Source organism: Azonexus hydrophilus, from assembly GCF_038368255.1.
Classification (GTDB): Bacteria; Pseudomonadota; Gammaproteobacteria; order Burkholderiales; family Rhodocyclaceae; genus Azonexus; species Azonexus hydrophilus.
The window spans coordinates 844,988-1,068,708 of the sequence record NZ_CP151406.1; the positions used below are offsets into that span (position 1 = coordinate 844,988).

207 protein-coding genes, 7 tRNA genes, 3 rRNA genes and 1 pseudogene (2 of these 218 running past the window's edge) are annotated in these 223,721 nt (G+C 63.4%); 108 read left to right on the forward strand and 110 right to left on the reverse strand.

Features of this window, described 5'->3' with window-relative positions; translation table 11 throughout:
* The 9 genes from folD to tnpC form a co-directional block, all read left to right on the forward strand.
* Positions 1-490: the 3' portion of a bifunctional methylenetetrahydrofolate dehydrogenase/methenyltetrahydrofolate cyclohydrolase FolD gene (folD, locus tag AADV58_RS04105; RefSeq protein WP_341744150.1), read on the forward strand. It extends 383 nt beyond the left edge of the window; only the last 490 of its 873 coding nucleotides appear in the window; the start codon falls outside the window, past its left edge; it ends in the stop codon at positions 488-490.
* Complete coding sequence (gene purE / locus AADV58_RS04110; RefSeq protein ID WP_341744151.1) at positions 487-984, forward strand: 5-(carboxyamino)imidazole ribonucleotide mutase; 498 nt, start codon at positions 487-489, stop codon at positions 982-984. The genes folD and purE overlap by 4 nt, the downstream gene beginning before the upstream one ends.
* A gap of 6 nt (positions 985-990) precedes the next feature.
* Complete coding sequence (locus AADV58_RS04115; RefSeq protein WP_341744152.1) at positions 991-1,533, forward strand: ORF6N domain-containing protein; 543 nt, start codon at positions 991-993, stop codon at positions 1,531-1,533.
* The gene (locus AADV58_RS04120; protein ID WP_341744153.1) at positions 1,530-2,669 is read left to right on the forward strand and encodes a 5-(carboxyamino)imidazole ribonucleotide synthase; all 1,140 of its coding nucleotides are present in this window, start codon (positions 1,530-1,532) and stop codon (positions 2,667-2,669) included. Before AADV58_RS04115 ends, AADV58_RS04120 begins: the two co-directional genes overlap by 4 nt.
* The gene (locus tag AADV58_RS04125; protein ID WP_341744154.1) at positions 2,669-3,664 is read left to right on the forward strand and encodes an L-threonylcarbamoyladenylate synthase; all 996 of its coding nucleotides are present in this window, start codon (positions 2,669-2,671) and stop codon (positions 3,662-3,664) included. Before AADV58_RS04120 ends, AADV58_RS04125 begins: the two co-directional genes overlap by 1 nt.
* Positions 3,665-3,717: 53 nt before the next feature.
* Positions 3,718-3,793, forward strand: a tRNA-Ala gene (locus AADV58_RS04130).
* Positions 3,794-4,578: 785 nt separating this feature from the next.
* A complete protein-coding gene (locus tag AADV58_RS04135; RefSeq protein WP_341743518.1) occupies positions 4,579-4,947 on the forward strand; it encodes a transposase in 369 nt (122 codons plus the stop codon).
* Positions 4,944-5,273 (forward strand): IS66 family insertion sequence element accessory protein TnpB, encoded by a 330-nt coding sequence (gene tnpB, locus AADV58_RS04140; protein WP_341743361.1) that lies wholly within the window; start codon positions 4,944-4,946, stop codon positions 5,271-5,273. The genes AADV58_RS04135 and tnpB overlap by 4 nt, the downstream gene beginning before the upstream one ends.
* Positions 5,274-5,335: 62 nt before the next feature.
* A complete protein-coding gene (gene tnpC / locus AADV58_RS04145; RefSeq protein WP_341743362.1) occupies positions 5,336-6,859 on the forward strand; it encodes an IS66 family transposase in 1,524 nt (507 codons plus the stop codon).
* 98 nt (positions 6,860-6,957) lie between these two features.
* On the opposite strand, the gene AADV58_RS18625 is transcribed toward tnpC, so the two are convergent.
* The 4 genes from AADV58_RS18625 to AADV58_RS18630 form a co-directional block, all read right to left on the reverse strand.
* Positions 6,958-7,341 carry a DUF1376 domain-containing protein gene (locus AADV58_RS18625; RefSeq protein WP_424243829.1) on the reverse strand — a complete coding sequence of 128 codons (384 nt, stop codon included), beginning with the start codon at positions 7,339-7,341 and terminating at the stop codon, positions 6,958-6,960.
* Positions 7,338-7,874 carry a BRO-N domain-containing protein gene (locus AADV58_RS04150; RefSeq protein WP_341744155.1) on the reverse strand — a complete coding sequence of 179 codons (537 nt, stop codon included), beginning with the start codon at positions 7,872-7,874 and terminating at the stop codon, positions 7,338-7,340. The genes AADV58_RS18625 and AADV58_RS04150 overlap by 4 nt, the downstream gene beginning before the upstream one ends.
* Positions 7,871-8,077, reverse strand: a complete 207-nt coding sequence (locus AADV58_RS04155; protein ID WP_341744156.1) for a hypothetical protein — start codon at positions 8,075-8,077, stop codon at positions 7,871-7,873. Before AADV58_RS04155 ends, AADV58_RS04150 begins: the two co-directional genes overlap by 4 nt.
* A 145-nt stretch (positions 8,078-8,222) precedes the next feature.
* A complete protein-coding gene (locus AADV58_RS18630) occupies positions 8,223-8,765 on the reverse strand; it encodes a KilA-N domain-containing protein (protein WP_424243830.1) in 543 nt (180 codons plus the stop codon).
* Positions 8,766-9,195: 430 nt separating this feature from the next.
* Between AADV58_RS18630 and AADV58_RS04165 the strand changes: the two genes are divergently transcribed.
* Both AADV58_RS04165 and AADV58_RS04170 read left to right on the forward strand, forming a co-directional pair.
* Positions 9,196-10,227, forward strand: coding sequence for a putative phage abortive infection protein (locus AADV58_RS04165; RefSeq protein WP_341744158.1), 1,032 nt, complete (start codon positions 9,196-9,198; stop codon positions 10,225-10,227).
* Between the two features lie 299 nt (positions 10,228-10,526).
* Positions 10,527-11,474 carry a hypothetical protein gene (locus tag AADV58_RS04170; protein WP_341744159.1) on the forward strand — a complete coding sequence of 316 codons (948 nt, stop codon included), beginning with the start codon at positions 10,527-10,529 and terminating at the stop codon, positions 11,472-11,474.
* A 1,030-nt stretch (positions 11,475-12,504) separates the two neighbouring features.
* Here the strand turns inward: AADV58_RS04170 and AADV58_RS04175 are convergent.
* Complete coding sequence (locus AADV58_RS04175; RefSeq protein ID WP_341744160.1) at positions 12,505-13,485, reverse strand: tyrosine-type recombinase/integrase; 981 nt, start codon at positions 13,483-13,485, stop codon at positions 12,505-12,507.
* A gap of 87 nt (positions 13,486-13,572) precedes the next feature.
* Between AADV58_RS04175 and AADV58_RS04180 the strand changes: the two genes are divergently transcribed.
* Positions 13,573-13,648: transfer RNA gene (locus tag AADV58_RS04180), tRNA-Ala, on the forward strand.
* A gap of 80 nt (positions 13,649-13,728) precedes the next feature.
* Here AADV58_RS04180 and AADV58_RS04185 read toward each other — a convergent pair.
* Together AADV58_RS04185 and AADV58_RS04190 are read right to left on the reverse strand one after the other, a co-directional pair.
* Positions 13,729-14,259 (reverse strand): hypothetical protein, encoded by a 531-nt coding sequence (locus tag AADV58_RS04185; protein WP_341744161.1) that lies wholly within the window; start codon positions 14,257-14,259, stop codon positions 13,729-13,731.
* A gap of 70 nt (positions 14,260-14,329) precedes the next feature.
* Positions 14,330-14,899: a DUF2062 domain-containing protein gene (locus AADV58_RS04190; RefSeq protein ID WP_341744162.1), complete on the reverse strand. Its 570-nt coding sequence runs from the start codon at positions 14,897-14,899 to the stop codon at positions 14,330-14,332.
* A 236-nt stretch (positions 14,900-15,135) separates the two neighbouring features.
* Here AADV58_RS04190 and AADV58_RS04195 point away from each other — a divergent pair, with 236 nt between their 5' ends.
* Positions 15,136-15,720 carry a CBS domain-containing protein gene (locus tag AADV58_RS04195; protein WP_211226405.1) on the forward strand — a complete coding sequence of 195 codons (585 nt, stop codon included), beginning with the start codon at positions 15,136-15,138 and terminating at the stop codon, positions 15,718-15,720.
* Positions 15,721-15,800: 80 nt separating this feature from the next.
* Positions 15,801-17,411, forward strand: a pseudogene (locus tag AADV58_RS04200) (acyl CoA:acetate/3-ketoacid CoA transferase); the annotation flags it as partial.
* A gap of 17 nt (positions 17,412-17,428) precedes the next feature.
* Here AADV58_RS04200 and AADV58_RS04205 read toward each other — a convergent pair.
* Genes AADV58_RS04205 through AADV58_RS04215 form a run of 3 tightly spaced genes read right to left on the reverse strand, consistent with a single transcriptional unit; the run spans position 17,429 to position 24,839 of the window.
* Complete coding sequence (locus AADV58_RS04205; RefSeq protein ID WP_341744163.1) at positions 17,429-21,097, reverse strand: translocation/assembly module TamB domain-containing protein; 3,669 nt, start codon at positions 21,095-21,097, stop codon at positions 17,429-17,431.
* 2 nt (positions 21,098-21,099) lie between these two features.
* On the reverse strand, positions 21,100-22,773 hold the full coding sequence (locus tag AADV58_RS04210) for an autotransporter assembly complex family protein (protein ID WP_341744164.1): 1,674 nt from the start codon (positions 22,771-22,773) through the stop codon (positions 21,100-21,102).
* A complete protein-coding gene (locus AADV58_RS04215) occupies positions 22,773-24,839 on the reverse strand; it encodes a site-specific recombinase (RefSeq protein ID WP_341744165.1) in 2,067 nt (688 codons plus the stop codon). The genes AADV58_RS04210 and AADV58_RS04215 overlap by 1 nt, the downstream gene beginning before the upstream one ends.
* Before the next feature lie 159 nt (positions 24,840-24,998).
* On the opposite strand from AADV58_RS04215, the gene AADV58_RS04220 reads away from it, so the two are divergent.
* The 3 genes from AADV58_RS04220 to AADV58_RS04230 all read left to right on the forward strand — a co-directional run bounded on the left by AADV58_RS04220 (position 24,999) and on the right by AADV58_RS04230 (position 30,522).
* Complete coding sequence (locus AADV58_RS04220) at positions 24,999-25,652, forward strand: OmpA family protein (RefSeq protein WP_341744166.1); 654 nt, start codon at positions 24,999-25,001, stop codon at positions 25,650-25,652.
* A gap of 68 nt (positions 25,653-25,720) precedes the next feature.
* Positions 25,721-27,877: a patatin-like phospholipase family protein gene (locus AADV58_RS04225; RefSeq protein ID WP_341744167.1), complete on the forward strand. Its 2,157-nt coding sequence runs from the start codon at positions 25,721-25,723 to the stop codon at positions 27,875-27,877.
* Positions 27,874-30,522 (forward strand): PD-(D/E)XK nuclease family protein, encoded by a 2,649-nt coding sequence (locus tag AADV58_RS04230; RefSeq protein ID WP_341744168.1) that lies wholly within the window; start codon positions 27,874-27,876, stop codon positions 30,520-30,522. Before AADV58_RS04225 ends, AADV58_RS04230 begins: the two co-directional genes overlap by 4 nt.
* Here the strand turns inward: AADV58_RS04230 and AADV58_RS04235 are convergent.
* Entirely contained in the window at positions 30,519-31,442 is a 924-nt protein-coding gene (locus AADV58_RS04235) for a LysR family transcriptional regulator (RefSeq protein ID WP_341744169.1), read from the reverse strand. The two genes, AADV58_RS04230 and AADV58_RS04235, sit on opposite strands and share 4 nt — an antisense overlap.
* 106 nt (positions 31,443-31,548) lie before the next feature.
* On the opposite strand from AADV58_RS04235, the gene AADV58_RS04240 reads away from it, so the two are divergent.
* Entirely contained in the window at positions 31,549-32,349 is an 801-nt protein-coding gene (locus AADV58_RS04240) for a response regulator (protein WP_298395692.1), read from the forward strand.
* On the opposite strand, the gene AADV58_RS04245 is transcribed toward AADV58_RS04240, so the two are convergent.
* Complete coding sequence (locus tag AADV58_RS04245) at positions 32,327-32,875, reverse strand: hypothetical protein (RefSeq protein WP_341744170.1); 549 nt, start codon at positions 32,873-32,875, stop codon at positions 32,327-32,329. The genes AADV58_RS04240 and AADV58_RS04245 overlap by 23 nt on opposite strands.
* The gene (locus AADV58_RS04250; protein ID WP_341744171.1) at positions 32,872-33,945 is read right to left on the reverse strand and encodes an exo-alpha-sialidase; all 1,074 of its coding nucleotides are present in this window, start codon (positions 33,943-33,945) and stop codon (positions 32,872-32,874) included. The genes AADV58_RS04245 and AADV58_RS04250 overlap by 4 nt, the downstream gene beginning before the upstream one ends.
* 71 nt (positions 33,946-34,016) lie before the next feature.
* Here AADV58_RS04250 and AADV58_RS04255 point away from each other — a divergent pair, with 71 nt between their 5' ends.
* Positions 34,017-36,575 (forward strand): bifunctional diguanylate cyclase/phosphodiesterase, encoded by a 2,559-nt coding sequence (locus tag AADV58_RS04255; protein ID WP_341744172.1) that lies wholly within the window; start codon positions 34,017-34,019, stop codon positions 36,573-36,575.
* On the opposite strand, the gene AADV58_RS04260 is transcribed toward AADV58_RS04255, so the two are convergent.
* Positions 36,576-37,361 carry an enoyl-CoA hydratase gene (locus AADV58_RS04260; protein WP_281981217.1) on the reverse strand — a complete coding sequence of 262 codons (786 nt, stop codon included), beginning with the start codon at positions 37,359-37,361 and terminating at the stop codon, positions 36,576-36,578.
* A 110-nt stretch (positions 37,362-37,471) separates the two neighbouring features.
* Here AADV58_RS04260 and AADV58_RS04265 point away from each other — a divergent pair, with 110 nt between their 5' ends.
* Positions 37,472-38,626, forward strand: a complete 1,155-nt coding sequence (locus AADV58_RS04265; RefSeq protein ID WP_341744173.1) for a benzoate/H(+) symporter BenE family transporter — start codon at positions 37,472-37,474, stop codon at positions 38,624-38,626.
* Positions 38,627-38,651: 25 nt separating this feature from the next.
* Complete coding sequence (dnaE, locus tag AADV58_RS04270) at positions 38,652-42,095, forward strand: DNA polymerase III subunit alpha (protein WP_341744174.1); 3,444 nt, start codon at positions 38,652-38,654, stop codon at positions 42,093-42,095.
* A gap of 4 nt (positions 42,096-42,099) precedes the next feature.
* On the opposite strand, the gene AADV58_RS04275 is transcribed toward dnaE, so the two are convergent.
* Entirely contained in the window at positions 42,100-43,617 is a 1,518-nt protein-coding gene (locus AADV58_RS04275; RefSeq protein WP_341744175.1) for a methyl-accepting chemotaxis protein, read from the reverse strand.
* A 90-nt stretch (positions 43,618-43,707) separates the two neighbouring features.
* Entirely contained in the window at positions 43,708-44,292 is a 585-nt protein-coding gene (locus AADV58_RS04280) for a response regulator (RefSeq protein WP_043421180.1), read from the reverse strand.
* A 167-nt stretch (positions 44,293-44,459) separates the two neighbouring features.
* Here AADV58_RS04280 and AADV58_RS04285 point away from each other — a divergent pair, with 167 nt between their 5' ends.
* The 6 genes from AADV58_RS04285 to AADV58_RS04310 are packed head-to-tail and all read left to right on the forward strand — an operon-like array spanning position 44,460 to position 53,522.
* A complete protein-coding gene (locus tag AADV58_RS04285; protein WP_028994887.1) occupies positions 44,460-45,911 on the forward strand; it encodes a complex I subunit 4 family protein in 1,452 nt (483 codons plus the stop codon).
* A gap of 1 nt (position 45,912) precedes the next feature.
* Positions 45,913-48,861 (forward strand): DUF2309 domain-containing protein, encoded by a 2,949-nt coding sequence (locus AADV58_RS04290; protein ID WP_051295361.1) that lies wholly within the window; start codon positions 45,913-45,915, stop codon positions 48,859-48,861.
* Positions 48,858-50,381, forward strand: coding sequence for a proton-conducting transporter membrane subunit (locus AADV58_RS04295; RefSeq protein ID WP_028994889.1), 1,524 nt, complete (start codon positions 48,858-48,860; stop codon positions 50,379-50,381). The genes AADV58_RS04290 and AADV58_RS04295 overlap by 4 nt, the downstream gene beginning before the upstream one ends.
* Positions 50,381-51,871, forward strand: a complete 1,491-nt coding sequence (locus tag AADV58_RS04300; protein ID WP_028994890.1) for a complex I subunit 4 family protein — start codon at positions 50,381-50,383, stop codon at positions 51,869-51,871. Before AADV58_RS04295 ends, AADV58_RS04300 begins: the two co-directional genes overlap by 1 nt.
* Positions 51,868-53,319, forward strand: a complete 1,452-nt coding sequence (locus tag AADV58_RS04305) for a complex I subunit 4 family protein (RefSeq protein ID WP_028994891.1) — start codon at positions 51,868-51,870, stop codon at positions 53,317-53,319. Before AADV58_RS04300 ends, AADV58_RS04305 begins: the two co-directional genes overlap by 4 nt.
* A 2-nt stretch (positions 53,320-53,321) precedes the next feature.
* The gene (locus AADV58_RS04310; protein ID WP_028994892.1) at positions 53,322-53,522 is read left to right on the forward strand and encodes a hypothetical protein; all 201 of its coding nucleotides are present in this window, start codon (positions 53,322-53,324) and stop codon (positions 53,520-53,522) included.
* Here the strand turns inward: AADV58_RS04310 and AADV58_RS04315 are convergent, their stop codons facing one another.
* Positions 53,523-53,864 carry a zinc ribbon domain-containing protein YjdM gene (locus AADV58_RS04315; protein ID WP_028994893.1) on the reverse strand — a complete coding sequence of 114 codons (342 nt, stop codon included), beginning with the start codon at positions 53,862-53,864 and terminating at the stop codon, positions 53,523-53,525. It abuts the gene before it with no gap.
* 7 nt (positions 53,865-53,871) lie between these two features.
* Positions 53,872-55,563, reverse strand: a complete 1,692-nt coding sequence (locus AADV58_RS04320; protein WP_028994894.1) for a SulP family inorganic anion transporter — start codon at positions 55,561-55,563, stop codon at positions 53,872-53,874.
* Positions 55,564-55,669: 106 nt separating this feature from the next.
* On the opposite strand from AADV58_RS04320, the gene AADV58_RS04325 reads away from it, so the two are divergent.
* The gene (locus AADV58_RS04325; protein WP_043421182.1) at positions 55,670-55,861 is read left to right on the forward strand and encodes a hypothetical protein; all 192 of its coding nucleotides are present in this window, start codon (positions 55,670-55,672) and stop codon (positions 55,859-55,861) included.
* On the opposite strand, the gene AADV58_RS04330 is transcribed toward AADV58_RS04325, so the two are convergent.
* Entirely contained in the window at positions 55,858-56,109 is a 252-nt protein-coding gene (locus AADV58_RS04330) for a hypothetical protein (protein WP_028994896.1), read from the reverse strand. The two genes, AADV58_RS04325 and AADV58_RS04330, sit on opposite strands and share 4 nt — an antisense overlap.
* A 400-nt stretch (positions 56,110-56,509) precedes the next feature.
* On the reverse strand, positions 56,510-58,591 hold the full coding sequence (gene metG, locus AADV58_RS04335) for a methionine--tRNA ligase (RefSeq protein ID WP_028994897.1): 2,082 nt from the start codon (positions 58,589-58,591) through the stop codon (positions 56,510-56,512).
* 160 nt (positions 58,592-58,751) lie between these two features.
* Here metG and AADV58_RS04340 point away from each other — a divergent pair, with 160 nt between their 5' ends.
* The 4 genes from AADV58_RS04340 (at position 58,752) to AADV58_RS04355 (ending at position 63,541) form a co-directional block, all read left to right on the forward strand.
* Positions 58,752-59,435, forward strand: coding sequence for a response regulator transcription factor (locus tag AADV58_RS04340; RefSeq protein WP_028994898.1), 684 nt, complete (start codon positions 58,752-58,754; stop codon positions 59,433-59,435).
* 76 nt (positions 59,436-59,511) lie between these two features.
* Positions 59,512-60,603: an iron-sulfur cluster carrier protein ApbC gene (gene apbC / locus AADV58_RS04345; protein WP_028994899.1), complete on the forward strand. Its 1,092-nt coding sequence runs from the start codon at positions 59,512-59,514 to the stop codon at positions 60,601-60,603.
* A 72-nt stretch (positions 60,604-60,675) separates the two neighbouring features.
* On the forward strand, positions 60,676-61,242 hold the full coding sequence (gene dcd, locus AADV58_RS04350; protein WP_028994900.1) for a dCTP deaminase: 567 nt from the start codon (positions 60,676-60,678) through the stop codon (positions 61,240-61,242).
* Positions 61,243-61,312: 70 nt separating this feature from the next.
* Positions 61,313-63,541 (forward strand): arginine/lysine/ornithine decarboxylase, encoded by a 2,229-nt coding sequence (locus tag AADV58_RS04355; RefSeq protein ID WP_028994901.1) that lies wholly within the window; start codon positions 61,313-61,315, stop codon positions 63,539-63,541.
* On the opposite strand, the gene AADV58_RS04360 is transcribed toward AADV58_RS04355, so the two are convergent.
* From AADV58_RS04360 to AADV58_RS04370, 3 genes are read right to left on the reverse strand one after another with little or no spacing between them, the layout of a single operon-like run.
* The gene (locus AADV58_RS04360; protein ID WP_028994902.1) at positions 63,542-64,030 is read right to left on the reverse strand and encodes a dihydrofolate reductase; all 489 of its coding nucleotides are present in this window, start codon (positions 64,028-64,030) and stop codon (positions 63,542-63,544) included.
* A gap of 2 nt (positions 64,031-64,032) precedes the next feature.
* A complete protein-coding gene (gene pgi / locus AADV58_RS04365) occupies positions 64,033-65,625 on the reverse strand; it encodes a glucose-6-phosphate isomerase (protein ID WP_028994903.1) in 1,593 nt (530 codons plus the stop codon).
* A gap of 3 nt (positions 65,626-65,628) precedes the next feature.
* On the reverse strand, positions 65,629-66,423 hold the full coding sequence (locus AADV58_RS04370) for a thymidylate synthase (RefSeq protein WP_028994904.1): 795 nt from the start codon (positions 66,421-66,423) through the stop codon (positions 65,629-65,631).
* 114 nt (positions 66,424-66,537) lie between these two features.
* Here AADV58_RS04370 and AADV58_RS04375 point away from each other — a divergent pair, with 114 nt between their 5' ends.
* Positions 66,538-68,079 carry a hypothetical protein gene (locus tag AADV58_RS04375; RefSeq protein ID WP_341744176.1) on the forward strand — a complete coding sequence of 514 codons (1,542 nt, stop codon included), beginning with the start codon at positions 66,538-66,540 and terminating at the stop codon, positions 68,077-68,079.
* 4 nt (positions 68,080-68,083) lie between these two features.
* Here the strand turns inward: AADV58_RS04375 and mog are convergent, their stop codons facing one another.
* Both mog and yjgA read right to left on the reverse strand, forming a co-directional pair.
* On the reverse strand, positions 68,084-68,686 hold the full coding sequence (gene mog / locus AADV58_RS04380; RefSeq protein ID WP_424243831.1) for a molybdopterin adenylyltransferase: 603 nt from the start codon (positions 68,684-68,686) through the stop codon (positions 68,084-68,086).
* Positions 68,673-69,209, reverse strand: coding sequence for a ribosome biogenesis factor YjgA (yjgA, locus tag AADV58_RS04385; RefSeq protein WP_043421183.1), 537 nt, complete (start codon positions 69,207-69,209; stop codon positions 68,673-68,675). Before yjgA ends, mog begins: the two co-directional genes overlap by 14 nt.
* Before the next feature lie 68 nt (positions 69,210-69,277).
* On the opposite strand from yjgA, the gene pmbA reads away from it, so the two are divergent.
* Positions 69,278-70,621, forward strand: a complete 1,344-nt coding sequence (pmbA, locus tag AADV58_RS04390; protein ID WP_028994907.1) for a metalloprotease PmbA — start codon at positions 69,278-69,280, stop codon at positions 70,619-70,621.
* A gap of 6 nt (positions 70,622-70,627) precedes the next feature.
* On the opposite strand, the gene AADV58_RS04395 is transcribed toward pmbA, so the two are convergent.
* Complete coding sequence (locus AADV58_RS04395) at positions 70,628-71,701, reverse strand: DUF294 nucleotidyltransferase-like domain-containing protein (protein WP_341744177.1); 1,074 nt, start codon at positions 71,699-71,701, stop codon at positions 70,628-70,630.
* 110 nt (positions 71,702-71,811) lie between these two features.
* Between AADV58_RS04395 and AADV58_RS04400 the strand changes: the two genes are divergently transcribed.
* The 5 genes from AADV58_RS04400 to ribD are packed head-to-tail and all read left to right on the forward strand — an operon-like array spanning position 71,812 to position 76,471.
* Entirely contained in the window at positions 71,812-72,966 is a 1,155-nt protein-coding gene (locus tag AADV58_RS04400; RefSeq protein ID WP_341744178.1) for a TRAP transporter substrate-binding protein, read from the forward strand.
* A 4-nt stretch (positions 72,967-72,970) separates the two neighbouring features.
* Positions 72,971-73,624: a histidine phosphatase family protein gene (locus tag AADV58_RS04405; RefSeq protein ID WP_028994909.1), complete on the forward strand. Its 654-nt coding sequence runs from the start codon at positions 72,971-72,973 to the stop codon at positions 73,622-73,624.
* Between the two features lie 40 nt (positions 73,625-73,664).
* Positions 73,665-74,915: a serine hydroxymethyltransferase gene (gene glyA / locus AADV58_RS04410; protein WP_028994910.1), complete on the forward strand. Its 1,251-nt coding sequence runs from the start codon at positions 73,665-73,667 to the stop codon at positions 74,913-74,915.
* A 6-nt stretch (positions 74,916-74,921) separates the two neighbouring features.
* Entirely contained in the window at positions 74,922-75,386 is a 465-nt protein-coding gene (gene nrdR / locus AADV58_RS04415; RefSeq protein WP_028994911.1) for a transcriptional regulator NrdR, read from the forward strand.
* Entirely contained in the window at positions 75,383-76,471 is a 1,089-nt protein-coding gene (gene ribD, locus AADV58_RS04420) for a bifunctional diaminohydroxyphosphoribosylaminopyrimidine deaminase/5-amino-6-(5-phosphoribosylamino)uracil reductase RibD (RefSeq protein WP_281981169.1), read from the forward strand. The genes nrdR and ribD overlap by 4 nt, the downstream gene beginning before the upstream one ends.
* On the opposite strand, the gene AADV58_RS04425 is transcribed toward ribD, so the two are convergent.
* The 4 genes from AADV58_RS04425 to AADV58_RS04440 are packed head-to-tail and all read right to left on the reverse strand — an operon-like array spanning position 76,368 to position 80,356.
* Positions 76,368-77,213 carry a HesA/MoeB/ThiF family protein gene (locus AADV58_RS04425; RefSeq protein WP_281981167.1) on the reverse strand — a complete coding sequence of 282 codons (846 nt, stop codon included), beginning with the start codon at positions 77,211-77,213 and terminating at the stop codon, positions 76,368-76,370. The genes ribD and AADV58_RS04425 overlap by 104 nt on opposite strands.
* Positions 77,210-77,614, reverse strand: a complete 405-nt coding sequence (locus AADV58_RS04430; protein WP_088177964.1) for a hypothetical protein — start codon at positions 77,612-77,614, stop codon at positions 77,210-77,212. Before AADV58_RS04430 ends, AADV58_RS04425 begins: the two co-directional genes overlap by 4 nt.
* A gap of 28 nt (positions 77,615-77,642) precedes the next feature.
* Complete coding sequence (locus tag AADV58_RS04435; RefSeq protein WP_051295363.1) at positions 77,643-79,022, reverse strand: S41 family peptidase; 1,380 nt, start codon at positions 79,020-79,022, stop codon at positions 77,643-77,645.
* Positions 79,019-80,356, reverse strand: coding sequence for a murein hydrolase activator EnvC family protein (locus tag AADV58_RS04440; protein ID WP_081700165.1), 1,338 nt, complete (start codon positions 80,354-80,356; stop codon positions 79,019-79,021). Before AADV58_RS04440 ends, AADV58_RS04435 begins: the two co-directional genes overlap by 4 nt.
* Before the next feature lie 127 nt (positions 80,357-80,483).
* Here AADV58_RS04440 and AADV58_RS04445 point away from each other — a divergent pair, with 127 nt between their 5' ends.
* The 6 genes from AADV58_RS04445 to AADV58_RS04470 are packed head-to-tail and all read left to right on the forward strand — an operon-like array spanning position 80,484 to position 83,363.
* Positions 80,484-80,753 carry an ArsR/SmtB family transcription factor gene (locus AADV58_RS04445; RefSeq protein ID WP_051295369.1) on the forward strand — a complete coding sequence of 90 codons (270 nt, stop codon included), beginning with the start codon at positions 80,484-80,486 and terminating at the stop codon, positions 80,751-80,753.
* 3 nt (positions 80,754-80,756) lie between these two features.
* Positions 80,757-81,182 (forward strand): rhodanese-like domain-containing protein, encoded by a 426-nt coding sequence (locus AADV58_RS04450; protein ID WP_051295364.1) that lies wholly within the window; start codon positions 80,757-80,759, stop codon positions 81,180-81,182.
* Positions 81,179-81,445: a glutaredoxin 3 gene (grxC, locus tag AADV58_RS04455; RefSeq protein ID WP_028994918.1), complete on the forward strand. Its 267-nt coding sequence runs from the start codon at positions 81,179-81,181 to the stop codon at positions 81,443-81,445. Before AADV58_RS04450 ends, grxC begins: the two co-directional genes overlap by 4 nt.
* 26 nt (positions 81,446-81,471) lie before the next feature.
* Entirely contained in the window at positions 81,472-81,930 is a 459-nt protein-coding gene (gene secB, locus AADV58_RS04460; RefSeq protein WP_028994919.1) for a protein-export chaperone SecB, read from the forward strand.
* A gap of 9 nt (positions 81,931-81,939) precedes the next feature.
* A complete protein-coding gene (locus tag AADV58_RS04465) occupies positions 81,940-82,377 on the forward strand; it encodes an SH3 domain-containing protein (RefSeq protein WP_028994920.1) in 438 nt (145 codons plus the stop codon).
* Complete coding sequence (locus AADV58_RS04470) at positions 82,374-83,363, forward strand: NAD(P)H-dependent glycerol-3-phosphate dehydrogenase (protein WP_028994921.1); 990 nt, start codon at positions 82,374-82,376, stop codon at positions 83,361-83,363. Before AADV58_RS04465 ends, AADV58_RS04470 begins: the two co-directional genes overlap by 4 nt.
* A gap of 9 nt (positions 83,364-83,372) precedes the next feature.
* Here the strand turns inward: AADV58_RS04470 and trmL are convergent, their stop codons facing one another.
* Together trmL and AADV58_RS04480 are read right to left on the reverse strand one after the other, a co-directional pair.
* Positions 83,373-83,837: a tRNA (uridine(34)/cytosine(34)/5-carboxymethylaminomethyluridine(34)-2'-O)-methyltransferase TrmL gene (trmL, locus tag AADV58_RS04475; protein WP_028994922.1), complete on the reverse strand. Its 465-nt coding sequence runs from the start codon at positions 83,835-83,837 to the stop codon at positions 83,373-83,375.
* Between the two features lie 42 nt (positions 83,838-83,879).
* Positions 83,880-84,554, reverse strand: coding sequence for a ComF family protein (locus tag AADV58_RS04480; protein ID WP_028994923.1), 675 nt, complete (start codon positions 84,552-84,554; stop codon positions 83,880-83,882).
* Positions 84,555-84,669: 115 nt separating this feature from the next.
* Between AADV58_RS04480 and bioB the strand changes: the two genes are divergently transcribed.
* Both bioB and AADV58_RS04490 read left to right on the forward strand, forming a co-directional pair.
* Positions 84,670-85,653 carry a biotin synthase BioB gene (gene bioB, locus AADV58_RS04485; protein WP_281981151.1) on the forward strand — a complete coding sequence of 328 codons (984 nt, stop codon included), beginning with the start codon at positions 84,670-84,672 and terminating at the stop codon, positions 85,651-85,653.
* Positions 85,650-86,534 (forward strand): methyltransferase domain-containing protein, encoded by an 885-nt coding sequence (locus AADV58_RS04490; protein ID WP_341744179.1) that lies wholly within the window; start codon positions 85,650-85,652, stop codon positions 86,532-86,534. The genes bioB and AADV58_RS04490 overlap by 4 nt, the downstream gene beginning before the upstream one ends.
* Here the strand turns inward: AADV58_RS04490 and AADV58_RS04495 are convergent.
* The 5 genes from AADV58_RS04495 to AADV58_RS04515 all read right to left on the reverse strand — a co-directional run bounded on the left by AADV58_RS04495 (position 86,531) and on the right by AADV58_RS04515 (position 90,187).
* Positions 86,531-87,184 (reverse strand): protein-methionine-sulfoxide reductase heme-binding subunit MsrQ, encoded by a 654-nt coding sequence (locus AADV58_RS04495; protein WP_341744180.1) that lies wholly within the window; start codon positions 87,182-87,184, stop codon positions 86,531-86,533. The two genes, AADV58_RS04490 and AADV58_RS04495, sit on opposite strands and share 4 nt — an antisense overlap.
* Before the next feature lie 2 nt (positions 87,185-87,186).
* Complete coding sequence (gene msrP, locus AADV58_RS04500) at positions 87,187-88,110, reverse strand: protein-methionine-sulfoxide reductase catalytic subunit MsrP (RefSeq protein WP_341744181.1); 924 nt, start codon at positions 88,108-88,110, stop codon at positions 87,187-87,189.
* 53 nt (positions 88,111-88,163) lie between these two features.
* Entirely contained in the window at positions 88,164-89,012 is an 849-nt protein-coding gene (locus AADV58_RS04505) for an HDOD domain-containing protein (RefSeq protein WP_028994928.1), read from the reverse strand.
* Between the two features lie 2 nt (positions 89,013-89,014).
* Positions 89,015-89,446: a CBS domain-containing protein gene (locus AADV58_RS04510; RefSeq protein ID WP_028994929.1), complete on the reverse strand. Its 432-nt coding sequence runs from the start codon at positions 89,444-89,446 to the stop codon at positions 89,015-89,017.
* A 105-nt stretch (positions 89,447-89,551) separates the two neighbouring features.
* Positions 89,552-90,187: a c-type cytochrome gene (locus tag AADV58_RS04515; protein ID WP_028994930.1), complete on the reverse strand. Its 636-nt coding sequence runs from the start codon at positions 90,185-90,187 to the stop codon at positions 89,552-89,554.
* A gap of 108 nt (positions 90,188-90,295) precedes the next feature.
* On the opposite strand from AADV58_RS04515, the gene yihA reads away from it, so the two are divergent.
* Positions 90,296-90,994 (forward strand): ribosome biogenesis GTP-binding protein YihA/YsxC, encoded by a 699-nt coding sequence (gene yihA / locus AADV58_RS04520; protein WP_028994931.1) that lies wholly within the window; start codon positions 90,296-90,298, stop codon positions 90,992-90,994.
* A gap of 98 nt (positions 90,995-91,092) precedes the next feature.
* A complete protein-coding gene (gene hemB, locus AADV58_RS04525; RefSeq protein ID WP_341744182.1) occupies positions 91,093-92,094 on the forward strand; it encodes a porphobilinogen synthase in 1,002 nt (333 codons plus the stop codon).
* Positions 92,095-92,145: 51 nt separating this feature from the next.
* Here the strand turns inward: hemB and slmA are convergent, their stop codons facing one another.
* The 14 genes from slmA to AADV58_RS04595 form a co-directional block, all read right to left on the reverse strand.
* Positions 92,146-92,748 (reverse strand): nucleoid occlusion factor SlmA, encoded by a 603-nt coding sequence (gene slmA / locus AADV58_RS04530; RefSeq protein WP_341744183.1) that lies wholly within the window; start codon positions 92,746-92,748, stop codon positions 92,146-92,148.
* A 35-nt stretch (positions 92,749-92,783) separates the two neighbouring features.
* Positions 92,784-93,425, reverse strand: coding sequence for a pyrimidine 5'-nucleotidase (locus AADV58_RS04535; RefSeq protein ID WP_341744184.1), 642 nt, complete (start codon positions 93,423-93,425; stop codon positions 92,784-92,786).
* A 3-nt stretch (positions 93,426-93,428) separates the two neighbouring features.
* On the reverse strand, positions 93,429-94,316 hold the full coding sequence (gene argB, locus AADV58_RS04540; protein WP_028994935.1) for an acetylglutamate kinase: 888 nt from the start codon (positions 94,314-94,316) through the stop codon (positions 93,429-93,431).
* Positions 94,317-94,364: 48 nt separating this feature from the next.
* Complete coding sequence (gene nudB / locus AADV58_RS04545; RefSeq protein WP_028994936.1) at positions 94,365-94,829, reverse strand: dihydroneopterin triphosphate diphosphatase; 465 nt, start codon at positions 94,827-94,829, stop codon at positions 94,365-94,367.
* Positions 94,829-95,194, reverse strand: coding sequence for a barstar family protein (locus AADV58_RS04550; protein ID WP_051295366.1), 366 nt, complete (start codon positions 95,192-95,194; stop codon positions 94,829-94,831). Before AADV58_RS04550 ends, nudB begins: the two co-directional genes overlap by 1 nt.
* Complete coding sequence (locus tag AADV58_RS04555) at positions 95,191-95,553, reverse strand: ribonuclease domain-containing protein (protein ID WP_341744185.1); 363 nt, start codon at positions 95,551-95,553, stop codon at positions 95,191-95,193. The genes AADV58_RS04550 and AADV58_RS04555 overlap by 4 nt, the downstream gene beginning before the upstream one ends.
* 3 nt (positions 95,554-95,556) lie before the next feature.
* Positions 95,557-97,356: an aspartate--tRNA ligase gene (aspS, locus tag AADV58_RS04560; RefSeq protein ID WP_028994939.1), complete on the reverse strand. Its 1,800-nt coding sequence runs from the start codon at positions 97,354-97,356 to the stop codon at positions 95,557-95,559.
* 19 nt (positions 97,357-97,375) lie between these two features.
* Complete coding sequence (locus AADV58_RS04565; protein ID WP_028994940.1) at positions 97,376-97,990, reverse strand: DUF502 domain-containing protein; 615 nt, start codon at positions 97,988-97,990, stop codon at positions 97,376-97,378.
* A complete protein-coding gene (locus tag AADV58_RS04570; protein WP_028994941.1) occupies positions 97,990-98,241 on the reverse strand; it encodes an FmdB family zinc ribbon protein in 252 nt (83 codons plus the stop codon). The genes AADV58_RS04565 and AADV58_RS04570 overlap by 1 nt, the downstream gene beginning before the upstream one ends.
* A gap of 70 nt (positions 98,242-98,311) precedes the next feature.
* Positions 98,312-99,163, reverse strand: a complete 852-nt coding sequence (locus AADV58_RS04575) for a prepilin peptidase (protein WP_424243832.1) — start codon at positions 99,161-99,163, stop codon at positions 98,312-98,314.
* Positions 99,160-100,392, reverse strand: coding sequence for a type II secretion system F family protein (locus tag AADV58_RS04580; protein ID WP_028994943.1), 1,233 nt, complete (start codon positions 100,390-100,392; stop codon positions 99,160-99,162). The genes AADV58_RS04575 and AADV58_RS04580 overlap by 4 nt, the downstream gene beginning before the upstream one ends.
* A 13-nt stretch (positions 100,393-100,405) precedes the next feature.
* Positions 100,406-102,121 (reverse strand): type IV-A pilus assembly ATPase PilB, encoded by a 1,716-nt coding sequence (gene pilB, locus AADV58_RS04585; protein ID WP_028994944.1) that lies wholly within the window; start codon positions 102,119-102,121, stop codon positions 100,406-100,408.
* Between the two features lie 44 nt (positions 102,122-102,165).
* The gene (locus tag AADV58_RS04590) at positions 102,166-103,473 is read right to left on the reverse strand and encodes an HlyC/CorC family transporter (RefSeq protein ID WP_051295367.1); all 1,308 of its coding nucleotides are present in this window, start codon (positions 103,471-103,473) and stop codon (positions 102,166-102,168) included.
* 1 nt (position 103,474) lies between these two features.
* Entirely contained in the window at positions 103,475-104,314 is an 840-nt protein-coding gene (locus tag AADV58_RS04595; RefSeq protein WP_028994945.1) for a cytochrome C assembly family protein, read from the reverse strand.
* A 29-nt stretch (positions 104,315-104,343) separates the two neighbouring features.
* On the opposite strand from AADV58_RS04595, the gene ffh reads away from it, so the two are divergent.
* Positions 104,344-105,723, forward strand: a complete 1,380-nt coding sequence (gene ffh, locus AADV58_RS04600) for a signal recognition particle protein (protein ID WP_028994946.1) — start codon at positions 104,344-104,346, stop codon at positions 105,721-105,723.
* Here the strand turns inward: ffh and AADV58_RS04605 are convergent, their stop codons facing one another.
* Both AADV58_RS04605 and AADV58_RS04610 read right to left on the reverse strand, forming a co-directional pair.
* A complete protein-coding gene (locus tag AADV58_RS04605) occupies positions 105,724-106,338 on the reverse strand; it encodes a lytic transglycosylase domain-containing protein (protein WP_028994947.1) in 615 nt (204 codons plus the stop codon).
* The gene (locus AADV58_RS04610) at positions 106,326-108,056 is read right to left on the reverse strand and encodes a proline--tRNA ligase (RefSeq protein WP_341744186.1); all 1,731 of its coding nucleotides are present in this window, start codon (positions 108,054-108,056) and stop codon (positions 106,326-106,328) included. Before AADV58_RS04610 ends, AADV58_RS04605 begins: the two co-directional genes overlap by 13 nt.
* Positions 108,057-108,180: 124 nt before the next feature.
* On the opposite strand from AADV58_RS04610, the gene AADV58_RS04615 reads away from it, so the two are divergent.
* Genes AADV58_RS04615 through coq7 form a run of 3 tightly spaced genes read left to right on the forward strand, consistent with a single transcriptional unit; the run spans position 108,181 to position 109,872 of the window.
* Positions 108,181-108,726, forward strand: coding sequence for an RNA pyrophosphohydrolase (locus AADV58_RS04615; RefSeq protein WP_028994949.1), 546 nt, complete (start codon positions 108,181-108,183; stop codon positions 108,724-108,726).
* Positions 108,727-108,728: 2 nt separating this feature from the next.
* On the forward strand, positions 108,729-109,244 hold the full coding sequence (locus AADV58_RS04620; protein WP_043421186.1) for a CNP1-like family protein: 516 nt from the start codon (positions 108,729-108,731) through the stop codon (positions 109,242-109,244).
* Between the two features lie 4 nt (positions 109,245-109,248).
* On the forward strand, positions 109,249-109,872 hold the full coding sequence (gene coq7, locus AADV58_RS04625; RefSeq protein ID WP_341744187.1) for a 2-polyprenyl-3-methyl-6-methoxy-1,4-benzoquinone monooxygenase: 624 nt from the start codon (positions 109,249-109,251) through the stop codon (positions 109,870-109,872).
* 1 nt (position 109,873) lies between these two features.
* Here coq7 and AADV58_RS04630 read toward each other — a convergent pair whose 3' ends face one another.
* Positions 109,874-110,299 (reverse strand): OsmC family protein, encoded by a 426-nt coding sequence (locus AADV58_RS04630; RefSeq protein ID WP_028994951.1) that lies wholly within the window; start codon positions 110,297-110,299, stop codon positions 109,874-109,876.
* A 489-nt stretch (positions 110,300-110,788) separates the two neighbouring features.
* Between AADV58_RS04630 and rplM the strand changes: the two genes are divergently transcribed.
* From rplM to erpA, 5 genes are all read left to right on the forward strand, one after another.
* Positions 110,789-111,217: a 50S ribosomal protein L13 gene (gene rplM / locus AADV58_RS04635; protein WP_028994952.1), complete on the forward strand. Its 429-nt coding sequence runs from the start codon at positions 110,789-110,791 to the stop codon at positions 111,215-111,217.
* 9 nt (positions 111,218-111,226) lie between these two features.
* Positions 111,227-111,619, forward strand: coding sequence for a 30S ribosomal protein S9 (rpsI, locus tag AADV58_RS04640; protein WP_028994953.1), 393 nt, complete (start codon positions 111,227-111,229; stop codon positions 111,617-111,619).
* Between the two features lie 150 nt (positions 111,620-111,769).
* Positions 111,770-112,486: a DUF6776 family protein gene (locus tag AADV58_RS04645; RefSeq protein ID WP_157272468.1), complete on the forward strand. Its 717-nt coding sequence runs from the start codon at positions 111,770-111,772 to the stop codon at positions 112,484-112,486.
* Between the two features lie 42 nt (positions 112,487-112,528).
* Positions 112,529-112,930, forward strand: coding sequence for a bactofilin family protein (locus AADV58_RS04650; RefSeq protein ID WP_028994955.1), 402 nt, complete (start codon positions 112,529-112,531; stop codon positions 112,928-112,930).
* Positions 112,931-112,962: 32 nt separating this feature from the next.
* Positions 112,963-113,313 (forward strand): iron-sulfur cluster insertion protein ErpA, encoded by a 351-nt coding sequence (gene erpA, locus AADV58_RS04655; RefSeq protein ID WP_028994956.1) that lies wholly within the window; start codon positions 112,963-112,965, stop codon positions 113,311-113,313.
* Between the two features lie 45 nt (positions 113,314-113,358).
* Here the strand turns inward: erpA and AADV58_RS04660 are convergent, their stop codons facing one another.
* Positions 113,359-114,585, reverse strand: coding sequence for a M23 family metallopeptidase (locus AADV58_RS04660; protein WP_043421188.1), 1,227 nt, complete (start codon positions 114,583-114,585; stop codon positions 113,359-113,361).
* A gap of 532 nt (positions 114,586-115,117) precedes the next feature.
* On the opposite strand from AADV58_RS04660, the gene AADV58_RS04665 reads away from it, so the two are divergent.
* The 6 genes from AADV58_RS04665 (at position 115,118) to AADV58_RS04690 (ending at position 121,228) form a co-directional block, all read left to right on the forward strand.
* Positions 115,118-116,655: ribosomal RNA gene (locus AADV58_RS04665) — 16S ribosomal RNA — on the forward strand.
* A 59-nt stretch (positions 116,656-116,714) separates the two neighbouring features.
* A tRNA-Ile gene (locus AADV58_RS04670) sits at positions 116,715-116,791 on the forward strand.
* A gap of 10 nt (positions 116,792-116,801) precedes the next feature.
* Positions 116,802-116,877: transfer RNA gene (locus tag AADV58_RS04675), tRNA-Ala, on the forward strand.
* 208 nt (positions 116,878-117,085) lie between these two features.
* Positions 117,086-119,967, forward strand: a 23S ribosomal RNA gene (locus AADV58_RS04680).
* Between the two features lie 104 nt (positions 119,968-120,071).
* A 5S ribosomal RNA gene (gene rrf / locus AADV58_RS04685) occupies positions 120,072-120,184 on the forward strand.
* The 16S, 23S and 5S rRNA genes sit together here with 2 tRNA genes alongside, the layout of an rRNA operon.
* Before the next feature lie 96 nt (positions 120,185-120,280).
* Positions 120,281-121,228, forward strand: a complete 948-nt coding sequence (locus AADV58_RS04690) for an MBL fold metallo-hydrolase (RefSeq protein WP_341744188.1) — start codon at positions 120,281-120,283, stop codon at positions 121,226-121,228.
* 1 nt (position 121,229) lies between these two features.
* On the opposite strand, the gene AADV58_RS04695 is transcribed toward AADV58_RS04690, so the two are convergent.
* Positions 121,230-121,988: a tRNA threonylcarbamoyladenosine dehydratase gene (locus tag AADV58_RS04695; protein ID WP_341744189.1), complete on the reverse strand. Its 759-nt coding sequence runs from the start codon at positions 121,986-121,988 to the stop codon at positions 121,230-121,232.
* Positions 121,988-123,091, reverse strand: a complete 1,104-nt coding sequence (locus AADV58_RS04700; RefSeq protein ID WP_341744190.1) for an HD domain-containing phosphohydrolase — start codon at positions 123,089-123,091, stop codon at positions 121,988-121,990. Before AADV58_RS04700 ends, AADV58_RS04695 begins: the two co-directional genes overlap by 1 nt.
* Positions 123,092-123,230: 139 nt before the next feature.
* On the opposite strand from AADV58_RS04700, the gene ispB reads away from it, so the two are divergent.
* Entirely contained in the window at positions 123,231-124,199 is a 969-nt protein-coding gene (gene ispB / locus AADV58_RS04705; protein ID WP_028995234.1) for an octaprenyl diphosphate synthase, read from the forward strand.
* A 16-nt stretch (positions 124,200-124,215) separates the two neighbouring features.
* Positions 124,216-124,292 (forward strand) — tRNA-Pro (locus tag AADV58_RS04710).
* Between the two features lie 57 nt (positions 124,293-124,349).
* Here the strand turns inward: AADV58_RS04710 and AADV58_RS04715 are convergent.
* The 5 genes from AADV58_RS04715 to AADV58_RS04735 form a co-directional block, all read right to left on the reverse strand.
* Positions 124,350-125,315: a LysR family transcriptional regulator gene (locus tag AADV58_RS04715; RefSeq protein WP_245580545.1), complete on the reverse strand. Its 966-nt coding sequence runs from the start codon at positions 125,313-125,315 to the stop codon at positions 124,350-124,352.
* A gap of 45 nt (positions 125,316-125,360) precedes the next feature.
* Complete coding sequence (locus AADV58_RS04720; protein ID WP_341744191.1) at positions 125,361-127,652, reverse strand: nitric oxide reductase activation protein NorD; 2,292 nt, start codon at positions 127,650-127,652, stop codon at positions 125,361-125,363.
* A gap of 5 nt (positions 127,653-127,657) precedes the next feature.
* Positions 127,658-128,461 carry a CbbQ/NirQ/NorQ/GpvN family protein gene (locus AADV58_RS04725; protein ID WP_341744192.1) on the reverse strand — a complete coding sequence of 268 codons (804 nt, stop codon included), beginning with the start codon at positions 128,459-128,461 and terminating at the stop codon, positions 127,658-127,660.
* Positions 128,462-128,518: 57 nt separating this feature from the next.
* Positions 128,519-129,898 carry a ribulose-bisphosphate carboxylase gene (locus AADV58_RS04730; protein WP_341744193.1) on the reverse strand — a complete coding sequence of 460 codons (1,380 nt, stop codon included), beginning with the start codon at positions 129,896-129,898 and terminating at the stop codon, positions 128,519-128,521.
* 330 nt (positions 129,899-130,228) lie between these two features.
* Positions 130,229-131,290, reverse strand: coding sequence for a sensor domain-containing diguanylate cyclase (locus AADV58_RS04735; RefSeq protein ID WP_341744532.1), 1,062 nt, complete (start codon positions 131,288-131,290; stop codon positions 130,229-130,231).
* 403 nt (positions 131,291-131,693) lie between these two features.
* On the opposite strand from AADV58_RS04735, the gene AADV58_RS04740 reads away from it, so the two are divergent.
* Both AADV58_RS04740 and AADV58_RS04745 read left to right on the forward strand, forming a co-directional pair.
* On the forward strand, positions 131,694-132,167 hold the full coding sequence (locus tag AADV58_RS04740; RefSeq protein WP_341744194.1) for a hypothetical protein: 474 nt from the start codon (positions 131,694-131,696) through the stop codon (positions 132,165-132,167).
* A 93-nt stretch (positions 132,168-132,260) separates the two neighbouring features.
* Positions 132,261-133,049 (forward strand): hypothetical protein, encoded by a 789-nt coding sequence (locus tag AADV58_RS04745; RefSeq protein ID WP_341744195.1) that lies wholly within the window; start codon positions 132,261-132,263, stop codon positions 133,047-133,049.
* Positions 133,050-133,523: 474 nt separating this feature from the next.
* Here the strand turns inward: AADV58_RS04745 and AADV58_RS04750 are convergent, their stop codons facing one another.
* A complete protein-coding gene (locus AADV58_RS04750) occupies positions 133,524-134,309 on the reverse strand; it encodes an HAD family hydrolase (protein ID WP_341744196.1) in 786 nt (261 codons plus the stop codon).
* Positions 134,310-134,418: 109 nt separating this feature from the next.
* Between AADV58_RS04750 and AADV58_RS04755 the strand changes: the two genes are divergently transcribed.
* The 7 genes from AADV58_RS04755 to AADV58_RS04785 all read left to right on the forward strand — a co-directional run bounded on the left by AADV58_RS04755 (position 134,419) and on the right by AADV58_RS04785 (position 142,001).
* Positions 134,419-135,480 carry a class 1 fructose-bisphosphatase gene (locus AADV58_RS04755; RefSeq protein WP_341744197.1) on the forward strand — a complete coding sequence of 354 codons (1,062 nt, stop codon included), beginning with the start codon at positions 134,419-134,421 and terminating at the stop codon, positions 135,478-135,480.
* A 39-nt stretch (positions 135,481-135,519) separates the two neighbouring features.
* Entirely contained in the window at positions 135,520-136,392 is an 873-nt protein-coding gene (locus AADV58_RS04760) for a phosphoribulokinase (RefSeq protein WP_341744198.1), read from the forward strand.
* Between the two features lie 31 nt (positions 136,393-136,423).
* Positions 136,424-138,457: a transketolase gene (gene tkt, locus AADV58_RS04765; RefSeq protein WP_341744199.1), complete on the forward strand. Its 2,034-nt coding sequence runs from the start codon at positions 136,424-136,426 to the stop codon at positions 138,455-138,457.
* Between the two features lie 46 nt (positions 138,458-138,503).
* Positions 138,504-139,508: a type I glyceraldehyde-3-phosphate dehydrogenase gene (gene gap, locus AADV58_RS04770; protein ID WP_341744200.1), complete on the forward strand. Its 1,005-nt coding sequence runs from the start codon at positions 138,504-138,506 to the stop codon at positions 139,506-139,508.
* A gap of 9 nt (positions 139,509-139,517) precedes the next feature.
* Positions 139,518-140,555: a class II fructose-bisphosphate aldolase gene (gene fba, locus AADV58_RS04775; protein WP_341744201.1), complete on the forward strand. Its 1,038-nt coding sequence runs from the start codon at positions 139,518-139,520 to the stop codon at positions 140,553-140,555.
* Positions 140,556-140,637: 82 nt separating this feature from the next.
* The gene (gene rpe, locus AADV58_RS04780; RefSeq protein ID WP_341744202.1) at positions 140,638-141,342 is read left to right on the forward strand and encodes a ribulose-phosphate 3-epimerase; all 705 of its coding nucleotides are present in this window, start codon (positions 140,638-140,640) and stop codon (positions 141,340-141,342) included.
* Positions 141,339-142,001: a phosphoglycolate phosphatase gene (locus AADV58_RS04785; protein WP_341744203.1), complete on the forward strand. Its 663-nt coding sequence runs from the start codon at positions 141,339-141,341 to the stop codon at positions 141,999-142,001. Before rpe ends, AADV58_RS04785 begins: the two co-directional genes overlap by 4 nt.
* Positions 142,002-142,023: 22 nt before the next feature.
* On the opposite strand, the gene AADV58_RS04790 is transcribed toward AADV58_RS04785, so the two are convergent.
* The 6 genes from AADV58_RS04790 to AADV58_RS04815 form a co-directional block, all read right to left on the reverse strand.
* Positions 142,024-143,211: an ATP-binding protein gene (locus AADV58_RS04790; RefSeq protein ID WP_028995216.1), complete on the reverse strand. Its 1,188-nt coding sequence runs from the start codon at positions 143,209-143,211 to the stop codon at positions 142,024-142,026.
* Between the two features lie 151 nt (positions 143,212-143,362).
* Positions 143,363-144,427 (reverse strand): class II fructose-bisphosphate aldolase, encoded by a 1,065-nt coding sequence (fba, locus tag AADV58_RS04795; RefSeq protein WP_341744204.1) that lies wholly within the window; start codon positions 144,425-144,427, stop codon positions 143,363-143,365.
* Between the two features lie 46 nt (positions 144,428-144,473).
* Positions 144,474-145,913, reverse strand: a complete 1,440-nt coding sequence (pyk, locus tag AADV58_RS04800; RefSeq protein ID WP_341744205.1) for a pyruvate kinase — start codon at positions 145,911-145,913, stop codon at positions 144,474-144,476.
* Between the two features lie 39 nt (positions 145,914-145,952).
* Positions 145,953-147,059 carry a GGDEF domain-containing response regulator gene (locus AADV58_RS04805; RefSeq protein WP_341744206.1) on the reverse strand — a complete coding sequence of 369 codons (1,107 nt, stop codon included), beginning with the start codon at positions 147,057-147,059 and terminating at the stop codon, positions 145,953-145,955.
* A 5-nt stretch (positions 147,060-147,064) separates the two neighbouring features.
* Positions 147,065-148,249 carry a phosphoglycerate kinase gene (locus tag AADV58_RS04810; RefSeq protein WP_028995212.1) on the reverse strand — a complete coding sequence of 395 codons (1,185 nt, stop codon included), beginning with the start codon at positions 148,247-148,249 and terminating at the stop codon, positions 147,065-147,067.
* A gap of 18 nt (positions 148,250-148,267) precedes the next feature.
* On the reverse strand, positions 148,268-149,299 hold the full coding sequence (locus tag AADV58_RS04815; RefSeq protein ID WP_028995211.1) for a glyceraldehyde 3-phosphate dehydrogenase NAD-binding domain-containing protein: 1,032 nt from the start codon (positions 149,297-149,299) through the stop codon (positions 148,268-148,270).
* Positions 149,300-149,573: 274 nt separating this feature from the next.
* On the opposite strand from AADV58_RS04815, the gene AADV58_RS04820 reads away from it, so the two are divergent.
* A complete protein-coding gene (locus tag AADV58_RS04820) occupies positions 149,574-150,083 on the forward strand; it encodes a hypothetical protein (protein WP_341744207.1) in 510 nt (169 codons plus the stop codon).
* A gap of 47 nt (positions 150,084-150,130) precedes the next feature.
* Here the strand turns inward: AADV58_RS04820 and gap (AADV58_RS04825) are convergent, their stop codons facing one another.
* Together gap (AADV58_RS04825) and tkt (AADV58_RS04830) are read right to left on the reverse strand one after the other, a co-directional pair.
* Entirely contained in the window at positions 150,131-151,159 is a 1,029-nt protein-coding gene (gene gap, locus AADV58_RS04825; protein WP_341744208.1) for a type I glyceraldehyde-3-phosphate dehydrogenase, read from the reverse strand.
* Positions 151,160-151,194: 35 nt separating this feature from the next.
* Positions 151,195-153,198: a transketolase gene (gene tkt / locus AADV58_RS04830; RefSeq protein WP_341744209.1), complete on the reverse strand. Its 2,004-nt coding sequence runs from the start codon at positions 153,196-153,198 to the stop codon at positions 151,195-151,197.
* Positions 153,199-153,386: 188 nt separating this feature from the next.
* On the opposite strand from tkt (AADV58_RS04830), the gene AADV58_RS04835 reads away from it, so the two are divergent.
* Complete coding sequence (locus AADV58_RS04835; protein ID WP_028995207.1) at positions 153,387-153,989, forward strand: TRAP transporter small permease subunit; 603 nt, start codon at positions 153,387-153,389, stop codon at positions 153,987-153,989.
* Positions 153,989-155,734 (forward strand): TRAP transporter large permease, encoded by a 1,746-nt coding sequence (locus AADV58_RS04840; protein ID WP_043421383.1) that lies wholly within the window; start codon positions 153,989-153,991, stop codon positions 155,732-155,734. The genes AADV58_RS04835 and AADV58_RS04840 overlap by 1 nt, the downstream gene beginning before the upstream one ends.
* 121 nt (positions 155,735-155,855) lie before the next feature.
* On the opposite strand, the gene AADV58_RS04845 is transcribed toward AADV58_RS04840, so the two are convergent.
* The 4 genes from AADV58_RS04845 to AADV58_RS04860 form a co-directional block, all read right to left on the reverse strand.
* A complete protein-coding gene (locus AADV58_RS04845) occupies positions 155,856-156,989 on the reverse strand; it encodes a TRAP transporter substrate-binding protein (RefSeq protein WP_028995205.1) in 1,134 nt (377 codons plus the stop codon).
* A gap of 141 nt (positions 156,990-157,130) precedes the next feature.
* Positions 157,131-158,144, reverse strand: coding sequence for a class 1 fructose-bisphosphatase (locus tag AADV58_RS04850; protein WP_028995204.1), 1,014 nt, complete (start codon positions 158,142-158,144; stop codon positions 157,131-157,133).
* A gap of 33 nt (positions 158,145-158,177) precedes the next feature.
* Positions 158,178-160,661, reverse strand: coding sequence for an EAL domain-containing protein (locus tag AADV58_RS04855; protein ID WP_341744210.1), 2,484 nt, complete (start codon positions 160,659-160,661; stop codon positions 158,178-158,180).
* Positions 160,662-160,722: 61 nt separating this feature from the next.
* Positions 160,723-161,280 (reverse strand): thioredoxin family protein, encoded by a 558-nt coding sequence (locus tag AADV58_RS04860; protein WP_298399346.1) that lies wholly within the window; start codon positions 161,278-161,280, stop codon positions 160,723-160,725.
* Positions 161,281-161,322: 42 nt separating this feature from the next.
* Here AADV58_RS04860 and AADV58_RS04865 point away from each other — a divergent pair, with 42 nt between their 5' ends.
* Genes AADV58_RS04865 through AADV58_RS04880 form a run of 4 tightly spaced genes read left to right on the forward strand, consistent with a single transcriptional unit; the run spans position 161,323 to position 165,185 of the window.
* The gene (locus tag AADV58_RS04865; protein ID WP_298399348.1) at positions 161,323-162,060 is read left to right on the forward strand and encodes a 16S rRNA (uracil(1498)-N(3))-methyltransferase; all 738 of its coding nucleotides are present in this window, start codon (positions 161,323-161,325) and stop codon (positions 162,058-162,060) included.
* A gap of 2 nt (positions 162,061-162,062) precedes the next feature.
* Positions 162,063-163,562 carry a polyphosphate:AMP phosphotransferase gene (gene pap, locus AADV58_RS04870; RefSeq protein WP_341744211.1) on the forward strand — a complete coding sequence of 500 codons (1,500 nt, stop codon included), beginning with the start codon at positions 162,063-162,065 and terminating at the stop codon, positions 163,560-163,562.
* A gap of 1 nt (position 163,563) precedes the next feature.
* Positions 163,564-164,883 (forward strand): amino-acid N-acetyltransferase, encoded by a 1,320-nt coding sequence (gene argA / locus AADV58_RS04875; RefSeq protein WP_341744212.1) that lies wholly within the window; start codon positions 163,564-163,566, stop codon positions 164,881-164,883.
* 29 nt (positions 164,884-164,912) lie between these two features.
* Entirely contained in the window at positions 164,913-165,185 is a 273-nt protein-coding gene (locus tag AADV58_RS04880) for an oxidative damage protection protein (RefSeq protein ID WP_341744213.1), read from the forward strand.
* Between the two features lie 48 nt (positions 165,186-165,233).
* Here AADV58_RS04880 and AADV58_RS04885 read toward each other — a convergent pair whose 3' ends face one another.
* The gene (locus AADV58_RS04885) at positions 165,234-165,380 is read right to left on the reverse strand and encodes a hypothetical protein (protein ID WP_341744214.1); all 147 of its coding nucleotides are present in this window, start codon (positions 165,378-165,380) and stop codon (positions 165,234-165,236) included.
* 100 nt (positions 165,381-165,480) lie between these two features.
* Positions 165,481-165,648 (reverse strand): hypothetical protein, encoded by a 168-nt coding sequence (locus tag AADV58_RS04890; protein WP_341744215.1) that lies wholly within the window; start codon positions 165,646-165,648, stop codon positions 165,481-165,483.
* Positions 165,649-165,800: 152 nt separating this feature from the next.
* Here AADV58_RS04890 and AADV58_RS04895 point away from each other — a divergent pair, with 152 nt between their 5' ends.
* Positions 165,801-167,633: a GGDEF domain-containing protein gene (locus AADV58_RS04895; protein WP_341744216.1), complete on the forward strand. Its 1,833-nt coding sequence runs from the start codon at positions 165,801-165,803 to the stop codon at positions 167,631-167,633.
* A 102-nt stretch (positions 167,634-167,735) separates the two neighbouring features.
* On the opposite strand, the gene rpiA is transcribed toward AADV58_RS04895, so the two are convergent.
* On the reverse strand, positions 167,736-168,404 hold the full coding sequence (gene rpiA / locus AADV58_RS04900) for a ribose-5-phosphate isomerase RpiA (protein WP_341744217.1): 669 nt from the start codon (positions 168,402-168,404) through the stop codon (positions 167,736-167,738).
* A 113-nt stretch (positions 168,405-168,517) separates the two neighbouring features.
* Between rpiA and AADV58_RS04905 the strand changes: the two genes are divergently transcribed.
* Complete coding sequence (locus tag AADV58_RS04905) at positions 168,518-169,087, forward strand: hypothetical protein (protein WP_341744218.1); 570 nt, start codon at positions 168,518-168,520, stop codon at positions 169,085-169,087.
* Between the two features lie 51 nt (positions 169,088-169,138).
* Here the strand turns inward: AADV58_RS04905 and arsA are convergent, their stop codons facing one another.
* The 6 genes from arsA to AADV58_RS04935 are packed head-to-tail and all read right to left on the reverse strand — an operon-like array spanning position 169,139 to position 173,216.
* Positions 169,139-170,884 carry an arsenical pump-driving ATPase gene (arsA, locus tag AADV58_RS04910; RefSeq protein ID WP_341744219.1) on the reverse strand — a complete coding sequence of 582 codons (1,746 nt, stop codon included), beginning with the start codon at positions 170,882-170,884 and terminating at the stop codon, positions 169,139-169,141.
* A 9-nt stretch (positions 170,885-170,893) separates the two neighbouring features.
* Positions 170,894-171,256 (reverse strand): arsenite efflux transporter metallochaperone ArsD, encoded by a 363-nt coding sequence (arsD, locus tag AADV58_RS04915; protein WP_341744220.1) that lies wholly within the window; start codon positions 171,254-171,256, stop codon positions 170,894-170,896.
* Entirely contained in the window at positions 171,243-171,944 is a 702-nt protein-coding gene (locus AADV58_RS04920; RefSeq protein ID WP_043421381.1) for an aquaporin, read from the reverse strand. The genes arsD and AADV58_RS04920 overlap by 14 nt, the downstream gene beginning before the upstream one ends.
* A complete protein-coding gene (locus tag AADV58_RS04925) occupies positions 171,941-172,345 on the reverse strand; it encodes an arsenate reductase ArsC (protein WP_043421377.1) in 405 nt (134 codons plus the stop codon). Before AADV58_RS04925 ends, AADV58_RS04920 begins: the two co-directional genes overlap by 4 nt.
* Positions 172,346-172,353: 8 nt before the next feature.
* Positions 172,354-172,854, reverse strand: coding sequence for an arsenate reductase ArsC (locus tag AADV58_RS04930; protein ID WP_028995178.1), 501 nt, complete (start codon positions 172,852-172,854; stop codon positions 172,354-172,356).
* On the reverse strand, positions 172,851-173,216 hold the full coding sequence (locus AADV58_RS04935; RefSeq protein WP_043421376.1) for an ArsR/SmtB family transcription factor: 366 nt from the start codon (positions 173,214-173,216) through the stop codon (positions 172,851-172,853). The genes AADV58_RS04930 and AADV58_RS04935 overlap by 4 nt, the downstream gene beginning before the upstream one ends.
* 139 nt (positions 173,217-173,355) lie before the next feature.
* Here AADV58_RS04935 and AADV58_RS04940 point away from each other — a divergent pair, with 139 nt between their 5' ends.
* Positions 173,356-174,918, forward strand: a complete 1,563-nt coding sequence (locus tag AADV58_RS04940; protein ID WP_341744221.1) for a CHAD domain-containing protein — start codon at positions 173,356-173,358, stop codon at positions 174,916-174,918.
* 57 nt (positions 174,919-174,975) lie between these two features.
* On the opposite strand, the gene AADV58_RS04945 is transcribed toward AADV58_RS04940, so the two are convergent.
* Positions 174,976-175,407 carry an NUDIX hydrolase gene (locus AADV58_RS04945; RefSeq protein ID WP_081700202.1) on the reverse strand — a complete coding sequence of 144 codons (432 nt, stop codon included), beginning with the start codon at positions 175,405-175,407 and terminating at the stop codon, positions 174,976-174,978.
* 297 nt (positions 175,408-175,704) lie between these two features.
* Here AADV58_RS04945 and AADV58_RS04950 point away from each other — a divergent pair, with 297 nt between their 5' ends.
* The 10 genes from AADV58_RS04950 (at position 175,705) to AADV58_RS04995 (ending at position 186,923) form a co-directional block, all read left to right on the forward strand.
* Positions 175,705-177,342 carry a methyl-accepting chemotaxis protein gene (locus AADV58_RS04950; protein WP_341744222.1) on the forward strand — a complete coding sequence of 546 codons (1,638 nt, stop codon included), beginning with the start codon at positions 175,705-175,707 and terminating at the stop codon, positions 177,340-177,342.
* 127 nt (positions 177,343-177,469) lie between these two features.
* On the forward strand, positions 177,470-178,501 hold the full coding sequence (locus AADV58_RS04955) for a substrate-binding domain-containing protein (protein ID WP_028995176.1): 1,032 nt from the start codon (positions 177,470-177,472) through the stop codon (positions 178,499-178,501).
* Positions 178,502-178,567: 66 nt separating this feature from the next.
* Complete coding sequence (gene pstC / locus AADV58_RS04960) at positions 178,568-179,947, forward strand: phosphate ABC transporter permease subunit PstC (RefSeq protein ID WP_341744223.1); 1,380 nt, start codon at positions 178,568-178,570, stop codon at positions 179,945-179,947.
* Positions 179,948-181,315 (forward strand): phosphate ABC transporter permease PstA, encoded by a 1,368-nt coding sequence (pstA, locus tag AADV58_RS04965; protein WP_051295416.1) that lies wholly within the window; start codon positions 179,948-179,950, stop codon positions 181,313-181,315.
* A gap of 56 nt (positions 181,316-181,371) precedes the next feature.
* A complete protein-coding gene (gene pstB, locus AADV58_RS04970) occupies positions 181,372-182,172 on the forward strand; it encodes a phosphate ABC transporter ATP-binding protein PstB (RefSeq protein ID WP_281170395.1) in 801 nt (266 codons plus the stop codon).
* A 39-nt stretch (positions 182,173-182,211) separates the two neighbouring features.
* Complete coding sequence (gene phoU / locus AADV58_RS04975; RefSeq protein WP_028995172.1) at positions 182,212-182,901, forward strand: phosphate signaling complex protein PhoU; 690 nt, start codon at positions 182,212-182,214, stop codon at positions 182,899-182,901.
* On the forward strand, positions 182,898-183,584 hold the full coding sequence (phoB, locus tag AADV58_RS04980; RefSeq protein ID WP_028995171.1) for a phosphate regulon transcriptional regulator PhoB: 687 nt from the start codon (positions 182,898-182,900) through the stop codon (positions 183,582-183,584). Before phoU ends, phoB begins: the two co-directional genes overlap by 4 nt.
* Positions 183,585-183,590: 6 nt before the next feature.
* The gene (gene phoR / locus AADV58_RS04985; protein WP_028995170.1) at positions 183,591-184,871 is read left to right on the forward strand and encodes a phosphate regulon sensor histidine kinase PhoR; all 1,281 of its coding nucleotides are present in this window, start codon (positions 183,591-183,593) and stop codon (positions 184,869-184,871) included.
* Between the two features lie 68 nt (positions 184,872-184,939).
* Positions 184,940-185,740 (forward strand): UDP-2,3-diacylglucosamine diphosphatase, encoded by an 801-nt coding sequence (locus tag AADV58_RS04990; protein ID WP_028995169.1) that lies wholly within the window; start codon positions 184,940-184,942, stop codon positions 185,738-185,740.
* Between the two features lies 1 nt (position 185,741).
* Positions 185,742-186,923: a glycosyltransferase gene (locus tag AADV58_RS04995; protein WP_341744224.1), complete on the forward strand. Its 1,182-nt coding sequence runs from the start codon at positions 185,742-185,744 to the stop codon at positions 186,921-186,923.
* 6 nt (positions 186,924-186,929) lie between these two features.
* Here AADV58_RS04995 and AADV58_RS05000 read toward each other — a convergent pair whose 3' ends face one another.
* The 4 genes from AADV58_RS05000 to AADV58_RS05015 all read right to left on the reverse strand — a co-directional run bounded on the left by AADV58_RS05000 (position 186,930) and on the right by AADV58_RS05015 (position 190,298).
* Positions 186,930-187,304: a Crp/Fnr family transcriptional regulator gene (locus AADV58_RS05000; protein ID WP_028995167.1), complete on the reverse strand. Its 375-nt coding sequence runs from the start codon at positions 187,302-187,304 to the stop codon at positions 186,930-186,932.
* A 112-nt stretch (positions 187,305-187,416) separates the two neighbouring features.
* Positions 187,417-188,277 (reverse strand): EamA family transporter, encoded by an 861-nt coding sequence (locus AADV58_RS05005; RefSeq protein WP_028995166.1) that lies wholly within the window; start codon positions 188,275-188,277, stop codon positions 187,417-187,419.
* Positions 188,270-189,601: a (R)-1-hydroxy-2-aminoethylphosphonate ammonia-lyase gene (gene pbfA / locus AADV58_RS05010; RefSeq protein WP_028995165.1), complete on the reverse strand. Its 1,332-nt coding sequence runs from the start codon at positions 189,599-189,601 to the stop codon at positions 188,270-188,272. Before pbfA ends, AADV58_RS05005 begins: the two co-directional genes overlap by 8 nt.
* Entirely contained in the window at positions 189,591-190,298 is a 708-nt protein-coding gene (locus AADV58_RS05015) for an FCD domain-containing protein (protein ID WP_341744225.1), read from the reverse strand. Before AADV58_RS05015 ends, pbfA begins: the two co-directional genes overlap by 11 nt.
* Positions 190,299-190,474: 176 nt before the next feature.
* Between AADV58_RS05015 and AADV58_RS05020 the strand changes: the two genes are divergently transcribed.
* The 8 genes from AADV58_RS05020 (at position 190,475) to AADV58_RS05055 (ending at position 199,123) form a co-directional block, all read left to right on the forward strand.
* On the forward strand, positions 190,475-191,503 hold the full coding sequence (locus AADV58_RS05020) for a putative 2-aminoethylphosphonate ABC transporter substrate-binding protein (RefSeq protein ID WP_341744226.1): 1,029 nt from the start codon (positions 190,475-190,477) through the stop codon (positions 191,501-191,503).
* Between the two features lie 64 nt (positions 191,504-191,567).
* Positions 191,568-192,635 carry a putative 2-aminoethylphosphonate ABC transporter ATP-binding protein gene (locus AADV58_RS05025; protein ID WP_341744227.1) on the forward strand — a complete coding sequence of 356 codons (1,068 nt, stop codon included), beginning with the start codon at positions 191,568-191,570 and terminating at the stop codon, positions 192,633-192,635.
* On the forward strand, positions 192,632-194,320 hold the full coding sequence (locus AADV58_RS05030; protein ID WP_281985772.1) for a putative 2-aminoethylphosphonate ABC transporter permease subunit: 1,689 nt from the start codon (positions 192,632-192,634) through the stop codon (positions 194,318-194,320). Before AADV58_RS05025 ends, AADV58_RS05030 begins: the two co-directional genes overlap by 4 nt.
* Positions 194,321-194,340: 20 nt before the next feature.
* Positions 194,341-195,459 carry a 2-aminoethylphosphonate--pyruvate transaminase gene (locus AADV58_RS05035; RefSeq protein WP_281985773.1) on the forward strand — a complete coding sequence of 373 codons (1,119 nt, stop codon included), beginning with the start codon at positions 194,341-194,343 and terminating at the stop codon, positions 195,457-195,459.
* Complete coding sequence (locus AADV58_RS05040; RefSeq protein WP_341744228.1) at positions 195,456-196,679, forward strand: FAD-binding oxidoreductase; 1,224 nt, start codon at positions 195,456-195,458, stop codon at positions 196,677-196,679. Before AADV58_RS05035 ends, AADV58_RS05040 begins: the two co-directional genes overlap by 4 nt.
* 27 nt (positions 196,680-196,706) lie before the next feature.
* Positions 196,707-197,519, forward strand: coding sequence for a phosphonoacetaldehyde hydrolase (phnX, locus tag AADV58_RS05045; RefSeq protein ID WP_028995159.1), 813 nt, complete (start codon positions 196,707-196,709; stop codon positions 197,517-197,519).
* A 60-nt stretch (positions 197,520-197,579) separates the two neighbouring features.
* On the forward strand, positions 197,580-197,996 hold the full coding sequence (locus AADV58_RS05050; protein ID WP_051295413.1) for a diacylglycerol kinase: 417 nt from the start codon (positions 197,580-197,582) through the stop codon (positions 197,994-197,996).
* Positions 197,996-199,123 carry a glycosyltransferase family 4 protein gene (locus AADV58_RS05055; RefSeq protein WP_081700199.1) on the forward strand — a complete coding sequence of 376 codons (1,128 nt, stop codon included), beginning with the start codon at positions 197,996-197,998 and terminating at the stop codon, positions 199,121-199,123. The genes AADV58_RS05050 and AADV58_RS05055 overlap by 1 nt, the downstream gene beginning before the upstream one ends.
* Here AADV58_RS05055 and AADV58_RS05060 read toward each other — a convergent pair.
* The 8 genes from AADV58_RS05060 to glyQ are packed head-to-tail and all read right to left on the reverse strand — an operon-like array spanning position 199,120 to position 208,493.
* Positions 199,120-202,182 carry an ATP-binding protein gene (locus AADV58_RS05060; RefSeq protein ID WP_341744229.1) on the reverse strand — a complete coding sequence of 1,021 codons (3,063 nt, stop codon included), beginning with the start codon at positions 202,180-202,182 and terminating at the stop codon, positions 199,120-199,122. The two genes, AADV58_RS05055 and AADV58_RS05060, sit on opposite strands and share 4 nt — an antisense overlap.
* Positions 202,166-202,963, reverse strand: a complete 798-nt coding sequence (locus AADV58_RS05065) for an ABC transporter substrate-binding protein (protein WP_028995156.1) — start codon at positions 202,961-202,963, stop codon at positions 202,166-202,168. Before AADV58_RS05065 ends, AADV58_RS05060 begins: the two co-directional genes overlap by 17 nt.
* Before the next feature lie 60 nt (positions 202,964-203,023).
* A complete protein-coding gene (gloA, locus tag AADV58_RS05070) occupies positions 203,024-203,407 on the reverse strand; it encodes a lactoylglutathione lyase (protein WP_028995155.1) in 384 nt (127 codons plus the stop codon).
* An 11-nt stretch (positions 203,408-203,418) separates the two neighbouring features.
* On the reverse strand, positions 203,419-204,135 hold the full coding sequence (locus AADV58_RS05075) for a M48 family metallopeptidase (protein WP_028995154.1): 717 nt from the start codon (positions 204,133-204,135) through the stop codon (positions 203,419-203,421).
* Positions 204,116-204,865, reverse strand: coding sequence for a lysophospholipid acyltransferase family protein (locus tag AADV58_RS05080; protein ID WP_028995153.1), 750 nt, complete (start codon positions 204,863-204,865; stop codon positions 204,116-204,118). Before AADV58_RS05080 ends, AADV58_RS05075 begins: the two co-directional genes overlap by 20 nt.
* Positions 204,862-205,422: a D-glycero-beta-D-manno-heptose 1,7-bisphosphate 7-phosphatase gene (gmhB, locus tag AADV58_RS05085; protein ID WP_028995152.1), complete on the reverse strand. Its 561-nt coding sequence runs from the start codon at positions 205,420-205,422 to the stop codon at positions 204,862-204,864. Before gmhB ends, AADV58_RS05080 begins: the two co-directional genes overlap by 4 nt.
* Positions 205,423-205,438: 16 nt before the next feature.
* Entirely contained in the window at positions 205,439-207,547 is a 2,109-nt protein-coding gene (gene glyS / locus AADV58_RS05090) for a glycine--tRNA ligase subunit beta (RefSeq protein ID WP_341744230.1), read from the reverse strand.
* A gap of 1 nt (position 207,548) precedes the next feature.
* Positions 207,549-208,493 carry a glycine--tRNA ligase subunit alpha gene (gene glyQ, locus AADV58_RS05095; RefSeq protein WP_043421370.1) on the reverse strand — a complete coding sequence of 315 codons (945 nt, stop codon included), beginning with the start codon at positions 208,491-208,493 and terminating at the stop codon, positions 207,549-207,551.
* A 308-nt stretch (positions 208,494-208,801) separates the two neighbouring features.
* On the opposite strand from glyQ, the gene AADV58_RS05100 reads away from it, so the two are divergent.
* Entirely contained in the window at positions 208,802-209,506 is a 705-nt protein-coding gene (locus tag AADV58_RS05100; protein WP_043421368.1) for a transglycosylase SLT domain-containing protein, read from the forward strand.
* Here AADV58_RS05100 and lnt read toward each other — a convergent pair.
* Genes lnt through miaB form a run of 5 tightly spaced genes read right to left on the reverse strand, consistent with a single transcriptional unit; the run spans position 209,448 to position 214,513 of the window.
* On the reverse strand, positions 209,448-210,932 hold the full coding sequence (lnt, locus tag AADV58_RS05105) for an apolipoprotein N-acyltransferase (RefSeq protein ID WP_051295411.1): 1,485 nt from the start codon (positions 210,930-210,932) through the stop codon (positions 209,448-209,450). The two genes, AADV58_RS05100 and lnt, sit on opposite strands and share 59 nt — an antisense overlap.
* On the reverse strand, positions 210,919-211,767 hold the full coding sequence (locus tag AADV58_RS05110) for an HlyC/CorC family transporter (RefSeq protein WP_028995149.1): 849 nt from the start codon (positions 211,765-211,767) through the stop codon (positions 210,919-210,921). Before AADV58_RS05110 ends, lnt begins: the two co-directional genes overlap by 14 nt.
* A gap of 5 nt (positions 211,768-211,772) precedes the next feature.
* A complete protein-coding gene (gene ybeY / locus AADV58_RS05115) occupies positions 211,773-212,234 on the reverse strand; it encodes an rRNA maturation RNase YbeY (protein ID WP_028995148.1) in 462 nt (153 codons plus the stop codon).
* Positions 212,206-213,195 carry a PhoH family protein gene (locus tag AADV58_RS05120; protein WP_028995147.1) on the reverse strand — a complete coding sequence of 330 codons (990 nt, stop codon included), beginning with the start codon at positions 213,193-213,195 and terminating at the stop codon, positions 212,206-212,208. Before AADV58_RS05120 ends, ybeY begins: the two co-directional genes overlap by 29 nt.
* Entirely contained in the window at positions 213,176-214,513 is a 1,338-nt protein-coding gene (gene miaB, locus AADV58_RS05125) for a tRNA (N6-isopentenyl adenosine(37)-C2)-methylthiotransferase MiaB (RefSeq protein WP_298398141.1), read from the reverse strand. Before miaB ends, AADV58_RS05120 begins: the two co-directional genes overlap by 20 nt.
* 119 nt (positions 214,514-214,632) lie before the next feature.
* Between miaB and AADV58_RS05130 the strand changes: the two genes are divergently transcribed.
* Both AADV58_RS05130 and AADV58_RS05135 read left to right on the forward strand, forming a co-directional pair.
* Positions 214,633-214,709: transfer RNA gene (locus AADV58_RS05130), tRNA-Met, on the forward strand.
* Positions 214,710-214,780: 71 nt separating this feature from the next.
* Complete coding sequence (locus AADV58_RS05135; protein ID WP_341744231.1) at positions 214,781-215,536, forward strand: glycosyltransferase family 2 protein; 756 nt, start codon at positions 214,781-214,783, stop codon at positions 215,534-215,536.
* Here AADV58_RS05135 and AADV58_RS05140 read toward each other — a convergent pair.
* The 6 genes from AADV58_RS05140 to rpsU all read right to left on the reverse strand — a co-directional run bounded on the left by AADV58_RS05140 (position 215,530) and on the right by rpsU (position 221,065).
* Positions 215,530-216,417 (reverse strand): lipid A biosynthesis acyltransferase, encoded by an 888-nt coding sequence (locus AADV58_RS05140; RefSeq protein WP_341744232.1) that lies wholly within the window; start codon positions 216,415-216,417, stop codon positions 215,530-215,532. The two genes, AADV58_RS05135 and AADV58_RS05140, sit on opposite strands and share 7 nt — an antisense overlap.
* Before the next feature lie 53 nt (positions 216,418-216,470).
* Positions 216,471-216,547: transfer RNA gene (locus AADV58_RS05145), tRNA-Ile, on the reverse strand.
* A 7-nt stretch (positions 216,548-216,554) separates the two neighbouring features.
* A complete protein-coding gene (gene rpoD / locus AADV58_RS05150) occupies positions 216,555-218,528 on the reverse strand; it encodes an RNA polymerase sigma factor RpoD (RefSeq protein ID WP_424243833.1) in 1,974 nt (657 codons plus the stop codon).
* 46 nt (positions 218,529-218,574) lie between these two features.
* Positions 218,575-220,305, reverse strand: a complete 1,731-nt coding sequence (gene dnaG / locus AADV58_RS05155; RefSeq protein WP_341744234.1) for a DNA primase — start codon at positions 220,303-220,305, stop codon at positions 218,575-218,577.
* A gap of 7 nt (positions 220,306-220,312) precedes the next feature.
* Positions 220,313-220,759 (reverse strand): GatB/YqeY domain-containing protein, encoded by a 447-nt coding sequence (locus AADV58_RS05160; RefSeq protein WP_341744235.1) that lies wholly within the window; start codon positions 220,757-220,759, stop codon positions 220,313-220,315.
* 93 nt (positions 220,760-220,852) lie between these two features.
* Positions 220,853-221,065, reverse strand: coding sequence for a 30S ribosomal protein S21 (gene rpsU / locus AADV58_RS05165; RefSeq protein ID WP_028995140.1), 213 nt, complete (start codon positions 221,063-221,065; stop codon positions 220,853-220,855).
* Between the two features lie 137 nt (positions 221,066-221,202).
* On the opposite strand from rpsU, the gene tsaD reads away from it, so the two are divergent.
* Positions 221,203-222,234: a tRNA (adenosine(37)-N6)-threonylcarbamoyltransferase complex transferase subunit TsaD gene (gene tsaD / locus AADV58_RS05170; protein WP_341744236.1), complete on the forward strand. Its 1,032-nt coding sequence runs from the start codon at positions 221,203-221,205 to the stop codon at positions 222,232-222,234.
* A gap of 262 nt (positions 222,235-222,496) precedes the next feature.
* On the opposite strand, the gene plsY is transcribed toward tsaD, so the two are convergent.
* Entirely contained in the window at positions 222,497-223,093 is a 597-nt protein-coding gene (gene plsY, locus AADV58_RS05175) for a glycerol-3-phosphate 1-O-acyltransferase PlsY (RefSeq protein ID WP_341744237.1), read from the reverse strand.
* Between the two features lie 67 nt (positions 223,094-223,160).
* Here plsY and AADV58_RS05180 point away from each other — a divergent pair, with 67 nt between their 5' ends.
* Positions 223,161-223,511 carry a dihydroneopterin aldolase gene (locus AADV58_RS05180; RefSeq protein WP_341744238.1) on the forward strand — a complete coding sequence of 117 codons (351 nt, stop codon included), beginning with the start codon at positions 223,161-223,163 and terminating at the stop codon, positions 223,509-223,511.
* Here AADV58_RS05180 and AADV58_RS05185 read toward each other — a convergent pair.
* A protein-coding gene (locus AADV58_RS05185; protein ID WP_341744239.1) for a ZIP family metal transporter crosses the window boundary here: on the reverse strand, positions 223,508-223,721 show its 3' portion. The gene runs 662 nt beyond the window's last position; 214 of the gene's 876 nt are visible here — the last part of the coding sequence; the start codon falls outside the window, past its right edge; the stop codon is at positions 223,508-223,510. The genes AADV58_RS05180 and AADV58_RS05185 overlap by 4 nt on opposite strands.

Sequence of the window (223,721 nt, forward strand, 5' to 3'; positions counted from 1 at the left end):
CGCGCTGTCGCAGGGCTCGCCGCGCTTCATTCCCTGCACCCCGTATGGCGTGATGAAGATGTTCGAGAAGGGCAATGTCGATCTGAGCGGCCAGGAGGCCGTCGTCATTGGCCGCTCCAACATCGTCGGCAAGCCGATGGCAATGCTGCTGATCAACGCCGGCGCCACCGTCACCGTCTGCCATTCGAAGACGCGCGACCTGAAGTTCCACACCAGCCGCGCCGACATCGTCGTCGCCGCCGTCGGCAAGCCGAAGTTCGTCAAGGGCGACATGATCAAGCCGGGCGCCGTGGTCATCGACGTCGGCATTAACCGCCTGCAAGATGGGCCAGATGCGGGCAAACTGTGCGGCGACGTCGATTTCGACGACTGCCTCGCCGTCGCCGGCCAGATCACCCCGGTGCCGGGCGGCGTCGGGCCGATGACCATCACCATGCTGCTGGCCAACACCATCGAGGCCGCCGAACGCAAAGCAGGAATCCGCAAATGAGCGACAAGAAAATCTCCGTCGGTATCGTCATGGGCTCCGACTCCGACTGGCCGACCATGCAGGCCGCCGCCGTCATCCTCAAGGACTTCGGCGTCGCTTTCGAAGCCCGCGTCGTTTCCGCCCACCGCACGCCCGACCTGCTCTTCGAATACGCTGAGACCGCCAGCCCGCGCGGCCTGCAGGCGATCATTGCCGGCGCTGGCGGCGCTGCCCACCTGCCCGGCATGCTCGCTGCCAAGACGACGGTGCCGGTGCTCGGCGTGCCGGTGCAGTCGCGCGCGCTGTCCGGCGTCGATTCCTTGCACAGCATCGTGCAGATGCCCAAGGGCATTCCGGTTGCCACCTTCGCCATCGGCGAGGCCGGTGCCGCCAATGCCGCGCTGTTTGCCGTCGCCATGCTGGCCAACGGCGACGCGGCGCTGAACGCCAAGCTGCAGGCTTTCCGTGCCGCCCAGACCGAGAAGGTCCTGGCGATGAAGCTGCCCGAGGTCTGAGCCGCAATGGGAGAGGACCAGCTCCGTTTCAGCGTCGACCAACTGCCGCAACGCATCCTCGTGTTGCGCGGCGAGCGCGTCATGATCGACAGCGATCTGGCAGAGCTCTACGGGGTGACGACGAAGCGCTTCAATGAACAAGTGAAGCGGAATCTCGAGCGGTTCCCCATCGATTTCATGTTCCAAGTGACACCCGAGGAGAAGGCCGAGGTGGTCGCAAATTGCGACCACCTCGTCAAGCTCAAATTTTCCCCTCACCTGCCGCGCGTATTCACAGAACACGGCGCCATCATGGCGGCTAGTATTCTGAACAGTTCGCGTGCCGTCGAAATGAGCGTCTTCGTTGTCCGCGCCTTTGTTCGCCTGCGCCAGATGCTGGTCGAACACAAGGACTTGGCTGAGCGCCTGGACGAGCTTGAAGCGCGTGTCGCGCGTCACGACAACACCCTATCCACCTTGGTGGCAACCATCCGGCAGATGGCGACCCCACCACTATCCTCGTCGCGCCAGATCGGCTTCGTGACTGATTCTCAGGAGAAGAAACAATGATCCTGCCGCCCGCCACGCTGGGCATGCTCGGCGGCGGCCAGCTCGGCCGCTTCTTCGTTGCCGCTGCCCACGAACTGGGCTACCGGGTCTGGGTGCTCGACCCGGACAAAAACTCTCCCGCCGCGCAGATCGCCGAACGCCACTTCTGCGTTTCCTACGACGACTACGTCGCGCTCGACGAATTCGCCGCCGGTTGCGCCGCGATCACCACAGAATTCGAGAACGTGCCGGCAGCGACGCTGGACTACCTCGCCAAGTTCGTGCCGGTGCGCCCGCACGCGGCGGCGGTGGCCATCTGCCAGCACCGCGTCAGCGAAAAATCCTTCCTGCGCGACAACGGTTTCCCGCACGGCCCGTTCATCGAGGTCAACAGCGACGCCGACCTGAAGGCCGCGCCGGCCAGCCTGTTCCCGGCCATCCTCAAGGTCGCCCGCTTCGGCTACGACGGTAAAGGCCAGGCGACGGTCAACAACATCGAGGAAGCGCTGCTCGCCTTCGCCCAGTTCAAGGGCGAGCAATGCGTGCTCGAACAGCGTCTGCCGCTCGACTACGAAGTTTCGGTCGTGCTGGCGCGCGACGAAAACGGCCAGGTTGCCTGCTTCCCGACCGGGGAAAACCAGCACACGCGCGGCATCCTCGATGTCTCCATCGTGCCGGCGCGCACTTCCGGTTGCATGAAGAGCGACGCCGAAGACGTCGCCGCGCGCATCGCCGAAAAGCTCGGCTACATTGGCACCATGGGCGTCGAGTTCTTCGTCAGCCGTGGCCAGCTGCTGGTCAACGAAATGGCGCCGCGCCCGCACAACAGCGGCCACTACACCCTCGACGCCTGCGTCACCAACCAGTTCGAGCAACAGGTGCGCGCGCTGTGCGGCCTGCCGCTGGGCGAGCCGCGTGCGCATTCGGCGTCGGTGATGGTCAACCTGCTCGGCGACCTGTGGTACGACGGCGATACCTACCGCGAACCCGACTGGTCGGTGCTCTACGCCATCCCCAACCTGAAGCTGCACCTCTACGGCAAGCACCACGCCCGGCCAGGCCGCAAGATGGGCCACTTCACGGTGATCGGCGACAACCCCGAAGCCGTGCAGAAGACCGCGCTGGCCGCCCGCGCCGCCATCGGCATCAAGGACTGATGACGCCTTCCGACGCGGATTACCAGCGTGCTGTCGACCTGCTGCTGGCCGGCGAACTGGTCGCGCTGCCGACCGAGACCGTCTACGGCCTCGGCGCCGACGCCGCCAACCCGGCGGCGGTGGCGAAAATTTTCGCCGCCAAGGGCCGCCCGGCCGATCATCCGCTGATCGTCCACCTGGCCGGCCACGATGCCGTCGAGGCCTGGGCCGAGCAGGTGCCGGCGGTGGCCTGGGAGCTGATGGAAACCTTCTGGCCCGGCCCGCTGACCTTGATCCTGAAGAAGCAGGCCTGGGTGCCCGACGCCGTCACCGGCGGCCAGAACACCGTCGGCCTGCGCGTCCCCGGCCATCCGGTGGCGCTCGAACTGCTGCGCCGTTTTGCCGCCGCAAAGGGAAGCCACGCCGGCATCGCGGCACCTTCGGCCAACCGCTTCGGCCGCATCAGCCCGACCACCGCCGCCCACGTCGCCGAGGAACTGGGCGAAGCCGTGCCGCTGATCCTCGATGGCGGTCCCTGCGCCGTCGGCATCGAATCGACGATCATCGACTGCTCGCGCGGCGAACCGGTGGTGCTGCGCCCCGGCCACATCTCGCCGCTGCATCTCGAAGCGGTGCTCGGCCGCGCGCCGGCCATCGAAACCAGCCACGGCGCGCCCCGCGTCTCCGGCTCGCTGGAGGCGCACTATGCGCCGACCACGCCGCTGCGCGTGGTCACCGGCGAGCGCCTGCTCGACTTCCTCAACGCCCAGCGCCATCGCGGCGGCACTTGCGGCGTGATCAGCCCCAACCAGCCGCCGCAGGCCGGCATGCCGCACGCCTGGCGGATGCTGCCGGCCGACCCGGTCGGCTACGCCCACGACCTCTACGCCGCGCTGCGTGACATGGATCACGCCAGTGTCGACCTGATCGTCGTCGAGGCCCTGCCAGCCGGCGCCGAATGGGCCGCCGTCGCCGACCGCCTGCGCCGCGCCGCGGCGGGCGCCGGACAAATCTGACTTCCGCGGGCGCTGGTGAATTCCGTCCAACGCTAGGCTATAATCCCCGCCACGGGCCGATAGCTCAGCTGGGAGAGCGCCGCGTTCGCAATGCGGAGGTCGTGAGTTCGATCCTCATTCGGTCCACCAGGTTCCCTACCCCACAGAGGCTTGTTTTTACAGGCCTTTGTGCTTTCTAGACATCCTTGTTAGCTTCCCCTTCCGGTCCCCCTGCTTAGGTTCTCAGGGTGACTCCAGGGTGACAGGCGGGTGACCGACTGCCTATATCCAAGCTACCACAGCAGGACCTACCACACCAGTCTTGACAGCACAGGAAGCCCCTACAGGAGCCCACCCTATCCAGGCTAGGTGCGTGTAGGCAAAGGGATTACAGCGCCTTCTAGGCCCCTTCCTGTGCGTCCTGGAGGGTGCCTCTAGGGATTCCCCCTGGAGATAGACCCCCTTCGAACCCGCAAGGTATCTTTCCGGGGCCTATGCTTCAGACCACCCCCACGGGGGGAAGACAGCAGCAGCGGTAGAAGGCTGGACCTCTCAGAAATATTCCCCAGAATTTATGACCATGAGTAGGTAGTAATCCAGGAGGCTTTATAGAGGCCTCTTGAGATGCCTAGGAGGGATGAGACCACGTACTAGGTCACCCCTTACAAGGAGCCCCTAACTTGAGGGACAACCTACACAGACAAGCCAGTACATAGCCATCAATCAACGATATCCCATGAATAGGTGGTCTATCTTGGAAGAGGCATCTTCTGAATTGTCTTGTATAGGTTGTCTTCTCTACGGATGTATCTGTCTATGTTTCTTTCTCTCTGTATATCTATCTCTCTTTGTAAGCGCCCGGCAAACCCATCTGTAAATTGACGCGTTAGACCTTGAAGATCGTGTCCCTTTAAAAACGATGGTGGACACTTTCGATGGAAATCCAGAAGCCAAGTCGGCGCAGGCGGCATCACCCGGAGGAATTCAAGCTGGCGGTGATTGAGGCGTGCTGCGAACCAGGTGCCTCGGTCGCCGGCATTGCGATGGCGAATGGCGTTAATGCCAATCAGGTCCGGCGCTGGATGCGTGAGCGCGGTATTGAACCGCCGACGCGACGCGTAGCGATGCCTGTGCTCGAAGCGACGCCGGCACCGGCCTTCGTGCAATTGCCGATGGCCCCGGCCATGCCGACATTGGGCGATATCCGGATCGAAGTCCGCCGGGGCAACACCGCGATCAAGGTCGAATGGCCGGTCCAAGCGTCCGGCGATTGCGCTGCCTGGTTGCGCGACTGGCTGCGATGATCCGGGTTGATGCCTTGTGGCTGTCGACCCGGCCGCTGGACATGCGGGCAGGAACGGAAACAATCCTGGCTCAGGTGGTGCGGATATTTGGCGAGGCGCAGCCGCACCATGCCTACCTCTTTGCCAACCGACGCGGCACCCGGTTGAAGGTGCTGGTGCATGATGGCTACGGCGTTTGGCTGGCCAACCGGCGACTGAACCAGGGGCGATTTCAGCTTCGCCCCGGCGATGGCCGTACCGGACTCACCCGGGGGCAGTTTGATGCGCTGATTCTTGGCCTGCCCTGGGAACGTCTGGCCGATGGCGGGGTGATTCGAGTTCTTTGATCGTCCACTATTGGGGAAGTCCACGATAGCCAGTTCGCCTTGCTGGCGGCATGATGTCGGCCATGACCTTGCCCGCCAACCTCGATCAACTCAGCGCCGACGAACTGCGCGAACTGGTTCGTCAGCAAGCCGAGGTCATTACCCGCAATGATCGGGAACTGAACTGGCGCAAGATCAAGATCGACAAGCTGACGCATGAGGTGGCGTACTACAAGCGTCACTACTTCGGCATCAAGGCAGAGCGCTTGCCGGTTGAACAAGGGCAACTGTTTGAAGAAACCCTCGCTGCCGACATGGCGGCGATCACCGAAGAACTGGCACAGCTTTCCGAATCGAAACCGAAGGGCCAAGCCAAGCGCAAACCCCTGCCGCCGGAACTGCCGCGTACCGAGATTCACCACGAACCGGAGTCGACCACCTGCACCTGCGGCTGCCAAATGCAACGCATCGGCGAAGATGTCGCCGAGAAGCTGGATTACACGCCCGGCACCTTTACAGTCGAACGCCACATCCGTGGCAAATGGGCCTGCGCTCACTGCGAAACACTGGTCCAGGCCCCAGTGCCCGCCCATGTCATCGACAAGGGCATCCCGACCACCGGCCTGCTGGCGCATGTGTTGATCGCCAAGTATCTCGATCACCTGCCGCTGTATCGTCAGGAAGGCATCTTTGGCCGGGCTGGTCTGCCGATTCCGCAATCGACCCTGGCCGAGTGGGTCGGTCAGATGGGCGTCACCCTGCAACCGCTGGTGGATGCGCTGAAGACCGAAATGCTGAGCTATCCGGTACTGCATGCCGATGAAACACCGGTGGCGATGCTCGACCCCGGCAAAGGAAAGACGCATCGGGCCTACCTGTGGTCCTACAGCATCGGCGCTTTCGAACCGATCAAGGCCGTCATCTACGATTTCGCCGACAGCCGGGCCGGCAAGCATGCCCAGGAGTTCCTCGACACCTGGCGCGGCACACTCGTCTGCGACGATTATGCAGGCTACAAGGCGCTGATTGCCGACGGCGTGACCGAAGCGGGTTGCATGGCCCATGCACGCCGCAAGTTCTTCGATCTGCACGCCAACAACCAGAGCCAGATTGCCCAGCAGGCGCTGGTCTATATTCAGAAGCTCTACCAGGTGGAGCGGGAAGTTGCCGAACTGAGCCCTGACGAACGGCAACGAATACGCCAGGCGCAGGCCAAACCGATTCTGGATGAATTCCACGGCTGGCTGACCCGCCACCGATTGCAGGTGCCCAGTGGATCATCGACGGCCAAGGCGATTGATTACAGCCTCAAACGCTGGACGGCACTCGTCCATTACATCGACGACGGTCAGGTGCCGATCGACAACAACTGGATCGAGAACCGCATCCGCCCGATTGCTACGGGCCGGAAGAACTGGCTATTCGCCGGCAGCCTGCGCGCCGGCAAACGGGCGGCTGCCATCATGAGCCTGATCCAGTCCGCCAAGCTCAACGACCATGATCCCTTCCTCTATCTGAAGGACGTCCTGTCTCGCCTGCCAACCCAGCCCAACAGCCGGATCGGCGAGTTGCTCCCGCATCGCTGGAAGCCAGAATCCGCCACCTGAATCAGAAATCAACCTGGGTTTGCCGGGCGCTTACCTCTCTTTAGCACTCAGATGCAGTGCAAGTGCAGTGCATATGCACCACACCTGCCCCGCCCCCCTTAAAAGTCCATTGCGTGAGGGGCAGCGGACTGCTTGGGTAGCTGCTCCTTCCCCCTGGCGTGCTGCTGGGTAGCCCGTGCTGAGCGCTGAAGGCTATCCTCTTTAACCTGAACCAGTTGCGCGTCTAGTGCATGGTGACGCCCATCCGGGAAGAACTCTGCTAGGACCTCCTGGAGGGCCTTAGCCTCGCCCTCGGTAGTGACCCCGAGTTGCCGCTTTAGGGTCTCCTCGCTCGGCGGTAGCTCGTTGCCTCGGGTCCAGTACAGGTTTAGGAGGTTGATATAGAGGCCAACATGGACAAGGGGTAGCCCTCGGGTCTCTCCAAGGAAGGCCCCTGCATCCATCTTGTACCAGGCCATGCGGTCTGTCTTCCTGCTGCTCATGCCGCACCCCCCAGCTTCTTCCTAGGATTCCCTCCAGGGCCATAGCTGGGGGTCCTCCGCATCATGCGCAACGCTTCGCCACGGGCTTCTTTCTCCTCGTAGTGCTTGGCCCTAGCCCTCTCGGCCTCCTGCTGGATGACCTGAAGGGTAGCCTGCTGGTCCTCAGCCCCAAGGGCCTCCTGGCCGTTGATGTAGCCCCCATGCTTGCGGATGGAGGGGATGACCTGGGAGGTGACCCACTTGCGGAAGAGTCGGGCCTGCTCCTTGTTGCTGCTGAAGATCAGGGAGTACAGGCCAGATTCATTGATGATGACAACCTGCTGGAGGCCCCCAAGGGTCTGCGTTTTATGCAGCCCCTTTTCATCCTCCTCCAGTCGGCGGGTGGAAGTGGGGTGGATGCCTAGCGCCTTGCAGACATCGTTAGCCACAAACCAGACTTGCCCATCCTTCTCAAAGGCATTCAGGGACAGGCTGGCCCCCGTGGCTACGTTGTCAAACTGGAATACCTGGAGGGAAGTGCTGGGGGCGTTCATGCTGCACCTCCAGTAGCCACCAGAAGGCCAGCGGCAGACGCCTGCTTATGCTCTGCCAGGATCAGGGCTAGCGCCTGGCTATTCGTGATCTTGACCCCGTGCTTGTGCTCATAGCTGCGGAGGTAATCCTTCAGGTGGTCGAATGCGGAGACCGGGAAGGCGACCTGGCGGAACACTACCGCCTCGTTTCGTACTTGATTCATAGATGCTTTCTTACAAGGGTTAAAGGAACGCATCAGGTGGGCAGCAGAATGGCGGAAAGGAATCCCCCTCTCCCCCACACCCCCGCACCCCCTAAATGCGATAGGTGGGTTTTACCCCTCAAAACCCCTTAAAAACAACACCAAATCAATAACTTAAAGCCAATCTGCAGGACCTCTTCGGTAGGCGCCGCTGCGGAGACCTGAAGACGCCTCTTGGGGATGTTGTCGCTACGCAGTAGCTGCTGGCGCAGCCGATCATCAGGTCACACCACACAGCGAACCGGACATCCAGCCAGCGGGCGAAGAAGACGGCCAGCTTGGGGTGCCCGTAGGTGCCGGCGTCCGCCACGAACTGATTCCCCCTCTTGGCCTGCTTGAGAGTAATAGGGGGAATTCCACCCATTACTTCCATTGCCTTGAAATACTCCTTGGTTCCTTTGTTCTTGAAGAACTCCTTCAGGTCCTTCCCAAAGTGCTTCGCTGCCTTGGTCATGTTGATATAGCCATCCTCCCGGAAGACGATGGGGAGGCCGTTAAAGGATTCGGTACGGAGGGCTGCGAATAAGCAGACAGGTAGTGGTAGGAGGGAAACGTGTTTCGGCAAACGGAAGGTCACCAGCCAAAGAACGACCAGGACCCCATGACGATTGCCGAGCACCGCCCCCCCATCCCGGAGTAGACCTTTCATCTACACCCACACTTTCTAGCAGCCCCACCTCAGAAGCCTGCAAGATTCCCTGTAGCCGCGCTGCTTTAGAGCCAATGGAGAGAAGCGTTGCCAGCGCATCGGTGCAACCCAAAATTGCCTCTGAAGGTGCCGAAGCACTTCCCTCTGCGGAATGGCCTATGGGCGCCAGAAAATATCCGCAGAAACTATAACCTCTTAGTTATCTGAGTAACCCGCCCTCCCTGAGTCTGCAGAGGAGGACAACCAAGGAGCGAAATCATGACAATTTATCTAACGACGAACACCCTTCTCGCCCTAGCAGGAATGGCGTGGGCCCTTTGGGCGACTAGGGAGGTGCCCGGCGTTCTCTTACCAGTGCTTTTCCTGTTTCTTCTGCTCAAGTGACCCAGAGATGTATGCTTCAACTTTCATGACAATGGAAGCTCAGGAAATGAAAGAAGGAAGAGCGAACTCTCTGGCGGAGTTCCTATCAGAGAATTCCGTGGGAATCCTTGTGGGAGTCCAGGCGGTGGCTGTAATCGCTGCTATTGTTGTCGGTGGTAGTTATGCGCTCTTCTTTTGGGGGGAGTCCGCTTCCAGTGATCCAGAACAGTGGGGACAGCTCGGGGACTATCTAGGCGGCGTCCTTAACCCGGTCTTCGGTTTTCTGTCAGTGTTCGCTTTGCTAGTGGCCCTAGTGCTTCAGACAAGGGAACTAAGGCTGTCTCGCCAGTCTGTCCAGATAGCGAACAGAGAGTTGGAATTAAGCAGGCGAGCACAGGCGGACTCAGCAGGAGCGCTAGACCTGCAAAACAAAGCGATAAGGAAGCAAAGTCTTGAGCAAACTTTTTTTGCCTGGCTAGGAACCTATCGGGAAGCGCTGAATGAGATTGTCTATATCAAAAAAGATGGGACGTTATCGGGGCGACAGGCTCTATTAGCAATCCGCAATGATTTGTTGGCCGTGGAGCAAATCAATGCTGGCACCTTCTATCATCCATATGATGACGATTGGTTTCCGCACCCCTTGGTAGCCCCCCTTGAAGGCGCAGGCCTTGACTCGTATTTGGAGGTCCGCGCGGAGCATAACTCCCTGGTTGCTAGTGCTGCTAGGAAAACCTGGGAGATTCTATACGCACGTTACGAAAATTCCCTCGGGAGCCCCTTCAGGGTCCTATATCGACTCATCAAATGGATAGATCAACAAGATATGAGCCAAGAGGATAAATGGCTGTACGTCGGGATAATCCGCAGCCAGCTATCTTGGATCGAGATGGTTTTCCTGTTTTTCAATGGAATGAGTGATAAGGGGTCAAATTTCAAGAAATTTATTGAGCGTTACGCAATTTTTGACAATTTTACAACCCACACCGATAAGCTACTAACAATCCTCAAGGAATGTCCAATGGACTCTGTCGGGTATAAACAAGCCGCCTTTAGTTCAGAAGAGGCTCGGCGGGCTATGGCAGAAGAACACCAGTAGAAAGGCGAGCAATGGCTGAGAACATCTATCAAATGTACGTAGCTAACGGGAACAAAGCCGGATTTTGGGTCAAGCGTAATTCTTGGTCCTGGCAGATTGCTTTGATTACTTCCATCGGAGGGCAGACTAATGGGCCTCTAGGTGGCTCCCCGCCTTACTTTAATAATCAGAAGGTCAGGGGAAAGATGGGCGGCAAAGGCCGAGAGGTCGAAATATTATCTCCAGGGACCTATGGGTACGAACGCGTAGCTCTGATTTCTAGTGCAAATGCACCAACGGCACGCTAACTGGAGATGCTTATGCTTGATGATCTAACCAAAGAAGTAAAGGCTCAACTCTATGAGCGCGTGAAAAGCCCTCTCTTCGGGGCATTCGCGCTATCTTGGATTCCATGGAACTATAGGCCTCTGCTGGCGACCCTGTCAGGGATTACTTTCCAAGAGAAGCTCTCTTACTTCGATAGCTTTTACCCAACCATCTGGCACTGGCTCGGTTACTGTATTGCCGGCCCCCTTATCACCGCTGTGCTGTTTCTTCTGGCCTACCCGCATCCTGCTCGCTGGATCTATAGTTACTGGGCAAACCAGCATAAGGAACTAAAAAGGGTCCAACAGAAAATTGAAGATGAGACCCCAATAACTCAGGAAGAGGCCAGCGCATTACGGAAGTTTGGTTTAGATCAAGCGAGGGAATACCAAACAAGACTTAAGGAATTAGCAGCAATTAATGAGGAGCTAGAGGAGAGAATTCGAATACTTCAAGTGGATAACTCCCGCCTAGCAGGAGAGATAGACAGATTTGAGTCCGCTGCCATTGAAGCGGAAAAAGCGCTGGGACCCCAGCTAGATGCGGTCTTGACGCAAACATCGACTAATGAAGATAGCAACGAGAACCAAGCGGAAGAAAATGACCCCAATTTACCAACAACCCCCACCAAGTTAATTTTGAGCCGATTGAGCGAGTCGCAGCTGAAAAAGCTAGAAGCTATCGCAAGAGGGGATCAAAAAGCGAAGAAAGTATTTCTTGCCCTCGTTGCTCTAGATGGGGGTGGCGTGGTTGAAGATATATCCAGGATGGCTGGATTGGTGAAAATCGATATAAGACACAGCATCACCAAGCTACAGAATTGGGGCCTCGTTGAATCGCGAAACAGGGGCTGGCGACTATCCGAGCGCGGCGAGTCCCTAGCCGTAGAACTTGGGCTAACAGATATTGCTGCACCTACGGTAGAGCCCCATGAGTGGTAAGGGGGTATCTCCAGATGAATTCGGGAGAGTTTTGGTCGCTATCCATCCGTTGCTAACTATGCTTTTTTTCGTGAAAACATTCTCATGTTGCTCGACAAGGGCGACAACACGCTGAGCCCCCCCTCCAAAGCCCCCTTTGGTCTCCGGTAGGGGTTAAAGCGGCGATGCTCGACTGCGGCGACCTCAAAGAGCTCTTGCGGGCTGTCCAACTGGTCCATAGGGGCCTCACTTTCAGGGAGCGCGGATGCTACCACTAGCGGATCACTAGGCTTGAGGGCTAAGCGGCAGCGTAGGGGGTAGAGTTTCCTTTCAGGGGACTGCTAATATTCCAGCGCGTCTTTTCCAAAGGGAGCAGCAGCGTGACAGAACAAGAGGAAACCATTGCCCGAATGGGGGAATTGTTTAGGGGGCTGCATGTGGATAAGAACGACCCAGGAAAGGATGACAAGTATTGGCAAAACTTTGCACTTGCTTGTGAGAGGCGGCGAGCGGAGGTCTTGGGGATGCAACAGCAATTCGATGACGCTCTAGCGACCGGACAACTTAAAGACATTCGACATAGCATGACAGTGGCGGAGCTAATAGACAGAGGGGCTATCACGGCACGCGTTCGTTTCGCCATGGGGCTAGCGCTGGGGGCTGCGATAACAGGGCTGCTCCTGGGGTAATCCAGAAGGAGTAGCCACTGGAAGGGGCCTCCCACAGAAGCCCCTCCAGATGCCCCTGCTTAGCGTGTAGCAGCGGGGCCAGCCACTACCAGATGCAGCCCCAAGGCGGCAGCATTGAAGCTCCCACAGAGGGGGTTTCTCCAGGTCTCCACGCGTAGCAGGCCGGGATTGGACCCGTGCCCAGCCTCCAGAACAAAGCCCCTTTCAGAGCGCCCCCAGAACATCGACAGATGCCCCTTGGAGGCGTTGAAGGAGAAACAGAAGGGGGCGGTAAGGTTGAGGCTGAAGGCCATGGTAGAGGCTCCTAAAAGGTGTGTTGAGGGGACTACGAAAAAACAGGGGATGAGAGAGACGCGAGCGCTTTAAGCACAGGCCAGCTTCTTGGCTAGGTCGCCTGCATCAATGGACACGTAACGCTGTAGCATGTTGGCGGTGGCATGGCCTGAGATAGCGCGTAGCTCCAGGATGTTGAATCCCTTCCGGGCCAGTCTGGTCAGGGCATCATGGCGGAGGTCATGGAAGGTGAAGTCATCAATGCCCGCACGCTTCACAGCACGCTCATAGGCTTGCTTGAGGGTATCCACAGACACGGGGAAGACACGCCCATCAAGGCTCCTGGGAAGGACTCTGAGAGCTTCCATGCAGGCCGGTGATAGAGGTACCTTCCGGGCTCCTGTCTTGCCACTGACGAACGCTGTAGAGGTCTCCAGGGAGACATTGCTCCAGGTCAGCGAGAGGATTTCCCCCCTCCGGGTAGCGGTCTCCAGGGCGAAGATGACCACGGGCTTGATCCAGGGGCTGTGGCATTTACCGCAGGCAATCAGCAGGGCTTCCCGCTGGGCATCTGTCAGGACTCTATCGCGGCCCTTGTTGGGGGCTGGCTTACGAACCAAGGTGACTGGGTTACAGTGCAGGGCAATGCCCCATTCACGCATAGCCACGGTGAAGACATGCCCTAGTAGCTGTAGCTCTCTCAGTACGGTCCCCGGAGATACCTCCTTGAGCCGCTCATCTCTCCAGGTGGCAATCAGACTGCTGGATATGGCTGCTGGGGAATACTGGGCTAGCTTGGAACGCTTGAACTGGTCAATCCGGTAGGACTCAGCATCCGCCCCCCGCTTGGTCTTGCTGACCTCCTTAGCGTAGCGCTCCAGGAGTTCCTTGAGGGTGGTCTGCTCAGCCTCTGTGCGATCAACCCACTGGCCTGCGTCAATGGCCCTCTCCTGCTGTCTTGCCCACTTTTCCGCATCCTTCCTAAGGTCGAATGTCCTAGATTGGGAGGGGTAGCCTTTACGCTTGATGATGACCTGCCAACGGTCGTTACGCTGTCTGATAGTTGCCATGTTTGGCGCTCCAGGGTGACAGCAGGGTGACCGGAAGGGGCTCCGCCTTGGGGGCGGTAGGGCTAGTTCATGATGCCTAGAGAGTTCGGGCCGATAGCTCAGCTGGGAGAGCGCCGCGTTCGCAATGCGGAGGTCGTGAGTTCGATCCTCATTCGGTCCACCACTCGATTTCACCAAAAAGGCCTGTTTCCAAAGGCCTTTTTGCTTTTTTGGCGTAATCGAAGAGTGATTACGCTCCAGCAGTTAGGTCACGGCCTTACTGAATTGAGTCGGGCCCATCATCGCATCAGGGAAAAAGCGCTGCAGCCTTTCTGCCATCCCGGATACTCGCTCCGGCGTCGCGTGCTCGGCAATCATCTCAAGCAGCTTGTTGGCGACGGCGATCAATGCTGCTTCGTCCCTTGCCATGCGCAATTTTTCCCGGAAATGTTCTGCCAGGTGTTTGTCAAGTGGCGCCAGCAGGCGCTCGGACAGATCAAACAGATACAGACGTGCCTCGCCCAAAGATGGACGCACAATCTTGAATGAGTCGGCTACATGGGTTGCCTGTTCTGGTTCGCGTTGTGCTTCTCGCGCCATTGCCGAACTGGGTGCAATGAAACCCAGTTCGAGCAATCGATCAACCAGTGGCGCTGCCGAGCCATCGTAAAGCGAAGCCAGCATTTCCCTGGGGCGCGTGCCATCGGCCAGCACGAGTACAGCGCGCTCGCGCAAGCCTAGCGTACGACGGCCGGGCTGAAGTTCAGTTTCGCCCAGTGGGGTTTTGGTGAGCATCGACCAAGCGTCAGAAATCCAAAGCCGCAAGTTTCGCCGGTCAGCGTTGCGGAATGATTAAGCGCTTGTGTCAGGCTTGCGGGTCGCTGTTCTTCCTGCCGTCACGTGTCTGGTAATAGCGAACCATACGCCGTCGTTTGGCCTTGACCCGCCAGTACCAGACTGCGCTGATCACGAAGTAGCTGAGCAGCCCGAAGATCGTTGCCATGATGGCCAGACCGGTGATCAGGGGCAGGCCGAGTTTGCTGATGCGTTCCCAGATGCTGATTTCGTGGTCGGCGTCGTCGTGCACCGGCGGTTCGTCCTGCGGCGTGTCGCCGTAAATCCAGCTGCCCAGGCGGTAGGCCGCGTAATACACGGGGCCGAACGTGACCGGGTTGGTGACCAGGGTGCTGGCTGCGGCCGCCGGTACATTGGCGCGCAGCAGGACGGCGGCGGCAGCGGAGAAAGGGATCTGGGCGATCGGGATGAGCAGCCCGAAGAAAATGCCGAGCGCCACGCCGAGGGCGACGCCGCGGCGCGACCAGCGCCACAGCTGCGGGTGGGCCAGGAAGGGGCGTAGCCAGCCGAGCCAGCGATTGGCCATGATCTGTTCCCGGGTCGGGATCAGTGAGCGCAGGCGGCTGGTCGGGCGGTTCATGGCGGGTGGCTTGTGGGGAGGCTGGTGCAGGGTGAAAGCGCCGAATGATACCGCGTCCCCGTTGCCGAAAGCGCAGTTGCCTGTGTGCTTTTCGGCGGCGCTGTGGCGAATGTGCCAATCACTTGCAAGTGCACACGCTTCCCGGAATACTGTGGGCAAGGAGTGCGACTTGGCAGAGACACTCCCGGCAAGCGGTTTGCTCCGCAAAAATAAGAATCCTGATGGAGGAAGACACCATGAACCACCCTGTTCACGTTCGTGCACACAAGCTGTCGCAAAATGCTTCGTTGTGCGTTTCCGGTTTTAACCTGATTGCCGCCGATTCCCCGGCAATCGAGGCGATGACTGATTTTTCCCGGGTCAATGTGGTCAGCATCGGCCCCGAAGCTTCGGTGGACGATGCCAATGCGCGCATGATCTCGCGCGGCGTCCGTTTGCTGATGGTGCTGGGCAAGGACGAGGAAGTCGTCGGCCTGATCACCGCCCGCGACATCCTGGGCGAGAAGCCTTTGCAGGTGGCGCAGGCGCGCGGCGGCAAGCGCGATGAGCTGCATGTGGCCGACCTGATGACGCCGATCGCCAGCATCGACACCCTGTATCTGGAAGACGTGTTGCGCGCCCGCGTGGCCGATATCCTCGATGCCCTCAAGCAGCTTGGCCGTCAGCACGTGCTGGTCGAGGATACCGATCCGTCCACCGGCCTGCCGCGCGTTCGCGGCTTGTTCTCGGCCACCCAGATCGGTCGTGCGCTCGGCGTGCCGGTGCTGGGCTTCGATCTGCCGCGGACCTTCGCCGAAATCGAGGCGGCGCTGGTCAACTGACGCCGCATGCGGGTAAACGAGCGTGGCGCAACGCCGCGCTCTGCCCGAACATTGGGGTTTGTCGTTTCCCGGAGAACTCGATGAGCACTGTGGCGCAATCCCTTTCCCCCGCTGGCAAGATCGTTTCGGCACGCGATGCCGTGGCCCGCATCGGCGATGGCGCGACGGTGGCGACCGGCGGTTTCGTCGGCATCGGCTTTCCCGAGAACATCGCCGTGGCGCTCGAGCAGCGTTTCCTCGAAACGCGCGAAGGCGATGTGCATGGCCAAGGCGCGCCGCGCGACCTGACGCTGGTCTATGCCGCCGGCCAGGGCGACGGCAAGGAACGCGGACTCAACCACCTTGGCCATGACGGCCTGGTTGCCCGCGTCATCGGCGGTCACTGGGGGCTGGTGCCGCGCCTGCAGGAACTGGCGGTGGCCAACCGCATCGCTGCCTACAACCTGCCGCAGGGCGTGATTTCCCACCTGTTCCGCGACATCGCCGCCGGCAAGCCGGGAACGATCACGCGCACCGGTCTCGGCACCTTCGTCGATCCGCGTTTCGGCGGCGGCAAGCTGAACGAGCGGACGACCGCCGAACTGGTCCGGCTGATGGAAATCGACGGCGAGGAATACCTGTTCTACAAGGCCTTCCCGATTCACGTCGGCATCATCCGCGGCACCACCGCCGATCCGGACGGCAACGTGACCATGGAAAAGGAAGCGCTGACGCTGGAAGCCCAGGCGATCGCCATGGCCGCCAGGAACTCCGGTGGCATCGTCATCGTCCAGGTTGAGCGCATCGCCGAGCGCGGCACGCTCAACCCGCGCCAGGTCAAGATTCCCGGCATCCTGGTCGATTGCGTGGTGGTCGCCGAGAAGCCCGAATACCACATGCAGACCTTCGCCGAGCCGTACAGCCCGGCCTTTGCCGGCGAAATCCGGGTGCCGATGTCGGCGCTGAAGCCGATGCCGATGAGCGAGCGCAAGATCATCGCCCGCCGCGCGGCGATGGAGCTGACGCCGGGCGCTGTGGTCAATCTCGGCATCGGCATGCCCGAAGGCGTGGCCGACGTTGCCGCCGAGGAGGGCGTCGTCGACCTGATGACGCTGACCGCCGAACCCGGCGTGATCGGCGGCGTGCCGGCCGGCGGCCTGAACTTCGGCGCCGCCACCAACACCCAGGCGATCATCGACCAGCCCAGCCAGTTCGATTTCTACGACGGCGGCGGCCTCGACCTCGCCTTCCTCGGGCTGGCCCAGGCCGACCGCGAAGGCAACCTGAATGTCTCCAAATTCGGCCCGCGACTGGCCGGTGCCGGCGGCTTCATCAACATCTCACAATCGGCGCGCAAGGTCGTCTTCGTCGGCACCTTCACCGCCGGTCGCCTGGAAGTGGCGGTCGACGGCGGCAAGCTGAAGATTCTCCAGGACGGCTCGGCGGTCAAGTTCGTCGACCAGGTCGAACACCGCACCTTCTCCGGGCCGCAGGCGGTCAAGCGCGGCACGCCGGTGCTCTATATCACCGAGCGCTGCGTCTTCGAACTGACCGCGGCCGGGCTGGTACTGACCGAAATCGCGCCGGGTGTGGACCTGCAGCACGACATCCTGGCGCGCATGGATTTCGCGCCCTTGATGCCGACTGCGCCCCGGCTCATGGACGCGCGTATCTTCGTCGATGCGCCGATGCATCTGCGGCCGGACATCCTGGCCGGACAGGCCTGATTTCAGTCCGTTGTATCGCTGCCGTCTGTTGCCTGACGGCGGCTACCCTGACGTCGTGATGTCGGCGGAAGACCCCAGGTCAGCGTGTAGAACACGTCCAGCGCATTGTCGCTGCCGGCCCGCCCGATCAGCGTGATCTGGCGGGTCAGTTCGATCGACAGCTTGACGATGCTTTCAGCTGTGCCCAGCGACTGCTCATAACTCAGGGTGGCCGACGACGACAGGCGCTTGCCGATGCTGAGAATCTGGTTGCCCGTCGTTGCGCCGGTGTCGACACCGGCAGCAACGACGCGGCTGCCCGGCTGACGGCCGCCGCTGCCGTCGAGATTGCCCTGGCGAACGCCGAATTCGTCGATGCCGAACGTGCGTTTCAGTTGCTGGACGAGGTTGCCCGAGTCGTTGCCGAGCAAGCCGCCGGCCGCCGACAGCAGCAGGCTGGCGTCGCCGGCACTCATGCTGTCCTGGCCATGGCCGAGGATCAGCCAGGACAGCTTTTCCGGGTCCGGCAGGTCCGGGTCCGAGATCAGGCGTACCACCGGTCGCTGCGCCGTGCCGGAAAGCTGGACGCCGGGTTCGACGGCCAGGCCTTTACGCACGGCGCGCACGTCGAGCGCCGGGTTGTCGGGCAGCCCCTGGAAAGTCAGGATGCCGCGGGTGATCTCCAGCCGTTGGCCGTAGGCCTCGAAGCGGCCGTCGCGGGTGCGGATCGTGCCGGTGGCCCGGGGCAGATCGCGACCGCTGGCGCTCAGCCGGACCTGACCGGCCAGCCGGGTACTCAGGCCGGCGCCTTCGAACAGGAAATGGCGGCCGAGATCGGTCTGCACATCGAGTGCCAGGTTCGGGCGCAGGCCCGGCGACGGCTGGTTGCCCGGGCGATGGATGACGACGTCGTCGGACAGTCGCGGGGCGCCGGCCGGTGCCAGTTGCCAGTAGGCGCCGTCGATGGCGAGGCGGCCGTCGATGCCGAGCGCGGCGTCCTGCCAGCGCAATTTTCCTTCGCCGGACAGGCTGACCCACTGGTCCTGGCGTTGCCAGACACCAACGCGGTCGAGGCGGACGGTCAGCGCCGCCTGGCCGTCGCCCTGTCCGGGGGCGACGCGCAGCTCGCCGGAAACATCGAGTCGTCCCGGTCCTTCCAGGCTGCCGGCCTGATCGCCGAGCGCCAGGCGCAACGGCCGGGGCGCGCGCTGGCGGGCGCTGCTGAAACTGAGCCGGCGGATGCTCAGCAGATTGTCGGCGATGTCGGCGGCCAGCTCGCCGTCGACCAGCGCCAGGCCCTGGGCCGGCAGGCGCAGGCTGAGCGCCTGGCCGTTCAGGGTGCCGGCCAGCGCCGGTCGGGCCGGGCTGCCGGCAAGCTGCAGGCGAGCGTCGATGCGGCCGCCGGTTTGCCAGTCCTCGCCGAGCAGTTCGCCGAGCCAGCCGAGGTCGGCAATTTCGGCCGTGGCCTGGCCCTGCCAGGGCGCGCTGGCGGCCAGTTGCCAGGGGCCGTCCACGCCGGCGGTCAAGCCGGCCTGGACCCGTCCGATTCGCGAGCCGCTGGCCTGCAGGTCAAGTTTGAGCGCTTTACGGTCGGCGTTGGCCTGGATCGTGGCCTGCCAGTCGAGCGGCTCGCCGGCCAGTTGCAGGGGGCCGACCGACCAGCCGTCGGCGCTTGCCCGCAGCGCGGCCGGGCTGCGCAGGCGCAGGTTGCGGGCGGCACTGTCGGCAAGCAGCGAGAGTTGCGTCAGCATGCCTTGCCAGCGACCGTCCTGCTCGCTGCCGTCGACCTGCAGTTGCAGGCGTTCGCCAGCGGCCAGGCGACCGTCGATGGCAATTTGATGCTGGCGCCGGCTGCCGTCGCCACGGATGGTCAGCGGCGCGAACAGGCGCTGGCCGGCGCCGGATTCGAGGCGCTGCAACGTCAGCCCGAGTTGCAGCGGCGCATCGGCAGCTTCCGCCAGGCTGGCCGATAGATGCACGCCGTCGGCGCGGAAAACGCCGGGCAGGCCGATGCGGCCGGCGCGCAATTCGCCGTCGACCAGCGGTCGGGCGAGGCTGCCGCTCACATTCAGGTCGGCCTTCAGGTCGCCTTCGGCGCCGAGGGCGCCTAGGCGAGGCGCGTCGATGGCGAGCTGCAGCCGCTGGCCGGGGGCGCCGAAGCCGCCTTTGGCGGTCAGGTGGTTACCGGCCAGCGCCAGGTTCAGGTCGATGCCGCTGAGCGTCGGCCAGTCCACCCGCAATTCGCCCTGGCCAGCCAGCGGCTGGCCGCGAAACTGGCTGTCGCCAAGGGCAAAGCTGGCGTCGATGACGGGCTTCGGCTGCAGTCGTACCTTGGCCTGCAAGCTGGCGTTGATGCGGGCGCTCGGCAGTTCGGCAAAGCGGGCGGGGTCGAATTCCTGCAGCCGGGCGTCGACCGTGAATGCCTGCTCGACCAGTTGCAGACTGCCGGCGGCAAGCAGGCGGGCCTGGCCGGCGGCGATTTCGATGTCCGTCAGGGTCAGGATATCGGCGGCGTGTTGTGCCGTGCCGCGCAAGGTGAAGCGGCGGTCGCGCAGGTCGACGCGGATGTCCTGGCGTTGCTGGCCGATTGTCGCGCTCAGCTGGCCGTCCAGCCGGGTCGGCCGCAAGCTGCTGTGCAGGCGGGTGGCGTCGAGCTGACGGACGGCGAGTTCCAGTTGCAGCGCGCCATCGTCAACTTCGCCCTGCCAGACGCCGCGTCCGGAAAGTTCGCCGCCGCCCAGGCGGGCCTGCAGTTCGGGAAACGCCAGTTGTCCGTCCAGCCAGGTGGCTTGTCCCTGCAGGCGCTCGATCGGCAATCCCGGTCGGTCGAGCGGCGCGGCTTGGCGGTTGTTCAGGTCGAAGCGGGCACTTACCCCGCCGGCCGCCGGCGTCACCTTGAGATCGAGGTCGAGGCGGGCGTCGGGCAGCCCGTCGCGCCAGGCCGCCGGGTTGATGCTGGCGAGCTTGATGTCGGCCTCGACCAGCGGCATCACCGCGAACGGGCGCAGGCTGACCCGGGCATGGCCTTCGATGCCGGCGCGGGCGTCGAGCCTGACGGTGAAGCCGGCCAGCGGCCCCGCCGCTTGAAACGCCAGCGCCAGTGGTTTGTCTTCCAGTTGCCCCTGGATCTCGCCGCTGGCCTCGAGCGGGAAGGGGGCCTGGCCGTCGATCTGCACTTGGCCGCGCACGGCGACATCGCCGCTGTGCAGGCGCAGGTCGTCGATGCGATGGTGGCGGCCGTCGCTGTCGATCCGCGCCGCCAGGTCGCGGGCGATTTCCTGCTCGCCGTAGTGCAGGTGGGCGATGCGCAATGCCCCGAGATGGACGGCCAGCGGCAGTTGCAGGTCGGCCGGCTCGACGCTCGGGGTGTCGCTGGCCGGGGTCGTGATGTGCAGGCTGGTCGCGCTCAGGGACCCGATCTGCAGGCGCTGCTGCAGCAGGGCGCCGGGTGTCCAGGCCAGGGCGAGGTTGGTGGCGACGATGTGGGTGTCGCCATTCTGCCAACGTAGTTCGCCGATCGTGAGCGGGCCGCCGAGACGCCCTTCAGCCTGCTCGACCAGCAGGCGATTGCTGCTCAGCGTGCCGGCCAGACTCAGGGCGAATTGCAGCCCGCTGCCGGTATTGACCAGCCAGTAGGTAGCGGCGCCGATGGCCAGGAGCAGGGAGAGGAGGAGCGTAACGAGGCGGCGCATAGTCAGAACGGGATGGCCAGCGAGAAATGCAGTTGCAGGCGACCTTCGCGTTCGCCGTAGGCGAGGTCGGCGCCGATCGGGCCGGCCGGGCTGCGCCAGCGTACGCCGAGGCCGTAGCCGGTGGCGAGGCGGATGTCCTTGAGTCCATCGACGGCGTCACCGGCATCGACAAACAGCGCCAGGCCCCAGTCGTCGTTCAGCCAGTGCGTGTACTCGGCGCTGGCCACCGCCAGGTAACGACCGCCGACGGTGGCTTCGCCTTCCTTGATGCCCAGGCTCTGATAGGCGTAACCGCGGACCGAACCGGTGCCGCCGGCGCGGAACAGGTAATCCTGCGGAATGCGCAGGCGCGAATCGGCGAAGGTCCGCCCCAGTTCGCCGCGCAGGGCCAGGGTGTCGCGGGGGCCAACCGGCAGGTAGTGCTGGATGCGCCCGTGCAGGCGGACGAAATTCTGGTCCGACAACGCCGCCTTGGCGCCACCGCCGACGCTCAACTGGAGTACCGTGCCAGCGCGTGGGTCGAGCAGGTTGTCGATCTGGCGCCAGGTCCACATGGCGTTGGGCACCAGCGCCCGGCTGGTGATGTCGACACTGCCGTCGGGCCAGCGGGTTTCGCGCTGCCAGTTCAGCGACAGGCGCTGCTCCACGCTGCCGCGTTGTTGCACGCTCTGGATGCCGAGTCCATAACGTTCGGTGCGCAGACTCTCGATGTCGCTGGTTTCGCGGACAAAGCCGATGCTGTGCCGGCGTTGTTTGTCGTCGGGCGGCAGGATCACGTCGCTGTAGAAGGTCTGCCGCTTCTGTTCGAGACGCAGGCCGGTATCGAATTCCCAGGCCTGGCCGAAGAGGTCGGGCGTGTTGTAGTTGGCCTCGACCCGGGCGCCGGTATTGGAGCTGGCGCCGATACCGAAGCCGGCGCGATGACCGGGGCGCTCGCGCATCCGCAGGCGGACCGGGGCGACGGCGTTGCCGTCGGCGTCGATCTGGGCGGCGGCAGTATCGAGTTCGGCACGGACGCTGGCGAAGTACGGCGTCGATTGCAGGATGCCGGTCAGGGTCTGCAGGTCGGCTGCCCGGTAAGGTTCTCCCGGCCGGACCTGGCGGTTGTAGCGGGCGACCAGTTCCGGCGTGTAGCGGTGCAGGCCGCTGAATTCCAGTTCGCCGTAGCGGTAGCGCGGGCCGGCATCGTAGCGGGCGCTGAGGGTGGCGCGTGCTGCCTCGGCATCAATGTCGGCGCGGCTGTCGACCAGTCGGGCGTCAGCGTGTTCGTTGGCCAGCAGTTCGGCCAGTACCTGTTGCTTGGCGGTATTCCAGTCTTCCTGGCGGAAGGGCTGGCCGGCCGGCAGGCGCCAGCCGCTTATCAGTGCCTGGCGACGTTCCTTGTCGATAGGACCATCGACGTTCAGGTCGACACGCTCGATCAGTGTCCGCGGCCCCGGATCGACACGCAGTTGCAGTCCGTCGTGGTCGACGATATCGATGTTCGGCGAGAAATAGCCTTCGGTGGCGAGAATGTCACGCGCCTGGGCCTGCAGCCGCTGAGGGCCGGCTTCTGCCTGCAGAAAAGGCGACAGGCGGCTGGCCAGCGCTGCCGGTGCCTCGATCCGCAACTGCGCTGTGGCTGGCAGGGCCAGGCAGGCGAGCAGCAGGGGCAGGGCAAGGCGGAGGCTGCGCATCAATGGCCCCCGTTCTCCCGTGGCTCTTCGGGCGGCAGCAGGAAACTGCGCGGTTGCTGGCGGAAACGCCGGCCGAGTGCCGCCAGCAAGGGGCCCCAGTGGGCGAAGGCGATGCGCCGGGCACCCATGGCCGTGCGCAAGGCCAGCGCGAAGCTGACGCCGAGGTTGGTCAGCCCGATCAGGGCGACGCCGAGTGCGCCCCACAGCAAAGCCTGCCAGGCCATGGCGAACTCGAAACCGCCGAAGGCGTAACCGAGGTTGGCCGAGGAGAAGGCAATGTGGCGGATGTCGAGTGGCAGGCCGAGCAGGGTGCCGATCATGCCGGTCGAGCCGAGCATGCAGCCGAACAGGAAGTTCCCCATGATGCCGCCGAGGTGGTTTTCGATGTAGTCGCCGGCGCGTACAGCCCTGTCCTTGCCGGCCAGTCGTTGCAGCCAGCCGAGACGGGCGATGCGCGGGCCGATGTTGGCGTAGGCGGCACGGTTGTCGAAATAGCCGCTGATCAGGCCGGACAGGAATAGATAGAAGCCGGCAATGGCCGCGTGCGGGACCGCCCACGACAGCGGATCGAGATCGGCCATCAGGTGCGCCGCCTTGGCGGTGTCGACCGGCGGCCCGCCGAACAGGAAGGCGGCGGCGAGGCTGACCAGGATGGCCACCGGCAGGGCGACCATGACATTGCCGCCGATGGCCGCCAGTTGGCTGCGGCTGACCGCTGCCGCGACATCGGCAATGCGTTCGAGGTCGGCCTGGCGATTGGGTTTGAGACCGTCGAGCAGACCGGCCAGCGTCTGTGCGGTCATGGCCGGCTGCTTGGTGGCGACGGTGAAGCCGAGCAGGAAGATGGTGACGAAGCCCAGGCCGTAGATCATGCTGAACAGAAAGGCTTCGACGAACAGCGGTGCCCCAAGTGCCGCCGCCTTGATCTTGAGCAGCGCCATGATGCCGATCAGGATGCCGGCACCGGCCGCCGAACGCCACATCCGGTGGTAGTCGGTACGGGTTTCGCAGATGTAGTGTTCACCCGAGCGGGCGGCGTTTTCGGTGACGCGCACGGCGAGCACGCCGGACAGTTGCTGCATGTAGTGACGCAGGCTGTGACGGCGGTTTTCAGCGAGGAAAACCTCGCGGGCGAAGATCGTCCAGTCGCGGATGGCGACCTCGTGCGGGGCATTGCGCAGGCCGGCGGTGAGGATGCGGGTGAGTTCGGTGATCCGCTGCAGGCTTTGTTCGCTGCGGGTCAGAATGTACGAAAGATGAAGGCTGGTACCGATGGTGAGTGCCCGCTTACGGATTCGGTTCAGGGTGTCCTGGCACTGGTCGACAATGACCAGCAACTGGTCGCCGTTGTCGAAGCGACTGTCGTCGCCGTCGAGTCCGGCGCGGAAGCCGCGAACGAATTCCAGTGCCTCGGCCGACAATGCGACGAAGCGCGGCGAATCATCCTCGAGGTTGGGCGAGGCACGCATCAGTTCGCCTTCCAGGCCGAGGCCGCTGACCCGATGGGCGAGCAGCAGCAGCGCGTCGAGCATCTGCTCCTGGACGCCGCGCCGGTCCATTTCACGGAAGGTTTCGGGCGGCGCCAGAATTTCCCAGAAGCGGTGCGCCAGTTCGGCCGGGACGGCCTCCAGCCAGCGCCAGTCGTCGCGGTCGGAGAAGATCAGGTGCAGGCAGTCCTTCATCCGTCTTTCGTCGGGTACCTCGGGCAGCAGTCGGTTGCCGAGAATGCGCCACCATTCGGAGAAGAAGCCGGTGCCGGGCAGGATGCCGCTGTCGGTGAAAAAACTCAGCAGGCGGCGGCTGCCGACGAAATGGATGACGTGATGCCGGAAGCCGGCGCGCAATGCCGCATCGTCTTCCAGGCGCTCGAGCATCAGTGCGTAGCGCCGGTTGCTCTGGTCGTCGTTTGTATCCTCCGGGCGCAGGGCGGCGATCAGTCGGCGCAGCAGTTCGAGCTCACAGGCTTCCGGATTGCGGAAATCTTCCAGTGCGGCAAGCAGGCGCTGGTCGCCGGTGGGGCGGAAGTCGCCAAAGTAGCGGGTCAGGCGGCGGATGAGTGTTTTCAAAGGCATCGGTGGGGCAAACGGAACTGCCCGGTGGTTCAGGTTGCACCATGATATCCCGTGGTGCGCTAAACCCGTTCTTTCCCGCTTGTTGTCTTGGTGACGATTCGTAATAGAATGCGTGCTGCAATATCAATAACAACCCTTTCAACAGGAAGAAACATGAACCTCGTCAAGAAATCCATCGCTGTTGCCCTGCTGGCCGGCATCGGCTTCTCTGCCGTTGCCCAGGAACGCGTCTATGTCATCGACCAGCGCGACGTCGTCGCCAAGTCGGGTACCGGCCTGTGCTGGCGCACCGGCTACTGGACCCCGGCCGGCGCCGCCGCCGACAAGGCCGGTTGCGAATGCGACAAGGACCTGCTGCCGAAGACTGCCTGTGACGCCAAGGCCGCCCAGGCACCGGCTGCTGCCTCGGTAGCCGGCCCGAAGCCGACCGGTGAAAAGATCACCGTCGCTGCCGACGCCCTGTTCGACTTCAACAAGGCTGTCCTGCGTCCGGAAGGCAAGGCCAAGCTCGACGAACTGGTCGCCAAGGCTGCCCAGATCAAGCTCGAAGTGATCCTGGCCGTCGGCCACACCGACCGTATCGGCGGTGCCGCCTACAACCAGAAGCTGTCCGAGAAGCGTGCTGCTGCGGTCAAGGAATACCTGGTTGCCAAGGGCATCGAAGCCAACCGCGTCTACACCGAAGGCAAGGGCAAGACCCAGCCGGTCACCGGCGACACCTGCAAGGGCAACGCCAAGACCCCGGCCCTGATCAACTGCCTGCAGCCGGATCGTCGCGTCGACATCGAAGTCATCGGTACCAAGTAATAGCGACTTTGTTGCACGAAGCCCTGCCTCGGCAGGGCTTTTTTACATCTGGAAGTTTTTTGTCATTATTGCGTCGCTCCCTGTTGGTCCTGAGCCTGGTCGCTACCAGCATCCCGGGTATCGCGGCCGAGCCGCCGCGCATCGGGCTGGTGCTCGGCGGTGGCGGCGCGCGCGGTGCCGCGCATATCGGCGTGCTCGAAGTGCTGGCCGAACAGCGCATCCCGATTGCCTGTGTCGCCGGCACCAGCATGGGGGGGCTGGTTGCCGGAGCCTGGGCGGCAGGCGTCACGCCGGCCAGGATGCAGCAAGCGCTGGCGGCCGTAGACTGGTCGGACATGTTCCTCGACAACCCCGACTATGGCGAGATGAGCCATCGCAACCGGGCCATTTCCCGGCTGTATCTGCCGGGTTCCGAAAGTGGGGTCGGCGCCGACGGCGTCCGCTACCAGGGCGGTGTCGTTGCCGGGCAGAAGATCAAACTGTTCTTCAACCGTCTGGTCGGCGGCAGCCGCATCGAGCAGCTGGCGCTGCCCTTGTCGATTGTCGCCACCGATATCGGCAGCGGCGAGGCCGTGGTGTTCCGCGACGGCGATCTGAGCACGGCCATGCGCGCCAGCATGTCGGTTCCCGGCCTGCTGGCGCCGGTCGAGCAAGGCGGGCGCAAGCTCGTCGATGGTGGCTTGGTCGACAACCTGCCGGTGGCGGAAATCCGCGAACGCTGTGCAGCCGATGTGCTGATCGTCGTCGATGTCGGCACACCGCTGCTCAAGGCCGATGAGGTCGGTTCCCTGCTGACGGTGTCGGCGCAGATGATCGGCATCCTGACCCGGCAGAACGTGGCCCGTTCGCTGGCCCTGCTGGGCGAGCGGGACATCCTGATCCAGCCGGCGCTCGACGGCATCCGTGCCGGCGACTTTCCACGTCACGCCGAAGCGGCGGTGCGCGGCCGACAGGCGGCGCAGGCCGTGGCCGAGCGCCTGGCTCCGCTGGCCCTGGCGCCGGCCGACTATCTCGCCTGGTGGCAGGGCATCGAGGCCCAGGCTGCTGCACCGCTGCGGGTTGACGCGATCGAGGTGGCCGGCTTGGGTCGGGTCAATCCGCGCTCGCTTGATCGCTTCATCGATATTGCGCCTGGTGACGTGGTTTCGGCTGAGCGTATCGACCGCAGCTTGTTGCGTATTTACGGCGATGGCGATTACGAGAGCGTCGATTACGCGGTGATCGGCAATGCCGGACGCAATACCCTGCGCATCATGCCGGTCGAGAAACCCTGGGGGCCGGATTATCTGCGTTTCGGCATCCATCTCGCCGCCGACAGCGGTGACGGGGCGTCGTTCGGCGTCCGCGCCGCCTATCACCGGACCTGGCTGAATGCCCTGGGTGGCGAATTGCTCTATCACGCCGAACTGGGCTCGCATAATCGCCTGGGGGTGAATCTCCATCAGCCGCTTGATCCCGCGCAGCGTTACTTCGCCGAAGCGCTGGCCGGTGTCGAGCAGGAGCGCCTGAGCGTGTTCGAGGACGATCGGCGGATCGCCAAGTACAAAGTCACCGAGTCGCGCCTGGGGGGATGGCTGGGGTACAACGCCCACGTCTATGGGGCGGTACGCTTCGGCTGGCTGCAGCGTCGCCGCGATTACCGGCTCGATACCGGAACCCTGGCGCTGCCGCGCGGTGATGTCACCTTCGGTGGCTGGCAGGCAACGCTCGATTTCGACCGTTCCGACCGCATGTATTTCCCGACCCGGGGCTGGGCCGCCCATCTGAACTATTTCCATTCACCGGCTCGCGATTACGCGCGTTTCGATGCCGAGCTGCGCGGGGCCTTTACCCTGGCCGATACCGTGTTCAATGCCCGGGTCGCCTACACCGGGTCGCCGCGCGGCAAATTGCCGGCCTACGACGCCGGCCGGCTGGGCGGCTTTCTCAACATGACCGCCTACAGCACTGGGCAGCTGCTCGGCGACGACATCCAGTACGCCGGTCTGCGCAGCGAACGCATCATCGGTCGCCTGCCGCTGGGGCTGCGGGGCGACATGCGTTTCGGCGTGGCTCTTGAAGCCGCCCGCCTGGGGCGGCGCTTCAGCGAAACCGGACGCGACGGCTGGCTGGATTCGCTGGCTTTCTACCTCGGCGGCGAGACGCCGCTCGGACCGGCCTATCTCGGTATCGGCCACTCGCGGCAGGGCGCATCCAACCTGTTCCTGTTCATCGGTACGCCATGAGCCAGGACACCCTCCATCTTTGTGCCACCAGTCGACTGGCCCAGATCCTGCGCGACGAAGTCCCGGGGGGGGCGGGCGCCTGGCAGACGCCTGCGGCGCTGACCATGGTCCAGTGGCTGTCGGCGCTGGCCGATGAGGCGGTGCTCGGCGGTGATGCCGAGCTGCCGCAAGCCTTGGACAGCGAAGCCGAGCGCCTGCTCTGGGAACAGGTGATCGCCGATGCCCTGAGCAGCGGCGCCGGTGCGGCGGCACCGTTGTTCGATCTGCCCGGCCTGGCGGCGTCGGCCATGGACGCGCACGCCCTGTGTCGGCGCTGGGGGCTGACCGCCGGCGGCGCGGCCGATGAGGCGCGTCTGTTCGCCGCCTGGCAGGCGGCTTTCCTCAAGCGTTGCCGCGACGGCGGCTGGATCGATCCCGCCGGTCTGCAACTTGAACTGCTTGACCGCCTGGCGGCCGGCCAGTTCGTTCTGCCGGCGCAAGTCGTGCTGTGCGGCTTCGACCGCCTGACGCCGCTGGAGCAACGATTCATCGACGTGCTTCAGGCGCGTGGGGTGGATGTCTCGGAACGCGATTTCTCGGTACCTGCCGGGCCGCCGACTGTCCATGCCTGCGCCGATGCCACCGCCGAATGCCATGCCGCCGTGAGCTGGGCGCTGGCGCAACTGGCTGAGCATCCCGGCCGGCGCATTGGCATCGTCGCGCCGGATCTCGCTGGCGTTCGTGACCGCCTCGCCGGCCTGCTCGACGAAGCCCTGCATCTTCCGGCGCTACGTCCCGATGGCGCGGAACTGCCGCGCAGCTACAACATCTCGCTCGGCCGGCCGCTGGCCGAACAGCCACTGGTGCGCAGTGCGCTCGATCTGCTGGCCCTGGGCAGCGGTCGTGCGGCCTTCGAGCAGTCGCGTTTGTCGACGCTGCTGCTCGGTGCCTTCTGGGCTGGCGACGTCAGCGAAGCCGATGCGCGGGCCTGTCTGGATGCGGCGATGCGCCGCGACCTGCCCTATTTCACCCAGGTGCCAGCCCTGCTGCGGCTGGCGGCGCGTCAAGCCCAATCCTGCCCGCGCACGGTTGATGCGCTGAATGGCGCGCTGGCGATGCTGGCCGAAGCGCCGCGCAGCCAGTTACCGGGCGCCTGGGGGCGGGTTTTCCGGCAGGCGCTGGCGGCTGCCGGTTGGCCTGGCGAACGGCCTTTGTCCAGCGACGAGTTCCAGGCGCATCGGGCGTTTGGCGAAGTACTCGACGGCTTCGGGCGGTTCGACGCCCTGCTCGGGCGCATCGGTCAGGGCGCGGCGCTGGCCCGTCTGCGCGAACTGTGCCGACAGCGCCTGTTCCAGCCGGAAACCCGCGGTCAGCCGGCGATCCAGGTGCTCGGCGTGCTTGAAAGCGCCGGCCTGAATTTCGACGCCCTGTGGGTGATGGGTCTGAACGACGACCGCTGGCCGCCGCCGCCCCGGCCGAACCCCCTGCTGTCGGTCGACGCCCAGCGCACGGCCGGGAGTTCGCATGCCAGCGCCGACGTCGAACTGGATTTTGCCCGCCGCGTGCATGCCCGCTTGCTGCGTTCGGCGGCTTCGGTGGTGCTGTCCTGGGCGCGCGCCGACGGCAACCGCATGCTGCGTGCCAGCCCCTTGCTCGGCGAACTGCCGCCGGCCGGCGTGCACGAGGCGCGGCTGACGACGCTGGCCACTCGCCTGGCCGTTGCTGCCGGCTGCGAATCCATCGAAGATGGCGTGGCGCCGCCGGTTGCCGAGGGCGAGGTGGTGGCCGGCGGCAGCTGGTTGCTGCGGGCGCAGGCGATCTGTCCGGCCTGGGCCTTCTACCAGTTCCGGCTCCGGGCGCAGGCCATGGAAACGCCGGTCGAAGGCCTCGATCCTGCCGCCCGCGGCACCCTGGTGCATGGTGCGCTGGAGCAGTTCTGGTTGCGCGTGGGCGGTAGCGAAGGGCTGGCGGCGTTGAGCGAAGACGCGGCCCGGCGTCTTTTGGCCGAGGCTATCGAGAAGGCGCTGGTGCACTTCGAGGAGGCGCAGCGCAGTCCCTTGCCGGAACGTTTCCGGCAACTGGAATCGGCGCGTCTGGTGCGCTTGCTCGAGCGTTGGCTGGCGGTCGAGCGCGAACGGCCGGAGCCGTTCACCGTCGTCGCTTGCGAACAGGCGGCCAGCGTCGACATCGAAGGCATCCGCGTGAACATGGTGGTCGACCGTATCGACCGGCTGGCCGACGGCCGGCAACTGATCATCGATTACAAGACCGGGGCGGCGATCAATATCGACAACTGGGCGTCGTCGCGCATCACTGAGCCGCAGTTGCCGATCTACGCAGCCTTGGTCGGCGATGACGTCGTCGCCGTCGTTTTTGCCAAGGTGCTGATCGACAAACCGGCCTTTGCCGGGATTTCCGCTGCCGGCGACCTGCTGCCGGGTGTCCGTGGGCTGGCTGATCCGCGGCAGAAGGTTTTTCCGGCGGAAAGCTTCCCTGACTGGCCGTCAGTGATCGCTCACTGGCAGGAGTCTCTGCACGCCGTGGCGCGCGAGGTCCGGGCCGGGGTTGCCGGCGTCAGCTTTGCCAGTGAGGCCGACCTCAAATATTGCGAAGTCCTGCCCTTGCTGCGCTTGCCCGAGCGACGGCGGCTGCTGCAGGCGCGTTAATCCTCACCGCTGTCCAGACCGGCGCTCAGCGCGGCGATGACTTCCGCTCGCGCCAGTTCGTCGAGAAACCACTGCAGCGCCTTGCCGACCTGACGATTGCGCCAGGCGATATGGCTGCGTATCGGCGGGTGCGGCTCGGCGGTATGCAGCTTGACCAGCCGGCCGGCGGCAATTTCCGGGTCGGCGATCCAGCCGGGCAGGTGGCCGACGCCGAGGCCGGCCAGTTGGGCGGCGGCCTTGGCCCGCATGTCGGGGACGCGCAAGGCGTCCTGGCCGTCCTGCAGGCCGATGGTGCGCGCGGTCAGTTCCTGCGAGGTGTCGGCAATGACGATGGCCCGGTGCAGGGCCAGGTCGGCGGCAGTGATCGGCGTCGGCGCACGGGCCAGGGGATGTTCGGGGGCGACGACCAGACGCATCCGGGTGCGGCACAACTGGCGGCTGCCAATGCCGCCCCGGGCCGGCGGATCGCCGGGGGCGCCGATGACCAGGTCGGCACGGTCGGTGGCCAGGGCATCCCAGGTGCCGCCGAGGACTTCGTTGGATAGGCGGATCTGGGTCTGGTGACCGGCGTCGTAGAAACGCCGGATCAGCGGCAGCAGGCGTTCGGCCGGGATGATCGCGTCGAGGCCGATGCGCAGTTCCGACTCCCAGCCGGTGGCGATGCGCTGGATGCGGCGCTCCAGTTCGCGGGCGGCGCGCAGCAGGTGGCGACCGTCGTCGAGCAGGGTGCGGCCGGCGTCGTTGAGCATGGCACGCCGGCCTTCGCGAATGAACAGTGTGATGTCGAGGTCGCTTTCCAGCTTGGCCACCGCGTGCGACAGCGCCGATGGTACCCGGTGCAGGGCCTTGGCGGCGGCGGTGAAGCTGCCGTGCCGGTCGATGGCGTCGAGGACCTGGAGCAGTTCGAGGGAGATTTTCATGGGATTTCCGGATCGATGCGCGGATTTTACGCCCGGATGACTGCCGTGTCGGTTTCTCAAGTGCCTGCTATAGTGAGTGCATTCACGCTATCCGGAGTCCTTGCGCATGGCCCTGACCACCTCCCTGGCCGATCTCGTCGTCCTGCTTGTCGAGCCTTCGCAGATGCAAGCGCATCTGGTCGAACGCATGCTGACCAATCAGGGGGTGCGCCGGATCACCATCGTCGCCAACGGCAGCGCCGCACTGACTGCCCTGCAGGATGCGACCGACGGACAGGTGGTGATCAGCAGCCTCTATCTGCCGGACATGGCCGGGACCGAACTGGTGGCAGCGATGCGCGATGACCCGGCGCTGGAAAGCGTGCCTTTCATTCTGGTTTCCAGCGAGACGCGGCCGCAGGTGCTTGAGCCGGTCCGTCAATCCGGTGCCTGCGCCATCGTCGCCAAGCCCTTCACCGAACAGCAGTTGTCGCGCGCGCTGTACGCTGCCGCCGATTACCTGAATCCGCCGCAGGACATCGATCTTGCCGAGATCGAAGGGCTGCGCGTGCTGGTGGTCGACGACAGTCTGGCGTCGCGGCATCACCTGCGCCGGCTGCTCGAGGAGCTCGGCATCGAGCGCATCACCGAATGCGTCGATGGCCGGCAGGCGGTGGCGGTGCTTCAGGAAAGCATGTTCGACCTGGTCATTACCGACTACAACATGCCGGAGATGGACGGCCGCGAACTGACCGAATACATCCGCACGCAGAGCTGGCAGGCCGAAGTGCCGGTACTGATGGTGACCAGCGAGCAGAACATGGGCCGACTGGCTGCCGTCGAGCGGGCCGGGGTATCGGCCATCTGCGACAAGCCGTTCGAAGCCTCGAGCATCCGCCGCCTGATCAGCGATGCCTTGCAGCGATGACCCGCAGCACCAGTTGCCTTAGCACGATGCAGAAGGCGAGCAGGACCAGCAGCGGGTCCACCAGGACGTCCCAGAGATTGTCGAAAATCCCGCTGGCGTAAGCTGCCAGGTCGACGGCCAGGATCATCAACCAGACGTGCATGCGCCTCAGCCAGAGGGCCAGACCGACCGGGATCAGCGCGCCGAGCAGCATCCACGGCTGGTAACCGAGGGCGTAGGGATCGAAGGCGCCCCAGCCCAGCGCGGCCGGATAGAAGAGTGCGGCAAAGGCGAGCAGACCGAGTGCACCGGGGTAGCCCAGCGGCGTCAGCGGTCTGGCCGGCAGGTGGTGGATGGCCAACATCAGCAGGGTCACCGACGGTGTGCCGAACAGCGAATGCATGACCGGCGCGATCCCGGCGATCAGCGCGATGGTAGTTGCCGTCAGCGCGGCTTTCGGGCGCAGCACGCCGAGCGGCAGCAGGCTGGCCAGGGCGCCGAAAATCAAACCATGGGCAAGCAGGCTGTAGGCGGACAGGGCGTTCATTGCGGCATCCCGTCGAGCCAGGCTTCATTGAAACGCAGGTGGCGGATACCCTGCTGGCGCCAGCCGTAGGCCAGGTGAATCCCGGCATCGGCGGCCAGGGCCAGTGAAGGCGCGGAGAAATCGGCATCGGCCGCCGCTTCGATGATCCTCGGGGCTTGCCAGACACTGCCGTCGGCGTTGCCGACCCAGACCGCCAGCGTGCCGGCGCCGGCGGTGGTGTTGCCGGCCAGCAGCAAGCGGCCGCTGGCCAGTCGGGTCACTGCCTGCGGTCGGTCATCGGCCAGGGTGTCGGGCCGGCTGGCGGGGCGCCACGGTGCGGCGGGGGGCTCGTCCGGCAGGCGGACCTTGCCGACGATGCGTCCGCTGCTGTCAAGACGCAGCCATTCGTCGCGGGCTGAGATTAATGTCGGGCTGAGCGGCAAGCCGAGTCCGCCGTCGTCCAGAGTGAGCGGTGCCATGCGCAGGCGGGTATCGGCAACGCCGACCGGCGAGGTCGTCAGTCGCACCGGCGCTTGCCAGTGCTGACCGCCATCGTCGGACAGGGTGTGCACGATGCTGCGGGCGCCGGCGCCGCCGGCAGTGAACCACAGATGGACGGCCTCGCCTTGGGCGGACAGGATCGGGTCGGCAAGATGCCGGATGTGGGCGAAAAGTTTGCCGGCGGCTTCTTCGCTGGAAAAGACCGGGTAAGGTTCGCTCCAGTTGCCGTCGCTCAGCGTACTGAACCAGATGACGTCGTGGTGCCGGGGGGCGTCGGCCTGCGCCAGCCAGGCGATGGCCATGCGGCCGTCGGCCAGACGGGTCAGGCTGGGGGCGCCGAGCAGACCGCCGACACCGGGCAGCATGCCGTGCTGGAGCAGTGGTGCCTGCGTGGGTAGCGCGAGGACGGGCGGTGCCGCGAAAGCAGCCGGCGGCAATTGCGGTGCCCGCCAGAAAGCGGCGGCCATGGCCAGTACGAAGATCGCGGCGGCCAGCCAGTGCAGGAGTTTCTGGGCGGGGTTTTTCGGTAGGGAGGGGGCTTGCGGCATGGCCGGATTGTAGCGCCGCTTGCGCTCGCGATGCCTTGTCACGTCTCGCACTTTTGCCTTGGATTGGTACGATTTATTGCATTTGGTGATAATCTCCCACCGGGGAGATTGCTATGCGCATAAGCAGGTTTATTCTGGCGACATCGGCTGTCGTCGCAGCATTGTTTTTCGGTGGCGCCTACTGGTCGCTCGATCGTGTGTTCGACAACATCGTGCGTACCAATGCCGCGCGCGCGTCCGATGCGGCAACGCGGATCACTTTTGCCGCCATGTACCAGCTGATGAGCCAGGGCTGGAGCCGCAGCCAGGCCGACGATTTCCTGCGCGGTGTCGCCAGCTCGGGCGAAGGCAGCAATATGCAGGTGCAGATCTACCGCGGCCAGCTGGTGATCGACACTTACGGTGTGATCGAGCAGCCCGAACTTGACGACGTGTTGCAGTCGGCGATGGCCAGCGGGCAAGCGGTGCGCATCGACAGCAGCGAAGCCGCCCGCCACGTTTATCCGCTGATCGCCGATCAGCGTTGCCTGGGGTGTCATGCCAACGCGACGCCCGGCGTCAGTCTCGGGGCCATCGAAGTGCGCCAGGATTACGTAGGTCTGCTCGCTGATGCCCGGCGCGAACTGTTGTGGGCATTTGCCCTGCTGCTGCCGCTCGTTGCCTTGCTGGCCGGCGGTGCGGTCTGGTGGGTCGGGCGACGCATCGAAGGCGCGGTGGAAAACCTGCAGGAGGAATTCGATCAGGTCAGCGCGGTGTCCGACCTCAAAGCACTGGCCATGGCTCAGCGCGATTTCGGTTTCGTCGAACTCAATCGCATCGACCAGGCCCTGCGCCGCCTGCTCGACAAATTGCGCGGCATTGCTGTGGACAAGGAAATCCTGACCTTCGAGATCGGCCTGCTCGAGAAATTCGTCATCACCGCCGACGTCGTCCGCGACTGGCGCGAATACGTAGGTCGCCTGCTGATTGACATCAATACCATCCTGCCGGCGCATACGCTGTTCTCGATCTTCAAGATCGACGACGAGATGTTCGACCTGGAGGTCTTCTGGTACGGCCCGGCCTCGCCGGAAACGCGCGCCCGCATGGAGCACTACATCCGCCAGGAACTGGGGCAGATGGCCAATTTTGCCGATAGCGGCGCCTTTGCCATCCACCATCACGTTGCCAATATCAGTGCACCGGCGGTCGAACTGACCGAAGCCGAGGTGGCCTTGCGGGTCAAGTCCTTCTTCGTCGACAAGCCCAAGATCGGCGGCATCGTCGGGATCGGCGTGCATGCCGGGGTGCTCGAGGACGAGACCCGCTACCTGGTGGTCGAGAGCGTGCTGTCCACGCTGCTCAACGTGGTCGGTTCGGTCAAGGCGATCTACAAGTACACCCGCGACCTGGAGTACTACGCGACTCGCGACCCGCTGACCGACCTGTTCAATCAGCGCGTCTTCTGGGAACTGTCGTCCTATGAGGTCGGCCGCGCCCAGCGTCACGGCTACAGTTTCGGCCTGCTGCTGATCGACCTCGACAACTTCAAGCTGGTCAATGACACCCACGGACACGCGGTCGGCGATACCTACCTGCAGCGCTTCGCCCGTCAGGTTCAGGGTGCCTTGCGCGATGGCGACATCCTGGCCCGTTACGGCGGCGACGAATTCGTCGCGCTGCTGCCGGAGGCCACCCAGGAAGCTGTCGTCGTCGTCGCCCAGCGCGTCCGCAGCGCCATCGAGCAACTCGAAATCGTCACGGCCGACGGCGTCCGTCTGCGCGGTACGGCCTCGATCGGCCTGGCGGTGTATCCGGATCATGCGGACAGCACCAAGGACCTGCTGATGTTCGCCGACAACATGATGTATCGCGCCAAGGCCGCCGGCAAGGATCAGGTGGCGGTGCCGTCGCAGAACGATGTGGTCGAGATTTTCCGCGACATCTCGCAGAAGAGCCTGATGGTCATCGAGGCCATCGAGAATCAGCGCGTGGTGCCGTATTTCCAGCCCATACTCGATGTCGCCGACCGCCGTATCGTCGCTTACGAAGTCCTGTCGCGGATCGACCTCAAGGGCGAGATGATCCGCGCCGACGAGTTCGTCGAGATTGCCGAGAAGATCGGCGTCATCCACCGCCTCGACATGCTGGTACTCGAACGGGCATTGCATGCCCTGGCGCAGCAGGGGCACGACGGCGAAATCTTCGTCAATCTGTCGCCGCGCGCGCTGGTGTTCAACGAATTCGCCCGCGACCTGCGCCGCATCATCGCCGCCAGCAGCATTTCGCCGGACCGCATCGTGTTCGAGATCACCGAGCGCGACACGGTCAAGAACCTGGCCCTGCTTGAACGCTTCCTGAACGATCTGAAGGCCGACGGCTTCAAGCTGGCGATCGACGATTTCGGCTCAGGTTTCTCGTCCTTCCACTACCTGCGCCGCTTCCCCATCGACTACCTGAAGATCGAAGGCGACTTCATCGCCAACATGCTCAACAGCGACAAGGATCGCACCTTCGTCACCAGCATCCGTTCGCTGGCACGGGAAATGGGCATCGCGGTGGTCGCCGAGTACGTCGAGTCGGCAGAGGTGCTGCGCGAACTCGAACGCATGGAAATCCACCGCGCCCAGGGGTACTACATCGGCCGCCCGGCCCCGGCGATCATCTCCCGGGACTGGCAGCCGCCGGCCTGATCAGCAGCCCTTGTAGTTCGGTGGTCGCTTCTGCATGAAAGCGTCGATGCCTTCGCCGGCATCCTCGCTCATCATGTTGCAGGCCATCACCTCGCCGGCGTAGTCGTAGGCGTCGGCGAGGCCCATTTCCAGCTGCTTGTAGAACATGCCCTTGCCCATGCGCACGGCGACGGCGCTCTTGGCGAGGATGGACCCGGCCAGGCGCTCGATTTCGGCGTCGAGCGCGTCGGCCGGTACGACGCGGTTGACCAGGCCTTTGGCGCGGGCTTCCATGGCGTCGATGAATTCACCGGTGAGCAGCATTTCCAGCGCCGCCTTGCGTCCCAGGTTGCGCGCCAGGCCGACCGCAGGCGTCGAGCAGAAAAGGCCGACGTTGATGCCGGAGACGGCGAACTTGGCGACGTCGGCGGCCACCGCCAGGTCGCACATCGACACCAGCTGGCAGCCGGCGGCGGTGGCGATGCCGTGCACGCGGGCGATCACCGGTTGCGGCAGGCGGGTGATCGTCAGCATCAACTCGCCGCATTGGCGGAACAGCGCCTGCATGAATTCCTTGCTGTGGTTGGCGCGCATTTCCTTGAGGTCGTGGCCGGCACAGAAGGCCTTGCCGGCGCCGGCGATGACGACGACGCGGACGGTTTCGTCGGTGGCGATGGCGTCGAGTTCGCGCTGCAGCGCGGTCAGCATCTCGCGCGACAGCGAGTTGAATTGCCCGGGGCGGTTCAGGGTCAGGGTGGTCAGGCCGTCGCCACGGTCGTTGCGCAACAGGCAGGCTTCTTCGCTCATTCTGGTCTCCTCGATGGGTATTGTTGGTGATCCACGACTGTAACCGAGAAGCCGGGCGGGCTCCAGCCACCTGCTATGATGTCGGGCTGTTTTTCCCGGATGTTGCCGCCATGCGCCGCCTGTTTTCCGTCTCCCACCTGACCGCCGGATTCATCGCCGTTCTCGTCGGCTACACCAGTTCGGCGGCGATTGTTTTCCAGGCGGCGAGCGCCGCCGGCGGTAGTGCCGAGCACATCGGCTCGTGGCTGTGGGCGCTCGGCATCGGCATGTTCGCCACCTCGGTCGGCCTGTCGCTGTGGTTCAAGGCGCCGGTGCTGACGGCCTGGTCGACGCCGGGGGCGGCGCTGCTGGCGGTTGGCCTGAGCGGCGTGCCGATGAGCGAGGCGATCGGCGCCTTCCTCTTTGCTTCGGCGCTGATCGTCGTCTGTGGGGTTTTCGGGTTGTTCGAGGCGATCATGCGCCACGTCCCGAAATCGCTGGCGGCAGCGCTGCTGGCCGGCGTCCTGGCGCGTTTCGGGATGGCGCTGTTCACCTCGCTGAGCAGCGAACTGCTGCTGGTCGGGGCGATGTTCGCCGTCTATTTCGCCGGTCGCCGCTGGCTGCCGCGCTACGCCGTGCCGCTCGCCTTCCTGGTCGGGCTGCTGCTCGCTGCGGCCAGCGGCATGATCCACGCCGAGGCGGTTAGCCTGACGCTGGCGCTGCCGGTATGGACGACGCCGACGTTTTCATTGACCACGCTGATCGGCGTCGGCCTGCCGCTGTTCATCGTCACCATGGCCAGCCAGAACGTTCCCGGTCTGGCGGTATTGCGCGCCAATGGCTATCAGACGCCGGCCTCGCCGCTGATCACCTGGACCGGCGTCACCGGTCTGCTGCTGGCGCCGTTCGGCGGCTTTGCCTTCAACCTGGCGGCGATCACCGCCGCCATCTGCATGAGCCCGGCGGCTGACCCCGATCCGGCGCAGCGCTACCGGGCGTCGGTATGGGCCGGCGTTTTCTACCTGTTCACCGGTCTGTTCGGGGCGACCGTCGCCGCCCTGTTCGGTGCGCTACCGGCAGCGCTGGTAGCGGCGATTGCCGGGCTGGCCTTGCTCGGCACCATCGGCAACAGCCTGGGCGCGGCGCTGGCTGACGAGCGCGAGCGCGAAGCGGCGCTGGTGACTTTCCTGGCTACCGCCTCGGGGATGTCGCTGTTCGGCATCGGCAGTGCGTTCTGGGGGCTGCTGCTGGGACTGCTGGTTTTGAAAGTGATGCCGACGCGATGACGCCTGCCGGGTTAAAATCCCGGCGATGAGTTCGCCGCGCTACGTTCATCTTCGTCTCCACTCGGAATACTCGGTCACCGACGGCATCGTCCGCATCGGCGATGCGGTCAAGCGGGCGGCTGGCGACGGCATGCCGGCCATGGCGCTGACGGATCTCGGCAACCTGTTCGGCCTGGTCAAGTTCTACACTGGTGCCCGTGGTAAAGGCGTCAAACCGGTGGCCGGCGCCGATGTCTGGATCGCCAACCCGGAAGCGCCGGAAGACCCGCGCCGCCTGCTGCTGCTCGTACGCAACCGCCAGGGCTACCAGCAGTTGTGCGAGTTGCTGACCCGCGCCTACACCGTCGACGGCCGTCGCGACCGTGCCGAAATCCGCCGCGAGTGGTTTGCCGAAATCGGTAGCCATGGCCTGATCGCACTGTCCGGTGCGCATCTGGGCGATGTCGGCGAAGCCCTGTTGAACGGCAACTTCGATCTGGCCATGGAGCGCGCACGCGCCTGGGAAGCGATCTTCCCCGGTGCCTTTTATCTCGAAGTCCAGCGCTACGGCCAGCCGCAGCAGGAAGCCATCGTCCAGCAGACCGCCGACCTGGCCGGCGAAACCGGCATTCCGCTGGTCGCCACGCACCCGGTCCAGTTCATGAACCGCGACGACTTCCGCGCCCACGAGGCACGCGTCTGCATCGCCGAAGGTTATGTGCTGGGCGATCACCGGCGGCCGAAGATCTACACCGAAGAACAGTACTTCAAGACTCAGGCGGAGATGGTCGAACTGTTCGCCGACCTGCCCGAGGCACTGGAAAACACCCTGGAAATCGCTCGTCGCTGCAATATCGAGATGACGCTGGGCAAGAACTTCCTGCCCGATTTTCCGATTCCGGCAGGCATGACCATTGACGAATTCCTCGTCGAGGAAGCGAAGAAGGGTCTTGAAGTCCGTCTGGCCGAGCTTTATCCCGACCCGGAAGTCCGTCAGCAACGCCGGCCCGAGTACGACGACCGCCTTGCCTTCGAGTGCAACACCATCATCCAGATGGGTTTTCCCGGCTACTTCCTGATCGTGGCCGACTTCATCAACTGGGCCAAGAACAACGGCGTGCCGGTCGGTCCCGGCCGGGGCTCCGGCGCCGGTTCGCTGGTCGCCTACAGCCTGCGTATCACCGACCTCGACCCGCTCGCCTACGCCCTGCTGTTCGAGCGTTTCCTGAACCCCGAGCGGGTGTCGATGCCCGACTTCGACATCGACTTCTGCCAAGACAACCGCTGGCGCGTCATCGAGTACGTGCGCGAGCACTACGGCGCCGAGGCAGTCAGCCAGATCGCCACCTTCGGCACCATGTCGTCGAAGGCGGTGATCCGCGACGTCGGCCGCGTGTTCGGCCTGCCGTACTCGATGTGCGACCGCATTTCCAAGCTCATCCCCATCGTCCAGAACAAACCGGTGTCGCTGGCCGAAGCGCTGGAACAGGAGCCGCAGCTCAAGGAAATGATGCAGGGCGACGGCGACGGTGAAACCATACGCGAACTGTTCGACCTGGCCAGCCGTCTTGAGGATTTGACGCGTAACGTCGGCATGCACGCCGGCGGCGTGCTGATTGCGCCGGGCAAGATCACCGACTTCTGCCCGATCTACCAGGCCACCGGCAGCGACGCTTCGCCGGTGTCGCAGTTCGACAAGGACGACGTGGAAAAGGCCGGCCTGGTCAAGTTCGACTTCCTTGGCCTGCGCAACCTGACCATCATCGAACTGGCGCTCAAGTACATCGAGCGCATGACCGGCGACAAGCTCGACCTGATGTCGCTCGGTTTCGACGATCCCGGTGCCTACCAGATCCTCAAGGACGCCAACACCACGGCGATCTTCCAGGTTGAATCGGAGGGCATGAAGAAGCTGCTGAAGAAGCTCGCGCCCGACCGTTTCGAAGACATCATCGCTGTGCTCGCACTCTATCGTCCCGGCCCGCTTGGCTCCGGGATGGTCGACGACTTCATCCTGCGGAAAAAGGGCCAGCAGGCCATCGACTACTTCCACCCCGACCTGACCGCCTGCCTGTCGCCGACCTACGGCGTCATCGTGTACCAGGAACAGGTCATGCAGATCTCGCAGATCATCGGTGGCTACACGCTCGGTGGCGCCGACATGCTGCGCCGGGCGATGGGCAAGAAGAAGCCCGAGGAAATGGCCAAGCACCGCGAGACCATCGCTGCCGGCGCCAAGGAGCGTGGCTACGACCCGGCGCTCGCCGAACAGCTGTTCGACCTGATGACCAAGTTCGCGGAATACGGTTTCAACAAGTCGCACACCGCCGCCTACGCCGTCGTCACCTACCACACCGCCTGGCTCAAGCGTTACCACTGCGCCGCCTTCATGGCCGCGACCATGTCGTCCGACATGGACAACACCGACACGGTCAAGGTCTTCTACGAAGACACCATCGCCAACAAGGTCAAGGTGCTCGGGCCGGACGTCAATGCCTCGGCCTACCGCTTCGAGCCGGTCGACCGCGACACCATCCGCTACGGCCTGGGCGCAGTCAAGGGGACCGGCGAGCAGGCGGTCAATGACATCCTGCGCGCGCGTGAGGCCGGCGGACCATTCAAGGACCTGTTCGATTTCTGCCAGCGCTGCGACAAGCGCATGGTCAACCGCCGCACCATCGAGGCGCTGATCAAGGCCGGTGCCTTCGATTGCATCGACAGCGACCGGCACAAGCTGATTGCCTCGGTCGGTATCGCCATGGAGTTCGCCGAACAGGCCGAACGCAACGCGATGCAGACCAGCCTGTTCGATATCGGCGACGTTGCCGAGGCGCATGCGCCGCAGTACATCTCGGTCAAGCCCTGGGATGAGCGCCGGCAACTGATGGAGGAAAAGACCGCGCTCGGTTTCTTCTTCTCCGGCCACCCGTACAACACCTACAAGAAGGAGTTGTCGCGTTTCGTCCGGCGCCCGCTGAACCGCCTCGAACCGGCCAAGGAGTTTCAGGTGCTGGCCGGCGTCGTCGTCGGCATCCGCACCCAGATGACCCGGCGCGGCAAGATGCTCTTCGTCCAGCTCGATGACGGCACAGCGATGGTCGAGGTGTCGGTATTCAACGAACTGTTCGAGGCCGAGCGCAGCAAGATCGTCACCGACGAAATCCTGCTGGTCGAAGGCAAGGTTCGCTACGACGATTTTTCCGGCGGCAACGCCGTTGCCGCCGAGCGCCTGATGACGCTGGGCGAGGCGCGGGCGCGTTTCGCCAAGCACCTGCTGCTGAAAATGAACGGCAGTTCGGATGCCCGCCGGCTGCGCAGCTTGTTACAGCCCTTCGCGCCGGGACCGGCGGCGGTGCGTATCCACTACCGCAATGCCTCGGCCGAATGCGAACTGCTGGTCGGCGACGAACTGCGGGTCCGTCTTGACGACGCGCTGCTGGAGGCGCTTTCCGGCTGGCTGCAGCCGGAAAACGTGGACATCGTTTACTGAGCGTTCAGGCGACCAGTTCTGTTTTGAAACCGATACGCACGGCGCCCCAGTGGCGGCCGTTGATGACGATCGGCATCGACAGGTCGTTGAGGATTTCCCCGGTATCGCGGACATAGGTCTGGAACAGCGAGGATTTCTGGTTCTTGGCCAGCTTCAGGCCGACCGGATCGTTGAAGATGCGCTTGTGCCGGCACTTGGTCAGGTCGACCGCCGGGTCGCCGCTGGGCGGGTTGGAGAACACGCCGTTGTGGGCCGGCGCATAGCCGTTGCTGTCCACCGAGAGTGAATAGACCAGGCCGGGGACATCGACCAGAAGGCGGTCGTAGAGCGCGGTCAATTCCTTGTCGCACTGGCCGTCGTAGGCCGTCGTGTAGCGCTTCGGATTGGAGCCGGGGATGTCCTTGTAGGCCTGGTCGAAGACATTGACGCCGCGGTCGGCCAGCTTCTGCAGGATGCCGGCAACGCTGTCGCGGAATCCTGCGCAACGATCGTGCAGGGTATCGAACATGCTGTTGCCGGTGCGGAAGTCGGCCAGCGTGCATTGCAGATCTTCGGTCGACTCGCGCAGGGTCTTGGCCGACTCCTGGCACTGCTTCATGCGCCCGGAGATATCGACGGAATGGTTGCGGATTTCCTCAACCTCACGGTGGATCGACTGGTTGCTTTCGCGCAGGTTATAGATGGCGCTGGCGATGGTCGACAGTTGTTCTGTCGTGCGCTTGAAGTCGCTGACCATGGTGCCGAGGTCGTTGGCCGAGGTTTCGACGTACTCGTTGGCACGGGTGACCTCGCCGACAATGGTCTGGGTCTTGGCCGAGGTGTCGGAGACCAGGTTGATCATCGATTGCGTGTTCTGGCCGATGACCAGGGTGGCGGTCTTGACCTTTTCCGCCAGTTTGCGCACTTCGTCGGCGACCACGGCAAAGCCGCGGCCGGCCTCGCCGGCGCGGGCGGCCTCGATGGCAGCGTTGAGCGCGAGCAGGTTGGTCTGGTCGGAAATGTCGTTGATCAGCGAGACGATCTCGTTGATCTTCATGGAGCTGGTGTGCAGTTCGCCGACCGTGGTCGAGAAGTGCTCGATGTGCTCGTTGGTCGAGCGCATCGTGGTGGCCACGGCCTCCATCTGCGACAGCGAGCGTTGCGCCAGATCAAGGTTGTTCTGCGTCGACGCCTGGATGGCGTCCGAATTGACCGCCACTTCGCTGACCGCCAGGTTGACCCGGTTGCTCGATTCGAAGATGTCTGCGGCCAGCGCTTCCTGACGGCGAACCGCGTCGCCGGTCAGTTGCACCAGGTGATTCATCCGGGCGGCATCGGCGGCGATGCTGACGCTGCTGCTGCGCGAATGGGTGATCAGCCCGCGGATGCGGGTGAAGAAGCGATTGAGGTTGGCCGAAATGCGCCCCGCCGCATCGCTGCCCTGGGAACCGATGCTATGGGCCAGATCGGCCTGACCGTCCGCGATGGCGGCGATGTCGCGGTCGACCTTGTCCAGTGCCCCGTTGTTTCCGAACCATCCCATATTTGTCTCCTGGTGGTTTTTATTGTCGGAAAAAGTCAGCCCCTATCTTGCCTGCGCTTTCTTAATGGCAGCTTACAGGTGGGGCGTGTTTCAGATACGTTGACGTGCTGCCAGACGGCCGAGGACGAAACCCTTGATCTCGTGGAAGGGGATCGGCTTGCCGAATACCGTGACGTCGGCGGGGATGCCGCGCTGCCGGACTTCGGCGCCGTCGATGGCGCTGACGACGATGATGTCCATCGGGCTCAGGTCGGGCATGGCGCGCAGGCGCTTGATCATCTCGAAACCGTCCATCCCGGGCATCATCAGGTCGGCGATCAGGATGTCGGGCATCTGCTGGCCAACTTGCAGGAGGCCTTCGAAACCGTCGCCGACGATACGCAGCGTGATCGGCAGCTTCCAGCTATCGAAGGTGATCTGATAGAGCTTCTGCAGGGTCGGGTCGTCCTCGGCAATCAGGATGTCGAGCTGTCCGCCTTGCTCGCCGGGTCGGGAGATCTGCTTGCGCCGTTTGGCCAGCAGGTTGTCGACCGAGCTGGCCGGAATGCGGCGGTGGCCGCCGGCAGTTTTCCAGGCGTCGAGAACGCCGTTCTCGACCATGTTCTGGACCGTGCCGAGGGATACGCCGAGGCGCTGGGCGGCTTGCCGGGTACTGAGGAATTCGCTGTCTGCCATTGTCGTCTTTGAAAATTGCAAAACTGCCAAATTGTAACTGAAAGCATTTTCGTTAGGGTGACGAATTGCAGCCTCGCCTGGCAAATTTCGCGTTTTGCCCAAGCGCGGGCTTCGGCTGGCATAATCCGGCGGATGAAAACAAGAGATCAGGCAGGGCGGAGGCGGGGGTGCTGAAGCTGCTGGTGTTCATGCCAGTGCTGGGTGCCTGCCTGCTGGCCGTTTTTCCGGGGCGGGGGCAGCAGTCGCTGTGGCGGCTGGCGCTCGGCTTTGCGCTGGCCTCATTGTTGTTGACCGTGCTGCTCGCCTGGTCTTTCGATCCGCTCGGCGAGGCCGTGCAGATGTACGAGAGCCGGGCCTGGAACGCGCGGCTCGGTTCCTATTTTGCGCTTGGCATCGATGGCATTTCGCTGGCGATGGTGATGCTTACGGCATTTTTGTCCTTGGTGGCAGTTCTCGTGTCGCGCAACATGCCAGGCAGCGGTCGCTTGTATTTTGCCTTGCTGTTCCTGCTCCAGTCGGCGATGTTCGGGGTGTTTACGGCGCGCGACTGGTCGCTGTTCTACGTCTTCTGGGAAGCGACGTTGATCCCCCTGTTCTTCATGATCGACCGCCTGGGCGGCGAGAACCGGCAGCGCGCGGCGCTGAATTTCTTCCTGTATACCCTGGGCGGTTCGGTGTTCATGCTGGTGGCGCTGCTCTTCCTCTACGATGCGGCGCCGGGCCACAGCTTTGCCATGAACGACATGGCCGAAGGCGGGCGGGCGCTGCCGCAGAACATGCAGCTGCTGATCTTCGCCGGGCTGTTCATCGGTTTTGCTGTCAAGATGCCGATCGTGCCGTTGCACGGCTGGCTGCCGCTGGCCCATGTCGAGGCGCCCAGCCCGGTGTCCATCCTGCTTTCCGGCGTGCTGCTCAAGATGGGCGCCTACGGTCTGCTGCGCGCCGCCGAGACGCTGCCCGCCGCCTTTGTCGCCGTTCAGGGCTGGCTGGCCATGCTCGCCCTGCTGAGTCTGCTTTATGGCGCGCTGCTGGCCTGGCGCCAGCAGGACCTGAAGAGCATGGTCGCCTATTCGTCGATTTCGCACATGGGCGTGGTCCTGCTCGGCATTGCCTCGCTCAACCTGAACGGAGTTACCGGCGCGGTCCTGCAGATGGTCGCCCACGGACTGGCTGCTGCCCTGCTGTTCCTGGTCGTCGGCTTGCTCTACCGGCGCACGCATTCCCGTGATCTGGCCGATTACGACGGCCTGCTCGGACGGGCCCCGCGCTTTGCCTTCTTCATCGCCTTCGGCCTGCTGGCGGCCATCGGCCTGCCGGCCAGCGCTGGTTTCATCGCCGAACTGCACGTGCTGGTCGGGGCCTACCAGCGCTGGGGCTTCTGGGTGGTGGCGCTGGGCATCGCCATGCTGGTCGGTGCCGCCTACGGTCTGCGCGTGATCGGCCACCTGCACCGGCCGGCTGCTCCGACCGTGCAGTTGCATGACATGACGCGAACCGAAACGACCGCCGCCGCCTTGCTGGCTGGCGCCATCGTCGCTCTCGGTGTGTGGCCGATGCCGCTGCTCGACCTGGTCGGCAGCAGTACGGCGCGCATCGCCGCCTTGTTTGCAGGAGGCTGATGTGGAACCGTCGATCGAGCAGCGCCTGCACCACTGGATCGAACATCTGGCCCACGTCCTGCCGGCGCAGGCGCCGATTCGCGATTTCGTCCATCACAACACCCTGCACGGCTTCCAGCACCTGCCTTTTGCCGACGCGCTGGCGGCGGCGCAGGCGCTGACCGGCGCCCAGGTCTATTGGCCGGCCCAGCGCTTCGGCGCTGAATACGCCGCCGGCCGTATCGACCGCGATGACCTGTCGGCCGCGCTCGACGATCAGGGGGTGGACGGCCTCGATGACGAGGTCGTCGGCGGACTGAGCCGTCGGCAGATCCTGCTCGCCGAGTTGCTGACCGATGTGCCGGGCGGCGCCGTTCCGGCGCTGGCGGTCTGCCGCCGGCTGCTGGGCGATGCCGCGCCGGTCGACGAAGCCTGGCCCGAGCTTGCCCGCCGCCGCTGGGATGCGCTGCACGCCGGCATCGGCCGGCAGTACAGCCTGCGCGCCTTGCTCCTGCGCCTGTCCGGCGAAGATGTGCTGGAAAGCGTACGTAGCATCCTGCAACGCCATCTGGCTGCTCACCTCGACCTGGGTATGGCCGCCTGGTCGAATCCGGCCGGCGGACGCGGCTTCTTCGCCGCCTGGAAAGCCTCGGCGGCGCTCGACCTGAGCTGGGAGCTCGACGAACTACCGGGGATTCGCGATGAAATCCAGCATCTGCCCGACGAACCCTTGCCCTTGCTGGTCGACGAGCTGCGCGCGCTGTTGCCGGACGAATCCTTGTGGCCCGGCTACCTAGAACGCCTGGCGCTGGAATTGCCCGGTTGGTCCGGCATGTTCCTGTGGCGCGACCAGCATCCTGCGGGCGGCGCCGGCCATCCGGTGAGCATGGCCGATTACCTGGCGGTGCGGGTTTTCCTCGAGCGCCAGTTGTGCGGCGAACTGATCCGCCGCCTGACCGGTGCGCCGCTCGGGCTGGAGGAACTGCATGCCTATTACCATGCCTGCCCCGCCGAATTCCTGGTCCGCGAGGCCTGGCATCTCGCCGTCCTGCCCGAGGATCTGCTGGCCACCGCCAGCGCCTTGTGCGAACAGACGCTCGACGGCCGCGAGGTGCGCGGCTGGGAAGCCCTGGCGCCGCGGGTTGCGGTTTTCCTGCAGGCCGACGAAAGCACTCGCTGGGCGGCCGGTCTGCAGAAGCTGGCCGGGCAACTGGCGCTCGACGAAGCGCGCTTGAACGAACTGGGTCGTGATGCCGTTAATCGCCTGCTCGATGCTGCCCGCCTGTCGCCTCTGCAACGCGGCCAGATCTGGCTGGCTGCCTACGAAGGGCATTACCGGGAAAGCCTGTTCGTCGCGCTGGCGGCCAACGTCGGCCGACAGGCCGCGCCGGCCGCGCCGTCGGCGCAGGTGGTGATGTGCATGGACGATCGCGAGGAAGGCACGCGGCGTCACCTCGAAGAGCTGGCGCCGGATATCGAGACTTTCGGCGCCGCCGGTTTCTTCGGCGTGCCGATGTACTGGCAGGGCGTCGATGACCCGGCGCCGCAGGCCTTGTGCCCGGTGGTGGTGACGCCGGATCGCCTGGTCAGCGAGCAAGTTGCCGCCGGCAGCGAGTCGCTGCTCGCGCGCCACGCGCAACGGCGCGAAATCCGTCTGCAGTGGCGCGAGCGCCTCTACCAGGGCAGCCGGCGGGCACCGCTGGCCGGTCCGCTGCTGACCGCCGCCGCGGCGCTGCCCGGCTTGCTGGCGCTGACGGCGAGCAGTCTTGCGCCGGCCTGGGCGAGTCTGGCCGGAAAGCGCTGGCGGACGCAATTCGACGGCCGGGTGCCGACCGTGGTCGATCCCGGGGTCGGTGACGGGAACATGCCCGGGTTCAGCGATGACGAGCAGGTTGAGCGGGTTGCTGCCTTCCTGCGCACGATCGGCCTGAGCGCCAGTTTTGCGCCGCTGGTCCTGATCCTCGGCCATGGTTCCGGGAGCCGCAACAACCCGCATCTGTCAGCCTACGATTGCGGCGCCTGTTCCGGGCGGCATGGCGGGCCGAATGCCCGGGTACTGGCGGCGATGGCCAACCGGCCGGCGGTGCGTGCCGGTCTGGCGGCGCGCGGCATCGTCATTCCCGACACCTGCCATTTCCTGGCGGCCGAGCACCATACCGGCGACGACAGCATCGAGTGGTACGACCTCGAGCAGGTACCTGCCGCCTTGCAATCGCCTTGCGACACCTTGCTCAAGCAATTGGCCGAGGCCTGCCGCCGGCATGCCGTCGAGCGTTGCCGCCGGCTGGCTTCGGCGCCGTCCCGGCCGTCACCGTGGCAGGCACGGCGTCATGTCGCCGGCCGCGTCGCCGACCTGGCCCAGGCCCGGCCGGAACTGGGGCACGCGACCAACGCCGCAGCCTTCATCGGCCGGCGGACGATGAGCCGGGGCCTGTTCCTCGACCGGCGCGTCTTCCTGATTTCCTACGATCCGGGCAGCGATCGGGACGGCGACATCGTCGAGCGCATCCTGCTCGCCGCCGGCCCGGTCGGCGCCGGCATCGCCCTCGAATACTATTTCTCGACCGTGGACAACGAGCGTTTCGGCTGCGGTTCCAAAGTCACGCACAACCTGACCGGCCTGTTCGGGGTCATGGAAGGCGCCGATTCCGACCTGCGCACGGGGCTGCCCTGGCAGATGGTCGAGATTCACGAACCGATGCGCCTGTTGGTCGTCGTCGAACAGGCGCCGGCGGTGTTGTCGGCCATCCTTGCCCGGCAGCCCGCGCTGCAGGAGCTGGTCGGCAATGCCTGGATCCAGCTGGCCGCGCAGGACCCGGCGACCGGTAGTCTCAGTCGTTACTGCCCGCGTCGTGGTTGGTTGCCGTGGTCCGGGCGGGCCGTGCTGCCGCAGGTGGCGCGTTCGCATGACTGGTTTGCCGGCGAATCCGGCCCCTTGCCGCCGGCGCTGTTGCTGGGAGGTGTCGCATGATCGAAGAATTGCGCGACGTCGCCGACTGGGTCTGGCTGGTGCCGGCCTTGCCGCTGCTCGCTGCCCTGACGACCGGGGCGCGCGTGCTGCTTGGCCGGGCCGCAGGCGATGCCGGCGAGCGCCTGACCGCGCGCCTGACCGAACTGGCGGCGCTGACCGCCTTGCTGCTGCTGGTGCTGATCGATCTGGCGGTGATCTGGCACGGCTGGCCCGGCCAGAAGATTGTCGGCACCTGGTTTGCCGCCGCCCACTGGCAGGGGCGGATTTCCTTCCTGCTCGATGCGCTGTCGTTGCCGGTGGCGACGCTGACGGCGCTGATCGGCTGGCTGGTGGTGCGTTTCTCGGCGACCTATCTGCACCGGGAAAGCGGATTCCAGCGTTACTTCATTGTCCTCGCCATGTTCCTTGGCGGCATCCAGGCCGTGCTGCTGTCGGGTAACGGCCTGCTGCTCTTCCTCGGTTGGGAAATGTGCGGGATCGCGTCCTTCCTGCTCATCGCCCATGCCTGGCAGCGCCCGGTGGCCACCGGCAACGCCCTGTTCGCCTTCGTCACCAACCGTGCCGGCGACGCCGGGCTGTTGTTCTCGCTCGGTCTGGCCGCCTACTGGGTCGGCAGTTTCGAATGGCCGGCACTGTTGGCCGCCAGCTTGCCATTGGTCGACCTGCGTGTGCTGGTGCTGGGCTTTGCTGTCGCCGCCCTGGCCAAATCGGCGCAACTGCCGTTCACGCCGTGGATCGCCAGGGCGCTGGAAGGGCCGACGCCGTCGTCGGCGATTTTCTACGGTTCGGTGATGGTGCATGCCGGGGTGTTCCTGCTGTTGCGCCTGGAGCCGCTGTTGTTCCATCTGCCCGACGTGCTCGCCGGCTTGTTGCTGATCGGAACGCTGACTGCCGTCTATGCCTGGCTGTGCGGGCTGGTTCAGACCGACGTCAAATCGGCGCTGATTTACGCCACGGTTTTCCAGGTCAGCCTGATGCTCGTCGCCATCGGCCTGGGCTGGACGACGCTGGCGACCATCCATCTGTGCCTGCACGCCGCCTGGCGCAGCTGGCAATTCCTGCTGGCACCGTCGTGGCTGCAACTGACCCGCGACCGGCCGGCGCCGCCGCCGGCCTGGCTGGTCGGCCGGCAAGCGATCTATACCGCGGCGCTGCAGCGCCTGTGGCTGGACAAGCTGGGCGTTACCCTGCTGGCCGGGCCGACGACGGCGATTGCCCGCGACGTGCGGGCGCTGGAAGAGAGCTTCATCGACCGCGCCATCGGCGAGCCGGGTAAAGGCCGCAGCATCGATCCCGAACGGCCGCTGGTCTGTGCCGACGGCTTGCCCGGGCGCCTGCTGGCGGCACTTTCCCTCCTCCTGCAGCGGATCGAGAATCGCCTCTTGCTGCGCGGGCGCGGCGGTGCCGCCGAACGCATGTTGCGCGAGGCCGGGCGCTGGCTGCAGACGCTGGAAGCGCTGCTCGAACAGCCGCGTTATCTGATGATGGCCGTGATGGCCACCTTCGTGGTGATCCTGTGATGAACGGCGAAATCTTCTGGTACCAACAGACGGCAGTGCCGCTGCTGGCGCTGGTGCAATTGCTGCCGTTGCTCGGCGCCGCAGTGGTGCTGGCGCTGGGCGAACGGCCCTTGGCGGTGCTTGCCGGCAAGCTGTTTGCCGCCGGCGAGCTGCTGCTGGTGGCTTTTACCGCCAGCCGCGTCGACGCCGCGCTGGCTTTCCAGTTGGCCGAACGTATCGATCTGCTCGGCTACCACGTGGCCATCGACGGCATTGCCGTGATGTTCCTGCTGCTGACCGCCTTGTTGACCTTGCTGATGACCTTGTACGGCATGAGTCGCGGGATGATTTCGCCGGGGCGCCTGTTCGCCGTACTGCTGCTGGCCGAGGCCGGGCTGGTCGGGATGCTGCTGACGCTGAACATTGCCTGGTTCGCTTTTTTCTCGGCGCTGGAGCTATGGGCGGTGGTCTACCTGTTGCGTCGCTGGGCCTCGTCGCGGGCCGAAACGCAGGCGCTGGCGCGCTTCGTTCAGTACCAGGGCTTCGGTCTGGCGCTGTTCGTCGCCGGTTGTTTCGTGCTCGGCTGGGGGTACGCCGAGGTGACCGGCGGGCGCTGGAGTTTCGACCTGTTCGACCTGACCGGCACGCTGCCGGCCGGCAAGTTCCAGACGGCCGCCTTCTACCTGCTGTTCTACGGTCTGGCCGTGCGCACGCCGCTGTTCCCGCTGCACGGCTGGCTACCGAACATGGCCCAGCACGGCCTGATCGCGGTGGCGCCGGCCTTGATGGTCGGGGTCAAGGTCGGGGTCTTCGGCATGGCCCGTTTCGTTCTGCCGCTGACCCCGGATGCCGTGCTCGACTGGCAAGCCTACGTGGTCGGTTTTGCCATGGCCGGGGTTTTCTTCACGGCGGCGCTTGCCTTCCTGCAGACCAATCTGCGCCGGCTGCTGGCTTTTGCCGTGGTCAGCCATACCAGCCTGCTGGTGATCGGGCTGTTCAGTCTGCACGCGGCCGGCATTCAGGGGGCGATGCTGCTGGCGGCCAATTTCGGTCTGGCGGTGACTGGCATGTGGTTCATCGTCGGCTTCGTTTTCCGCCGTACCGGAACGACCGAACTCGGCGAGTTGTCCGGCCTGTTCGAGCGTATTCCCTTCCTGGCCATCGCCTTCCTGATCTTCGGCCTGGCCATCGTCGGCATGCCGGGAACGCCAGGTTTCGACGCCGCCCACCTGGTGCTTGAAGCTTCGATTGCCCGTTTCGGCGCCTTGCCGACGGTGGCCACGGCGCTCGGTAACGTCGCTGCCGCCGGTTTCCTCCTGTGGGGTTTTCAGAAAGCTTTCCTGTCGCAGGAAAAGAGCGGCAGCCATGACGTGGACCGGACGCAGCCGATGGAATACGCGGTCTGCGGTCTGGCCGTGGCGGCCTTGCTGGCCATCGGTTTCTTCGCCGAGCCCTGGCTGCAATTGACCGATGCGGCGAGCCAGGCGGTGGCCGGGAGATTCGCCCGATGAGCCTGCCGCTGCTGACCCTGATCGTGCTTCTGCCGCTGTTATCGGCCTTGGTGGTTTTCCTGCTGCCGGCACGCCTGGCGCGCCGGGTCGCCTTGCTGGCGATGGCGGTGGTGCTGTTGTTGACCACCTGGCTGCTGTTTTCCTTCGACCCCGGCGGGCCGCGCTTCCAGTTTGCCGAGCGGCAGCCGTGGCTGCCCGGCCTCGGCATTCACTGGTCGCTGGCAGTCGATGGTCTATCGGTGCTCTTCCTGCCGGCGACGGCATTACTGTTCCTGGGCGTGCTGGCGGTCTCCTGGCAATCGGCCGAGGACGCGCCGCGCCTGTTTCACGGCCTGTTGCTGGCGTTGCAGTCGGCGACACTGGGCATCTTCTGCGCGGTGGACCTGATCCTGTTCTTTGTCTTCTGGGAGCTCAGCCTGGTTCCGGTCTATTTCCTGCTGGCGCGTCGCGGCGTGACCGTCGATGCGCCGCGAGTGGCCGCCCGTTACGTGCTGATCATGCTGGCCGGTGGTTTTCCGCTGCTGCTGGCCTTCATCATGCTGGGCAGCCAGGCCGGCAGTTTCGAGTTGGGCGTGCTGCTCGAACAGCCGCCGGCGCTCGATACGCAGCGCGTCGTGCTGGTCCTGCTGCTGTTTTCCTTTGCCTTCAAGGTGCCGCTGGTGCCCTTGCATACCTGGCTGCCACAGTTTGCGCTGGCGGCGCCGGGAACGCTGACGGCGCTGTTGCTGGGCCTCAAGGTCGGCGGTTTTGCGCTGGTTCGCCTGGCCATCCCGCTGGCCCCGGATGCCGCGCAGGAATGGCACTGGCTGCTGGCCGGGCTGGGGACGGTGACGCTGCTGTACGGCGCGGTCGGCATCCTGGCCCACAGCAATCTACGGGTTGGCCTGGCCTACGCCAGCATCTGCCATGTCGGGCTGGCCACGCTCGGCTTGTCCACCCTGTCGGCGCAGGGCGTGCAGGGAGCGGTGTCGCTGCTGCTCAGTTTTTCGGTGGCGACCGGTGGTGCGCTGCTGCTGCTCGAATGCCTGCGCCTGCGGACCGGTTCGACCGACGTGCAGGCGCTCGGCGGGGTGGCCAAAACCATGCCATTGCTGGCGGCCGGTGTCCTGATCTGCGGCTTGGCCGGCGTCGGCATGCCGGGAACCAGCAGTTTCCCGGGCGAGTTCCTGCTCATCCTGGCGGCGCTCGACCGTTACACCGGCGCCGGCATGGCCGCGCTGTTCGGCCTGGCGATTGCCGCCGGGGCTTTCCTGGCGTTGTACCGCAAGGCCTTCTACGGGCCGGCCAGCCGGCCGGCGGTGCTGGCCGCCGGCGATCTGGTGTGGCGTGAATGGCTGGTGCTGATTGCCTTGATCGCGATGATCGTCGGTATCGGCATCTACCCGGCGCCGTGGCTGGATATCGTGCGGCCGGCAGCGGAAGCCTGGGCTGCCGCCATCGCTGCCTGAGCATGACGATGCGCAAGGAGCAGAGCGGGGTGCCGAGGTGTCGGGATTGCCGGCACTACTACATCACCTTCGACCGGAATTTCCCCTACGGTTGCCGCGAGCTCGGTTTCAAGAGCGCGCGCGAACCGATGCGCGACGTCATCGAATCGTCGGGCGAGGTCTGCCTGTACTACTTGCCGGACAAGTCACGGCCGCCGCGTTGATCAGGCTTTCTTGACGAATTCCGACTTCAACTGCATGGCGCCGATGCCGTCGATCTTGCAGTCGATGTCGTGATCGCCGTCGACCAGGCGGATGTTGCGGACCTTGGTACCGACCTTGACCACCGAGGACGAGCCCTTGATCTTCAGGTCCTTGATCACGGTGACGCTGTCGCCGTCCTTCAGTTCGTTGCCGTTGGCGTCACGCCAGACCTTGCTTTTCTCGACCTCGGCGACCGGGGTGTCCTTGCTCCACTCGTGGGCGCATTCGGGGCAGATGTAGAGCGGGCCGTCCTCGTAGGTGAAGGCGGAGTTGCATTGGGGGCAGTTGGGCAATTGGCTCATGGTTCTCTCAATAATCCTCGTCGTGGCTGCCCATCAGATTGGGCAGCAGGTCGCGGGCGCGCTGCATGGCGTGTTCGATATCCACGCCGACGTTGGCCGGGCCGACCGCATCAATGAAGCCGGAGCGCTGCAGCAGCGATCCGGGTTGGGCGTTGAGGCCGCACAGCATCAGCGTGCAGCCGCGTTTTTCCAGCTTGTCGCGCAGATTTTCCAGGCCTTCGAGGCCGGTCGTGTCGAGCTGGACCAGGCGGGTCATGTCGAGGATGACGATTTCCGGGTGGCCGGCGCGCGGGTCGAGCAATTCCTCCAGCTTGTTGACCGCGCCGAAGAACAGCGAGCCGAACATCTGCCACGCGGCAACGCGCAGCGTGCCGTCGGGATAGAGCAGTTCGGGGTCCTGAGCGGCTTCGTCGAGCGGCAGGCGCTCGATGCGGGTCAGTTCCGACATGCGGTAGATGAAGAACAGGCAGGCCAGCACCATGCCCAGTTCGACGGCGATGGTCAGGTCGAAGAGCACGGTGACGAAGAAGGTGGCCAGCAGGATGATCCGGTAATTCCACGAATAGCGGCGCAGTTCCTTGAACTCGTGCCATTCGCCCATGTTGATGGCGACCACCATGACGATGGCCGACAGCGTTGCCAGCGGCACGTAGGCGGCCAGCGGCGCGGCGATCAGGACGATGCCGAGCAGGGTGATGGCGTGAATGATGCCGGCGATCGGGGTGCGACCGCCCGCCTTGACGTTGGTCGAGGTCCGGGCGATCGCGCCGGTGGCGGCAAAGCCGCCGAACAGCGGGGCGGCGACGTTGGCCAGGCCCTGTGCGACGAGTTCCTGGTTGGGGTCGTGGCGGTCGTCGATCTGGCTGTCGGCGACGCGTGCCGACAACAGCGACTCGATGGCGCCGAGCAGGGCGATGGTGATCGCCGGCGAGATCAGCTTGCCGAAATCGTGGATCGACAGGTCGGGCAGGCCGAAGCTGGGCAGGTCCTGCGGGATGCCGCCGAAACGGCTGCCGATGGTTTCCACCGGCAGGTCGAGGGCGAAGGCGACCAGGGTGCCGACGACGAGCACGGCGAGCGGGCCGGGGGCGCGGCGCAGCAGCGCAAAACGCTGGGCCAGGCGGTTGTAGGAGAGCAGGAAAATGAAACAACTGACCGACAGCGCCACGGTCGGCAGATCGACGGTGTGCGCATGCGCGGCCAGCACCTTGATCCGGGCGAAGAATTCGGCCGGCAGACTGGCGATCGACAGGCCGAAGAAATCCTTGATCTGGGCCAGGAAGATGACCACGGCGATGCCGTTGGTGAAGCCGATGACGACGGTCAGTGGAATGAAGCGGATCAACTGGCCCATGCGCGTCAGTCCCATGGCCAGCAGCATGATACCGGCGAGCATGGTAGCGCCGAGCAGGTTGCCGAAACCATGGGCGACGACGATGCCGTAGACGATGGGGATGAAGGCGCCGGTCGGGCCACCGATCTGGACGCGCGAACCGCCCAGCAGCGAAATGATCAGGCCGGCGACGATGGCCGTCCAGATGCCGGCCGTCGGCGATACGCCGGAAGCGATGGCAAAGGCCATGGCCAGCGGCAACGCCAGCACGCCGACGGTGATGCCCGAGCCCAGGTCCTTGCCGAACTGGTTGCGATCATAGCCAGGCAGGCAGTCCAGCAGCTTGGGGCGAAAGGCGATTTTCATGACGCGCGCTCATGGGGCGAAGCGCTGCATTATATGGTTATCAGATTAATCGTCAATGTTAATCGTATGTTAATATTTTGCGATCAAATCACAACAAGAGAGCATCATGGAGAAACGCACTGCCCGGCTGACGCTGCTGATCGATCCGCGCAAGAAGGGGCTATTCGAGGAAATCTGCGCTGAGCAGGACCTGACGCCGTCGCAGGTCGTGCGCCGGCTGATTCGTCAATACATCATCGATAACGCTGGCGAGCGCGAATTGCCCGACTGGTTGCGCCCTGGCGGGCGCAGCGACTAGTTGTCGCGCGGCGGCGCCAGCTGACCCAGGGTCTGCAGGATCCGGGTCATGGCCCAGGCGATCACCGCCAGTCCACCGGCGGCGCTGGCGAATGCTTCCGCATTGGAGGCCGGGAAGTGCTCAAGCAGGGTCCCGGGCCCGCCGGCAAACCAGGCAACGCCCAGCGTCAGGCAGAGGAAGCCGAACAGGTCGGCAGCCAGATAGGCAAGCAATCGGGGCAGGAGTTTGGCTTTGCTGTTTTCGGTCATCGGAAAAGGCCTGAAAAAAGTCTTGTAAATGACTTGACATTGCGCGCACTTGAGCAACGACTTATGCACAGTTTGCCGGCTTGTCGATAGCATCCGTGCTGGCTGGCTGTTGAATTTGTCAGTTTGCTGGCGATTGCTTACAATTCGTTTTTAATCAATGACTTGTGATTGTGCGCAAGTTTTGCGCAGGGTAAGGAAAATCCTTGTACAACGGTAGCTTAGCGCTTTGTTCATCGATTGATTCACAGACTTATCCACAGCTTTTGTGGATAGATTCAAAACCCTTTTCTGCCGACCGATATTGCCCGGTTTACTTAAAGTAAAGCTTTAACTTCGGGCCGGAATTGTTGCGCTGCAGCAGACAAGAGGCCGCTGTTGCAGCCCCTTGTCGGTGCGCAAATTATTTCACGCGCATGCCGGGTTGGGCACCGCTGTCGGGCGACAGCAGATAGAGGCCCGGGGTCTTAGCGTCGAGGTCGGAGGCGGCCAGCACCATGCCTTCGGAGAGGCCGAACTTCATCTTGCGCGGCGCCAGGTTGGCGACCATCACGGTCAGACGGCCGACCAGTTGCGCCGGGTCGTAGGCTGCCTTGATGCCGGCGAAGACGTTGCGCATGTTTTCTTCGCCGATGTCCAGGGTCAGACGGACCAGCTTGTCGGCGCCGTCCACGTGCTCGGCATTGACGATCTTGGCGATGCGCAGGTCGACCTTCATGAAGTCGTCGATGGTGCACAGGCCGTCGGTGCCAGCCGGGGCTTCCTTCTTTTCCGCTGTCTTGGCGGCCGGTTTGGCCGGCGCTTCGGCGGTGGCCGGGGCCAGCGACTGCTTGTTGGCTTCGATCAGCGCCTCGATCTGCTTGCCGTCGACGCGCGTCATCAGGTGGCTGTAGGCGTTGATTGCGTGGCCGCCGGCGAGCAGCGTGCCGGCGTCGGCCCAGCTCAGCGGCGCCAGGTTCATGAAGGCCTCGACCTTGGCGGCGGTGGCCGGCAGCACCGGCTTCAGGAGTACGGTGAGCAGGCGGAACAGGTTGAGCGCGTTCGAGCAGGCGGCGTGCAGTTCGCTGTCCTTGCCTTCCTGCTTGGCCAGCTCCCACGGCTTGACGCTGTCGACGTACTGGTTGGCGCCGTCGGTCAGGGCCATGATCTCGCGGATCGCCTTGCTGAATTCGCGCGCTTCGAACAGTTCGGCAACGCGCGGCGCCGCGTCGCGGATGGCGCGGATCGCCGGCAGGTTGTCGTCGGCCGGCGCCAGTTGGCCGTTGAAACGCTTCGCGATGAAGCCGGCGGCGCGGCTGGCGATGTTGACGTACTTGCCGACCAGGTCCGAATTGACGCGGGCGACGAAGTCGTCGAAGCTGAGGTCGATGTCTTCCATCGTGTTCGACAGCTTGGCGGCGAAGTAGTAGCGCAGCCATTCCGGGTTCATGCCGCTGTTGAGGAAGCTTTCGGCGGTGATGAAGGTGCCGCGCGATTTCGACATCTTGGCGCCGTCGACGGTGAGGAAACCGTGCGCGAAGATCTTGGTCGGCGTGCGGTAGCCGGCGTGCTGCAGCTCGGCCGGCCAGAACAGCGCGTGGAAGTAGAGGATGTCCTTGCCGATGAAGTGGTAGAGCTCGGTCGACGAGTCCTTCTTGAAGAACTCGTCGAAATCGAGGCCCTTCTGCGCGCACAGGTTGCGGAACGAACCCATGTAGCCGATCGGCGCATCCAGCCAGACGTAGAAGTACTTGCCCGGCGCGTCAGGAATCTCGAAGCCGAAGTAAGGCGCGTCGCGTGAGATGTCCCAGTCGGACAGCTTGTTGTCGCCGGGGGCGCCCAGCCATTCCTGCATCTTGTTGGCGGCTTCCGCCTGGAGCACGCCGCTGCTGGTGTATTCGCGCAGGAAGGCCTCGCAGCGCGGGTCGGAGAGCTTGAAGAAATAGTGGTCGGAATGACGCAGTTCCGGTTTGGCGCCGGAGACGGCCGAGAACGGCTCGATCAGGTCGGTCGGCGCGTAGGCGGCGCCGCAGACCTCGCAGTTGTCGCCGTACTGGTCCTTGGCGTGGCACTTCGGGCACTCGCCCTTGATGAAGCGGTCAGGCAGGAACATCTGCTTGACCGGGTCATAATATTGCTCGATCGAACGCACCTCGATCAGGCCGGCGGCCTTGAGCTTGCCGTAAATGTCGTTGGCGCAGTCGCGGGTTTCCGGCGAGTGCGTGCTGTAGTAATTGTCGAAGCCGACCAGGAAGCCGGCGAAGTCCCGCGAATGCTCGCCATGGACGCGGGCGATCAGTTGTTCCGGCGTGATCCCCTCTTTTTCTGCGCGGAGCATGATCGGCGTGCCGTGCGTGTCATCGGCGCAGACGTACCAGCATTCGTTGCCGGACATCTTCTGGAAACGCACCCAGATGTCGGTCTGGATGTATTCGACGAGGTGGCCGAGGTGGATGGCCCCGTTGGCGTAGGGCAGGGCGGAGGTGACAAGGATCTTGCGCGACATGGGCGAATTTCGTTGGGCAAAACCGTAATTCTAACGCGCCCTGGGCAAAACCCCGGTGTGTTGGAAAAGGTACGGGTTTGTATGGGCTGAGTAAAAACCGACTTATGCCGGTTGATATCGGCGCCCATGCTGGGCAGAATCCGTCTTTCGAGGAGGATGTATGAATTTTGCCGTTATCGAAGACAGTCGCAGCCAGGCCGAAGTGCTCAAGGCCCTGCTGAAAAGCGAAGGCTACCAGGTCGAGGTTTTTGCCGACGGTAAATCATTCCTGGAGGCACTGGACACGCGCAGCTTCGACTTCTACGTCGTCGACTGGGTGCTGCCCGATGTCGGCGGCGATGTGCTGGTCGCCAAAATACGCGAACGCCACGGCTGGGATGTGCCGGTCGTCGTGTGCACCGCGCGCACCGAGGAAGAGTTCGCCTCCGATATCCTGCGCATGGGGGCCGACGATTACGTACCCAAGCCGGTGCGCTACATGGAATTCCTCGCCCGGGTCGATGCCCTGCTGCGTCGGCGTAAATCGCGCATGCCGGACATGGTGCGTTTCGGCAACATCGAACTCGATGTCGAAGGGCGGCGGATCCGCCTGGCCGGTCAGGAAATCGACCTGACCCAGCGCGAATTCGACCTGGCTGTGGTCTTTCTCAAGAACGTGGGCCGGGTGCTGGCGCGCGAGGAGTTGCTCGCCACCGTCTGGGCGCGGGAAGCCGACGTCGATACGCGTACCGTCGATACCCACGCCAGCCGTCTGCGCAAGAAGCTGGGCCTGGCCGGTGAAAGCGGTCTGATGCTGACCTCGGTATACGGCCAGGGCTACCGCCTGGATACGGTTTCGGGCTGACGCCCGGCGCCCGGTTTGCGCTATACTGTACCAATTCAGTCGGGTATTTCCCGTTTCCAGCCAAACCGGAGTCACCATGAGTCTTACCGAAGAGCAGATCAAGCAAGTCCTGTCCGCAACGATTGATTCCAATACCGGCAAGAGTTACGTCGCCGGCAAGGCAGTCCGCAATATCCGTATCGCCGGTGCCGATCTCAGCCTCGACATCGAACTCGGCTACCCGGCCGCCACTCGCTTCGATGCCATCCGCCAGCAGGTGATCGCGGCGCTCAAGACGCTGCCCGGCATTGGCAACGTCTCGGTCGGTGTCTCCAGCAAGGTTGTCGCCCACGCTGTGCAACTGGGCGTCAAGCTGTTGCCGGGCGTCAAGAACATCATCGCCGTCGCTTCCGGCAAGGGCGGGGTCGGTAAAAGCACGACCGCGGTCAACCTGGCGCTGGCGCTGGCTCAGGAAGGCGCCAGGGTCGGCCTGCTCGACGCCGACATCTATGGCCCGTCGCAACCGCAGATGCTCGGTCTGGCCGGCCAGCAGCCGGAATCGGCCGACGGCCAGAGCATGGAGCCGCTGGAAGCTTACGGCGTCCAGGCGATGTCGATCGGTTTCATGATCGATGTCGAGACGCCGATGGTCTGGCGTGGTCCGATGGTCACCCAGGCGCTCGACCAGATGCTCAACCAGACCAAATGGCGCGACGTGGACTACCTGATCGTCGACATGCCGCCGGGTACCGGTGACACCCAGTTGTCGCTGGCGCAGAAGGTGCCGGTGACTGGTGCCGTGGTCGTCACGACGCCGCAGGACATCGCCCTGATCGACGCGCGCAAGGGTCTGAAGATGTTCGAGAAGGTGAACATCCCCATCCTCGGCATCGTCGAGAACATGAGCGTGCATGTCTGCTCGAACTGCGGCCATGCCGAGCACATCTTCGGCGAGGGTGGCGGCGAGCAGATGTGCAAGGACTACGACGTCGAATTCCTCGGCAGCCTGCCGCTGGAAATGAGCATCCGCCAGATGGCTGACGGCGGCAAGCCGACCGTGGTCGGGGCGCCGGACTCGAAGGCGGCGGAAATCTACCGCACCATCGCCCGCCGCGTTGCCGTCAAGGTCGCCGAAAAGGCCAAGGACATGTCGTCGAAATTCCCCAACATCGTCGTGCAGAACACCTGATTTTGTCGACATATTGAATGGCAAAGGCGGGTAGAATCCCGCCTTTGTTTTTGTCGATTGCAGCAGGAAAAAATGGCCATCAAATCAGACAAGTGGATACGCCGCATGGCGCAGGAACACGGCATGATCGAGCCCTTCGCGCCCGATCTGGTGCGCGAGGTCAATGGCCAGAAGATCGTCTCCTACGGGACGTCCAGCTACGGTTACGACATCCGTTGCGCGCGCGAATTCAAGGTGTTCACCAACATCAATTCGACCGTCGTCGATCCGAAGAACTTCGATCCCAAGTCCTTCGTCGAAATCGAATCCGACGTCTGCATCATCCCGCCGAACTCGTTTGCGCTGGCCCGGACCATGGAATATTTTCGCATTCCGCGCTCGGTGCTGACCGTCTGTCTCGGCAAGTCGACCTATGCGCGTTGCGGCATCATCGTCAACGTGACCCCGTTCGAGCCGGAATGGGAAGGTCACGTCACCCTCGAATTCTCGAACACGACGCCGCTGCCGGCCAAGATCTACGCCGGCGAAGGCTGCGCTCAGGTCCTGTTCTTCGAGTCCGATGAAATCTGCGAAACCTCGTACAAGGATCGCGGCGGCAAGTATCAGGGGCAGGAAGGCGTCACCCTGCCCAAGATCTGACCGCACGCTGTAACGTAAACCGCTTACTCTACGACCCGCTGCGGCGGGTCGCCGCTTTTGGGGAACCACCATGCGCTTTCACTTTCCGGTCATCATCATCGACGAGGACTTCCGTTCCGAGAACGCCTCCGGCCTCGGCATCCGTGCGCTGGCTGACGCCATGCAGCAAGAAGGGCTGGAAGTCCTGGGGGTGACCAGCTACGGTGACCTGACCTCGTTCGCCCAGCAGCAGAGCCGGGCCTCGGCCTTCATCCTGTCGATCGACGACGAGGAACTGGCGCTCGAACCCGAAGAAACGCTGGCCGAACTGCGCGCCTTTGTTTCCGAAATCCGCCACAAGAACGCCGAGATTCCGATCTTCCTGCACGGCGAGACACGCACCAGCCGCCACATCCCCAACGACATCCTGCGCGAGCTGCACGGCTTCATCCACATGCACGAGGACACGCCGGAGTTCATCGCCCGCAACATCAAGCGCGAAGCCAACGCCTACCTCGACAGCCTGCCGCCGCCGTTCTTCCGGGCGCTGACCCACTACGCCGCCGACGGCTCGTATTCGTGGCACTGCCCCGGCCATTCGGGCGGCGTGGCCTTCCTGAAGTCGCCGGTCGGCCAGATGTTCCACCAGTTCTTCGGCGAGAACATGCTGCGCGCCGACGTCTGCAACGCGGTCGAGGAACTCGGTCAGCTGCTCGACCACACCGGCCCGGTCGCCGCCTCGGAGCGCAACGCGGCGCGCATCTTCAATTCGGACCACCTGTATTTCGTCACCAACGGCACCTCGACCTCGAACAAGATCGTCTGGCATTCGACCGTCGCGCCGGGCGACATCGTCGTCGTCGACCGCAACTGCCACAAGTCCATCCTGCACGCGATCATGATGACCGGCGCGATCCCGGTCTTCCTGATGCCGACGCGCAACAACTTCGGCATCATCGGTCCGATCCCGAAGAGCGAGTTTTCCTGGGCGAGCATCCAGGCCAAGATCGCCGCCAATCCGTTCATCACCGACAAGAACGCCAAGCCGCGCGTGCTGACCATCACCCAGTCGACCTACGACGGCGTGCTCTACAACGTCGAGGACATCAAGGCCGAACTCGACGGCAAGATCGACACCCTACACTTCGACGAAGCCTGGCTGCCGCACGCTGCTTTCCATGATTTCTACGGCGACTACCATGCCATCGGCGCCGACCGGCCGCGCTGCAAGGAATCGATGGTGTTCTCGACGCAATCGACCCACAAGCTGCTGGCCGGCCTCAGTCAGGCGTCGCAGATCCTGGTCCAGGATGCCGAGGAACAGAAGCTCGACCGCGACATCTTCAACGAGGCCTACCTGATGCATACCTCGACCTCGCCGCAATACTCGATCATCGCCTCGTGCGACGTCGCCGCAGCGATGATGGAAGCGCCGGGCGGCACCGCGCTGGTCGAGGAGTCGATCGGCGAAGCGCTCGATTTCCGCCGCGCCATGCGCAAGGTCGAACAGGAATGGGGCGCCGACTGGTGGTTCAAGGTCTGGGGGCCGGACGACCTGTCCGAAGAAGGGATCGAGGAGCGCGAGGCCTGGATGCTCAAGCCGGGCGAACGCTGGCACGGCTTCGGCAACCTGGCCGACGGCTTCAACATGCTCGACCCGATCAAGGCGACGATCATCACCCCGGGGCTCGACGTCGATGGCGATTTTGCCGACGACATCGGCATTCCGGCGGCGATCGTCACCAAGTACCTCGCCGAGCATGGCGTCATCGTCGAGAAGTGCGGCCTGTACAGCTTCTTCATCATGTTCACCATCGGCATCACCAAGGGCCGCTGGAACACGCTGGTGACCGCGCTGCAGCAGTTCAAGGACGATTACGACAAGAACCAGCCGCTGTGGCGCGTGCTGCCGGAGTTCGTGCAGAAGAACCCGCGCTACGAGCGCGTCGGCCTGCGCGATCTGTGCGCGCAGATTCACAATGTCTACAAGCAGAACGACGTCGCCCGCCTGACCACCGAGATGTACCTGTCGAACATGGTGCCGGCGATGCGGCCGGCCGATGCCTTCGCCAGGATGGCACACCGCGAGATCGAGCGCGTCGCCGTCGACGAACTCGAAGGTCGCGTCACCGCGGTGCTATTGACCCCTTATCCGCCGGGCATCCCGCTGCTGATTCCGGGTGAGCGGTTCAACAAGACCATCGTCGATTACCTGCGTTTCGCCCGCGAGTTCAACGCCGCCTTCCCCGGTTTCGAAACCGACGTCCATGGCCTGGTCAAGGACAAGGACGGACGCTATTACGTGGATTGCGTGCGCTGATCAGTCGCGCGTGTAGCTGACGAAGGCAAACCCCGTTTCGCCGCTGGCGGACGGGGTTTTTTTCTCGCTGACGCGCCACTCGTCGCCGATCACCGGAAACCAGGCATCGGCTTCGGGATTGAGTGCGATTTCGGTGATTTCCAGACGGTCGGCCAGCGCCATCGCCTGGGCGTAGATGTCGGCGCCGCCGATGATGAACAGTTTCTCGGCAGATTCGGCCAGGGCGATGCCGGAGGCCAGTGAATTGGCCAGTTCGGCGCCCGGCGCTGAATAGTCGGCCTGGCGGCTGATCACGATGTTGCGCCGCCCGGGTAAAGGGCGGAAGCGCGCCGGCAGCGATTCCCAGGTCTTGCGTCCCATCAGTACGGCGTGGCCGGCGGTCAGCGCCTTGAAATGCGCCATGTCCTCCGGGATGCTCCACAGCAACTGGTTGTCCTTGCCGATGGCGCGATTGGCGGCGACGGCGGCGATCAGGATGATTTCTGGCATGTTCAGTTCCGGAATTGACGCAGGTGGGCGATCAGGCCGCGGGTCGAGGCGTCGAGTTCCTCGTCCTGGCGCTCGCCGCGCAGCGTCGGCGCCAGCCGGCTGGCCAGTTGCTTGCCCAGTTCGACGCCCCACTGGTCGAAGGAATTGAGATTCCACAGGACGCCCAGGCAGAACACCTTGTGTTCGTAGAGGGCGATCAGCTGACCGAGGGTGAACGGGCTCAGTTCGGGCAGGACGATGGTCGTCGACGGCTGGTTGCCGGGGAAGGTGCGGTAGGGCACCAGTGCCTCGTCGATACCGGCGGCGCGGGCTTCTTCCGCCGTCTGGCCGAAGGCCAGCGCCGACGACTGGGCCAGGCAGTTGGCGAGCAGGTTGCTGTGGTGGCCGGGCAGCGGGAAGTCCGAGCGGCCGAGGGCGATGAAGTCGCAGGCGACCAGCTCGCTGCCCTGGTGCAGTAACTGGAAGAAAGAGTGCTGGCCGTTGGTCCCGGGCTCGCCCCAGAGCACCGGGTTGGTCGAGTAATCGACGAACTGGCCGTCACGGTCGACGCGCTTGCCGTTGCTTTCCATTTCCAGCTGCTGCAGGTGCGTCGGCAGCAGGCGCAGCGAATGGCTGTAGGGGAAGATGCCCTGGCTGTGCGCGTCGAGGAAATTGCTGTTCCACAGGCCGAGCAGGGCCAGGGTCAGCGGCAGGTTGCGCTCGGCCGGGGCCGAGAAGAAATGCTCGTCGAGGTCGTGGGCGCCAGCCAGCAGTTGCGCGAAATTGCGGAAGCCGACGGCCAGCGCGACCGGCAGCCCGATCGACGACCACAGCGAGAAACGCCCGCCGACCCAGTCGGCAAACGGGAAAACGTTCTCGGGGGCGATGCCGAAGGCGGCGGTGGCTTCGAGATTGGTCGAGGCGGCGACGAAGTGCCGGGCGACTGCGCTTTCGTCGATCGCGGCATGGAGCAGCCAGTCGCGCGCGGTGCGGGCGTTGGTCAGCGTCTCCAGCGTCGTGAAGGTCTTGCTGGCGACGATGAACAGGGTCGTGCGCGGGTTCAGCCGGACCAGTTCACTGGCCAGGTCGGCGCTGTCCAGGTTGGCGACGAAATGCACGCGCAGGTCGGGCTGGCGGTAAGCCGCCAGGGCTTGCGCCGCCATCCGCGGGCCGAGGTCGGAACCACCGATGCCGAGATTGACGACGTCGGTGATGCGCTCGCCGGAAAAGCCGCGCCATTGTCCGCCGTGGACGCGATCACAGAAATCCTCCATGCGCTGCAGTACGGCACGCACTTCATCCGGCGCATCGTTGCCGGCGCGCAGACGGCAATGGCCGACTGCCCGCCGCTCGGTGTGGTTGATCGCCTCGCCGTCGCGCATGCGGGCGATCCAGCCCTGCCAGTCAGCGGTGGCCGCCAGTTCGCGCAGCAACTGCAAGGTCGTGGCATCGACGCGCTGTTTGGAAAAATCGAGCAGCAGTCGCCCGTGCTGCAGCGTGAGCTGCTCGAAACGCTGCGGATTGTCGGCAAACAGCTCGCGCAGGTGGCGCGGGGCGATGTTCGACGCGTGGCGGGCGAGGGCCTGCCAGGCCGGCGTCTCGGTCAGGCGTCCCATGATTCAGACGGCAACCGGCGCCGCGATGTGCGGGTGCGGGTCGTAGTTGTCGAGCCGGAAATCTTCGAAGCGGAAAGCGAAGATGTCCTTGACCTCGGGGTTGATCCACATCGTCGGCAGGGCGCGCGGTTCGCGCGACAACTGCAGCCGGGCCTGTTCAAAATGGTTGGTGTACAGGTGGGCGTCGCCGAAGGTATGGACGAAGTCGCCCGGGCGGTAGCCGCAGACCTGGGCCAGCATCATCGTCAGTAGCGCGTAGGAGGCGATGTTGAACGGCACGCCGAGGAAGATGTCGGCGCTGCGCTGATAGAGCTGGCAGGACAGCTTGCCGTCGGCGACGTAGAACTGGAACAGGCAGTGGCAGGGCGGCAGCGCCATGCTGTCGACGTCGCCGGGATTCCAGGCCGAGACGATGTGCCGGCGGGAATCGGGGTTGTGCTTGAGGCTGTGCACCAGTTGCGCGATCTGGTCGACCAGGCGGCCGTCCGGGCATTCCCAGCGCCGCCATTGCTTGCCGTAAACCGGCCCGAGGTCGCCGTTCTCGTCGGCCCACTCGTCCCAGATGCGGACGCCGTTCTCTTTCAGGTAGGCGATGTTGGTGTCGCCCTGAAGGAACCACAGCAGTTCGTGGATGATAGATTTCAGGTGCAGCTTTTTCGTGGTCAGCGCGGGAAAGCCCTGGGCCAGATCGAAACGCATCTGCCAGCCGAACACCGAGCGGGTGCCGGTGCCGGTGCGGTCGGATTTGTCCTGTCCGTTTTCCAGGACATGGCGCATCAGGTCGAGGTATTGCTGCATCGGGTGCTTGGTGATGATGGCGATGCGGGCATTCTAACCCAAGCTGACGGGGGCTTCTTGTGTCGCATGTCGATTGGATTAGAATGAGCGGCTGAAGATGCGGGGGAGAGTGCGTTGCTGAACAAGATGGGAAACCTGGGCGGACTGTTCGAGAAGCGGCATGGCCATCCTTTGGCCGATGCCCGCGAGTTGCAGCACATCGTCAGCGAACTGCCCAAAGACAATGCTTTCAAGGCCATGGACGAGATCGGCGGCTGGCTGGATTCGCTGCTGGTGGCTGAGGATTTTCCGGTCGATCGGCGTTTCGACGCGATCCGCCACTTGGAAGACGCCGCCGTCCCGCATCTGCGCCGGCTGGCGCGCGAATATCTGCATACCGTCCGCCTGTCGAAGGCCGAGGAAAAGCGCCTGTGGGCCATCAACGGGGGCTTCTGGTCGCTGCTGGCCAAGGTGTATGAGCAGACGCTCGATCTCCTGCTGGCCCGGGGGCTGACTGCCGAAACAAGCAAGTACATCCTGCCGGCACTGTGCACGCGCCTGCTGGCTGCCCTGCGGGCGGTGCTGAAATGGGAGCAATTCCACTACGGCCCGACGCCGGCCGATTTATGGCAGCGCATGGGGCGGCTGGTGCTGCTGGCTGGCGAACATGGTTTTGCGTCCCGGGTCGTCAACATCGGCGGCGTGTCGGGTAACACCTCGGTGCTGGCCGAATACCGCAAGGCCATGGTTTTCCAGGCCGCGTCGATGGACAGCCTGTTGCCGCTCGAGATCGAACTGGCCGAGCGCTTCATCGTCCATTTCCTGAGTCGTTTCGATTTCCCCGAGCAGGCCGAGCACGATTGCGTGTACTGGGTCGATCTGACACTGGCCCAACCGCCGTTGCGACTGGCCAGGATGCCGGCGGAGGCCAAGGCCAGTCTGCGCTTCTTCCGCCCCGGCGCGGCACATGGCGAGATTCAGGCCTTGCTGGGCTTGCTCGAACGTGGTGGCGACCTGCCCGAAGACATCATGCTCGGCGCGCAGTACCCGGCCAAGGCATTGATTCCGGTATTGCGTCACCTGGCGGCCTACCTGGCGCCGATTCCGCCGCAGCGACGGCACGACCGGCACCGGGTCAAGCACCGGATGTCGGTGCTCAACGGACTGGTCAATGCCTTTGTCGCCTTTTCCGGCGAATTCGGTGGCAGGCCGGCCGGCCTGCAGATCGAAAGCTGGGTGGTCGAGAATGTCAGCCGGGGTGGTTTCGGCGCCTCGCTCAACAGCATTCCCGGTGAATGGCTCAAGGTCGGCGCGCTGCTGGCCCTGCAGCCGGAGGGCGGCGAGAACTGGCTGCTCGGTTGCGTGCGCCGCTATCACCGCGAGTCGGCGACCGAGGCCCGGGTCGGTATCGAGACGCTGGCCCGCTTGATCGAGTCGGTCGAACTGCGGCCGAAAATGGCGTCAAGCTATGCCGCCGTGGCCGGCATTCCGTCGCTGCTGCTGCTTGAGGGCAATCCGCCCGGGGAACTGCGGGTGATCCTGCCGCCCTATACCTTCGACCCGCGCGAGTCCTACGAATATCGCCAGGATGGACAGCGCGTCGTGCTCGAACCCTTGGTTGTCGTCGAACACACCAACGATTACGAGTTGGCGCGCTACCGTATCGTTCCGGCCTGAGCGCTCAGGCCGGGCGAACGGCGGATTTGGGGCGGAAACCCTTGATCACCGCATCGTTGGTTTCGATCCAGGGGCCGCCGATCAGGTCGATGCAGTAAGGCACGGCAGCGAAGATGCCGACATGGCGCACCGTGCCGTCGGCGTCGCGGACGCCTTCCAGGGTCTCGCGGATCGATTTGGGCTGGCCCGGCAGGTTGATGATCAAGGCCTGCTTGCGGATCACCGCCACCTGGCGCGAGAGGATTGCGGTCGGGACGAAGTTCAGGCTGATCCGGCGCATTTCCTCGCCGAATCCCGGCATTTCCTTGTCGCCGACGGCCAGCGTGGCTTCCGGGGTGACGTCGCGCAGCGCCGGGCCGGTGCCGCCGGTGGTCAGTACCAGGTGGCAGCCGCAGTCGTCGACGAGTTCGATCAGCGTCTGTTCGATCAACGGCCGTTCGTCGGCGATCAGCCGGGTCTCGAGCTGCCAGGGTGAGGTCAGGGCGCCGCCCAGCCATTCCTGCAGGGCCGGAATGCCCTTGTCTTCGTAAACACCGGTCGAGGCACGGTCGCTGATCGAAACCAGGCCGACCCGCAGGCCGACCCGCAGGCTGTCATTCGTCGCCATCTTCGTTCTCCGTGGCTGCCGGCGTGCCGTCGAGTTCCTTCAGGATCTGGAAAATGGCGCGGAAGCTTTTCGGCGGCTTGTTGAGTTCCTGTTCCTTCAGGGCGTTGCGGCGCAACTGACGCAGGTGCTGGATGTCGACGCCCGGCCACTGATTGGCGATTTCAGTCAGCGTCGTTTCGTCTTCCATCAGGCGGACGCGGAAGCGTTCCAGGCGATGGATGCGGGCGACTTCGGCCGCCGATTCGCCGCGCAGTTTGGCCAGACCGGCGCGGATCGGCTCGTCATCGACGCCGCGCATCAGTTTGCCGATGTATTGCAGTTGCCGACGGCGGGCACCGTGGGCGGTGATTTTCTGACAATCGCGGACGGCGGTCAGCAGGTTTTCCGGCAAGTCGATGCGCTTGAGCTGGCTGACCGGGAGCTCGACCAGTTCGGCACCGAGATCGCGCAATTCGTGCATGGCTTCCTTCAACTTGGTCTTGGAAGGGCGCGTGTAATCTTCGGAGAAGTCTTCTTCTTGCATGGCTGGGTCCGGTACGGCAATGGCGGGCTGCTATGATAGCGACTTTTCCCCGAAACGACGCCGCTTCCATGCCCGAAACCGCCGCTTTTTCCCACGCTTTCCCCGTGCTCCAGCAGCTTGCCGAAGATGTCTTGAAACACGCCCGGAACAAGGGGGCGACGGCCTGCGAAGTCGATGTTTCCGAGGGTTTCGGGCAGTCGGTGACGGTCCGTTGCGACGAAGTCGAGACTATCGAATTCAATCGCGACAAGGGCATCGGCATCACCGTCTATGCCGGGCAGCGCAAGGGCTATGCGAGCACCTCGGATTTCTCCGCGCAGGCGCTGCGCGATACGGTCGAGGCGGCGCTGAACATCGCCCGCTTCACCGCCGAGGACGACTGCGCCGGCTTGGCCGACGCGGCATTGATGGCCAAGGAAGGGCCCGATCTCGACCTGTACCATCCGTGGGCGCTGAGCGTCGATGAGTCGATCGAACTGGCCCGCCGCTGCGAGCAGGCGGCGTTCGACGCCAGCCCGCTGATCGACAATTCGGAAGGGGCGACGATTTCGACCCAGCAGGCGCACTTCGTCTCGGCCAACAGCTTGGGCTTCATGGGCGGTTATCCGACCTCGCGCCACTACATTTCGGCTTCGGTGATCGCCGGCGAGCGCGACCAGATGCAGCGTGACGACTGGTACACCACGCACCGCGATGCCGCTCGCCTGGAAAGCCCGGAGAGTGTCGGCCGCATCGCCGCCGAACGGGCGGTGGCCCGGCTCGGCGGGCGCAAGCTGCGCACCGGCGAATACCCGGTACTGTTCGAGGCGCCGCTGGCCGCCGGCCTGCTCGGCAGCCTGGTGCATGCGGCGAGCGGCGGCGCCCTGTACCGCAAGGCCTCGTTCCTGATCGACCATCTGGGCAAGAAAATCATGCCGGACTTCGTGCGCATCGTCGAGCGTCCGCACATCCCTTGCGGCCTGGCCAGCGCCGCCTTCGACAGCGACGGCGTCGCCACCCGCGACAGCGATGTGGTGGTCGACGGCGTGCTCCAGCGCTACTTCTTGTCCACCTATACCGCCCGCAAGCTGGGCATGCAGACGACAGCCAACGCCGGCGGCAGCCACAACCTGATCATCGAACCCGGCGAACTCGACCGCGACGGCCTGCTGGCGCGCATGGGCCGGGGCTTGCTGCTGACCGAGATGCTCGGTCATGGCGTCAATTACGTGAATGGCGATTACTCGCGCGGCGCGGCTGGTTTCTGGGTCGAGAACGGCAAGATCGTGCACCCGGTCGAGGAAATCACCATCGCTGGCAATCTGCGCGACATGTTCGCCGGCATCGTCGCCGTCGGTCGCGATGTGCAGGTGCGCGGCAGCAAGCAGACCGGTTCGATCCTGCTTGACCGGATGACCATCGCTGGCGAGTAATCGGCCTCAGCTGGGCATGTGCGGATAGATCTGCAACAGCGCCCGCTGGTGCAGCGCGATCAGTTGCAGCGTCTGGCGCAGCTTTTCCTGCGTCTCGGGCGATAGCGCAGACGGATCGATATGGTTGTCCGGTGCTTCTCCGCGCATCAGCGCCTGCCGTTGCTGGCGGACACGCAGTTCGCCAATGAAGGCCCAGCTCCCGGCCAGATCGTGAGCGCCCGCTTCGCTCAACCAGCGCTTGCCGGCAGCGGCGAGCAGACGCGGCAGCGTGCTGCTGGTGTGGACAAAGCCGGCCGCCAGGCTGTGGATGCGCGCCAGTTCGACCAGCGGGATGGTGGCGGCGTGCTTGAGGTCGAGGCGTCCGCTGTCGTCCACAATGAAGCGCCGGAACATGCCCAGCGCCGAGGGTGCCACGTTGGCATTGGCGACCCAGTGGGCGAGCAGCGAATCGTGGCGTGGGCAGAGCTCGGCCAGGGTGGCGAACAGCGGGCTCAGCAGCCGGGCGTCGCCGTCGATGCCGCGCAGATCGAAGAAGTTGCCGGCCAGCCGGGCCTTGTGCCGGTCGCTGGCGACGATCCAGTCGTGAAAGTGCTGCGCCCAGTCGCTGCTGCGCAGCCGCCAGGCCGGGTTGCTGGCCATCATGTTGCCTGGGCACAGAATGAAACCGCAGTCGGCCAGGCCGCTGCAGACGCGCCCGGCGAGTTCGGCGAAATAGGCGCCGTGGCGGTTTTCGCGGTAATCCTCGGCGAACACCAGGGCATTGTCCTGGTCGGAGTTGAGCGTCAGTTCGCGCCGGCCCTGCGATCCGTAGGCAATCCAGGCATAGGCCACCGGCGGCGGCCCAAGTTCGGCCTGCGCCAGTTGCAGCAGGCGCCGGGTCAGGGCGTCGGCCGCATCGCTGACCAGCCCGGCGGCGCTTTCCGCTGTCCCGTCCTGGGCTGCGGCCAGCCACAGACCGCCCAGAGCCTCGGCCAGCCGGGCCAGGGCCTGGGGCGTCGGGGCGTCGGCGAGATGCCGGAGGAAGTGCTGGAAATGCGTGTTCAGGAGGTTTTTCGCCAGGCGGATGTTGCCTGTAAGCATAAGCGCTGCCGGGAATCTGTGCCAGATGCTCGCCAAATCGCCGGGTTTGCGGAAAAATGCAGGCATATCGTAAAACAGCCCTATCCTGCGCAGGCAGGAGGAGACATGACATGCAACGCCGAGATTTCCTGGTAAAAGCCGCGCTGGGTACCGCCGCTGCTTCGCTGGCCGCTTGTGGCCGGGACGAAGCGCCGCCGGCAGTCGAACCTGTCGCCGCCCCTGCGGCCCCGCCGGAACCGCCGCCGGCGCCGGCGGTTCAGCCCGGTTTGCCGGCGATTCGCTGGCGTTTGACGTCGAGTTTTCCGCGCAGCCTGGACACCATTTTCGGTGGCGCCGAAGTGCTCGCCAACCGCGTCCGGGCGATGACCGGCGGGCGTTTCGATATCCGTGTCTTCCAGGGCGGCGAGATCGTGCCCGGCCTGCAGGCGCTCGATGCCGTCGAGCAAGGCACGGTCGAGGTGGCGCACACCTGTTCCTACTACTATGTCGGCAAGGACAAGACCTTCGGCTTCGGCACCTCGATGCCGTTCGGCCTGAATGCCCGGCAGATGAATGCCTGGATCTACTACGGCGGCGGTCAGGAGCTGCTCGACGATTTTTACGCCAACTACCGGCTGCTATCGTTTGCCGGCGGCAATACCGGGGCGCAGATGGGCGGCTGGTGGCGCAAGACGGTGGCTACGGTCGACGACCTCAAGGGGATCAAGATGCGCATCGCCGGCCTGGGCGGAGCGGTGTTCTCCGAACTCGGTGTGGTGCCGCAGCAGATCGCCGGTGGCGACATCTATCCGGCGCTCGAGCGCGGCACGATCGATGCCGCCGAGTGGGTCGGTCCCTACGACGACGAGCGCCTGGGTTTCTACAAGGTGGCCAAGAATTATTACTATCCCGGCTGGTGGGAGCCAGGGCCGACCATCCATTTCTTCGTCAATCAGGCGGAATGGGAAAAGCTGCCGCGCGAGTACCAGGAAGTTTTCCGGGCTGCGGCTTACGAGGCCAACGTGGCCATGATGGCCCGCTACGATCACCAGAATCCGATTGCCCTGACCAAGCTGTTGCAGAGCGGGGTCAAGCTGCAGGAGTTTTCCGAACCCATCCTCAAGGCGGCCTACAAGGCGGCGCAACAGATCTACGCCGATGAGGCGAAGAAGAATCCGGCATTCAAGAAAATCCTGACCGCCTACGACAAGTACCGGCGCAGCCAGAATGCCTGGTTCAGCGTTGCCGAGAACCGCATGGATGTCTTCCTCCAGTCGCAGGCCTGATCCCATGAGCGACGATCAGAAGCCGTGCACGCGTTTGTGCATCGTCCGCCACGGCGAGACGGAATGGAATGCCGAACGACGCATCCAGGGGCAGATCGATATCGGTCTGAACGATACCGGACGCCGGCAGGCGATGGCGGCCGGGCGCTGGCTGGCGCCGGCGGGGATTACCGCGCTGTACGCCAGCGATCTGCGCCGGGCCTGGGATACGGCGGCCGAAATCGGTCGCTGCCTGGGCATGCAGGCAGTGTCCACGCCGGAACTGCGCGAGCGCCGCTACGGTGTTTTCGAAGGCTTGACCTATGTCGAGGCCGCCCGGCGCTATCCCGAGGGCTATGCCGCTTTCGAGGGGCGCAATGCCGATTACGATTTCGAGAACGGCGAAAGCCTGAAGGCGATGTTCGCCCGGGTTACCGGCAAGCTCAGTGAAATCGCCGCCCGGCATCCCGGCCAGAACGTTGCCGTCGTCGTCCATGGTGGCGTGCTCGACGTGATCAACCGTTTTGTGCGCGGCAACCCGCTCGAGATGCCGCGCGACTTCCTGATTCCGAATGCCGGCATCAACTGGATTTCCGTGTGCGACGGGCGGTGGGCGGTGGACAGCTGGGGTGAAACCGGGCATCTGGCCGACGGTGCGCTGGACGAGCTGCCTTCGTGATAAAATTCCTGCCCTTTTCAATGGCTTGAGGCATTCCTCCATGTTTTCCGCGAAAGACACCCTGGCAAAAGTTGACCCTGAACTGTGGACGGCCATCGAGGCCGAGAACAAGCGTCAGGAAGATCACATCGAACTGATCGCGTCCGAAAACTACGTCAGCAAGGCGGTCATGGAAGCCCAGGGCTCGCAGCTGACCAACAAATACGCCGAAGGCTACCCGGGCAAGCGCTACTACGGCGGTTGCGAGCACGTCGATGTTGCCGAGCAGATTGCCATTGACCGCATCAAGGCGCTGTTCGGCGCCGATGCCGCCAACGTCCAGCCGAACTCCGGTTCGCAGGCCAACCAGGCCGTGCTGATGGCCTTCTGCAAGCCGGGCGACACGATCATGGGCATGAGCCTGGCCGAAGGCGGCCACCTGACCCACGGCATGCCGCTGAACATGTCCGGCAAGTGGTTCAACGTCGTCTCCTACGGCCTCAACGAAAAGGAAGAAATCGACTACGACAAGATGGAAGCGCTGGCCCGCGAGCACAAGCCGCGCCTGATCGTCGCCGGTGCTTCGGCCTACGCGCTGCGCATCGATTTCGAGCGCTTTGCCAAGATCGCCAAGGAAGTCGGCGCCATCTTCTGGGTCGACATGGCTCACTACGCCGGTCTGATCGCTGCCGGTTTCTACCCGAACCCGGTGCCGTTCGCCGATGTCGTCACCACGACCACGCACAAGACCCTGCGCGGTCCGCGCGGCGGCGTCGTGCTGATGAAGGCCGAACACGAGAAGGCGATCAACTCCGCCATCTTCCCAGGCCTGCAGGGCGGCCCGCTGATGCACGTGATCGCTGCCAAGGCTGTTGCCTTCAAGGAAGCGGCGACGCCCGAGTTCAAGAACTACCAGGAGCAGGTGATCATGAACGCCCGCGTCATGGCCCGCGTGCTGGGTGAAGAGCGCGGCCTGCGCATCGTCTCCGGCCGTACCGAAAGCCACGTCTTCCTGGTCGACCTGCGCGCCAAGAACCTGACCGGCAAGGAAGCCGAAGCGGCGCTGGGCAATGCCCACATCACCGTCAACAAGAACGGCATCCCGAACGACCCGCAGAAGCCGATGGTTACCTCCGGCATCCGCATCGGTTCGCCGGCGATGACGACGCGCGGCTTCACCGAGATCGAAGCCGAGCAGATCGCTCACCTGATCGCCGACGTGCTCGACGCGCCGAACGACGAAGCGGTTGCCGCCCGTGTCCGTGAGCAGGTGTCGGCGCTGTGCAAGCGCTTCCCGGTCTACGGTGCCTAAAAGCCCATGAAGTGTCCTTTCTGCGGCAATGACGAAACCGGGGTGGTCGACACCCGGGTTTCCGAAGAGGGCGACATCGTCCGTCGCCGCAGGAAGTGCGCTGCCTGTGACAAGCGTTTCACCACCTACGAACGGGCCGAAATCCAGTTGCCGCAGGTGGTCAAGAAGAACGGCCTGCGCGCCGACTTCAACCGTGCCAAGCTGCGCGCCAGCCTCGAGCTGGCGCTGCGCAAGCGGCCGGTGTCGATCGAATCGGTCGACGCGGCAATCGCCGACATCGAGGAAAAGCTGTTGACCGCCGGCGAGCGCGAGGTCAGCACGCAGCAACTGGGCGAACTGGTGATGCGCGAGCTGAAGAAGCTCGACAAGGTTGCCTACATCCGCTTTGCCTCCGTCTATCGCAATTTCGAGGACGTCGACGCCTTCTCCAAGGCGATCAAGGAAGTCTCGCCGGTTTCCCGCAAGAAATGAGCTTTTCCGCCCTCGACAGCAGCATGATGGCGCGGGCGCTGCAACTGGCTGAACGCGGCCTGTGGACGACCTCGCCCAATCCGCGTGTCGGTTGCGTGCTGGTCCGCGCGGGTGAAATCGTCGGCGAAGGCTGGCACGAGAAGGCGGGCGAACCTCATGCCGAAGTCCATGCTTTACGTGCCGCCGGCGAGCGGGCGCGTGGCGCCACCGCCTACGTCACGCTGGAACCTTGCAGCCACCACGGGCGTACGCCGCCCTGTGCGGAAGCGCTGATCGCTGCCGGCGTCGCACGCGTCGTTGCGGCGATGGGCGATCCCAATCCGCTGGTTGCCGGGCGCGGTCTGACCCTGCTGCAGGCGGCCGGGATCGAGACGGCCAGCGGCCTGCTGGAAAACGAGGCACGTGAGCTGAACATCGGCTTCGTCTCGCGCATGACCCGTGGTCGGCCGTGGTTGCGGCTCAAGGCGGCAGCCAGCCTGGACGGCAAGACGGCGCTGAACAACGGCGTCAGCCAGTGGATCACCGGCCCGGATGCGCGTCGCGATGGTCATCGCTGGCGGGCGCGAGCCTGCGCCGTGCTGACCGGGGTCGGCACCGTCCGTGACGACGACCCCGGCCTGAACGTGCGTGACGTCGACACCCCGCGCCAACCGCTCCGGGTGGTGGTCGATAGCCGCCTGGAAACGCCGCCGACGGCGAAGATCCTGGCCGGCGGCGGAACGCTGATCTTTGCTGCGGTCGATGACGCGGAGCGGGCTGCGCGGCTGCGCGCCGCCGGTGCCGAAATCGTTTTCCTGCCCAATCCCCGGGGCAAGGTCGACCTGGCGGCGCTGTTGCAGGAACTGGGACGGCGCGGCATCAACGAGGTGCATGCCGAAGCCGGCAGCAAACTCAACGGCTCCTTGCTGCGCGAAGGACTGGTCGACGAATTCGTCTTCTACCTCGCGCCCTGCCTGATTGGCGACGACGCGGCCGGCTTGTTCAGCCTGCCGGCGCTGACGACGCTAGCCGACAAGCAGGCGCTGAAGATTCTCGATCTGCGGCAGATTGGCGCAGATATTCGCCTGATCGCACGGCCGAGTTAGGCGCGCAGACCGCGCAGTCGGGGTCGCGGCGGAACTTCACGGTCCGCCATTCCATGTTCAGGGCGTCGAGCAGCAGCAGGCGGCCACTCAGCGATTCACCGATGCCGGCGGCGAGCTTCAGTGCTTCGGCTGCCTGCATCGTGCCGACGATGCCGGTCAGCGGGGCGAACACGCCCATCACCGCACAGCGGACTTCCTCGACATCCTCGCCTTCAGGAAACAGGCAGTGGTAGCACGGGGCGTCGTCGCGGGCCAGGTCGTAGACGCTGACCTGGCCGTCGAAGCGGATGGCGGCGCCGGACACCAATGGCTTGCGGTGATGCACGCAGGCGCGGTTGATGGCGTGGCGGGTGGCGAAATTGTCGGTGCAGTCGAGGACGATGTCGGCGCTGGCAACCAGCGCGTCGAGCTCGGCGCCGGCCAGGCGCTGTTGCAGCGGAACGACTTCGATCGTGGGGTTCAGTGCGGCCAGCGCCAGCCGGCCGGATTCGGCCTTGGCCATGCCGACGCGAGCCTCGGTGTGGATGATCTGGCGTTGCAGGTTGGTCAGGTCGACCGCATCGTCGTCGACCAGCGTGATCCTGCCGATGCCGCCCGAGGCAAGATAAAGCGCTGCCGGCGAGCCGAGGCCGCCGGCGCCAACGATCAAGGCGTGAGTGTCGAGAATGCGCTGTTGCCCCTCGATGCCGAGCGCGTCGAGCAGGATGTGCCGGCTGTAGCGGAGAAGCTGCTCGTCGGTCACTTGTACTCGCGCCACTCCGGCGGCGTATCGTCGTGGTCGCCGTGCGGGCGGTGTTCCCAGGCTTGCACGTAAGCGCCTTCAGGCGTCGGCTTGAGGCGTTTTTCAGGAACGACCATGTTGTGCAACTGGGTGTCCTCGACGTAATGGATCAGCGCGCGTGTCAGCTTGCTCATCAGCGTGTTGTCGAGGTGGTAGCCCTTGTCTTCCAGATGGTCTTCCAGCTCGGCCAGCGTGTGCTGGGTCAGTTCGTACTCGACGCCGAGCGCACGCTTCTCGTACTTCGGCTCGACGTCGATTTCGTCCATGTTCTTCAGGTCGTCCGCCGCCTCCGGCACCTGGCCGGGCGGGAACTTGGAGAACAGGATCTCCCTTTTCTTCCTGAGGTCTGCGTTGTTGCCCATCATCCCTCCGTGCTCGGATGCCTGATGTCTACTTGCCCTGCATGATCTGCAGGCCCTTGAGGATGTTCAGCGCCTGCTGGAACTGGTAGTCGTTCTGGCTGGCGTATTCCAGGCGGGCCGGCATTTCGTCGCTTTCTTCCTTGTCCTGCTTGCCAGCCGGTTTGGCCGGTGCCGGCTTGCTTTCGTCCTTGGCGGCTTCGCGCTTGTCCTCGAGGTGGCGTTCCAGATCGGCCTCGCGAACACGGGCGGCGCTGCTGCCGTTGGGGCTTTCCTCAACGACGATGTCCGGGGTGATGCCCTTGGCCTGGATCGAACGGCCTTCCGGCGTGTAATAGCGGGCCGTGGTCAGCTTGATCGCGGTGTTGTTGGGTAGCGGCAGGACCGATTGGACGGAACCCTTGCCGAAGGTCTGGGTGCCGACGATGGCGGCGCGCTTGTGATCCTGCAGTGCACCGGCGACGATTTCCGAAGCCGAGGCCGAGCCGCCATTGACCAGTACCACCATCGGGACTTTCTTGACGCCGACCGGCAGGTTGCGCAACGGATCTTCGCGGGTGCCGCGCAGGTAGTCGCGCGGCCGGGCGAGGAACTCCTGTTTGGCGTCCGGGGTCCGGCCATCGGTCGATACGACCTTGGTGTCCGGCGGCAGGAAGGCGGCGGAAACGCCGATGGCGCCGTGGAGCAGGCCGCCCGGATCGTTGCGCAGGTCGAGCACCAGGCCCTTGAGATCGCCTTCCTTGTAAACATTGCTCAGATGCTTGGCCAGGTCGGGTACCGTGGCTTCCTGGAACTGGGTGATGCGGACCCAGGCGTAGCCGGGTTCGACAATTTTTGACTTGACGCTCTGCACCTTGATGACTTCGCGGACCAGCGTGATTTCCAACGGCTTGCTCTCGCCTTTACGCAGGATGCTCAGGCGGATGGCGGTCTTGGGCTTGCCGCGCATCTTCTTGACCGCATCGGACAGGCTCAGGCCCTTGACCGGGGTGTCGTCGAGCTTGAAGATCAGGTCGCCGGCCTTGACGCCGGCCCGGTAGGCGGGCGTGTCCTCGATCGGCGAGACGACCTTGACCAGGCCGTCTTCCATGCCGACTTCGATGCCGAGGCCGCCGAACTCTCCCTGGGTGCCGACCTGCAGATCCTTGAACGAATCGGCATCGAGGTAGGCAGAGTGCGGGTCGAGATTGGACAACAGGCCGGAGATCGCGTTGGCGATCATCTTCTTGTCATCGACCGGCTCGACGTAACCCTGTTTGATCGCGCTATAAACCTCGGCGAAAGTACGCAGGTCTTCGATCGGCAGGCCGGCACGCGCATCCTTCTCGGCGAAGGCCGGCAGCTGCAGCGTGATCAGGGCGCCGGCAACGAAGGCGCCGACGGTAAGGCTCAAGGTTTTGAATTTGCTCATTTCAGACTGGCCCATGACATGGGGTCGATCGGTTGCCCTTTGTGGCGGATTTCAAAGTATAAACCGGATTCCGGATTGCCTCCGGTATTGCCGACGGTGGCGATCGTCTCGCCGCCGCTGACGGCCTGGCCGACCTGCTTGAGCAGCGAATCGTTGTTGCCGTAGATCGACAGGTAGGCGTCGCCGTGATCGACGATCAGCAGGTTGCCGAAGCCGCGCATCCACTCGGAGAAGACGACGCGGCCGTTGGCCACGGCCTTGACCGGACTGCCGGTGTCGGTACGGATGAACAACCCGCGCCATTGGCCGCCGCCGTCGCGGGGGCGGCCGAAGCGGCCGATGACCGTGCCGCGCACCGGCAGGCGCAGTTTGCCACGTTGCTTGGCGAAACTGCCGTCGTTGGCGACCGGCTCGTAACGGTTTTCCGCCCCGCTGGCCTGGGCCGGCGGCGCCGGTTCGCGTGTTCCCGGCGAGGCGGTTTGCGGGCGGCGGGCCGCTTCGGCCGCTGCCTGGCGGCGCCGGCGCTCATCTTCCGCGGCCTTGGCGGCCTGCTGGGCGAGGATGCGTGACAGGCGTTCGACCAGTTGGGTCATGCGCTTTTCGTCGCGCTGCAGGGCGCCGATCTCGCGGCGTTGGGCGCGGACCTTGTCGGATATCTCGGCGTGCAGTGCCTTGCGCTCCTGGCGCTGTTTCTCCAGTTCGGCGTGGTTCTGCTTCTGTTCGCTTTCGACCGCTGCCAATTCTGTGGTCCGCTCGCGCGTGCTGGCTGCCAGGCGTTCCTTTTGCCGGATGGTGTTGCGGATCTCGCCCATCATTTCGGCTCGGGCGGCGGCGATGGCCGAAAGGTAATGGAGGTCGCGCGCCAGTTGATTCGGGTCGTCGCCGTTGAGCAGCAATTGCAGCGAGTCCGGGTTGCCGCGAAGGTATTGGCGGTAGAGCAGCTTTTCCAGTTGCTGCTGCTGCTGGTTGAGCGTCAGGCCCAGTTCGGCCGACTGGTTTTCAAGTGCCTGCAGCTGATTCTGCAATTGTCCGCGTTGCTGGCCAAGTTCATGCAGCTTGCGCTGCAGGCGGGAAATCTGGCGTTCCGATTCGCGCAGGCGGTCGGCGGCGTCGGCCCGGCTGCCTTCGCTGGACGACAATTCCTTGCGCAGGGATTCGATCCGGTTGCGCAGCTCGTCGAGGTCGGCGCGTTTTTCTGCGACTTCGGGGGCGCTGGCCGAGCGTTGGGCGTGCACGTCGCCGACGGCGCAGGCCAGCAGAAGTACGCAGGCGAGCAGCAGTCGCGATAGGGAAGCGGCCGAATCGGCAGCCATGCCGACTGGAAGGTGGGGCATCAGGGAAATTCTGGAATCGGTTCTATGAAAGGCAGGGCTTATTCTATAATCAACCGTTCAACCAATCTGGGGTTTTATCTTGGACGCGCCTTCCTTCAATCTGATCGACAAGCAGGAACACATCGAAATGGCGGCTCGCGCACTGAAGGCGATCGCCCACCCGCTGCGCCTGAAGATACTGTGCGTGGTCGGCGACCAGGAGGCGTGCGTGCAGGACATTGTCGAGCAGGTAGGCACCTCGCAGAGCAATATTTCCCAGCATCTGGCCATTCTGCGCGAAAAGGGCGTGCTGCTGACGCGCAAGGACGCCAATCGTGTTTTCTATCGGGTGGGCGATCAGCGCACCCTGCAGCTCGTCGGCATGATGCGCGAAGTTTTTTGTGGTGTGGAGAGTTAAGTAATGCCGATGGATTTCATCAACCAGAACATCCTGCTCGTTTCTATCGTCATCATCAGCGGCCTCGGTCTGCTGTGGCCGATGTTCTTCCGTCCGGTCGGCACCGCCGTCAATCCGGGTGAGGCCACCCTGCTGATCAATCGCGAGGATGCCCGGGTGCTCGACGTGCGCGAGAGCAGCGAGTTCGCCGGCGGTCATATCCCGGATGCGATCAACATTCCGGGGGGCAAGCTGCTGGATCGTCTGCACGAGATCGAGAAGTTCAAGGACAAGCCGCTGATCGTCTGCTGTGCCGCCGGCATGCGCTCGAACAAGGCCTGTCGCGAGCTCAAGCAGAAGGGTTTCGAGAAGCTGTATAACCTGAGCGGCGGTGTCGATGCCTGGAATGCGGCCAGTTACCCGCTGCACAAGGGAAGCAAGAAGAAATGAACCAGCCGGTCCGGATGTACACCACCGAAATCTGCCCTTACTGCGTTCGCGCCAAGCGCCTGCTGAATGCGCGTGGGGTTAGCGAGATCGAGGAAATCCGGGTTGATCTCGACCCGGAACGTCGGGATGAAATGATGCAGAAAACCGGGCGGCGTACCGTGCCGCAAATCTTCATTGGCGAGACGCATGTCGGCGGTTGCGACGACCTGCATGCGCTTGATGCCGCCGGCAAGCTGTTGCCCTTGCTGGCCGGCGAAGCCTGAACCGATTAACCACCAGAAAGAGAAACATGGAACAGAACAACGAACAGCCGGTCTTCGGCATCGAGAAGCTTTACATCAAGGATCTGTCGGTCGAAGTGCCGAACGCGCCGGAAATTTTCCTGGAGCAGGAAGCGCCGCAGGTGACGGTCCAGTTGAATTCGACCGGCCGTGGTGTTGGCGAAGGTACCTTTGAAGTCGTCCTGACCGTGACGGTGACCGCCGCCATCGGTGAAAAGACCGTGTTCCTGGTCGAAGTCGGCCAGGCCGGCATCTTTCGCATCCTCAACGTGCCGGAAGAGCAACTGGAACCGCTGGTTTCCATCGCCTGCCCGAACGTCCTGTTCCCGTACGCCCGCGAAGCCGTTTCCGACGCCGTGACGCGCGCCGGTTTCCAGCCCATCGTCCTGCAGCCGGTGAATTTCGAGGCGATGTACATGCAGCGCCTGCAGGAGCAGCAGCCGGCTCCCGACACCCCGCTGCAGTAAGGCCAGACCATGCGCCGCCTGTTTCCCGCCCTGTGGGCGCTGCTGTTTGCCTTGCCGGCAATGGCCAGCGATTACCGTTCGGTCGTGGGGCCGGCGGCCATTCTTTACGACGCGCCGTCGCAAATGGCGAAAAAGCTTTACCTCATCCGCGCCCAGACGCCGGTCGAGGTTGTTGTCCGCCTGGAAGGCTGGTTCAAGGTACGCGATGCCGAGGGCACGCTGGCCTGGATCGAAGCCGCCCAACTGGCCGAGCGGCGCACCGTGATGGTCATCGCTGCGCGTGGCGAACTGCGCCAGGCCGATCGCGACGATGCGCCGGTGCTCGCCAGCCTGGATAAATGGCTGGTCGTCGATTACCTGGCGACGGGCGCGCCGGGCTGGGTGAAGGTGCGCCACCGCGACGGCGCCACCGGTTTCGTCCGCAGCACTCAGGTCTGGGGCACATGAAGCTGACGTTGATTGGTGCCGGGGCCTGGGGTAGTGCGCTGTCGATTGCCTTTGCCGACAGCCATGCGGTGACCCTGTGGTCGCGCGAAACCGACGTCGCCGAGGAAATCGAGGCGACCCGCGAGAATCGTCGTTTCCTGCCGGGCTATCGACTGCCCGACAGCATTGCGCTGTCTACCGATTTTGCAGCAGCAGTCGCTCAGGCCGAACTGCTCATCATCGCCACGCCGATCGCCGGTCTGCGACCGACACTCGAGCGGCTCAAGGCGCTTTCCTGCCGGACGCCGCTGCTATGGGTGTGCAAGGGCTTCGAGGCGGAAACCGGCAAGCTGCCGCATCAGGTCGTTGCCGAAGTGCTGGGCGACGATGCGGTTTGCGGTGCCCTGTCCGGTCCCAGTTTTGCCGAGGAAGTGGCTGCCGCCCAGCCGACTGCTGTCGCACTGGCCGCCAACGATCCGTGCTTCGCCCGAGAAACGGCACGGGCGCTGCACAGCAACCGCCTGCGCATCTATGCCAACGATGACCTGATTGGCGTCGAGGTCGGTGGTGCGGTAAAGAACGTGCTGGCCATCGCAACCGGTGTCTGCGACGGTCTGGGCCTCGGGCTCAATTCGCGTGCCGCGCTGATCACCCGCGGTCTGGCCGAAATCGCCCGCCTCGGCGTGGCCCTCGGCGGGCAGCGCGAAACCTTCATGGGGCTGGCCGGCATGGGCGACCTGATCCTGACCTGCACCGGCGACCTGTCGCGCAATCGTCGCGTCGGTTTGGGGCTGGCCCGTGGGCAGACGCTCGCCGAAGTGCTGGCGGCCCTCGGGCATGTTGCCGAAGGGGTGTATACAGCGCGCGAAACAGACCGCCTGGCCCGCGAACTCGATATCGACATGCCGATCAGCGTGGCGGTCGCGGCGGTCCTCGACGGTCGCCTGACGGCAGCTGCAGCCGTCGACCAACTGATGGCCCGCGATCCCAAGGAAGAGCTGGCCTGATCTTCCGGCCTAGACGGCGTCGGCGAAACCGATCTGCCGCCAGGCCTCGAAAATCGTCACCGCTGCTGCATTCGACAGGTTGAGGCTGCGCTGGCCGGCCCGCATCGGCAGTCGCAGCCGGCAATCGGCCGGAAAGGCATCGCGGATGTCGGGCGGCAGTCCGGCTGTTTCCTGACCGAAAACGAAGACGTCGCCGTCGCGGAAATCGACGGAATAGAGATTGCGACTGCCCCGGGTGGTCATTGCAAACATGCGCCGTGGCGCCAGTGCCGCCTGGCACGCCTGCCAGTCGGCGTGGCGGACGATGCGCGCGTACTCGTGATAATCCAGCCCGGCACGCCGCAGATGCTTGTCGCTGAGGTCGAAACCGAGCGGTTCGACGAGATGGAGTTCGGCCCCGGTGTTGGCGCACATGCGGATGATGTTGCCGGTATTGGGCGGAATTTCGGGCTGGTAGAGGACGACGGCGAACACGGTGCGGATGATCTGGACGAAGCTGGCGATTAAAGCACGGATTCAGCCCTTCAGCGCACGCCCGACGACGGCGACGTGGATGCTGGTCGCGCCGTGCAGGGCGAGGACGCGGGCGCACTCGTCGGCGGTGGCGCCGCTGGTCAGGACATCGTCCACCAGCAGGATGCGGCAGCCGCTGAGGTCGTTGCCGCAGGCGAAGGCGCCGCGCACGTTGCCGTGTCTGTCCTTGAGCGGCAGCCCGGCCTGGGGCGGCGTTGCCCGGCAACGCTGCAGGCTGTCGTGGTCGACCGGAAGATTCAGGCAGCGGCCGAGCGTGCGGGCGATTTCCATGGCCTGGTTGAAACCGCGTTCGCGTAGCCGGGACGGATGCAGCGGCAAGGGGATGATCCGGTTGTGCTCGCCGGCCGGGACAAGTTCGGCCAGTTGACGTCCGAACCAGGCGGCGAGCGGCAGCCGGTGCTGGTACTTGAGGGCCTGGATCAGCCGGTCGAGCGGGAAGGTGTAGCGGTACAAGGCGTATACCCCGGCGAAGTGCGGCGCCTGCTTCAGACAGGCGCCGCAGCGCTCGCCATGCGTGGTCTGTTCGCCGCAGCAGGGGCATTGCTTTGCCGGCAATGCCGGCAGGTCGTTCTGGCAATCCGGGCACAACAAGGCGTCGCCGGCGAGGCCGGCGCAAAGCAAGCAATTGTTCGGTAACAGGCCTTGCCATACACGCATCGGCGCGAATGCCGGAGACTCGGGTAAAATTGACTTCCTCGCCGGCGTCTCGGATAATTCATAATTACCGTCAGCGTTTGCTGTTGATTTAACAGGACTTTTTGTAAGGTTTTTCATGCAATCCAGTGCCCTCTCCGTTTCCGCCTCCTGTGCCCAGACGACCCCGGTTCATCGCTGGACGATAGACGAGGTCTTGGCGCTTTACGACATGCCGCTGATGGATCTGGTTTTCCGTGCCCAGCAGGTGCATCGCGAGAATTTTGATGCTAATGCCATTCAACGCTCGACCTTGCTCTCCGTCAAGACCGGAGGTTGTTCGGAGGACTGCAGCTACTGTTCGCAGTCGGCACGTTACGACACCGATCTCGAACGCGAGCGCCTGATGCCGCTCGACGAGGTGGTGGCCGCGGCGAAGACGGCGAAGGAAAAGGGCGCATCGCGTTTCTGCATGGGCGCTGCCTGGCGCGGTCCCAAGGACAACGACCTCGACAAGGTGCTGGCGATGGTGCGCGAGGTCAAGGCGCTCGGCATGCAGACCTGCGTGACGCTCGGCATGCTCAAGGAAGGCCAGGCCGAGAAGCTGAAGGAAGCCGGTCTCGATTACTACAACCACAATCTCGATACCGACAAGGAATTCTACGGTCAGGTGATCAAGTCGCACACCCACGACGACCGTCTGGATACGCTCGACCAGGTGCGCGACGCCGGCATCAACGTTTGTTCGGGCGGCATCATCGGCATGGGCGAATCGCGCAAGAACCGGGCGGCACTGATCGTGCAACTGGCCAATCTGCCGACGCCGCCAGAGTCGGTGCCGATCAACAACCTCGTGCCGATTCCGGGGACGCCGCTGGCCGACAAGCCGCGGCTCGATCCCTTCGAGTTTGTGCGGACCATCGCCGCCGCCCGCATCGCCATGCCGCGTTCGTGGGTGCGTCTGTCGGCCGGTCGCCAGGAGATGAGCGACGAGTTGCAGGCCCTGTGTTTCCTGGCTGGCGCCAACTCGATGTTCTACGGTGACCACCTGCTGACCACGGGCAACCCGGAAGTCGATCGCGATGACGGGCTGTTCGCCCGCCTTGGTCTGAAGGCGGTTTGAACCCCGACAACGCGCTCTCCGGTTTTGTCGACGCCGCTCAGGTCGGGCGGCGGTTTTCACGTATTGCCGGCGTCTATGACCGGGGCGATTTTTTTGCCCGCGAAGTCGATCGCCGAATGCAGGAGCGCCTCGATTACGTCCGCCTGACGCCTGCTCGCATCGTTGATCTCGGCTGCAGCCGGGGGGCGAGCCTGGCTGGTCTGGCGGCGCGTTTTCCGGCGGCCGAAGTGCTCGCGCTCGACAATTCGCAGGCGATGCTGGTCGCCGGCCGCGAGCCGCGTCCCGGCTGGCAGCGCCTGCTCGGCCTGGGCCGGCGGGGTGGGCAACGCATTTGTGGCGATGTCGAGCGCTTGCCGCTGGCGGGCGGTTCGGCTGGCTTGCTGTGGTCGAACCTGGTCCTGCACTGGCTCGACAATCCCTTGCCGGCGCTGGCTGAAGCGCATCGCGTGCTGGAGGTCGGCGGCTTGCTGATGTTCTCGACGCTGGGGCCGGATACGCTGCACGAGTTGCGCTCGGCGTTCAGCGACGGCTATGCCCATACCCAGCGCTTCACCGACATGCACGATCTGGGCGACATGCTGGTCGAGTGTGGTTTCTCCGACCCGGTGATGGACATGGAAGTGATCACGCTGACTTACGACAGCGTTGACGCGCTGTTTGCCGAATTGCGTGCGGCGGGTTCTGCGTGCGCGATGAAGGCGCGCCGTCATGGCCTGACCCCGCCCGGCCGACTGGCGGCGATGCGCCAGGCCTACGAGCGCCTGCGCAGCGACGGTCGTCTGCCGGCGACCTTCGAGGTCATCTACGGCCATGCCTGGAAGGCGCGGCCGAGGCAGACGGCCGATGGTCGTGCCATCATCCGTTTCGAACGCGGACGTTAATCCGGTCGTTTGCGGAAGAACTTGACGGCCTGGACCTGAGTCGTGCGGGGGGCTGGGATGGCCCGCTGCTTGCGGTTCTGCACCCGCCACCACAGCAGCAGGCCGGTCAGTACGGCGTAGGCCAGCGGCTGGGCAATTTCAGTGATCTTGCTCAGCCAGAGGAAATGCAGGCAGGCGAGGATGGCGATCAGGTAGATGCTGCGATGCAGTTCCTGCCAGCGTTTGCCGCCCAGCCGGCGGACCGCCCAGGCATTCGAGGTCAGGGCCAGCGGCACGAGCAGCGCGAAAGCGGCAAAACCGATGCTGATGAAGGGGCGCTTCAGGATGTCGCGGGCAATCGCCTGGGCCGAGAAGTCATGGTCGAAGCCGACGAACGACAACAGGTGCAGGCAGGCATAGGTAAACGTGAATAGTCCCAGCATCCGGCGCAGGCGCAACAGCCAGTGCTGGCTGGTGATGGCACGCAACGGCGACACGCTCAGTGTCAGCAGCAGGAAGTTGAGTGTCCAGAGGCCGGTATACCGTTGCACCGTCTCGACCGGATTGGCGCCCAGGGCGTCGCTAGCGGCGAGCCATGCCAGCCAGGCCAGGGGAAGGGTCGAGGCGAAGAAGACCAAGGCTCTGGCCGTGGTGATGATTTGTTGGTGCATGCTCAGTAATTCCGGCGCAGGTCCATGCCTGCGTAAAGATGGGCAACCTGTTCGGCGTAGCCGTTGTAGGGCAGGGTCGGGCGTTTGCGGAATTCCCCCAGGCGGCGTTCGCTTTCCTGCGACCAGCGCCGATGGGCGACATCCGGATTGACGTTGGCGTAGAAACCGTATTCATGCGGTGCCGCCTTGTTCCAGGTGGTACGCGGGGCCTGTTCGGCGAAGTGGATGCGGACGATGGATTTGGCGCTCTTGAAACCGTATTTCCAGGGAACAACCAGGCGGATCGGCGCACCGTTCTGCCTGGGCAGGCGATTGCCGTACATGCCGACGGCCAGCAGCGTCAGTGGATTGGCCGCCTCATCGATGCGCAGCGCCTCGGTGTACGGCCAGTCCAGGACAGGCAGGCGCACCCTGGGCATCTGCGCCGGATCGGCCAGGCTGGTGAATACCGCGTACTTGGCCTTGCTGGTCGGCTGAACTCGTCGGATCAGTTCGCTCATCGGCAGGCCGAGCCAGGGAATCACCGCGCTCCAGCCCTCGACGCAGCGCAGGCGGTAGATGCGCTCTTCCAATCCCCAGCGGATGATTTCATCGATGTCGAAAGTCTGGGGCCGGGCAATTTCTCCATCGACCGTGACGGTCCACGGAGAAATGCGCAAGCTCTGGGCGTTGGCTTTCGGACTGTCCTTGTCCGGGCCGAATTCGTAGAAGTTGTTGTAACTGCTGACGGCGTCGAAAGGCGTCGGCTTGTCGTCAGGGTCCCAGGCCGGGTTGCGTCGATAGGGCAAGGGCTGGGCGGTGTCGTTCGGGCTGGCCCGGGTGAACGACGGCAGGGTCAGCGCACCGGCAGCCAGCAGCAATCGACGGCGGGACCATTGTGTTTTCGGCGTGATTTCCGAAGCGGGGGGCGTGGGAAAGCGAAACATCGCGTTCTCCCTGTGACTGGTAGTGAGGTGAGACCCGTTTGGCCGGGCTGGGTTCAGTCACGCAGACTGAGTGCGAGCCGCAGATCACCGATGTCCTCTTCGGCTTCCTCGACCAGGTCGAGATAGCGGGCGCGGTCGGCGTCGCGCAGCTCACGGGTTTCCGGGGCGATATCCTTGCCCATCCACTCCTTGTCGCCACCGGCCAGCAGGTTGGCAAAATAGAGTACGTCGCGCACGGTGCAGGGGGCCTCGACATTCTGCAGGCGGTCGTGATCGCGGATGGCTTCGGTGATTCTCTCGGGGATACCCAGGGCATGCAACAGGCTTTCGCCGATCCCTTCGTGCCAGCCGACCAGCAACTCGAGCATGGCTTCGCGATTGTTGCGGTATTCGGGGTATTCGGTGGCCCGGTAGAGCAGGTAGAAGACGCCGATGTCGTGCACCAGGCCGGCCATCATTGCATCATCCGGGTTGATCCGGCCGAGGCGGCGGGCCAGCACCCGGGCGATGGCGGCGACGTGAATCGAGTGGGCCCAGGCGTTATGGGCAATGTTCTCGTAATTGGCCAGATTGCGCGACTTCAGCATCTGGTCCATGGCGACCGCCAGGGAGATGGTGCGGACCGAGTCGAAGCCGATGCGGCTGATGGCCATCGCCAGGTCGCTGCTGACCTTGCCGGAGGGGTTGTAGCTGACCGAGTTGGCCAGGCGCAGCAATTTGCTGGAAATCAGCGGCTCGACGCCGACCACCTGGACGACTTTTTCCAGATTGGCGAATGGATCCTTGAGCGTGTTGCGCACGAGCAGCGCCGCATCCAGGCAGGTCGGGAAATTGACATCGCCGGACAGTTCGCGGGCGATGTCCTCCAGGATGCGGAAGTGAATGCTGTCGTGCGCGCTCATGGTCAACTGGCGATGTAACGCTCGAGTTCCTCGATCAGGAATTGCTGGGCGCTGATGGTTTCCTTGACCAGGTCGCCGATCGACAGGATGCCGAGGACCTGGCCCTGATCATCGAGTACCGGCAGGTGGCGGAAACGCTTTTCCGTCATCAGCGACATGCACTCCTCAAGGGTCGCCTGCAGACCGACATAGGCAACCCGAGAACTCATCAGGTCTCGGACCGGGGTTTCCTTGGACGAGCGGTGGTTGCGAATCTGCTTGCGGGCATAGTCGCGCTCCGAAAAAATGCCGACCAGCTTGCCTTCCTGCAGTACCAGCAGGGCGCCGACGTTGTGCTCGGCCATGACGCAGAGCGCCTGGTAAACAGTGTCGTCGGGTGCGGTGACGGCCAGCGGGGCGGTTTTTTCCGCCAGGAGTTGCTTGAGTGTCTTCATGTTCGGTCTCCGCGTTTTTGTTGGTGGTAACGACAGTCTAAACGCGGTCGTCAGAAAGAACAAAGGCAGCCCGCAGGCTGCCCTGTGCTTGCTTTCTGACGAGGCTCAGCGCAGGCCGGCAGCGTAGTCGGCGACAGCCTTGATTTCGACGTCGGACAACTTCGCGGCAATCATGCGCATCATTTTTTCCGGGTCGTTGGCGCGTTCCTCGGCGCGGAAAGCCTTCAGCTGGGCTTCGGTGTATTCGGCAAACTGGCCGGCCAGGCGAGGGTACTGGGCCGGCAGGCCGGCACCGGCCGGGCCGTGGCAGCCGGCGCAGGCCGGAATGCCCTTCTTGAAGTCACCCTGGCGCCACAGTTTCTTGCCCAGGGCAATGCTGGCTTCGTTCTTGGCTGCTTCCGGTTTGAGCTTCTGGCTGGCGTACCAGGCAGCGACGTTGCGCTTGTCTTCGTCGGTCAGCGCGGCAACCATGCCGGCCATGATGGCGTTGTCACGCGCCGCGGGCTTGTCATCAACCGCCTGGAAGTTGACCAGTTGCTTGTAGATGTACTGTTCGATCTGGCCGGCCAGATGCGGGTTGGCCGAGCTTGCACTGTTGCCATCGACGCCGTGGCAGGCAACGCAGATCGATTCTGCGACGAGCTTGCCCTTGGCCGGGTCGGCCTTGGCGGATGCCTGGTCGGCAGCGTGGGTGACGAAACTGGTGGCAAACAGGATTGCCATTGCCGCGGTACGAATCATTTTCGAACTCCTAGTGCGCATGAATGGGCGCTTTGGCCGGAACGGAAGTTACAAACCTGTTATTCTATATCAGTTTCCCTTCACCTAGGCGGGTCTTCCGCGTTTTTTATGCCTCTCTTCCAGAACGCGATTTTCCATACGACCGTTGCCAATCTGCGTGATCTTCCCGACGATGCGATCAGCGAAGTGGCCTTCGCCGGGCGGTCGAATGCCGGAAAATCATCGGCAATCAACACGCTCGCCGGCCGGGTCCGCCTCGCCTTCGTCAGCAAGACGCCGGGGCGGACGCAGCATCTGAATTATTTCACGCTGGCGGCCGGCAAGTATTTCGTCGACCTTCCCGGCTATGGCTATGCCAAGGCGCCAGAAGAGATTCGCACGCAATGGGAGGGGCTGATCGGTCCCTATCTCAGCCGGCGTGGCCCCCTGGTCGGGCTGGTGGTGATCATGGATTGCCGCCGGCCGTTTACCGATCTCGATCGCAACCTGATCGACTGGTTCCGGCCGACCGGCCGGCCGATCCACATCCTGCTGTCGAAGGCCGACAAGTTGTCGCGTCAGGACCAGACCAAGGTGCTGCGTGCGGTCAAGGCGGAGCTGGCGAGCTGGGGGGAAGGGGCGTACAGCGTACAGCTCTTCTCCAGCCTGAAGAAAACCGGTGTCGAGGAGGCGGAAGCGGTGCTCGCCGGCTGGCTGGGCATTGAATTGCCGCCAAAAAAGGCGCCGGAAAAGAAAGGGCCCCCGGATAAGGGGAGTCCGGGGGCCAAAATGCCTCAACGTGGTCAAGGCACCCGCTCAGGGAGGTGAAGCGGGAGACAGCGCGTGCCATCTTGTGCATGTGACGCAGGTCAACGCGGAAAGTTCCGCGGCGGTTTAAATTTTTCGTTTTATTTTTGAAGGTAGGGATGACGATGGCTGGCAACTTTCCCGGAACCCGCATGCGCCGGATGCGGCGCGACGATTTTTCGCGGCGCCTGATGCGCGAGTCGGTGCTGACGGCCGATGACTTCATCTATCCGGTTTTTGTTCTCGAAGGCGAAGGCCGGATCGAGAAAGTGGTTTCGATGCCCGGCGTCGAACGGCAATCGATCGACGTGCTTTTGCTCACCGCCGCGCGCGCGGTCAAGCTGGGTATTCCGGCGCTGGCGCTATTCCCGGTGATCGACGCACCGTTGAAGTCGCTCGGCGCCGAGGAGGCTTACAACCCCCAGGGTCTGGTGCCGCGGGCGGTGCGTGCGCTCAAGCAGGCCTTTCCCGAACTTGGCGTGATCACCGACGTCGCGCTTGATCCCTACACCAGTCATGGTCAGGATGGGTTGATCGACGACAGCGGTTACGTGCTCAACGACGAAACGCTCGATGTCCTGGTGCGGCAGGCGCTGTGCCATGCCGAAGCCGGTGCCGACGTGGTGGCGCCGTCGGACATGATGGACGGGCGTGTCGGTCGCATCCGTGAGGCGCTGGAGCGTAATGGCCAGATTCACACGCGCATTCTGGCGTATTCGGCCAAGTATGCGTCGAGCTTCTACGGGCCTTTCCGCGATGCCGTCGGTTCGGCCGGCAATCTCGGCAAGGGCAACAAATACACCTACCAGATGGACCCGGCCAACGGCGACGAAGCGCTGCGCGAGGTCGCCCTCGATATCGAGGAGGGGGCCGACATGGTCATGGTCAAGCCGGGCATGCCGTATCTGGACATTGTCCGCCGGGTCAAGGACGAGTTCGGGGTGCCGACCTACGCCTACCAGGTCAGCGGTGAATACGCGATGATCAAGGCGGCGGCGCAGAACGGCTGGCTCGACGAGCGGGCGGTGGTGCTGGAGAGCCTGCTCGCCTTCAAGCGCGCCGGCGCCGACGGCATCCTGACCTATTTCGCGCTCGACGCGGCGGAATATCTGAAGGGCTGATCCGGTTCTAATGGGAAACAAAAAGGGCGGCCGACGGGCCGCCCTTGGCGTTTACGCGTCGCCGGCCTGCGATAGGCAGGCGAAGTAGAGCATCGGCCATTGCTGTGGCCATTGCGCCAGCGGTTCGCGGCTGAAGCCGGAGCGGGCGTATTGTTCCCAGCGGCCGACGACGTAGCAGCGCAGCAGGTTGGCCAGCGCCCCGAAATCGGCCTCGGCCTTGAACGTCTCCTGCGTCGCGGCGATGCGCAGGGCCTGCTTGAGCGCCGCTTCGACCTTGTCGAGCAGTGCGTTGATGCGCAGCTGCAGGCGTTCGTTCTCGTTGACCAGGGCGTCGCCGATCAGCACCCGGGTCATGCCACGGTTCTTCTGGGCGAAGTTGAGCAGCAGGCCGAGGATCAGTTCGATCTGGCGGAAGCCGCGTTCTTCCTCGCCGGTGATCTGGTTGATGACGCCGAACAGGCTCTGCTCGATGAACTCGATCAGCCCTTCGAACATCTGCGCCTTGCTGGCGAAGTGGCGGTAGAGCGCAGCTTCGGAACATTCCAGTTTGCCGGCCAGGGCCGCGGTGGTGATCTTTTCCCCTTTCGGGGTTTCCAGCATTTCAGCCAGGGTTTGCAGGATCTGCAGGCGGCGTTCGCCCGGTTTGGTCGCCATCGATGTTGTCCCTCGAAGAATTTTTTGTGCCCGGATTATAGACGAGCGCAGCGTTGCGGCAATTGCAGCACCGACGAAACCTGGACGTCGACGTAGGGCGAACGGCGAGAGCCAGCACTCACCCACACGGTTTTCATGCCGAGCTTGCGGGCGGTGACGAGGTTGGCCAGGCTGTCCTCGACCATGATGCAGCGGCGTGGGTCCAGGCGTTCGGCGCGCAGCAGCGTGCGGAACCCCTGCGGCATCGGCTTGGGCCGGAATTTCAGGCTTTCGACGGTGTACACCGCGGCGAAGTGGCGATCCAGCCCGGTCAGTTCGAGGACCGCCTCGGCGTAGGCGCGCGGTGCGTTGGAGAACAGTATCTTGCGCCCGGGCAGGCGCCTGAGCGTGTGTAGCAGCGGCTTCTCGAACACCAGCATGCGGGCGAGGTCGGGAAACTGGTGGGTTTCGTGCAGAAAATGGCGCGGGTCAATCGCGTGGTGGCGGATCAGCCCGAGCAGGGTCGCGCCATAGCGTTGCCAGTAATCCTGGCGCAGGCGGTTGGCGGCGTTTTCGTCGAGGCCGAGGTAGCGCTCGATGTACTCGCGCATCGCCCGGTTGATGTGCGGGAAAATGTGCGGGGAGGCGTTGTGCAGCGTGTTGTCGAGGTCGAACAACCAGACGCGTTCCCCGCGCATGGTTTAGTGCGACTTGATCATCGTGCCGACGCCGTGGTCGGTCAGGATTTCGAGCAGCAGCGCGTGTTCGACGCGGCCGTCGATGATGTGCACGCCCTTGACGCCGTTGCGCGCGGCATCGAGGGCCGAGCCGATCTTCGGCAGCATGCCGCCGGACAGCGTGCCGTCGGCGACCATCTCGTCGATCTCCTTGGGCGTGATGCCGGTGATCAGGTTGCCGGCCTTGTCGAGCACGCCCGGTGTGTTGGTCAGCAGCACCAGCTTCTCGGCCTTGAGCACTTCGGCGATCTTGCCGGCGACGACGTCGGCGTTGATGTTGTAGGTCTCGCCGTTGTCACCGACACCGATCGGGGCGATCACCGGGATGAACGAGGCCTTGTCGAGGTGGTCGATCAGCGACGGGTCGATCTTGGTGATCTCACCGACCTGGCCGACATCGATCAGGTCGCCCGGATTGTCCTTGTTTTCCAGCATCAGCTTTTTGGCGCGGATGCAGTTGCCATCCTTGCCAGTCAGGCCGACGGCCTTGCCACCGTGCTGGTTGATCAGGTTGACGATGTCCTTGTTGACCTGGCCGCCGAGTACCATTTCGACGACTTCCATGGTTTCGGCGTCGGTGACGCGCATGCCCTGGATGAACTCGCCCTTCTTGCCGACGCGGGTCAGCAGGTTCTCGATCTGCGGACCGCCGCCGTGCACGACGACGATGTTGAAGCCGATCAGTTCGAGCAGCACGACGTCGCGGGCGAAGCAGCTTTTCAGGTGCTCGTCGGTCATCGCGTTGCCGCCGTACTTGACGACGATGGTCTTGCCGTGGAAACGCTTGATGTAGGGCAGGGCTTCGGCCAGGACGGCGGCCTTGGTGCCGGGGCTGAGGTTTTCTAGGGGCATGGCGAACTCCAGAAGGGATCGCCGCGGATTGTACAAAGAAAATGCCCGCTACGGTGTCGGGCCTGGCGCCTTGCTCATTGCCAGAACAGAGAGCAAGCGGATGGCATCCCGGTTGCTCCATGAGAAGCAGCGTTCGGCAGCTTCCTCCCAGGGCAGCCAGCAGTGGGCGCGATGCTCGTCGGGGGCGGTGGCGATGGCGATGCGCCCGGGCAGCTCGAGCGCGAATACCCGCTCGGTGTTGTGGGTGGTGCCGGGGGCGTAGCGATGGCGCCAGCTGGCGAAGATCTCGTAGGTGTTTTCAATGCGCCAGTCGCTGAGCGCATAGTGCTGGCAGTCAATGCCGGTTTCCTCGAGGACTTCGCGGCGGGCGGTGGCGAGCGGCGTTTCGTCGCCTTCGCGGCTGCCGGTGACCGACTGCCACAGGCCGGGCTGGCGGGCGCGTTCGAGCAGCAGGACTTCCAGTTCCCGGGTGTGGATGACGACGAGGACGGATTCCGGCTGCTTGTAGGCCATCACGTGCCGGGCCAGAGCGGCAGGTCGGCGGCGACGTCGAGCCAGATGGTCAGCGGCGCCTCGGCTTCGGCACGGGCCTCGCAGGCGGCACGCAGGACCTCGACGAGCACGACGAAATGATCCGGGTGGCGCTGGGCGTAGGTGTTCAGGCCGTGCAGATGAATCCGCGCCGGGATATCCGGGTCGCTCAGGCAGTCGAAGAGGGCGTCGAAATTGGCGCCGTACCAGTCGGGAAAACTCAGCGCCTTGCCCAGTTGCCGGAGCAGTTCAGCAGTTTTTGTGCATTTTCCCAGGTCGACCGTGACATCCGCCGTTGGCGTCTGGCCGCCGGCGAGCTGGAAAACGCCGTGCATGGCTGGCTTCATGGCGACTCCCGGATGCGCCGGAAGGACTTGTAGTGGTCTTCCGTGTAGTAGTACTCGGCTTCCTTGCCGGCGACGATGCGCTTCGGGCCGCGGTCCTTGCGGCCGGGCGTCTTCACCGTGTATTCGCGGTAGTAGCCGCGCGGCTGCAGCGGCAGCAGCTTTTCGAAATTATTGAAGACGATGCCGTCGCGCTGGTACGGGAACGGGCCGCCCTGCTTGATCAGCGCCAGCGTCTCGCGAGCCTCGGGCGGCAGACGGCCGACCTCGATCGTCTGCCGGTCGCTGCTGCCGTTCCAGAAGGCAAAAGCGCTTCCGATCGCCAGCAGCAGGACGATCAGGAAGCGCTGCAGATCACGCATGGTTTAGCCCTGGGTGATTTCGACCTGGGTTTCGACCTTCTGGCGCAGGCGAACGTGCAGTTCGCGCAACTGCTTCTCGTCGACCGCCGACGGGGCGTCGGTGAGCAGACACTGGGCGCGCTGGGTCTTGGGGAAGGCAATCACGTCGCGGATCGACTCGGCGCCGGTCATCATGGTGACGATGCGATCCAGACCGAAGGCCAGGCCGCCGTGCGGCGGCGCGCCGTACTTCAGCGCGTCGAGCAGGAAGCCGAACTTGGCCTGCTGTTCTTCCGGGCCGATGTTGAGCGCAGCGAAAACCTTTTCCTGCACGTCGGCGCGGTGGATACGCACCGAACCGCCGCCCAGTTCCCAGCCGTTCAGCGCCAGGTCGTAGGCCTTGGCCAGGCACTTGCCCGGATCGGTGGCGAGGAATTCGAGGTGCTCGTCCTTCGGGCTGGTGAACGGGTGGTGGCAGGCGGTCCAGCGCTTGGACTCGTCGTCGTACTCGAACATCGGGAAGTCGATGACCCACAGCGGCGCCCACTTGGCGCCGGTGACGAAGCCCTTTTCGTGGCCGATCTTGATGCGCAGCGCACCGAGGGCGTCGCTGACGATCTTGGCCTTGTCGGCGCCGAAGAAGATCAGGTCGCCGGACTGGGCGCCGGTGCGTTCGAGCACGGTACGCAGCGAGGCTTCGGAGAGGTTCTTGACGATCGGCGACTGCAGGCCGGTTTCATTGACCTGGGTGACGTCGTTGACCTTGATGTAGGCCAGGCCCTTGGCGCCGTAGATGCCGACGAACTTGGTGTACTCGTCGATCTCGCCGCGGGTCAGCGAGGCGCCGCCCGGAATGCGCATGGCGGCGATGCGGCCGCCTTCGCTGTTGGCGATGTTGGCGAAGACCTTGAAGGCGACATCCTTGAAGGCGTCGGCGACATCGACCAGTTCGAGGGTGACGCGCAGGTCCGGCTTGTCGGAGCCGAAGCGGCGCATGGCTTCGGCGTAGGTCATGCGCGGGAATTCCGGCAGGTCGACGTCGATGGCTTCCTTGAACACGCGGCGGATCAGCTGTTCCATCAGCGCGGTGATCTCGGCCTCGCTCATGAACGAGGTCTCGATATCGACCTGGGTGAATTCCGGCTGGCGGTCGGCGCGCAGGTCCTCGTCGCGGAAGCACTTGGTGATCTGGTAGTAGCGGTCGAAGCCCGCGACCATCAGCAACTGCTTGAACAGCTGCGGCGATTGCGGCAGGGCGAAGAACTGGCCGGCATGGACGCGCGACGGAACCAAGTAGTCGCGCGCGCCTTCCGGCGTGGACTTGGTCAGCATCGGCGTTTCGACGTCGATGAAGCCGTTGTCGTCGAGGAAGCGGCGGAAAGCGCGGGCCGTCTTGTAGCGCAGCATCAGGTTGTTCTGCATCTGCGGACGCCGCAGGTCGATGACGCGGTGGGTCAGGCGGACGTTCTCGGAGAGGTTTTCCTCGTCGAGCTGGAATGGCGGCGTAACCGAGGGATTCAGGACTTCGATTTCATGGCAGAGGATTTCGATCTCGCCGGAAGCCAGGTTGGCGTTGGTCGTGCCGGCCGGACGCGGACGCACCTTGCCGGTGATCTTCAGGCAGAATTCGTTGCGCACCGATTCGGCGATCTTGAAAGTGTCAGCACGATCCGGGTCGCAGACGACCTGGGCCAGGCCCTCGCGGTCGCGCAAGTCGATGAAGATGACGCCGCCGTGGTCGCGACGACGATGGGCCCAGCCGCACAGGGTGACGATCTGGCCGTCGAGGCCGGCGTTGAGTTGTCCGCAGTAATGGGTACGCATGGAGATTCCGTGGGGTTGCTTAAGTAGGGGTAACGATACGGGCACGCGGCGGTGGCGCCACGACACCCATCGAGATGATGTATTTGAGGGCTTCGTCGACCGTCATGTCGAGTTCGACGACATCAGCCCTTGGCATCATCAGGAAAAAGCCCGAGGTGGGATTCGGTGTGGTCGGGACATAGACGCTGACATAGTCACCGTCGAGGTGATTCTTGATGTCGCCGCCGGGTCGGCCGGTCAGGAAGGCGATGGTCCAGGCACCATGACGCGGGTACTGGACCAGCAGGGCTTTGCGGAAGGCATTGCCGTTTGGTGCGAACAGCGTGTCGGAAACCTGCTTGACCGCCTTGTAGACCGAGTTGACTACAGGAATGCGGGAGAGCAGGGCATTCCACCAGCGGACCAGCTTTTCGCCGATGAAGTTGGCGGCGAGCAGGCCGGTAAACAGGATGATCGCCAGGGTCAGCAGGGCGCCGACCCCGGGAATGGAGAAGCCGAAGAGGTTGCGCGGATGCAGGACTTCCGGCAACAGGTGTAGTGTCTGATCAAGCGTATTGACGATGACCGACAGGACCCAGGCCGTGATGACCAGCGGGACCCAGATCAACAGTCCGGTGATGAAATAGCGCTTGATCAGCTGGCCACGCACGATGAACAGCTTCCTTCGCCTGTCTGGCAGGGCGGTGGGGTCTTGGGGGCGCTACCGCCCTTGAAGTCGGTGGCGTACCAGCCGCTGCCCTTGAGCTGGAAGCCGGCGGCCGACAGCAATTTGGCATAGCTTTCCTGGCCGCAGGACGGGCAGGCGGTGAGCGGCGCATCGCTCAGTTTCTGCAGGTGTTCCTTTTGAAAACCGCAGGAGTCGCAGCGATATTCGTAAATCGGCATGGGAATCCTCCAAAACCTTGAATTGTAACCGAAAGAGCTTTCCCTTTATATCGGGTCGGCAATTCCGTTTTCAATAGGCAATGCCGAGATAGCTTTCCGTCAGCGTTTGCCCCCAGAAAAGGGCGATCAGTCCTGCCGCGGCCAGGTAGGGGCCGAAGGGGATGGGGACGTTGCGACCGTGTCGGGCGAGCACGATCAGGCAGATGCCGACGATGGCGCCGACCAGCGATGAAAGCAGGATGACCGCTGGCAGCGATTGCCAGCCCAGCCAGGCGCCGAGTGCGGCCAGCAGTTTGAAGTCGCCGTAGCCCATGCCCTCCTTGCCGGTCGCCAGCTTGAACAGCCAGAAAATGCTCCACAGGACGAGATAGCCCGCCATTGCGCCGATGACCGCCTGATCGATGGTGGTGTAAGTGCCGGCCAGATTGAATGCCAGGCCGAGCCAGAGCAGGGGCAGGGTAATGCTGTCCGGCAGCAGTTGCGTGTCGAAATCGATGAAGGTCAGTGCGATCAGCGCCCAGACCAGTAGCAGTGCGCCGACAGCGGCAGCTGTGTAACCGAAGTGCCAGACCGCGTAGGCGGACAGCGCGCCGGTCAGCGCCTCCACCAGCGGGTAGCGCAGCGATATCGGGGCTGAGCAGCCGGAGCATTTGCCACGCAGGATCAGCAGGTAACTGAGTAGGGGGATATTTTCCAGCGCACTGATCCGATGGCCGCAATGTGGGCAACGAGAACGGGGGTGCGCGAGATTAAAGGCCTCTGCGGCATCGACGGCCTCGCCCCGCAATTCTGCGCATTGGCGTTGCCAGTCGCTTTCCATCATCCTGGGCAGGCGATGGATGACCACGTTCAGGAAACTGCCGATGCACAGTCCCAGCAGGCCGGCTGCGAGCACGAGCCCGCCCAGGGTTTCCGGCATCATCCGCCGACCACCGCGCCCATCTTGAAGATCGGTAGATACATGGCAACAACCATGCCGCCAATCAAGGTGCCCAGGACGACCATGATGATTGGCTCCATCAAGCTTGATAAAGCTTCTACGGAGTCATCAACCTCCTGTTCGAAAAAGTCAGCAACTTTTGAGAGCATTGAGTCGAGCGCGCCTGATTCTTCGCCGATAGCGACCATCTGGGTGACCATGTTGGGGAAGATGTTGGCATTCTGCATGGCGACAGTTAGGCTGGTGCCAGTTGAAACCTCTCCCTGAATCTGACGTGTCGCCTGTCTGTAAACATGATTACCGGCGGCGCCGCCAACGGACTCCAGTGATTCGACCAAGGGTACGCCTGCCGCAAACATGGTAGATAGAGTCCGCGTCCACCGTGCGATGATTGATTTACGGACGAGCTCGCCAAAAATAGGCAGGCGCAGCAGCAGTCTGTCCATGATCATCTGGATTTTTTCAGAACGCCGCCAGCTTTGCAGGAAGGCATAGATGCCGCCGCCAATGGCGCCAAAGATGGCCCACCACCAGGCAACGAAGAAATCCGAGATGGTCATGACCACCAGGGTCGGGAGTGGTAGATCGGCACCAAAGCTGGTGAACAGCTCTTTGAAAGCTGGAATCACGAAAATCATGATCACGGCGGTGATGACGAAGGCAACGATAATAATGGCGATCGGGTAGAACAATGCTTTCTTGATCTTGCTCTTGATCGCCAGGATCTTTTCCTTGTATGTGGCCAGGCGGTCGAGCAGCGAGTCGAGAATACCGGCTTGTTCGCCGGCGGAAATCAGGTTGCAGAACAGCGCGTCGAAGTACAGCGGGTATTTGCGGAATGCCTGGGATAGTGAGCTGCCGGTCTCGACGTCGGACTTGATGTCGAGCAGCAGTTTGCCGACGGCCGGGTTGGAGTGGCCGCGTCCGACGATGTCGAAGGACTGAAGCAGGGGAACGCCGGATTTCATCATCGTGGCAAGTTGCCGGGTGAACAGCGTGATGTCCTTGTCTGAGACGCTACCGCCCGATTTGAAACGCAGTTTCTTGATCTTGGCATTGGTGATGCCCTGGCGACGCAAAGTGTTCTGGACGACGGTTTCGGTGGCGGCGCGCAATTCACCGCGAACGATTTTTCCGTCTTTGTTGCGACCCTCCCACTGAAACGTGCTTTCCTTGACGGCAGATGTCTTTGTTTTCGCTAGGCTTGCCATTCCGCTATCCTTTTTAGGCGTTCGTCGTGCTCAGCACTTCATCGAGCGAGGTCAGTCCTTGTTTCACTTTGAGCAGGCCGGATTCGCGCAGGTCCTTGACCCCTTCTGCGCGCGCCTGGTTGGCCAGGTCGAGAGCGGTTGCCCCGCTCATGATCAGGCGCTGCATGGCTTCGCTGACCGGCATGACCTGATAGATGCCGACCCGTCCCTTGTAGCCGCTCCCTTTGCAGCGTTCGCAGCCGTGCGGGCCATACAGCGTCCAACTGCCGTCAAGGTCCTCCGGTTTGAAGCCGGCGTCGAGCAAGGCTTGTTCGGGAACATGCATGGGCTGCTTGCAGTTGCACAGGCGCCTGGCCAGTCGTTGTGCGGTGATCAGCAGGATGCTGGAGGCGATATTGAAGGTCGGTACGCCCATATTCATCAGGCGGGTCAATGTCTGCGGCGCATCGTTGGTGTGCAGCGTGGACAGCACCATGTGGCCGGTCTGGGCTGCCTTGATGGCGATTTCTGCGGTTTCCAGGTCACGGATTTCACCAACCATGATGATGTCCGGATCCTGGCGCAGGAAGGCCTTCAAAGCCACCGGGAAGGTCAGGCCAGCGCGGTCGTCGACGTTGACCTGATTGATGCCTGACAGATTGATTTCTGCGGGATCCTCGGCCGTGGCAATGTTGACGCCATCCTTATTGAGGATGTTCAGGCAGGTGTAGAGCGAAACGGTCTTGCCGGAACCTGTTGGGCCGGTGACCAGAACCATGCCGTAAGGGCGGTTGATGGCGTCGAGCAGGACCGCCCTCTGTTCGGGTTCGTAGCCAAGCGCATCGATGCCGAGCGTGGCTGAGGCCGGATCAAGAATACGCAGCACGATTTTTTCGCCCTGCAGCGTTGGCAGGGTGCTGACCCGGAAATCGATGGCCCGCGACTTGGATAGCACCAGTTTCATCCGGCCATCCTGCGGGACCCGCTTTTCGGCGATGTTCAGGCGCGAGATGACCTTGATCCGCGAGGCGATCTTTTCCTTGATTGCCAATGGTGGTGTCGCAACTTCCCGGAGAATGCCGTCGACCCGGAAACGGATCCGGTAGTACTTTTCGTAAGGCTCGAAGTGGATATCGGAAGCGCCGTCGTTGATGGCGTCAAGCAACATCTTCTGGATGAACTTGACGACTGGTGCGTCGTCGATCTCCTGAGCGCTTGCTTCATCGGTTTTTCCTGCGGCTTCCTCGTCGAGAAAGTCCAGGTTGATGTCATCGTCGGCCAGATTTTTGAGCGCATCGGATGCCGATTCCGAGAATTTGGCAACCAGCGGTAGTAACTTGGGGTGCTCGACGACGATGGGATCGACGGTCAGTCCGGTCTGGAAGCGGATTTCATCGAGCGCCCGCAGGTTGGTTGGGTCGGCGATGGCCACCGAGAGGCGATTGCCGCGCTTGTTCAGCGGCACGACCTTGTGGGTGGCGATCAGCTTGCGGTCAATGGCATCCTGAGGAATGTGACGTTCGTCGATGGCATCGAGGTCAAATAATGGATAACCGAAGGTTTCTGCCGAGAAGCGCGCAATTTCAAGCGAGGTCGCCTTTTTCGCAACGATGATCTGTTCGATCAGGGGCAACTTCGCCGCCAGGGCCTGTTGTGCCAACTCCTCGGCTTCGCCTTCTTTCAGGCGGCCGGCCTGGACAAGGGCGCGGGCGAGGCCGCTGAGCGGGGAGTTTTGCGGAGTTGCTGCCATGGAGATTCGGGGATGTCGGATGCCGTCTGGATCGCCCGATGATGCTACGTGACCGGTTCTTTGTAAAGACTGTCAGGGGTTTCGGGTGTTACGGGCCGATAAATACGTGCAGTAACCACACTACGATTCTGGGTTTGCAGTATTTCGACGGCAATATTGTTCAACTTCAGGCTGACGTCGGCTTCCGGAATGTCCTGGAAATGTTCCAGAATCAGTCCGTTCAGGGTCTTCGGGCCGTCCAGCGGAAAGTCCAGGTCGAGCATGCGGTTCAGGTCACGCAAGGGGCGTGCACCTTCTACGACGATGCTGCCGTCTTCATCCCACTCAAGATCATTGTCTGTTCCTGTGCCGGAGGTGGTGAAGTCCCCGACGATTTCTTCAATGATGTCCTCAAGGGTCAGCAGGCCCAGGATTTCGCCGTATTCATCGATGACGAAACCGATGCGCTGGCGGTTTTCCTGGAAAAAGCTCAATTGGGAGAAGACTGCGGTACCGGCCGGGATGTAATAGGCAGGCTGAACCTGTGCCAGCAGCGCGCTCTCATCGAATTCGGTCGAGCCGACGCCCGACAGCAGGCGCCGTACCGGCAGGATGCCGACCAGATGATCGAGCGACCCCCGACAGACAGGAAGGCGACTGTGGTGGCTGGTCATCAGTTGCTGATGCACCGCCTCCCATTCCTGTTCGATATCGAGGATCTCGATATTGCCGCGCGGCGTCATCATGTCTTCGACGGTGATGGCATTCAGATCGAACAGGCTGCCGAGGATGGCCTGGTGTTTCTTCGGGATGACGTTGGATGATTCCAGCACCAGGCTGCGCAACTCTTCTGGCGAAAGACGGCTGGCTTCGGCGGAAGGACGCAGCGACAAACCGAGCATACGCAGGATGGCGGCGGCGAAAAGGTTGACGAACCAGATGATCGGATAACAGATGCGCAGCAAGGGCGTCAGGATGTAGGCGATGATCGGGGCCAGGCGGTCGGCGTAGGTGGCGCCGATGATCTTCGGCGTGATTTCCGAGAAGACCAGGATGGCGAAGGTAATGATCAAGGTGCCGGCGCCGAGCGCCCATTTTTCCTCGCCGAACAACTGCAATGCGATGACGCTGACCAGGGTGGCGGCGGCGGCATTGACCAGATTGTTGCCGAGCAGGATGACGCCGAGCATCTTGTCGGTATTGTCGAGCAGGGCGATGGCCTTCTGCGCGCCGCGGTGGCCGCTTTGCGCCAGATGGCGCAGGCGGAAGCGGTTGGCGGCCATCATTGTTGTCTCGCTCATCGAGAACAGGCCAGACAGGGCGAGCAGGCCAACCAGGATGCCGAGTTGTACCGAAAGGGGAATGGCGTGCATTTCAGAGGCGGCCGAGGATGACTTCCATCACGAAACGGCTGCCGAAGTAGGCCAGGATGAGCAGGCCGAAACCGGCCAGGGTCAGGCGCAAGGCGCGCTTGCCGCGCCAGCCCCAGAAGTGGCGCCCAGCCAGCAGGGTGGCGAAGATGCACCAGGAAGCGATGGCGAAGGCGACTTTGTGGTCGATGTGTAGGGGCTTGCCGAAAATGGCTTCGGAAAACAGCAGGCCGCTGCCGACAGCCAGCGTCAGCAGGATGAAGCCCAGCATCAGCATGCGGAACAGCAGCGAATCCATGGCCATCAGCGACGGCAGGCTGGCCAGGCTGCGGCGGACGACGCGGCGATGCAGGGCGCTCTCGGTGAAGCCCATGAAAATGGCGTGCAAGGCGGCCAGCGTCAGCAGGCTATAGGCCAGCATGGCGGTCAGGAAATGGAACTGGAAGCCAGTGGCGCCGGCCAGGCCGATCACGTGGTCAGCACGGAAAACCGCCGGCAACAGGGCGCAGGCCGCGGCGATCGGCAACACCATCGGCTGCATGCCTTCCATTCTGGCCATGAAGCTCTCCAGCCAGTAGATCAGCACGGCCAGCCACATCATCAGCGACAGCGCCAGGGCGAAAGAAAAGCGCATGCCGTCGGCGCTGAGTAGGGTGCCGAACAGCCCGAAGCCGTGGATCAGCAAGGTGATGCCGATAGCGGTGCGTTCCCAGGTCTGCATCGGGCAGGCGACGCATTGGCCGTCCTTGTCGCGCCAGCGGGTGTTCCAGAAATGGAAGCCGAGTCCGCCGTAAAGGACGGCGGCGAGGATATGCGGCAGAAGCTGAATTACAATGTCGACCATTCCCGAATTCTACTCGAAGCCCATCTGACATGCTCGACAACCTGACCACCCGCCTTGCCCGCGTCATGAAGACGCTCAAGGGCGAAGCCCGCCTGACCGAATCCAATATCGCCGATGCCCTGCGCGAGGTGCGCATGGCCCTGCTCGAAGCCGATGTGGCCTTGCCCGTGGTCAAGGATTTCATCGCTGCCGTCAAGGAAAAAGCGGTCGGCCAGGAGGTCATCGGCTCGCTCAACCCGGGGCAGGCGCTGATCGGTGTCGTTCATGGCGAACTGACCAAAATCATGGGCGACGCCCACGAAGGCATCAATTTCAACACCCAGCCGCCTGCCATCGTGCTGATGGCTGGTCTGCAGGGCGCCGGCAAGACGACCACGGTCGGCAAGCTGGCCAAGTTCCTCAAGGAAAACCACAAGAAGAAGGTGCTGGTCGTTTCCTGTGACGTCTATCGTCCGGCGGCGATCGAGCAATTGAAGTCGGTGGCCGGCCAGGCCGGTGTCGATTTCTTCCCGTCGGCTGTCGGCGAGAAGCCGGAAGCCATTGCCACGGCAGCAATCGACTGGGCCAAGCGCCACTACCATGACGTGCTGCTGGTCGATACCGCCGGTCGTCTGGCGATCGACGAAGAAATGATGGCCGAAATTAAGCGCCTGCATGCGGCGATCAAGCCGATCGAGACGCTGTTCGTGGTCGATGCCATGCTCGGTCAGGATGCGGTCAATACGGCGCGCTCGTTCAACGAGGCGCTGCCGCTGACCGGTGTCGTGCTGACCAAGCTTGATGGTGACGCGCGCGGTGGTGCGGCGTTGTCGGTGCGTCACATCACCGGCAAGCCGATCAAGTTCGCCGGTGTCGGCGAAAAGCTGACCGGTCTCGAAGCCTTCCATCCGGAGCGGATGGCTTCGCGCATCCTCGGCATGGGCGACGTGTTGTCGCTGATTGAGGAAGCGAAGAAGGGCATCGACGAGGAAAAGGCGCTGGCCTTCGCCAAGAAGCTCAAGTCCGGCAAGGGCTTCGATCTCAACGATTTCAAGGCGCAGATCGGCCAGATGCGCGCCATGGGCGGTCTCGGTTCGCTGATGGACAAGCTGCCGGCGCAGTTCGCCCAGGCGGCCGGTCAGTTGCCGGCCGGGGCCGAGAACAAGATGATCGGTCGGGTCGAGGGCATCATCAATTCGATGACGCCGGCCGAGCGGGCCAAGCCGGAACTGATCAAGGCCAGTCGCAAGCGGCGCATTGCCATGGGGGCGGGCGTTCAGGTGCAGGAAGTCAATCGTCTGCTAAATCAGTTCGAGCAGACGCAGAAGATGATGAAGCAGTTTTCCAAGGGCGGCATGGGCAAGCTGATGCGCGGCATGAAGGGCATGCTGCCCGGCGGCCTGGGGGGAATGGGCGGTTTCGGCCGCTGATCAGCGATTGACGGCGCTCAGCCCGCTCGGGCTGGCGTCGTAATGCCACTGCTTGTGCCAGGCGGCGCGCACCATGTTCGGATATTCGGCCTTGCCCAGGCTGCCGTTGTAGCGGCCCAGTGCGCGGTAGAGGTCGCCTTTTTCGATATCCAGATAGTGGCGCAGGATGGTGCAGCCGTAGCGCAGGTTAGTGCGCATGTCGAACAGGTTGTCGTCCGGCTGGCCGATGACCTTGATCCAGAACGGCATGACCTGCATGTAGCCGCGGGCGCCGACCGAGGACACGGCATATTTGCGGAATCCTGATTCGACCTGGATCAGGCCGAGCACCAGCTGCGGATCGAGGCCGGCGCGGGTCGCTTCGTAATGAATGCTGCGCAACAGGTCGATCCGGTAGTCGCGGTCGGGGATGCGCTTTTCCAGTCGCTGCGACATTGCGCCCAGCCAGTCGGCGGCCTCCAGTGGTGTGCGGAAGGAACTCGCCGGCGGCCGGCTGTCGGAAACGGCGGCGTGCAGGGCGGCCCGGACGCTGGCCGCCATCGGTTCGTACTGCTGGGCACCGGCGTGGACGGCCGATGCCCCGAGCAGTAACAGCAGGCCGATCAGGCCGCGCACAGCTTCCCTTGCAGCAGGCCAACGATCTCGCCCTGGGCGACCATCGTCGCTTCCGCGTCGGTGCGGCCCTTGTACTCGAACTGGCCGTCCTTCAGGCCGCGTTCGCCGATGACCACGCGGTGCGGAATGCCGATCAGCTCCATGTCGGCGAACATGACGCCGGGGCGCTCGTTGCGGTCATCGAGCACGACATCGATGCCGAGTTGCTTCAGGTCGGCGTAGAGCTGGTCGGCAGCGACCTTGACGGCTTCGCTCTTGTGGTAACCCATGGGTACGATGCAGACGGCGAACGGGGCAATAGACGGCGGCAGGATGATGCCCTTGTCGTCATTGCCCTGCTCGATGGCGGCGCCGACGATGCGCGAGACGCCGATGCCGTAGCAGCCCATCTCCATGATCTGGCTTTTACCCTGTTCGTCCAGGAAGGCGCAGTTCAGGGCCTTGGCGTACTTGGTGCGCAACTGGAAGATGTGGCCGACCTCGATGCCGCGACAGATGTCGAGCACGCCCTTGCCGTCCGGCGACGGGTCGCCGGCGACAACGTTGCGGATATCGAAGACTTCCGGCTCCGGCAGATCGCGGCCGAAGTTGACGCCGCTGAGGTGGAAGCCGGCTTCGTTGGCGCCGCAGACGAAGTCGCTCATCGCGGCGACCGTGCGGTCGGCAAATACGCTGACCTTGCTGGCGTCGACGCCGACCGGCCCGATATAGCCCGGGACGCAGCCGAGGTATTCCTGGACTTCACCATCGGAAGCGAAGCGGAAGGCGCCGAGTGCGGCGATCTTGCCGGCCTTGATCTCGTTCAGTTCGTGGTCGGCACGCAGCAGCAGCAGCGCGAACTTCTTGCCACCGTCTTCCTGCTCGCTGACGACGGCGATGCTCTTGACGATGTTGCGGACATCCACCGCCAGGGATTCGGCGACGTCGGCGCAGGCCATCTTGCCCGGGGTCGCGATCTTTTCCATGGTCTTGGCGGGGGCGGCACGTGGCGTCGCCGGGGCGACGGCTTCGGCGAGTTCGACGTTGGCCGCGTAATCGGAGTCCGGGCAGAAGGCGATGTCATCCTCGCCGGAATCGGCCAGGACGTGGAATTCATGCGACCCGTCGCCGCCGATCGAGCCGGTGTCGGCCGCGACGGCGCGGAACTTCAGGCCGAGGCGGGTGAAGATGCGGCTGTAGGTGCCGTACATGTTGCCGTATTCACGGACCAGGTCGTCGAACGAGGTGTGGAAGGAATAGCCGTCCTTCATCAGGAATTCGCGACCACGCATGACACCGAAGCGCGGGCGGATTTCGTCGCGGAACTTGGTCTGGATCTGGTAGAGGTGGATCGGCAACTGGCGGTAGCTCTTGACGTCGCGACGGACAACATCCGTGATCACTTCCTCGTGCGTCGGGCCGATCACGAAATCGCGCTGGTGGCGGTCCTTGAAACGCAGCAGTTCCGGGCCGTAGGCCGGGCCGCGCCCGGATTCTTCCCACAGTTCGAACGGCTGTACGGCCGGCATCAGCAGCTCCAGTGCGCCGGCGGCGTTCATTTCCTCGCGGACGATGTTCTCGACCTTGCGCAGCACGCGCAGGCCGAGCGGCATCCACGTATAGATGCCGGCGGCGGAGCGTTTGATGTAACCGGCACGCAGCATCATTTTCTGGCTGATGACTTCGGCGTCGGCCGGGGCTTCCTTGAGGGTGGTGAAGAAGAACTGCGTAGTGCGCATGGGATGCTCTTGAATTCGTGGCAAAAATCGAATTTTACACGGAGCCGCTGGTTTGCCGCTTTTTTGCGTATCGACGTCCTTTGTGAAAGAATTCAGGTAACCCAATATTTTTAGCAGGTTTTCTATGCTCGACCGCGAAGGCTTTCGCCCGAACGTCGGCATCATTCTTTGCAACGCCAAAAACGAGGTCTTCTGGGGCAAGCGCATACGTGAACATTCCTGGCAGTTTCCACAAGGTGGCATCAAGCGGGGTGAAACCCCCGAAGAAGCGATGTACCGGGAACTGCACGAAGAGGTCGGGCTACGTCCCGAGCACGTGCGCATTCTCGGGCGGACCAAGGGCTGGCTGCGTTATGAAGTGCCGAATCAATGGATCAAGCGCGAATGGCGCGGGTCGTACAAAGGCCAGAAGCAGATCTGGTTCCTGTTGCGCCTTGTCGGGCGCGACAGCGATGTCAGCTTGCGTGCAACGGCCAAGCCGGAGTTTGATGCCTGGCGCTGGAATGATTACTGGGTGCCGCTCGACGCGGTGATCGAGTTCAAGCGCGGTGTCTACCAGCAGGCCTTGAACGAACTGGTGCGCTTCCTGGAGCAGGACCGTCGACATCCGCGTGGTCCCCGGCGGGGGGAGTCCGAAACTTCCGATTTGCCTCGGGAAGATGGAGCTTGAGCATGAAACGCCCGAATATTTTTTGCCTTGGTTTCCTGCTCAGCCTTGCCGGGAGTGCCTGGGCGTCTTCTGCGTTCGATGAAGAGCCGGTGATCTGGCGTGAGGCTGAGGTGGTTTTCCCGGCCGTGCCTGCGGCGGAGGGCATGCAGGCGTTTTTTGTCAGTGCGGCAGCAAGCAATCGTTTTCTGGTCGATCCGGCATCCATTACGGTCGGGGGGGATGGTGTGGTTCGCTATGTCCTTCTGGTGGAAACGCCGGGCGGGGCGCGTAACATGACCTTCGAGGGAATGCGGTGTGCCTCCCGGGAAAAGCGCATCTACGCATCGGCAAGGCGCGACGGTTCGTGGTCGCCTTCGCGCAACGAGGCGTGGGAGAAAATTCGTAATATTGCGCCCAATCGCCAGCATGCCGCGCTCTTCCTCGATTATTTCTGCCCGGGGGGCGTGATCGTCCGTACGCCGGATGAAGCCAGGGATGCGCTCAACAAGGGCGGACATCCATCGAACATGACGTGGTGATTTTATGTCGATTGACGCCTTGATCCTTGAGTTTGATCGCGCCTTGCGCACGCTGGCTGCGTCAGCGACGACAGTGCGCCCTGTGCCCGGCAACGATATTCCGGACTGCGCGCTGGATGCGGAGGAGCGGCGCCACGTTGTTGGCCTGATGCGTGTCAATCATTGTGGCGAGGTCTGTGCCCAGGCGCTGTATCAGGGGCAGGCTCTCACCTCGCGCGATCCTGAGGTGCGCGATGCCTTGCGCAAGGCGGCCGATGAAGAAACCGAGCATCTGGCGTGGACCGAACGCCGGATCGCTGAATTGGGCGGGCGCACGAGCGTGTTGAATCCGCTCTGGTATCTCGGCTCACTGTCGATCGGGGTGGCTGCCGGCCTGCTTGGCGACAAGTGGAATCTGGGGTTCCTGGCGGAAACGGAGCGCCAGGTCGAAGCGCATCTCGACAGTCATCTGGCGCTTTTGCCGGAGAACGATGCAAAATCGCGTGCGATTGTCGAGCAGATGCGTCTGGATGAAATCAATCACGCAGAAATGGCGACCCGTTACGGGGCTGTCGACCTGCCGCAGCCGGTCCGGCTCGGGATGCGGACAACGGCCAAGGTGATGACCGGCCTGTCCTATCGCGTCTGACTTAAGCTTCCACGATCTCGAAATCGGCGGTTATTTCTGCGGATTGCGCCAGCATGATCGAAGCGGAGCAGTACTTTTCCTTGGAAAGTTCAATTGCGCGCGCGACTGCCTCGGGCTTCAGTTGCTGGCCTTTGACGCGGTAATGGAAGTGCACCCGGGTAAACACCTTGGGGTCGGTTTCTGCGCGTTCAGCGCTGAGGCTGACGTCGCATGCGGTAACTGCGTGCCGCCCTTTCTTCAGGATCATCACGACATCGAAGGCGGTGCAGCCGCCAGTGCCGGCCAGTAGTAGTTCCATCGGTCGCGGGGCAAGGTTTCTGCCGCCGGCTTCGGGGGCGCCATCCATCACGACTGTGTGGCCGCTGCCTGTTTCCGCGACAAACGACATCCCTGCGTCGCTACCCATCCATCTGACCGTGCACTCCATCCTGCTTGCTCCTGTAAGTTGAGGCGCCAATTCTAAAGGATTTGTCGAAAGGCGCTATGTTGCAATGCAGCATTTGCTAACGAGTCAGGGCGGTTGCCCGGGGCGGTGCCATGGATTACTTTTAGCAATACTTATTTACTGGATGTTTGTATAAATCATAGTTAACAGTTGGTTAGTTAGGATAAATTAAATTTAGATGTTTATTGGTCAAATCATTGTGCGGCGCACAAAAATCACTTGCTCGATGTTTGCACTTTGGGCAAAATGGGAACCGTACGAACTGAAGTGCTTTGGTTAGTTGGACTTCGGTTCAGGATTGTCTCCTCCACCCTCCTCCTTTGGTGTGGATTTAACGCGGCTCAGCGAGCCGCGTTTTTTTTGCCTGGGTATTTGCTCTATCTCCGATTTGGTGATTGACAGTGCGCTCGTCTATGGTTACACTCCACGGCTTTCTCAAATCTGCGCCCATTTTTTCAGGACGGCACACACATGAAAACGTTTTCCGCCAAGCCACATGAGGTGAAGCGCGAGTGGTTTGTGGTAGACGCCACAGACAAGGTGCTCGGCCGCCTCGCTACCGAAATTGCTCGCCGCCTGCGTGGCAAGCACAAGGCTATTTACACGCCGCACGTTGATACCGGCGATTTCATCGTCGTTACCAACGTCGACAAGATCACCGTTACCGGTAACAAGGCTGACGACAAGAAGTACTTCCGTCACTCCGGTTATCCCGGCGGTATCTACGAAACCAATTTCAAGAAGATGCAGCAACGTTTCCCGGGTCGCGCTCTGGAAACCGCCGTCAAAGGCATGTTGCCGAAGGGGCCGCTGGGCTACGCCATGCTGAAGAAGCTCAAGTGCTACGCCGGTGACCAGCATCCTCACACTGCCCAGCAGCCGAAGGCTCTGGAAATCTAAGGGGATATCATGGCTGAAGCTTATTTCTACGGTACCGGTCGTCGTAAGAGCGCCGTTGCTCGTGTTTTCATGAAGCGTGGTTCTGGCGTCATCGTTGTCAATGGCAAGCCGGTCGACCAGTTCTTTTCTCGCGAAACCGGCCGCATGATCGTTCGTCAGCCGCTGGCGCTGGTTGAGCAACTGGCTGGCTTCGATATCAAGGTCAACGTCACTGGTGGTGGCGAATCGGGTCAGGCTGGTGCAGTTCGTCATGGCATCACGCGTGCCCTGATCGAATACGATGCTGCGCTCAAGCCGGCACTGTCCAAGGCTGGTTTCGTGACCCGCGACGCACGTGAAGTCGAACGTAAGAAAGTTGGCTTCCACAAGGCCCGTCGCCGGAAGCAGTTCTCCAAGCGCTAAGCGCTACGCTGTTCAGAAAGCCGCCTTTGGGCGGCTTTTTCGTTTCCGGGGTTCGGGTGTTATCATCTGACGCTCATCCGGGGTGCCTTTGCTGCTCTTCTGGAATATGCGCAAGCTTGCGCATTTCGTATCAACCATGAGTTCCATCGGATGCACACACCCGCAGTAAGCCTGCGTTTCAAAAGATTCCGTCGTCGATTCGGTATATCCGCACCGCGTGTCGTTGTGCGCAGTGAGTTGCCGCGTCAATGGCTGGTCGGTTTCGGGGTGTTGCTGATGGCGATTGGCTTTGCTGCCGCATGGTTCATTCAGTCCGCCAGTTTTGGTGGCGGGCAGTTGGCCGAGCTTCAGAACCAGGTCCGGGTGCAGCAATCAGAACTTGATCTTTTGCGCGCCAGCGTCGGGACCGGTCAAAATGCAGTCAGTATTGAGCGTGCGGCGCAGCAGCAGCTGCTCACCAGAATTCAGTCGCTCGAGGCCGAGAACTCGGCCCTCAAGGAGGATATGCTGATTTTCGAGCGCTTGATTCCCGTGATCGGGCAGGAAGCCAAAATCAGGATCGAAAGCTTTCGCATATCGAGCAATGCCGGCGGCGGCTACCGCTATCGCTTGTTGTTGGCCTATCAGTCCGTGCAGCGAGGTGCTGGTTTCCGGGGGCGTTACGAAGTTGTTGTGACATACAAGGCCCCTGATGCTCAATCCCGGCAACTTGTGCTGCCGGCGGGGCAGGATGGAATTGTTGAGGTGCGTCATTTCCTTCGTCGCGAAGGCGTGATTGAATTGCCTGGCGGTGCAGTTCTTGTATCTGCCGAGGTGCGCCTGTTTCAGGATGGTAAACTCGTGACCAAGGAAGCGGCGGTCATTTGATCGTTTTATGGTGGTAGCGCCGGGCGTTACAAAGGAGGCTGGATGTTTGGAAAAAAACCACCCGCCGGAGCACAGGCCAGGATTGATAGCCTGATAGGTGTCGGGACTTGTATTGAAGGCAAGGTGCGCTTCAGCGGAGGCTTGAGGGTTGACGGCGAAGTGCGCGGTTGCGTGGAAGCTGTTTCCGGTGCCTCGTCGTCTACCCTGGTCGTCAGTGATCAGGCGCGCATCGAAGGCGCGGTGTCGGTTGCGCATCTCGTTTTGAACGGGACGATTGTCGGTCCGGTCACTGTCACCGAGACGCTGGAAATGCAACCCAAGGCAAGAATTGTCGGGGATGTGGCATACGAGTCGATTGAAATGCATCAAGGGGCGGTCATCGAAGGTCGCTTGGTGTATGAGAAATCCCCTCAGCAGGAACCAATACCGCCGATCGCGGACTAAACCACGTACAAACGAATCTTTAGGAGTGATTCATGAATGCTGCTGTAGAAAACCTGGCGCCCATCGTCTTCACGGATAGCGCGGCGAACAAGGTCAAGGAACTGATCGAAGAAGAAGGAAACGCTGGCCTCAAGTTGCGGGTCTTCGTGACTGGCGGCGGTTGTTCCGGTTTCCAGTACGGCTTCACCTTTGATGAGGAAGTGGCCGAAGACGACACCACCATGGAGAAGAATGGTGTGCAGTTGTTGATTGATCCGATGAGCTACCAGTATCTCGTTGGTGCCGAAATCGATTACACCGAAGGCCTGGAGGGATCGCAATTTGTGATCCGCAATCCCAATGCGACTTCCACCTGTGGCTGTGGCTCATCGTTTTCCGCCTGATTTCTCGAAAAGATGGAATAACAAAGGGGCTCAAGGCCCCTTTTTTTATTCCATGTAGACGATTTCAGAATGATGCATTCGTTCAAGCAAGGCCAGGTGCGGTTGGCTGGCGGTTCTGAATGCGCTCAGCTCAGCAGCTGAGAGGCTGGGGGCGAGCACCGGGATCTTTGCCGATAGCGGATTCACTGGTTTGTTGTTGATGCGGAACTCGTAATGTAGATGTGGGCCGGTAGCCCAGCCGGTTTGGCCAACGTAACCAATGGTTTGGCCTTGTCCGACGCGCTGGCCCTTGCGAATTCCACTGCCGAAGCGCGAGAGGTGGGCGTAGAGGGTGGTGTGCTTGTCGTCGTGCTTGAGGATGATCACATTGCCGTAGCCATTCTGTTTTCCGACAAAATCCACCGTGGCATTGGCGGTCGCCCGGATCGGGGTGCCGGTGGGGGCCGCGTAGTCGACCCCTTGATGGGCGCGCCATGTTTGCAGGATGGGGTGGAAGCGGCGGCTGAAACCGGAGCTGATTCGGGAAAACTCAAGCGGGGAGCGAAGAAAGGCCTTCTGCAGTGGTTTGCCGTCCGGTGTCAGGTAGCTGCCTCGATCATCGCCATGGTCATGCCAGAGTGCCCGGTAGACTTGTCCGGCATTGATGAATTCTGCGGCGATGATACGTCCGCTGCGCGTCGGTTGTCCTTCCTGGTGACGAGTCTCGTAGGTGACGGAAAAACGGTCACCTTTGCGCAGATCGGTGTGGAAGTCGATTTCGCTGCTGAATATCTCTGCCAGTTGAATGGCGATTGCGTCCGGGATGCCGGCTGCGTCGGTGGCCCCAAAGAGCGAATACTCTATCTGTGCGCTTTTGGTCGTCAGGTGAATTTCAGGGCGATCGGCAACAAGAGTTGCTTCTAAATGGTCGCCAAGTCGCTTGATGGTGAGGGCAGAGTCCCGGCTGTTGAGTGGGAAATGCAGCTGTATGAGACTCCCGTCACCGGAGGCGCTGGCTGAGACTCGCCGCCCGGCGATGAACTCCTGTCTGATCGGGGCAGCTTCAGGGGCGTTTCTCAGAAAGTCGACTGCCTGGCTGTCGTCAATATTGAGGCGGGAAAGCATGCGCTGCAGGGTGTCGCCTCGCTGAATGACGGTTTCGGCGAAAAACGTATGCGCTGTATTGTCGAGAAGGTCGGGTATCGGTGAAGGTAGCGACTCGATGACCGTTTGGTGCGGGATGTTGTCGTTAGCCGGTGCGACGGCAAGGGCGGTCGCAAAGGCCGCGATCATGCTGGCGCCAAGCAGTGTAAGTAATAGTGGATGTCTGGTGTGGCCGGCACTCAATAAGGGAGAGCTGCCGGAAAAGCCGAATTTGAACATTGGATAGGCGGCGGGATGGCAAAACGAATTTCATTCTAACAGAGGGGCTTAGTGTGATGTTCGTTGATGACGATCGGAAAAGATGAATCTTCTTTTCAAAAAGGTGTTGACGCATTTTTTGGTGTGTGTAGAATGCGCACCTTCCTTGCGGTGCCGGGGTTTCCGGCGGTGTGAGGCAGGCGGTGAGGTGAAAGAAATTTTGCTGAAGTGCTTGACGGAGGTGAGGAAGTGTTACATAATCTCGCTTCTCTGCTGCAGACGAATTGATGTGTTGATTTGGCGCGGCGATGCTCTTTAAAAGTTTGGACAACCGATAGGTGTGGGTGTCTTGATGCAGTGGTTTCGGCCACGAAATGTATTAAGGCAAACGCACTAAATAAGATGGAGAGATCCATCGAGGTAGAGAAATCTACCGTCAGTGAATTTGCGAGTTTGTTGGATTGAACTGAAGAGTTTGATCCTGGCTCAGATTGAACGCTGGCGGCATGCCTTACACATGCAAGTCGAACGGCAGCACGGGCTTCGGTCTGGTGGCGAGTGGCGAACGGGTGAGTAATGCATCGGAACGTACCCGGGAGTGGGGGATAACTATCCGAAAGGATAGCTAATACCGCATATTCTGTGCGCAGGAAAGCAGGGGATCTTCGGACCTTGTGCTCCCGGAGCGGCCGATGTCAGATTAGCTAGTTGGTGGGGTAAAGGCCTACCAAGGCGACGATCTGTAGCGGGTCTGAGAGGATGATCCGCCACACTGGAACTGAGACACGGTCCAGACTCCTACGGGAGGCAGCAGTGGGGAATTTTGGACAATGGGGGCAACCCTGATCCAGCCATGCCGCGTGAGTGAAGAAGGCCTTCGGGTTGTAAAGCTCTTTCGGCCGGGAAGAAATCGCGTTGGCTAATACCCAGCGTGGATGACGGTACCGGAATAAGAAGCACCGGCTAACTACGTGCCAGCAGCCGCGGTAATACGTAGGGTGCGAGCGTTAATCGGAATTACTGGGCGTAAAGCGTGCGCAGGCGGTTTTTTAAGATAGGCGTGAAATCCCCGGGCTCAACCTGGGAACTGCGCTTATGACTGGAAGACTAGAGTATGGCAGAGGGGGGTGGAATTCCACGTGTAGCAGTGAAATGCGTAGAGATGTGGAGGAACACCGATGGCGAAGGCAGCCCCCTGGGCCAATACTGACGCTCATGCACGAAAGCGTGGGGAGCAAACAGGATTAGATACCCTGGTAGTCCACGCCCTAAACGATGTCAACTAGTTGTTGGGAGGGTAAAACCTTTTAGTAACGGAGCTAACGCGTGAAGTTGACCGCCTGGGGAGTACGGCCGCAAGGTTAAAACTCAAAGGAATTGACGGGGACCCGCACAAGCGGTGGATGATGTGGATTAATTCGATGCAACGCGAAAAACCTTACCTACCCTTGACATGCCAGGAACTTGCCAGAGATGGCTTGGTGCCCGAAAGGGAGCCTGGACACAGGTGCTGCATGGCTGTCGTCAGCTCGTGTCGTGAGATGTTGGGTTAAGTCCCGCAACGAGCGCAACCCTTGTCGTTAATTGCCATCATTTGGTTGGGCACTTTAACGAGACTGCCGGTGACAAACCGGAGGAAGGTGGGGATGACGTCAAGTCCTCATGGCCCTTATGGGTAGGGCTTCACACGTCATACAATGGTCGGTACAGAGGGTTGCCAAGCCGCGAGGTGGAGCCAATCCCAGAAAGCCGATCGTAGTCCGGATTGTAGGCTGCAACTCGCCTGCATGAAGTCGGAATCGCTAGTAATCGCGGATCAGCATGTCGCGGTGAATACGTTCCCGGGTCTTGTACACACCGCCCGTCACACCATGGGAGCGGGTTCCGCCAGAAGTGGGTAGCCTAACCGCAAGGAGGGCGCTTACCACGGCGGGGTTCGTGACTGGGGTGAAGTCGTAACAAGGTAGCCGTAGGGGAACCTGCGGCTGGATCACCTCCTTTCTAGAGAAGCATCCTGGCACCCACAACCTATCGGTTGTTCAGAAGTAGCAAACAGACGAGGGTCTGTAGCTCAGTCGGTTAGAGCACCGTCTTGATAAGGCGGGGGTCGTTGGTTCGATTCCAACCAGACCCACCAACGTCACCACGGGGGATTAGCTCAGCTGGGAGAGCACCTGCTTTGCAAGCAGGGGGTCGTCGGTTCGATCCCGTCATCCTCCACCAAAACCTAAAGATAAGCAGCGATGTTTATCTTTGGCTTTTGGGCAACCAATTGCTACGTTCTTTAACAAAATGGAAGAAGGTTGTGTATCGCAGTGATGAGCTGCTGATACACGTTGTGATTGCATCTGTTCTCATTTCTAGCCGAAATGAGACAGCACAAATATGAGTTTGCCTGTAGCCGTTCTCGAAAGAGAACACAAGGTTATAGGATCAAGCGACTAAGTGCATGTGGTGGATGCCTTGGCGATCACAGGCGATGAAGGACGTGCAAGCCTGCGAAAAGCGGGGGGGAGCTGGCAATGAAGCTTTGATCCCCCGATATCCGAATGGGGAAACCCACCTCTTTGAGGTATCGCTTACTGAATACATAGGTAAGCGAGGCGAACCCGGCGAACTGAAACATCTAAGTAGCCGGAGGAAAAGAAATCAACCGAGATTCCCCTAGTAGTGGCGAGCGAATGGGGAAGAGCCTGCTAGTGATAGCGGAACTGTTAGAAGAACGGAATGGAAAGTCCGGCCGTAGTGGGTGATAGCCCCGTACTCGAAAACAGATCCGTGGTACTAAGTTAGCGAAAAGTAGGGCGGGGCACGTGAAACCTTGTCTGAACATGGGGGGACCATCCTCCAAGGCTAAATACTCGTGATCGACCGATAGTGAACCAGTACCGTGAGGGAAAGGCGAAAAGAACCCCGGGAGGGGAGTGAAATAGAACCTGAAACCGCATGCATACAAACAGTGGGAGCCTCCTTGTGGGGTGACTGCGTACCTTTTGTATAATGGGTCAGCGACTTACGTTGTGTTGCGAGCTTAACCGAATAGGGAAGGCGTAGCGAAAGCGAGTCTGATAAGGGCGTTGAGTAGCACGGCGTAGACCCGAAACCAAGTGATCTATCCATGGCCAGGATGAAGGTGCCGTAACAGGTACTGGAGGTCCGAACCCACTAACGTTGAAAAGTTAGGGGATGAGCTGTGGATAGGGGTGAAAGGCTAAACAAACTTGGAAATAGCTGGTTCTCCCCGAAAACTATTTAGGTAGTGCGTCTTGTATCACTGACGGGGGTAAAGCACTGTTATGGCTAGGGGGTCATCGCGACTTACCAAACCATGGCAAACTCTGAATACCGTCAAGTGCGAGCAAGGCAGACAGACAGTGGGTGCTAACGTCCATTGTCAAGAGGGAAACAACCCAGACCGCCAGCTAAGGTCCCCAAGACATGGTTAAGTGGGAAACGAAGTGGGAAGGCATAGACAGCTAGGAGGTTGGCTTAGAAGCAGCCACCCTTTAAAGAAAGCGTAATAGCTCACTAGTCGAGTCGTCCTGCGCGGAAGATGTAACGGGGCTCAAACCATGCACCGAAGCTGCGGATATCCGTAAGGATATGGTAGGGGAGCGTTCTGTAGGTCTGTGAAGGTGTCTTGTAAAGGATGCTGGAGATATCAGAAGTGCGAATGCTGACATGAGTAGCGATAAAGGGAGTGAAAAGCTCCCTCGCCGAAAGCCCAAGGTTTCCTACGCAACGTTCATCGGCGTAGGGTGAGTCGGCCCCTAAGGCGAGGCTGAAAAGCGTAGTCGATGGGAAACAGGTCAATATTCCTGTACCGATTCTAGATGCGATGTGGGGACGGAGAAGGTTAGGTCAGCCAACTGTTGGAATAGTTGGTTTAAGCGTGTAGGCGTGCCCCTTAGGCAAATCCGGGGGGCTAAGCTGAGGCGTGACGACGAGGCACTACGGTGCTGAAGTGATTGATACCATGCTTCCAGGAAAAGCCACTAAGCTTCAGTCTAGATTCGACCGTACCGCAAACCGACACAGGTGGGCAGGATGAAAATTCTAAGGCGCTTGAGAGAACTCAGGAGAAGGAACTCGGCAAATTGACACCGTAACTTCGGGAGAAGGTGTGCCCCGGTAGGTTGTAGAGATTTACTCTCGAAGGCCGATGGGGTTGCAGTGAAATGGTGGCTGCGACTGTTTAATAAAAACACAGCACTCTGCAAACACGAAAGTGGACGTATAGGGTGTGACGCCTGCCCGGTGCTGGAAGATTAATTGATGGGGTGCAAGCCCTTGATCGAAGTCCCAGTAAACGGCGGCCGTAACTATAACGGTCCTAAGGTAGCGAAATTCCTTGTCGGGTAAGTTCCGACCTGCACGAATGGCGTAACGATGGCCACACTGTCTCCTCCTGAGACTCAGCGAAGTTGAAATGTTTGTGAAGATGCAATCTCCCCGCGGCAAGACGGAAAGACCCCATGAACCTTTACTGCAGCTTTGCATTGGACTTTGAACCGGTTTGTGTAGGATAGGTGGGAGACTGTGAAACCGGAACGCTAGTTTCGGTGGAGTCGTCCTTGAAATACCACCCTGATTTGTTTGAGGTTCTAACCTTGATCAGTGAATCCTGATCGGGGACCGTGCATGGTAGGCAGTTTGACTGGGGCGGTCTCCTCCCAAAAGGTAACGGAGGAGTACGAAGGTACGCTTAGGGCGGTCGGACATCGCCCATAAAGTGCAATGGCAAAAGCGTGCTTGACTGCGAGACCCACAAGTCGAGCAGGTGCGAAAGCAGGTCATAGTGATCCGGTGGTTCTGTATGGAAGGGCCATCGCTCAACGGATAAAAGGTACTCTGGGGATAACAGGCTGATACCGCCCAAGAGTTCATATCGACGGCGGTGTTTGGCACCTCGATGTCGGCTCATCTCATCCTGGGGCTGTAGCCGGTCCCAAGGGTATGGCTGTTCGCCATTTAAAGAGGTACGTGAGCTGGGTTTAAAACGTCGTGAGACAGTTTGGTCCCTATCTGCCGTGGGCGCTGGAAATTTGAAGGGGGCTGCTCCTAGTACGAGAGGACCGGAGTGGACGAACCTCTGGTGTACCGGTTATGACGCCAGTCGTATCGCCGGGTAGCTATGTTCGGAAGAGATAAACGCTGAAAGCATCTAAGCGTGAAACTCGCCTTAAGATAAGATTTCCCGGAGTCTTGAACTCCCTAAAGGGTCGTCGAAGACCACGACGTTGATAGGTCAGGTGTGGAAGCGCAGTAATGCGTTAAGCTAACTGATACTAATTGCCCGTGCGGCTTGATCCTATAACCTTGTAACACTGCAGCAAACTCATACCGCAGTCACAACATCAACCTTCTACCATTTTGCGTTCGGCGCGACTCAACCCGCGACGAACATACAAGTTACGCTTGGCGGCAATAGCCTTCTGGACCCACCCCTTCCCTTCCCGAACAGGACCGTGAAACAGATGAGCGCCAATGATAGTGAGCTTCCGCTCGCGAAAGTAGGTCACCGCCAGGCTACCCAATACCAAAACCCCCTCAGAAAACACTGAGGGGGTTTTTGCGTTTCTGTCGCCGTATAATCGTCACTTCAGACAATACGGAGGAGTATGGAATGTTTGACTGGCGCGACTACGGGAACGGCATCATCGCTTTCGATGCGGGTTATGTGCGGCCGATTCTGGCGGCGATCCACATGGTTGTCGAGAACGGCCGGGTTGCTTTCATCGATACCGGCAGCAACGATTCGCTAGCCAACGCCAGGGCAGCCCTAACCCGTCTCGGGCTCGATGAGACGGCAGTCGATTATGTGGTGCTGACCCATATCCATCTTGACCACGCCGGCGGCGCCGGAGCGATGATGCAGGCCTTCCCGAATGCCAAGCTGGTCGTGCATCCCCGGGGCGCGCGTCACATGGCCGAGCCGGCCAAGCTGGTGGCGGGCGTGTCGGCCGTGTACGGTCCCGAATACGTGCAACGGGTCTATGGGGAAATCATTCCCATCGCCAAGGAGCGCATCATCGAAGCTGCCGACGGTCATGTCTTTTCACTGGCCGGCCGCGAACTCCTCTGTCTCGATACACCGGGGCATGCGCGCCACCATATCTGTATCGTCGATCGCCAAGCCGGTGCGATTTTCACGGGCGACATGTTCGGACTTTCCTATCGCGAACTCGATGTCGGGCAGCGCCAGTTCATTTTCCCGACGACGACGCCAACGCAATTCGAGCCGGAAGAAATGCGTCGTTCGGTCGAGCGCTTGCTCTCGTTCGAGCCGCAGGCGATGTATCTGACGCATTACGGCCAGGTTCCCGATGTTGCCGCTCGGGCTGCGGAACTGCTGCTGCATCTCGATTCCCTGGTGGCCCTGGCCGAGCGCGAAGCCAATGCGGGCGAAGCTCGCCACGCACGGATCAAGCAGGGGATGACCGATTACCTGTTCGGCGCCTTGCGCCAGCACGGTTGCCGGCTGTCCGATCAGGCCATCCTCGATATCTGGGCGACCGACCTGGAACTCAATGCGCAGGGGCTGGGCGTCTGGCTGGATCAGCGCGCCGCCTGACTCACTTGCCGGTGATCAGCCCGATGGCGTGACTGGCGGCGGCCATGCCGAAGACCGAGGTGACGCAGACCGAGGAGCCGAAGCCGGCGCAGTTCAAACCCGCCGGCCCGCTGCCGACGTCGCAGCTGGCACCTTTGTCCGGGTAGCGCAGCGCTTCCGTTGAATAAACGGCGGGAATGCCGAATTTTCCCTGACGGGGAAAGCCGTGTTCCCGCCGCAAGCTGGCCCGGACCTTGGCCAGCAAAGGATCCTGAACGGTCTGGCTGAGATCGCTGACGCGAATCTGGGTCGGGTCGATCTGGCCGCCGGCCGCGCCGACGACCACAATCGGCTGTTTCCGTCGCTTGCAGAAATCGATCATCGCGGTTTTGACGCGCGCCTGGTCGATGGCGTCGACGACGACGTCAAAGCTCCCGCCGAGGGTGGTTTCCATGTTGTCGACGGTGACGAAGTCCTCGATGCATTGAATCACGCACTCGGGATTGATCTGCGCGATGCGCTCAGCCATGGCATCGACCTTGGCCTTGCCGAACACCGGTTCGAGCGCGTGAATCTGGCGGTTGGTGTTGGATTCGGCCACCATGTCCAGATCGATCAGGGTCAGCCTGCCGACGGCTGTTCTGGCCAGGGCTTCGGCGACCCATGAACCGACCCCGCCAATGCCGACCACGCAGACGTGAGCGGCGCGCAGGCGCTGGTAGGCGGCGCTGCCATAGAGGCGCGCAATGCCGCCGAAGCGGCGATTGTCTTCGTTACTCATCAGCTTTCGATTGTCTTGCGGATCACGGCATTGAACGGGGCGATCCACTCCGGGGCGAACTGTTTGTCACAGGCGTTGATTTCGGCAATGGCCCGCAGTACGGAGCGGTTCTTGCCGCGGTGTATGTGCTTGAGCATGACCGCCTCGAAGGCGTCGACGATGGCCAGTATCTTGGCGCCGGGGCAGATGTCCGCTTGCTTGAGTTGATTCGGGTAACCGCCACCATCGGGCATTTCGTGGTGCTGGGCGACCATGCGTGCCGCTTCTTCCCAGCCGCTCATGCGTTGCAGCAGGCCGGCCGCGTAGCCGGGGTGATTGCGCAGCAGCGCCTTGTCGGCGTCGGTCAGCTTGCCGACCTTGAGCCAGGTGGCCTCGGGCAGCAGCATCATCCCGACATCGTGGAGATAGACGGCGGCTTCCAGTTGTATCGGATCGATCAGGTTGTCGCCGGCCTTGTTGGTTTCCAGCGCCAGCCGCAGGATGCGCATCGTGCGTCCCTTGAATAGCGGCGAGCGGCTTTCGAACTGCATGGCCAGCGAGCGGAAGAACTGCAGGTCTTCGCTGGCGTTGACTTGTTCGACCTTGGGCGTGGCCAGCTTGGGGGCTCGGCTGGACATGCCGGTGATCACCGGCGGGAAACCGGTCACGGCCTCGATCAGTTCCGCGCAGCGCAGGTCGACCTTGTCGGCGCTGGCCAGCGCGAGTTTGTCCAGGCCCTGGACCAAATCAAGCAGCCGCAGGTTTTCCAGCGGCTTGCGTGAAAGTATCGCGTCGGTGGCCAGTTCCAGTCGGTCGATGGCCAGCAGGATCAATTCGGCCAGCAAGTCCGAAAAGACGATTTCGCCTTCCCGGAAACGAGACATCATCGACTCGATGGGATGGGCGATGGCGATCCCGAGCTCGAATTTGCACAGGGCGGCATCGCCCTTGATGTTGTGGATGGCGCGAAAGAGGTCGGCGGTCAGTTCCCTATCGCCTTGCGACTTCTTCAGTCGGGCCACATCGCGCTCGACCTCGGGGGCACGGTCGGTCAGTACATCGGCAAACTCTTCCAGTGCTTCCCGATCCTGCACCGTTGGCGAAATGATCGCGCGAATGTCCATCCCCGTCTCCCCGTCTTTTTTGATGAGCACGAGTTTAGCAAACCGCAGCCCGGAACAGGGTCGTACCTGCAGTGAATTGGCCTTGACTGGCTGGGGTCCGCCCCATAAGATTCCGCGCTTCACCCCGAGAACGAATACCGTGACCCTGGAACAGCTATACGCCCTGATCGGGCCCGATATGAAGGCCGTCGATGCGGTCATCCGCGACCGCTTGCATTCGGATGTGGTGCTGGTCAGGCAGGTTGCCGAATACATCATCAACAGCGGCGGCAAGCGCATGCGGCCGGCGCTGGTGCTGCTGGCGGCCGGCAGCCTCGGTTACCAGGGCACGCGCCATCACGAACTGGCGGCGGTGGTCGAATTCATCCACACCGCGACCCTGCTGCACGACGACGTGGTCGACGAGTCCGAACTGCGACGCGGCCGGGAAACCGCCAATGCCGCCTTCGGCAACGCAGCCAGCGTCCTGGTCGGTGACTTCCTCTATTCCCGCGCCTTCCAGATGATGGTGGCGGTCGACAACATGCGCATCATGCAGGTGCTGTCGGACGCGACCAACATCATTGCCGAAGGCGAAGTCCTGCAATTGATGAACTGCCACGACGCCGATGTCGATGAAGCGCGCTACATGCAGGTCATCCATTACAAGACCGCCAAGCTGTTCGAAGCGGCGGCGCGCCTGGGCGGGATCATCGGTAACGCCGAACCCGAACTGGAAGAAGCCCTGGCCCGCTACGGCATGCACCTGGGCACGGCCTTCCAGCTGGTCGACGACGTGCTCGACTACTCCGGCCAGGAAGCCGATACCGGCAAGCATCTGGGCGACGACCTGGCCGAAGGCAAGCCGACCCTGCCGCTGATCTACGTCATGCAACACGGCACGGCCGAGCAGGCGGCCTGCGTTCGCCGCGCCATCGAAGAAGGCGGTCGCGACGAATTCCCGGCGGTGCTGGCGGCGATCCAGGACAGCGGTGCGCTGCTGCACGCGCGAGCGCGTGCGGAACAGGAAGCCGAATTAGCCAGAGCATCAATTTTGGCGCTGGGGGATTCAATTTATAAAAAAGCTCTGCTACAATTGTCCTTCTTAGCGGTACAGAGAAACCACTAGATTAATTTCTGGTCGTCGGAGTGTAGCTCAGCCTGGTAGAGCACTGCGTTCGGGACGCAGGGGTCGCATGTTCGAATCCTGTCACTCCGACCAATTTACTGCTAAGAAAAGAAACAAGCCCTGATTATTCAGGGCTTTTTTCTTTTCTGCCTACGCCGTTCGCGGCAGATAGTGGTCGAATTCCTGGATCAGCGCCGGGGCGGTTTCGTCGAGCAGGAAGTTGCGGAAGTTCATGCCGGCCGGCATCAGGCGTTTGGCGTTCATGTGCACCACGTACCAGGTGCGTTCGATCGGGGTGCCGATCACGTCGAGCAGGCTGACTTCGGCAGTTTTCAGTTCCAGCGGCAGGGTGTGCAGCGACAACAGGCTGATGCCCATGCCGGCCATGACCGCCTGCTTGATCGTTTCGTTGCTGCCCATGCTGATCGTCCGCGCCGGCGTGAACAGGTGGTTCTTGAACATTTCCTCGGCGACGCGCCGGGAGCCCGAACCTTCCTCACGCAGCAGGAAGGTTTCCTGACGCAGTTCGTGCAGTTCGAAGCGGCGCGCCGTGCGCAGCGGATGGTCGGCCGGGGCGACCAGCACGTACGGATGGCGGGCCATCGGTTCGCCGTGGGCGTCGATTTCGACAGGGATACGGCCCATGATCGCCAGGTCGATGGCGTTGTCCTGCAGCTTCTGCAACAACAGTTCGCGGTTGCCGACGGTGAACTGGACGTCGATGCCGGGATGCGCCTGGGCAAACTTGGCCAGCAGGCGCGGCATGAAATACTTGGCGGTACTGACCAGTCCGACCGATATCTGCCCGGTTTCGGCGCCGGCCAGCGCCTGCAGGCTGGCTTCGGCATCCTTGATTTCGCCGAGGATGCGCAAGGCGTGATGTACCAGCAGCTCGCCGGCCCCGGTCAGGGCGACGCCGCGACCCATGCGCTCGAACAGCGGCAGACCGACGTTGTCCTCGAGTTGCTTCAACTGCATGGATACCGCCGGCGGTGTCAGGTGCAGCTCTTCCGCCGCGCGGGCATAGCTCAAATGGCGGGCGGCGACGACGAAGATCTGCAATTGGCGCAGGGTCAGGTTGCGGACAAAGTTCATTGGTCGGTGAAGTGTTTCCATGAATCGTTCAGGTTTTCCTGACTCTAGGCGGCGCATCGGCGGGCGTCAACGGGTGAGGTTCAAATAGACCATCGGCAGTTGTTCGGGGAGGCGTTCGATGCGGTCGAGAATGCGCCACTGCCGGCCGAAGATCCTGCCGACATAGGCGTCGGCTCCGGGATCGAGACTGAGGCAGAAGCTGTCGATGCCGCTGCCGGCGAGTTCGCCCACCGCCTTGCGGGCGTCGGCAAGCAGGTAATCCGGATCGCTGACGTCGATGTCGGCCGGCTCGCCGTCGGTCAGTACGAGCAGGATGCGTTTTTCGCTGCGCCGGGCCGACAGCATGCGCCCGGCGTGCCGCAGCGCGGCGCCCATGCGTGTGGACCAGCCGGCGCTGACGGCGGCCAGGCGCGCCTTGACCGGATCGCCCCAGGCTTCGGAAAAGCCCTTGATGTGGTGGTAGCGGACCTCGTGCCGGGCGTTGGAATGAAAGCCGGCAATGGCGCAGGCGTCGCCCAGTTCGTCGATGGCCCAGGCGAGCAGGGCGACGGCTTCGCGGGCGGTGTCGAGGATGCTTTGCTGGCCGCCCGGCAGCGTGGCGTTCAGCGACTGCGACAGGTCGATCAGCAGCAGCACGCTGATGTCGCGCCCGGCCGTCCGGTGACTGACCTGGATGCGCGGATCGGGCAGGTGGCCGCTACGCCAGTCGGTCCAGGCGCGGACGGCGACATCGAGATCGAGTTCGCTGCCGTTTTCCTGGTGGCGAATGCGTACCCGTTCTTGCGGCTTGAGCAGGTCGAGCAGGCGCTTGAGGCGGCGGGCGAGCGGGGCATGCCTGGCCAGCAGTGCGTCGATGTCGGCGGCCTTGGCCGGCGGGTGCAAGGCTTCGTAGACAGCGACCCAGTCGGGGCGCCAGGTCTGGGCCGCCTCGTCCCACTCCGGGTAATGCCGGGGGGGCAGGCCGCTGGGCTCGCTGGCGGCAGCGCTCGGCGGTGGCTCGAAATTTTCTTCCTCGTCGCCGGCTTCGAGATGAATCCACAGGTGGCGGTTGTCGTCGCGGTAGCCGATTTCGGTATCGGCGAAGTGCACCCGGGCGTACTGGTCGCTCGGCAGGCGGCTGCGTGCGGCGTAGGCAAGCGCAATTTCGGCGACCGCCCGGGTGCTTGCCGCGCCGTCGGCCAGGCAGCGCCGGAAACGCCCGGCGAACTCGTCGATCAGCGGATCGGGATCGCTGCCGGTCGGATCGATGCAGGCCCGCGACAGCCGGGTCAGGCGGTGGCGCAGGGTGTTTTCGCAGGCCGCGTCGCAACTGCCCGGCAGCGGTTGCGGGTGGGCGGCCAGCAGGCTGGCGGTGAGTCCGGGGTAAAGCCGCAGCAGCAGGCAGTCGATACGCGCATCTTCGAGCGCCTCGACCGCCAGGCGTTGCATCGGGCTCCAGTTGTCGGCGATCAACGGCTGGCTCCAGCGGCGATGGCCGGCCATGTGCGCCAGCATCAGTCGGTAACGCGCCAGGCCGCTGCTGCCGGGGCGGTCGGTCAGCACGGCGGGCAGGCGCAGCCCGTCGGCGGCCAGGTAGGGCTGCTGGCGGCGCTCGGCGAAAGTGGTCGAGTAGGGGACGAGCGCGCTGTCGTCGGCCCACAGTGCTTGCAGGCTCAGGGCGAGGCGGCGCTCGACCGTCGCAAACAGAGTGCCGTCCCGCTCACCCTCAAGCAGGCGCCGGCTTTCCGCGGACTGCAGGCTGAAGAAGTCGCGCTGACGTTCGGGGTGGTCGCCGGTCAGGCGGATGCCCTGGGACACCCAGCGGTTCAGACCGGCCAGCGAGACAATGGCGAGCGCCCGGGGGGCGGCAAGGAGGAAATCGGGCAGGGACGGGCTGGGATGGGTGAGCTGGCGACCGTGAATCGAACCGGCGGTGCGTTCGCCAAGGTCGAGGACAATGCGCAGGTAGGCAGCCAGGCCGTCGCTGCTGCGGACGCAGGCGACGACTGCGGCCAGCGTCTGCAGCAAGGGCGTCACGGCAGGTGCGTTGGGCGATTTCTGCAGGCTGCGGATGCTCGCCATCAGGGGCGGCAGGGCCTCGGCCGGCGCGAGCTGGCGCGCCACCGCCGGCCAGTGTTCGAGAAAGGCGAGCAACGGTTCGGGGCCGCGTCCGAGCTTGCCGATGGTGCGTGCCGCTTCCAGGTAGTCGCCGAGTTCGATGGCGGTGAGTACTTGCCCGGCGGCGGCCAGGCATTCCTCGAAGACGTCGGCGACGACGGCAAAACCGCAGTCGAGCGTGGTCCAGGCTGCCTGCGCCGACGGGCTGGACATCGGCCGCTGGCGCGCGTCGGCAATGTTGCGCAGGCCGGGAACCGCCATCCCGGTCAGCCAAAAATGGCCGTAATGGCGTGGTCCAGGCTGTCGATCACGTCGGCGTCGTCGGTGATCGGGCGGACCATCGCCATGCGGCAGGCGTCGGCCGGGCTGACGCCGCGGGCGATCAGGCTGGCGGCGTAGACGATCAGCCGGGTCGAGATGCCTTCGTCGAGGCCGTGCCCCTTGAGGCGCCGACCGGCCTGGGCGAAAGTCACCAGTTGTTCGGCGGTGGCCTGGGCGATCGAGGTTTCGGCGCAGACGATGCGGGCTTCCAGGCTGGCTTCCGGATAGTCGAACTGGAAGGCGGAGAAACGCTGCTTGGTCGATTGCTTGAGATCCTTCACCAGGCTCTGGTAACCGGGGTTGTAGGAAATCACCAGCTGGAAGTCGGGGTGGGCTGCGACCTGTTCGCCCTTCTTGTCGAGCGGCAGCATGCGCCGGTGATCGGTCAGCGGATGGATGACCACCAGCGTGTCCTGGCGGGCTTCGACGATTTCGTCGAGATAGCAGATCGCGCCGAGGCGGGCGGCGACAGTCAGCGGGCCGTCCTGCCAGCGCGTGCCGTTGGCGTCGAGCAGGTAGCGGCCGACCAGGTCGGCGGCGGTCATGTCCTCGTTGCAGGCGACGCTGATCAGCGGCCGGCCCAGCTTCCAGGCCATGTACTCGACGAAGCGCGACTTGCCGCAGCCGGTCGGCCCCTTGAGCATGACCGGCAGGCGGGCGGCGTAGGCCGCTTCGTACAGCTCGATTTCCTTGCCTTGCGGTTGATAGAAGGGTTCGCGGCAAACCGCGAAGTGGGCGACATCGTTCATGGCGGTCTCCTGGCGGGCGCGGAAGAAAAACCCCGCCGGGGCGGGGTGGGTTAGTGCTTACTTATGCACGCCGAGCTTGTCGCGCCAGCCCGGGTAGATCTGGTCGGCGTCGTTGGGGAAGGAGGCAAACGCCCGGGCGAACTCCGGATGCTCCTTGGCCCACTCGATCGGATCAGCCTTGGCCTTCCAGCATTCGTAAGCCTGACGCAGCGACTTGGCGCCGGCCGCCGGGCTGTCGATGTGGCCGTAGGAGCCGCCGCCCGCCGTGTTGATCACGTTGCCGTGGCCGAGGTTCTCGAAGAAGCCGGGCAGGCGCAGTGCGTTCATGCCGCCGGAGATGATCGGCGTCGTCGGCTTCATGCCGTACCACTCCTGGTGGTAAGCCGGGCCGGTATAGCTGTCGCGCTCGATGATGTAGGCGATGGCGCGGTCGTCCTTGTCGCCCTCCATCTTGCCGTAGCCCATGGTCCCGACGTGGATGCCCGAAGCCCCCTGCAGCCGGCTCATCTTGGCCAGCACGTAGGCGGTGTAGCCGCGCTTCGACGACGGCGAAGTGACGGCGCCGTGGCCGGCGCGGTGGTAGTGCAGGTACTGGCGCGAGAAGTAGCGGCGGGCGGTGGTGACCATGCCCGGGCCGCCGACGTAGCCGTCGACCAGAAAAGCCACCTTGTCGGCATCCGGGCCGAAAGCTTCGAGGATGTATTCGCCACGGGCGATCATCTCGCCGTGGTCGTCGGCGGTAATGTTGGCCGAGAAAATCTTGGCCTGGCCGGTTTCGTCCATGGCCCGCTTCATCGCATCGCGCACCAGCGGAATGACTTGCTTCATCGGGCAGAACACCTGGTTGCCCTGCGGCTCGTCGTTCTTGATGAAGTCGCCGCCCAGCCAGAACTGGTAGGCCGCAGCAGCGAACGGTTCGGGACGCAGGCCGAGCTTGGGCTTGATGATGGTGCCGGCGATGTAGCCGCCATCCTGCATCGGCCGGCCGAGGATGCGCCACAGGTTGCTGATGTCCACCGACGGGCCGTCGAACAGTTCGATGGCGCGGCGCGGCACGTAGAAGTCGTACATCTTGGCGTGCTCGATGTCGCCCATGCCCTGGTTGTTGCCGATGGTCAGCGTCAGGAAGGAAACGATCATCATCCGGCCGTCGATGACGTTGCGGTCGAACAGATCGATCGGGTAGGCGATGCGCATTTCCTCGGTCGCCTCGTCGATGTGATAGACCAGCGCATCGACACCCTTGGTGAATTCGTCGGTGGTGCACACCTCGACATTGGTGCCGGTAGAGGACTCGGCGGCGAAGTGAGCAGCCGCTTCAAGGTAGCCGTAGCCGGCCTTGGGCTTCATCTTGTAGGCGCAGAGAATGTGCTGGCCACCGGCGATCAGGTCTTCTTCCTTGAGGCTCAGGTCGGCATAGCGGTTCGATTGATCCATCTTTTGTCTCCTTGGTGTGTTCGCCGGGTGGCTACGATGGAGACCATATTAGGAAGGGCAAAAGATAAATAACAGTCACGTATTTTTATGGGATTGTTCAGTGATTTCTTATTATTTTGCCGACCCCTCGCCGGGAACTTTCCCTTGTCAGCCGGTCTAAGCGGCTTCAATCGATCAATAACCTTTTCTGCGGGGTGTTAAATGGATGAGCTTTCCCTGGTTGGCGTCGGCTTCGCCGTGGTGATTTTCGGCATGGCCTGCTTCATGGCCAACAAGCTGGCTTCGAAAAAAGCCTACCACTGAAAGAAAAGCCGGGCTTGCCCGGCTTTTTTACGCCGTCTCGTCCGGCGGGCTGAAGAAACAGAGCGTGTTGCGCCCGGCGTCCTTGGCCTGATACATCGCCAGATCGGCCTGCTTGAGAATCTCGTCGGGATCGATGCCGTTGCCGATGAAGACGCGGATGCCGATGCTCGCCGAACAGCGGTGTTCAATCGCCTGCCCAGCCGAGCCGCCGTGGTTCACGCTCAAGCAGTAAGGCTCGGCCAGCAGGGCGCGGATTTTCTCGGCAATCGTCGCCACCTGCTCGTGTGACACGGCGAGATCGCGATCCAGCTCGCGGATGATCACGACAAACTCGTCGCCGCCGAAGCGGGCAACCGTATCCACCTCCCGCACCCCGGCCTTCAGCCGCCTGGCCACTTCGATCAGCAAGTGATCGCCCGCTTCGTGCCCGTGCAGATCGTTCAGCGGCTTGAAATTGTCCAGGTCGAGAAACAGCAGCGCGCCGAAAATCCCCGTACGCTTGCTCGACGCCAGACTCTGCCCGAGGCGATCCTCAAGCAGGCGACGATTGGGCAGGCCGGTCAGGGGATCGTAGAACGCCAGCTTCTGGATCTGATCCTGCAGCCGCTTGCGTTCGGTCGTTTCGCGGCTGATCCCGTGGTAACCGGTAATCCGGCCACGCGCATCGCGCTCCGGCTTCGACAGCACCTCGGCCCACAGCAGCCGGCCATCCTTGCAGCGATGCTGAATCTCGAAAGTGACCGGGCCGGTGATCGTACCGTCCGCCTCCTTCTCCTGGCGCTGCTTGATGATGTTGGTCACCGTCGCAATGCCCTCGTCGGTGAACATTTCGAAAACATGGTGGCCGATCACCTCATCCGCCCTGAAACCGCGCAGCTTCTCGTCGGTCGGGTTGATGTAGGTGATGAACAGATTCGGGTCGGCGCGCCAGATTACATCGGAAACATCCTCCGTCAGCCGCCGGAACAATGCCTCGCTGGCCCGGAGCGCCGCCAATTCGCTGCGCATCTGCGCCTGCTTCCAGAGCAGAAACAGAACAACCGCAAGCAGTAGCACACCACCAACGAGCACCAGCATTCCATCCAGCATCAACAGCCAGCCTCCTCTGTTCTTAACCCCGTTCCCAATTGGGATGATGCCTTACCTGGCCGGGAAGTGCCGGAAAAGCGTGGCGAAACAGGTGCGCGGGTTCAGGGTTTGTATTGGCGCATCGTACCGCAGGGAGGGGAGCGGTGGCGGCGTTCGGGCAAAAGAGGCGAGTCTGTGGGACGAGTCGACAGAAGTATTGATCTTGCTTCTGCGAGTCAAATTAGATATTCAGTTGCGCCGGAAATGATGGGCGGGTAAGGTTGTGCCTGTCCGGTTTTCTTGGGGGGAAGCAGGTGAATATCAGCGCGAAAGACAGTGGTTCTATCTGGCATAGGCGTTTCCGGCTGTCCTGTATTCTGGGATATTGGACAACTTTGTTGTCGATTTCTGGTTAGAGAGCACCATGAGCACGCCAGAGACGATTGCTGTCATTTCCTCTGTCACAGCGCTCCTCGCCGTTTTGCTCGGTCCATTGGTCTCCTTATGGGCAGCGCAGCGCCAGAGCCGAGTCACTGTACTGTCCGCGAACCGCCAAACTTGGATCAACACTTTGCGAGACCTTATAGCCGAATACATCTCGATCACCGGCCTCATGCACGCAGGCGACTGGTCTAGCCGAACGGAAATCGAGTTCGATCAGAAAATGGAGCGGCTTGCGCTGCTGAGTGCAAAGGTGCGACTTATGCTCAATCCGAAAGAGGAAGACCATCAACGCCTCGGTCAGCTTCTCGGAGATCTGCTACTTACTATGGGCGGCCGCGCTGCGGCTGGAGATAAGCGAGATGCTCAAAGGGCTCGAACACTGGTTGAAGAGCTCGTGCCACTATCGCAGTCGATCCTCAAGCGCGAATGGGTGCGCGTAAAGCGTGTTGAGTAGCGTGCTCTCAAACGCTACGTTCGACGCGACCTGCGTGAAAAACCACGCAGTCGCCTCAAATTCACGTTGGGCATCAATCTACGCGGAGTATCGATGGAGGTAACAGACAAACCATACCAGGAACATCGCGTATTCGCTGAGCTCCAGCAATACATGAAGTTCTATGAGCGATTGGCCATGTCCGTATTCTCCTTCGCTACAATGGGTACCAAGGCCATCTGCAACATCGACACGTACGTCTACTCTTCAATGCAAGGTACGGTCGAATCAATGAGAACAATCTTGCTTGCAGGCCGTATCAACGATGCATACGCATTGTTGCGAAAGTACTACGATTCCGCAGTAATCAACGTCTACTCGAATTTGTACCTCCACGACAATTTCAGCATCGAAAGCTTCATCGTTGACAAGATAAACAACTGGCTCCAAGGAAAGGAAAAGCTGCCAGAGTACCGAGTGATGTCGCAATACATAAGAGCCTCAGGAGAGCTGAAGCCGATCAACGATGTGTTTGGCGTCGATGACAGGTACAAACGCCTTCGCGATAGATGTAACGATCACACACATTACAACTTCTATCGCCACGCAATGCTAAATGACAATCAGATTTACATAAAGAACCGCGGCTGGTGGCTTGACCGATTTTCTGAGGACGCACGAGACATATTCATTCTGCACCTCGGATACATCTTCTTCTTGAAGAACCATTACATGATGTCCAGTGATCATATGGACGCATTTGAGTGTGGCATGCAGCCGGAAGAAGATTCACAGTATTGGGTCGCTCCGTTCATTCAAGAGATGTTCGACGAAGTCATTACGCCGAGACGCCCGGATGTTACATCTACGATCAAGGCAAATTCGTCAATGCGTTTATCATGAACCGATTGATGCCCAACCCTGCGGTCAACCGGATCAACTCGAGAAGCCGCGCAGTCCGGTGAATTCAAACGTGGGGCACCTCAGGCACCCTCATGGCGCCATTGATACTTTGTAGCCACAAGGCTACATTCAAACCATGATTGAAATCCGCGAGACTGAAAGCGAGAGCGAGAGCTGATTATTCTTTTGACTGGTGGCGACAAGAGCAGCCAGGCCAACGATATCAAGACCGCCTTGCACCTCGCTCGCAATCTCGCGGAGTAAGCACCATGACCAAGACTGCTACCACATCGCTACGATGTTGCCGAACATCTCAGAACGCCGGAGGAGATGGCGGCTTATTTTGAAGCCTGCTTCGAAGAGGCCGACGGCGATGCAGCCTTTATTGCCAAGGCGCTCTCCGGGGAACGGAGTCCAGGCTTCGATACCATCTCAAGGTTGTCGGCGCGCTGGGTCTCAAGCTCCATGCCGAAGTCAGCCATCGCTGACCAGACACGCCTCCAGCTCCCCCAACGAACACCCCGCCAACCCCTCAATCACCCTCCACGCCCCGCGAAAATTCTGCCCGCGGGTGTATTCGCTAATCGTGACCACGCAGCGCAAACCCGCGCTCAACGCCGATTTCAGGCCCATTTCCGAGTCTTCGATGGCCAGGCAGGCGGTTGCCGGCAGGGCGAGGCGGTTGAGGACCCACTGGTAGATGTCCGGGGCCGGCTTTTTGGCCGGGACGATGTCGCCGGCGCCGATGACTTCGAACCAGGCAGGGGCGTCGGGGCCGAGGTTGGCGCGGAGCAGGGCGTCGACGTTTTCGGGTGTGGTGGTGGTGGCGATGGCCAGGCGGATGCCGGCTTGCCGGGCTTCGCTGATCAGCTGGGCGACGCCGGGGCGGAGCGGGAGCTGGCCCTGATCGACCCGGCGCAGATAGTGCGCGGTCTTGATCTTGTGTAGTTGGCCGACCAGCGCGTCGAAGTCGGGGCGGGCGGCGATGTCCGGGGCGTGTTGCGCGGCGTAGTGGCGGATGCGTTCCTTGCCGCCGGTGATGGCGAGCAATTCGCCGTAGCGCTGTTCGTCCCAGTGCCAGGTCAGCCCGCAGTCGCGGAAGGCGGCGTTGAAGGCCGGGCGGTGGCCGTCGCGCTCGGTTTCGGCGAGCGTGCCATCGACATCGAAAATCAGGGCTTGCAGTTTGTTCATGGCAGCGACGATAGCCACGCGCGCGCGTTCGGGCCAGTCAATCTTGCTGATGCCTGGGTTCAGCGACATTTAATAAGCTATAACTTATTTACCTATTAAGAAATTCTGACTAGGCCTTAACTAAGAAGTCACTTACCTTTGTCCTCAATGCAGTAATACAACAATGATTGGAGATACCATGCATATCGGACGCACCACCCTGTCCAAGTTCGTCATCGAGCAGACGCGCGGCGCGCACAGCGAGATGGGCGCCTTGCTCATCGACGTGGCGGCGGCGGTCAAGACCATTTCCGGTCTGGTCGGCAAGGGCGCGCTGAGCGGCTTTTCCGGTTCGATGGCGTCGACCAATGTCCAGGGCGAGGTGCAGAAGAAGCTGGATGTGCTGACCAACGAGGCCATCCTGCGCCATTGCGAGTGGGGCGGCCAGCTGGCTGGCATGGCGTCGGAGGAGATGGATGCGCCGTATGCGATTCCCGCCGAGTACCCGCGTGGCCGCTACCTGCTGATTTTCGATCCGCTCGACGGGTCGTCGAACAGCGACGTGAATGTTTCGGTCGGCACCATTTTCTCGATTCTGCAGCGGTCGACCGCCGGCGACGCCGAGCCGGCCGATTTCCTGCAGCCGGGGGCGCGGCAGGTCGCCGCCGGTTACGCCATCTACGGCCCATCGACCATGCTGGTGCTGAGCGTCGGCACCGGTACGCACGGGTTTACGCTGCATCGCGAGAGCGGCAATTTCATCCTGACGCATCCCGACATCCGCGTGCCGGAAACCACCCGCGAGTTCGCCATCAACACGTCGAACGAACGCTTCTGGGAGCCGCCGGTGCAGCGCTATGTCAGCGAGTGCAAGGCCGGCAAGACCGGCATCCGCGAGGCCGATTTCAACATGCGCTGGATCGCGTCCATGGTCGCCGAGGTGCACCGCATCCTGATGCGCGGCGGCATCTTCATGTACCCCAAGGACAACAAGGATCCGGCCAAGCCGGGTCGCCTGCGCCTGCTTTACGAAGCCAACCCGATGGCCATGCTGATCGAGCAGGCCGGCGGCGCGGCCTCGACCGGGCGCGGGCGCATCCTCGATGTGGTGCCGGAAGCCTTGCACCAGCGCGTGCCGGTGATGCTCGGCTCGCGCGAGGAAGTCAAGCGGCTCGAACGCTATCACCACGAATACGATACCGGGGCCGACCGCCCCTTTGCGTCGCCGCTGTTCGCCGAACGCTCGCTGTTCCGCGACTGACGCCGCTCAAGCATTCCATATCCCGGGGAGTCATCCGCCATGTCCGTCAAGCACCCGATCATCGCCATCACCGGCTCGTCCGGCGCCGGTACCAGTACCGTGATGCAGAGTTTCCAGCACATCTTCCGGCGCGAGAAGCTCAACGCCCAGATCGTCGAGGGCGACTCCTTCCATCGCTACGACCGTAAAAGCATGCGCGCCGAGATGAAGGCGCAGGAGGAACAGGGCAACCTCAACTTCAGCCATTTCGGTCCCGAGGCCAATCTGCTGCAGGAACTGCAGGACCTGTTCATCAGCTATGGGCGCGACGGCAGCGGCAAGGTGCGCAAATACCTGCACGATGCAGGCGAGGCCGAGCCCTGGGGCCAGGAACCGGGCACCTTCACGCCCTGGCAGGAGATTACCGGCGACACCGACCTGATGTTTTACGAAGGCCTGCACGGCGCCTGGGCCGGCGACGGCATCGACATCGCCGCCCAGGTCGATCTGTGCGTCGGCGTCGTGCCGATCATCAACCTGGAGTGGATCCAGAAGCTGCACCGCGACCAGAAGATGCGCGGCTACTCGCAGGAAGCGGTGACCGACACCATCCTGCGCCGCATGCCTGATTACGTCAGCCACCTGTGCCCGCAGTTCTCGCGCACCCACGTCAATTTCCAGCGCGTGCCCATCGTCGATACCTCTAACCCCTTCATCGCCCGCGACATTCCCAGCGCCGACGAGAGCATGGTGGTGATCCGTTTCGCCAACCCCAAGGGCATCGATTTCCAGTACCTGCTCAACATCCTGCACGGCAGCATGCTGACCCGCCCGAACACCCTGGTCGTGCCCGGCGGCAAGATGGGGCTGGCGATGCAGATGATCTTCACGCCCATGGTCCTACGCCTGATGGACCTCAAGCGTCGCGCCTGAGCTACGGAAACTTACCGAGATGGAGAGAGACATGACCACCACCGCATTCCGTCGCGACCTGGCCAACGCCGTCCGCTTCCTGGCCATCGACGCCGTCGAGCAGGCCAAATCCGGCCACCCCGGCGCCCCGATGGGCATGGCCGACATCGCCGAAGTCCTGTGGCGCGACCACCTGCGCCACAACCCGGCCAACCCGCAGTGGGCCGACCGCGACCGCTTCGTGCTGTCGAACGGCCACGGCTCGATGCTGATCTACGCGCTGCTGCACCTGACCGGCTACGACCTGCCGCTCGACGAACTCAAGCGTTTCCGCCAGTTCGGCAGCAAGACCGCCGGCCATCCCGAAGTCGGCCACACGCCGGGCGTCGAGACGACCACCGGGCCGCTTGGTCAGGGCATCAGCAACGCGGTCGGCATGGCGCTGGCGGAAAAGCTGCTGGCCCAGCGCTACAACCGGCCCGGCCACGCCATCGTCGATCACCGCACCTGGGCCTTCCTCGGCGACGGCTGCATGATGGAAGGGATCAGCCACGAAGCCTGCGCGCTGGCCGGCGTGTGGGGGCTGAACAAGCTGGTCGCCTTCTACGACGATAACGGGATTTCCATCGACGGCCACGTCGAAGGCTGGTTCCGCGACGACACCGGCGCCCGTTTCCGCGCCTACGGCTGGGATGTCATCGGCCCGATCGACGGCCACGACGCCATCGCCGTTGCCGCCGCCATTGCCGAAGCCAGGCAGTCGCGCAGCAAGCCGACCCTGATCGTCTGCCGCACCCAGATCGGCTGGGGTTCGCCGAACAAGGTCGGCAGCCACGACGTGCATGGGGCGCCGCTGGGCGCGGCCGAGAACGCCGCCACCCGCGCCGCGTTGAACTGGCCGCATGCGCCGTTCGAGGTGCCGGCGGCGCTGCGCAGTGCCTGGGACGCCCGCGCCAGCGGCGCGGCGGCTGAAGCGCAATGGCAGCTTGAATTCTCTGCCTACCGTGCGCAATACCCCGAACTGGCCGCCGAATTCGAGCGCACCCAGGCCGGCGGTCTGCCGGAAAACTGGCCGGAAATCCGCGCCGAACTGCTTGCCCAGGCGGCCGTGAAAAATGGCGGCATCGCCAGCCGCAAGTCGTCGCAGAACTGCCTCGATTTTCTGATCGACCGCGTTCCCGAACTGCTCGGCGGTTCGGCCGACCTGACCGGCTCCAACCTGACCGCCGGCAAAGGCAGCGTTGCCTGGCATGCGGCCGGCGAGCGCACGCCGAACTACATCTCTTACGGCGTGCGCGAATTCGGCATGGCGGCGATCATGAACGGCGTCGCCCTGCACGGCGGGCTGATTCCCTACGGCGGCACCTTCGCCGTGTTCTCGGACTATTCGCGCAACGCCATTCGCATGAGCGCGCTGATGCAGCAGCGCGTCGTCCATGTGCTGACCCACGATTCCATCGGCCTCGGCGAGGACGGGCCGACGCACCAGCCGGTCGAGCACGTCGGCAGCCTGCGCCTGATCCCCGGTCTCGATGTCTGGCGCCCCTGCGACGAGCTGGAAACGGCGGTGGCCTGGGCCGAGTCGCTGGAACGCCGCGACGGACCGAGCGCCTTGTTCCTGTCGCGGCAGAACCTCGACCAATGCGGCGACCGCGCCGGTCGGGCCGAAGAGATTGCCCGTGGCGGTTACGTCCTGCGCGACGCCGACGGCCCCTTGCAGGCGTTGATCATCGCCACCGGCTCGGAAGTCGGCATCGCCCTGGAGGCGCAGCACGAACTAGCGACCCACGGGGTTGCCGTGCGCGTCGTCTCCATGCCTTGTTGCGCACGTTTCGACCGCCAGAAGAGCGCCTGGAAGCGCGCGGTGCTGCCGCCGGAAGTCGTGCGCATCGCCATCGAGGCGGCGCATCCCGACCCCTGGCGCAAGTATGTCGGCCTGGTCGGCGAGGTGGTCGGCATCGACCGCTTCGGCGCCTCTGCCCCGGCGCCCGCGCTTTACGAACATTTCGGGCTGACCGCCCGCCATCTGGCCAGCGTCGTCGTCGAAACCATCGCCCGCGAGAGCGGCAACGACGGCGATTTCTGATCACGCCAGCGACAAAAGAGTTTTTCATAAATCAGGAGACAAACCCATGCCAATACGGGTGGCAATCAACGGCTTCGGCCGTATCGGACGCATGGCCTTCCGCGCCATCGCCCAGGAGGCCGAGTTTTCCGGGCTGGAGGTGGTCGGCATCAACGACCTGCTCGATCCGGACTACCTCGCCTATCTGCTGACGCATGACTCGGTGCACGGGCGTTTTGCCGGTGAGGTGGCTGTCGATGGCAGCGACCTGATCGTCGACGGCCGGCGCATCCGCCTGACTGCCGAGCGCAATCCGGCCGATCTCAAGTGGGGTGAACTCGGCGTCGATCTGGTGATCGAGGCGACCGGATTCTTCCTCACCCGGGAAAGCTGCCAGGCGCACGTTGCCGCGGGGGCGCGCAAGGTCGTCCAGTCGGCGCCGGCCAAGGACGATACGCCGATGTTCGTATTCGGCGTGAATCATGCCGATTACGCCGGCCAGGACATCGTCTCGGCGGCGTCGTGCACGACCAACGGACTGGCGCCGGTGGCCAAGGTGCTCAACGACCGCTTCGGCATCAAGCGCGGGCTGATGAGCACGGTGCACGCGGCGACAGCCACGCAGAAGACGGTCGACGGCCCGTCCGGGAAGGATTGGCGCGGCGGGCGCGGCATCCTGGAAAACATCATCCCGTCGTCGACCGGGGCGGCCAAGGCGGTCGGCAAGGTGATTCCGGCGCTCAACGGCAAATTGACCGGCATGGCCTTTCGCGTGCCGACTTCGGATGTCTCGGTGGTCGACCTGACCGTCGAACTCGACCGCGCGGCGAGCTACGCCGACATCTGCGCGGCCATGCGCGAGGCGGCTGAGGGGCCGCTCAAGGGCGTGCTCGGCTATACCGATGCGGCTGTCGTGTCGACCGATTTCCGGGGTTGCCCGCAGCCGTCGATCTTCGATACCGGCGCCGGCATCGCGCTCGACCCGACCTTCGTCAAGGTCGTCGCCTGGTACGACAACGAATACGGCTATACCTGCAACCTGTTGCGCCTGGCGCGCCACATCACGCACTGAGGAACCCCCATGGCCCTGATTTCCCTGCGCCAGTTGCTCGACCACGCCGCCGAGCACGCATACGGCCTGCCCGCCTTCAACGTCAATAACATGGAGCAGATCCACGCCATCATGCAGGCGGCGGCGGACTGCGACAGCCCGGTCATCCTGCAGGCCTCGGCCGGCGCCCGCAAATACGCTGGCGAGCCCTTCCTGCGCAAGCTGGTCGAAGCCGCCATCGAGCAGTACCCGGACATTCCGGTCTGCCTGCACCAGGACCACGCCACCTCGCCGGCGGTCTGCCTGCAGTCGATGCGCAGCGGCTTCTCCAGCGTGATGATGGACGGCTCGCTGGGCGAGGACGGCAAGACGCCGACCAGCTACGCCTACAACGTCGACACCACCCGCAAGGTGGTCGACATGGCGCACGCCATCGGCGTATCGGTCGAGGGCGAACTCGGCTGCCTCGGCTCGCTGGAAACCGGCAAGGCCGGCGAGGAAGACGGCATCGGTGCCGCCGGCAAGCTCGACCACGCGCAACTGCTGACCGACCCCGACGAAGCCGCCGACTTTGTCGCCAAAACCGGCGTCGACGCGCTGGCCATCGCCATCGGCACCAGCCACGGGGCCTACAAATTCACCCGCCCGCCAACCGGCGAAATCCTGGCCATCGAGCGGATCAAGGCGATCCACGCGCGCATTCCCGACACCCATCTAGTCATGCACGGCTCGTCGTCGGTGCCGCAGGAATGGCTGGCGACCATCCGCCAGTACGGCGGCACGATCAAGGAAACCTACGGCGTACCGCTCGAGGAAATCGTCGAAGGCATCCGCCACGGCGTGCGCAAGGTCAATATCGACACCGACATCCGTCTGGCGATGACCGGTGCCATGCGTAAGGCGATGGCCGACAAGCCCGACGAGTTCGACCCGCGCGCCTTCCTCAAGGCCGCCGTGACCGCCGCCCGCGGCATCTGCCGGCTGCGTTTCGAAGCCTTCGGCTCGGCCGGGCGGGCGTCTGCCATCAAACCGATCCCGCTGGATCGCATGGTCGCCCGCTACCGCTGATCTCTACCGATGTTCTCTGCGCGACCCTTGGTCGTTTTCGGGCCCCGCCAGCCGGGGCCATTTTTTTGCTGAGGAAGAGCCCATGAATCCCCTGGAAGCCATCATCGCCCCGAGCATCCTTTCGGCCAACTTCGCCCGCCTGGGCGACGAAGTCAGCAACGTCATCGCCGCCGGTGCCGACTGGATCCACTTCGACGTGATGGACAACCATTACGTGCCCAACCTGACCATCGGCCCGCTGGTCTGCGAGGCGATCCGGCCATGCACGACGGCGCCGATCGACGTTCACCTGATGGTCAAGCCGGTCGACCGTATCGTTCCCGATTTCATTCGTGCCGGGGCCGACCTGATCACCTTTCATCCGGAAGCGTCCGAGCACGTCGACCGCAGCCTGGCGATGATTCGCGACGGCGGCTGCCAGGCCGGCCTGGTCTTCAACCCGGCGACGCCGCTGGACTGGATGGACCACGTCATGGACAAGCTCGACGTGGTCCTGCTGATGAGTGTGAACCCCGGTTTCGGCGGGCAGAAATTCATTACCCAAACCCTGCACAAGGCGCGCGCCGCCCGTGCGAAAATCGATGCCTACCAGCAGCCGACGGGCCGGCGCATCCGCCTCGAAATCGACGGTGGGGTCAATCCCGGCAACATTGCCGAGATCGCTGCCGCCGGGGTCGATGCCTTCGTCGCCGGGTCGGCGGTTTTTGGCGCCGGCCGCGACAGCGATCCGCACCGTTACGATACGATCATCCGGACATTGCGTCAGGCGCTCAAGGAGTCCCCATGAAATTCCGTTCCATCACCTTCGACCTCGACGGCACCCTGCTCGACACCGTTGGCGACCTGGCCGAGGCCTGCCGCCTGATGCTGATCGACCTCGACCAGGCGCCGCGCAGTGAAACCGAAATCCGCCATTTCGTCGGCCGCGGCATGGCCGTGCTGGTCGAGCGCTGCCTGACCCGCGAGTCGGCCCCCGACGCCGAGCTGATGGCCCGCGGCATCGCCGCCTTTCAGCGGCACTACGCGGCGGTCAACGGTCATCGCACTGAATTCTTCCCCGGCGTCCGCGAAGGCCTCGCCGCCTGGCACGCGACCGGCCTGCCGCTGGCCGTGGTGACCAACAAACCCGCCGCCTTCACCGAGCCGCTGCTCGAACGCACCGGCATCGCCCATTATTTCCAGGCCGTCGTCTCCGGTGACACCACCCCGCACCGCAAACCGCATCCGGCCCCGCTGCTGCACGCCTGCGCCGCACTCGGCAGCGTACCCGCCGATAACCTGCACATCGGCGATTCGAAACACGACATCGAAACCGCCCGCAACGCCGGCAGCGCGGTGTACTGCGTGCCTTACGGCTACAACGAGGGCGAGCCGGTCAAGGCCGCCGATTGCGACGCGCTGGTCGCCGACCTGGGCGTGGCGCTACGGCTGGCGCACAGCGCCTAAGGGGATGCCAGAACAGGACGTGTCAGCGCCAGTCGTCGCTTGGCATGATCCGTTTCATGAACTCGTCGAACATGGGCACGGTGAACGCGGTGTCACCGTGGTTGGGGCTCCAGATCATCCCTTTCGTTATCAATGAGCTCCGCGTCGGGGCCAATGAAGAGACGGCCGCATCGAAGCAGCCGGCAATGTCGCCTGAGCGGTGGGGCCCCTCGCCCAGCTCTGCCATTGCTCGGAGATACTTTTTCTCCTTCGGGGTAAGGCGGTCGAAGCGCACGCGGAAGAAGCTCTCATCGAGCGCCGCTACGGCGGTGACAGATGCTGCGCTGACGGCGTCGCTATCGATCGGCGATGCCTGCGCCGCCTGCCAGGTGTGGCTGCCCCACTGTTGCAGAAAGTACGCGTAGCCTTGGGTGACCTGCAAAATCTGGCTCAGTGCCGATTCCGTGATCGCCACTCCTTCGTCCTCGAGTGGTTTCTCGATGGCGCGGCGGGCTGCGTCTGGGGGCAGCGGCCCGATCATGGGGAAATCAAACAGGCGTTCGGCGTACGACTTGGCGTTTCCCATCTGGCCGCGCAGTTGGGGCAGACCGGCGCCGACCAGAACGACGGGCAACTGGCGTTGTTCTGTTCGATGTATTGCCGTGATGAGGGCAGCTAGCTGTACCTCCTCCACGTATTGCAGTTCGTCGATGAAGATCGCTAGGGCAGTGTGGGCGGATTTTGCTGCCAAGCCGACTTGTTCGAACAGCGCTTGCAGATCGTGTTCAAGATCGCCATTGTCGGCCAGGCCCGGTTCGGGCTCGTAGTCGATGCCGACCTCGATATCACCGAAGGTGACTTTGAGCTTGCGGGCAAAACCTGCCAGCGCGCGCAATCCGCGCACGGCGTAGTCTTTCGCGGCCGCAATCTGGCTCAGGCGCAGCAGGGCCTGACGCAGCTGTGGTGCGATCAGCGCGGGTAGCGAGCGGCCTTCAGGTGCCTCGACACGGACCGTGTGGATTCCAGCGGCCTCCGCATCCATCCTGATACGGTCCAAGAGCACAGTTTTGCCGACGCCCCGCAGGCCCACCAGCATGGCACTCTTGGCAGGGCGACCGATCCTGGCGCGTTCGAGCGCGATGCGCAAGGACTCTCGCAGTTCGTCACGACCTGCCAGTTCGGGAGGTGGAGTGCCTGCGCCGGGGGCGAATGGATTACGAATCGGGTCCATGTGACGCAGTTTATATTGAGATTTGTCTAATTACAACAAAAAGATAATTTGAAAAATCTCAATATAAATTTAAAGTGGCTGGCTAACCGATGGTGCGAAACAAAACAGCCACCCGAAGGTGGCTGTTGGCGGACGAGCGTGAAAAACCGGCTTACTTGACGATCTGGTTCAGCTCGCCCTTGGCGTAGCGTTCGGCCATCTTGTCCAGCGACAGCGGCTTGATCTTGCTTGCCTGGCCGGCGCAGCCGAAGGCTTCGAAGCGTGCGAGGCAGATCTTCTTGGCGGCTTCGCGGGCCGGCTTGAGGTAGTCGCGCGGGTCGAACTTGGACGGGTTCTCGAACAGGTAGCGACGGACCGCGCCGGTCATCGCCAGGCGGATGTCGGTGTCGATGTTGACCTTGCGCACGCCGTGCTTGATGCCCTTGACGATTTCCTCGACCGGTACGCCGTAGGTTTCCTTCATGTCGCCGCCGAACTGGCGGATTTCCTCGAGCAGTTCCTGCGGTACGCTGGAGGAGCCGTGCATGACCAGGTGGGTGTTCGGGATGCGCGCGTGGATTTCGGCGATGCGGTCGATGGCGAGGATGTCGCCGGTCGGCTTCTTGGTGAACTTGTAGGCGCCGTGGCTGGTGCCGATGGCGATGGCGAGTGCGTCGCAGTTGGTCTGGCGGACGAAGTCGGCGGCCTGTTCGACGTCGGTCAGCAGCTGTTCGCGGGTCATCACGCCGTCGGCGCCGTGGCCGTCTTCCTTGTCGCCCTTCATCGTTTCGAGCGAACCGAGCACACCGAGTTCGCCTTCGACCGAAACGCCGATGCTGTGCGCCAGTTCGGTCACCTTGCGGGTGACTTCGACGTTGTATTCGTAGCTGGCGACGGTCTTGCCGTCGGCTTCCAGCGAGCCGTCCATCATCACCGACGAGAAGCCGGACTTGATCGCGGCCATGCACACCGCCGGGCTCTGGCCGTGGTCCTGGTGCATGACCACCGGGATGTGCGGGTAGGCTTCGAGCGCGGCCAGGATCTGGTGGCGGAGGAAGGGTTCGCCGGCGTATTTGCGGGCGCCGGCCGAGGCCTGCATGATCACCGGCGCGTCGAGCTGGCTGGCCGCTTCCATGATCGCCCAGACCTGTTCCATGTTGTTGACGTTGAAGGCGGGCAGGCCGTAATCGTGCTCGGCGGCGTGGTCGAGCAGTTGGCGCAGGGAAACGAGCGGCATGGGAACTCCTGTGTTCGGTAAGTTTCGGGATCAGCCCGCTATTTTATTACGGCTGGGTGTTCAGGTGGTCGCCGACGCGGACGATCTTCAGCGTATTGGTGCCGCCGATGCTGCCGATCGGCTCGCCGATGGTGAGCACGATCAGGTCGCCGATCTCGACCACGCCGCGTTCGATCAGCAGGCTCTCGGCTTCGGCCAGCAACTGTTCGCGCTCGGTGTGCTGCTGGGCCATCAGCAGCGGGCGGACTTCGCGGAACAGGGCCATGCGCGACAGCGAAACAACGTCCGGCGTCAGTGCATAGATCGGCACGCCGCAGTTGAGGCGGCTCATCCACAGCGCGGTCGAGCCGGACTGGGTGAGCGCGGCGATGGCCTTGACCTTGAGGTGGTGCGCGGTCCAGATCGCGGCCATGGCAATCGACTGGTCGATGCGGGTGAAGATGCGGTCGAGGAATTCGCGGTCGAGCGTGACTTCGGCCGAGCGTTCGGCCTCGACGCAGATGCGGGCCATCGATTCGACGACTTCGACCGGGTACTTGCCGGCGGCGGTTTCGGCCGACAGCATGACGGCGTCGGTGCCGTCGAGCACGGCGTTGGCCACGTCGGAGACTTCGGCGCGGGTCGGCACCGGCGAGTGGATCATCGATTCCATCATCTGCGTCGCGGTGATGGTCAGCTTGTTCTTGTCGCGCGCCATGCGGATCATCTTCTTCTGCAGCGCCGGCACGGCGGCGTCGCCGACTTCGACCGCGAGGTCGCCGCGGGCGACCATGACGCCGTCCGAGGCATCGAGGATTTCGGCCATGTTTTCAACGGCTTCGACCCGTTCGATCTTGGCGATCAGCACCGCATCGCTGCCGGCGGCGCGCAGCAGCTGGCGGGCCATGTACATGTCGGCGGCGCTCTTGGGGAAGGAGACGGCGACGAAATCGACACCGATCTCGGCGGCGGTGCGGATGTCTTCCATGTCCTTGGCGGTCAGTGCCGGCGCGGTCAGGCCGCCGCCCTGGCGGTTGATGCCCTTGTTGTTCGACAACTCGCCGCCGACCAGCACGCGGGTATGGATTTCCGTGCCGCGCACGGCCTCGACCGTCAGTTTGAGGCGGCCGTCGTCGAGCAGCAGGATGTCGTTGGGACGCACGTCCTTGGGCAAGTCCTTGTAGTCGAGACCGACGCGTTCCTGGGTGCCGAGCTTGCAGGCGGCGTCGAGGATGAAGCCGTCGCCCTGGGCGAGCGTGATCTTGTTGTTCTCGAACTTGCCGACACGGATTTTCGGGCCCTGCAGGTCGCCGAGGATGCCGACGATCCGGCCGTGCTTGGCGGCGGCAGCGCGGATGCCTTCGGCGCGGGCCTTGTGGTCGGCGGCGGTACCGTGCGAGAAGTTCATGCGGACGACGTCGATCCCGGCCTCGACCATGCGTTCGAGGACTTTCGGGGAGGACGAGGCTGGGCCGAGGGTGGCGACGATCTTGGTATGGCGGGTCATGGTTTGTCTCGTTTGTCGGTGTCTGGCCGGGTGGCCCGGCTATGCTGAAGGTGTTTCGTTGCCGGCGTGTTTCCGGAAATGGGCTTCCATCTCCGCCAGGGGCAGGCCGAGGCGGAACTGTTGTTCGAACAGGCGCATCATCGGTAGTAATTCAAGACCGGCCTGGCCCAGGCGCTCGGCGATGTTTTCCTGGCGCAGCAGGGTCTGCATGCGCACGAAGGGATCGTCCGGTTCCGGGTCGCGGGCAACGATGGGGTTGCCCGGCGTCTTGCGGGCCAAGTCGAGGCGTTCCAGCGCCAAGTCGATCAATTGCGCTGCGGACCGTTCGCCGTCGGCGGGCGAGGCGGCGATGCCGGCGCTCAGGTTGATCTGCGTCTGCTGGTCGCCGATGGTGATCTTGCGCTCGCTGAAGGCGCGACAGACGCGCTGGGCAAAGGCGATGGCGGTGGCCTGGCTGGTGCCCGGCGAAACGATCACGTAGTTGGAGTCGCCGGTATGGCCGAGCATGTCGTGGCGACCGATCTTCTCGCTGATCACCCGGGCAATGCGTTTGCCGATATCGAGCATGGCTGCGGGGCCGAAGCGATCGATCAGGCATTGTTCGTTTTCGATGCCGAAGGCGACGCAGCAGGCCGGGAAGCTTTCTTCCGGCGTGTGTGCGGCAATGTCGGCGCACAGTTTTCGGCAGATCGGCGTGCGGCCGGGGAAAGCTTCGTCGGCATCGCTGTGGCTGCTGTCGGGAAGACCGAGATTGGACGAAATGTCCCAATTGACCAGGCGGCCGATGCGCTGGCGGATTTCAGCGCCGGCCATGCCGCGCACGATGAAGTCGCTGACCCCGCGCCCCTTGGCCTGGTCGCGGTTGGGGGCCGTCTCATCCTTGGAAATGAGCAGGAAGAACGGCATGTCGCTGAGGCGCTGCAAGCGGTTTTCGCGCAGCCGGGACAGCAACTCGTAGCCGCTGGTCCGGGCCAGGCTGATCGCCGAGACGACGGCGACGATCGAGGCGTCGAGGACCAGCGTCTGCCAGGCCGATTCGCCGTCGCTTTCCTCGCGGATGTCGAAGTCGTCGCGCAGGTGCTTGACGAGCGCCGTCCTGGCCACCCGTGACGGATCGACGATCAGGATGCGGCGCTTGTCGCTCATGGCGCTCAGCCGGCGGCGCGTTCTTCGAGCACGGCGATGGCCGGCAGCTTTTTGCCTTCGAGGAATTCAAGGAAGGCGCCGCCGCCGGTCGAGATATAGCCGACGTCGTCGGCGATGTGGAACTTGGCGATGGCGGCCAGCGTGTCACCGCCGCCGGCGATCGAGAAGGCCTCGGAGTGGGCGATGGCCGACGCCATCATCTTGGTGCCACCGGCGAACTGCGGCAGTTCGAAGACGCCGACCGGGCCGTTCCAGACGATGGTGCCGGCGTTGGCGATGATTTCAGCCAGCTTGACGGCAGTCTTGGGGCCGACGTCGAGGATGCGGTCGTGAGCGCTGACATCGTCGATCGAAATCTTGTTGGCGCGGGCCAGGGCCGAGACTTCGTCGGCGACGACGACGTCGGTCGGCAGCGGTACTTCGGCGCCGCGTTCCTTCATCATGTCCATGATCGCGTGCGCTTCCTTGACCAGGTCGGGCTCGGCCAGCGATTCGCCGATGCGCTTGCCGGAGGCGAGCAGGAAGGTGTTGGCGATGCCGCCGCCGACGATCAGTTGATCGACCTTGTCGGCCAGCGACTTGAGGATGGTCAGCTTGGACGACACCTTGGAGCCGCCGACGATGGCCACCAGCGGACGCTTGGGCGCATGCAGGGCCTTGCTCAGGGCGTCGATTTCGGCGCCCATGAGTACGCCGGCGCAGGCAATCGGTGCGTATTTCGCCATGCCGTGCGTCGTTGCTTCCGCGCGGTGGGCGGTGCCGAAGGCGTCGTTGACGTAAACGTCGCAGAGCTTGGCCATCTTCTGGGCGAGTTCGTCGTTGTTCTTCTTCTCGCCCTTGTTGACGCGGCAGTTCTCGAGCAGCACGACTTCGCCTGGCTTGACTTCGAAACCACCGTCGACCCAGTCGGCGATCAGGCGCACCGGCAGATGCAGCATCTGTCCAAGGCGGACGGCGACCGGCATCAGACTGTCATCAGGCGTCAGTTCGCCTTCGGTCGGGCGACCCAGGTGCGAGGTGACCATGACGGCGGCGCCTTTTTCCAGGCAGTAGCGGATCGACGGCAACGAGGCACGGATGCGCGTGTCTTCGGTGATGTTGCCGGCTTCGTCCTGCGGCACGTTGAGGTCGGCGCGGATGAAAACGCGCTTGCCGGAAACATCGAGGTCGGTCAGCTTGATGACATTCATGGTCTTCTCCAGATGGGTTTATTGTTGGTGAGCGGTCCAGTGGCGTGACCAGTGGTCGGCCACTTCGAGCATGCGGTTGGCGAATCCCCATTCGTTGTCGAACCAGACGAAGAGATTCACCAGATGGTTGCCGGCGGTGCGGGTCTGGCTGCCGTCGACGATGGCCGAATGCGGGTCGTGGTTGAAGTCGATTGAGGCGTGCGCCTGATCCGACCAGGCCAGACGACGGCACAGCGGTCCGGCGGCGGCGTCGGCGAGCAGACGGTTGATGGTCTTGGCTGAAACCGCCTGGCGAGTGTGGATGGTCAGGTCGATGGCCGACACATTCAGCGTCGGCACCCGGATCGCCTTGGCGTGTACGCGGCCGGCCAGTTGCGGCAGCAGGCGTTCGACGCCGCGCGCCAGCCCGGTCGACACCGGGATGATCGACTGCATGGCGGAACGGGTGCGGCGCAGGTCGTCGTGGTGATAACCGTCGATCAGCGGCTGGTCGTTCATGACGGAATGCAGCGTGGTCAGCAGCGCCTGGTCGATGCCGATTTCGCGGTCGAGCAGGTCGAGTACCGGCACGATGGCGTTGGTCGTGCAGGATGCTGCCGAGACCAGGCGCTGGCTGCCGTTCAACTCGTCCTGGTTGATGCCGGCGACGATGGTCGCGTCGACATCGTCGGCGCTGTGGCCAGGGTGCGACAGCAGCAGGCGCGGGCAGCCGGCGCTGAGAAAACGGTTCAATTCATCGCGCCGGCCATAGGCGCCGGAACATTCGACCAGCAGGTCGATACCGTGCTCGGACCAGTCGACTTCCTCAGGCGTGCGCGCATGACTGACGGCAATCGCTTGTCCATCGACGAACAGCTTGCGTTCGCCCAGGCCGATCTCGGCGGGGAAGCGCCCGTGCGTCGAATCGTAGCGGGTCAGGTAGGCGATGCTGTCGAGGTTGGCCGGCTCGTTGATGGCAACGACCTCGAAACGCCGGCGGGCATCGCCTTCGTGCAGGGCGCGCAGGAAGCAGCGACCGATGCGACCGTAGCCGTTGATGGCAAGACGCAATGGCGAGGATGTCGCGGGAGTGGGCGCAGGCACGGGCCGGGATTGGCACTAGGATGAAAGTGGTGATTTTACAGCGATGCAGACTGACTGAACATTGTTAAACGGTCAGGATGTCTGAATTCGGCGTGTACTTCTGCTGAGGTTCGGGCGGCTTGCCGGCAATTTCTGCCGAGTGGACGCACAGGCGACTGAAAAACGCCGGAAACAGCGGGTGTTTTCGCTGGGTACGCAATTTGCATGAGGCCTGGGTCGATTTGTTTCAGGTGAGGACGATATGAAAATCGGAACGGATTATGCAGGGGCGGCAATCGGTCTCGGCGGCAGTGCGCCGACCGGGGCGGCGGGGGATTTTTCGGCCGCCATGGCTGACGCCCGGGCGGCACAGGAAGAGGCTGCCAGGGGCGAGGCCAAGCGCACGCCGACTGAAGCCGAACGCGTCGAGGCAGCACGTGAGGCGAGGGCGAATCTGGTCAAGGAATTGGTCGATTTCCTGGAAAAGCCGCTGGAAGTGCATCTGCGTGAAGCGGTGATGAAGGAAATGGGGCTGACCGAAGCCGATCTTGCGGCGATGCCGCCCACCGAGCGCCTGGCCACCGAGGCGATGATTACCCAGAAGGTGCGTGAGCGCTTGCTTGAGCGCAAGGATGAGGGCGAGCAGTCGGCGATGGATCAGCCGCTGCGCCCCGGCAATGAGGTGGTGGCGGTACCGGACGTGCAATTCTCCGCCGAACGGCTGGCGACGATCATGGCCAACAGCATGGCCATGGCGGCCGGCAAGCTATAAAAAAAACCGCCGGGCTGGCCGGCGGTTTCTTGTGTCGCTGGGGCGCCTTACTTGGCGGCCATCCAGGCGCGGGCGGCGTCGAGCATGCGGCAGGAGTAGCCCCACTCGTTGTCGTACCAGGCCAGCACCTTGACCAGGGTCGAGCCGTCTTCGGCCTTGAGGACACGGGTCTGCGTCGCGTCGAAGGTCGACGATACGGTGGTGTGGTTGAAGTCCGACGACACCAGCGGTTCGGTGTTGACCGCCATGATGCCCTTGAGCGGGCCGTTGGCGGCGGCGGTCATCAGCGCGTTGATTTCGTCCTTGGTGGTGGCGCGTTCGGCGGTGAAGGTCAAATCAACGAGAGACACGTTGATGGTCGGGACGCGCAGCGCGAAGCCGTCGAACTTGCCGACCAGCTGCGGCAGCACCAGGCCGACGGCCTTGGCGGCGCCGGTCTTGGTCGGGATGATGTTGGCGGCAGCGGCGCGGGCGCGGCGCAGGTCCTTGTGGCGGACGTCCACCGTGACCTGGTCGTTGGTGTAGGCGTGCACCGTGGTCATCAGGCCGGACTTGATGCCGATGGCGTCGGACAGCACCTTGGCCACCGGGGCCAGACAGTTGGTCGTGCACGAGGCGTTGGAAACAACCGTCATCGCCTGGGTCAGGATGCTTTCGTTGACGCCCATGACGATGGTGCCGTCGACGTCGTCACCGCCCGGCGCGGAAATCAGCACGCGCTTGGCGCCCTGTTCCAGCAGCGCCTGAGCCTTGGCCTTGGAGGTGTAGGCGCCGGTGCATTCGAGCAGGACGTCGACGCCGTGGTCGGCCCAGTTGATGTCCTTGGGGTTCTTGGTCGAGTAGAAGGCGATCTTCTTGCCGTCGATGATGATGCAGTTCTCGCCTTCGGTTTCGACGCTGGTCGTGAACCGGCCGTGCGTCGTGTCGTACTTCAGCAGGTGGGCGTTGGTCGCCAGGTCGCCGGAGGCGTTGATGGCGACGACGTCGAACTCGCTCTGCAATCCCTGCTCGTAAATGGCGCGCAGCGTGCAGCGACCGATACGACCGAAACCGTTGATTGCAACCTTGATAGCCATGGATCTATTTCCTCTCTGCGTTGGATGTATTGAAATCAGGACAACAGGCTTTTCGCCGTGGCGACGACATTGCCGACGGTGAAGCCGAACATTTCGAACAACTGGCCGGCCGGCGCCGATTCGCCGAAGCGGTCGATGCCGATCACGGCGCCGTGCAGGCCGACGTACTTGCGCCAGAAATCCGGGTGCGCCGCTTCAATGGCGATGCGCTTCTTGCAGGTGCCGAGCACCGAAGCCTTGTAGTCGTCGCTCTGACGGTCGAAGACGTTGGTGCAGGGCATCGAGACGACGCGTGTGGCAATGCCTTCGGCGGCCAGCGAGGCCTGGGCGTCGAGCGCCAGTTTGACTTCAGAGCCGGTGGCGATCAGGGTGATCTGCGCATCGGCGTTTTCGGCCAGCACGTAGCCGCCCTTGGCGATGTCGGCGTCGGCGGCGTTCTGCGTCACCGTCGGCAGGTTCTGGCGCGACAGGGCGAGCAGGCTCGGGCCGTCCTTGCGGTCGACCGCGGAAATCCAGGCGATGGCGGTTTCGGTCGCGTCGGCCGGGCGCCAGACATCCAGGTTCGGGATGATGCGCATCGACGGGATGTGCTCGACCGGCTGGTGCGTCGGGCCGTCCTCGCCGAGACCGATGGAGTCATGGGTATAAACCATGATCTGGCGCTGCTTCATCAGCGCCGCCATGCGGATGCCGTTGCGGGCGTAGTCCGAGAAAACCAGGAAGGTGGCGGTGTAGGGGATCAGGCCGCCGTGCAGCGCGATGCCGTTGGCGATCGCCGTCATGCCGAATTCGCGCACGCCGTAGTAGCAGTAGTTGCCGCCTTCGGTGCGGGTGACGCCCTTGCTGCCCTTGACGAAGGTCAGGTTGGAGCCGGCCAGGTCGGCCGAGCCGCCGAAGATTTCCGGCACCGCCGGGACCAGCGCAGCGATGGCGTTTTGCGAGGCCTTGCGGGTGGCGATGTTCTCGGCCTTGTCGCGACAGGCTTGCAGGTAGGCGGCCTTGGTCGCTTCCCAGGTGGCCGGCAGTTCGCGATGCAGCACGCGGCGCTCGAATTCGGCAGCCATTTCCGGGAATTCGGCCTGGTACTTGGCAAAACGACGCTGCCAGTTTTCCTCGAAGGCGGCACCGCGCACCTTGCCGTTCCAGGCAGCGTACACATCGCCGGGGATTTCGAAGGGCGGATGGTTCCAGCCGATGTAGGCGCGGGCGGCGGCGATTTCGTCCTTGCCCAGCGGTGCGCCATGGCAGTCGTGGCTGCCCTGCTTGTTCGGCGAGCCGGCGCCGATCACGGTGCGGCAGCAGATCAGGCTGGGTTTGTCGTGCACCGACTTGGCAGCGAGCAGGGCGCGTTCGATGGCTTCCGGATCGTGGCCGTCGACATTGGGCACGACGTGCCAGCCGTAGGCTTCGAAGCGCTTCGGCGTGTCGTCGGTGAACCAGCCTTCGACGTGACCGTCGATCGAGATGCCGTTATCGTCCCAGAAGGCGATCAGCTTGCCCAGGCCGAGCGTGCCGGCCAGCGAGCAGGCTTCGTGCGAAACGCCTTCCATCAGGCAGCCGTCGCCGAGGAAGGTGTAGGTGTGGTGATTGACGATGTCGTGGCCGGGGCGGTTGAACTCGGCGGCCAGCACTTTCTCGGCCAGCGCGAAGCCGACGGCGTTGGTGATGCCCTGGCCGAGTGGCCCGGTGGTCGTCTCGACGCCCGGCGTGTAGCCGTATTCCGGGTGGCCCGGCGTGCGGGCGTGCAACTGGCGGAAGTTCTTCAGGTCGTCGATGCTGACGTCGTAGCCGGTCAGGTGCAGCAGCGCGTAGATCAGCATCGAGCCGTGGCCATTCGACAGCACGAAGCGGTCGCGGTCAGGCCACGCCGGATTCGCCGGATTGTGGCGCAGGTGGCGACGCCACAGCACCTCGGCGATTTCGGCCATGCCCATCGGGGCGCCCGGATGACCGGAGTTGGCCTGTTGCACGGCATCCATGGCCAGGGCGCGGATGGCGCCGGTCAGGGGATTGAATTTGGGAGGGATGCTGATGCTCATGTTCCGGAAATCCAGCCTGCTTAAAAACGTGAATTATCGGCGAAAAGCACTGTTTTGGATAGGCGTTGGCCTTTCTCCAGTGACCCCGGAGGTGATTTGATCAGGGCTATCCCTAATGGGGGTGTGGCAATCGCGCAGGTAGACTCTGTCGCTGAAGTGCCGCCCTTCGAGCGGCCTAGGAGGATGACATGCAGCTTCTGCTCAAGCTGTCGCGTTTGATCGACGCGTTCAGCGAACGTTTGGGAAACCTGATTTACTGGCTGGTTCTGCTGGCCGTGCTGATATCCGCGGGTAACGCGGTGGTGCGCAAGACCCTGAATATCGGGTCGAACGCCTTTCTGGAAATCCAGTGGTACCTGTTCTCGGCGGTTTTCATGCTGGGGGCGGGTTACGTGTTCCTGAAGAACGCCCACGTCCGTATCGATTTCCTGTCCAACCGCTTCTCGCCAAAGGTGCGCAATATCGTTGATATTGTCGGCATCCTGCTCATTCTGACCCCTTTGTGCGTGGTCTTCATCGATCTTTCCTGGCCGCTGTTCCAGCGCGCCTGGGTCAGTGGCGAAATGTCGCAGAACGCCGGTGGCCTGGTTCGCTGGCCGGTGTATCTGCTGATGCCGCTGGGTTTCGGTTTGCTGCTGCTGCAGGCCGCATCGGAACTGATCAAACGTTTTGCCTTCCTCGCTGGCCTGATCCCTGATCCGATTGGCCACAACCCGCATGCGCCGGAGGAAGAGGTTCTTTCCTATGAAATTGAGGAGCACGCCGGTCGTGCCCGCGAGGAGCTGCGCTAATGGCCTTCATCGTCGAATACTTCGTGCCCCTGATGTTCGTCGGGCTGATCCTTTTCCTCATTTCCGGTTTTCCGGTGGCTTTTGCCCTGGCCGCGACTGGCCTCCTGTTCGGCACCATCGGCATGGAAGCGGGGCTGTTCCCGTCCACCCTGTTCCAGGCCTTGCCGCTGCGTTTGTTCGGTATCATGCAGAACGACACCCTGCTGGCCATTCCCTTCTTCACGCTGATGGGCATCATCCTGCAGAAGAGCGGCATGGCCGAGGATCTGCTTGAATCGATCGGTCAGGTCTTCGGACCCCTGCGCGGTGGTCTGGCACTGGCCGTGATCATCGTCGGCGCGCTGCTGGCGGCGACCACCGGCGTGGTTGCCGCATCGGTGATCGCCATGGGCCTGATCTCGCTGCCGATCATGTTGCGCTACGGCTATAACCGCGCCATTGCGGCCGGGACGATCACCGCGTCCGGCACGCTGGCGCAGGCAATTCCGCCGTCGCTGGTACTGATCGTCATGGCCGACCAACTGGGTCGCTCGGTGGGCGACATGTACGCGGGCGCAATGATTCCGGCCTTCATGCTGGTTGGGCTCTATGTGCTGCTGATCATCGGCCTGGCGATTTTCAAGCCCGACTGGGTGCCGGCGCTGCCGCCCGAGGCGCGTATCTATCGCGAGCCGAATGGCAGCAGTGGGCAGCTGTCCCTGTGGATACTCTCGGCCGGTTCCTGGGCGGTCGGGGCCTTGCTCTACTTCAACTACAACAGCGTTGCTGCCAGCCTGTTCGGCAGGAAGGGCGAAGCACCGTTCGATGAACGGGTGATTTTCACGCTGTCGGTGATCGGCATCATTGCCCTGCTGCTGGCGATCATCAACAAGAAACTGAAGCTTGGTCTGCTGTCGGTGCTCGCCGAGCGCGTGACCTTTGCCCTGATTCCGCCGCTGGTGCTGATTTTCCTGGTACTCGGCACGATCTTCCTCGGTATCGCCACGCCGACCGAGGGCGGCGCCATGGGGGCGGTCGGTGCACTGATCATGGCCTTGTCGCGCCGTCAGCTGTCGATGGTTTTGCTCAAGGAAGCGCTCGACAACAGTGCACGCCTGTCCTGCTTCGTGCTCTTCATCCTGATCGGCTCGACGGTGTTCTCCTTCACCTTCAACGCCGCCGACGGCCACATCTGGGTCGAGCACCTGTTCGACAAACTACCCGGCGGCCAGATCGGCTTCCTGGTGTTCGTGAACCTGCTGGTCTTCGTCCTTGGCATGTTCATCGACTTCTTCGAGATTGCCTTCATCGTCGTGCCGTTGCTGGCGCCGGTTGCCGAGAAGATGGACATCAACCTGGTCTGGTTCGGCATCATGATCGCGATGAACCTGCAGACATCTTTCCTGACGCCGCCCTTCGGCTTCGCCCTGTTCTACCTGCGCAGCGTCGCAGCGCGCACGGCGTACAAGGATGTGGTGACCGGCAAGCAGATCGAGCCGCTGACGACACCGCAGATCTACAAGGGGGCCATTGCCTTCATCTTCCTGCAGGTGATCATGGTTGCGCTGCTGATCATGTATCCGGGGCTCGTCACCGGCAACCTGGACGAGAAGGTCAAGGTCGATCTCAACACCATAGAGCTTGATGCGGGTGGTGCAGGCTGGGGGGATGCGCCTGATCTGCCCGAGCCGGCTGCACCGGTCGACGCCCAGGCCGACCCGGCAGCTGCCCTGATGGAACAGGTGCGGCGCGACGCGCAGCGCTGAGTTCTTCGAACATAAAAGCCGCCCCGCTGTCGCCGGGCGGCTTTTTTGCGTCTGCGCGCTGAAACGACAGGCGTAAAAAAACCCGCAGACTGGCTGCGGGTTGTGTTGCCTGGTGTTTTGCTTACAGCTTCTGGGCCTGCATGTAGCTGTCGAAACCGGCTTCGGCGAAGCGGAACCACTGGTGCTGCTCGCGGCGGAAAGCCTCGTAGTCGGCGTAGATCTTCTTCCAGTTCGGGTTCTTTGCCGACAGTTCGGCGTAGTGCTCCTGCGAGTACTTGAAGGCGGCGTCCATGACGTCCTTCGGCAGGCGGAACAGCTTGGTGCCGCTGGCGACCAGTTCCTTCAGTGCGGTCGGGTTGCGGGCGTCGTACTTGGCCTGCATGTCGACGTGGGCGAAGGCCGAAGCGCACTCGATGATCGCCTTGTATTCGGCGGACAGCGAATTGTAGGCCTTGTCGCTGACGTACAGCGTCAGCTGCGGGCCGCCTTCCCACCAGGCCGGGTAGGCATAGTAGCCGGCAACCTTGTTCAGGCCGAGCTTCTGGTCATCGTACGGTCCGATCCATTCGGTCGCGTCGATCGTGCCCTTTTCCAGCGACTGGTAGATTTCACCGGCCGGGATGTTTTGCGGCACACCGCCGATGCCAGCGAGGATGCGACCGCCGAAGCCGCCGATGCGCATCTTCAGGCCGTTCATGTCGGCCAGCGACTTGATTTCCTTGCGGTACCAGCCGCCCATCTGGGCACCGGTGTTGCCCATCGGGAAGTTGACGATGTTGTACTGGGCGTAGAGTTCGCGCAGCAGCTTCAGGCCGTTGCCCTGGAACATCCAGGCCGTGGTCTGGCGGGAGTTGAGACCGAACGGGATGGTGCAGTCCATCGCGAAGCTCTCGTCCTTGCCGAAGAAGTAGTACGGCGCGGTGTGGGCGCATTCGACGGTGCCCTGCTGAACGGCGTCGAGGACGCCGAACGGCGGAACCAGCTCGCCGCCCGGGTGGATCGAGATTTCGAACTTGCCGCCGGACAGTTCCTTGACCTTGGCGGAGAAGGTTTCAGCCGCGCCGTAGATGGTGTCGAGCGATTTCGGGAAGCTGGATGCCAGGCGCCAGCGGATGGTTTCGCCGCCGGTGACGACGGCCGGTGCGGCCGGGGCGGCAGTTTGTGCTTCTTCTTTCTTGCCGCAGCCACTCAGTAGCAGGCCGGCGCCGGCAGCGGCGCCAAGCGAAGCGGTGGTCAGGAACTTGCGTCTTTCCATGAAGGGTCTCCTCGGTTTTGATGCCCTGCAGACGCAGGGCGGATTGATGCAGCGTCTATCGAAGCGAATCGATAGACGCCATGGTCAGCCCATTTGCTTCAATACCGAATTAGGAGATTCCCTAATCGCCGTGCCGCGTCTTTAGTTGCTGTGATAAGCGGTGACACGGTCGACTTCGGTTTTCGAACCGAGAATCACCGGGACGCGCTGGTGCAGATGCGCCGGTGCGATGTCGAGAATGCGCTGGTGGCCGGTGGTGGCGGCGCCACCGGCCTGCTCGACGAGGAAGGCCATCGGGTTGGCTTCGTACATCAGGCGCAGCTTGCCGCCCTGGGCGCGAACCTTCTCGTCCATCGGATACATGAAGATGCCGCCGCGGGTCATGATGCGATGCACGTCGGCGACCATCGAGGCGACCCAGCGCATGTTGTAGTCCTTGCCCAGCGGACCGTTCTTGCCGGCGACCATCTCGTCGACATAGCGCTTGACCGGCGCTTCCCAGAAGCGCTGGTTCGACATGTTGATGGCGAATTCCTTGGTTTCGGCCGGAATCTGTACATCTTCCTGGGTGAGCACGAACTGGCCCTGCTCGCGGTCCAGGGTGAATACCGCGACGCCGTCGCCGACGGTCAGTACCAGCAAGGTCGTCGGACCATAGACCGCGTAGCCGGCGGCAACCTGCGCGGTGCCGGGTTGCAGGAAAGCCTGTTCGGCCGCTTCCGCAGAAGACAGGTCGGCGCCATCCGGGCACTTGAGGACCGAGAAGATGGTGCCGATCGAGACATTGACGTCGATGTTCGACGAGCCGTCGAGCGGATCGAAGGTCAGCAGGTACTCGCCCTTGGGGAAACGGTGCGGCACCAGGTGCGGCAGGTCCATTTCCTCGGAGGCCATGGCGGCGAGGTGACCGCCCCATTCGTTGGCTTCGAGCAGGATTTCATTGGACAGCACGTCGAGCTTCTTCTGTGCTTCGCCCTGGATGTTGTCGCTGCCGGCTTCGCCGAGGACGCCGCCGAGGCCGCCCTTGCCGATGGCAATCGAGATGGCCTGGCAGGCGCGCGAAACGACCTCGATCAGGAACTTGAGATTGGCCGGAATGCGGCCCTTGTTGCGATGCTCTTCGGTCAGATAGCGAGCCAGCGTGCGCTGTGCCATGGGAACTCCGGACGGGAAGTAAAAACCGGAATTTTACTCCGCCCCGGCGTTGGCGTGCAGGAAGGCGAAAGCGGCACCGCCGGTCAGCGGCTTGCTGAACAGGTAGCCCTGTACCTCGTCGCAGCCGTTGCTGCGCAGCAATTCAAGCTGGTCGGGCGTTTCCACGCCTTCGGCGATGACGTTGAGGCCGAGCGAATGGGCCAGCGCGATGGTGCCGAAAGCGATCGCCCGGTCGTTGAGGTCGTGCTCGATGTCGCGGACGAAGGAGCGGTCGATCTTCAAGTGGTCGATGGGGAAGAGCTTCAGGTAGGCGAGCGAGGAATAGCCGGTGCCGAAATCGTCGATGGCCAGGCTGACGCCCATGCGGCCCAGACGTTCGAGGATGAGAATGGCTTCCTGCGGGTTTTCCATCACCGAGCTTTCGGTGATTTCCAGTTCCAGCAATTCGGCCGGCAGGCCGGATTCGGCCAGCGCGCCGGCAACGGTTTCGCAGAAGTCGCGGCGGCGCAGCTGGCGGGCCGAGACGTTGACGGCGACACGCACCGGCTTGAGGCCGCTGTCGATCCAGTGCTTCATCTCGCGGCAGGCGGTATGCATGACCCAGTCGCCGATCTCGACGATCATTCCGGTTTCTTCGGCGATCGGGATGAAACGGTCGGGCGGGATCATGCCGTCGCTCGGGTGGTGCCAGCGGATCAGCGCTTCGACGCCGGTCGGATGCTTGCCGTCCGAGGCGAACTGCGGCTGGTACACCAGTGCCAGTTCGTTGCGGCTGATGGCGTGGCGCAGCTTGCGCTCGATGTCGAGCCGTTCGGTCGCCTGCTGGTTCATGTCGGCGGCGAAGAACTGGTAGTTGTTCCGGCCGGCCGCCTTGGCGTGGTACATCGCGGTGTCGGCGTTCTTCAGGATGCTGTCGCCGTCCGGGCCGTCGTCCGGGAACAGGCTGATGCCGATCGACGGGCTGGTGTGCAGTTCATGGCCCTCGGCTTCGATCGGCGTGCTCAGTGCGTTGACGATCTTGCTGGCGACCAGCGCCGCGTCGGCCGGGTTGTTGATGCCGGGCAGGATGACGACGAATTCGTCGCCGCCGAGGCGGGCCACGAAATCGGTTTCGCGCACCACCTTGGACAGCCGGCAGGCCACTTCGCGCAGCAGTTCGTCCCCGACCTGGTGACCGAGTGTGTCGTTGATGATCTTGAAGCGGTCGAGGTCGATGAACATGATCCCGACTTTCCACTCATGGCGGCGGGCTTCCGGCAGCAACTGGGCCAGGCGCATGAGCAGCGACAGGCGGTTGGGCAGGCCGGTCAGCGAATCATGCTGGGCGATGTGCTGCATGCGCGCTTCGGCTTCCTTGCGCTCGGTGATGTCGGCGAAGATCCAGATGTAGTGCCGGGGCAGGCCGCCGTTGTTTTCCTCGACGCGGTTGGTGCGCAGGCTGGCCGGGAAGCTCTGGCCGTCGTGGCGCTGCATCGAGACTTCGCCGCGCCAGGTGCCGTGCAGGGACAGCGTGGCCTGCAGTTGATCCTGCTTCCAGTCCGGGTCGGCGAGCACCAGGTCGAGCACCGAGGTGCCGAGCAGTTCGCCGGCGTTGCGTCCGGTCATGCTCGACGCTGCCGGATTGAGCGACAGCACGCGGTAATTCTCGTCGGTGACGATGATGCCGGCCGGGGTGTGGTTGAAGACGACCTGGGCCAGTTGTTCGCGCTCGGCGCTGGTGCGCCGTTCGGTGACGTTGGTGTAGATGGTGACCAGGCTGTTGTCGTCCAGCGGCACGCCGCGCACGTCGATGGTCTGGCCGTTCGGCCGGGTGCGCTCGAAATGGTGGGCGACCGGGTGGCGGGCGCGGGTCATCAGCGAACGGACAATCTGCTCCGGGTCGCCGGGGCCGTATTCGCCGCGTTCGGCGTTGAAGCGGAAAATCCGCTCCATGGTCACCGGCGGGTTTTCGAACAGGCTGTCGGGCAGTTCCAGCAATTTGGTGAACTCCCGGTTGTGCAGCAGCAGTTCCTGGTTGCTGTCGAACAGCGTGACGGCGCAGGGGATGGCCTCGATCACCGTTTCCAGCAGCGCGTGCTGGTGCCGCAACTGCTCTTCCGCCGATTTGCGTTCGGTGATGTCGGTGTAGGTGGTGATGAATCCGGCCAGTTGGCCGTTGATCCGCAGGGGCTCGCCATGCACCAGGTGGGTCCGTCCGTTCGGTCGGGTCCGTTCGAAGCGGTGCGGCTGGAATTTCAGGGCCAGCTCGGTGATCCGCCGGACATGGGATTCCGGGTCGCCGATGCCGTATTCGCCCCGGGTCGCCGGAATGCGGATGAGGTCGGAAAAACTGACGCCGTCGACGACGATTTCCGGCGGCAGGCCGACGATCTCGACAAAGCCCTTGTTCCAGACGCGCAGCTTGAGGTTTTCGTCGAAGACGCTGATCCCTTGCGGCATGCTCGACACCACGGCCTGCAGATAGGTCAGCCGCAGTCTGGAGTTGTCGGCAGTCGAGAGGGTGTCGTCGATGTTCAAGGCCGGATCAGTCGAGTCAAGGTAATGGTGGATGATAACCCAAGGTGACCCAGTGGCTTGCTCAGGTATTGCGCCATTTGATCGAACAGCCGATCGATGCGGTCTGCTGCTGCGGGCCCAGGCCGCCGGCGGCAATCATGCGCATGGCCTCGAACAGTTCGCGTGGCGCGTCCGCCGGTCCGGGGTTGCGCCCGGAGGCGTCGAGCCGGCCGCGGTACTGGAGTTCCAGTCCTGCGTTGTAACCGAAGAAGTCCGGTGTGCATACGGCACCGTAAGCCCGCGCCACCGACTGGTCGGCGTCGAACAGGTAAGGGAAGGGGAAGGCCAGTTCCTCGGCCCAGCGCTTCATGTTGGGAAAGGCGTCGTCCGGGTAGGCCTCGGTATCGTTGCTCATGATCGCCACGCTGCCGATGCCGTGTTCGGCGAGTTCCCGACAATCGCGGATGAGCCGGTCGATGATCGCCTGGACGTAGGGGCAGTGGTTGCAGATGAACATCACCAGCAGGCCGTTCGGGCCGCGGCAATCAGTCAGGCGGTAATGCCGGCCGTCGGTGGCCGGCAGCAGGAAATCGGGGGCCGGCTGACCAAAATCGCAGACCGGCGGATTGAGTGCGACCACGATGCTCCCTTCGACAACGCGTTTCGCCGCATAATAACACCGATGAATCTGCCCCGTTTCTATTGTCGGGAGGCCCTTTCGCCGGGCGCCCATATCGAACTGCCCGAGCCGGTGGCGCGCCATGCCGTGCGCGTGTTGCGCCTGCCGCCGGGGGCGCCGATGGTGTTGTTCGACGGTCGCGGCGGCGAGTATCCCGCCCACATCGAGCGCATTGAGAAGGACAAAGTCTTTGCCGAGCTGGCCGCCTGGCGCGAGGTCGAGCGCGAGTCGCCGCTGGCGGTGACGCTGGTGCAGGCGCTGCAGGCCGGCGACAAGATGGATTTCACCATCCAGAAAGCGGTCGAACTGGGCGTGCGCGACATCGTGCCGGTGGAGAGCCGGCGCAGTGTCCTGAAGCTGGCCGGTGACCGCGCGGCCAAGCGCGTTGCGCACTGGCAGGGCGTCGCCGCTTCGGCCTGCGAGCAATGCGGGCGTAACCAGGTACCCCTGGTGGCGCCGCTGGAAAGACTGGATCAATGGCTGGCCCGGCCGGCCGACGGCGTGCTGCGCCTGATGCTGGCGCCGGATGCCGAAGAAACGCTGGCCGGCATTGCGCCGGCCAGCCGGGTTCAACTGCTGATCGGTGCCGAAGGGGGGCTCGATCCGCAGGAAGTGATCGCGGCACGACAGGCGGGGTTCCGGGCTGTGCGCCTGGGGCCGCGCGTGTTGCGCACGGAAACGGCCGGGCTGGCCGCGTTGGCCGCCCTGCAGGTGTTGTGGGGTGACTTCAGGGGGGAGTGAAGATGTTCGAAGCGGCAGAGTTGGGACACAAGATCGACAAGGAAACCTTCCGGCAGGAGGTGCCGAAGCTGCGCGCCGCCTTGCTCGACGTTCAGTACGATGTCCTGCAGAAAAAGGAGTTTCCGGTCGTCATCCTGATTTCCGGGGTCGACGGCAGCGGCAAGGGGGAGACCATCAACCTCCTGTATTCGTGGATGGACCCGCGACACATCTCGACGCTGGCCTTTTCCGAGCCGAGCGACGAGGAAGCCGCCCGCCCGGTCATGTGGCGCTACTGGCGCGCCTTGCCGGCCAAGGGCAAGGTCGGCATCTTTGCCGGTTCCTGGTACTCGCAGCCGATTGCCGACCGTATCACCGGCAACATGCGTAAGGCTGAACTCGATGAGCGCCTTGACGACATCAACCGTTTCGAGGCGATGCTGGTCAACGAAGGCGCGCTGGTACTCAAGTTCTGGTTCCACCTGTCCAAGGACGCCCAGAAGCAACGCCTGAAGGCGCTGGAGAAGGACCCGCGCACGGCCTGGCGGGTGACCAAGGAAAGTTACGACCGGCTGAAGACCTACGACAAGCTGCAGGAAGTGGCCGGTCATGTGCTGCGCGTGACCAATACCGCCAAGGCGCCGTGGATCATCGTCGAGGGGACCGATGATGCCTACCGCTCGCTGACCGTCGGCCGCATCGTTCTCGACGCCATGAAGCGCCGCCTGCAGCAGCCGGTGCCGCAGGTGCCGGTGGCGCCGCCCATCGTCCAGGCGATCGACGGCAGGAACGTGCTCAGCGAACTCGATCTGACGCAGAAACTGGCCAAGAAGGATTACGAAAGCCAGTTGGCCAAATACCAGTCGCGCCTGTCGGAACTGGTCCGCGATCCGCGCTTCACCGGCAAGCATTCGCTGGTGCTGGTCTTCGAGGGGGCGGATGCCGCCGGTAAAGGCGGCAGCATCCGCCGGCTCGGGGCGGCGATGGACGCGCGCCAATACCAGATCATCCCGATTGCCGCGCCGACCGAGGAGGAGCGCGCCCAGCCCTACCTGTGGCGTTTCTGGCGCCATCTGCCGCGTACCGGCCGGGTGGCGATCTTCGACCGCTCCTGGTACGGCCGGGTGCTGGTCGAGCGGGTCGAGGGTTTCTGCAGCGAGGCCGACTGGTTGCGCGCCTACGCCGAAATCAACGACTTCGAGCATCAAATGGCCGGCGCCGGTTGCATCGTGATCAAGTTCTGGCTGCAGATCTCTGCCGAAGAGCAGCTGAGCCGTTTCAAGGAGCGCCAGGACACCGAATTCAAGCGCTTCAAGATCACCGACGAGGACTGGCGCAACCGCGAGCAGTGGGATGCCTATGTCGATGCCGTGTGCGATATGGTGGACCGGACCTCGACCGGGCTGGCGCCGTGGACGCTGGTCGAGGCCAACGACAAGAATTTTGCCCGCGTGAAGGTCCTCAAGACCGTCTGCGAGCGTATCGAAGCCGCCCTGGATGGCGAGGGGAAAAAGAAGAGCTGATATGAGCGAAAATTCCTACGACGAAAACTTCGTCGCCTGGTTCCGGGCGGTCACGCCCTACATCAATGCCTTTCGCGGCAAGACCTTCGTCATTGCCTTCGGTGGCAAGGCGATTGCCAGCGAGTTCATCAAGACCCTGGCTTACGACGTCAATCTGCTGGCCAGCCTGGGCATCCGGCTGGTACTGGTGCATGGTGCGCGACCGCAGATCGAGGAAGAGTTGCGCGAGAAGAACCTCGAATCGAAGTACCACCGCGGCTACCGCATCACCGATGCCGATACGCTCGATTGTGTGCTCGACGCGGTTGGCAGCGTCTATCTCGAAATCGAGGCCATGCTGTCGCAGGGTTTGCCGAATACGCCAATGGCCAACAGCCGGATCCGCGTGATCGGCGGCAATTTCATCACCGGCCAGCCGATCGGCGTGCTCGACGGCATCGACATGCATTATGCCGGCAAGGTGCGCAAGGTCGATAGCGAAGGCATCAATGCCCAGCTCGGCCTGGGCAACATCGTCCTGCTCAACTGCGAGGGGCCGTCGCCGACTGGCGAGATCTTCAACCTGCAGATGGAAGAAGTCGCGGAAGGTGTCGCCGTCGCGCTCAAGGCCGACAAACTGGTGTACCTGACCGACAGTGCCGGTGTTACCGACCGTGCCGGCGAACTGCTCGACGCAGTGACCGCCGACGAAGCCTCGCAGTTGCTGCGCGATGCCGACTGGCTGACTTCGGACATGATGCGCTACCTGCCCTGTACCGTCCGCGCCAGCCGCTCCGGCGTCGGTCGCGTGCACCTGATCGGCTACACCCAGGACGGCGCGCTGCTGCGCGAACTGTTCACCCACGACGGCGTCGGCACCGTGATCACCCGCGAATCGCTGGAAAACATCCGCGAAGCCAAGCCCGACGACATCGCCGCGTTGATCGCGCTGATCGAGCCGATGGAGCAGGAAGGCATCCTCGTGCACCGGCCGCGCGAATTGCTCGAACGCGAGATCGAGCGTTTCTCGATCATGCTGCACGACGGGATCATCGTCGGTTGCGCCGCCCTCTATCCGCACACCGAAGACGAGGCCGAACTGGCTTGCCTGGCCGTCAATCCGGACCACCGCGAGTGGGGTTACGGCGAGCAACTGATGGAACGCATCATCCGCCGTGCCAAGAAATCCGGCATCAAGCGCCTGTTCGTGCTGACCACCCGTACCGAACACTGGTTCGTCGAGCGCGGCTTCAAACTCGGTACGGTCGATGACCTGCCGGCGGCGAAAAAGGAAATGTACAACTACCAGCGGCGGTCAAAGGTGCTGTTCAAGACTCTATAATCCCCGCATTCATTCCCAAGGAGAACAACATGGCAAGAATGGTCAATTGCATCAAGCTCGGCTGCGAGGCTGAAGGGCTGGACCTGCCGCCCTATCCGGGCGATCTGGGCAAGCGTATTTTCGAGAACGTCTCGAAGGAAGCCTGGCAGCAGTGGATCAAGCTGCAGACAATGATCATCAACGAGAATCGCCTGAATCTCGTCGATGCCCGGCACCGTAAATATCTGGCCGAGCAGATCGAAAAACACTTCTTCGGTGATGGGGCAGACCAGATCCAGGGCTACGTTCCGCCCAAGCCCTGATCCGGAAGTTGCCGCACCACGACCCCGCTACGGCGGGGTTTGCTTTTTTCAGGGACTGATTTGCAGTCCGAGAATGTAAAGTACAGCCCCGGTTCCCGGGAGAATAGCGCCATTCACCCAGAACCAGATGAGGCGCAAGGTCTTGTCCAGACTGGCGCTGATGTTGTCAGTTTGTTCGTTGTAGGTTGTTGTCATTGGTGGCTCCCTTGGGTGCGTGGCAAGTCAGGGGCATGATATACCGATTGGATTTGCGGTGGATGACATTTGTGTTTTTCGTTTCGCATCAGAATGCTGATTATCCTGTCATTTTCTGGGTCAGGTAAAACAGCACCAAGGCGGCCGGCAGTCCGACAGATGCGGTCAGCAGTCCGGCGCGTTTCAGTCGCGTGATCTGTTCATCGAGGAACTGTTCCATGTCCTCGAACAGTTCCGGGAAGCTTGCTATATCGTTCGGCTTGGGCATGTCGTGTGAGCATGAAGTTGCAGGTAGGAAAAGCATGCCGGGTGATGGTTACATCGCTGTGACACGCTGGTTTTATGCCATTTTGGTTTAACCGGGCTGAAATATACGAGCCATACACTTGACGGTCCCGTATTCCATGAGCTGTCATCGCCATGCTTTCCGTTATCGACCAGGAAGTTTCCGAGTTGCGCACCATCCTCGCAGAGGGGCTGCTCGTGCCGGTATTCCAGCCCATCGTCGATTTTCGGGCGCGCGCCATTTACGGCTACGAGGCGCTGATCCGTGGTCCAGAGGGCAGTGTCCTGCATCGTCCCGAAAAATTGTTTGCAGCGGCGAGACGCGCCGGCTGCTCGCTGGCTCTTGAGCATGCCTGTCGCGAAACCAGTATGCGGGCGTTTGTTTCCCAGTCGCTGGGCGGGCGGCTGTTTTTGAATGTCACACCCGGTTGCCTGCTGGCGCCCCAGTTGATGAACGGGGAAACGCAGGCCTTGCTGCGAGAGCTCGGTCTGCCCGCCAACCGCATCGTGCTGGAATTGACGGAGAACCAGCAGATCACCGATCTGCCGGGTATCCAGGAGGCCTTGCTGCATTACCGCGGGCGCGGCTTCCAGATTGCCATCGACGATCTTGGCGAGGGCTTTGCCAACCTGCGCATGTGGTCCGATCTGCGGCCCGAGTTCGTCAAGATTGACAAGCATTTCGTCCATGGCATTGCCGACGACCGGATCAAATACCATTTTGTCCGGGCCATGCAGGATCTGGCGGGGATTTGCAACGCGTCTCTGGTGGCCGAGGGCATTGAGCGCCAGGAAGACTTTAACTGCATCCGCGACATGGGAATCGCCTGTGGGCAGGGCTACTTCATCGAGCGCCCGGTGCCGGTGCCGGCGCGCCAACTAACCTTGCCGGTGATTACCGCCCTTGACCAGCGTCGTGTTGCTCTGACACCAACCCAGGGCGGCCAAGGTAAGGTGCCGACGGCACGGACCCTGATGCGTGCTATAGAGCCACTCTCGCACCTGGCCACCAACGATGTGGCGATTGCCCGGTTCGAGGCCGATCCGGAGCTTTGCGTGTTGCCAGTCGTCAATGGCCGGCAGCCGATCGGCATGATCAACCGGTACAGCCTGATCGACCGCTTCGCGCGGCCGTTCCGCCGCGAACTCTATGGCGGCAAGTCTTGCGAACTGTTCATGGACCATGCACCGCTGATCGTCGATCGGCATGCCAGTATCCAGGAACTGGCGCTGATGCTGGCCCTGGCGCCGAAACACTACCTCTACGATGGCTTCATCGTGACCGGCGAAGGTAACTATCTCGGTATCGGCAACAGCCAGGACCTGATGGCGACGATCACCGAAATGCAGATCAGCGCTGCCCGTTACGCCAACCCCCTGACCCAGCTGCCCGGCAATGTGCCGATCAACGAACACATCGATCGGATGCTCGACGCCGACGTCGAATTTGTCGCTGCCTATATCGATATCGACAACTTCAAGCCGTTCAACGACAACTTCGGCTATCGCCGTGGCGACGACCTGATCCAGACGCTGGGGCAGCTGATTTGCGACGCCGTCGACGAGCGCAACGATTTTGTCGGCCACATTGGCGGCGACGATTTCTTCGTCATCTTCCAGAGTGCCGACTGGGAGAATCGCTGCTGGCAACTGGTGCACGGTTTTGCCGAGCGGACGCAGGCCATGGTCGGTCCGGAGGAACTCAGCCAGGGCGGCTACATGGCCGAGAACCGAAGGGGCGAACTGGGTTTCCAGGCCTTGCCGACACTGTCGATCGGCGCCGTCCGCATCCAGCCGCGACAGTACGATTCGCACCGGGAAGTGGCTGCCGCCGCGTCAGTCGCCAAGAAGCAGGCGAAGAAGCGGGTCAAGGAGCAAAGCGAAGGGGTGATCGGCGGCAGCGTATTTGTCGAGCGCCGCCGTGGTGGGCAGGACGCACCGCAAATGCCGCTGCGCCAGTTGAACTGAGCAAAAAAGAAGCCCGACTGATGCCGGGCTTGAATGGAGAGAATTGGGGTTTCTGTTTTTTGCTGGACGAACTTTAACCCCAGGATGTGACAGGAAAATGACTCAGCCGATCCGGCGTACGCCATCGGCCGTACCCAGCAACAGCAGGTTGGCCGGACGCACGGCAAAGAGGCCGTTGGTGACGACGCCGACGATCTGGTTGATCTGCGCTTCCAGCCCTTTGGGGTCGGTGATTGCCAGGCCATGGACATCGAGGATCAGGTTGCCGTTGTCAGTCACGAAGTCTTCGCGCAGCACCGGCTTGCCACCGAGTTTGGCCAGCTGGCGGGCGACGTGGGCGCGGGCCATGGGGATCACTTCGACCGGCAACGGAAATTTGCCCATGGTGTCGACCAGCTTGGAACCGTCGGCGATGCAGACAAAGATGTCGGCCACCGCCGCGACGATCTTTTCGCGGGTCAGTGCGCCACCACCACCCTTGATCATGTTCAGACCGGCATCGACCTCGTCGGCACCATCCACATAGACCGGGATATGCTCGACCTCATTAAGGTCAAGGACCGGGATGCCGTGACCTTCGAGGCGCTTGCGGGTGGCCTCGGAACTGGCGACGGCACCGCGATAGCGGTCTTTCAGCGGGGCCAGCGCGTCGATGAAGAAATTGGCCGTCGAGCCGGTACCGACACCGATGATGGCACCCGCCGGCGCCTTTTCGGCAACGTAGTCGGCAGCCGCTTGGGCAACCGCCTGTTTCAGTTCGTCCTGGGTCATGAAAAGTGCTCCGTGGTTCAAGTTGAGGCGCATTTTACCTGTCAAAAAACTTTAATCTTGTGACAGTGCAAAATGGATAAACTATACATACCGTTTTTATAGGGAGAGTAGCCATGACCAATACCAAGCCAGCGCCGCGAAGCGCCGCGCAGAAGCCCGCAGCCAAGCCCGCAGCGGTCGCCACCAAAGTCGCCACCCCGGCGGCTGCCGTTGCCGAAAAGCCGGTAGCCGCCGCGCCGGCTAAGGCCGCGACCCCCGCCCGGGCGCGTACCCCGCGCAAGGCGCCGGCGGTTGCCGAGACCGTTGCCAAGCATCAGAAGGCCCTGGCCGAAGCCTTGGAGCAGGCCGAGGCCATCTGCTACGACCCGCCCCAGGCACCCAAGGCCAAGCCGGTGAAAGCCACCAAGGCCAAGCCAGCCAAGGTGGAAAAGCCGGCAAAAGCTGAAAAGCCGGTCAAGGCCAGGAAGCAGAAGCTGGTCCGCGACAGCTATGCCATGCCGGAAGCCGAATACGCCCAGATCGCCGTGCTCAAGAAGCGCATGGGCGGCCTTGGCAGCGAAGTCAAGAAGAGCGAGCTGCTGCGTGCCGGCGTCGCCGTGCTGGCCGCGCTCAACGATGCTGAGCTGAAGGCGGTCATGGATCGTGTCGAGCGCATCAAGACCGGGCGTCCGAGCAAGAAGTAAGCAGGCAATGGGCCGGTCTCCCCGGCCCGCTTCCAGGATTGGCTGCCATAATCAGTAATCCAGTTGCCGCAACCCGTCAACCCCGACCGGTGCCGCTGCCAGCCACGGCACCAGCGCGCAGCGCGGTGCCAGCGTGTCGGCGACGCGGCGGATGAACGGGACTTCGTAAGCACCGCGCAGCGACAGCAGCGGATCGCGGCTACCGCTGGCGAGCAGGCTTTGTTCGATGACCCAGGCCCAGGGCTGGATGCCGGCGCGGGCCAGGTCGCCCTGCAGGCGCTCGGCCTCGTGTACCGGCGTCGCTTCCGGTAGGGTAACGACCAATACATGGGTAAAGGCCGGGTCGCGCAGGCGCGGTAACAACTTTGTCACGGCGGCCGGCATTTCGCCGCGGGTGCGCAGCACCTCGCGATGGTAGGCCTCGGCAGCGTCGAGCAGCAGGATGGTGTGGCCGGTCGGTGCGGTGTCGAGGACGACGAAACCCTCGCTGCCGCGATCGACCTCGCGGGCGAAGGCGCGGAAGACGGCGATTTCCTCGGTGCACGGCGAGCGCAGGTCTTCTTCGAGCAGCGCCAGCGCGCTGGCGTCGAGCGTGCCGCGCGCCTTGCTCAAGACTTCTTCGGTGTAAGCGGCCACTTCGGCAGCGGGGTCGATGCGGCTGACCGAGAGCCCAGTAATTTCGCTGCCGACGGCGGCGGCGACATGGGCGGCCGGGTCGGTGGTTGATAGGTGCACCTTGTGTCCGCGCCGGGCCAGCGCGACGGCGACGGCCGCAGCAACGGTGGTCTTGCCGACGCCGCCTTTACCCATGGTCATGACTACGCCGTGGCCAGCGCTGGCCAGCTCGTCGATCAACGCGCCGAGGCCGGCGGGCAACGGGGTGCTGGCGTCGGCCGGGCCTTCCGGCGTGGCGATAGCTGCCGGATCGACAATGGCGCGCAGGGCGTCGAGCCCGACCGTGCCGCGCGGCAGGAAGGGCACGACCTGGCGCGGCAGCCCGGCCAGACCGGGCGGCATGGCGAGCAGGGCAGCGCTGCTGCGCTGGTCCATGGCCTGGGCGATGGCGTCGTCCGAACGAACCGAGAACAGGCCGTTGACGATCAGGTGCAGGTTGCCGACGCCGAGTTCGGCAAGTTCGTGACGGGTGCGTTCCGTCTCGCGCAACGCCGCGCTGTCGGCCCGGGCGACCAGAACGACGCGCGTCTGCGCCGGGTCGGATAGGCGATCGACCGTTGCCGCGTACAGCGCCTTCTGCTTTTCCAGTCCGGCCAGCGGGCCGAGGCAGGAAGCGCCGCCCTGGTTGCTGTCGATGTAGCCGCTCCACGCCGACGGCAGGGTCAGCAGGCGCAGCGTGTGGCCGGTCGGCGCGGTGTCGAAGATGACGTGGTCGAAGTTTGCCGTGGCGCTGGCATCGCCGAGCAGCTTGGCGAACTCGTCGAAGGCGGCGATCTCGACCGTGCAGGCGCCGGAGAACTGCTCTTCCATGCTCTGGATCGCCGCTGCCGGCAGGATGTTGCGGTAGGGCGCGACCATCCGTTCGCGGTAGGCGGCGGCAGCCGCCTCCGGGTCGATGTTCAGCGCAGCCAGGCCGGGCACGCCGCGTACTGCGGTCGGGCTGCCGGACAGCGGCGTTTCCAGTACTTCATCGAGATTCGATGCCGGATCGGTACTGACGATCAGCACCCGCTTCCCCCGTTCGGCCAGCGCCAGCCCTGTCGCGCAGGACAGCGAGGTCTTGCCGACGCCGCCCTTGCCGGTGAAGAAGAGGTAACGCGGTGTGTCGTTCAGGTCGATCATGGCTAGTCCTCAGCAGCAGCCGGATTTCGGCGAACAGCAGGATTTTTTCGGCGCTTCTTCGCCACCGCTCAACGTCAGGCCGAGCTTCTGCGCCAGTTGGGCGCGCGAGGGGTAAAGGCCGGTGGTGACGATCTGGCCGTCGATGGCGATGATCGGCAGGCGATCCATGCCGGCTTCCATTTCCTTGACCACCGCCGGATTGGCGGCGAAGGCCTGCGGCTCCTGGCCGAGGTTGTAGCGCTGCACGCTAACGCCCTGCTCGCCAACCCAGGCCAGGTCGGCGGCGAACTGGACGAGGACGGGATCGACATCGACGCCGCAGACGCCGGTCGAGCAGCACATGGCGGGATCGTAGATTTCAAGCTTGGGCATGGTTTTTCTCCTCGGTGGTGTTGGCAGAGCGAGCAGGCATCAGCCAGGCAAACAGCGCGGTTGCGGCAAATGCGCCGAGCAACTGGGCGATGATGAAGCCGGGGACATCGTCCGGGCGGATGCCGGCAAAGCTGTCGCTGGTGGCGCGGGCGATGGTGACGGCAGGATTGGCGAAGGAGGTGGACGAGGTGAACCAGTAGGCGGCGGTGATGTAGGCACCGACGACATAAGGAACGGCCGAAGGGCGTTGCCGCACACTGCCCCAGATCGCAGCAAGCAGGCCGAAGGTGGCGATGAACTCGCTGAACCATTGCGCGCCACCAGTACGCACCTTGGTTGAGGCAAACCAGGCCGGGTTGTCGAACATCAGGTTGGCCACCGCGACACCAATCAGGCCACCGACAACCTGCGCCAGGATATAGGGGGCAACGTCGCGTTTGGCCAAGCCACCCTGCCAGGCGTCGGCGAGACTGACGGCCGGATTGAAGTGGGCACCGGAGAGCGGACCGAAAATCAGGATCAGCACGACCAGTACGGCACCAGTGGCGATGGTGTTGGCCAGCAGCGCCAGCGCGATGTTGCCATCGGCCAGGCGTTCGGCCATGATGCCCGAACCGACGACCGTCGCCAGCAACAGCGCCGTGCCCAGCATTTCGGCAGTCAGCCGACGGCTCAGGCAGGTGCTCATAAAGCGAATGCCTTGCGGACTTCGCCAATCAGCCGCTGGCGAATGTCGTCGCGGACGGCGATGAAGCTGTCCAGCGGTTCGCCGTGCGGGTCGTGGAAGGGCAGGTGAAGGCGCGGGATCGGGCGGGGAAAAACCGGGCAGCTTTCCTTTGCGTTGTCGCAGACCGTGACCACCAGATCGATTTCCTCGCCGATGACGGCGTCGATATCCTTGGGCTGCAATCCGGCAGTCGAAATGCCCGCCAGTTGAAGGGCTTCAATGGCACCGTCGGCCACCTTGGGTTGCGGCACGGTGCCGGCCGACAGGGCGCGAACCTGACCGGCCAGATCGTGGTTGACCAGGGCCTCGGCCATCTGGGAGCGGCAGGAGTTGCCGGTGCAGAGTATCAGTACGGTTTTCATGTCGGGACTCAGTCCTTTTGCTGGCCAATATCGTCAAGGCTCTTCTGCAGCGACATGTTGTCCAGCTTGTTCATCGGCAGCGCCAGGAAGAGCTCGATGCGGCGCTTGAGCTGGATGAAGGCCTTCATCACTGCCGCGCGCTTCTGCTCGTCGTCGCCGCTGACGGCGGCCGGATCTTCAACGCCCCAGTGAGCGGTCATCGGCTGGCCGGGCCAGATCGGGCAGACTTCGCCGGCCGCGTTGTCGCAGACGGTGAAGACGAAGTCCAGTGCCGGGGCACCGGCGGCGGCGAATTCGTCCCAGGACTTGCTGCGCAGATGTCCGGTCGGCAGTTCCTGGCGGTTGATCATTTCGAGCACGAAGGGATTGACCGTGCCATTAGGGTGGCTGCCGGCGGAAAACGCCTGGAAGCGGCCACGGCCGAGGTGGTTGAGCAGGGATTCAGCCAGGATGCTGCGGGCGGAATTGCCGGTGCACAGGAAAAGTACGTTGTAGATGCGATCGCTCATGTTGGCTCCTTGGCTAACGGGGTGGTGGGGCGGCGTTTCTCGATGCTGTCGCAGCCTGCAGTCAGTGGCAGACAGCTTTCGCCCTGGCAGCAGTTGCGGGTGAGGAAGGCGATCAGGGCGTCCATTTCCGGGTAATTGGCCGAGTAAATGATGCTGCGCCCTTCGCGCCGGCTTTCCAGCAGCCCGGCACGCGCCAGGTGGGAAAAATGGAAGGACGCGGTCGCCGCCGGCATCGCCAGCGCCCGGCACAGATCGCCGGCGCAGAGACCTTCTGGGCCGGCTTCGACGAGCAGGCGGAAGATGGCCAGGCGCGATTCGTTGCCGAGCGCGGCGAGTTTTTCGGTGGCGTCTTTGATTTCCATATTTCCAATAATATCGAATTGTTGTTGCAATTGTATGTCGATTCCGTGACGCTGAGAACACAATAATTTGGGTGTGCGAGGTAGAGCTGAAATATTGCCTTCGCTAGACTCCGCTTCATTCCGACTCCAACCGCGACAAATGGCCACTGAAGTTGAATTGAAGCTCTATTGTTCTCCAGGCGAAATAGCTCGGGTCGGCACTCATCCACTGGTTGCTGCAGGGATCGAAGTCGGCACCCTGCAGCGTCTGGAGAATGTTTATTACGACACGCCGGACATGGCTTTGTACCGGGAACGAGTGGCGCTACGTCTTCGTACAACGCCCACCGAGCAACTGCAAACGGTCAAATGTGACGCCAAGGCCGTGGCCGGTCTTGCTGTGCGGCCCGAGTGGGAAACTTCCTACAAGGGCGCCTTCGACTTCAGCGCCATCGAGGTATCAACGCTTCGAGATTTTCTGGAGGAACGGCAATCGAGTCTGCAGCCCGTCTTTGTCACCTCGTTCGAGCGACGAACCTGGCGCGTGGATATTGCCAGGAAGATTGCTATCCGGGTCATGGTCGATAGCGGTCATGTCGTCTCCGATGGCAGGTCCTTGCCGATTTCCGAGGTAGAGCTTGAACTGGCGCAGGGAAAGCCCGAAGACCTGCTTGATTTTGCGATCGCCCTGGCCACGCATTTGCCTCTGGTGCCGCATGATGTCAGCAAAGCCGAACGTGGCTACCAGCTATTTCTCAAGCAGCTTCCCGGTGCCCGTAAAGCCCCCCCGAGCCTCGTCGGGGCCAAGCAGGATTCGTATGCGGCATTCCAGTTTCTGGCCAGCCAGGGATTGCAGATGTGGCAGGCCAATCTATTGGGGGTGCTGACATCGAAGGATCAGGAGTTCGTTCACCAATTCCGCGTTTCCTTGCGCCGCCTCGGCAGCCTTCTCAAGGTCTTCAAGCCGGCTTTGCCCGGTCGTTATCATGCGCGATGGACGAAACGGGTCAAGGAGCTGTCCCGGGTTGCCGGTGATGTTCGAGATCTGGACGTGATGCGCTCAGGTATTCTGGCGCCCATGTTGCAATGCGGGGACGCTGGTGCGGAATTGCATGCCAAGGCGGCGCTTGCAGCGTTTGACAGGGCGCAAGCGGAGGCGGTCACGCAATTGGCCCAACTGCAATACGGGGCTCCGGTTCTCCTGTTTGTCCGCGACTTGCAAGACCTGGATGCCGGTGATTTTTCCAAGAATCTGTTCCGGTTCGCCGAGAAGCAGCTTGCGGGCTTGCACCGCAGTGCGCTGAAATGTCTGAGCCGGACCCTCAAAACGCCCACCCCGGAGCGAGCGCACCGTTTGCGCATTGCGCTGAAGCACCTGCGCTACTCATGCGAGTTTTTTGCGCCCCTGTTCGACAAGGACGAAATGCTGGATTACGCCAAATCGGTTGCCAGCTTGCAGGACGCGTTCGGGTTCCTCAACGATTTTCACGTGGCGCTTTCCAGATTGCAGGACTGGGTCGGGGACGGAACAATTCCGCAGGAATCACGCGACGCTATCGCTGCCTGGCATACTCCACAGGCGCAAGCGACAATGATCGACGCCCTGCATTTAGCCGAGTCGTTGATGAACCGCTGCCAACCCTGGTGCACCGAATGCGAGCGACGGGGGGTGGCGACAATTCGGCGCCTCATGAATCAAGAGATCAAGCTGCATGTCGAATAGACGGCTGGCTCCGGCGTCTTGGAATGTGCCGTCAGTTGCCTGGTATTTTGACCCTGCCTAGTCGCGGGCCGCCTTCGCGAACAAGCCTTTCTTGATGGCAATCGAGGTGGGGGCGTTGTACCTTGATGGGAGTTGCTTGGCTGCGAACCAACCGAAATCGCTATGCTCCCGGTTCAGTCGCGGAGAAAATTCGTGCGCAGCGCGAATCACGAAATAGTGCATATCCCGCTCGAACTGCCGGGAACGCAGCTTTTTGCTCACGGTGTCCAGCTTGGCAAGGCGTTTGGCCTTGATGCGGATACCCGCTTCTTCACCCAGTTCTCGCAATAACGCTTCCCTGGGGCGTTCGCCGTCATCGATCCGGCCACCAAAGAGATTCCACACACCTGCCTTGTTGACCTTGGCGGAGCGTTTGCCCATCAGAAATTTGCCTGTGGCAGCGCAGTAAATGACGGCCCATGCTCCCGGCTGGCTGTGTCCCTTGTCCATGTACGAATTCAGTAATGAGGGGTTGGAGGGGTTTGCTGGTGAGTAATTTAAACAATAAATATTGTTTATTTATTTCCGTTCGGTGACATCGCGCTGTCCGATCAAGGCGATAGGCTCGCAAAGTGACTGTGTTGGGCGAGTCAATACCGGGAAATTCCAGCCCCCGGTAGTTCCCGGTCGCCTTGCACGAAATTCGGCCCATGGTCGGTGAGCTTGTAGTGGTCGTCATCAAATTGAAAAATCAATGTGAAATATTTCCAAGTCGGTATTGATGTGCTAAAAATGACAGGAGTTCACATGGGCAGGTTTCAGATTCGTACGCGCTTGCTTCTGCTCAGCGCTGCTTTGCTGCTGTTGCTGTGTCTGACAGGGATCTGGGGGGTATACGGGATGCGCACCAGCCTGACCGGCCTGGAGTCGGTCTATACCCAGCGCGTCGTGGTGCTCAGGGATCTGAAGCAGGTCGCCGACATGTACGCCGTGAACGTCATGGGGGCAGCCTACAAGGCCAACGGCAGCCTGATGCCGATGAGCCAGGCGCGTGATCTGGTGGTGGCGGCGGAAACTCTGGTCAGTGAGAAACTGGCGGCCTATGAGCGTCTACCCAAGTCTGCCGTCGAGCAGGCGGCAGCAAGCGAGCTGCAGACTGGCGCGGCCCGGGCCAATGCCGCCCTGGGGGAGTTGAAGCGGATTCTCGACGCCGAGGATATCTTTGCGCTGGGACAGTTCGTGGTGAAGACCTTGCCGGCGACCATCGACCCCCTGTCGCTACGGATTGCCGAGCTGATCGAGCTACAGCTCGACATGGCGCGAGAACAGTATGAGACAGCTCAGGCGCGCTACCAGCGTGATCTCCTGCTGATGCTGGTGGGCGGTGGAATGGCAGTGCTGGTCGGCGTCGGACTGTCGCTGTGGGTGCGCTTGAGCATCGTCCGCGAACTGGGCAGCGAACCCCGGGCGCTGGCGGCTATCGCTCGTGATGTGGCCGAGGGGCGCCTGGATGCGGTTCCGCCCGACGGGCCGGCACAGGGTGTCCTGCATTCGATCCAGGACATGCAGCAGCAGCTGATTCGCATCATTGCCGCGATCAAGGCTGGCGTCGTCGAAATCGAGACCCATTCCGGTCAGTTGGGCGGTATTGCCGATGGCGCACTGTCAGCGACCGCTACACAATCGGATTCGGCGGCGGAAATGGCGGCTGCGATGCAGGAACTGGCCACCGCCATCGGAGTTATCGCTGCCGGAGCCGAGGATGTGTTGGCGACGACCGAGTCCGCCAGGGCCAGCGGTACCGAGGGGGGACGGGTGATTGCCGGGATGTTGGCCGAGATGGATCTGATCACGGCGGCCATTGCCGAGGGGGCGGACGACATTGCGCGGCTGGATGAGAACTCGGTGCAGATCGGCACCATGGTCGGCGTCATTCGCGAAATTGCCGAGCAGACCAACCTGCTGGCGCTCAATGCCGCCATTGAAGCCGCCCGAGCCGGCGAGCAGGGGCGCGGTTTTGCCGTGGTTGCCGATGAGGTGCGCAAGTTGGCCGAGCGGACGGCGCTGTCGACGCGGGAGATCGAAGCGGTGGTCAGCCTGAACCAGACCGGGATCGAGGCGGCCAGTCGCAAGGTGTCGGCGGCTTGTGCTCGGGTCGAGCAAGGGCGCAGCCAGGCCGTTCGTGCTGGCGAGGCCATGACCCGGATCGGCGAGGCGATCGAGCGAACTCTGGCAGAAGTGACTGGTATGGCCGATACCCTGCGCTCGCAGCGTCAGGCCAGCGATCTGGTTGCAGTTCAGGTCGAGTCGCTGAGCCAGGCCAGCGAGCGCATTGCTGCGGGGCAGCAAGCGGTGGCTGGCGCCGTGGTGTCGCTGCGTACGTCGAGCGAAAGGCTGGCCGGAACGGTATCAAGGTTCCGCTTGCGGGCAGTCCCGGCACTGTAATCTTGCTGTCACATTGGGCTTTTATAGTGCTTCTAGTCGCCGGCAAATCAGCTGTCGACCGAACGTATTCACGCTGTCGCCCCGGGGGCGGCAGGACAGATTCCCATCCGTACCACGAGAGGTAAATATGAAATTCCGCCTTACTGCTCTTGCTGTCACCGTCGCCGCTGCGACTGCCGCCATGCCGGCCATGGCCCGCGACAACATCCAGATCGCCGGTTCCTCGACCGTGCTGCCGTTCTCCTCGATCGTTGCCGAAAACTTCGGCAAGACCTTCCCGCAATTCAAGGCACCGGTGGTCGGTTCCGGCGGTTCGTCGGGCGGCCTGCGCCAGTTCTGCCAGGGTGTCGGCGCCAACACCATCGACATCGCCAACTCGTCGCGCCAGATCAAGGCCTCGGAAGTCGAAGCCTGCGCCAAGGCTGGCGTGACCAAGATCATCGAAGTCAAGATCGGCTACGACGGCATCGTCTTCGCTTCGCGCCGCGACAGCGGCAAGTTCGCGCTTGAGCCGCGCCACATCTTCATGGCTGCCGCCAAGGAAATCCCGCAAGACGGCAAGATGGTCGCCAACCCCTACACCCGTTGGTCGCAGATCGACCGCAGCCTGCCGGACCAGGAAATCACCCTGGTGATCCCGGGTTCCAACCACGGTACCCGCGAAGTCTATGAAGAAAAGACCGTCATTCCGGGCTGCAAGACCTTCGCCGAAGTCAAGGCAATGACCGACGACAAGGCGGTGCACAAGTTCTGTAACGCCATCCGTACCGACGGCCGTGTCGTCGAAGTCGCCGGTGATTACACCGAAACCCTGGCTCGTCTGGATGCCCAGAAGACCGCCGTCGGCGTCTTCGGTCTGTCTTTCTACGACCAGAACCGCGATCGCCTGCAAGTCGCCACCATCTCCGGCGTCGTGCCCAGCGAAGCGACCATCGAAACCGGCAAGTACCCGGTCTCGCGTCCGCTCTACTTCTACATCAAGGATGCTCACGTCGGCGTCATTCCGGGTCTGCTGGAGTTTGCCCAGTATCACCTGTCGCCGCAGGTTTCCGGTTCTGGCAGCCCGCTCGACAAGGCTGGCCTGATTCCGCTGAACGCCAAGGAGCGTGCTGAAGTCGTCAAGGCCATCAAGGACCGCAAGGCTGTTGAAGTCAAGTAATCCCGTGCAGGGGCAAGGGGGGCGTGTGCCCCCCTTTTTTTCAAGTCAAACAAGCGGAACAGCACAATGAACAATTTCACCGTCGCCATCGCCTTGCTGGTGCTCGCGGCGCTGGCCTATCAGATGGGGCTGGTGCGCGGACGCGGTGTGGCAAGCCTGGCTGGCCCGCGCGCCACACATTCCCGTCCGGGCTACCACGGTGCCCTGGCCATCCTGCGCGCCGCCCTGCCGGCGTTTGCTATCTATGTACTGTGGGTGATCTTCGGCAACCAGATCGTCCATACCCTGGTTCTGGGAACGATCCCGACCGAATTCCTGCCCCAGGATGCGATGCAGCAGAAAGTGCTGCTGCAGCGTCTGGCGAATATTGCCACCGGCTTTGGTGTGTTGGGTGAAGCGCAGCCGTACGAAATGGCCGCTGCCGACGCCATGCGTCATTATCAGGGCCTCGGCCAGGTGCTGGTGGCTGCTCTGATGGCCACCGTTGCCGCCCTCGGGCTGTTCTGGTCCTGGCGAACGACGACCGCCGAAACCCGGGCCCGTAACAAGGTCGAGCGCGCAATCAACATCGCCCTGATTTTTTGTTCGGCGGTGGCGATCCTGACGACCGTCGGCATCGTCATGTCGATGCTGGGCGAGTCGCTGCGTTTCTTCCAGATGATCAGCCCGAGCGACTTCTTCTTTGGTACGGTGTGGAATCCGCGCTTTGCGACGACCGGGGCGGAAGGACAGAGCGGTTTCGGCATGCTGCCGCTGATGGGCGGCACCCTGTTGATCTCCTTCATTGCCATGCTGGTGGCCATTCCGGTCGGCCTGATGACGGCCATCTACATGGCCGAATACGCCAGCAACCGGGTGCGCTCGCTGGTCAAGCCGGTGGTTGAAGTGCTGGCCGGCATCCCGACCATCGTCTATGGCTTCTTCGCGCTGGTCACCGTCGGGCCGTTGCTGTCGGCACTCGGCGCCGGTATCGGCCTGGATATCCGGGCAACGTCGGCACTGACTGCCGGCGTGGTCATGGGCATCATGATCATCCCCTTCATCTCGTCGCTGTCCGACGACATCATCACCCAGGTGCCGAAGACCATGCGCGACGGTTCGCTGGCCCTCGGCGGCACCAAGTCGGAAACCATCGTCAAGGTGGTGCTGCCGGCCGCGCTGCCGGGTATCGTCGGCGCGATCCTGCTGGCCCTGAGCCGGGCCATTGGCGAAACCATGATCGTCGTGCTGGCGGCGGGCAACAGCCCGGTGCTGACGGCGAACCCCTTCGAGGCGGTGTCGACGGTGACCGTTTCCATCGTCAATCAGCTCACCGGTGATCAGGACTTCGCCAGCGCCCAGTCGCTGGTGGCTTTCGCCCTCGGCCTGACGCTGTTCGTGATGACCCTGATCCTCAACGTAATTGCCCTGGTCATCGTACGCAAGTACCGTGAGCAGTATGAATAAATGAGCCAACAAGCCATGAACAAACCTAATAATCAAGGGTATGCGGCCATCGAGGCCAAGGTGAAGGCTTCGCTGCAACGCCGCCAGCGCCAGGAAACCCGTTTCCGCCTGGTCGGTGTCGGTGCCGTGCTGATCGCGCTGGCACTGGTCGCCTCGCTGTTCGGCACGATCCTGAGCAAGGGCCTGCCGTCCTTCTGGCAGGCGACTTTCGAGATCGACGTCCATTTCGATCCGGAAATCGTCCAGATTGGTCCAAAACCGGTGCAGGCTTCCGGTGAATCACCCGCCCAGTTCAAGGAGCGGGATATGGCTTGGCAGATGGATTTGGGCTTTGTCGACTTCAGCCAGTTGCTGGTCAATGCCATCGCCAAACACATCCCGGCGGCAGCCGATTCGCCGCGAGATGCAATCGCCCTGATTACCAGTGGCGAGGCCTTCGCGCTGCGTGATCGGATCGTTGCCGATCCGTCCATCGTTGGCAAGACCGTCAAGCTGAAGCTGCTGGCCGATGCCAACGTCGATGTCTGGCTCAAGGGCAACATCGACCGCAGTCTGCCTGACGACCGCCAGCAGTTGAGCGCCCAGACCCGCGAGTGGGCTGACAAGCTGTACGCCGACGGCGTCATCAAGAATAGCTTCAGTACCGCCATTTTCCTCAATACCGACTCGCGCAGCTCGCTGGCGGCGGCTGGTCTGGCCGGCGCCTTCATGGGCTCGCTGATGATGATGATCATCGTCATCCTGCTGGCTGTGCCGATCGGTGTGGCTTCGGCGATCTACCTCGAGGAATTCGCACCGAAGAACCGCATCACCGACCTGATCGAAGTCAATATCAACAACCTGGCGGCGGTGCCGTCCATCGTCTTCGGTCTGCTCGGTGCGGCAGTCTTCATCCTGTGGTTCAAGTTGCCGATGTCGGCACCGGTCGTCGGCGGTCTGGTGTTGACGCTGATGACCCTGCCGACGGTGATCATCGCCACCCGGTCGACGCTCAAGGCGATTCCGCCGTCGATCCGCGAAGCGGCGCTGGGCATTGGCGCGTCCAAGGTTCAGGCGACCATGCACCATGTGCTGCCGCTGGCACTGCCCGGAATCCTGACCGCCACCATCCTCGGGGTCGCCCAGGCGCTGGGCGAGACCGCGCCGCTGCTGCTGATCGGCATGAGTGCCTTCGTCTCGGCCGTGCCGGCGACGCCGTTCGATCAATCGACGGCACTGCCGGTGCAGATATTCCTGTGGCAGGGCAATGAACTGCGCAATTTCTTCGAAGGCCGGACTTCGGCCGCAATCATCGTGCTGCTGGCCCTGATGCTGTCGCTGAATTCAATGGCGATCTGGCTGCGCAAACGTTACGAAACCAGGTGGTAAAGATCATGAGCATGACGCAAACTCTGAACATTCCAATGTCGACCTCGGGGAGCACCGTGAAAACCCATATCAATAAGCAGCCGGCGGCTCAGGCCCAAGGGGAGGTCAAGCTAAGCGCCAGCGATGTCCGCGTGTTCTACGGACAGAGCGAAGCCCTGCACGGTGTTTCGCTGGACATCGTCAAGAACGAGGTGGTGGCCTTCATCGGCCCGTCGGGCTGCGGAAAATCGACTTTCCTGCGCAGCTTCAACCGCATGAACGACACCGTCGCTGGTGCTCGCGTGACCGGCAAGATCACCGTCGATGGTCGTGATATCTACGACCCGTCGGTCGATGTCGTGCTGCTGCGCGCCCAGGTCGGCATGGTTTTCCAGAAGCCGAATCCCTTCCCCAAGTCGATCTACGACAACGTCGCCTATGGCGCCAAGTTGCACGGTTTGGCCTCCAGCAAGAGCGAGATGGACGAGATCGTCGAGTCCAGCTTGCGCCGCGCCGGCCTGTGGGAAGAGGTCAAGGACCGTCTCGAGGCGCCGGGGACCGGTTTGTCCGGTGGTCAGCAGCAGCGCCTGTGCATCGCTCGCGCGGTGGCCGTCAGCCCGGATGTGATCCTGATGGATGAACCCTGCTCGGCCCTCGATCCGATCGCCACCGGCATCATCGAGGAGCTGATCACCGAACTGAAGAAGAACTACACCATCGTCATCGTCACCCACAACATGCAGCAGGCTGCTCGTGTGTCCGATCGTACCGCCTTCTTCCATCTCGGCGACCTGATTGAAATCGGCGAGACGGCGCAAATCTTCACCAATCCGACGCAGAAGCGCACCGAAGACTACATCACCGGTCGTTACGGTTAAGCGTTGCGTCCCGATGACTAGAACAGGACAGGACAGGACATGAACGAGACCCAGCATATTTCCAGTATCTTCGACGAAGAGCTCAATCGTCTGCGCACCCATGTGCTGCAGATGGGTGGCCTGGTCGAAACCCAATTGACCGCCGCCATCGACGCCTACAGCAACGGCGACGTCGGTCATGTGAAACATATCGTCGACAATGATCGCAAGATCAATGAACTGGAAGTGACCATCGACGACGAGTGTGCACATATCATCGCGATGCGCCAACCGACCGCTTCCGACCTGCGCCTGGTACTCGGCATCAGCCGCATGGTGCCGGATCTGGAGCGTGCCGGCGACGAGGCCAAGAAGATCGCCAAGGGCGTGCGCCGCATCTACGACAATGGCCACATGCCATCGCAGTATGCGGTTGGTGTGCGTCACCTGGCCGGTGAGGCGCTGGTCATGGTGCGTCAGTCGCTCGATTCATTCGCCCGCCTTGACGGCGAACTCGCCAAGAGCGTGATCCGTGCCGACGACAACGTCGATGCCGAGTTCAAGTCGGTGATGCGGCAATTGATCACCCACATGATGGAAGATCCGCGTACCATCACGGTCGCGATCGACATCCTGTCGATTGCCCGGGCCATCGAGCGGATCGGTGATCACGCCAAGAACATTGCCGAGCATGTGATCTTTATCGTCGAGGGCCGCGACATCCGTCACAACAAGGAGGCGATCAAGTGACACCGACGATTCTGGTCGTCGAGGACGAACCGGCGATTCAGGAACTGGTTGTAATCAACCTCAAGCATGCCGGCTTTCTCGTCGTGCGTGCTGGCAGCGCGGAAGAGGCCGATTCGGCGATCCGCGCAGCCTTGCCCGATCTGCTCATTCTGGACTGGATGCTGCCGGGACAATCCGGTGTCGCGCTGGCCAGGAAGATGCGCAGCGACGAACGTACCCGTGACATCCCGATCATCATGCTGACCGCCCGTGTCCATGAAGAGGACAAGGTCCAGGGCCTGGATGCCGGTGCCGACGACTACGTCACCAAACCGTTTTCACCCAAGGAACTGGTCGCCCGGGTTCGTGCCGTGCTACGCCGCCGGGCACCGCATCTGGCCGGCGAAGCTGTCGAGGTGGGTGGCCTGCAGCTCAATCCGGCGACCCATCGCGTGCTCGCCGATGGCCAGCCGATCGAATTGGGGCCGACCGAATTCCGCCTGCTGTTCTTCTTCATGACCCATGCCGAGCGTGTTTATACACGCGCCCAGTTGCTTGATGAAGTCTGGGGTGACCATGTGTTCATCGAGGAACGCACCGTCGATGTCCATATCCGTCGCCTGCGTGCGGCGCTCGAACCCTCCGGTCATCAGGAGCGGGTCGAGACCGTGCGCGGTACCGGTTACCGTTTTCGGGGCGCCTGACCGGCCGTGCAACGGGCGCTGCTCTATGGCCTGCTGACGGTCATCGTCTCCTTCCTGCTCGGTTGGTATGTCGAGACCTGGATGGGCTGGGTGTTGTTCTACACCGGCCTGTCCATCCATCTGTCGATGCATTACCGGAATTTTTCCCGCCTCGAACGCTGGTCGCGCGAGCGGGTGCTCGATGCCAGCCTGGAAGGCGACGGCGAATGGGACCAGGTGTTCCGCCGGCTCTATCGCCACGAGAAGGAGTTGCTGGAAAAGATCGAGCAGCGCGAGCGCGACATCGCCCGCCTGATCGCCGCCGTGCATGCGATGAACGACGGCATTGTCCTGCTCGACGGCGCCTTCCGCATCCAGTTCTGCAACAAGACGGCTGAACGTCAGCTCGGCCTGGCCACGGCCAGTGATCGCGGTCAGGCCATCGGCAACATCGTCCGCGCGCCGGCCTTCATGGCCTATCTGGAAAAAGCGGATTACACGCGCCCGCTGACTCTGCGCCTGGACCGTTATTTTGAACGTGTGCTGTCGCTGTACCTGATGTCCTACGCCGAGGACTGCTGGCTGCTGCAGGTCAAGGACATCACCCAGACCGACCGGCTGGACAGCATGCGGCGCGATTTCGTCGCCAATGTTTCACATGAATTGCGCACCCCGTTGACGGTCCTTTCGGGCTTTGTCGAGACGCTGCAGGAAATCGAGGTCGACGAGGATACCCGCCGGCATTACCTGCAACTGATGGGCGAGCAGTCGCAGCGCATGCAGTCCATCGTCCAGGATCTGCTGACCCTGTCGTCGATCGAATCGGCGCCGCCGCCCGAGGATCAACTGGTCGACATGGCCAGCCTGGTCGACAAGCTGCGTCGCGATGCCGAAGCCTTGTCCGCCGGGCGCCACCATATCGTGCTCGACAGCGAAGGCCAGGGCGACCTGCTCGGGGCCGAATCCGAACTGGTCAGTGCCCTGGCCAATCTGGTTGCCAATGCCGTGCGCTATACGCCGGCCGGTGGCACGATCACGTTGATCTGGCGGATTTCGCCGGAAGGCGCGGAGTTTGCCGTCCAGGATACCGGCATCGGTATCGACGCCAAGCATATCCCCCGCCTGACCGAGCGTTTCTACCGCGTCGATCGCGGTCGTTCGCGCGATGCCGGCGGCACCGGCCTCGGCCTGGCGATCGTCAAGCACGCGCTGAGCCGTCATCAGGCGACGCTCGAAGTCAGCAGCGAGCCCGGCAAGGGCAGCCGTTTTGCCGCCTGCTTCCCGGCCAGCCGGGTGCGTTGCGAGTGAGCCTCCCCGTCACGGTTTTGTAATCTCCCCGTCACCGGGGCTTCATGCGCCGCCGCTATCGTGGCGACATGCCAAAAGTCAGAAGCCTGTTTTTATCCGACATCCACCTCGGCACCCGGGCGTGCCAGGCGGACAGACTCCTCGATTTCCTGCGCGAATACCCGGCCGAGCAGACTTTCCTGATCGGCGACATCGTCGATTTCTGGGCCATGAGTCGCAGCATCTGCTGGACGCAGGCACAGAACACCGTGGTCCAGAAACTGCTGCGCCGGGCGCGTGCCGGCGAACGGGTGGTGTTCATCCCCGGCAACCACGACGAAGCCCTGCGCGATTACTGCGGCATCGTTTTCGGCGACATCGAGGTGGCCGACGAACTGGTGCATGAAACCGCCGACGGACGTCGCTACCTGCTGATCCACGGCGACCAGTTCGATCAGGTCACGCGCCACCACCGCTGGGTCGCGGTGCTCGGCGACAAGGCCTACGACCTGCTGGTCCGACTCAACCACTGGCTGTCGTGGATACGCCGCAAGCTTGGTCGGCCCGGTTACTGGTCGCTGGCCGGTTACGCCAAGCGGCGGGTCAAGACGGCGCTCAACTTCATTTTCGATTTCGAGGAATCGGCCGTTCATCACGCCCGCGAGCGCGGGCTGGACGGCGTCATCTGCGGCCACATCCACTGGGCCACGATCCGCAAGATCGACGGTCTGGATTACATCAACTGCGGCGACTGGGTCGATTCCTGCACCGCCATCGTCGAGCACTTCGACGGTCGGCTGGAACTGGTCGAGTGGGGCGTGTCCTCAGCCCGGCCCCTGGCCCTGGCCGCGCCCCGGCGCGAAGCCGAAGAAGACATGGCGGAGGCCTGAAATGCGCGTACTGATGGTGTCGGATGTTTATTTTCCCCGCGTCAACGGGGTATCGACTTCGATCGAAACCTTCCGCCGGACGCTGGCCGGGCAGGGCGTCGAAGTTCGCCTGGTGGTGCCACGTTACGGCGAAGAGCCTGACGAGCCGGGCATCGTTCGCGTGGCCGGACGACCGGTGCCGCGCGATCCGGAGGACCGGCTGGTCGGCTGGCGGGCGATGCACCGGGCGGTGCTGGCCGCGTCGGCAGATTGCGACGTGATTCACGTGCAGACGCCCTTCGTCGCCCACTATGCCGGTCTCAAGGCCGCCCGCCAGCGCAACTTGCCGGTGGTCGCCACCTATCACACGCTGTTCGAGGAATACGTCGAGTACTACGCGCCCTTCCTTCCCGGCAACTGGCTGCGTGCCCAGGCCCGGCGCCTGTCGCGCCGCCAGTGCAACGCGCTCGATGCGGTGGTCGTGCCGTCGACGGCGATGCGCGACCGTCTGCAGGCTTACGGGGTGACGGTGCCGATGCAGGTCTTGCCGACCGGGATTCCGCTGGCCCAGTTCGCCGGTGGCGACGGGCTGGCCTTCCGGGCGGCCCACGGCATTGCGCCGGCGCGGCCGGTGGCGCTGTTCGTCGGCCGGGTCGCCCACGAAAAGAATATTGCCTTCCTGTTCGACGCCTTGCGCCATGCCCACCGTCAGCAACCCGACATCCTACTGGTGGTCGCTGGCGAGGGACCGGCGATGGGCGAATTGCAGGCCCGGGTCAGCGAACTCGGCTTGAACGACGCCGTGCGTTTCATCGGCTACCTCGACCGCCGGCGCGGCCTGCCCGATTGCTACGCAGCGGCCAATGTCTTCGCCTTTGCTTCGCGGACCGAAACCCAAGGGCTGGTGCTGCTCGAAGCGATGGCCGCCGGTCTGCCGGTGGTCGCCCTGTCGGAGATGGGCACCGCCGACATCCTCGACAGCGGTCGGGGATGCTTTACCCCGCCTGACGATGCGCAGGCATTCGGCGAAGTGCTCGGCCGGATACTGGCCAATCCGGCGGCCTGGGGGCATCTGGCCGATGAGGCGCGGGGGCTGGCCGACGATTGGTCGGATACCGCCATGGCCGGCCGCCTGGCCGACTGCTATCGGGCCTTGCTGCAAGCGCGCAGCACGGCGTCGGCGCCGGTCACCGCCGGCGCCTGAGTCGGCTCAGATTTCCTCGATGACCGGCAGCAGCCGGTCAACGGCGCGCAACCGCTCGGCCATCACGCGCATCACCTGCATGGCGAAGAAGGGCGTGTTCTGGACCAGGAACTGGAAGCGCTTCTCGTCGATGGCGACGAATTCGCAGTCGCTGGTAGCCAGGACACTGGCTGAACGGGGGCCGGGTGAAACCAGGCCCATCTCGCCGACGATGCTGCCGTGCTGCAACTGTTCGACGACCAGGTTGTTGACCATCACGTCGGCGTTGCCGCTGGCCAGCACATACATCAGGCCACCATCGTCACCTTCCTTGAACAGGGTCTCGCCGGTCGCTACGCGAACGATGGTTGGATTGTGGGCAAACAGTTCGAAGAAAACCATGCTGCTTTCCATAGGAGTTGGGATGCACCATTTGTAACATGCCGAGTCGTTGCCAATATTTCACGGCAATGACAAAGACTCCCAGCTTGATCCAGCGCAAATCGCCGCGCGCTTACAGGCGTAACAGGACGATGCCGAGTACCACCGCGCTGCCGGCCAGCAGTCCCTGGCGCAGGCGGCCTTCCTTGAACCACAGGCTGCCGATGAGGACGGCGAAGACCACCGAACTCTCGCGCATTGCCGCGATCATCGCCACCGGTGCCTGGGTCATTGCCCACAGGACGGCGGCGTAGGCGGTGGTCGAGCATAGGGCACCCGCCAGCCCCAGGCGCCAGTGCGTGCGGAAATGTTCGAGCATCGGGCGACCCCGGCGGCGGTACTGCCAGGCCAGGATGAGCAGGGGCTCGCACAGGTAGAGGCAGCAGGCGTAGGCCAGCGCATTGCCGGCGGCGCGCGCGCCCATGCCGTCGACCAATGTGTAGGCAGCGATGATCAGGGCGTTGAGCATGGCGGCCCGGCTGGCCGGATGGGCGATGATCCGGCCCGGCGTCAGGCCGCCGGCCAGGCCGATGCCGAGCACGCCGGCGCAGATCGCGGCAATGCCCAGCCAGTCGCCCAGGCCCAGAGGTTCGTCAAGCAGCGGTGCGGACAGCAAGGCAACCAGCAGCGGCGGCAGACCGCGCATCAAGGTGTAGCTGACGGCCAGTTGCCCGCCGTCGTAGGCGCGCATCAGCCAGGCGATGTATACCGTATGCAGCAGCGCCGAGGTGAGGATGTAGGGCCAGCTGGCGGCATCGGGCAGGCCGAGGAAAATGAGACCAATGCCGCCCAGGGTGCCACTGCAGGCATGCAGCAGCAGGGTGTACAAGCCCTTGTCGCCGGCGCCACGGATCAGTGCATTCCAGCCGGCATGCAGCAGCGCAGCCGCCAGCACGACGAGGATGACGTTGACCGGTAAACCAGCTTCAGGCAAGGCTTTCCGCCCGCAAGGCCGCGACCATACAGGCCAGCGCCCAGTCGAGGTCGGCGGCGTCCACGTTGAGCGGTGGGGCCAGTACCAGCACTTTGCCCTGGCCGACCTTGAACGACAGGCCTTCGCTCAGGCAGCGGTAGAGGACTGCTTCAGCGAGGTCGGCGTCGTTCAGTTCGATGCCGAGTAGCAGGCCGGCCCCGCGCACCTCGATCACCGCCGGCAGCTCGGCGGTCGCCGCGCGCAATTGCGCCAGCGCGGCGGCGCCGAGGGTTTGGCTGCGTTCGAGCAGGTTTTCCTCGGCGATCACGTCGAGTGTCGCCAGCCCGGCGGCGCAGGCGAGCGGATTCTTCTCGTGCGTGTAGTGGCCGAGCGAGATGTCCTGGCCGACGTTGAGCCCGGCGCGGGCGATCAGCGCCGCCAGCGGCAGGGCGCCGCCGCCCAGGCCCTTGCCGATGACGATCATGTCCGGTTCGATGCCGTAGCGTTCGACGGCGTAGAGGTGGCCGGTGCGGCCGAGAGCGATGGGAATTTCGTCGAGGATCAACAACGCGCCGTGGCGGTCGCAGATGCGGCGCAGGCGCTGGTAGTAATCGACGGGCGGCACCTGGACATCGGTGCAGCGCACGGTTTCGACGATGACGGCGGCGACGTCGCCCTCCTTGCCCAGGCAGTAGTCGATGTAATCGACGCAGCGCAGCGCGCACCGGCCGCCGCAACCGAACACGCAATGGCCCGGGTCGTGTGGCGGCACGTGCTCGGCACCGGGCAGCAGCGGGCCGATGCCGCGGCGGAAGACGGCTTCGCCGCCGAGCGAGATGGCATCCAGCGAGGCGCCGTGGAAGGCATCCCACATCGACAGCGTCTTGAAGCGGCCGGTGGCCAGCCGGGCCAGCTTGAGCGCCATGCCGATGGCCGCCGTGCCGCCCGGCGCAAACAGCAGTCGCGCCTCCGGCATCGGCGCCGCTTCGCACAGGCGGCGGGCCAGCTCGACCGCCGGCCGGTTGGCGTAGCGGCGCGGCGAAAAGGGCAAGGTCGCCAGTGTTTCCTGAATCGCCGCGACCACTTTCGGGTGGCCGTAGCCGATCTGGTGCAGGCTGTTGCCGTGGAAATCGAGGATGCGCCGGCCGCTGAGGTCGGTCAGCCAACTGCCCTGGGCGCCGGCCAGCGCGTTGAGGCAGGGCGTGGACATCGACTGGTGCAGGAACCAGCGCGCGTCCTCGGCCAGCAGTGCGCGCGTCGCCGCGTCGAGATGCTGGTCCTGCCAGGTGACGCGGCGGGCGCCGAGGTTGATGTCGCCTTCGCTGCGGTCCACTTCAGGCGGCATTGGATACCTCGCCGAGTTCTCCGTCGCGCAGCATGCGTTGCCGGCCGCCCTGGGCGTGGGCGTAAAGCGTTTCGGCGGCGCCGGCGCCGTCGCCGGCGGCGAGCCGGTCGACAATGGCCGAGTGCTCGTCGGCAAAGTGCGGGATGGCCTGCGGTGCCAGCAGGTTGCGCCGGCGGAACAGGGCCAGTTGCTTGACCAGACGGCGGTAGACCTCGTTCAGGGCGCGATTTCCGGTCATCTCGACGATGCGGTCGTGAAAGGCCAGGTTGAGCCGGTGGAAGGTGTCGACATCGTTCGTGCCGGCGGCGGCCTGCATGCGTTCAGCAAAATCACGCAGTTCTGCCAGTTGCACGGCGTCGATGCGTTCGGCCAGGAGGCGGCCGGCGGTGGCGTCAAGGCCGGCGCGGACGGCGTAGATGTCGGCGGCTTCCGCCAGTTCGATCTCGCGGACATGGGCGCCACGGTTCTTTTCCTGGCAGATCAGGCCGTTTTCTTCGAGGCCTCGCATGGCCTCGCGTAGCGGCCCGCGGGAGATGCCGAAGCGTTCGGCGAGTGCGGCTTCGTTGAGTTTGCTGCCGGGCGGCAGTTCGCCCGACAGGATCAGGTTTTCCAGCGCTTCGCCGACCAGGCGGGGCAGGGAGGTGCGCTGGACCAGCGCGAGCACGCTGCCGGCCGGTAGGGAAGTGGATTCGGACATGGCTGTCTGGGCAAATTCAAAAGCCGAATTGTAATTCATTTGTCCATTTGTAGATTGTCAACAATCTGCAATAAACAGTCATTAAGATGCCTTCAGTCTAGTCCGCTGGAATGTCAGTTCGATGACAGACCGGTCAGCAGGAAAACCCCCTTCACCCATTTCCGGAGGAAATCCGCATGAAACTGAAGCAACTCATCCGCAGTTTTGCCGTTGCCGGCCTGGCCCTGGCCATGCTCCCGGCGCACGCCGAGAAGACTGTCCTCAATGTCTATACCGCGCTGGAAACCGACCAGCTCAAGGCCTATCAGGAAGCCTTCAACAAGTCGCATCCGGACGTCGAGATCAAGTGGACGCGCGATTCGACCGGCATCATCACTGCCAAGCTGCTGGCCGAGAAGGCCAAGCCGGTGGCCGACGTGATCATGGGCGTTGCCGCCTCCAGCATGGTCGTTTTCGACCGGGAGAAGATGCTGCAGCCGTATGCACCGGCCAACCTGAAGGCGCTCAACCCGCGCTTCCGTTCCTCCGGTACGACGCCGACCTGGGTCGGCATGGACGTCTGGGGTGCGGCGATCTGCTACAACGTCGCCGAAATGCAGAAGCAGGGCCTGCCCCGCATCGAAAGCTGGAAGGATCTGCTGAAGCCGGAATTCAAGGGCAAGATCGTCATGCCCAACCCGAATTCCTCGGGCACCGGCTTCCTCGACGTCACCGCCTGGCTGCAGATGTTCGGTGAGAAGGGCGGCTGGGAATACATGGACAAGCTGCACGACAACATCGCGGTATATACCCACTCCGGTTCCAAACCCTGCGTGATGGCCGGCGCCGGCGAGTTCCCGGTCGGTATCGCCTTCGAATACCGGGCCAACACGGTGCGCGCCAAGGGCGCCCCGATCGACATCATCTTCCCCAAGGAAGGCCTGGGTTGGGACATGGAATCGATCGCCATCGTCAAGGGCACGCCCAAGCTTGACGCGGCGAAGAAGCTCTCGGACTGGGCGACCACCCGTGAAGCCAACGAGTTGTACGCGAAGAACTTTGCCGTTGTCGCCATGCCCGGCATCGCCACCCGCCTGAAGTACGTGCCCAACGACTACGAGCAGCGCCTGGTCAAGAACGACTTCGAGTGGATGGGCAAGAACCGCGACGCCATCCTGGCCGAGTGGCAGAAGCGTTATTCGACCAAGTCCGAACCGAAGAAGTAAATCCTTCCCGACAACCGTCCGTGCCCAGTGGGGGACGGGCGGTTTTTTCATCTTGCGAGGTTTCATGGCCCATCTCGACATCCGCCGGCTGAGCAAACGCTACGGCCAGTTTGTGGCGCTCGATCACATCGAACTTGCCGTGGACGAAGGCGAATTCCTGGTCCTGCTCGGTCCGTCCGGCTGCGGCAAGACGACCCTGCTGCGCGCCATTGCCGGCCTGGAAATGCAGGACGAAGGCGAGATCATTCATGCCGGGCGCGACATTTCCCGGCTGCCGCCGGGGCAACGCGATTACGGCATCGTCTTCCAGTCGTATGCGCTGTTTCCCAACCTTTCCGTTGCCGACAACGTCGCCTACGGTCTGAACTCGAGCCGCAACGAACGCCGCCTGGCCAAGCAAAGGGTCGAGGAAATGCTCGAACTGGTCGGTCTGCCGGGCACCCAGGCCAAGTATCCGGCGCAGTTGTCCGGTGGCCAGCAGCAGCGCATCGCGCTGGCCCGGGCACTGGCGACGGCGCCCGACCTGTTGCTGCTCGACGAACCCCTGTCGGCGCTTGATGCCATCGAGCGCGTCCGCCTGCGCGGCGAAATCCGCGCCCTGCAGACCCGTCTCGGGGTGACCACGATCATGGTCACGCACGACCAGGAAGAGGCCCTGGCCATGGCCGACCGCATCGTCGTCATGCAGCAGGGGCGCATCCAGCAGATCGGCGAACCGCGCGACATTTACCGCCAGCCCGGCAACGATTTCGTCGCCGATTTCATCGGTCGGGGCAATTTGCTCACAGCCGAACGCGTCGGGCCGCACCACGCCCGCAGCGGCGACCTGCTGCTGCGCACCGCCGCCGAACTGCCGGCCGGGGCGACCGCCCGCTTCTACGTCCGTCCCGAGGACATCCGTCTGCACGATACCCTCGACCAGGGCGAGAACACCTTCTACGGCCATGTGCTCAAGTGCGAGTTCCTCGGTCCGTATTCACTGGTCACGCTGCGCGCGCACACGGCCGACGGTCGGCCGCTGGTCGCCCAGTTTTCCAGCAACTACCTGTGCGGTCGCGAAATCCGCCCGGGGGCGATGTTGCGCCTGGGCATTCCCGCCGAGCATCTGCAGCCCTTGCCGGAGGCGGCATGATCCTGCGCCGGCCGCTTGTTTTCCGCTCCGGCGCAGAGCGTCTGCCGGGCGTCCTGCTGCTCGGTGCCGCCGTCGCCCTGGCCTTGTTCCTGGTGCTGCCGCTGCTGGCCCTGCTGGTCGGCAGCGTGCGCGACGACGACGGCGCTTTCAGCCTGCTCCGCTTCGTCGAATTCGCCGCCACGCCGGGGATGGCGACGGCGGCCTGGAATACGCTGTGGGTGGCGGCGCTGGTGACGGTGATCACGGTGCCGCTGGCCTTCCTTTACGCCTACGCCATCCAGCGCGCCTGTCTGCCGCTGCGCGGCCTGTGGCGGCTGATCGGTCTGTCGGCGCTGCTCGGTCCGTCGCTGGTCGGGGCGATTGCCTTCATCCAGTGGTTCGGCACCCAGGGCGTGCTCAAGGCCTGGCTGGGCGGTGCCTCGGTCTATGGGCCGGTCGGCATCGTCATGGCCACGGTCTATGCGGCCTTTCCGCACGCCCTGATGATCCTCGTCGTCGCCCTGGCCACCGCCGACGGCCGTCTCTACGAAGCCGCCGATGCGCTCGGTGCCTCGCGCTGGCGGCGCTTCCGCACGGTGACGCTGCCGGCCGCCAAATACGGGCTGATCAGCGCGGCGCTGGTGGTATTCGCCTATTCGGTCAGCGAATTCGGCATTCCCAAGGTGATCGGCGGCAATTTCCCGGTGCTGGCGGTCGAGGTCTATGTCCAGGTCGTCGGCCAGCACAACTTCGGCCGCGGCGCCATCGTTGCCCTGCTGCTCCTGCTGCCGGTGCTGTTCGCCTTCGCCATCGATACCTGGGTACAGCGCCGCCAGCAGGCCAGCCTGACCGCCCGCGCCGTCCCCTACCAGCCGCGTCCCGACCGCCGCCGCGACCTGCCCTTGCTGCTCTACTGCCTGCTGCTGGCGACGGCGATGCTCTGCGTGCTCGGCATGGCGATGTATACCTCTCTGGTCCGCTTCTGGCCGTACAACCTTGAACTGACGTTCGACCACTACATCTACGGCCTGGCCGAAGCCGGTGTCCTGGCCGCCTGGCAGAACAGCCTGAAGATTGCCGCGCTGACCGCGTTGTTCGGCACACCGCTGGTCTTCCTCACCGCCTGGTTGCTCGAGCGCACGCCGGCGCGGCCGGCTGCACTGGGGACAGCGGTGCGGGCGATGGCGGCGCTGCCGATGGGGGTGCCCGGCCTGGTGCTGGGCATCGGCTACATCCTCTTCTTCAATTCGCCGGATAACCCGCTCAACGGGCTCTATCACACGCTGACCATCATGGTCGTCGCCACCGTCGTGCACTTCTACACGCCCTGCCACCTGACCGCGGTGACCGCGCTGAAGAGCCTGGACCGCGAATTCGAGGCGGTTTCGGCCTCGCTCAAGGTGTCGCGCTTCGTCACCCTGTGGCGGGTGACGCTGCCGGTCTGCCTGCCGGCGGTGCTGGAAATCGCCCGTTACCTGTTCATCAACGCGATGACCACGGTGTCGGCGCTGGTCTTCCTGTATTCCAGCGAGACCCTGCCGGCGGCCGTCGCCATCCTCAACCTCGACGAGGCCGGCGAACTCGGCCCGGCGGCGGCGATGGCGACACTGATCGTGCTCACCTCGGCGCTGATCAGTCTCGTCTATTCCCTGCTCACCCACCTGCTCTTGCGCCGCCACCAGGCCTGGCGCCATTTCCAGCGCTGATTTTTTCGGAGAACCTATCCATGTACGCCGTCGACCGCGACCCGCTGCTGCTCACCCCCGGCCCCCTGACCACCTCGCTGCGCACCAAACAGGCGATGCTGCACGACTGGGGTTCCTGGGACGCCGCCTTCAACCGCATCACCGCCGACGTCTGCCGGCAACTGGTGGCCATCGCCCACGGCGAGGACAGCCACGTCTGCGTGCCGCTGCAGGGTTCCGGCACCTTCTCGGTCGAAGCCGCGCTGGGCACCCTGGTGCCGCGCCACGGCAAGGTGCTGGTGCCGAACAACGGTGCCTACTGCGCGCGCATCCTGAAGATCCTCAGCTACCTCGGGCGCGAGGCCGTCGAACTGCGCTTCGCCGAAGACCAGCCGGCCGACCCGGCGGCCATCGAGGCGGCGCTCGCCGCCGACCCGGCGATCACCCATGTCGCCCAGGTCCATTGCGAAACCGGTACTGGCATCCTCAACCCGCTCGCCGAGATTGCTGCCGCCGTCGCCCGCCAGGGCCGCGAGCTGATCGTCGACGCGATGAGCTCCTTCGCCGCGCTCGACATCAACCTGCGCACGATGCCGATTGCGGCATTGGTTGCTGCTTCCGGCAAGTGCCTGGAAGGCGTGCCCGGGATGGGCTTCGTCATCGTCCGCCGCAGCGCGCTGGAAGCCGCCGCCGGCAACTGCCACTCGCTGGCGATGGACCTGCACGACCAGTGGATCTACATGCAGAAGACCACGCAATGGCGCTTCACGCCGCCGACCCACGTCGTCGTCGCGCTGCACGAAGCGCTTGCACAGTACGCCGAGGAAGGCGGACTGCCCGCCCGCCAGGCGCGCTACGCCGCCAACTGTGCAGCGCTGGTCGACGGCATGGCCGGCCTCGGCCTGCGTCCTTTCCTGGCACCCGAACACCAGGCGCCGATCATCGTCACCTTCCACGCGCCGGTCAGCCCGAACTACGACTTCAAGACCTTCTACGCGGCGGTGCGCGACAAGGGCTTCATCCTCTACCCGGGCAAGCTGACCGAAGTTGAAACCTTCCGTGTCGGCTGCATCGGCGCGCTGACCGCTCAGGACATCGCCAAGGTCGTCGATGCCGTGGCTGCGACGCTGCGCGACATGCAAGTTGCGGTAGCTGAATGAACGAACGTGACATCCTGATCGTCGGCGGCGGCATCTTCGGCGCCGCCGTCGCCTACGAACTCGCCCGCCACGGACTCGGCGAGCGCGTCCTCGTCCTCGAACGCCTGCAGCCGGCGGCCGGCGCGACCAGCCGGGCAGCGGCGCTGCTGACCATGGTGCGCGACGATCCCGGGCAGATCGCGCTGGCCCGCCAGACTTTCCGCACGATGGCCGAACTCGAACAAGAACTCGGCGAAGACATCGGCCGGCGCACGGTCGGCGCACTGCACGCGGCACCGGCCAGCCACCTGGCAGTGTTGCAGGCGCGTGCCGAAGTCGCCGCCGCGCACGGCATCGCCAGCACCTGGCTGGACAAAGCCGAGGCGCTCGCCCGCGCCCCCTGGCTGGCGCCGGAATCCTTCGACCACGCGGTTTTCTTCCCCGACGAGTGCTACGTCGAACCCTATCTGTTTGCCACCGCCCTGCTGCGCGCCGCAATCGCCCGTGGCGTGCGCTGCGAGGCTAGTGAGGTTAAACGTGTCGTTGTCGATACCGGGCGCGTCTGGGGTGTCGAGCTGGCCGATGGGCGCCGGCGTGCCGCCAGCGTCATCGTCAATGCCGCCGGCGCCTGGGCCAACCGCCTCAGCGTCGATCTTGGCCTGCCGCTGCCGATGGCGCCGGTACGCAGCCAGTACTGGATCAGCGAGCCGGCACCAATTTTTCCGCGCGACGGCGCCATCGTCCTGCTGCCGGCAATCCGCGCTTACGCCCGGCCCGAGGTCGGGGCGCTGCTGTTCGGCATCCGCGAGCGCCAGCCGGCGGTCGCCGACGCGCGCACGCTGCCGGCCGACCTTGCCGGCTTCGTCTTCGATCCGGACGACGCCGACGGCTGGGCCAACCTGGCCGAGGGGGCCGACGAACTGGCGCCCTGCTTCCCGGCGCTGAACACGTTGGGCATTGCCCATTACCTGACCGGGCCGAGCAACTACACGCCCGACCGGCAACTGGTCGTCGGCGCCGCGCCGATGATCGCCGGCTTGTACGTCGCCAGCGGCTGCAACGGCTCGGGGATCAGCTTCGCCGGCGGCGTCGGCCGCCTGATCGGCGAACTGATCCGCGGCGCTGCGCCCTTCGTCGATCCACAGCCCAGCGCTCCGGGCCGGCGCGGTGCTTTCGACCCCTATGCCCCCGACTTCCTTGCCGCCTGCGCCGCCGCGCGGGCCGGAAAAACTTCCGGCTGAATTGCCGCCACCTTACGGAGACATCCCATGCAACAACAACTCGAAGCAGTCATTTTCGACTGGGCCGGCACCACGGTCGATTTCGGCTCCTTCGCTCCGACTCAAATTTTCGTCGACGCCTTCCGCGCCGCCTATGACTTTGACCTGAGCCTGGCCGAAGCGCGCGGCCCGATGGGCCTGGGCAAATGGCAGCACATCGAGGCGCTCGGCCGCGATCCGGCGGTCGACGCCCGCTGGCGGGCACAGTTCGGCCGGCCGATGAATAGCGACGACATCGATCACATCTACCGCACTTTCCTGCCGCTCCAGGTCGAACGCGTCGGCGAACACGCGGCGTTGATTCCCGGCACGCTGGAGACGGTTGCCGCCTTGCGCGAGCGTGGCCTGAAGATCGGTTCGACCACCGGCTACCCGCGCCAGGTCATGGAAAAACTGATGGTCGCTGCCGCCGCCAATGGCTACGCGCCGGACTGCACCGTCTGCGCCGATGATCTCGCCGCCGGTGCCCGCCCCGGGCCGTGGATGGCGCTGCAGTGCGTGCTCGACCTGAAGGTCGGCAACGTGGCGCATTGCGTCAAGGTCGACGACACCCTGCCGGGCATCCTCGAAGGGCGCAACGCCGGCATGTGGACGGTCGGGCTGATGCTCTCCGGCAGTCCGGCCGGGCTGACGCAGGCCGAGTTCGAGGCGGCCGACGAGGATACGCTGGTCGCGTTGCGTGCCCGCATTGCCCGCGAGTTCACCAGTGCCGGTGCGCATTACGTGATCGACACGATCGCCGATCTGCGCACGGTCCTTGCCGACATCGAGAACCGTCTCGCGCATGGCGACCGGCCCTGACCGGCTTGTCATGAAAGCTTAGCAATGGGTGTTTAAGGTGCGTTCAGCCAAGGAGGATTCATGAACGCGCCGCACCCCGACGAACTCGGCCTTGATCCGGCCAACGAATCGCCCTTCAAGGGCAAGACCGGCCTGCGCCGGGTCTGGAATGCCTTCAACTACTCGCTCGACGGCCTGCGCGCCGCCTACCTCTGCGAGGATGCCTTCCGCCAGGAAGTGTGGCTGGCGCTGCTGCTGATTCCGCTGGCCATCTGGCTGCCGGTCGGCTGGCTGGCGACCGGCCTGCTGATCGCCAGTGTGCTGCTGGTGCTGGTCGTTGAACTGCTCAACTCGGCGATCGAGGCCGTGGTCGATCGCGTCGGCCTGGAGAACCACCGCCTGGCCAAGCGTGCCAAGGACATCGGCAGTGCCGCCGTGCTGGTCTCGCTGCTCCAGGTGCTGGTGGTCTGGGGCGGTGTCCTGCTGGAGAAGCTGTGATGCTCGATATCGCCTTTGTCACCGAAACCTATCCGCCCGAGGTGAACGGGGTGGCGATGACGGTCGGCCGCCTGGTCGGTGGTCTGCGCGATCTGGGGCACCGGGTCGAGGTGCTGCGTCCGCGCCAGGGCGCGGAAGACGCCGGCAGCGAACTGGATGTTCCCCTGCCCGGCGTGCCTTTGCCCGGTTATCCCGGGCTGCGTTTCGGCCTGCCGGCCGGGCGGATGCTGGCCCGGCGCTGGCGCGGCCGGCGGCCGGACCTGGTGCACGTGGTCACCGAGGGGCCGCTCGGCTGGTCGGCGGTGGCCGTGGCGCGGCGGCTGGGCATCCCGGTGACTTCGGGATTTCATACCAATTTCGACCGCTACAGCGTGCATTACGGCATGGGCTGGCTGCGTCCGGCCGTGGCGGCCTACCTGCGCATCCTGCATCGGCGCACCTTGGCGACCATGGTGCCGACGGCGGCGCTGGCCGCCGATCTGGCCGGTGCCGGCGTGCCCGGCGTGCGGGTGGTCGGGCGCGGTGTCGATACCGTGCTGTTCGATCCGCAGCGGCGCGATCCGCTGCTGCGCGCCGGCTGGGGCGCCGTCGGCGAAGGGCCGGTGTGTCTCTACGTCGGCCGTCTGGCGCCGGAAAAGAACCTGGCGCTGGTCGAGAAGTGCTTTGCCGCCATCCAGGTCTGGCATCCCGATGCCCGCATGGTCTGGGTCGGCGACGGACCGTCGGCGCGCCGGCTGAGGCAGGAACACCCCGATCATCATTTCGCCGGCATGCGCCATGGCGAGGATCTGGCGCGCCATTATGCGAGCGCCGACATCTTCCTTTTCCCAAGCCTCAGCGAAACCTACGGCAATGTCGTGGCCGAGGCCATGGCCAGCGGCGTGCCGGTGGTGGCTTACCGCAGTGCGGCGGCAGCGGAACTGGTGGTCGACGGCATCAACAGTGTGGCCGTCGCGCCCGGGGACGAGAAAGCTTATGTCGATGCCGCGCTGTGGAGCGTCGAGATGCCTGAACGTCTGGTCGGGATGAGCGTGCGGGCGCGCGATGACATGCTGCTGCGCAACTGGCCCGGGGTGGTGAACACGTTTGAACAGGTCGCCCGCGAAGCCATCGCCGGCAGAAATTAAACCCGGCCGTTGCTCCAGCGGATCAGGACCTGCTTCAGCGCGGCATTGCTGACCGGCTTGGCCAGGTAATCGTCCATGCCGGCCGCCAGGCAGGCCTCGCGGTCGCCCTGCATGGCATTGGCGGTCATGGCGACGATGGGAGTCGTCTGGCTGCTGCTGCCGGCTTCGCCGGCCCGCAGGCGGCGGGTGGCCTCGAAGCCATCCATGACCGGCATCTGGCAATCCATCAGGACCACGTCGAATGTCTCTTCGCGCAGGCGGGCCAGGGCCTCTTCGCCATTGTTCACGGCAACGTGTTGGCAGGCGAGCTTGCCGAGCAGGGCGCCGGCGACTTTCTGGTTGATCAGGTTGTCCTCGACCAGCAGTACCCGCAGGCCGTCACGTAGCTGCGTGCCCGGTTCGCTGGCCGGGCGGGCCAGCGCGCTGCTGCGGTCGATGGCGAAGGGCAGTTCGACGCGGAAGATGCTGCCTGCGCCGGGCGTCGATTCGACGGCGATGCTGCCGCCCATCAATTCAATCAGGCGCTTGCAGATCGACAGGCCGAGGCCGGTACCGCCGAACTGGCGGGTGGTCGAGGCATCGCCCTGGAAGAAGGGTGAGAACAGGCCGGCGATCACGGTCGGCGCCATACCGATGCCGGTGTCGCTGACCGAAATCTGCAGGCGCAGATTGTCGTCGCCGTCCGGCCAGCCGGTGAAGTGGACGCAGACGCTGCCGACTGAGGTGAACTTGACGGCGTTGCCGACCAGGTTGATCAGGATCTGGCGCAGCCGCCCCGGATCGCCGATCAGACGGGCGGGAACGGCCGGATCGATCGTGCCGTTGAGGGCGATTTCCTTGGTCCCGGCCGAGTGGCCGAGCAGTGCCAGGGTGTCGTGCAGGATTTCGGCCGGGGCGAAGGGAATGTTCTCGACTTCCAGCTTGCCGGCTTCGACTTTGGAAAAGTCGAGCACATCGTTGATCAGCCCGAGCAGGCCGTCGGCGCTGTGACGGATGGTTTCCGCATAGTCGCGCTGTTCGGCGTTCAGCGGCGTGGCCAGCAGGAGGTCGGCCATGCCGATCACGCCGTTCATCGGGGTGCGGATTTCGTGGCTCATGTTGGCCAGGAAGCTGCCCTTGGCGACGCTGGCGGCTTCCGCTGCGGCACGGGCCTTGTCCAGTTGCTCGTGGGCGCGCATGCGTTCGATCACGGCGCCGGCCCAGCGGGCCAACAGCTGGATGAACTCGAGGTCCGAGGGGTCGAAATCGTGGTCGCGATGCTGGCGCGACGAGAAATTGATCGTCCCGTACAGCGCGCCGTCGACGCGGATCGGCGTGCCGAGGAAGCTGGCCAGCTTGAATTCGCGGAAACTCGGATGGTCGCAGTACTCGGATTCGGCGGCATTGACCAGCTGGAACAGCTTGTCCTGGTGAATGATTTCGGCGCAGAAGGTATCGCCCAGCGGGAATTCCTGGTTGTCGGCGAGCAGGCCGTCGGGGCAGACCTGGACTTCGATCCGGTAGCTATTGGCTGCCGGGTCGATGTGGCTGATGATGCCGTATTCGAGGTGCAGGTGCTCGCTGGCCAGGCGCAGTCCATGGCGCAGGATTTCCCGCGGGTCGAGGCCCTTGATCGTGGCGATTTCGTTGAGCGCCTGCAGCGCGGCCAATTGGCGCTTGAGGCGTAAAGCCTGCAGGCGCTGTTCGGTGATGTCCTCGAAAACGCCCAAGTAATTGACCAGCTGCCCGTGGCTGTCGCGAACCACCGAAATGGTCAGCCATTCCTCGATCAGGCGGCCATCCTTGCGCTGGTTGATGATTTCGCCACGCCAGATGTCGTGTTCGTCGATGGTTTCCCACATCTGCCGGTAGAACCCGTCATCATGCCGGCCGGAGCTGAATATCCTGGGGGTCTGGCCGATCAGTTCCCTGGCGTTGAAGCCGGATACCTTTTCCAGATGCGGATTGACGGCGAGGATCCGCCGTTCGGCATCGGTCACCAGGACGCCGCTGGTACTGTTCTCGAACACCTGGGCCGCCAGTTGCCGTTCGTGATGCAGGCGGGCCTCGTTGATCAGGCCGCGGCGGATGCGGCCGATCAGCAGCAGGCTGAGGGTGATGATGACCAGCAGCGCGATACCGGTGACGGCCAGGGTGATCTTCGCTTCCGCGTACCATTGTTGCAGTGCCTGTTCCCGGTCGATATGCACGAGCACGAACAGGGGGTAGCTGCGCGAGGCGCGGTAGGCGCTGAGCATCTGTCGGCCGCCGTCGATGTCTTCAGCGCGGCTGCCGATTTCGCTGTCGCGCATTTCGGCCAGCGGCGACCCGCTCAGGTGCAGGCTGCCCGGCATCAGATCGACGCGCGACGAGAGCATGACGATGCCGTGATAGTCGAGGATCTCGACCTGCGTCAGTTGCGGATCAATGTGGTGCGAGAAGTGGTTGATGAAGTAGTCGGGATTGAGGGCGGCGACCATCTGCAGCCGGCGTGCGCCGACCTGGGCCTCGCGGATGACCGGGAAGAAGTTCGGGCTGTCCGGCGGGATCGGGCTGCGGGTCGTGCTCGGCGATGCATCGGCCAGGTCGCGGCCCTGCCAGGGGACGCCAATGCGCAGGAAGCTGGCAGTTTCGTTGCCTTCGCGTGGCGGCTGGAAGTCCTTGCTGTCGATCTGTTGGCCGACGTTGTCCGGGTTGGAACTGACCAGGATGCGGCCTTGCTCGTCGGCAATCGACAGCGAGCGGAGGAAGAGGAGGAAGAGGAGGCGGCGCAGCATGCCTTCCAGTTGCCGGGCTGTCGCCTTTTCGTCGATCTGCGCGCCGTCGATCAGTTCAGGCATGGCCTGCAGGCTGAGGTCGGCCAAGGACAAGGTTTGCGTCAGTTGTTCCTCGAATACCCGGGCGTGGGCGCGGGCCTCGTCGAGATGGCTGTCCAGCGCATCCTGGCGCAGGCGCAGCACGTGCGACAGGCTGCCGAGCAGCACGGCGACGATCAGCACCACCTGCAGACCGATCAGCAGGCGGGTGATGACGCCGGTACGGCTGCCGGCCGGTAGCGGCGCGTCAGTCGAGAACGGCAATTGGCAACAGGCCGTGGCGGTCGGCGAAGGCCTTCAGCTCCCCGCTGCGCTTGGCGCGCGCCAGGAAGTCCTCAACCCGTGCGTGCCAGCGGTCGTCACCCGGGCGCATGGCCCAGGCATAGGGGGTGATGTGATAGCTGCTGTCCGGCTTGACCAGGCGCGCCCAGTCGGTGGTGCGCAGCATGCGCAGGCTGAACGGGAAATCGGTCATGAACACGTCGGCACGTCCTGATTCGACTTCGCGCTCGCGCGCCTGCGGGGTGTCGAGCACCTTCAGCGTTGCCGATTTGAGGCGGGCCTTCATCACCGGTTCGTGCAGGGTGCCCTTGGCCACGGCGACGACGACGCCGGCCTGGTCGATGTCGTTCCACTGGCGGATGCGCCGGTTGCTCTTGGTGGTGATGGCGTAGATGTCGCTGGCCATGTGCGGCCGGGTGAAGCGCAGTTTTTCCTGGCGCAGCGGCGTGATGCCAATGGCGAACATGGCGATGTCGCAGCGGTCCTGGGTGACATCGTCGATCAGGCGGGCGAAGGAACTGTCGACAAACTCGACATTGGCGCGCAGGTCGCGCCCCAGTGCCTTGGCCATGTCGACATCGATGCCGGACAGCTGGCGGGTTTTCGGGTCGCGGTAGCTGATGCCGAAATAGTCCGGCCAGATGCAGACGCGCACCGTCGACGTGGCGGCGATGCGCTCAAGGACGCCGGTTTGCTGCGCTTGCGCCGGAACGGCAGCAAGCAGCAGCGCAGCGGCGAGCAGGATGGGCGGGATCGCTTTCACTTTTATTACCTTTGGAATACATGAACGATTCGCAGTGTATCAAAAGCGGCGCCGCCAGGCTCAATCCCGTTCGATCAATTCCACTTTGTAACCGTCCGGGTCTTCGACGAAAGCGATGATGGTCTTGCCGTGCTTCATCGGCCCGGCTTCGCGTACCACCTTGCCACCGCGCGCCTTGATCGCGGCACAGGCGGCGGCAGCGTCGGGAACGGCCAGGGCAATGTGGCCGTAGGCGTTGCCCAGCTCGTAACTGTCGGTGTCCCAGTTGTGCGTCAGTTCGAGCACGGCTTCGCTGTCCTCGCTGCCGTAGCCGACGAAGGCCAGCGTGAACCGGCCTTCCGGATAGTCGTTGCGGCGCAGCAGCTGCATGCCGAGGATTTCGGTGTAGAAGGCGATCGAGCGGTCGAGGTTGCCGACGCGGAGCATGGTGTGCAGGATGCGCATGAGGTGTCCTTTCAGAATTGCGGGAGTTGCCGGCCGAGGCGGCGCAGTTCGTTGCGCTGCGCTTTCCAGTTCGGGCAGAGTTGTTCGACCACAGACCAGAAACGCGGACTGTGGTTCATTTCCTTGAGGTGGGCCAGTTCGTGGCAGACCACGTAATCGACGATGGCCGGCGGCATCAGGATCAGCCGCCAGTTGAGCGCGATGTTGCCGCGTGCGCTGCAACTCCCCCAACGGGTGCGCGCCGACGACAGGCGTAAGGGCGGCGGGGCGACGCCAAGCTGCGGGGCGAAATGGGCCAGGCGCGCCGCGAACAGCGTTCTGGCCTGGTGGCGCAGGGCGTTCTCCAGCACTTTTCCGGGGGCGGTGCCGGCCGGTACGGCCAGGTGGATTTCATCAGCGGAGAAGGCGCTGGCGGCCCGGGTGGCGGGCACGACTCGCAGCCGGGTCGGCGTGCCGAGAATCTCGAGCAGGGCGCCGTCGATCACCGCGAAGCGTTCCGGCGGTGGCCGTTCGCGCCAGTCGGCCAGTTTGTCGAGCACCCAGATGCCGTGTTCGCGGATCAGCGTCTCGATGTCGCGCAGCGGGGCGCGCAAGGGGGCGCCGACGCGCAGACCGCGATGGTCGATGCGCAGGCCGATGCTGCGCCGGGCGCTGCGCTGCAGGGCGAAATCGACGGCTTGCCCGGCGAGGACGATGCGGTGTCGGGTCTCAGGCGGCCTGAGCGGCATCGGGGTAGCGGTGCGGGGAGATGCGGCGCATCTCGGCCTCGATCCAGTCCTCGACGCGTTGATTGACGTCCATCTCGCTCATGCCGGTGGCGTCGAAGGCCGGGCCGATGCTGATGGTGACGGTGCCGGGCTTTTTCAGGAAGGCCTGGCGCGGCCAGAATTCGCCGGCGTTGTGGGCGATCGGCACGACCTTGCAGCCGACGTGGGTGGCCAGATAGGCGCCGCCCGGTTTGTAGCGGCGCTTCTCGCCCGGGGCCACGCGCGTGCCTTCGGGGAAGATGATCACGTAGTAGCCCTGTTTGAGCCGTTCGCGACCCTGGGTGACGACCTGGTCGAGGGCGTTCTTGCCGGCGTTACGGTCGATCGAGATCATTTTCATCGCCGCCAGCCCCCAGCCGACGAAGGGAACCTTGAGCAGTTCCTGCTTGAGCACGAAGACGCAGAAGGCGTCGTCCGGCACGCAATCCTGCAGCGTCATGGTTTCCCAGGCCGACTGGTGCTTGGCCATGATCACGCAGGCTTCGTCCGGCATGTTCTCGCGGCCGATCACCTGCGGGCGGATGCCGAGCAGGTTTTCGACGCCCCATTGCGTGCCGAGACGCCAGACGCGGCCGAAACGGTAGGCCCAGACGCCGCCGAGCAACGGCCCGGCAATGACCACCAGCGGTGCGCTGAGCACCGACCAGATGATCGCGTAGGTCATGAACAGGGTGGAGCGGATGGCGTTCATTTCTTTTCCTTGGGCTCGGGCGCCAGCAGGTGATCGACGGCGCTGGCCAGATCGGCAAAGATCAAGGTGCCGGCGGGCAGGTCGCCTTCGGCCTGAGTCTTTTCACCCTTGCCGGTGAGTACCAGGATCGGCCGGCAACCCATGGCCGCGCCGGCCTGCAGGTCGCGCAGCGAATCGCCGACGGTGACGACGCCGTTGAGGTCGGCATTGAGGGTGTCGGCAATGCGCTTGAACATCCCCGGCTTCGGTTTGCGGCAGTCGCATTGCGAATCGGCGGTGTGCGGGCAGTAGAAGATGGCGTCGATGCGGCCGCCGAGCTCATTGGCCGACTTGTGCATTTTCTTGTGGATGCGGTTGAGCGTGTCCATGTCGAACAGGCCGCGGCCGACACCGGATTGATTGGTGGCGACGACGACGCGGTAGCCGTTCTGCTTGAGCCGGGCGATGGCCTCCAGGCTGCCCGGGATCGGCTTCCATTCTTCCGGGCTCTTGATGAACTGGGCGGAATCGAAATTGATCACGCCGTCGCGGTCGAGAATGATCAGCTTGCCGGGCATGGTGGGCTCCCGTGACTCAGGCGGACAGCTTGGACAGGTCGGCGACGCGGTTCATCGCTGCGTGCAGCATGGCGAGCAGGCCGAGGCGGTTGGCCTTGAGCGCCGGATCGTCGGCATTGACCATGACGCCGTCGAAGAAGGCATCGACCGGGGCGCGCAGCCGGGCCAGGACCTGCAGCGATTCGCTGTAGTCGCCGGTGAGGAAGGCGGCGTCGGCCTGCGGCACGACCTCGACCAGCGCCGCGTGCAGCGCGCTTTCGGCGGCTTCGCGCAGCAGCGCAGCATCGACGCGGGCGTCGACGACGCCGTCGGCCTTCTTCAGGATATTGCTGACGCGCTTGTTGGCGGCGGCCAGCGCGGCGGCTTCGGGCAGCGCCGAGAAAGCACGCACGGCGGCCAGACGCTTGACGATGTCGCCCAGGCGCTGCGGCCGCTGGCTGACCACGGCATCGACTTCCTGCGCCGTGTAACCCTGCTCGCGCAGGCTGCCGGCCAGGCGGTCGTAGATGAAATCGGCGAGCGCCTGCGGGTTCGGGGCGAAGCCCTCGACGCCGTTGAACTGCGCGAAAACGCCGGTGAGCAGGCCGTCGACCGCCAGATTCAGGTCGCCCTCGGCGAGCATGCGGATGACGCCGAGCGCGTGCCGGCGCAGCGCGAACGGGTCCTTGTCGCCGGTCGGGATCTGGCCGATGCCGAACATGCCGACCAGGGTTTCCAGCTTGTCGGCCAGTGCAACGACCGTGCCGACGCGGCCGCGCGGCAGGCTGTCGCCGGCGAAGCGCGGCTTGTAGTGGTCCTCGATGGCATCGGCGACATCGGCGTTCAGGCTGTCGTGCTGGGCGTAGTAGCGGCCCATGATGCCCTGCAGTTCGGGGAATTCGCCGACCATGTCGGTGAGCAGGTCGGCCTTGGCCAGTAGCGCCGCCTGTTCGGCGTGCTGCACCAGTTCGCCGCCGCCGAGCGTTTCGGCAATGGCGCGGGCAATCGCCGCGACGCGCTGGACGCGTTCGCCCTGGGTGCCGAGCTTGTTGTGATAGACGACCTTGGACAGACCGATCACGCGGGATTCGAGCGACTTCTTGCGGTCCTGGTCGAAGAAGAACTTGGCATCAGCCAGGCGCGGGCGCACCACGCGCTCGTTGCCGCCGATCACCGCGCTCGGGTCGGCCGGCGAGATGTTGCTGACGACGAGGAACTTGTTGGTCAGCTTGCCAGCAGCGTCGAGCAGCGGGAAGTACTTCTGGTTGGCCTTCATGGTCAGGATCAGGCATTCCTGCGGCACGGCGAGGAATTCTTCCTCGAACTGACCGACCAGCACGTTCGGGCGTTCGACCAGCGCGGTGACTTCGTCGAGCAGGGCGTCGTCTTCAATCGGCTTGCCGCCTGCTTTGGCCGCAGCAGCGGCGAGCTGGCGGGCGATTTCGGCGCGGCGTTCAGCGAAGGAGGCGATGACCGAGCCGTCCTTGAGCAGCGTTTCCGCGTAGCTGTCGGCGTCGGTGATCACCACCGGATCAACGGCGGCTTCGAAGCGATGGCCCTTGGTGGTGTTGCCGGATTGCAGGCCGAGCACCGAAACCGGCACGACATCACTGCCGTGCAGGGCGACCAGCGCGTGCGCCGGGCGCACGAAATTGACCGTGTCCCAGCCGTTGGCCAGCTGGTAAGTCATCACCTTTGGAATTGGCAGCGCAGCCAGCGCGGCTTCGACGGCCTTCTGCAGGCCATCGGCCAGCGTCGCGCCCTTGGCCAGGCTGTCGTAGAACAGGATGTCGGCCTTGCCGTCGTTTTCGCGGCGCAGGCTGGCGACGGCGGATTCGTCGGCGCCGAGTGCGGCAAGTTTCTTGAGCAGAGCAGGCGTGGCATTACCGTTGGCGTCGAGGCCGACGGCGACCGGCATCAGCTTCTGCACCACGGGCTTGTCGGCGGCGACGGCGGCAACGCCGGTCACGTGCGCGGCCAGCCGACGCGGCGAGGCGTAAGCGGTCACTTGTGCGCCATCGGCGGCCAGGCCGTCCTTCTTCAGCGAAGTGGCGAGCGCGGCGGCGAAGCTTTCGCCGAGTTTTTTCAATGCCTTGGGCGGCAGTTCTTCAACGAAGAGTTCAACGAGCAGGTTCTTGGCAGTCATCTCAGGCGGCTTTCTTGGCGTTCTGTTCTTCGAGCTTGGCCAGCACCTCGCCGGCCCATTCCTTGGGTGCCATCGGGAAGCCGAGGCGGGCGCGCGAGTCGAGGTAGGCCTGGGCGACAGCGCGGGCCAGGTTGCGGATGCGGCCGATGTAGGCGGCGCGCTCGGTCACGGAAATCGCGCCGCGCGCGTCGAGCAGGTTGAAGGTGTGGGCGGCCTTGAGCACCTGTTCGTAGGCCGGCAGCGCCAGTTGCGCGCCCATCAGGTGCTGTGCCTGCTTCTCGTGCGCGCCGAAGGCGTGGAACAGGAAGTCGACGTCGGAATGCTCGAAGTTGTAGGTCGATTGTTCGACTTCGTTCTGGTGGTAGACGTCACCGTAGGTCAGGCCGTCGGTCCAGACCAGGTCATAGACGTTCTCGACGCCCTGCAGGTACATCGCCAGGCGCTCGATGCCGTAGGTGATTTCGCCGGTGATCGGCTTGCAGTCGATGCCGCCGACCTGCTGGAAGTAGGTGAATTGCGTCACTTCCATGCCGTTCATCCAGACTTCCCAGCCCAGGCCCCAGGCGCCCAGCGTCGGGTTTTCCCAGTCGTCCTCGACGAAACGGACGTCGTTCTTCTTCAGGTCGAAACCGAGCGCTTCAAGCGAGCCGAGGTAGAGCTCAAGGATGTTGTCAGGTGCTGGTTTCAATACCACCTGGTACTGGTAGTAGTGCTGCATACGGTTCGGGTTCTCGCCGTAGCGGCCGTCCTTGGGGCGGCGCGAGGGCTGCACGTAGGCGGCCTTCCACGGCTCGGGGCCGATGGCACGGAGGAAGGTGGCGGTGTGGCTGGTGCCGGCGCCGACTTCCATGTCGTATGGCTGGAGCAGGGCGCAGCCCTGGGCGCTCCAGTATTGCTGCAGACGCAGGATGATTTCTTGGAACGTGGGTTTCTTGCTGGTCGTCATCGGACGCACTCGGAAAGACGGAAAACGCCAGATTTTACAGGCTTTTGCGCTGTCCCGGCAGCTTGGCGCCTGTGGCGTGCATACAACGCTTTAGTCCGTGGTGCTGCGCCCGGTTCTTGACTTATTCAAATAAATCAATAGAATGCGCGCTGTCTTGTTGCGGTGCAACACCGGTGTTTCCACGCTTTCGGCCAGACTCGGCCTGTTGGAAACCTTGCTTCCTCCCACGGAGGAATGGATTGGTGTCGTACCCCCCGTAACCGTTCGCCGGCTGTTTGATCGCCGGTGGCAACAGTGAAGGAGGGCGCATGTTCGCTTCGCAGTTCCTTTCTCCCGCAGCTTCGCGGGTTGTCGCGGCCGTCTCGCACGTCGTCCGCAAGTTTTTGATGTTGGCCGGGCTGGTTTTCGTGCTCGGTCTGGCCGGTACCTACAAGGGCCATTCCGGTCTGCTCGACGGCCTGCAGGCCATGTTCCCCGGTGGCGTAAGTGCCAGCGAGAGCGAGAGCGAGCTTGGCGATGCCGCCGTGCAGCCGGTCGCCCTGAATCAGGAGCGTCTGGTGCCGAGCATGCAGCAGGCCTTGCACTACGTTGCCCGCCGCTACCGCGTGTCGAATGAAGTGCTGGTGCCGATCTTCCTGACGGCGCAGGACAGCGCCCGTGAACTCGGCCTCGATCCGTTGTTGATCATCGCCGTGATTGGTGTCGAGTCCAGCTTCAACCCCTTCTCGCAGAGCGTGGTCGGGGCACAGGGGTTGATGCAGGTGATGCCGCGCTTCCATACCGACAAGCTGCCGGAAGACGCCGGCGAGCTGCCCTTCTTCGATCCGGTGACCAATGTCCAGGTCGGCGCCCGCATCCTGCGTGAATCGATTGCCCGCAATGGCGGCCTGGTTCCCGGTCTGCAGCAGTTCGGCGGGGCGATCAACGACCCCGAGCGCCGCTATTCGAGCAAGGTCATGGCCGAGCGTCAGCGCCTGGAGCAGGCGATCCAGCAGCAGATGCAGCGCGCCTGATCTGCGCGGCGCCCGCGCCAGCCAGTAGCAGGACGAGGAAACCCAGGTTGCCCCAGGCAATGTAGGGTGTGCTGCCCTGGTAAGCGCGCACTTCGCCGGTGAGAACGGCGGTCTCGAACGGTGCCAAGGCCGACACCACGTCGCCGCGCGCGTCGATGATCGCGGTCATCCCGGTATTGGTCGCGCGCAAGCTTGGCCGGCCGGTTTCGGCCGAGCGCATGCGGGCGATCTGCAGGTGCTGCGGTTGCGCCAGAGAGCGGCCGAACCAGGCGGTATTCGACAGGTTGGCGAGCATCCCGGCCTGCGGCAGGGTGCGGATGATCTCCTCGCCAAACACATCCTCGTAGCAAATATTGAATGCCACCAGCTGACCGGCGACGCTCAGCGCTGCCGGCCGGCTTGGGCCGGCGGAAAACGCCGACATCGGGATGTTGGCCTGGGCCATGAACCAGGCAAAGCCGGCCGGAATGAATTCGCCGAAGGGCACCAGGTGCTGCTTGCTGTAGGTTTGCTGTGGCGCGCTGCCGAGGCTGACGGCGCTGTTGTAGTAGCCGGTTTCCGGGTTGCCGGTCAGCGTGCCGACGACGATGTCGCCACCGTGTTGGCGGGCCAGGGTGCTCAGTTCATCGAGATATTCGGGGGGCAGCCGGTCGAGGAAGGCGGGCAGGGCGGTTTCCGGCAGGATGGTCAGGCGGGCGGGATGCGCTGCGATCATGTCGCGGTAGCGCAGCAGGGTGCGGACGAAGTTGTCCGGATTGAATTTCATGTCCTGCGGAATGTTGCCCTGGAGCAGGGCGACGCTGACCGGCTCGCCGACCGGCTGCGTCCATTCAAGCTGACGCAGGCCAAAACCAGTGGCAAGCAGCAGCGCAAGCACCGGCAGGCCGACGCGCCAGCGCAGCAGCAGGGCGGCGCTCAGCGCCAGCAGCAGCGACAGGCCATAGACGCCGATCAGTGGCGCGAAACCGGCCAGCGGGCTGGGCGGCGCCTGGGTGTAGCCGATGGCCAGCCAGGGAAAACCGGTAAACAACCAGCCGCGCAGCCAGTCGGCGGCGGCGATGAGGACGGCGAACCACAGCGCCTGGCGCCAGAATCCGGCGGGTTGCCAGCGCTTGAACAGCCAGCCGGCGAGCGTCGGATAGAGCGCCATCGCGGTGCAGAACAGCAGTGTCGCCGGGCCGGCCAGCCACCAGGGCATGCCGCCGAACACTGACAGGCTGACGTAGATCCACGAGACGCCGGCGAGGAAGAAGCCGAGACCGAAGAGGAAGCCGACGAGCGCGGCCCGGCGCGCGTCCGGTGCCTGCCGCCACAGGGCGAACAAGGCCAGCCAGGGCAGCGGCGCCAGCCAGAACAGGTCAAACGGGGCGAAGCAGAGGACGCCGGCTGCGCCGGCAAGCAATGCCGCCAGTTCAGGCCGGCGCATCTTCGCTGACGGGTTTCGGCTTGGGTGGGTCGACCAGCAGGGTGTACAGCCGGCGGCTGTCGGCACGCAGGACCTGGAAGCGCATGCCGTCGATTTCCAGACTCTCGTTGCGTTTGGGAACGCGGCCTAGCTGGCGCAGTACGAGTCCACCGACGGTATCGAATTCCTCGTTCGAGAACGTGGTCGAGAAGGCTTCGTTGAAGTCCTCGATCTCGGTGCGTGCCTTGACCCGGTAGCGGCCGGTCGAATCGAGGCGGATGTTGTCGTGCGCTTCGTCGAAGTCGTACTCGTCCTCGATGTCGCCGACGATCTGTTCGAGCACGTCCTCAATGGTGACCAGGCCGGCGACGCCACCGTATTCATTGACGACGATGGCCATGTGGTTGCGCGAGACGCGGAATTCGCGCAGCAGCACATTGAGGCGCTTGGATTCGGGAATGAAGACGGCCGGGCGCAGCCAGTCACGCAGGTCGAAATTCTCTTCGGTGTGAATGCGTAGCAGGTCCTTGGCGAGCAGGATGCCGAGGATGTTGTCGCGGTCGCCGTCGACGACGGGAAAACGGGAGTGGGCGGTCTCGATGACCACCGGGACGATTTCGTCCAGCGGGTCGTCGACGTCGATGACGTCCATCTGGGCCCGCGGAATCATCACGTCGGTGACGCGGGTTTCCGAGGCGGAAAGGGCGCCTTCGATGATGGTCAGCGCGTCGGCGTCCATCAGGTTGCGTTCGTAGGCGGCATGCAGAATCTGCATGAGCTGCTGGCGATCCTCGGGTTCGCGCAGCAGCAGGGAGGTCAGGCGTTCGATAAAACCGGGTTTACTGTCACTGTCCATGATGTTCAGGCGGTGGTTTCGTCCCCATAGGGGTCGGGGAAGCCCAGGGCCGCCAGTATTGTCCTTTCTTCGTCTTCCATGTCACGGGCTTCCACGTCATCTTCGTGGTCCCAGCCTTGCAAATGCAGCATACCATGCACCGTCAGGTGCGCGTAATGCGCGGCCAGCGGCTTGTTTTGCTCGGTCGCTTCGCGGGCGACGACGGCCGGGCAGATGACCAGGTCGCCCATCACCAGCGGTTCGGTTTCGTACGGGAAGGACAGCACGTTGGTCGCGTAGTCCTTGCCACGGTAGTCGCGGTTCAGCGCCTGACCTTCGTCGGCATCGACCAGGCGGATGGTGACCTGGCCGCCGCCGATCAGGGCGGCGCGTGCCCAGCGCACGAAATCTGCGCGCAAGGGTAGGCCCTCACGGTTACAGGCGTATTGCACCGACAGGTCAAGACGATTGCTGGCTGCGTTTTTCATAGGCTTCGACGATGCGGGCGACCAGCGGGTGGCGCACCACGTCCTCCTTGCGGAATTCGGTAAAGGCGAGGCCGCGCACGTCGCGCAGGACCTCCATGGCTTCCTTCAGGCCGCTCTTGTGGCCCTTGGGCAGGTCGATCTGGGTGACGTCGCCGGTGACCACGGCCTTGGCGCCGATGCCGATGCGGGTCAGGAACATCTTCATCTGTTCCGGCGTCGTGTTCTGCGCCTCGTCGAGGATGATGAAGGCGTGGTTGAGCGTGCGACCGCGCATGAAGGCCAGCGGCGCGATCTCGATGGCGCGTTTTTCGTAGAGCTTGGCGACGCGGTCGGCGCCCATCAGGTCGTAGAGCGCGTCGTACAGCGGGCGCAGATAGGGGTCGATCTTCTGGGTCAGGTCGCCGGGCAGGAAGCCGAGGCGCTCACCGGCCTCGACCGCCGGCCGGGTCAGGATGATGCGCTGGACCAGGTCGCGCTCGAAGGCATCGACGGCAGAAGCGACGGCGAGGTAGGTCTTGCCGGTGCCGGCGGGGCCGATGCCGAAGGTGATGTCGTGTTCCTGGATCGCCTTCAGGTATTCGACCTGTCGCGGCGTGCGACCGTGCAGTTCGGTCTTGCGGGTGACCAGTTGCGGACCGTCGGTCAGCTTGTCGCCGTTTCCGATGCGGCGGACCGGGGCGTTGGTCAACTCGACCAGGCCGAGCTGGATGTCGTCGACTGACAGCGGCTGGCGGGCCATGGCGTAGAAATGGCGGATCGCGTCGGCGGTCAGTTGCGCCTGCTCGCCGGTCACCGAGAAACGCTCGCTGCGGCGGCGGATGATCACGTCGAAACCGGTTTCGATCTGCCGGATATTCTCGTCGAGCGGGCCGCAGAGATTGGCCAGCAGGGTGTTGTCGACCGGCGCGAGGGCAAACTCGACCGGTCGTGACTTGGGCGCCCTAGTTTTCGCGGATGACAATTTCGCCTCGCAGGCTGTGGGACAGCGACTGGGTAATCCTGACATCGACGAACTGGTTGATCAAGCGCGGGTTGCCGACGAAGTTCACGATGCGGTTGTTGTCGGTGCGCCCGGCGACCTCGTTCGGGTCTTTCTTCGACGGGCCTTCGACCAGCACGCGCTGGATGCTGCCGACCATGCTCTGGCTGACCGCCTGCGCCAGTTCGTCGATCCGCTGCTGCAGCCGGGCCAGGCGCGCCGATTTGACCTCGGCCGGCGTGCTGTCTTCGAGTTCCAGCGCCGGCGTGCCCGGGCGCGGGCTGTAGATGAAGGAGAAAGAAGCGTCGAAGGCGACGTCGTCGATCAGCTTCATCGTCTTCTCGAAATCCTCGTCAGTCTCGCCCGGGAAGCCGACGATGAAGTCGGACGACAGCGAGATGTCGGGGCGCGCGGCGCGCAGCTTGCGCACGACCGACTTGTATTCGAGCGCCGTGTAGCCGCGCTTCATCGCCGCCAGCACGCGGTCGGAACCGGACTGCACCGGCAGGTGCAGGTGCGAGACCAGCTTGGGCACCTTGAGGTAGGTGTCGATCAGGCGCTGGCTCATCTCGCGCGGGTGCGAGGTGGTGTAGCGGATGCGCTCGATGCCCGGCACCTCGGCGATGTACTCGATGAGCAGCGCCAGGTCGGCCTTCTCGTCGGTGCCGTCCATGTCGCCGCGGTAGGCATTGACGTTCTGGCCGAGCAGCGTGACTTCCTTGACGCCGTGCGCGGCGAGGTCGGCGACTTCGGTCAGGATGTCGGTGAACGGCCGCGACACTTCGCCGCCGCGGGTGTAAGGGACGATGCAGAAGGTGCAGAACTTGGAGCAGCCTTCCATGATCGAGACGAAGGCGCTGGCGCCCTTGACCTCGGCCGGCGGCATCGAATCGAACTTCTCGATCTCGGGGAAGGAAACGTCGACCGCCGCCTTGCCCTTGCTCTTGCGCTCGGCAATCAGTTGCGGCAGCCGGTGCAGCGTCTGCGGCCCGAACACGACGTCGACGTAGGGCGCACGGGCGACGATGGCGTCGCCCTCCTGGCTGGCGACACAACCGCCGACGCCGATCACCAGATCGGGGTTCTTCTGCTTCAGGTGGCGGACCCGGCCGAGATCGTGGAACACCTTTTCCTGCGCCTTCTCGCGCACCGAACAGGTATTGAACAGGATGATGTCGGCTTCCTCGGGGTTGTCGGTCTTGACGATTCCTTCGGAGGCGTTGAGCACATCGGCCATTTTGTCCGAATCGTACTCGTTCATCTGGCACCCGAAAGTGCGGATGAATAGTTTCTTGGGCATGGGAAAACTTTTTAAAATCAGTGGCGACGCTTCGGCAAGCCGCGCGCGGAAAAGTTGCGCATTATAACGCGGTTGACCGCGTGGCCGCCGGCCAACTATAATTCGCGCCCTCTAAGCGTGGTGATGTAGCTCAGACGGTTAGAGCGATGGATTCATAACCCATAGGTCGGCAGTTCGATTCTGCCCATCACCACCACGCATCTCCTGAAAACCCGCCGCGTGCGGGTTTTCGTCCATTGGCGAAACCGCATTGGATGGTGGTGGGCTATGAATCCGGTCAGTGTGGTCATCATCACAAAGAACGCAGGCAGCGTTGTCGGGGCATGCATTGACAGCGTGCGTGGGCTTGCCGACGAGGTTGTCGTGCTCGATTCCGGAAGCAACGACGTCACCCGGGAGGTCTGCGAGTCTCGTGGGGCGCGTTTCGTCGAGACGGACTGGCCGGGATTCGGGCCGCAAAAACAGCGTGCGGTGCAGGCTGCGCGCAACGACTGGGTGTTATGCCTCGACGCCGACGAGCGTCTGTCTCCTGCGTTGCTGGATAGTATGCGCAAGGCCATGGCGCAGCCCGCGTTTGCGGCCTATCGTTTTGCCCGCAGCAATCGTTTCATGGGGCGCTACCTGAAGTTTGGCGAAGGCTACCCGGACTGGAGTCTGCGTTTGTTCGATCGGCGTTTCGCACACTGGTCGGATGACGTGGTGCACGAAAAAGTGCTCTGCTCCGTGCCGGTCGGGACCTTGGCGGGTGACCTTCTGCATGATTCCGCGGAGACGCTGGCGTCGTACATGACCAAGCAGAATCGCTATACATCGCTGGCCGCCAGTGCGGCATTGATCGAGGGGCGACGGGTGTCGGTTGCCCGGTTGCTGCTCTCGCCGCTGGTCAGGTTTGTAAAGTTCTATTTTCTTCGTGCCGGATTTCGCGACGGTTTGCCAGGCCTGGTGCACATCCTGCTGGGGTGTTTCAACAGCTTTGCCAAATACGCCAAGATGCTTGAGCAGCGGCGCACCGGGGATCAGTAGATCCGCGGCTCGCCGGCCGGCCGGGTTTTGAAACGGCGATGCACCCAGTAGTACTGTTCCGGCATGGTGGCAATGGCGTCTTCGATGAAGGCGTTCATGCGCCGGGTGTCGGCCTCAATGTCCTCGGTGGGGAAATCATCCCACGGGTCGCCGATTTCGAGCTGGTAGCCCGGGCGCTCAGGGTGCATGCGCGTGACGCAGGGAACTACCGTTGCGCCTGCCGCTCGCGCCAGGCGTGAGAGTCCCGTGATGGTCGCCGTCTGGATGTTGAAGAAGGGAACGAAGACCGAGTCGCGTCTTCCGAAATCCATGTCAGGCAGGTAGTAGTAGGGGCGACCAGCGCGCATGGCCTTGATCGTGGCGCGAATGCCGTCCTGGCGGGAAAGCAGGAACTGGTTGCCGAAGCGCTGCCGGCCGCGCAGTATCAGTTCGTTGAATATCGGATTTTTCTGGTTCGAGTAGGTGCTGACGATGTCAAAGCGCATGATCAGGGCAACGCCGCCGGCATCCAGGCCCAGGAAGTGCGGCGCAAAGAGGATGACCGGTTTGCCCTGATCGAGCAGTTCGCGAAGCTTTTCCTCGCCCCGGATCGTGATCAGGCTTTCGAGATACCGGGGGGGGCGCCACCAGAACAAGCTGCGGTCAAGCATGGCCCGGCCGAGCAGGGCGAAGTGGGCCTTGCCGATCAGGCGGCGTTCATCTTCTGATTTTTCCGGAAAGCAGAGGCGCAGATTGGTTTCGGTGACGCGACGCCGGTCGCGACCGAGTCGATAAAGTACCGCGCCTATCCCTGTGCCGAGTCCGGCGATTGCTGCCGGTGGCAGGAAGTGAATCAGCCAGAGAAGAAAAACGGCGCATCGACTGAAAAAACGGCTCGCCATGCAGTGTGCTTGCTCGGTGAAACTCCCGGCTTTGCGCCGGGAGGTGTCGTCGTTGGTGGGCCCGCAGGGACTTGAACCCTGGACCAAAGGATTATGAGTCCTCTGCTCTGACCAACTGAGCTACAGGCCCGGAAAGCTTAGTTGCCGGTCGGGTCGAGGAAGCTGCGCAGTTTGTCGGAGCGGCTCGGGTGGCGCAGCTTGCGCAGGGCCTTGGCTTCGATCTGGCGGATGCGTTCGCGGGTGACGTCGAATTGCTTGCCGACTTCTTCCAGCGTGTGGTCGGTATTCATTTCGATCCCGAAACGCATGCGCAGGACCTTGGCTTCGCGGGTCGTCAGGCTGTCGAGAATGTCCTTGGTGACGCCGCGCAGGCTGGAGAACATCGCCGCGTCGGCCGGGGCCAGCGTGGTGTGGTCTTCGATGAAGTCGCCCAGGTGCGAGTCGTCGTCGTCGCCGATCGGCGTTTCCATGGAGATCGGCTCCTTGGAAATCTTCATGATCTTGCGGATCTTGTCTTCCGGCATGTCCATCTTCTTGGCCAGCGTTGCCGGATCGGGTTCAGAGCCCGTCTCCTGGAGTATCTGGCGGCTGATCCGGTTCATCTTGTTGATCGTTTCGATCATGTGCACCGGGATGCGGATGGTCCGCGCCTGGTCGGCGATGGAACGGGTGATAGCCTGACGGATCCACCAGGTGGCGTAGGTCGAGAACTTGTAGCCGCGGCGGTATTCGAACTTGTCCACCGCCTTCATCAGGCCGATGTTGCCTTCCTGGATCAGGTCGAGGAACTGCAGGCCGCGGTTGGTGTACTTCTTGGCAATCGAGATCACCAGACGCAGGTTGGCCTCGGTCATTTCGCGCTTGGCGCGGCGTGCCTTGGCTTCGCCGGTGGACATCTGCTTGTTGATGTCCTTCAGTTCCTTCAGCGGAATGCCGATGCGGTCCTGGAGGGCGAGCAGCTTGCGCTGTTCTTCCTGGATGTCCGGGGCGCTGCGGGTCAGGATGGCAACGTAGGTCTTCGGGGCGGCGGCGATTTCGGCCTCGACCCAGTCGAGGTTGATTTCGTTGCCCGGGAAGGACTGGATGAAGTGCGGGCGCGGCATGCGTACGCGGTCGACGCAGATGTTCTGGATCTTGCGCTCGCAGCCGCGAACTTCCTCGACCATGCCGCGCACGCTGTCGCACAGGCGCTCGATGCAGCGCGAGGTGAAGCGGATGTTCATCAGCTCGTCGGACAGCTGCTGTTGCAGCTTGAGGTAGGCCTTGTCCTGCGAGCCCTTGCTGCCAAGGGTCTTCTGCATCTTGGCGTGGATCGCGCGAATGGACTTGAAGCGTTCCAGGCCTTCGGTCTTCAATTGCAGCAGCGAGGCTGCAGCGGCGCCGCCGCCTTCTTCGCCGCCCTCTTCGTCGTCGTCGCTGTCGTCGTCGGTCTCGATGGCGCTGGCTTCCGCCGCCGGTTCTTCCTCGACGGCGTTCGGATCGATCAGGCCGTCGATCAGTTCGTCGATGCGCATTTCGTCGGTTTCGACCTTGGCGGCCATGTCGAGGATGTCGGCAATCGTCGTCGGGCAGGCCGAGATGGCCTGGATCATGTGCTTCAGGCCTTCCTCGATGCGCTTGGCGATCTCGATTTCGCCTTCGCGGGTGAGCAGTTCGACCGAGCCCATTTCGCGCATGTACATGCGCACCGGGTCGGTGGTCCGGCCGAATTCGGAATCGACGGTGGACAGCGCCTGTTCGGCCTGGGCTTCGACTTCCTCATCGTCGGCGGCGCCGGCAGCGGTGTCGGACATCAGCAGGTCTTCGGCAGCCGGGGCTTCGTCGAAGACCTGGATGCTCATTTCGCTGAAGGTCGAGATGATCGCCTCGATCGACTCGGCATCGACGACGTCGTCGGGCAGGTGGTCGTTGATTTCGGCGTAAGTCAGGTAACCGCGTTCCTTGCCCAGCTTGATCAGCGCCTTGAGGCGCATCTTGCGCGCTTCAGCGTCGAGCGGTTGCGGGGTTTCTGCCATCGCGCCTTCGAGCAGCGCCTTTTCGGCAGCCTTATCCTTGGCCTTGCTGGTGCGAGCCTTGGGAGCTTCCTTAGCGGTGTCTTTTGCCTTAGCCATGAACACGATCCATGTAATTGGAGAAAACCGTAAATTTTACCACAACTTAGCTGCGATTTCCCCGGGTGCTTAGAAACTGGATGTAGGCCTGCTTTTCGGCGGCGGACAGACCGGCGACGCCGAATTGCTGGGCTTTGACCTGTAGTTCGGCGAACTGGCGCATCTGTCCGCCTTCCTGGAGTTTTTCCACGGTGGCGCGGAATTCCGCCTCGGCCTCTTCTTCGTCAAACGGCAGGCCGAGAAGTTCCGACGCCGCGGCCTCGATGATCTGCTCTTCCGGCAGGCCGCGCAGTTGTTCGCGCAGTGCGGCGTAGCCCTGGCTGCCGTTGCCGGCGCGGACCAGTTCTTGCAGGCGCAGCAGCGCCGGGCGTTCGGGGGTGTCGGGGAGGAGTTCGCCTGGAAGTTGTGCGGCCAGCAGCGGCTTGTGCAGGACGATGCGCAGCAGGTTGCGGGTCAGCGACGGCGCGCTGCGCTTGGCTTTCGGCGGTGCGGCCGGCGCGTAGGACTTGAGTTCGCACAGGCGCTCGACTTCCTGCTGGGCGAAGCCGCTGGCCTCGGCCAGGCGCTTGACCAGTTGCAGGCGGAGCAGCGGCGTCGGTAGCTTGAGCAGCAGCGGCTTGGCTTCGTAGATCAGCTTGGCCTTGCCTTCCGAGCTGGTCAGGTCGCAGCGCTGCGCCAGTTCACGCAACAAGAAATCCGACAGCGGCATGGCTTGCGTCACCTGGCGGTCGAATTCGGCCTTGCCGTGTTCGCGGATGAAGCTGTCGGGGTCGTGCTCGGCGGGCAGGAAGACGAAACCGATCTGCTTGTTGTCGGCCAGTGCTTCCAGCGCGTTTTCCAGCGCCCGCCAGGCGGCCTTGCGGCCGGCGTTGTCGCCGTCGAAGCAGAAGACGATGCGGTCGACCTGGCGCAGCAGCTTTTGCACATGGGTCGGCGTCGTCGCCGTGCCGAGGGTGGCGACGGCGTTGCCGACGCCGTTCTGGGCCAGTGCGATGACGTCCATGTAGCCTTCGGTGACGATGGCTGTGTTGGTTTCACGCATGGCCTGGCGCGCCTGCGGCAGGCCGAACAGTTCGCGGCCTTTTTCGAACAGCGGGGTTTCCGGCGAATTCAGGTACTTCGGTTCGCCCTGGTCGATGATGCGCCCGCCGAAGGCGATGATGTCGCCCTTGGGATTGACGATGGGAATCATCAGCCGGTCGCGGAAGCGGTCGTAGCGGCGGCCGGAGTCGTTGTCGATGACCAGGCCGGCGAGCTTGAGCTCATCGCTGTCGTAGTCGGGGAAAATGCTCTTCAGACCATTCCAGCCGTCGGGCGCGTAACCCATGCCGTAGCGGGCGGCGATCTCGCCGCTGAGTCCGCGTTTCTTGCAATAGGCGATGGCCTTGTCGGAGCGGCGCAACTGCTCCTTGTACCAGGCGGCGGCGCGACTCATGATTTCGACCAGATTGCGTGTCTGGCCGTGCTTTTCTGGTGAAAAATCGCCGCTGTCCGGGACCGTCATGCCGACCCGCGAAGCCAGCTCCTTGACCGCGTCGACAAAGCCGATGCCCTGGTATTCCATGACGAAGCCGATTGCCGTGCCGTGCGCGCCGCAGCCGAAGCAGTGGTAGAACTGCTTGGTCGGGCTGACCGTGAACGACGGCGATTTCTCGTTGTGGAATGGGCAGCAGGCAGCGTAATTGGCGCCGGCTTTCTTCAGTGGGACGTAGCTGTCGACCAGGTCGACGATGTCGACCCGGGCCAGCAGATCCTGAATGAAGCTCTCCGGGATCATGGTGCGTTCAACCGGTCAGGGCGGCCTTGACCAGTTTCGAAACCTCGGCCATGTCAGCCTTGCCGGCCAGGCGCGGCTTGAGCACGGCCATCAGCTTGCCCATGTCGGCCGGTCCGCTGGCGCCGGTTTCGGCGACTGCTGCGGCGACTGCTGCGGCGGTTTCCTCGGTGCTCATCTTTTCCGGCAGGTAGGCGGCGAGGATGGCGATTTCGGCCTGCTCGGCGTCGGCCAGGTCCTGGCGGGCGGCGGCCTGGTACTGGGCGACGCTGTCCTTGCGCTGCTTGACCAGCTTTTCGATGACAGCGGCGACGGCGGCATCGTCAAGTTCGACGCGCTCATCGACTTCCTTTTGCTTGATCGCGGCGAGCAGCAGGCGGATGGTCGCCAGGCGGGTTGCTTCCTTGGCCTTCATGGCCGTTTTCATGTCTTCGGTGATGCGTGCTTTCAGGCTCATGGCTTACCTGGGTGAAGTGCGGCGGTAAAAAAAGACAAAGCCGCCAGCTTTTGAGGGCGGGCGGCTTTTAATTTGCTGCAAAGGCGTACTCGATCAGTACATCTTCGGCGGCAGGGTCAGGCTGCGGAGGCGCTTGTTCTGGCGTTTGACGGCAGCAGCAGCCTTGCGCTTGCGCTCGGCGGTGGGCTTTTCGTAAAACTCACGGGCGCGCAGCTCGGTCAGGAGGCCAGTCTTTTCGACAGTGCGCTTGAAGCGGCGAATGGCCACCTCGAACGGCTCGTTTTCCTTGACACGAATGTTCGGCATATAAATCACCCCCTTCCGTTAGGCGCCTGCCAGGTCAAGTAAACGGCAGTGCGCGCAAAAATGTTTCCGCATTTCGCGGACAGCCAAGCATTCTATGCGAGATCGGCTTGCTCGATCAAGTGCTAAAATGCGCGCCCATGTTGATCCTCGGTGTTGAATCTTCCTGCGACGAAACCGGTATCGCGCTTTACGACAGTGAAGCCGGCCTGCTCGCGCATGCCCTGCACTCGCAGGTGGCGATGCACGCCGAGTACGGTGGCGTCGTTCCCGAACTGGCGTCGCGCGACCACATCCGGCGTGTCGTTCCGCTGCTGCGGGCAGCGCTGGCGCAGGCCGGTCGCAGTCTGGCCGAGATCGATGCCGTCGCCTATACGCGCGGGCCCGGCCTGTCCGGCGCGCTGCTGGTCGGCTGCGCCTTTGCCGAGGCGCTGGCCTTGGCGCTCGACAAGCCGACCATACCCGTGCACCACCTCGAAGGGCATCTGCTGTCGCCGCTGCTGTCGGCGGATCCGCCGGTTTTCCCGTTCATCGCTCTGCTGGTGTCCGGCGGTCATACGCAATTGATGAAGGTGACCGGCGTCGGTGAGTACGAACTGCTTGGCGAGACGCTTGACGACGCCGCCGGCGAAGCCTTCGACAAGAGCGCCAAACTGCTCGGCCTGCCTTATCCGGGCGGTGCCTTGCTGTCGCAACTGGCCGAGCGCGGCGATCCGGAAAAATACAGTCTGCCGCGGCCGATGCTGCATTCCGCCGACCTCAACTTCAGCTTTTCCGGTTTGAAGACGGCGGTGCTGACGCTGGTGCGCGAGCAGGATGAGCCACTGACCGACGAATTCAAGGCTGACGCGGCGCGGGCTTTCCAGGAAGCCATCGTCGAGGTGCTGGTGAAAAAATCGCTGAAGGCGTTGAAACAGACCGGCCTCAAGCGCCTGGTCGTGGCCGGCGGCGTCGGTGCCAACCGGCAACTGCGGGCCATGCTCGACGATGAGGCGAAGCGCAAGCGCTTCCGCGTGCATTACCCGGAACTGGCCTTCTGTACCGACAACGGCGCCATGATCGCGCTGGCTGGTTGCCTCAGATTGCAGGCCGGTTCCACGGCCAAGCCGGCCGGCAGTTTCAGCGTGCAGCCGCGCTGGCCGTTGATGCAGATGACGGAAATGTCGAGCTGATTCCTGCGTTTCGGGCATTTCCGACACGCCGGCTTCTTGCCGCAACAGTCCTTTTTACCCATGGCGGCCGGAGGCTCAGAAGTTTTCCGGCAGGCTGGCGAAGACGTCGAGGTAGTTTTCCCAGGGTGTTTCGTCGCCGATCAGGGATTGAATGAGGCGGCTGAGCATGATGGTCTCTCCTGTGTGTTGCTGACCTGCTCACTTTAGGCAAGCTCAGCGCTGGCGACCAATCGATTTTCTGCATCCGGCCGATGCCTTGCCGCTATCCCATCTTCTTGCTGCCGATCTTGCTTTCCTGGCCGGCCATCAGGCGTTGCAGGTTCTGCCAGTGCTTGATGATCAGGGCCATGGCGATGATGCCGACGACGGCAAACTGACCGTTGGTGCCGTGCATCAGCGCCGAGTACAGCGGTGCGGTGCCGGCGGCGATGAGGGCGGCGAGCGAGGAATAGCGCGACACATAGGCGACCAGCAGCCAGGTGCCGAGGACCATCAGGCCGAGGATGGGATCGAGCGCGAGCAGCGCGCCGGCAGCGGTGGCAACGCCCTTGCCGCCCTTGAACTTGAGGAAGATCGGGAACAGGTGGCCGAAGAACACGGCCAGTGCGACGAAGCCGACGGTCATGCCGGAGAGTTCGGCCTGCTGTGCGAGGAAGACGGCCAGCCAGCCTTTGAGGGCGTCGCCGATCAAAGTGAACAGGGCGGCTTTCTTGTTGCCGCTGCGCAGCACGTTGGTCGCGCCGGGGTTGCCCGAACCGTAGGTGCGCGGGTCGGCGAGGCCGAAGAGCTTGGCCGAAATCATCGCGAAGGGCACGGAGCCAAGCAGGTAGGCAGCAAGGATGGCGAGCAGGATTTCCATGGGTTTTGGCGGTCTCGGAGGTACAATCGCGGCGAATTTTACACCCCGGATCACGGTCGACCGTCACATGGACATCATTTTCATCGAGGAACTGCGCGCCGAAACGTGGATAGGCATCTATCCGCGCGAAAAGGCCGTGCCGCAGACGGTCGAAATCACGCTGCACATCGGCGTGTCCACGGCGTCGGCCGGGGCCAGCGACGACATCCGCGATACCGTGGACTACGCGGTCGTCGTCGAGCGCCTGCGCAAGGACCTCGCCGCCAGCCATTTCAACCTGCTGGAAAAGCTGACCGAGCACATCGCCACCTGGCTGCTGGAGAACTTCGCTGCGCAGTGGGTCCGTGTCTCGGTCGCCAAACTTGGCATGATGCCTGGCGTCAAACGCGTCGGCGTGGTCATCGAGCGCTCGATTTAAAGCCCGACCGCCAGCGTCGTCATCACCGCGAAACCGGCGAGCAGGCCGGCGGTGCCGGCGGCCTCACGCCCCGGGCGGTGCGAGGCCGGGATCAGTTCGTGGCTGACCACCCAGAGCATGGCGCCGGCCGCTGCAGCGAGCGCCAAAGGCAAGGCGGCGCCGGCTGCCGTGCTGGCAATCACCCCGAACAAACCGCCGACCGGTTCGACC

Excerpts from the sequence above, each read along its gene's own strand:
- rpe (WP_341744202.1), top strand. The coding sequence starts at position 140,638 with ATGAATCCCCTGGAAGCCATCATCGCCCCGAGCATCCTTTCGGCCAAC.
- AADV58_RS04995 (WP_341744224.1), top strand. The coding sequence starts at position 185,742 with ATGCGCGTACTGATGGTGTCGGATGTTTATTTTCCCCGCGTCAACGGG.
- AADV58_RS04195 (WP_211226405.1), top strand. The coding sequence starts at position 15,136 with ATGAACCACCCTGTTCACGTTCGTGCACACAAGCTGTCGCAAAATGCT.
- AADV58_RS04700 (WP_341744190.1), bottom strand. The coding sequence starts at position 123,091 with ATGGACATTCGCGCGATCATTTCGCCAACGGTGCAGGATCGGGAAGCA.
- glyS (WP_341744230.1), bottom strand. The coding sequence starts at position 207,547 with ATGACTGCCAAGAACCTGCTCGTTGAACTCTTCGTTGAAGAACTGCCG.
- AADV58_RS04935 (WP_043421376.1), bottom strand. The coding sequence starts at position 173,216 with ATGGAAATCAAAGACGCCACCGAAAAACTCGCCGCGCTCGGCAACGAA.
- AADV58_RS05050 (WP_051295413.1), top strand. The coding sequence starts at position 197,580 with ATGAACGCGCCGCACCCCGACGAACTCGGCCTTGATCCGGCCAACGAA.
- AADV58_RS04610 (WP_341744186.1), bottom strand. The coding sequence starts at position 108,056 with ATGCGCACTACGCAGTTCTTCTTCACCACCCTCAAGGAAGCCCCGGCC.
- AADV58_RS04470 (WP_028994921.1), top strand. The coding sequence starts at position 82,374 with ATGAAGCTGACGTTGATTGGTGCCGGGGCCTGGGGTAGTGCGCTGTCG.
- AADV58_RS05180 (WP_341744238.1), top strand. The coding sequence starts at position 223,161 with ATGGACATCATTTTCATCGAGGAACTGCGCGCCGAAACGTGGATAGGC.
- rpiA (WP_341744217.1), bottom strand. The coding sequence starts at position 168,404 with ATGACCCAGGACGAACTGAAACAGGCGGTTGCCCAAGCGGCTGCCGAC.
- AADV58_RS05055 (WP_081700199.1), top strand. The coding sequence starts at position 197,996 with ATGCTCGATATCGCCTTTGTCACCGAAACCTATCCGCCCGAGGTGAAC.
- AADV58_RS04300 (WP_028994890.1), top strand. The coding sequence starts at position 50,381 with ATGAACGGCGAAATCTTCTGGTACCAACAGACGGCAGTGCCGCTGCTG.
- phoU (WP_028995172.1), top strand. The coding sequence starts at position 182,212 with ATGAACGAGACCCAGCATATTTCCAGTATCTTCGACGAAGAGCTCAAT.
- arsD (WP_341744220.1), bottom strand. The coding sequence starts at position 171,256 with ATGCCCAAGCTTGAAATCTACGATCCCGCCATGTGCTGCTCGACCGGC.
- AADV58_RS04430 (WP_088177964.1), bottom strand. The coding sequence starts at position 77,614 with ATGGGCAACAACGCAGACCTCAGGAAGAAAAGGGAGATCCTGTTCTCC.
- AADV58_RS04515 (WP_028994930.1), bottom strand. The coding sequence starts at position 90,187 with ATGATTCGTACCGCGGCAATGGCAATCCTGTTTGCCACCAGTTTCGTC.
- AADV58_RS04895 (WP_341744216.1), top strand. The coding sequence starts at position 165,801 with ATGCTTTCCGTTATCGACCAGGAAGTTTCCGAGTTGCGCACCATCCTC.
- AADV58_RS04695 (WP_341744189.1), bottom strand. The coding sequence starts at position 121,988 with ATGAGTAACGAAGACAATCGCCGCTTCGGCGGCATTGCGCGCCTCTAT.
- AADV58_RS04570 (WP_028994941.1), bottom strand. The coding sequence starts at position 98,241 with ATGCCGATTTACGAATATCGCTGCGACTCCTGCGGTTTTCAAAAGGAA.
- AADV58_RS04495 (WP_341744180.1), bottom strand. The coding sequence starts at position 87,184 with ATGCACCAACAAATCATCACCACGGCCAGAGCCTTGGTCTTCTTCGCC.
- AADV58_RS04890 (WP_341744215.1), bottom strand. The coding sequence starts at position 165,648 with ATGCCCAAGCCGAACGATATAGCAAGCTTCCCGGAACTGTTCGAGGAC.
- AADV58_RS05020 (WP_341744226.1), top strand. The coding sequence starts at position 190,475 with ATGAAACTGAAGCAACTCATCCGCAGTTTTGCCGTTGCCGGCCTGGCC.
- AADV58_RS04925 (WP_043421377.1), bottom strand. The coding sequence starts at position 172,345 with ATGAAAACCGTACTGATACTCTGCACCGGCAACTCCTGCCGCTCCCAG.
- AADV58_RS04945 (WP_081700202.1), bottom strand. The coding sequence starts at position 175,407 with ATGGACAAGGGACACAGCCAGCCGGGAGCATGGGCCGTCATTTACTGC.
- AADV58_RS04435 (WP_051295363.1), bottom strand. The coding sequence starts at position 79,022 with ATGAGCAAATTCAAAACCTTGAGCCTTACCGTCGGCGCCTTCGTTGCC.
- AADV58_RS05140 (WP_341744232.1), bottom strand. The coding sequence starts at position 216,417 with ATGGCGAGCCGTTTTTTCAGTCGATGCGCCGTTTTTCTTCTCTGGCTG.
- phnX (WP_028995159.1), top strand. The coding sequence starts at position 196,707 with ATGCAACAACAACTCGAAGCAGTCATTTTCGACTGGGCCGGCACCACG.
- AADV58_RS04650 (WP_028994955.1), top strand. The coding sequence starts at position 112,529 with ATGTTTGGAAAAAAACCACCCGCCGGAGCACAGGCCAGGATTGATAGC.
- AADV58_RS04755 (WP_341744197.1), top strand. The coding sequence starts at position 134,419 with ATGCATATCGGACGCACCACCCTGTCCAAGTTCGTCATCGAGCAGACG.
- dcd (WP_028994900.1), top strand. The coding sequence starts at position 60,676 with ATGGCCATCAAATCAGACAAGTGGATACGCCGCATGGCGCAGGAACAC.
- AADV58_RS04645 (WP_157272468.1), top strand. The coding sequence starts at position 111,770 with ATGCACACACCCGCAGTAAGCCTGCGTTTCAAAAGATTCCGTCGTCGA.
- AADV58_RS04955 (WP_028995176.1), top strand. The coding sequence starts at position 177,470 with ATGAAATTCCGCCTTACTGCTCTTGCTGTCACCGTCGCCGCTGCGACT.
- coq7 (WP_341744187.1), top strand. The coding sequence starts at position 109,249 with ATGTCGATTGACGCCTTGATCCTTGAGTTTGATCGCGCCTTGCGCACG.
- AADV58_RS04395 (WP_341744177.1), bottom strand. The coding sequence starts at position 71,701 with ATGCTTACAGGCAACATCCGCCTGGCGAAAAACCTCCTGAACACGCAT.
- pap (WP_341744211.1), top strand. The coding sequence starts at position 162,063 with ATGTTCGAAGCGGCAGAGTTGGGACACAAGATCGACAAGGAAACCTTC.
- AADV58_RS05135 (WP_341744231.1), top strand. The coding sequence starts at position 214,781 with ATGAATCCGGTCAGTGTGGTCATCATCACAAAGAACGCAGGCAGCGTT.
- AADV58_RS04850 (WP_028995204.1), bottom strand. The coding sequence starts at position 158,144 with ATGGCACAGCGCACGCTGGCTCGCTATCTGACCGAAGAGCATCGCAAC.
- AADV58_RS04400 (WP_341744178.1), top strand. The coding sequence starts at position 71,812 with ATGCAACGCCGAGATTTCCTGGTAAAAGCCGCGCTGGGTACCGCCGCT.
- tnpC (WP_341743362.1), top strand. The coding sequence starts at position 5,336 with ATGACCTTGCCCGCCAACCTCGATCAACTCAGCGCCGACGAACTGCGC.
- AADV58_RS04790 (WP_028995216.1), bottom strand. The coding sequence starts at position 143,211 with ATGGACCCGATTCGTAATCCATTCGCCCCCGGCGCAGGCACTCCACCT.
- AADV58_RS04590 (WP_051295367.1), bottom strand. The coding sequence starts at position 103,473 with ATGCACGCCATTCCCCTTTCGGTACAACTCGGCATCCTGGTTGGCCTG.
- AADV58_RS04835 (WP_028995207.1), top strand. The coding sequence starts at position 153,387 with ATGCAGCTTCTGCTCAAGCTGTCGCGTTTGATCGACGCGTTCAGCGAA.
- aspS (WP_028994939.1), bottom strand. The coding sequence starts at position 97,356 with ATGCGTACCCATTACTGCGGACAACTCAACGCCGGCCTCGACGGCCAG.
- AADV58_RS04690 (WP_341744188.1), top strand. The coding sequence starts at position 120,281 with ATGTTTGACTGGCGCGACTACGGGAACGGCATCATCGCTTTCGATGCG.
- AADV58_RS04785 (WP_341744203.1), top strand. The coding sequence starts at position 141,339 with ATGAAATTCCGTTCCATCACCTTCGACCTCGACGGCACCCTGCTCGAC.
- AADV58_RS04660 (WP_043421188.1), bottom strand. The coding sequence starts at position 114,585 with ATGATCGCGGCCTTTGCGACCGCCCTTGCCGTCGCACCGGCTAACGAC.
- fba (WP_341744201.1), top strand. The coding sequence starts at position 139,518 with ATGGCCCTGATTTCCCTGCGCCAGTTGCTCGACCACGCCGCCGAGCAC.
- AADV58_RS04275 (WP_341744175.1), bottom strand. The coding sequence starts at position 43,617 with ATGGGATGGTTCGGAAACAACGGGGCACTGGACAAGGTCGACCGCGAC.
- AADV58_RS18625 (WP_424243829.1), bottom strand. The coding sequence starts at position 7,341 with ATGAGCAGCAGGAAGACAGACCGCATGGCCTGGTACAAGATGGATGCA.
- AADV58_RS04550 (WP_051295366.1), bottom strand. The coding sequence starts at position 95,194 with ATGAAGCCAGCCATGCACGGCGTTTTCCAGCTCGCCGGCGGCCAGACG.
- yjgA (WP_043421183.1), bottom strand. The coding sequence starts at position 69,209 with ATGCAAGAAGAAGACTTCTCCGAAGATTACACGCGCCCTTCCAAGACC.
- AADV58_RS04580 (WP_028994943.1), bottom strand. The coding sequence starts at position 100,392 with ATGGCAAGCCTAGCGAAAACAAAGACATCTGCCGTCAAGGAAAGCACG.
- rpsI (WP_028994953.1), top strand. The coding sequence starts at position 111,227 with ATGGCTGAAGCTTATTTCTACGGTACCGGTCGTCGTAAGAGCGCCGTT.
- AADV58_RS04480 (WP_028994923.1), bottom strand. The coding sequence starts at position 84,554 with ATGCGTGTATGGCAAGGCCTGTTACCGAACAATTGCTTGCTTTGCGCC.
- tkt (WP_341744209.1), bottom strand. The coding sequence starts at position 153,198 with ATGAGCATCAGCATCCCTCCCAAATTCAATCCCCTGACCGGCGCCATC.
- AADV58_RS05000 (WP_028995167.1), bottom strand. The coding sequence starts at position 187,304 with ATGGTTTTCTTCGAACTGTTTGCCCACAATCCAACCATCGTTCGCGTA.
- AADV58_RS05080 (WP_028995153.1), bottom strand. The coding sequence starts at position 204,865 with ATGAACGCCATCCGCTCCACCCTGTTCATGACCTACGCGATCATCTGG.
- secB (WP_028994919.1), top strand. The coding sequence starts at position 81,472 with ATGGAACAGAACAACGAACAGCCGGTCTTCGGCATCGAGAAGCTTTAC.
- AADV58_RS05040 (WP_341744228.1), top strand. The coding sequence starts at position 195,456 with ATGAACGAACGTGACATCCTGATCGTCGGCGGCGGCATCTTCGGCGCC.
- metG (WP_028994897.1), bottom strand. The coding sequence starts at position 58,591 with ATGTCGCGCAAGATCCTTGTCACCTCCGCCCTGCCCTACGCCAACGGG.
- AADV58_RS04740 (WP_341744194.1), top strand. The coding sequence starts at position 131,694 with ATGAGCACGCCAGAGACGATTGCTGTCATTTCCTCTGTCACAGCGCTC.
- AADV58_RS04810 (WP_028995212.1), bottom strand. The coding sequence starts at position 148,249 with ATGAATGTCATCAAGCTGACCGACCTCGATGTTTCCGGCAAGCGCGTT.
- AADV58_RS05015 (WP_341744225.1), bottom strand. The coding sequence starts at position 190,298 with ATGTCCGAATCCACTTCCCTACCGGCCGGCAGCGTGCTCGCGCTGGTC.
- apbC (WP_028994899.1), top strand. The coding sequence starts at position 59,512 with ATGAGTCTTACCGAAGAGCAGATCAAGCAAGTCCTGTCCGCAACGATT.
- glyA (WP_028994910.1), top strand. The coding sequence starts at position 73,665 with ATGTTTTCCGCGAAAGACACCCTGGCAAAAGTTGACCCTGAACTGTGG.
- arsA (WP_341744219.1), bottom strand. The coding sequence starts at position 170,884 with ATGATCGACCTGAACGACACACCGCGTTACCTCTTCTTCACCGGCAAG.
- AADV58_RS05025 (WP_341744227.1), top strand. The coding sequence starts at position 191,568 with ATGGCCCATCTCGACATCCGCCGGCTGAGCAAACGCTACGGCCAGTTT.
- pgi (WP_028994903.1), bottom strand. The coding sequence starts at position 65,625 with ATGGGACGCCTGACCGAGACGCCGGCCTGGCAGGCCCTCGCCCGCCAC.
- AADV58_RS04725 (WP_341744192.1), bottom strand. The coding sequence starts at position 128,461 with ATGAACGATGTCGCCCACTTCGCGGTTTGCCGCGAACCCTTCTATCAA.
- dnaG (WP_341744234.1), bottom strand. The coding sequence starts at position 220,305 with ATGATCCCGGAGAGCTTCATTCAGGATCTGCTGGCCCGGGTCGACATC.
- ybeY (WP_028995148.1), bottom strand. The coding sequence starts at position 212,234 with ATGAAAAACGCAGCCAGCAATCGTCTTGACCTGTCGGTGCAATACGCC.
- AADV58_RS18630 (WP_424243830.1), bottom strand. The coding sequence starts at position 8,765 with ATGAAAGGTCTACTCCGGGATGGGGGGGCGGTGCTCGGCAATCGTCAT.
- AADV58_RS04630 (WP_028994951.1), bottom strand. The coding sequence starts at position 110,299 with ATGGAGTGCACGGTCAGATGGATGGGTAGCGACGCAGGGATGTCGTTT.
- gmhB (WP_028995152.1), bottom strand. The coding sequence starts at position 205,422 with ATGCCCGGCAAGCTGATCATTCTCGACCGCGACGGCGTGATCAATTTC.
- AADV58_RS04330 (WP_028994896.1), bottom strand. The coding sequence starts at position 56,109 with ATGACCGAAAACAGCAAAGCCAAACTCCTGCCCCGATTGCTTGCCTAT.
- AADV58_RS04265 (WP_341744173.1), top strand. The coding sequence starts at position 37,472 with ATGCGCCGCCTGTTTTCCGTCTCCCACCTGACCGCCGGATTCATCGCC.
- pstA (WP_051295416.1), top strand. The coding sequence starts at position 179,948 with ATGAGCCAACAAGCCATGAACAAACCTAATAATCAAGGGTATGCGGCC.
- fba (WP_341744204.1), bottom strand. The coding sequence starts at position 144,427 with ATGCCGCTCGTTTCCCTGCGCCAACTGCTCGACCACGCCGCCGAGCAC.
- AADV58_RS04120 (WP_341744153.1), top strand. The coding sequence starts at position 1,530 with ATGATCCTGCCGCCCGCCACGCTGGGCATGCTCGGCGGCGGCCAGCTC.
- miaB (WP_298398141.1), bottom strand. The coding sequence starts at position 214,513 with ATGCCCAAGAAACTATTCATCCGCACTTTCGGGTGCCAGATGAACGAG.
- AADV58_RS04245 (WP_341744170.1), bottom strand. The coding sequence starts at position 32,875 with ATGAACGCCCTGTCCGCCTACAGCCTGCTTGCCCATGGTTTGATTTTC.
- AADV58_RS04220 (WP_341744166.1), top strand. The coding sequence starts at position 24,999 with ATGAACCTCGTCAAGAAATCCATCGCTGTTGCCCTGCTGGCCGGCATC.
- AADV58_RS04940 (WP_341744221.1), top strand. The coding sequence starts at position 173,356 with ATGGCCACTGAAGTTGAATTGAAGCTCTATTGTTCTCCAGGCGAAATA.
- AADV58_RS04320 (WP_028994894.1), bottom strand. The coding sequence starts at position 55,563 with ATGAAAATCGCCTTTCGCCCCAAGCTGCTGGACTGCCTGCCTGGCTAT.
- AADV58_RS04210 (WP_341744164.1), bottom strand. The coding sequence starts at position 22,773 with ATGCGCAGCCTCCGCCTTGCCCTGCCCCTGCTGCTCGCCTGCCTGGCC.
- AADV58_RS04920 (WP_043421381.1), bottom strand. The coding sequence starts at position 171,944 with ATGAGCACCTGCCTGAGCCGTCGGCTGACTGCCGAAATGCTGGGCACG.
- gap (WP_341744208.1), bottom strand. The coding sequence starts at position 151,159 with ATGGCTATCAAGGTTGCAATCAACGGTTTCGGTCGTATCGGTCGCTGC.
- msrP (WP_341744181.1), bottom strand. The coding sequence starts at position 88,110 with ATGTTTCGCTTTCCCACGCCCCCCGCTTCGGAAATCACGCCGAAAACA.
- AADV58_RS04445 (WP_051295369.1), top strand. The coding sequence starts at position 80,484 with ATGGCGGCTCGCGCACTGAAGGCGATCGCCCACCCGCTGCGCCTGAAG.
- AADV58_RS05030 (WP_281985772.1), top strand. The coding sequence starts at position 192,632 with ATGATCCTGCGCCGGCCGCTTGTTTTCCGCTCCGGCGCAGAGCGTCTG.
- AADV58_RS04230 (WP_341744168.1), top strand. The coding sequence starts at position 27,874 with ATGAGCCAGGACACCCTCCATCTTTGTGCCACCAGTCGACTGGCCCAG.
- AADV58_RS04260 (WP_281981217.1), bottom strand. The coding sequence starts at position 37,361 with ATGAGCGAAGAAGCCTGCCTGTTGCGCAACGACCGTGGCGACGGCCTG.
- AADV58_RS05160 (WP_341744235.1), bottom strand. The coding sequence starts at position 220,759 with ATGAGCCTGAAAGCACGCATCACCGAAGACATGAAAACGGCCATGAAG.
- AADV58_RS04170 (WP_341744159.1), top strand. The coding sequence starts at position 10,527 with ATGCTTGATGATCTAACCAAAGAAGTAAAGGCTCAACTCTATGAGCGC.
- bioB (WP_281981151.1), top strand. The coding sequence starts at position 84,670 with ATGCAATCCAGTGCCCTCTCCGTTTCCGCCTCCTGTGCCCAGACGACC.
- AADV58_RS04865 (WP_298399348.1), top strand. The coding sequence starts at position 161,323 with ATGAATCTGCCCCGTTTCTATTGTCGGGAGGCCCTTTCGCCGGGCGCC.
- pstC (WP_341744223.1), top strand. The coding sequence starts at position 178,568 with ATGAACAATTTCACCGTCGCCATCGCCTTGCTGGTGCTCGCGGCGCTG.
- AADV58_RS04950 (WP_341744222.1), top strand. The coding sequence starts at position 175,705 with ATGGGCAGGTTTCAGATTCGTACGCGCTTGCTTCTGCTCAGCGCTGCT.
- pbfA (WP_028995165.1), bottom strand. The coding sequence starts at position 189,601 with ATGCCGCCTGAAGTGGACCGCAGCGAAGGCGACATCAACCTCGGCGCC.
- hemB (WP_341744182.1), top strand. The coding sequence starts at position 91,093 with ATGACGATGGCTGGCAACTTTCCCGGAACCCGCATGCGCCGGATGCGG.
- AADV58_RS04205 (WP_341744163.1), bottom strand. The coding sequence starts at position 21,097 with ATGCGCCGCCTCGTTACGCTCCTCCTCTCCCTGCTCCTGGCCATCGGC.
- AADV58_RS04555 (WP_341744185.1), bottom strand. The coding sequence starts at position 95,553 with ATGCGTGATCTGCAGCGCTTCCTGATCGTCCTGCTGCTGGCGATCGGA.
- ffh (WP_028994946.1), top strand. The coding sequence starts at position 104,344 with ATGCTCGACAACCTGACCACCCGCCTTGCCCGCGTCATGAAGACGCTC.
- AADV58_RS04155 (WP_341744156.1), bottom strand. The coding sequence starts at position 8,077 with ATGAATCAAGTACGAAACGAGGCGGTAGTGTTCCGCCAGGTCGCCTTC.
- gloA (WP_028995155.1), bottom strand. The coding sequence starts at position 203,407 with ATGCGCATCCTGCACACCATGCTCCGCGTCGGCAACCTCGACCGCTCG.
- pyk (WP_341744205.1), bottom strand. The coding sequence starts at position 145,913 with ATGACCCGCCATACCAAGATCGTCGCCACCCTCGGCCCAGCCTCGTCC.
- AADV58_RS04840 (WP_043421383.1), top strand. The coding sequence starts at position 153,989 with ATGGCCTTCATCGTCGAATACTTCGTGCCCCTGATGTTCGTCGGGCTG.
- plsY (WP_341744237.1), bottom strand. The coding sequence starts at position 223,093 with ATGGAAATCCTGCTCGCCATCCTTGCTGCCTACCTGCTTGGCTCCGTG.
- AADV58_RS05075 (WP_028995154.1), bottom strand. The coding sequence starts at position 204,135 with ATGCCGCTCAGGCCGCCTGAGACCCGACACCGCATCGTCCTCGCCGGG.
- lnt (WP_051295411.1), bottom strand. The coding sequence starts at position 210,932 with ATGCGCCGGCCTGAACTGGCGGCATTGCTTGCCGGCGCAGCCGGCGTC.
- slmA (WP_341744183.1), bottom strand. The coding sequence starts at position 92,748 with ATGGCGACCAAACCGGGCGAACGCCGCCTGCAGATCCTGCAAACCCTG.
- AADV58_RS04505 (WP_028994928.1), bottom strand. The coding sequence starts at position 89,012 with ATGAGCGCGCACGACAGCATTCACTTCCGCATCCTGGAGGACATCGCC.
- AADV58_RS04805 (WP_341744206.1), bottom strand. The coding sequence starts at position 147,059 with ATGAGCGACAAGCGCCGCATCCTGATCGTCGATCCGTCACGGGTGGCC.
- AADV58_RS04620 (WP_043421186.1), top strand. The coding sequence starts at position 108,729 with ATGAAACGCCCGAATATTTTTTGCCTTGGTTTCCTGCTCAGCCTTGCC.
- AADV58_RS04990 (WP_028995169.1), top strand. The coding sequence starts at position 184,940 with ATGCCAAAAGTCAGAAGCCTGTTTTTATCCGACATCCACCTCGGCACC.
- AADV58_RS04715 (WP_245580545.1), bottom strand. The coding sequence starts at position 125,315 with ATGGAAACACTTCACCGACCAATGAACTTTGTCCGCAACCTGACCCTG.
- AADV58_RS04340 (WP_028994898.1), top strand. The coding sequence starts at position 58,752 with ATGAATTTTGCCGTTATCGAAGACAGTCGCAGCCAGGCCGAAGTGCTC.
- AADV58_RS04305 (WP_028994891.1), top strand. The coding sequence starts at position 51,868 with ATGAGCCTGCCGCTGCTGACCCTGATCGTGCTTCTGCCGCTGTTATCG.
- AADV58_RS04240 (WP_298395692.1), top strand. The coding sequence starts at position 31,549 with ATGGCCCTGACCACCTCCCTGGCCGATCTCGTCGTCCTGCTTGTCGAG.
- AADV58_RS04190 (WP_341744162.1), bottom strand. The coding sequence starts at position 14,899 with ATGAACCGCCCGACCAGCCGCCTGCGCTCACTGATCCCGACCCGGGAA.
- AADV58_RS04235 (WP_341744169.1), bottom strand. The coding sequence starts at position 31,442 with ATGAAAATCTCCCTCGAACTGCTCCAGGTCCTCGACGCCATCGACCGG.
- AADV58_RS04450 (WP_051295364.1), top strand. The coding sequence starts at position 80,757 with ATGCCGATGGATTTCATCAACCAGAACATCCTGCTCGTTTCTATCGTC.
- AADV58_RS04885 (WP_341744214.1), bottom strand. The coding sequence starts at position 165,380 with ATGACAACAACCTACAACGAACAAACTGACAACATCAGCGCCAGTCTG.
- rpsU (WP_028995140.1), bottom strand. The coding sequence starts at position 221,065 with ATGCCGAACATTCGTGTCAAGGAAAACGAGCCGTTCGAGGTGGCCATT.
- AADV58_RS04440 (WP_081700165.1), bottom strand. The coding sequence starts at position 80,356 with ATGCCCCACCTTCCAGTCGGCATGGCTGCCGATTCGGCCGCTTCCCTA.
- AADV58_RS04405 (WP_028994909.1), top strand. The coding sequence starts at position 72,971 with ATGAGCGACGATCAGAAGCCGTGCACGCGTTTGTGCATCGTCCGCCAC.
- AADV58_RS04535 (WP_341744184.1), bottom strand. The coding sequence starts at position 93,425 with ATGCGCGGGGAACGCGTCTGGTTGTTCGACCTCGACAACACGCTGCAC.
- rpoD (WP_424243833.1), bottom strand. The coding sequence starts at position 218,528 with ATGGCTAAGGCAAAAGACACCGCTAAGGAAGCTCCCAAGGCTCGCACC.
- AADV58_RS04125 (WP_341744154.1), top strand. The coding sequence starts at position 2,669 with ATGACGCCTTCCGACGCGGATTACCAGCGTGCTGTCGACCTGCTGCTG.
- AADV58_RS04370 (WP_028994904.1), bottom strand. The coding sequence starts at position 66,423 with ATGCAGCAATACCTCGACCTGATGCGCCATGTCCTGGAAAACGGACAG.
- erpA (WP_028994956.1), top strand. The coding sequence starts at position 112,963 with ATGAATGCTGCTGTAGAAAACCTGGCGCCCATCGTCTTCACGGATAGC.
- purE (WP_341744151.1), top strand. The coding sequence starts at position 487 with ATGAGCGACAAGAAAATCTCCGTCGGTATCGTCATGGGCTCCGACTCC.
- AADV58_RS04115 (WP_341744152.1), top strand. The coding sequence starts at position 991 with ATGGGAGAGGACCAGCTCCGTTTCAGCGTCGACCAACTGCCGCAACGC.
- AADV58_RS04295 (WP_028994889.1), top strand. The coding sequence starts at position 48,858 with ATGATCGAAGAATTGCGCGACGTCGCCGACTGGGTCTGGCTGGTGCCG.
- AADV58_RS04315 (WP_028994893.1), bottom strand. The coding sequence starts at position 53,864 with ATGAGCCAATTGCCCAACTGCCCCCAATGCAACTCCGCCTTCACCTAC.
- AADV58_RS04730 (WP_341744193.1), bottom strand. The coding sequence starts at position 129,898 with ATGGATCAATCGAACCGCTATGCCGACCTGAGCCTCAAGGAAGAAGAC.
- AADV58_RS05100 (WP_043421368.1), top strand. The coding sequence starts at position 208,802 with ATGTTCGCTTCGCAGTTCCTTTCTCCCGCAGCTTCGCGGGTTGTCGCG.
- rplM (WP_028994952.1), top strand. The coding sequence starts at position 110,789 with ATGAAAACGTTTTCCGCCAAGCCACATGAGGTGAAGCGCGAGTGGTTT.
- AADV58_RS04745 (WP_341744195.1), top strand. The coding sequence starts at position 132,261 with ATGGAGGTAACAGACAAACCATACCAGGAACATCGCGTATTCGCTGAG.
- AADV58_RS04150 (WP_341744155.1), bottom strand. The coding sequence starts at position 7,874 with ATGAACGCCCCCAGCACTTCCCTCCAGGTATTCCAGTTTGACAACGTA.
- dnaE (WP_341744174.1), top strand. The coding sequence starts at position 38,652 with ATGAGTTCGCCGCGCTACGTTCATCTTCGTCTCCACTCGGAATACTCG.
- argB (WP_028994935.1), bottom strand. The coding sequence starts at position 94,316 with ATGCCCCTAGAAAACCTCAGCCCCGGCACCAAGGCCGCCGTCCTGGCC.
- pilB (WP_028994944.1), bottom strand. The coding sequence starts at position 102,121 with ATGGCAGCAACTCCGCAAAACTCCCCGCTCAGCGGCCTCGCCCGCGCC.
- AADV58_RS04165 (WP_341744158.1), top strand. The coding sequence starts at position 9,196 with ATGAAAGAAGGAAGAGCGAACTCTCTGGCGGAGTTCCTATCAGAGAAT.
- AADV58_RS04325 (WP_043421182.1), top strand. The coding sequence starts at position 55,670 with ATGGAGAAACGCACTGCCCGGCTGACGCTGCTGATCGATCCGCGCAAG.
- pmbA (WP_028994907.1), top strand. The coding sequence starts at position 69,278 with ATGCCCGAAACCGCCGCTTTTTCCCACGCTTTCCCCGTGCTCCAGCAG.
- tkt (WP_341744199.1), top strand. The coding sequence starts at position 136,424 with ATGACCACCACCGCATTCCGTCGCGACCTGGCCAACGCCGTCCGCTTC.
- glyQ (WP_043421370.1), bottom strand. The coding sequence starts at position 208,493 with ATGACGACCAGCAAGAAACCCACGTTCCAAGAAATCATCCTGCGTCTG.
- argA (WP_341744212.1), top strand. The coding sequence starts at position 163,564 with ATGAGCGAAAATTCCTACGACGAAAACTTCGTCGCCTGGTTCCGGGCG.
- AADV58_RS04595 (WP_028994945.1), bottom strand. The coding sequence starts at position 104,314 with ATGGTCGACATTGTAATTCAGCTTCTGCCGCATATCCTCGCCGCCGTC.
- AADV58_RS04575 (WP_424243832.1), bottom strand. The coding sequence starts at position 99,163 with ATGATGCCGGAAACCCTGGGCGGGCTCGTGCTCGCAGCCGGCCTGCTG.
- gap (WP_341744200.1), top strand. The coding sequence starts at position 138,504 with ATGCCAATACGGGTGGCAATCAACGGCTTCGGCCGTATCGGACGCATG.
- AADV58_RS04720 (WP_341744191.1), bottom strand. The coding sequence starts at position 127,652 with ATGGCGGTTCCCGGCCTGCGCAACATTGCCGACGCGCGCCAGCGGCCG.
- AADV58_RS04820 (WP_341744207.1), top strand. The coding sequence starts at position 149,574 with ATGAAAATCGGAACGGATTATGCAGGGGCGGCAATCGGTCTCGGCGGC.
- AADV58_RS04175 (WP_341744160.1), bottom strand. The coding sequence starts at position 13,485 with ATGGCAACTATCAGACAGCGTAACGACCGTTGGCAGGTCATCATCAAG.
- AADV58_RS04135 (WP_341743518.1), top strand. The coding sequence starts at position 4,579 with ATGGAAATCCAGAAGCCAAGTCGGCGCAGGCGGCATCACCCGGAGGAA.
- AADV58_RS04735 (WP_341744532.1), bottom strand. The coding sequence starts at position 131,290 with ATGCTGGATGGAATGCTGGTGCTCGTTGGTGGTGTGCTACTGCTTGCG.
- AADV58_RS04355 (WP_028994901.1), top strand. The coding sequence starts at position 61,313 with ATGCGCTTTCACTTTCCGGTCATCATCATCGACGAGGACTTCCGTTCC.
- AADV58_RS04280 (WP_043421180.1), bottom strand. The coding sequence starts at position 44,292 with ATGGCAGACAGCGAATTCCTCAGTACCCGGCAAGCCGCCCAGCGCCTC.
- AADV58_RS05035 (WP_281985773.1), top strand. The coding sequence starts at position 194,341 with ATGTACGCCGTCGACCGCGACCCGCTGCTGCTCACCCCCGGCCCCCTG.
- tnpB (WP_341743361.1), top strand. The coding sequence starts at position 4,944 with ATGATCCGGGTTGATGCCTTGTGGCTGTCGACCCGGCCGCTGGACATG.
- AADV58_RS04255 (WP_341744172.1), top strand. The coding sequence starts at position 34,017 with ATGCGCATAAGCAGGTTTATTCTGGCGACATCGGCTGTCGTCGCAGCA.
- AADV58_RS04185 (WP_341744161.1), bottom strand. The coding sequence starts at position 14,259 with ATGCTCACCAAAACCCCACTGGGCGAAACTGAACTTCAGCCCGGCCGT.
- AADV58_RS04880 (WP_341744213.1), top strand. The coding sequence starts at position 164,913 with ATGGCAAGAATGGTCAATTGCATCAAGCTCGGCTGCGAGGCTGAAGGG.
- AADV58_RS04930 (WP_028995178.1), bottom strand. The coding sequence starts at position 172,854 with ATGAGCGATCGCATCTACAACGTACTTTTCCTGTGCACCGGCAATTCC.
- ribD (WP_281981169.1), top strand. The coding sequence starts at position 75,383 with ATGAGCTTTTCCGCCCTCGACAGCAGCATGATGGCGCGGGCGCTGCAA.
- nrdR (WP_028994911.1), top strand. The coding sequence starts at position 74,922 with ATGAAGTGTCCTTTCTGCGGCAATGACGAAACCGGGGTGGTCGACACC.
- AADV58_RS04615 (WP_028994949.1), top strand. The coding sequence starts at position 108,181 with ATGCTCGACCGCGAAGGCTTTCGCCCGAACGTCGGCATCATTCTTTGC.
- AADV58_RS04465 (WP_028994920.1), top strand. The coding sequence starts at position 81,940 with ATGCGCCGCCTGTTTCCCGCCCTGTGGGCGCTGCTGTTTGCCTTGCCG.
- AADV58_RS04510 (WP_028994929.1), bottom strand. The coding sequence starts at position 89,446 with ATGAAGACACTCAAGCAACTCCTGGCGGAAAAAACCGCCCCGCTGGCC.
- yihA (WP_028994931.1), top strand. The coding sequence starts at position 90,296 with ATGCCTCTCTTCCAGAACGCGATTTTCCATACGACCGTTGCCAATCTG.
- AADV58_RS04905 (WP_341744218.1), top strand. The coding sequence starts at position 168,518 with ATGACCAATACCAAGCCAGCGCCGCGAAGCGCCGCGCAGAAGCCCGCA.
- grxC (WP_028994918.1), top strand. The coding sequence starts at position 81,179 with ATGAACCAGCCGGTCCGGATGTACACCACCGAAATCTGCCCTTACTGC.
- tsaD (WP_341744236.1), top strand. The coding sequence starts at position 221,203 with ATGTTGATCCTCGGTGTTGAATCTTCCTGCGACGAAACCGGTATCGCG.
- AADV58_RS05110 (WP_028995149.1), bottom strand. The coding sequence starts at position 211,767 with ATGGACAGTGACAGTAAACCCGGTTTTATCGAACGCCTGACCTCCCTG.
- AADV58_RS04310 (WP_028994892.1), top strand. The coding sequence starts at position 53,322 with ATGACGATGCGCAAGGAGCAGAGCGGGGTGCCGAGGTGTCGGGATTGC.
- AADV58_RS04845 (WP_028995205.1), bottom strand. The coding sequence starts at position 156,989 with ATGGAAAGACGCAAGTTCCTGACCACCGCTTCGCTTGGCGCCGCTGCC.
- mog (WP_424243831.1), bottom strand. The coding sequence starts at position 68,686 with ATGGCGACGAATGACAGCCTGCGGGTCGGCCTGCGGGTCGGCCTGGTT.
- nudB (WP_028994936.1), bottom strand. The coding sequence starts at position 94,829 with ATGGCCTACAAGCAGCCGGAATCCGTCCTCGTCGTCATCCACACCCGG.
- AADV58_RS04360 (WP_028994902.1), bottom strand. The coding sequence starts at position 64,030 with ATGCCAGAAATCATCCTGATCGCCGCCGTCGCCGCCAATCGCGCCATC.
- AADV58_RS04760 (WP_341744198.1), top strand. The coding sequence starts at position 135,520 with ATGTCCGTCAAGCACCCGATCATCGCCATCACCGGCTCGTCCGGCGCC.
- AADV58_RS04750 (WP_341744196.1), bottom strand. The coding sequence starts at position 134,309 with ATGTCGCTGAACCCAGGCATCAGCAAGATTGACTGGCCCGAACGCGCG.